The sequence below is a fragment of the Paenarthrobacter sp. 4246 genome, assembly GCF_040546855.1.
Lineage (GTDB): Bacteria > Actinomycetota > Actinomycetes > Actinomycetales > Micrococcaceae > Arthrobacter.
Map to the genome: position 1 here is coordinate 226,376 of NZ_JBEPOP010000004.1, position 224,928 is coordinate 451,303.

Annotated in this window: 219 protein-coding genes, 4 tRNA genes and 1 riboswitch (2 of these 224 only partly in view); of the genes, 109 read left to right on the plus strand and 114 right to left on the minus strand. The window is 63.2% G+C overall.

Annotated features, from left to right (window positions below; genetic code table 11):
• The 3 genes in view from ABIE35_RS08915 to ABIE35_RS08925 are tightly spaced (at most 60 nt apart) and all read left to right on the plus strand, a layout consistent with a single transcriptional unit that may run on beyond the window.
• Nucleotides 1-437: the 3' portion of an HdeD family acid-resistance protein gene (locus ABIE35_RS08915; protein ID WP_354514187.1), read on the plus strand. 130 nt of this gene lie to the left of the window's left edge; only the last 437 of its 567 coding nucleotides appear in the window; its start codon lies beyond the left edge, outside the window; its stop codon occupies nt 435-437.
• A gap of 60 nt (nt 438-497) precedes the next feature.
• Nucleotides 498-1,304, plus strand: a complete 807-nt coding sequence (locus ABIE35_RS08920; RefSeq protein WP_354514189.1) for an exodeoxyribonuclease III — start codon at nt 498-500, stop codon at nt 1,302-1,304.
• Nucleotides 1,305-1,335: 31 nt separating this feature from the next.
• On the plus strand, nt 1,336-2,292 hold the full coding sequence (locus ABIE35_RS08925; RefSeq protein WP_354514191.1) for a DUF8083 family protein: 957 nt from the start codon (nt 1,336-1,338) through the stop codon (nt 2,290-2,292).
• 9 nt (nt 2,293-2,301) lie between these two features.
• On the opposite strand, the gene ABIE35_RS08930 is transcribed toward ABIE35_RS08925, so the two are convergent.
• The 4 genes from ABIE35_RS08930 to ABIE35_RS08945 all read right to left on the minus strand — a co-directional run bounded on the left by ABIE35_RS08930 (nt 2,302) and on the right by ABIE35_RS08945 (nt 6,835).
• Complete coding sequence (locus ABIE35_RS08930; RefSeq protein WP_354514193.1) at nt 2,302-3,354, minus strand: LacI family DNA-binding transcriptional regulator; 1,053 nt, start codon at nt 3,352-3,354, stop codon at nt 2,302-2,304.
• A gap of 113 nt (nt 3,355-3,467) precedes the next feature.
• On the minus strand, nt 3,468-4,430 hold the full coding sequence (locus ABIE35_RS08935) for a carbohydrate ABC transporter permease (RefSeq protein WP_142936916.1): 963 nt from the start codon (nt 4,428-4,430) through the stop codon (nt 3,468-3,470).
• Complete coding sequence (locus ABIE35_RS08940; RefSeq protein ID WP_354514195.1) at nt 4,427-5,392, minus strand: carbohydrate ABC transporter permease; 966 nt, start codon at nt 5,390-5,392, stop codon at nt 4,427-4,429. The genes ABIE35_RS08935 and ABIE35_RS08940 overlap by 4 nt, the downstream gene beginning before the upstream one ends.
• 96 nt (nt 5,393-5,488) lie before the next feature.
• Nucleotides 5,489-6,835, minus strand: coding sequence for an ABC transporter substrate-binding protein (locus ABIE35_RS08945; protein WP_354514197.1), 1,347 nt, complete (start codon nt 6,833-6,835; stop codon nt 5,489-5,491).
• A 242-nt stretch (nt 6,836-7,077) separates the two neighbouring features.
• Here ABIE35_RS08945 and ABIE35_RS08950 point away from each other — a divergent pair, with 242 nt between their 5' ends.
• Complete coding sequence (locus ABIE35_RS08950; protein WP_311211520.1) at nt 7,078-7,488, plus strand: helix-turn-helix domain-containing protein; 411 nt, start codon at nt 7,078-7,080, stop codon at nt 7,486-7,488.
• A 28-nt stretch (nt 7,489-7,516) separates the two neighbouring features.
• On the opposite strand, the gene ABIE35_RS08955 is transcribed toward ABIE35_RS08950, so the two are convergent.
• The 7 genes from ABIE35_RS08955 to ABIE35_RS08985 all read right to left on the minus strand — a co-directional run bounded on the left by ABIE35_RS08955 (nt 7,517) and on the right by ABIE35_RS08985 (nt 11,092).
• Entirely contained in the window at nt 7,517-8,176 is a 660-nt protein-coding gene (locus tag ABIE35_RS08955) for a DNA alkylation repair protein (RefSeq protein ID WP_354514670.1), read from the minus strand.
• Nucleotides 8,177-8,374: 198 nt separating this feature from the next.
• Nucleotides 8,375-8,710 (minus strand): hypothetical protein, encoded by a 336-nt coding sequence (locus tag ABIE35_RS08960; RefSeq protein WP_354514199.1) that lies wholly within the window; start codon nt 8,708-8,710, stop codon nt 8,375-8,377.
• 100 nt (nt 8,711-8,810) lie between these two features.
• Nucleotides 8,811-9,422: a hypothetical protein gene (locus tag ABIE35_RS08965; RefSeq protein ID WP_354514201.1), complete on the minus strand. Its 612-nt coding sequence runs from the start codon at nt 9,420-9,422 to the stop codon at nt 8,811-8,813.
• Nucleotides 9,419-10,084: a DUF6286 domain-containing protein gene (locus tag ABIE35_RS08970; RefSeq protein ID WP_502921375.1), complete on the minus strand. Its 666-nt coding sequence runs from the start codon at nt 10,082-10,084 to the stop codon at nt 9,419-9,421. Before ABIE35_RS08970 ends, ABIE35_RS08965 begins: the two co-directional genes overlap by 4 nt.
• The gene (locus tag ABIE35_RS08975) at nt 10,081-10,461 is read right to left on the minus strand and encodes a hypothetical protein (protein ID WP_354514203.1); all 381 of its coding nucleotides are present in this window, start codon (nt 10,459-10,461) and stop codon (nt 10,081-10,083) included. Before ABIE35_RS08975 ends, ABIE35_RS08970 begins: the two co-directional genes overlap by 4 nt.
• Nucleotides 10,458-10,649: a DUF2273 domain-containing protein gene (locus ABIE35_RS08980; RefSeq protein ID WP_354514205.1), complete on the minus strand. Its 192-nt coding sequence runs from the start codon at nt 10,647-10,649 to the stop codon at nt 10,458-10,460. The genes ABIE35_RS08975 and ABIE35_RS08980 overlap by 4 nt, the downstream gene beginning before the upstream one ends.
• On the minus strand, nt 10,646-11,092 hold the full coding sequence (locus tag ABIE35_RS08985) for an Asp23/Gls24 family envelope stress response protein (RefSeq protein WP_354514207.1): 447 nt from the start codon (nt 11,090-11,092) through the stop codon (nt 10,646-10,648). Before ABIE35_RS08985 ends, ABIE35_RS08980 begins: the two co-directional genes overlap by 4 nt.
• Nucleotides 11,093-11,407: 315 nt before the next feature.
• Here ABIE35_RS08985 and ABIE35_RS08990 point away from each other — a divergent pair, with 315 nt between their 5' ends.
• Both ABIE35_RS08990 and ABIE35_RS08995 read left to right on the plus strand, forming a co-directional pair.
• Nucleotides 11,408-12,061: a DUF6318 family protein gene (locus tag ABIE35_RS08990; protein WP_354514209.1), complete on the plus strand. Its 654-nt coding sequence runs from the start codon at nt 11,408-11,410 to the stop codon at nt 12,059-12,061.
• 64 nt (nt 12,062-12,125) lie between these two features.
• The gene (locus ABIE35_RS08995; RefSeq protein WP_354514211.1) at nt 12,126-13,019 is read left to right on the plus strand and encodes a PKD domain-containing protein; all 894 of its coding nucleotides are present in this window, start codon (nt 12,126-12,128) and stop codon (nt 13,017-13,019) included.
• A gap of 218 nt (nt 13,020-13,237) precedes the next feature.
• Here ABIE35_RS08995 and ABIE35_RS09000 read toward each other — a convergent pair.
• The 3 genes from ABIE35_RS09000 to ABIE35_RS09010 form a co-directional block, all read right to left on the minus strand.
• Nucleotides 13,238-13,313 (minus strand) — tRNA-Phe (locus ABIE35_RS09000).
• A 46-nt stretch (nt 13,314-13,359) separates the two neighbouring features.
• A tRNA-Asp gene (locus tag ABIE35_RS09005) sits at nt 13,360-13,433 on the minus strand.
• Between the two features lie 84 nt (nt 13,434-13,517).
• A tRNA-Glu gene (locus ABIE35_RS09010) sits at nt 13,518-13,590 on the minus strand.
• Nucleotides 13,591-13,972: 382 nt separating this feature from the next.
• Between ABIE35_RS09010 and ABIE35_RS09015 the strand changes: the two genes are divergently transcribed.
• Nucleotides 13,973-14,926 (plus strand): DMT family transporter, encoded by a 954-nt coding sequence (locus ABIE35_RS09015; RefSeq protein ID WP_354514213.1) that lies wholly within the window; start codon nt 13,973-13,975, stop codon nt 14,924-14,926.
• Here the strand turns inward: ABIE35_RS09015 and ABIE35_RS09020 are convergent.
• On the minus strand, nt 14,923-15,846 hold the full coding sequence (locus ABIE35_RS09020; protein ID WP_354514215.1) for a carbohydrate kinase family protein: 924 nt from the start codon (nt 15,844-15,846) through the stop codon (nt 14,923-14,925). The genes ABIE35_RS09015 and ABIE35_RS09020 overlap by 4 nt on opposite strands.
• Before the next feature lie 92 nt (nt 15,847-15,938).
• Between ABIE35_RS09020 and ABIE35_RS09025 the strand changes: the two genes are divergently transcribed.
• Nucleotides 15,939-16,439 carry a metallopeptidase family protein gene (locus ABIE35_RS09025; RefSeq protein ID WP_354514217.1) on the plus strand — a complete coding sequence of 167 codons (501 nt, stop codon included), beginning with the start codon at nt 15,939-15,941 and terminating at the stop codon, nt 16,437-16,439.
• A gap of 10 nt (nt 16,440-16,449) precedes the next feature.
• Nucleotides 16,450-17,370 (plus strand): cation diffusion facilitator family transporter, encoded by a 921-nt coding sequence (locus ABIE35_RS09030; protein WP_354228647.1) that lies wholly within the window; start codon nt 16,450-16,452, stop codon nt 17,368-17,370.
• Here the strand turns inward: ABIE35_RS09030 and ABIE35_RS09035 are convergent.
• On the minus strand, nt 17,367-20,042 hold the full coding sequence (locus tag ABIE35_RS09035) for a PEP/pyruvate-binding domain-containing protein (RefSeq protein WP_354514674.1): 2,676 nt from the start codon (nt 20,040-20,042) through the stop codon (nt 17,367-17,369). The genes ABIE35_RS09030 and ABIE35_RS09035 overlap by 4 nt on opposite strands.
• Before the next feature lie 80 nt (nt 20,043-20,122).
• Nucleotides 20,123-21,160: a universal stress protein gene (locus ABIE35_RS09040; protein ID WP_354514219.1), complete on the minus strand. Its 1,038-nt coding sequence runs from the start codon at nt 21,158-21,160 to the stop codon at nt 20,123-20,125.
• Nucleotides 21,161-21,545: 385 nt separating this feature from the next.
• On the opposite strand from ABIE35_RS09040, the gene ABIE35_RS09045 reads away from it, so the two are divergent.
• Nucleotides 21,546-22,268: an FAD-binding protein gene (locus ABIE35_RS09045; RefSeq protein ID WP_502921376.1), complete on the plus strand. Its 723-nt coding sequence runs from the start codon at nt 21,546-21,548 to the stop codon at nt 22,266-22,268.
• 109 nt (nt 22,269-22,377) lie between these two features.
• On the opposite strand, the gene ABIE35_RS09050 is transcribed toward ABIE35_RS09045, so the two are convergent.
• Both ABIE35_RS09050 and ABIE35_RS09055 read right to left on the minus strand, forming a co-directional pair.
• Nucleotides 22,378-23,166: an NlpC/P60 family protein gene (locus tag ABIE35_RS09050; RefSeq protein WP_354514223.1), complete on the minus strand. Its 789-nt coding sequence runs from the start codon at nt 23,164-23,166 to the stop codon at nt 22,378-22,380.
• 3 nt (nt 23,167-23,169) lie between these two features.
• Nucleotides 23,170-23,338, minus strand: a riboswitch (cyclic di-AMP (ydaO/yuaA leader).
• Between the two features lie 174 nt (nt 23,339-23,512).
• The gene (locus tag ABIE35_RS09055) at nt 23,513-24,157 is read right to left on the minus strand and encodes a copper resistance CopC family protein (RefSeq protein WP_354514225.1); all 645 of its coding nucleotides are present in this window, start codon (nt 24,155-24,157) and stop codon (nt 23,513-23,515) included.
• A gap of 114 nt (nt 24,158-24,271) precedes the next feature.
• Here ABIE35_RS09055 and ABIE35_RS09060 point away from each other — a divergent pair, with 114 nt between their 5' ends.
• From ABIE35_RS09060 to ABIE35_RS09085, 6 genes are all read left to right on the plus strand, one after another.
• Nucleotides 24,272-25,714: an NCS2 family permease gene (locus ABIE35_RS09060; RefSeq protein WP_354514676.1), complete on the plus strand. Its 1,443-nt coding sequence runs from the start codon at nt 24,272-24,274 to the stop codon at nt 25,712-25,714.
• A 73-nt stretch (nt 25,715-25,787) separates the two neighbouring features.
• A complete protein-coding gene (gene hutG, locus ABIE35_RS09065; protein ID WP_354514227.1) occupies nt 25,788-26,735 on the plus strand; it encodes a formimidoylglutamase in 948 nt (315 codons plus the stop codon).
• A 56-nt stretch (nt 26,736-26,791) separates the two neighbouring features.
• A complete protein-coding gene (locus ABIE35_RS09070) occupies nt 26,792-27,250 on the plus strand; it encodes a hypothetical protein (RefSeq protein ID WP_354514229.1) in 459 nt (152 codons plus the stop codon).
• A gap of 114 nt (nt 27,251-27,364) precedes the next feature.
• A tRNA-Cys gene (locus tag ABIE35_RS09075) sits at nt 27,365-27,435 on the plus strand.
• A gap of 167 nt (nt 27,436-27,602) precedes the next feature.
• Nucleotides 27,603-32,546, plus strand: coding sequence for an NAD-glutamate dehydrogenase (locus ABIE35_RS09080; RefSeq protein ID WP_354514231.1), 4,944 nt, complete (start codon nt 27,603-27,605; stop codon nt 32,544-32,546).
• A 103-nt stretch (nt 32,547-32,649) separates the two neighbouring features.
• On the plus strand, nt 32,650-32,871 hold the full coding sequence (locus tag ABIE35_RS09085; RefSeq protein WP_089593406.1) for a hypothetical protein: 222 nt from the start codon (nt 32,650-32,652) through the stop codon (nt 32,869-32,871).
• Nucleotides 32,872-32,991: 120 nt separating this feature from the next.
• Here the strand turns inward: ABIE35_RS09085 and ABIE35_RS09090 are convergent, their stop codons facing one another.
• The 3 genes from ABIE35_RS09090 to hutU all read right to left on the minus strand — a co-directional run bounded on the left by ABIE35_RS09090 (nt 32,992) and on the right by hutU (nt 36,774).
• Entirely contained in the window at nt 32,992-33,240 is a 249-nt protein-coding gene (locus ABIE35_RS09090; protein ID WP_089593405.1) for a hypothetical protein, read from the minus strand.
• A gap of 197 nt (nt 33,241-33,437) precedes the next feature.
• Nucleotides 33,438-35,030 carry a histidine ammonia-lyase gene (gene hutH / locus ABIE35_RS09095; protein ID WP_354514234.1) on the minus strand — a complete coding sequence of 531 codons (1,593 nt, stop codon included), beginning with the start codon at nt 35,028-35,030 and terminating at the stop codon, nt 33,438-33,440.
• A 4-nt stretch (nt 35,031-35,034) separates the two neighbouring features.
• Nucleotides 35,035-36,774 carry a urocanate hydratase gene (gene hutU / locus ABIE35_RS09100; RefSeq protein WP_354514235.1) on the minus strand — a complete coding sequence of 580 codons (1,740 nt, stop codon included), beginning with the start codon at nt 36,772-36,774 and terminating at the stop codon, nt 35,035-35,037.
• Between the two features lie 162 nt (nt 36,775-36,936).
• On the opposite strand from hutU, the gene ABIE35_RS09105 reads away from it, so the two are divergent.
• Nucleotides 36,937-37,374, plus strand: a complete 438-nt coding sequence (locus ABIE35_RS09105) for an SRPBCC family protein (RefSeq protein ID WP_354514237.1) — start codon at nt 36,937-36,939, stop codon at nt 37,372-37,374.
• On the opposite strand, the gene ABIE35_RS09110 is transcribed toward ABIE35_RS09105, so the two are convergent.
• Nucleotides 37,375-38,181 carry an IclR family transcriptional regulator gene (locus ABIE35_RS09110; protein ID WP_354514239.1) on the minus strand — a complete coding sequence of 269 codons (807 nt, stop codon included), beginning with the start codon at nt 38,179-38,181 and terminating at the stop codon, nt 37,375-37,377.
• 176 nt (nt 38,182-38,357) lie between these two features.
• A complete protein-coding gene (locus ABIE35_RS09115; RefSeq protein WP_354514241.1) occupies nt 38,358-40,460 on the minus strand; it encodes an ALF repeat-containing protein in 2,103 nt (700 codons plus the stop codon).
• A gap of 266 nt (nt 40,461-40,726) precedes the next feature.
• Here ABIE35_RS09115 and ABIE35_RS09120 point away from each other — a divergent pair, with 266 nt between their 5' ends.
• On the plus strand, nt 40,727-42,187 hold the full coding sequence (locus ABIE35_RS09120; protein ID WP_354514243.1) for an amino acid permease: 1,461 nt from the start codon (nt 40,727-40,729) through the stop codon (nt 42,185-42,187).
• Here ABIE35_RS09120 and ABIE35_RS09125 read toward each other — a convergent pair.
• Complete coding sequence (locus tag ABIE35_RS09125) at nt 42,184-43,497, minus strand: HNH endonuclease (RefSeq protein ID WP_354514678.1); 1,314 nt, start codon at nt 43,495-43,497, stop codon at nt 42,184-42,186. The two genes, ABIE35_RS09120 and ABIE35_RS09125, sit on opposite strands and share 4 nt — an antisense overlap.
• Before the next feature lie 208 nt (nt 43,498-43,705).
• On the minus strand, nt 43,706-44,569 hold the full coding sequence (locus tag ABIE35_RS09130) for an SDR family oxidoreductase (protein ID WP_354514245.1): 864 nt from the start codon (nt 44,567-44,569) through the stop codon (nt 43,706-43,708).
• Between the two features lie 105 nt (nt 44,570-44,674).
• On the opposite strand from ABIE35_RS09130, the gene ABIE35_RS09135 reads away from it, so the two are divergent.
• Complete coding sequence (locus tag ABIE35_RS09135) at nt 44,675-45,052, plus strand: winged helix-turn-helix transcriptional regulator (RefSeq protein WP_354514247.1); 378 nt, start codon at nt 44,675-44,677, stop codon at nt 45,050-45,052.
• 12 nt (nt 45,053-45,064) lie between these two features.
• Here ABIE35_RS09135 and ABIE35_RS09140 read toward each other — a convergent pair whose 3' ends face one another.
• Both ABIE35_RS09140 and ABIE35_RS09145 read right to left on the minus strand, forming a co-directional pair.
• Nucleotides 45,065-45,814: a 3-hydroxybutyrate dehydrogenase gene (locus ABIE35_RS09140; protein WP_354514249.1), complete on the minus strand. Its 750-nt coding sequence runs from the start codon at nt 45,812-45,814 to the stop codon at nt 45,065-45,067.
• Between the two features lie 4 nt (nt 45,815-45,818).
• Nucleotides 45,819-47,207: an MFS transporter gene (locus tag ABIE35_RS09145; RefSeq protein ID WP_354514251.1), complete on the minus strand. Its 1,389-nt coding sequence runs from the start codon at nt 47,205-47,207 to the stop codon at nt 45,819-45,821.
• A 137-nt stretch (nt 47,208-47,344) separates the two neighbouring features.
• Between ABIE35_RS09145 and ABIE35_RS09150 the strand changes: the two genes are divergently transcribed.
• Both ABIE35_RS09150 and ABIE35_RS09155 read left to right on the plus strand, forming a co-directional pair.
• Nucleotides 47,345-48,241 carry a LysR family transcriptional regulator gene (locus tag ABIE35_RS09150; protein ID WP_354514253.1) on the plus strand — a complete coding sequence of 299 codons (897 nt, stop codon included), beginning with the start codon at nt 47,345-47,347 and terminating at the stop codon, nt 48,239-48,241.
• Between the two features lie 294 nt (nt 48,242-48,535).
• Entirely contained in the window at nt 48,536-49,465 is a 930-nt protein-coding gene (locus ABIE35_RS09155; protein ID WP_354514255.1) for an Ltp family lipoprotein, read from the plus strand.
• 91 nt (nt 49,466-49,556) lie between these two features.
• On the opposite strand, the gene ABIE35_RS09160 is transcribed toward ABIE35_RS09155, so the two are convergent.
• The 6 genes from ABIE35_RS09160 to ABIE35_RS09185 form a co-directional block, all read right to left on the minus strand.
• On the minus strand, nt 49,557-50,408 hold the full coding sequence (locus ABIE35_RS09160) for an ABC transporter ATP-binding protein (protein WP_354514257.1): 852 nt from the start codon (nt 50,406-50,408) through the stop codon (nt 49,557-49,559).
• On the minus strand, nt 50,405-51,493 hold the full coding sequence (locus ABIE35_RS09165; protein ID WP_354514259.1) for a FecCD family ABC transporter permease: 1,089 nt from the start codon (nt 51,491-51,493) through the stop codon (nt 50,405-50,407). The genes ABIE35_RS09160 and ABIE35_RS09165 overlap by 4 nt, the downstream gene beginning before the upstream one ends.
• Nucleotides 51,490-52,584: a Fe(3+)-siderophore ABC transporter permease gene (locus ABIE35_RS09170; RefSeq protein ID WP_354514261.1), complete on the minus strand. Its 1,095-nt coding sequence runs from the start codon at nt 52,582-52,584 to the stop codon at nt 51,490-51,492. Before ABIE35_RS09170 ends, ABIE35_RS09165 begins: the two co-directional genes overlap by 4 nt.
• Entirely contained in the window at nt 52,585-53,466 is an 882-nt protein-coding gene (locus ABIE35_RS09175) for a siderophore-interacting protein (RefSeq protein ID WP_354514263.1), read from the minus strand.
• Nucleotides 53,463-54,395: an ABC transporter substrate-binding protein gene (locus ABIE35_RS09180; protein WP_354514265.1), complete on the minus strand. Its 933-nt coding sequence runs from the start codon at nt 54,393-54,395 to the stop codon at nt 53,463-53,465. The genes ABIE35_RS09175 and ABIE35_RS09180 overlap by 4 nt, the downstream gene beginning before the upstream one ends.
• 157 nt (nt 54,396-54,552) lie before the next feature.
• Nucleotides 54,553-55,386, minus strand: a complete 834-nt coding sequence (locus ABIE35_RS09185) for a helix-turn-helix domain-containing protein (RefSeq protein WP_354514267.1) — start codon at nt 55,384-55,386, stop codon at nt 54,553-54,555.
• Between the two features lie 40 nt (nt 55,387-55,426).
• Between ABIE35_RS09185 and ABIE35_RS09190 the strand changes: the two genes are divergently transcribed.
• Both ABIE35_RS09190 and ABIE35_RS09195 read left to right on the plus strand, forming a co-directional pair.
• Nucleotides 55,427-57,214 carry an ABC transporter ATP-binding protein gene (locus ABIE35_RS09190; RefSeq protein WP_354514269.1) on the plus strand — a complete coding sequence of 596 codons (1,788 nt, stop codon included), beginning with the start codon at nt 55,427-55,429 and terminating at the stop codon, nt 57,212-57,214.
• Entirely contained in the window at nt 57,211-58,965 is a 1,755-nt protein-coding gene (locus ABIE35_RS09195; RefSeq protein WP_354514271.1) for an ABC transporter ATP-binding protein, read from the plus strand. The genes ABIE35_RS09190 and ABIE35_RS09195 overlap by 4 nt, the downstream gene beginning before the upstream one ends.
• Here the strand turns inward: ABIE35_RS09195 and ABIE35_RS09200 are convergent.
• Nucleotides 58,948-59,868 carry a spermidine synthase gene (locus ABIE35_RS09200; RefSeq protein WP_354514680.1) on the minus strand — a complete coding sequence of 307 codons (921 nt, stop codon included), beginning with the start codon at nt 59,866-59,868 and terminating at the stop codon, nt 58,948-58,950. The genes ABIE35_RS09195 and ABIE35_RS09200 overlap by 18 nt on opposite strands.
• Before the next feature lie 118 nt (nt 59,869-59,986).
• Between ABIE35_RS09200 and ABIE35_RS09205 the strand changes: the two genes are divergently transcribed.
• The gene (locus ABIE35_RS09205; protein ID WP_198318330.1) at nt 59,987-60,142 is read left to right on the plus strand and encodes a hypothetical protein; all 156 of its coding nucleotides are present in this window, start codon (nt 59,987-59,989) and stop codon (nt 60,140-60,142) included.
• 32 nt (nt 60,143-60,174) lie between these two features.
• Here the strand turns inward: ABIE35_RS09205 and ABIE35_RS09210 are convergent, their stop codons facing one another.
• The 6 genes from ABIE35_RS09210 to ABIE35_RS09235 all read right to left on the minus strand — a co-directional run bounded on the left by ABIE35_RS09210 (nt 60,175) and on the right by ABIE35_RS09235 (nt 64,274).
• Nucleotides 60,175-61,083, minus strand: coding sequence for a sucrase ferredoxin (locus tag ABIE35_RS09210; protein ID WP_354514273.1), 909 nt, complete (start codon nt 61,081-61,083; stop codon nt 60,175-60,177).
• Nucleotides 61,080-62,285, minus strand: a complete 1,206-nt coding sequence (locus ABIE35_RS09215; protein WP_354514275.1) for a cupin domain-containing protein — start codon at nt 62,283-62,285, stop codon at nt 61,080-61,082. Before ABIE35_RS09215 ends, ABIE35_RS09210 begins: the two co-directional genes overlap by 4 nt.
• Nucleotides 62,286-62,287: 2 nt before the next feature.
• Nucleotides 62,288-62,629 (minus strand): BatC protein, encoded by a 342-nt coding sequence (locus tag ABIE35_RS09220; protein ID WP_354514277.1) that lies wholly within the window; start codon nt 62,627-62,629, stop codon nt 62,288-62,290.
• Between the two features lie 103 nt (nt 62,630-62,732).
• Nucleotides 62,733-63,230, minus strand: coding sequence for a GNAT family N-acetyltransferase (locus ABIE35_RS09225; protein WP_354514279.1), 498 nt, complete (start codon nt 63,228-63,230; stop codon nt 62,733-62,735).
• Nucleotides 63,230-63,901, minus strand: coding sequence for an O-methyltransferase (locus ABIE35_RS09230; protein WP_354514281.1), 672 nt, complete (start codon nt 63,899-63,901; stop codon nt 63,230-63,232). The genes ABIE35_RS09225 and ABIE35_RS09230 overlap by 1 nt, the downstream gene beginning before the upstream one ends.
• Nucleotides 63,902-63,941: 40 nt before the next feature.
• Nucleotides 63,942-64,274, minus strand: a complete 333-nt coding sequence (locus ABIE35_RS09235; RefSeq protein ID WP_354514283.1) for a thiamine-binding protein — start codon at nt 64,272-64,274, stop codon at nt 63,942-63,944.
• 92 nt (nt 64,275-64,366) lie between these two features.
• Here ABIE35_RS09235 and ABIE35_RS09240 point away from each other — a divergent pair, with 92 nt between their 5' ends.
• Both ABIE35_RS09240 and ABIE35_RS09245 read left to right on the plus strand, forming a co-directional pair.
• Complete coding sequence (locus ABIE35_RS09240; RefSeq protein WP_354514285.1) at nt 64,367-64,996, plus strand: TetR/AcrR family transcriptional regulator; 630 nt, start codon at nt 64,367-64,369, stop codon at nt 64,994-64,996.
• 76 nt (nt 64,997-65,072) lie between these two features.
• Nucleotides 65,073-65,600 carry a DUF5684 domain-containing protein gene (locus tag ABIE35_RS09245; RefSeq protein WP_354514287.1) on the plus strand — a complete coding sequence of 176 codons (528 nt, stop codon included), beginning with the start codon at nt 65,073-65,075 and terminating at the stop codon, nt 65,598-65,600.
• On the opposite strand, the gene ABIE35_RS09250 is transcribed toward ABIE35_RS09245, so the two are convergent.
• The 4 genes from ABIE35_RS09250 to ABIE35_RS09265 are packed head-to-tail and all read right to left on the minus strand — an operon-like array spanning nt 65,597 to nt 68,027.
• Nucleotides 65,597-65,908 (minus strand): AzlD domain-containing protein, encoded by a 312-nt coding sequence (locus ABIE35_RS09250; RefSeq protein ID WP_089593385.1) that lies wholly within the window; start codon nt 65,906-65,908, stop codon nt 65,597-65,599. The two genes, ABIE35_RS09245 and ABIE35_RS09250, sit on opposite strands and share 4 nt — an antisense overlap.
• A complete protein-coding gene (locus tag ABIE35_RS09255; protein WP_354514290.1) occupies nt 65,905-66,672 on the minus strand; it encodes an AzlC family ABC transporter permease in 768 nt (255 codons plus the stop codon). Before ABIE35_RS09255 ends, ABIE35_RS09250 begins: the two co-directional genes overlap by 4 nt.
• Nucleotides 66,669-67,103, minus strand: a complete 435-nt coding sequence (locus tag ABIE35_RS09260; RefSeq protein ID WP_354514292.1) for a DoxX family protein — start codon at nt 67,101-67,103, stop codon at nt 66,669-66,671. The genes ABIE35_RS09255 and ABIE35_RS09260 overlap by 4 nt, the downstream gene beginning before the upstream one ends.
• Nucleotides 67,104-67,139: 36 nt before the next feature.
• Complete coding sequence (locus ABIE35_RS09265) at nt 67,140-68,027, minus strand: glycerophosphodiester phosphodiesterase (protein WP_354514294.1); 888 nt, start codon at nt 68,025-68,027, stop codon at nt 67,140-67,142.
• A 50-nt stretch (nt 68,028-68,077) separates the two neighbouring features.
• Between ABIE35_RS09265 and ABIE35_RS09270 the strand changes: the two genes are divergently transcribed.
• The 3 genes from ABIE35_RS09270 to ABIE35_RS09280 all read left to right on the plus strand — a co-directional run bounded on the left by ABIE35_RS09270 (nt 68,078) and on the right by ABIE35_RS09280 (nt 70,126).
• Nucleotides 68,078-69,469 carry a DUF445 domain-containing protein gene (locus ABIE35_RS09270; RefSeq protein ID WP_354514296.1) on the plus strand — a complete coding sequence of 464 codons (1,392 nt, stop codon included), beginning with the start codon at nt 68,078-68,080 and terminating at the stop codon, nt 69,467-69,469.
• 65 nt (nt 69,470-69,534) lie between these two features.
• Entirely contained in the window at nt 69,535-69,843 is a 309-nt protein-coding gene (locus ABIE35_RS09275; protein ID WP_354514298.1) for an MBL fold metallo-hydrolase, read from the plus strand.
• Nucleotides 69,737-70,126 carry an MBL fold metallo-hydrolase gene (locus tag ABIE35_RS09280; RefSeq protein ID WP_354514687.1) on the plus strand — a complete coding sequence of 130 codons (390 nt, stop codon included), beginning with the start codon at nt 69,737-69,739 and terminating at the stop codon, nt 70,124-70,126. Before ABIE35_RS09275 ends, ABIE35_RS09280 begins: the two co-directional genes overlap by 107 nt.
• Before the next feature lie 35 nt (nt 70,127-70,161).
• Here the strand turns inward: ABIE35_RS09280 and ABIE35_RS09285 are convergent, their stop codons facing one another.
• From ABIE35_RS09285 to ABIE35_RS09295, 3 genes are read right to left on the minus strand one after another with little or no spacing between them, the layout of a single operon-like run.
• On the minus strand, nt 70,162-70,974 hold the full coding sequence (locus ABIE35_RS09285) for a 5-oxoprolinase subunit C family protein (RefSeq protein ID WP_354514300.1): 813 nt from the start codon (nt 70,972-70,974) through the stop codon (nt 70,162-70,164).
• Between the two features lie 53 nt (nt 70,975-71,027).
• Entirely contained in the window at nt 71,028-71,777 is a 750-nt protein-coding gene (locus tag ABIE35_RS09290; protein ID WP_354514302.1) for a LamB/YcsF family protein, read from the minus strand.
• Entirely contained in the window at nt 71,761-72,594 is an 834-nt protein-coding gene (locus tag ABIE35_RS09295; RefSeq protein WP_207595973.1) for a hypothetical protein, read from the minus strand. The genes ABIE35_RS09290 and ABIE35_RS09295 overlap by 17 nt, the downstream gene beginning before the upstream one ends.
• A 198-nt stretch (nt 72,595-72,792) precedes the next feature.
• Here ABIE35_RS09295 and ABIE35_RS09300 point away from each other — a divergent pair, with 198 nt between their 5' ends.
• The 3 genes from ABIE35_RS09300 (at nt 72,793) to ABIE35_RS09310 (ending at nt 74,585) form a co-directional block, all read left to right on the plus strand.
• Nucleotides 72,793-72,957: a hypothetical protein gene (locus tag ABIE35_RS09300; RefSeq protein ID WP_207595972.1), complete on the plus strand. Its 165-nt coding sequence runs from the start codon at nt 72,793-72,795 to the stop codon at nt 72,955-72,957.
• A 74-nt stretch (nt 72,958-73,031) separates the two neighbouring features.
• Nucleotides 73,032-74,336 carry an MFS transporter gene (locus tag ABIE35_RS09305; protein ID WP_354514305.1) on the plus strand — a complete coding sequence of 435 codons (1,305 nt, stop codon included), beginning with the start codon at nt 73,032-73,034 and terminating at the stop codon, nt 74,334-74,336.
• Nucleotides 74,337-74,432: 96 nt separating this feature from the next.
• Nucleotides 74,433-74,585 carry a DUF6855 family protein gene (locus ABIE35_RS09310; protein ID WP_354514307.1) on the plus strand — a complete coding sequence of 51 codons (153 nt, stop codon included), beginning with the start codon at nt 74,433-74,435 and terminating at the stop codon, nt 74,583-74,585.
• A gap of 89 nt (nt 74,586-74,674) precedes the next feature.
• Here ABIE35_RS09310 and ABIE35_RS09315 read toward each other — a convergent pair whose 3' ends face one another.
• The gene (locus ABIE35_RS09315; protein WP_354514309.1) at nt 74,675-75,055 is read right to left on the minus strand and encodes an META domain-containing protein; all 381 of its coding nucleotides are present in this window, start codon (nt 75,053-75,055) and stop codon (nt 74,675-74,677) included.
• Nucleotides 75,056-75,459: 404 nt separating this feature from the next.
• On the opposite strand from ABIE35_RS09315, the gene ABIE35_RS09320 reads away from it, so the two are divergent.
• Together ABIE35_RS09320 and ABIE35_RS09325 are read left to right on the plus strand one after the other, a co-directional pair.
• On the plus strand, nt 75,460-76,176 hold the full coding sequence (locus ABIE35_RS09320) for a hypothetical protein (protein ID WP_354514311.1): 717 nt from the start codon (nt 75,460-75,462) through the stop codon (nt 76,174-76,176).
• 95 nt (nt 76,177-76,271) lie between these two features.
• Complete coding sequence (locus ABIE35_RS09325; protein WP_354514313.1) at nt 76,272-76,577, plus strand: hypothetical protein; 306 nt, start codon at nt 76,272-76,274, stop codon at nt 76,575-76,577.
• On the opposite strand, the gene ABIE35_RS09330 is transcribed toward ABIE35_RS09325, so the two are convergent.
• A complete protein-coding gene (locus ABIE35_RS09330) occupies nt 76,574-77,500 on the minus strand; it encodes an EamA family transporter (protein WP_354514315.1) in 927 nt (308 codons plus the stop codon). The genes ABIE35_RS09325 and ABIE35_RS09330 overlap by 4 nt on opposite strands.
• Before the next feature lie 85 nt (nt 77,501-77,585).
• On the opposite strand from ABIE35_RS09330, the gene ABIE35_RS09335 reads away from it, so the two are divergent.
• Nucleotides 77,586-78,437, plus strand: a complete 852-nt coding sequence (locus ABIE35_RS09335) for a LysR family transcriptional regulator (protein ID WP_354514317.1) — start codon at nt 77,586-77,588, stop codon at nt 78,435-78,437.
• 39 nt (nt 78,438-78,476) lie between these two features.
• Here the strand turns inward: ABIE35_RS09335 and ABIE35_RS09340 are convergent, their stop codons facing one another.
• Both ABIE35_RS09340 and ABIE35_RS09345 read right to left on the minus strand, forming a co-directional pair.
• A complete protein-coding gene (locus ABIE35_RS09340; protein ID WP_354514319.1) occupies nt 78,477-79,214 on the minus strand; it encodes a GAF and ANTAR domain-containing protein in 738 nt (245 codons plus the stop codon).
• A 49-nt stretch (nt 79,215-79,263) separates the two neighbouring features.
• On the minus strand, nt 79,264-80,064 hold the full coding sequence (locus ABIE35_RS09345; protein ID WP_354514321.1) for an IclR family transcriptional regulator: 801 nt from the start codon (nt 80,062-80,064) through the stop codon (nt 79,264-79,266).
• 122 nt (nt 80,065-80,186) lie between these two features.
• Between ABIE35_RS09345 and ABIE35_RS09350 the strand changes: the two genes are divergently transcribed.
• The 8 genes from ABIE35_RS09350 (at nt 80,187) to ABIE35_RS09385 (ending at nt 87,365) form a co-directional block, all read left to right on the plus strand.
• Nucleotides 80,187-80,687 (plus strand): tripartite tricarboxylate transporter TctB family protein, encoded by a 501-nt coding sequence (locus tag ABIE35_RS09350; RefSeq protein ID WP_354514323.1) that lies wholly within the window; start codon nt 80,187-80,189, stop codon nt 80,685-80,687.
• Nucleotides 80,688-80,689: 2 nt separating this feature from the next.
• Nucleotides 80,690-82,192 (plus strand): tripartite tricarboxylate transporter permease, encoded by a 1,503-nt coding sequence (locus ABIE35_RS09355; RefSeq protein WP_261611316.1) that lies wholly within the window; start codon nt 80,690-80,692, stop codon nt 82,190-82,192.
• 35 nt (nt 82,193-82,227) lie between these two features.
• Nucleotides 82,228-83,229 carry a tripartite tricarboxylate transporter substrate binding protein gene (locus tag ABIE35_RS09360; RefSeq protein ID WP_354514325.1) on the plus strand — a complete coding sequence of 334 codons (1,002 nt, stop codon included), beginning with the start codon at nt 82,228-82,230 and terminating at the stop codon, nt 83,227-83,229.
• Between the two features lie 49 nt (nt 83,230-83,278).
• Nucleotides 83,279-83,911, plus strand: a complete 633-nt coding sequence (locus ABIE35_RS09365) for an RraA family protein (protein WP_354514327.1) — start codon at nt 83,279-83,281, stop codon at nt 83,909-83,911.
• Between the two features lie 12 nt (nt 83,912-83,923).
• On the plus strand, nt 83,924-84,715 hold the full coding sequence (locus tag ABIE35_RS09370) for an NAD(P)-dependent oxidoreductase (protein ID WP_354514329.1): 792 nt from the start codon (nt 83,924-83,926) through the stop codon (nt 84,713-84,715).
• A gap of 76 nt (nt 84,716-84,791) precedes the next feature.
• Nucleotides 84,792-86,129 carry a TRAP transporter large permease subunit gene (locus tag ABIE35_RS09375; protein WP_354514331.1) on the plus strand — a complete coding sequence of 446 codons (1,338 nt, stop codon included), beginning with the start codon at nt 84,792-84,794 and terminating at the stop codon, nt 86,127-86,129.
• Between the two features lie 10 nt (nt 86,130-86,139).
• Nucleotides 86,140-86,382, plus strand: coding sequence for a hypothetical protein (locus ABIE35_RS09380; protein WP_354514333.1), 243 nt, complete (start codon nt 86,140-86,142; stop codon nt 86,380-86,382).
• Entirely contained in the window at nt 86,379-87,365 is a 987-nt protein-coding gene (locus ABIE35_RS09385; RefSeq protein ID WP_354514337.1) for a cyclase family protein, read from the plus strand. Before ABIE35_RS09380 ends, ABIE35_RS09385 begins: the two co-directional genes overlap by 4 nt.
• A gap of 34 nt (nt 87,366-87,399) precedes the next feature.
• Here the strand turns inward: ABIE35_RS09385 and ABIE35_RS09390 are convergent, their stop codons facing one another.
• Nucleotides 87,400-88,680 (minus strand): helix-turn-helix transcriptional regulator, encoded by a 1,281-nt coding sequence (locus tag ABIE35_RS09390; RefSeq protein WP_354514339.1) that lies wholly within the window; start codon nt 88,678-88,680, stop codon nt 87,400-87,402.
• 136 nt (nt 88,681-88,816) lie between these two features.
• Between ABIE35_RS09390 and hxlB the strand changes: the two genes are divergently transcribed.
• Nucleotides 88,817-89,413 carry a 6-phospho-3-hexuloisomerase gene (hxlB, locus tag ABIE35_RS09395; RefSeq protein ID WP_354514341.1) on the plus strand — a complete coding sequence of 199 codons (597 nt, stop codon included), beginning with the start codon at nt 88,817-88,819 and terminating at the stop codon, nt 89,411-89,413.
• A 59-nt stretch (nt 89,414-89,472) separates the two neighbouring features.
• The gene (hxlA, locus tag ABIE35_RS09400) at nt 89,473-90,096 is read left to right on the plus strand and encodes a 3-hexulose-6-phosphate synthase (protein ID WP_354514343.1); all 624 of its coding nucleotides are present in this window, start codon (nt 89,473-89,475) and stop codon (nt 90,094-90,096) included.
• 71 nt (nt 90,097-90,167) lie between these two features.
• On the opposite strand, the gene ilvD is transcribed toward hxlA, so the two are convergent.
• Nucleotides 90,168-92,030 carry a dihydroxy-acid dehydratase gene (gene ilvD, locus ABIE35_RS09405; protein ID WP_354514345.1) on the minus strand — a complete coding sequence of 621 codons (1,863 nt, stop codon included), beginning with the start codon at nt 92,028-92,030 and terminating at the stop codon, nt 90,168-90,170.
• An 86-nt stretch (nt 92,031-92,116) separates the two neighbouring features.
• On the opposite strand from ilvD, the gene ABIE35_RS09410 reads away from it, so the two are divergent.
• Entirely contained in the window at nt 92,117-92,956 is an 840-nt protein-coding gene (locus tag ABIE35_RS09410) for a helix-turn-helix transcriptional regulator (RefSeq protein WP_354514347.1), read from the plus strand.
• A 12-nt stretch (nt 92,957-92,968) separates the two neighbouring features.
• Here ABIE35_RS09410 and ABIE35_RS09415 read toward each other — a convergent pair whose 3' ends face one another.
• From ABIE35_RS09415 to ABIE35_RS09440, 6 genes are all read right to left on the minus strand, one after another.
• Nucleotides 92,969-93,748, minus strand: a complete 780-nt coding sequence (locus ABIE35_RS09415; RefSeq protein ID WP_354514349.1) for an anti-sigma factor domain-containing protein — start codon at nt 93,746-93,748, stop codon at nt 92,969-92,971.
• Nucleotides 93,735-94,349 carry an RNA polymerase sigma factor gene (locus tag ABIE35_RS09420; protein WP_354514681.1) on the minus strand — a complete coding sequence of 205 codons (615 nt, stop codon included), beginning with the start codon at nt 94,347-94,349 and terminating at the stop codon, nt 93,735-93,737. Before ABIE35_RS09420 ends, ABIE35_RS09415 begins: the two co-directional genes overlap by 14 nt.
• Nucleotides 94,350-94,365: 16 nt before the next feature.
• A complete protein-coding gene (locus ABIE35_RS09425; protein WP_354514351.1) occupies nt 94,366-95,076 on the minus strand; it encodes a class F sortase in 711 nt (236 codons plus the stop codon).
• Between the two features lie 136 nt (nt 95,077-95,212).
• Nucleotides 95,213-96,052: a DUF4397 domain-containing protein gene (locus ABIE35_RS09430; RefSeq protein WP_354514353.1), complete on the minus strand. Its 840-nt coding sequence runs from the start codon at nt 96,050-96,052 to the stop codon at nt 95,213-95,215.
• A gap of 187 nt (nt 96,053-96,239) precedes the next feature.
• Entirely contained in the window at nt 96,240-97,490 is a 1,251-nt protein-coding gene (locus ABIE35_RS09435) for an FAD-dependent oxidoreductase (RefSeq protein ID WP_354514355.1), read from the minus strand.
• Nucleotides 97,483-98,766 (minus strand): MFS transporter, encoded by a 1,284-nt coding sequence (locus ABIE35_RS09440; RefSeq protein WP_354514357.1) that lies wholly within the window; start codon nt 98,764-98,766, stop codon nt 97,483-97,485. The genes ABIE35_RS09435 and ABIE35_RS09440 overlap by 8 nt, the downstream gene beginning before the upstream one ends.
• Nucleotides 98,767-98,814: 48 nt before the next feature.
• Between ABIE35_RS09440 and ABIE35_RS09445 the strand changes: the two genes are divergently transcribed.
• From ABIE35_RS09445 to ABIE35_RS09465, 5 genes are all read left to right on the plus strand, one after another.
• On the plus strand, nt 98,815-99,630 hold the full coding sequence (locus ABIE35_RS09445) for an IclR family transcriptional regulator (protein WP_354514359.1): 816 nt from the start codon (nt 98,815-98,817) through the stop codon (nt 99,628-99,630).
• Nucleotides 99,631-99,828: 198 nt separating this feature from the next.
• Nucleotides 99,829-100,974, plus strand: a complete 1,146-nt coding sequence (locus ABIE35_RS09450) for a cupin domain-containing protein (protein ID WP_354514361.1) — start codon at nt 99,829-99,831, stop codon at nt 100,972-100,974.
• The gene (locus ABIE35_RS09455; RefSeq protein ID WP_354514363.1) at nt 100,975-101,799 is read left to right on the plus strand and encodes a fumarylacetoacetate hydrolase family protein; all 825 of its coding nucleotides are present in this window, start codon (nt 100,975-100,977) and stop codon (nt 101,797-101,799) included.
• Nucleotides 101,799-102,563: a maleylpyruvate isomerase family mycothiol-dependent enzyme gene (locus ABIE35_RS09460; RefSeq protein WP_354514365.1), complete on the plus strand. Its 765-nt coding sequence runs from the start codon at nt 101,799-101,801 to the stop codon at nt 102,561-102,563. Before ABIE35_RS09455 ends, ABIE35_RS09460 begins: the two co-directional genes overlap by 1 nt.
• Before the next feature lie 47 nt (nt 102,564-102,610).
• A complete protein-coding gene (locus ABIE35_RS09465) occupies nt 102,611-103,492 on the plus strand; it encodes a GDSL-type esterase/lipase family protein (protein WP_354514367.1) in 882 nt (293 codons plus the stop codon).
• 65 nt (nt 103,493-103,557) lie between these two features.
• On the opposite strand, the gene ABIE35_RS09470 is transcribed toward ABIE35_RS09465, so the two are convergent.
• Nucleotides 103,558-104,568, minus strand: a complete 1,011-nt coding sequence (locus ABIE35_RS09470; RefSeq protein ID WP_354514369.1) for an EAL domain-containing protein — start codon at nt 104,566-104,568, stop codon at nt 103,558-103,560.
• Between the two features lie 257 nt (nt 104,569-104,825).
• On the opposite strand from ABIE35_RS09470, the gene ABIE35_RS09475 reads away from it, so the two are divergent.
• Nucleotides 104,826-105,644 (plus strand): CPBP family intramembrane glutamic endopeptidase, encoded by an 819-nt coding sequence (locus tag ABIE35_RS09475; RefSeq protein WP_354514371.1) that lies wholly within the window; start codon nt 104,826-104,828, stop codon nt 105,642-105,644.
• On the opposite strand, the gene ABIE35_RS09480 is transcribed toward ABIE35_RS09475, so the two are convergent.
• Nucleotides 105,641-106,249 (minus strand): MarR family winged helix-turn-helix transcriptional regulator, encoded by a 609-nt coding sequence (locus ABIE35_RS09480; RefSeq protein ID WP_354514373.1) that lies wholly within the window; start codon nt 106,247-106,249, stop codon nt 105,641-105,643. The two genes, ABIE35_RS09475 and ABIE35_RS09480, sit on opposite strands and share 4 nt — an antisense overlap.
• Before the next feature lie 104 nt (nt 106,250-106,353).
• On the opposite strand from ABIE35_RS09480, the gene idi reads away from it, so the two are divergent.
• Genes idi through ABIE35_RS09510 form a run of 6 tightly spaced genes read left to right on the plus strand, consistent with a single transcriptional unit; the run spans nt 106,354 to nt 112,135 of the window.
• Nucleotides 106,354-106,908 carry an isopentenyl-diphosphate Delta-isomerase gene (idi, locus tag ABIE35_RS09485; protein ID WP_354514375.1) on the plus strand — a complete coding sequence of 185 codons (555 nt, stop codon included), beginning with the start codon at nt 106,354-106,356 and terminating at the stop codon, nt 106,906-106,908.
• Entirely contained in the window at nt 106,905-108,005 is a 1,101-nt protein-coding gene (locus tag ABIE35_RS09490; protein ID WP_354514377.1) for a polyprenyl synthetase family protein, read from the plus strand. Before idi ends, ABIE35_RS09490 begins: the two co-directional genes overlap by 4 nt.
• On the plus strand, nt 108,002-108,922 hold the full coding sequence (locus ABIE35_RS09495; RefSeq protein ID WP_354514379.1) for a phytoene/squalene synthase family protein: 921 nt from the start codon (nt 108,002-108,004) through the stop codon (nt 108,920-108,922). Before ABIE35_RS09490 ends, ABIE35_RS09495 begins: the two co-directional genes overlap by 4 nt.
• Nucleotides 108,919-110,571 carry a phytoene desaturase family protein gene (crtI, locus tag ABIE35_RS09500; protein ID WP_354514381.1) on the plus strand — a complete coding sequence of 551 codons (1,653 nt, stop codon included), beginning with the start codon at nt 108,919-108,921 and terminating at the stop codon, nt 110,569-110,571. Before ABIE35_RS09495 ends, crtI begins: the two co-directional genes overlap by 4 nt.
• Entirely contained in the window at nt 110,571-110,927 is a 357-nt protein-coding gene (locus ABIE35_RS09505) for a lycopene cyclase domain-containing protein (protein WP_354514383.1), read from the plus strand. Before crtI ends, ABIE35_RS09505 begins: the two co-directional genes overlap by 1 nt.
• A complete protein-coding gene (locus ABIE35_RS09510) occupies nt 110,924-112,135 on the plus strand; it encodes a prenyltransferase (RefSeq protein ID WP_354514385.1) in 1,212 nt (403 codons plus the stop codon). Before ABIE35_RS09505 ends, ABIE35_RS09510 begins: the two co-directional genes overlap by 4 nt.
• Here ABIE35_RS09510 and ABIE35_RS09515 read toward each other — a convergent pair.
• Nucleotides 112,130-112,651, minus strand: a complete 522-nt coding sequence (locus tag ABIE35_RS09515; protein WP_354514387.1) for a MarR family winged helix-turn-helix transcriptional regulator — start codon at nt 112,649-112,651, stop codon at nt 112,130-112,132. The genes ABIE35_RS09510 and ABIE35_RS09515 overlap by 6 nt on opposite strands.
• 133 nt (nt 112,652-112,784) lie before the next feature.
• Here ABIE35_RS09515 and ABIE35_RS09520 point away from each other — a divergent pair, with 133 nt between their 5' ends.
• Together ABIE35_RS09520 and ABIE35_RS09525 are read left to right on the plus strand one after the other, a co-directional pair.
• Nucleotides 112,785-113,594 carry a TspO-related membrane protein gene (locus tag ABIE35_RS09520; protein WP_354514389.1) on the plus strand — a complete coding sequence of 270 codons (810 nt, stop codon included), beginning with the start codon at nt 112,785-112,787 and terminating at the stop codon, nt 113,592-113,594.
• 119 nt (nt 113,595-113,713) lie between these two features.
• Nucleotides 113,714-115,231, plus strand: a complete 1,518-nt coding sequence (locus tag ABIE35_RS09525; protein WP_354514391.1) for an HNH endonuclease — start codon at nt 113,714-113,716, stop codon at nt 115,229-115,231.
• Nucleotides 115,232-115,303: 72 nt separating this feature from the next.
• On the opposite strand, the gene ABIE35_RS09530 is transcribed toward ABIE35_RS09525, so the two are convergent.
• The gene (locus tag ABIE35_RS09530; protein WP_354514393.1) at nt 115,304-115,639 is read right to left on the minus strand and encodes a hypothetical protein; all 336 of its coding nucleotides are present in this window, start codon (nt 115,637-115,639) and stop codon (nt 115,304-115,306) included.
• Between the two features lie 95 nt (nt 115,640-115,734).
• Nucleotides 115,735-116,853 (minus strand): PheS-related mystery ligase SrmL, encoded by a 1,119-nt coding sequence (gene srmL, locus ABIE35_RS09535; RefSeq protein ID WP_354514395.1) that lies wholly within the window; start codon nt 116,851-116,853, stop codon nt 115,735-115,737.
• A 352-nt stretch (nt 116,854-117,205) separates the two neighbouring features.
• Between srmL and ABIE35_RS09540 the strand changes: the two genes are divergently transcribed.
• The 4 genes from ABIE35_RS09540 (at nt 117,206) to ABIE35_RS09555 (ending at nt 120,272) form a co-directional block, all read left to right on the plus strand.
• The gene (locus ABIE35_RS09540) at nt 117,206-117,703 is read left to right on the plus strand and encodes a MarR family winged helix-turn-helix transcriptional regulator (protein WP_354514397.1); all 498 of its coding nucleotides are present in this window, start codon (nt 117,206-117,208) and stop codon (nt 117,701-117,703) included.
• Between the two features lie 87 nt (nt 117,704-117,790).
• Nucleotides 117,791-119,299 (plus strand): MFS transporter, encoded by a 1,509-nt coding sequence (locus ABIE35_RS09545; RefSeq protein WP_354514399.1) that lies wholly within the window; start codon nt 117,791-117,793, stop codon nt 119,297-119,299.
• Nucleotides 119,300-119,392: 93 nt separating this feature from the next.
• The gene (locus ABIE35_RS09550) at nt 119,393-119,713 is read left to right on the plus strand and encodes a hypothetical protein (RefSeq protein ID WP_354514401.1); all 321 of its coding nucleotides are present in this window, start codon (nt 119,393-119,395) and stop codon (nt 119,711-119,713) included.
• Between the two features lie 151 nt (nt 119,714-119,864).
• Nucleotides 119,865-120,272 carry a hypothetical protein gene (locus ABIE35_RS09555; RefSeq protein WP_354514403.1) on the plus strand — a complete coding sequence of 136 codons (408 nt, stop codon included), beginning with the start codon at nt 119,865-119,867 and terminating at the stop codon, nt 120,270-120,272.
• Here ABIE35_RS09555 and ABIE35_RS09560 read toward each other — a convergent pair.
• The 6 genes from ABIE35_RS09560 to ABIE35_RS09585 form a co-directional block, all read right to left on the minus strand.
• Nucleotides 120,243-120,995: an RNA polymerase sigma factor gene (locus ABIE35_RS09560; RefSeq protein ID WP_354514405.1), complete on the minus strand. Its 753-nt coding sequence runs from the start codon at nt 120,993-120,995 to the stop codon at nt 120,243-120,245. The two genes, ABIE35_RS09555 and ABIE35_RS09560, sit on opposite strands and share 30 nt — an antisense overlap.
• A 218-nt stretch (nt 120,996-121,213) precedes the next feature.
• Nucleotides 121,214-121,594 carry a RidA family protein gene (locus ABIE35_RS09565; protein WP_354514407.1) on the minus strand — a complete coding sequence of 127 codons (381 nt, stop codon included), beginning with the start codon at nt 121,592-121,594 and terminating at the stop codon, nt 121,214-121,216.
• Between the two features lie 40 nt (nt 121,595-121,634).
• Nucleotides 121,635-122,399: an amino acid ABC transporter ATP-binding protein gene (locus ABIE35_RS09570; RefSeq protein ID WP_354514683.1), complete on the minus strand. Its 765-nt coding sequence runs from the start codon at nt 122,397-122,399 to the stop codon at nt 121,635-121,637.
• Nucleotides 122,399-123,322, minus strand: coding sequence for an amino acid ABC transporter permease (locus tag ABIE35_RS09575; protein WP_354514409.1), 924 nt, complete (start codon nt 123,320-123,322; stop codon nt 122,399-122,401). The genes ABIE35_RS09570 and ABIE35_RS09575 overlap by 1 nt, the downstream gene beginning before the upstream one ends.
• Before the next feature lie 42 nt (nt 123,323-123,364).
• Nucleotides 123,365-124,306: an ABC transporter substrate-binding protein gene (locus ABIE35_RS09580; RefSeq protein ID WP_354514411.1), complete on the minus strand. Its 942-nt coding sequence runs from the start codon at nt 124,304-124,306 to the stop codon at nt 123,365-123,367.
• Complete coding sequence (locus ABIE35_RS09585) at nt 124,306-125,607, minus strand: alpha-hydroxy acid oxidase (RefSeq protein ID WP_354514413.1); 1,302 nt, start codon at nt 125,605-125,607, stop codon at nt 124,306-124,308. Before ABIE35_RS09585 ends, ABIE35_RS09580 begins: the two co-directional genes overlap by 1 nt.
• A 194-nt stretch (nt 125,608-125,801) precedes the next feature.
• On the opposite strand from ABIE35_RS09585, the gene ABIE35_RS09590 reads away from it, so the two are divergent.
• On the plus strand, nt 125,802-127,385 hold the full coding sequence (locus ABIE35_RS09590; protein ID WP_354514415.1) for a PucR family transcriptional regulator: 1,584 nt from the start codon (nt 125,802-125,804) through the stop codon (nt 127,383-127,385).
• A 24-nt stretch (nt 127,386-127,409) separates the two neighbouring features.
• On the opposite strand, the gene ABIE35_RS09595 is transcribed toward ABIE35_RS09590, so the two are convergent.
• From ABIE35_RS09595 to ABIE35_RS09610, 4 genes are all read right to left on the minus strand, one after another.
• A complete protein-coding gene (locus ABIE35_RS09595; protein ID WP_354514417.1) occupies nt 127,410-129,764 on the minus strand; it encodes a glycoside hydrolase family 65 protein in 2,355 nt (784 codons plus the stop codon).
• Between the two features lie 30 nt (nt 129,765-129,794).
• The gene (locus ABIE35_RS09600; protein ID WP_354514419.1) at nt 129,795-130,520 is read right to left on the minus strand and encodes an HAD family hydrolase; all 726 of its coding nucleotides are present in this window, start codon (nt 130,518-130,520) and stop codon (nt 129,795-129,797) included.
• Nucleotides 130,521-130,601: 81 nt separating this feature from the next.
• On the minus strand, nt 130,602-130,955 hold the full coding sequence (locus ABIE35_RS09605; protein ID WP_354514421.1) for a type 1 periplasmic-binding domain-containing protein: 354 nt from the start codon (nt 130,953-130,955) through the stop codon (nt 130,602-130,604).
• Between the two features lie 190 nt (nt 130,956-131,145).
• Complete coding sequence (locus ABIE35_RS09610) at nt 131,146-131,763, minus strand: alpha/beta hydrolase (RefSeq protein WP_354514423.1); 618 nt, start codon at nt 131,761-131,763, stop codon at nt 131,146-131,148.
• A 26-nt stretch (nt 131,764-131,789) separates the two neighbouring features.
• Here ABIE35_RS09610 and ABIE35_RS09615 point away from each other — a divergent pair, with 26 nt between their 5' ends.
• Nucleotides 131,790-132,257: a helix-turn-helix transcriptional regulator gene (locus tag ABIE35_RS09615; RefSeq protein ID WP_354514425.1), complete on the plus strand. Its 468-nt coding sequence runs from the start codon at nt 131,790-131,792 to the stop codon at nt 132,255-132,257.
• Nucleotides 132,258-132,267: 10 nt separating this feature from the next.
• Entirely contained in the window at nt 132,268-132,669 is a 402-nt protein-coding gene (locus ABIE35_RS09620) for a VOC family protein (protein WP_354514427.1), read from the plus strand.
• 63 nt (nt 132,670-132,732) lie between these two features.
• Here the strand turns inward: ABIE35_RS09620 and ABIE35_RS09625 are convergent, their stop codons facing one another.
• The 3 genes from ABIE35_RS09625 to ABIE35_RS09635 all read right to left on the minus strand — a co-directional run bounded on the left by ABIE35_RS09625 (nt 132,733) and on the right by ABIE35_RS09635 (nt 135,378).
• Nucleotides 132,733-133,896, minus strand: a complete 1,164-nt coding sequence (locus ABIE35_RS09625) for a glutamate--cysteine ligase 2 (protein WP_354514429.1) — start codon at nt 133,894-133,896, stop codon at nt 132,733-132,735.
• Nucleotides 133,897-133,933: 37 nt separating this feature from the next.
• On the minus strand, nt 133,934-134,389 hold the full coding sequence (locus ABIE35_RS09630) for a hypothetical protein (RefSeq protein ID WP_354514431.1): 456 nt from the start codon (nt 134,387-134,389) through the stop codon (nt 133,934-133,936).
• 215 nt (nt 134,390-134,604) lie between these two features.
• On the minus strand, nt 134,605-135,378 hold the full coding sequence (locus tag ABIE35_RS09635; RefSeq protein WP_354514433.1) for a GAF and ANTAR domain-containing protein: 774 nt from the start codon (nt 135,376-135,378) through the stop codon (nt 134,605-134,607).
• A gap of 276 nt (nt 135,379-135,654) precedes the next feature.
• Between ABIE35_RS09635 and ABIE35_RS09640 the strand changes: the two genes are divergently transcribed.
• The 5 genes from ABIE35_RS09640 to ABIE35_RS09660 all read left to right on the plus strand — a co-directional run bounded on the left by ABIE35_RS09640 (nt 135,655) and on the right by ABIE35_RS09660 (nt 140,897).
• Entirely contained in the window at nt 135,655-135,987 is a 333-nt protein-coding gene (locus ABIE35_RS09640; protein ID WP_354514435.1) for a hypothetical protein, read from the plus strand.
• A 744-nt stretch (nt 135,988-136,731) separates the two neighbouring features.
• Entirely contained in the window at nt 136,732-137,523 is a 792-nt protein-coding gene (locus ABIE35_RS09645) for a DeoR/GlpR family DNA-binding transcription regulator (protein WP_280626056.1), read from the plus strand.
• Nucleotides 137,520-138,512, plus strand: a complete 993-nt coding sequence (locus ABIE35_RS09650) for a 1-phosphofructokinase family hexose kinase (RefSeq protein WP_354514437.1) — start codon at nt 137,520-137,522, stop codon at nt 138,510-138,512. Before ABIE35_RS09645 ends, ABIE35_RS09650 begins: the two co-directional genes overlap by 4 nt.
• Complete coding sequence (locus tag ABIE35_RS09655) at nt 138,509-140,518, plus strand: PTS fructose transporter subunit IIABC (protein WP_354514439.1); 2,010 nt, start codon at nt 138,509-138,511, stop codon at nt 140,516-140,518. The genes ABIE35_RS09650 and ABIE35_RS09655 overlap by 4 nt, the downstream gene beginning before the upstream one ends.
• A 100-nt stretch (nt 140,519-140,618) precedes the next feature.
• Entirely contained in the window at nt 140,619-140,897 is a 279-nt protein-coding gene (locus tag ABIE35_RS09660) for an HPr family phosphocarrier protein (RefSeq protein ID WP_017197107.1), read from the plus strand.
• A gap of 122 nt (nt 140,898-141,019) precedes the next feature.
• Here the strand turns inward: ABIE35_RS09660 and ABIE35_RS09665 are convergent, their stop codons facing one another.
• From ABIE35_RS09665 to ABIE35_RS09680, 4 genes are all read right to left on the minus strand, one after another.
• Nucleotides 141,020-141,607: a TetR/AcrR family transcriptional regulator gene (locus tag ABIE35_RS09665; RefSeq protein ID WP_354514442.1), complete on the minus strand. Its 588-nt coding sequence runs from the start codon at nt 141,605-141,607 to the stop codon at nt 141,020-141,022.
• A gap of 6 nt (nt 141,608-141,613) precedes the next feature.
• Nucleotides 141,614-142,171: a hypothetical protein gene (locus tag ABIE35_RS09670; RefSeq protein ID WP_354514443.1), complete on the minus strand. Its 558-nt coding sequence runs from the start codon at nt 142,169-142,171 to the stop codon at nt 141,614-141,616.
• Between the two features lie 101 nt (nt 142,172-142,272).
• Nucleotides 142,273-143,235: a DNA topoisomerase IB gene (locus tag ABIE35_RS09675; protein ID WP_354514445.1), complete on the minus strand. Its 963-nt coding sequence runs from the start codon at nt 143,233-143,235 to the stop codon at nt 142,273-142,275.
• Between the two features lie 42 nt (nt 143,236-143,277).
• A complete protein-coding gene (locus tag ABIE35_RS09680; protein WP_024819119.1) occupies nt 143,278-143,757 on the minus strand; it encodes a Dps family protein in 480 nt (159 codons plus the stop codon).
• A 307-nt stretch (nt 143,758-144,064) separates the two neighbouring features.
• On the opposite strand from ABIE35_RS09680, the gene ABIE35_RS09685 reads away from it, so the two are divergent.
• Nucleotides 144,065-144,235, plus strand: a complete 171-nt coding sequence (locus ABIE35_RS09685; protein ID WP_172323795.1) for a hypothetical protein — start codon at nt 144,065-144,067, stop codon at nt 144,233-144,235.
• Nucleotides 144,236-144,284: 49 nt separating this feature from the next.
• Here the strand turns inward: ABIE35_RS09685 and ABIE35_RS09690 are convergent, their stop codons facing one another.
• Nucleotides 144,285-144,500 (minus strand): hypothetical protein, encoded by a 216-nt coding sequence (locus ABIE35_RS09690; RefSeq protein ID WP_354514448.1) that lies wholly within the window; start codon nt 144,498-144,500, stop codon nt 144,285-144,287.
• 115 nt (nt 144,501-144,615) lie between these two features.
• On the opposite strand from ABIE35_RS09690, the gene ABIE35_RS09695 reads away from it, so the two are divergent.
• Together ABIE35_RS09695 and ABIE35_RS09700 are read left to right on the plus strand one after the other, a co-directional pair.
• The gene (locus ABIE35_RS09695) at nt 144,616-145,140 is read left to right on the plus strand and encodes a DUF6328 family protein (protein ID WP_354514449.1); all 525 of its coding nucleotides are present in this window, start codon (nt 144,616-144,618) and stop codon (nt 145,138-145,140) included.
• A gap of 5 nt (nt 145,141-145,145) precedes the next feature.
• On the plus strand, nt 145,146-145,859 hold the full coding sequence (locus tag ABIE35_RS09700; RefSeq protein WP_354514451.1) for a DUF6766 family protein: 714 nt from the start codon (nt 145,146-145,148) through the stop codon (nt 145,857-145,859).
• Nucleotides 145,860-146,026: 167 nt separating this feature from the next.
• Here ABIE35_RS09700 and ku read toward each other — a convergent pair whose 3' ends face one another.
• The gene (gene ku, locus ABIE35_RS09710) at nt 146,027-146,893 is read right to left on the minus strand and encodes a non-homologous end joining protein Ku (protein WP_354514452.1); all 867 of its coding nucleotides are present in this window, start codon (nt 146,891-146,893) and stop codon (nt 146,027-146,029) included.
• Between the two features lie 38 nt (nt 146,894-146,931).
• Here ku and ABIE35_RS09715 point away from each other — a divergent pair, with 38 nt between their 5' ends.
• Nucleotides 146,932-149,472: an ATP-dependent DNA ligase gene (locus ABIE35_RS09715; RefSeq protein ID WP_354514454.1), complete on the plus strand. Its 2,541-nt coding sequence runs from the start codon at nt 146,932-146,934 to the stop codon at nt 149,470-149,472.
• A gap of 91 nt (nt 149,473-149,563) precedes the next feature.
• Here the strand turns inward: ABIE35_RS09715 and ABIE35_RS09720 are convergent, their stop codons facing one another.
• The gene (locus tag ABIE35_RS09720) at nt 149,564-149,824 is read right to left on the minus strand and encodes a hypothetical protein (protein WP_017197091.1); all 261 of its coding nucleotides are present in this window, start codon (nt 149,822-149,824) and stop codon (nt 149,564-149,566) included.
• A gap of 51 nt (nt 149,825-149,875) precedes the next feature.
• Nucleotides 149,876-150,109 carry a hypothetical protein gene (locus ABIE35_RS09725; protein WP_354514455.1) on the minus strand — a complete coding sequence of 78 codons (234 nt, stop codon included), beginning with the start codon at nt 150,107-150,109 and terminating at the stop codon, nt 149,876-149,878.
• Between the two features lie 285 nt (nt 150,110-150,394).
• On the opposite strand from ABIE35_RS09725, the gene ABIE35_RS09730 reads away from it, so the two are divergent.
• Nucleotides 150,395-151,219, plus strand: coding sequence for a putative protein N(5)-glutamine methyltransferase (locus ABIE35_RS09730; RefSeq protein ID WP_354514457.1), 825 nt, complete (start codon nt 150,395-150,397; stop codon nt 151,217-151,219).
• A 229-nt stretch (nt 151,220-151,448) separates the two neighbouring features.
• Nucleotides 151,449-153,074, plus strand: a complete 1,626-nt coding sequence (locus tag ABIE35_RS09735) for an MFS transporter (protein ID WP_354514459.1) — start codon at nt 151,449-151,451, stop codon at nt 153,072-153,074.
• Between the two features lie 153 nt (nt 153,075-153,227).
• Here the strand turns inward: ABIE35_RS09735 and ABIE35_RS09740 are convergent, their stop codons facing one another.
• A complete protein-coding gene (locus tag ABIE35_RS09740) occupies nt 153,228-154,643 on the minus strand; it encodes an aminotransferase-like domain-containing protein (protein WP_354514461.1) in 1,416 nt (471 codons plus the stop codon).
• Here ABIE35_RS09740 and ABIE35_RS09745 point away from each other — a divergent pair.
• From ABIE35_RS09745 to ABIE35_RS09755, 3 genes are read left to right on the plus strand one after another with little or no spacing between them, the layout of a single operon-like run.
• Nucleotides 154,642-155,562, plus strand: a complete 921-nt coding sequence (locus ABIE35_RS09745; protein WP_354514463.1) for a DMT family transporter — start codon at nt 154,642-154,644, stop codon at nt 155,560-155,562. The two genes, ABIE35_RS09740 and ABIE35_RS09745, sit on opposite strands and share 2 nt — an antisense overlap.
• A gap of 6 nt (nt 155,563-155,568) precedes the next feature.
• Entirely contained in the window at nt 155,569-156,192 is a 624-nt protein-coding gene (locus ABIE35_RS09750) for an FMN-binding negative transcriptional regulator (protein ID WP_354514465.1), read from the plus strand.
• Between the two features lie 9 nt (nt 156,193-156,201).
• The gene (locus tag ABIE35_RS09755; RefSeq protein WP_337340723.1) at nt 156,202-156,621 is read left to right on the plus strand and encodes a VOC family protein; all 420 of its coding nucleotides are present in this window, start codon (nt 156,202-156,204) and stop codon (nt 156,619-156,621) included.
• A gap of 11 nt (nt 156,622-156,632) precedes the next feature.
• Here the strand turns inward: ABIE35_RS09755 and ABIE35_RS09760 are convergent, their stop codons facing one another.
• Together ABIE35_RS09760 and ABIE35_RS09765 are read right to left on the minus strand one after the other, a co-directional pair.
• Nucleotides 156,633-157,148 (minus strand): GNAT family N-acetyltransferase, encoded by a 516-nt coding sequence (locus ABIE35_RS09760; protein ID WP_354514467.1) that lies wholly within the window; start codon nt 157,146-157,148, stop codon nt 156,633-156,635.
• Entirely contained in the window at nt 157,145-157,615 is a 471-nt protein-coding gene (locus ABIE35_RS09765) for an SRPBCC family protein (RefSeq protein ID WP_354514469.1), read from the minus strand. Before ABIE35_RS09765 ends, ABIE35_RS09760 begins: the two co-directional genes overlap by 4 nt.
• Nucleotides 157,616-157,748: 133 nt before the next feature.
• Between ABIE35_RS09765 and ABIE35_RS09770 the strand changes: the two genes are divergently transcribed.
• Nucleotides 157,749-158,822 (plus strand): FUSC family protein, encoded by a 1,074-nt coding sequence (locus ABIE35_RS09770; protein ID WP_354514471.1) that lies wholly within the window; start codon nt 157,749-157,751, stop codon nt 158,820-158,822.
• Here the strand turns inward: ABIE35_RS09770 and ABIE35_RS09775 are convergent.
• From ABIE35_RS09775 to ABIE35_RS09785, 3 genes are all read right to left on the minus strand, one after another.
• A complete protein-coding gene (locus tag ABIE35_RS09775; protein ID WP_354514473.1) occupies nt 158,812-159,243 on the minus strand; it encodes a hypothetical protein in 432 nt (143 codons plus the stop codon). The genes ABIE35_RS09770 and ABIE35_RS09775 overlap by 11 nt on opposite strands.
• Before the next feature lie 93 nt (nt 159,244-159,336).
• Nucleotides 159,337-161,061: a sigma-70 family RNA polymerase sigma factor gene (locus ABIE35_RS09780; protein WP_354514475.1), complete on the minus strand. Its 1,725-nt coding sequence runs from the start codon at nt 161,059-161,061 to the stop codon at nt 159,337-159,339.
• A gap of 166 nt (nt 161,062-161,227) precedes the next feature.
• On the minus strand, nt 161,228-162,007 hold the full coding sequence (locus ABIE35_RS09785; RefSeq protein WP_354514477.1) for an SDR family NAD(P)-dependent oxidoreductase: 780 nt from the start codon (nt 162,005-162,007) through the stop codon (nt 161,228-161,230).
• 116 nt (nt 162,008-162,123) lie between these two features.
• Here ABIE35_RS09785 and ABIE35_RS09790 point away from each other — a divergent pair, with 116 nt between their 5' ends.
• Both ABIE35_RS09790 and ABIE35_RS09795 read left to right on the plus strand, forming a co-directional pair.
• Nucleotides 162,124-162,879 carry a BNR-4 repeat-containing protein gene (locus ABIE35_RS09790; protein WP_354514478.1) on the plus strand — a complete coding sequence of 252 codons (756 nt, stop codon included), beginning with the start codon at nt 162,124-162,126 and terminating at the stop codon, nt 162,877-162,879.
• 156 nt (nt 162,880-163,035) lie between these two features.
• Nucleotides 163,036-163,449 carry a hypothetical protein gene (locus ABIE35_RS09795; protein WP_354514480.1) on the plus strand — a complete coding sequence of 138 codons (414 nt, stop codon included), beginning with the start codon at nt 163,036-163,038 and terminating at the stop codon, nt 163,447-163,449.
• Between the two features lie 56 nt (nt 163,450-163,505).
• On the opposite strand, the gene ABIE35_RS09800 is transcribed toward ABIE35_RS09795, so the two are convergent.
• The 4 genes from ABIE35_RS09800 to ABIE35_RS09815 are packed head-to-tail and all read right to left on the minus strand — an operon-like array spanning nt 163,506 to nt 168,842.
• Nucleotides 163,506-165,344: an IucA/IucC family protein gene (locus tag ABIE35_RS09800; protein ID WP_354514482.1), complete on the minus strand. Its 1,839-nt coding sequence runs from the start codon at nt 165,342-165,344 to the stop codon at nt 163,506-163,508.
• Nucleotides 165,341-165,931, minus strand: a complete 591-nt coding sequence (locus tag ABIE35_RS09805) for a GNAT family N-acetyltransferase (RefSeq protein ID WP_354514483.1) — start codon at nt 165,929-165,931, stop codon at nt 165,341-165,343. Before ABIE35_RS09805 ends, ABIE35_RS09800 begins: the two co-directional genes overlap by 4 nt.
• On the minus strand, nt 165,928-167,283 hold the full coding sequence (locus ABIE35_RS09810; RefSeq protein ID WP_354514485.1) for a lysine N(6)-hydroxylase/L-ornithine N(5)-oxygenase family protein: 1,356 nt from the start codon (nt 167,281-167,283) through the stop codon (nt 165,928-165,930). Before ABIE35_RS09810 ends, ABIE35_RS09805 begins: the two co-directional genes overlap by 4 nt.
• Complete coding sequence (locus ABIE35_RS09815) at nt 167,280-168,842, minus strand: pyridoxal phosphate-dependent decarboxylase family protein (RefSeq protein ID WP_354514487.1); 1,563 nt, start codon at nt 168,840-168,842, stop codon at nt 167,280-167,282. Before ABIE35_RS09815 ends, ABIE35_RS09810 begins: the two co-directional genes overlap by 4 nt.
• 296 nt (nt 168,843-169,138) lie before the next feature.
• On the opposite strand from ABIE35_RS09815, the gene ABIE35_RS09820 reads away from it, so the two are divergent.
• Nucleotides 169,139-169,516: a hypothetical protein gene (locus ABIE35_RS09820; protein ID WP_354514489.1), complete on the plus strand. Its 378-nt coding sequence runs from the start codon at nt 169,139-169,141 to the stop codon at nt 169,514-169,516.
• Nucleotides 169,517-169,551: 35 nt separating this feature from the next.
• On the opposite strand, the gene ABIE35_RS09825 is transcribed toward ABIE35_RS09820, so the two are convergent.
• From ABIE35_RS09825 to ABIE35_RS09835, 3 genes are all read right to left on the minus strand, one after another.
• Nucleotides 169,552-169,980, minus strand: a complete 429-nt coding sequence (locus ABIE35_RS09825) for a hypothetical protein (RefSeq protein ID WP_026541746.1) — start codon at nt 169,978-169,980, stop codon at nt 169,552-169,554.
• Nucleotides 169,981-170,071: 91 nt separating this feature from the next.
• Nucleotides 170,072-180,628 carry a CLIPPER-2 domain-containing protein gene (locus tag ABIE35_RS09830; protein ID WP_354514491.1) on the minus strand — a complete coding sequence of 3,519 codons (10,557 nt, stop codon included), beginning with the start codon at nt 180,626-180,628 and terminating at the stop codon, nt 170,072-170,074.
• Nucleotides 180,629-180,814: 186 nt separating this feature from the next.
• On the minus strand, nt 180,815-182,470 hold the full coding sequence (locus tag ABIE35_RS09835) for a sigma-70 family RNA polymerase sigma factor (protein WP_354514493.1): 1,656 nt from the start codon (nt 182,468-182,470) through the stop codon (nt 180,815-180,817).
• A 108-nt stretch (nt 182,471-182,578) separates the two neighbouring features.
• Here ABIE35_RS09835 and ABIE35_RS09840 point away from each other — a divergent pair, with 108 nt between their 5' ends.
• The gene (locus ABIE35_RS09840; RefSeq protein WP_354514494.1) at nt 182,579-183,196 is read left to right on the plus strand and encodes a hypothetical protein; all 618 of its coding nucleotides are present in this window, start codon (nt 182,579-182,581) and stop codon (nt 183,194-183,196) included.
• Nucleotides 183,197-183,198: 2 nt separating this feature from the next.
• Here ABIE35_RS09840 and ABIE35_RS09845 read toward each other — a convergent pair whose 3' ends face one another.
• Together ABIE35_RS09845 and ABIE35_RS09850 are read right to left on the minus strand one after the other, a co-directional pair.
• Nucleotides 183,199-183,555: a GNAT family N-acetyltransferase gene (locus ABIE35_RS09845; protein ID WP_337340710.1), complete on the minus strand. Its 357-nt coding sequence runs from the start codon at nt 183,553-183,555 to the stop codon at nt 183,199-183,201.
• On the minus strand, nt 183,552-184,916 hold the full coding sequence (locus tag ABIE35_RS09850; RefSeq protein ID WP_354514498.1) for an acyltransferase family protein: 1,365 nt from the start codon (nt 184,914-184,916) through the stop codon (nt 183,552-183,554). The genes ABIE35_RS09845 and ABIE35_RS09850 overlap by 4 nt, the downstream gene beginning before the upstream one ends.
• A 148-nt stretch (nt 184,917-185,064) precedes the next feature.
• On the opposite strand from ABIE35_RS09850, the gene ABIE35_RS09855 reads away from it, so the two are divergent.
• Nucleotides 185,065-185,484 carry a VOC family protein gene (locus ABIE35_RS09855; protein ID WP_089593291.1) on the plus strand — a complete coding sequence of 140 codons (420 nt, stop codon included), beginning with the start codon at nt 185,065-185,067 and terminating at the stop codon, nt 185,482-185,484.
• Between the two features lie 15 nt (nt 185,485-185,499).
• Here the strand turns inward: ABIE35_RS09855 and ABIE35_RS09860 are convergent, their stop codons facing one another.
• From ABIE35_RS09860 to ABIE35_RS09880, 5 genes are all read right to left on the minus strand, one after another.
• Entirely contained in the window at nt 185,500-185,892 is a 393-nt protein-coding gene (locus ABIE35_RS09860; RefSeq protein WP_354514500.1) for a DUF1304 domain-containing protein, read from the minus strand.
• Nucleotides 185,893-185,943: 51 nt separating this feature from the next.
• A complete protein-coding gene (locus ABIE35_RS09865; protein WP_354514502.1) occupies nt 185,944-186,819 on the minus strand; it encodes a class II fructose-bisphosphate aldolase in 876 nt (291 codons plus the stop codon).
• The gene (locus ABIE35_RS09870; protein ID WP_354514504.1) at nt 186,819-188,285 is read right to left on the minus strand and encodes a GntP family transporter; all 1,467 of its coding nucleotides are present in this window, start codon (nt 188,283-188,285) and stop codon (nt 186,819-186,821) included. Before ABIE35_RS09870 ends, ABIE35_RS09865 begins: the two co-directional genes overlap by 1 nt.
• 102 nt (nt 188,286-188,387) lie before the next feature.
• Nucleotides 188,388-189,290 (minus strand): NAD(P)-dependent oxidoreductase, encoded by a 903-nt coding sequence (locus ABIE35_RS09875; RefSeq protein WP_354514506.1) that lies wholly within the window; start codon nt 189,288-189,290, stop codon nt 188,388-188,390.
• 35 nt (nt 189,291-189,325) lie between these two features.
• Nucleotides 189,326-190,840 (minus strand): four-carbon acid sugar kinase family protein, encoded by a 1,515-nt coding sequence (locus ABIE35_RS09880; RefSeq protein ID WP_354514508.1) that lies wholly within the window; start codon nt 190,838-190,840, stop codon nt 189,326-189,328.
• 129 nt (nt 190,841-190,969) lie between these two features.
• On the opposite strand from ABIE35_RS09880, the gene ABIE35_RS09885 reads away from it, so the two are divergent.
• From ABIE35_RS09885 to ABIE35_RS09895, 3 genes are all read left to right on the plus strand, one after another.
• A complete protein-coding gene (locus ABIE35_RS09885) occupies nt 190,970-191,773 on the plus strand; it encodes an alpha/beta fold hydrolase (RefSeq protein WP_354514510.1) in 804 nt (267 codons plus the stop codon).
• Nucleotides 191,774-191,845: 72 nt separating this feature from the next.
• Entirely contained in the window at nt 191,846-192,547 is a 702-nt protein-coding gene (locus ABIE35_RS09890; protein WP_089593284.1) for a FadR/GntR family transcriptional regulator, read from the plus strand.
• A 136-nt stretch (nt 192,548-192,683) separates the two neighbouring features.
• Nucleotides 192,684-193,832 (plus strand): Fic family protein, encoded by a 1,149-nt coding sequence (locus ABIE35_RS09895; protein WP_354514511.1) that lies wholly within the window; start codon nt 192,684-192,686, stop codon nt 193,830-193,832.
• Nucleotides 193,833-193,846: 14 nt separating this feature from the next.
• Here ABIE35_RS09895 and ABIE35_RS09900 read toward each other — a convergent pair whose 3' ends face one another.
• The gene (locus tag ABIE35_RS09900) at nt 193,847-194,770 is read right to left on the minus strand and encodes an AraC family transcriptional regulator (protein WP_354514513.1); all 924 of its coding nucleotides are present in this window, start codon (nt 194,768-194,770) and stop codon (nt 193,847-193,849) included.
• Nucleotides 194,771-195,258: 488 nt separating this feature from the next.
• Between ABIE35_RS09900 and ABIE35_RS09905 the strand changes: the two genes are divergently transcribed.
• From ABIE35_RS09905 to ABIE35_RS09930, 6 genes are read left to right on the plus strand one after another with little or no spacing between them, the layout of a single operon-like run.
• Nucleotides 195,259-196,047 carry an SDR family oxidoreductase gene (locus ABIE35_RS09905; RefSeq protein ID WP_354514515.1) on the plus strand — a complete coding sequence of 263 codons (789 nt, stop codon included), beginning with the start codon at nt 195,259-195,261 and terminating at the stop codon, nt 196,045-196,047.
• A 51-nt stretch (nt 196,048-196,098) separates the two neighbouring features.
• Complete coding sequence (locus tag ABIE35_RS09910; RefSeq protein ID WP_354514516.1) at nt 196,099-197,337, plus strand: styrene monooxygenase/indole monooxygenase family protein; 1,239 nt, start codon at nt 196,099-196,101, stop codon at nt 197,335-197,337.
• Between the two features lie 30 nt (nt 197,338-197,367).
• Complete coding sequence (locus ABIE35_RS09915; RefSeq protein WP_354514518.1) at nt 197,368-199,125, plus strand: flavin reductase; 1,758 nt, start codon at nt 197,368-197,370, stop codon at nt 199,123-199,125.
• 32 nt (nt 199,126-199,157) lie between these two features.
• Nucleotides 199,158-200,807 (plus strand): phytoene desaturase family protein, encoded by a 1,650-nt coding sequence (locus tag ABIE35_RS09920; protein ID WP_354514520.1) that lies wholly within the window; start codon nt 199,158-199,160, stop codon nt 200,805-200,807.
• A 7-nt stretch (nt 200,808-200,814) separates the two neighbouring features.
• Complete coding sequence (locus tag ABIE35_RS09925; RefSeq protein WP_354514522.1) at nt 200,815-201,606, plus strand: cyclase family protein; 792 nt, start codon at nt 200,815-200,817, stop codon at nt 201,604-201,606.
• Nucleotides 201,603-203,279, plus strand: a complete 1,677-nt coding sequence (locus ABIE35_RS09930) for a thiamine pyrophosphate-binding protein (RefSeq protein WP_354514523.1) — start codon at nt 201,603-201,605, stop codon at nt 203,277-203,279. The genes ABIE35_RS09925 and ABIE35_RS09930 overlap by 4 nt, the downstream gene beginning before the upstream one ends.
• A 16-nt stretch (nt 203,280-203,295) precedes the next feature.
• On the opposite strand, the gene ABIE35_RS09935 is transcribed toward ABIE35_RS09930, so the two are convergent.
• The 3 genes from ABIE35_RS09935 to ABIE35_RS09945 are packed head-to-tail and all read right to left on the minus strand — an operon-like array spanning nt 203,296 to nt 206,779.
• Nucleotides 203,296-204,330, minus strand: a complete 1,035-nt coding sequence (locus ABIE35_RS09935) for a LacI family DNA-binding transcriptional regulator (protein ID WP_354514524.1) — start codon at nt 204,328-204,330, stop codon at nt 203,296-203,298.
• Nucleotides 204,327-205,907 (minus strand): glycoside hydrolase family 43 protein, encoded by a 1,581-nt coding sequence (locus ABIE35_RS09940; protein WP_354514526.1) that lies wholly within the window; start codon nt 205,905-205,907, stop codon nt 204,327-204,329. Before ABIE35_RS09940 ends, ABIE35_RS09935 begins: the two co-directional genes overlap by 4 nt.
• Before the next feature lie 5 nt (nt 205,908-205,912).
• Entirely contained in the window at nt 205,913-206,779 is an 867-nt protein-coding gene (locus tag ABIE35_RS09945) for a DUF6807 family protein (RefSeq protein ID WP_354514528.1), read from the minus strand.
• 300 nt (nt 206,780-207,079) lie between these two features.
• Here ABIE35_RS09945 and ABIE35_RS09950 point away from each other — a divergent pair, with 300 nt between their 5' ends.
• The 5 genes from ABIE35_RS09950 to ABIE35_RS09970 are packed head-to-tail and all read left to right on the plus strand — an operon-like array spanning nt 207,080 to nt 213,780.
• Nucleotides 207,080-208,390, plus strand: a complete 1,311-nt coding sequence (locus ABIE35_RS09950; RefSeq protein ID WP_354514529.1) for an ABC transporter substrate-binding protein — start codon at nt 207,080-207,082, stop codon at nt 208,388-208,390.
• Between the two features lie 33 nt (nt 208,391-208,423).
• Nucleotides 208,424-209,374 carry a carbohydrate ABC transporter permease gene (locus tag ABIE35_RS09955; RefSeq protein ID WP_354514531.1) on the plus strand — a complete coding sequence of 317 codons (951 nt, stop codon included), beginning with the start codon at nt 208,424-208,426 and terminating at the stop codon, nt 209,372-209,374.
• A 9-nt stretch (nt 209,375-209,383) separates the two neighbouring features.
• Entirely contained in the window at nt 209,384-210,280 is an 897-nt protein-coding gene (locus ABIE35_RS09960; RefSeq protein WP_354514533.1) for a carbohydrate ABC transporter permease, read from the plus strand.
• A 49-nt stretch (nt 210,281-210,329) separates the two neighbouring features.
• Complete coding sequence (locus ABIE35_RS09965) at nt 210,330-212,315, plus strand: pectinesterase family protein (protein ID WP_354514535.1); 1,986 nt, start codon at nt 210,330-210,332, stop codon at nt 212,313-212,315.
• Between the two features lies 1 nt (nt 212,316).
• Nucleotides 212,317-213,780, plus strand: coding sequence for a pectate lyase family protein (locus tag ABIE35_RS09970; protein ID WP_354514537.1), 1,464 nt, complete (start codon nt 212,317-212,319; stop codon nt 213,778-213,780).
• Between the two features lie 70 nt (nt 213,781-213,850).
• Here ABIE35_RS09970 and ABIE35_RS09975 read toward each other — a convergent pair whose 3' ends face one another.
• Nucleotides 213,851-214,282: a universal stress protein gene (locus ABIE35_RS09975; RefSeq protein WP_354514539.1), complete on the minus strand. Its 432-nt coding sequence runs from the start codon at nt 214,280-214,282 to the stop codon at nt 213,851-213,853.
• Nucleotides 214,283-214,444: 162 nt separating this feature from the next.
• On the opposite strand from ABIE35_RS09975, the gene ABIE35_RS09980 reads away from it, so the two are divergent.
• Together ABIE35_RS09980 and ABIE35_RS09985 are read left to right on the plus strand one after the other, a co-directional pair.
• Nucleotides 214,445-215,251, plus strand: coding sequence for an SDR family oxidoreductase (locus ABIE35_RS09980; protein WP_354514541.1), 807 nt, complete (start codon nt 214,445-214,447; stop codon nt 215,249-215,251).
• A gap of 108 nt (nt 215,252-215,359) precedes the next feature.
• Nucleotides 215,360-215,569, plus strand: coding sequence for a dodecin (locus ABIE35_RS09985; protein ID WP_011773002.1), 210 nt, complete (start codon nt 215,360-215,362; stop codon nt 215,567-215,569).
• 53 nt (nt 215,570-215,622) lie between these two features.
• On the opposite strand, the gene ABIE35_RS09990 is transcribed toward ABIE35_RS09985, so the two are convergent.
• A complete protein-coding gene (locus tag ABIE35_RS09990; RefSeq protein ID WP_354514543.1) occupies nt 215,623-216,501 on the minus strand; it encodes a helix-turn-helix transcriptional regulator in 879 nt (292 codons plus the stop codon).
• Between the two features lie 186 nt (nt 216,502-216,687).
• On the opposite strand from ABIE35_RS09990, the gene ABIE35_RS09995 reads away from it, so the two are divergent.
• From ABIE35_RS09995 to ABIE35_RS10015, 5 genes are read left to right on the plus strand one after another with little or no spacing between them, the layout of a single operon-like run.
• Entirely contained in the window at nt 216,688-217,509 is an 822-nt protein-coding gene (locus ABIE35_RS09995; protein WP_354514545.1) for an aldo/keto reductase, read from the plus strand.
• A 35-nt stretch (nt 217,510-217,544) separates the two neighbouring features.
• A complete protein-coding gene (locus ABIE35_RS10000; RefSeq protein ID WP_354514546.1) occupies nt 217,545-218,516 on the plus strand; it encodes an aldo/keto reductase in 972 nt (323 codons plus the stop codon).
• Nucleotides 218,513-219,544, plus strand: a complete 1,032-nt coding sequence (locus ABIE35_RS10005; RefSeq protein WP_354514547.1) for an NAD-dependent epimerase/dehydratase family protein — start codon at nt 218,513-218,515, stop codon at nt 219,542-219,544. Before ABIE35_RS10000 ends, ABIE35_RS10005 begins: the two co-directional genes overlap by 4 nt.
• Before the next feature lie 59 nt (nt 219,545-219,603).
• Entirely contained in the window at nt 219,604-220,434 is an 831-nt protein-coding gene (locus ABIE35_RS10010; RefSeq protein WP_354514548.1) for an aldo/keto reductase, read from the plus strand.
• A gap of 3 nt (nt 220,435-220,437) precedes the next feature.
• Nucleotides 220,438-221,487, plus strand: a complete 1,050-nt coding sequence (locus ABIE35_RS10015; protein ID WP_502921377.1) for a lactonase family protein — start codon at nt 220,438-220,440, stop codon at nt 221,485-221,487.
• A gap of 74 nt (nt 221,488-221,561) precedes the next feature.
• Here the strand turns inward: ABIE35_RS10015 and ABIE35_RS10020 are convergent, their stop codons facing one another.
• Together ABIE35_RS10020 and ABIE35_RS10025 are read right to left on the minus strand one after the other, a co-directional pair.
• Nucleotides 221,562-221,792, minus strand: a complete 231-nt coding sequence (locus tag ABIE35_RS10020; protein WP_354514550.1) for a hypothetical protein — start codon at nt 221,790-221,792, stop codon at nt 221,562-221,564.
• Nucleotides 221,789-221,986 (minus strand): hypothetical protein, encoded by a 198-nt coding sequence (locus ABIE35_RS10025; RefSeq protein WP_354514552.1) that lies wholly within the window; start codon nt 221,984-221,986, stop codon nt 221,789-221,791. Before ABIE35_RS10025 ends, ABIE35_RS10020 begins: the two co-directional genes overlap by 4 nt.
• Before the next feature lie 306 nt (nt 221,987-222,292).
• Between ABIE35_RS10025 and ABIE35_RS10030 the strand changes: the two genes are divergently transcribed.
• Nucleotides 222,293-224,928, plus strand: partial view of an alpha-amylase family glycosyl hydrolase gene (locus tag ABIE35_RS10030; RefSeq protein ID WP_354514554.1) — the 5' portion only. The gene runs 157 nt beyond the window's last position; the window shows 2,636 of its 2,793 coding nt (coding positions 1-2,636); its start codon is at nt 222,293-222,295; its stop codon lies off the right edge, out of view.

Consider the following 224,928-nt stretch of genomic DNA (forward strand, 5'->3'; position numbering starts at 1 on the left):
TCATGTTCGGGGTCTTCGCGATCATTGACGGCGTCACCAGCGTGGCGCATTACTTCTACGACCCCGCAGGCCGGTCCCGTTGGACCATAGTGGGCGGCCTGATCTCCATCGCTGCCGGCATCCTGGCCATTGCCTGGCCGGGAATTACGGCCGCGGCAGTGGGCGTCCTTATCGGGCTGTGGGCTCTGGTCCTGGGTCTCTCACAAATCGTCCTGTCCCTGGCAGCCAGGAATTTCGTCCGCAACTGGGGAATCTGGTTCCTGACCGGCCTCATCACCACCGCTTTCGGCATTTTTGTGCTGGTGAATCCGGGCTTGGGCTTCCTGAGCCTCGTGTGGATGTTGGCAGGGTTCGCGATGGTGATGGGCTTGCTGCTCATCGCTTCGGGCATCGGGCTGCGCAAACTGGCCCACACGGAGCCGTTGTATGGCCACTAGGATCGCGGTAAAAAGCCGTCAGGGGATGCGCTCAGCACCAAGTTCGGTAAGTTAGTGGCTGTGAAGATAGCTACCTGGAATGTGAACTCCCTCCGCGCCCGTGCAGACCGCGTTGAAGCTTGGCTTGAGCGCAGCGACTGCGATGTCCTGGCCATCCAGGAGACCAAGTGCAAGGACGAAAACTTCCCGTGGGAGCTCTTTGAGCGTATGGGCTACGAGGTTGCCCACTTCGGCGTGAACCAGTGGAACGGCGTTGCCATCGCCTCACGTGTTGGACTGGAAGACGTTCAACGAACGTTCCTGGACCAGCCGGCGTTCGGCAAGGCCGGCAAGGATCCCGCCCAGGAAGCCCGCGCCATCGCCGCTACCTGCGGCGGCATCCGCATCTGGAGCCTCTACGTTCCCAACGGTCGTTCTCTGGACGACGAACACATGCCATACAAAATCGAATGGCTGGACGTCCTGCAGGGCCACGCCGCCGAATGGGTCAAATCCGATCCCACTGCGCAGATCGCCCTCATGGGTGACTGGAACATCGCGCCGTTCGACGACGACGTGTGGGACATCGAGCTGTTCCGCACCAACAATTACACCCACGTCTCCGAACCCGAGCGCGCCGCTTTCCACGCTTTCGAAGCCGCCGGATTCACCGACGTCGTCCGCCCTTACACTCCGGGTCCCGGCGTCTACACCTACTGGGACTACACGCAGCTGCGCTTTCCCAAGAAGGAAGGCATGCGGATCGACTTCTGCCTCGCATCCCCGGCACTGGCTTCGCGGGTCACCGGCGCCTCCATTGACCGCGAGGAGCGTAAGGGCAAGGGCGCTTCGGACCACGCTCCCGTGATCGTGGAGCTCGCAAACTGAGTACACATAACTGACGAAAGGGGCGGCTGATATGACTGGAAACCTGTATCGGGGCCAGGCAGGGCTGCCATTCTCTTCCTCGCTGCGCATTTACGAGCCCCTCGAAGCATTCCCACCCGAACAGCAGCGCCAGCTCGTGGCGAAGGGCAGCAAGAGCGGTTCCCGGGCCGCCGTCGAAAATGCGGAGCTGCAAGCCTCGCTGGGCCGCATCACGCGTTCCGGCGGCGACCCGTTCCCCACCGGCAGCACCGACTTGGTACGCATGACGCGCGTTCCCACCGGACGTCACGCGGCGACGCCGGAACAAACTGGAACGGACCAAGCAGCCGCAGCGGACGGAGCTGCCGCGTCCCGCCACAGTGCCGCATCCGCCCCGGAAGGGCACGACGCCGGACGGCTGCTTTACTGCCCCAGCCAACTGGTCATTCGGGCCGGCTTGGCAGCCAACGCGCTCATGGACGGTGTGCACAGTCCCCTGGCCGACCTCCTCATTCCCGTCTCGCAACGGGACAAGCACCAGGTCAGAATCGATCGGATCAATGCCGGGGAAGATGCCAAGCGCGTCCATACCCGGGCCTCAACGTGGGGTATTCCGTTCAGCTGGTTCTCGCTCTTCGCCGAGTCGGACCGCAAGGACGTGGTGGAGTCTGAAGGGCGCATTCTCACAGTACGGGTGTGGACTCCCCTGACGGAGGCCCTGGACCGTGCACGCTTCGCCGTGGCCCACTTGGCCTTGGCTGCCCCGGACTTGGACATGCTGGATGACCTGACGCAGCTCACCGAATGGCTGGAACTCTTTCATATCCAGTCCATGGTGGAGCTGGACTACGGCGCGGTGGCAGACAAGGTGTACCCGGACGAGTCCCCCATGGACGTGCGGCTGGGCATCGAGTGCCTGGCCGAGGGCGACATGACTGGCGCGGCCGCTGCCTACCGCAGGCTCGCGTCGCGGTGGATCCCCATCCGGCAGCTGGCTCGGGCCTCCTAACCCGCACCTTTATGCGCTTGGTGGGGCTGTTGTCTCGCGCACGATCAGCTCATGGGGAGCTACTTCCGAATGCACGGCTTTCGGGATGCCGTCCAACTCGTCCAACAGCATTTTCGTGGCAAGTTCGGCCTGGTTGTCGGGGCGCTGGCCCACTGTGGTCAGGCCAATGGAGGCCGAGAAATCGTGATCGTCAATGCCGATGACGGATAGGTCCTGAGGCACCCTGACGCCATGGCGTCCGGCCTCGAAAATAACGCCCATCGCCATCTCATCCGACGAACAGAAAATGGCCGTCGGTTTGCGTCCAGGCTGGCTCCAGAGCCGGTTGAAGGCCTGTTGGCCGCTGGCAACGGTGAAATCGCCCCACTGGTCCCATTCCGGGCGGACTTCCAGTCCGGCGTCGGTCATGACTTCCTGAAAGGCTCGGATACGCACGCGCGGCACGTCGAAGTTCAGGTCTGTTTCGTCGTCGCCGTGGAGCAGCGCGATGTCCTTGTGGCCCAGGTCCAGGAGGTGCCGCACAGCGGTGGACGCGGCGTCGTAATCGTTGATGCCGATGTACGCACAATCTTCGACGTGGCCGCCCACCACCACCAGCGGGATGTCGATCTTGTGGAGGTGTTCCAACTCTTCCTCGGTCAAGGACATGCACAGCACCAAAAGGGCGTCGATCTGTTTGTAGACCATGGTGGAACTGAAGAGCCGCTCACGGTTGCTGCCGTGTCCGCCCAGGTTGAACAAGGAAAGGTTGTACTTGCGCGAATGCAGTTCCCGGTCCGCACCTTCGATCGCTTTGGAGAAGAACCACCGGCTGACGAAGGGGGCCAGGACGCCGATGGTGCGCGTTCGGCCGGTCGCCAGGCCCGACGCCGACGACGACGCCACATAGCCCAAGGAACTGGCTACTTCCAGGATCTTCTCGCGGGTGGCGGGAGACACCCGCGGTAAACCCCGGACGGCTCGTGAGACGGTCGCCGTCGAAACTCCGGCGGCTGCGGCGACGTCCTCAATACTGACGCCGGAATGACCGCCGCGTTGGGACCTACCCGTTGTTCGTGACACAGGCTCCCCTCTCCGGCCGCCGTTGCTCCGCCTTCACCTTAAAGGTGGACTTGTGCTTTGCATTCCTCGGTTACGCAGCGGCGTAATGCGCTGCGCAACCGAGGCTGCGGTTCCTAGCCCTTAAGACCGCCGGACAGCAGGCCGCGCACAAAGTAGCGCTGCAAGCCGAAGAAGACCAGGAGCGGAACGATGATGGAGACAAATGCTGCCGCCGGGTTCAGGTAATCCCTGGCCCCACGGGTACCGGAGATCTCAGCCAGACGCTGCGTAATGGGAGCAACGTCCGCCGTGCCGCCGGAGAAGACCAAGGCCACCAACAAGTCGTTCCAGACCCACAGGAACTGGAAGATTGCCAGCGAGGCAAGCGCCGGAACGGAGAGCGGCAGGATAATCCGCCAGAAGATGGTGCTGTGTCCGGCACCGTCCACCCTTGCTGCCTCAATGACTTCACCGGGAATTTCGGAGATGAAGTTGTGGAGCAGGAAGATGCCCAGCGGAAGGCCGAACATGGTGTGGGCGATCCACAGTTGCGCGTAGGATCCTGCCGGCAACTGCAGGGTCTGCGTGAAGAACTGCAGGAGCGGAATGAGCGCCATTTGCAGGGGGATGATCTGCAGGGCAAAGACGAAGATGAAGAGTGCGTCCCGCCCCTTGAACTTTCCCCACGCAAACACGTAAGCGGCCATGGATGCCAGCACCAGCACGAAGATGGTGACCGGGATGACGATCGCTATGGAGTTCACAAAGTACTGGGAAAGGTTGGCTGACTGCGAACCCGCCGGCGTGAGGACGTCAGCGTAGTTCTTGAACGTGAACTGCCAGTCGACGAAGGCGTTCCACCAGCCGTCGGACCGGGGACCGACCTGCTTGGCGGCAGGACGGAACGAGGTGACAAAGAGGCCGAACGTCGGCACAGACCATACGACGGCGATAATGATTGCTGCCGCTGTTGCCCACTTGGAGGTGAGCTTGGTCTTGACGCGCCGCATGATCGGCTGGGCGTCCTCCGTGGGGTCGGATCCAGGACGCTGCCGGGTGGCCTTCGAGGCCTCTTTCGGGGCTGGCGTGGCTGTCAATGGATCTCCCTTTGCTTGCGAAGGACTCGAGCGTTGTACACAACGATGGGCAGCACCATCAGGAACAGGATCAGGGCCAAAGCGGCACCACGTCCCGGCTCACCGGCGCGGAAGGCCTGTGTGTACATTTCGTTGGCGACCACGGACGTGTCATAGTTGCCGGCGGTCATGGTCCGGACAATGTCGAAGACCTTCAGCGTGGCAATGGTAATGGTGGTCAGGACCACCACCAGAGCTCCACGGATGCCTGGCACTGTGACGTTGCGGAACTGCTGCCATGCGTTGGCACCGTCCAAGCGGGCTGCCTCGATGAGTTCCACCGGAACACCCTTGATGGCCGCGGACAAGATCACCATGGCAAAACCGGTCTGGATCCAGACCATCACGATGATGAGGAAGATGGTGTTTTCCGGAGCATCCAGCAGGAACTGCTTGGGATCCATCCCCAAGGCCACCCTGAAGAAGTTAATGACACCGGTCTGCTCGATGTTGGGACCGCGGTAGTCGTACACGAGCTTCCAAATAATGCCGGCACCCACAAAGGAGATGGCCATAGGCATGAAGACCAGCGACTTCAGAACCTTTTCGCCCCGGGCCTTGTCGATGAACACCGCGTAGGCAAGGCCAAAGCTGGTTGAGAGCAAGGGCACCAGGACGGTCCATACAACCGTGTTCCGCAGTGTGGTCAGAGCCTCGGGCTGCGTGAACATCCAGACGAAGTTGTCGAAGCCGTTGGCATTTCCACCGGCATCCGTGAAAGCGAGCATTGACGTGCGGATTGCCGGATAGACCAGGCCCACGACCATCAGGATGGCGGCAGGGGCAAGGAAGCCCGCCACCGTGACCTTGTCTTTGACTGATTTAGGCGCCCTGTCCACCAGCAACATGATGAGGCCGATGACCGCAGCGAAGATCGCCAGGGCTATCACTACTTGTAGGAGTTTTTCTCCAATAAATTCCATACCCAACCTCCGGGGCGTGAGTGAATCACTAAGTTCCGGGAAAAGCGCTGCCTCCCCGGCTGGGCGCACCAGTCAGGGGAGGCAGCACTCTGGGAGTTAGCTCTTAGGCCAGCTGGATTCGATGCTGTTGGCAACTTCCTGGGAGGACGTGCCGTTGATCCACTGCACAATGCCCTTCCAGAACGAGTTGGCGCCAACGGCACTCGGCATCAGGTCCGAGCCGTCGAAACGGAACACCGTGTCCGGGTCCTGGAGGATCTGGACGGTCAGCTTGTCAAGGTCAGACTGCGCGTTGGCGGGATCCAGGCCCTTGTTTGCGCTGACTACGCCTCCGAGCTTGACGCGGTTGTTGGCGAAGTCGGCGCTGGCCAGGTATGCCAGGAACGACTGAACCTCAGGGGTGTCCTTGTAGGCGCCCACCATTTCGCCGCCACCGGTGACTGCCTTGCCCTTGCTTTCGTCAATCGGCGGAGTGATAAAGGCCCAGACGTCGCCGTCCTCTGAAACGTTTGTTCCTGCAGGCCAGTTGGCGGCCTGGAAGTTGGCCTGGTGGTGCATGGCGCAGGTGCCGTCAAGGACCGGCTGGCCTGCCTGGGCGAAGCCGGTGCTCAGGATCGAGCGGACGTCACCGAAACCGCCGTTAACCATGTCCTGGTTCAGCAGGATGTCGCCGGCTTTGTTGAAGGAATCGACGATCTTGGGGTCGTTGAACGGAATCTGGTGAGCTACCCACTGGTCGTAGACCTCGGGGCCGTGTTCGCGCAAAACCACGTCTTCGATCCAGTCCGTGCCCGGCCAGCCAGTTGCTTCACCGGACTCGAATCCTGCACACCACGGCTTCATGTTCTTGTCATCTGCCGCGATCTTCTTGGACAGCTCGATCATTTCGTCCCACGTCTTGGGGACTTCCCAGCCTTTGTCCTTGAAGGTCTTGGGTGCATACCAAACAAAGCCCTTGACGTTGGCGAGCATCGGAGCGGCGTAGAACTTGCCATCCACCGTGCCGTACTTCTTCCAGTCCGGGGACCAGTTCTTGTCCACCAAATCGGACACGGTCTGTGGAGCGGGCTTCAGGTAACCGGCCCGGACCTGGGTGGCAAGGAGGCCAGGCTGCGGGAAGATGGCAACGTCAGGGGCGGTACCGGACTGGGCACGAACGCCGATCTGCGTTTCGAATTCCTTGCTGCCCTCGTACTTGATGGTGATCCCGGTGCAGTCTTCAAACTGCTTCCAGGATTCCTCGAGATTAGTTGCTTCAATGTCCACGATCGTCGAGTAGACGGAGACCGTCTTGCCATCGTGCTTTCCGTAGCTTTCGTAAGCGGAGCAATCATCCGATCCTGCGGTTGATCCCCCGCCCCCTCCATCTCCGCTACAGGCGGAAAGGGTAAGTGCCAGAACACCGGCGGCTGCGACCGGTAGCAGGTACTTGGTTTTCTTCATGCTAAAGACTCCTCGCTGAGTACAAGTGATTCGGCGGCGCAATTGATGTGGTGACGCTCACACTAGCTAGAATGGGAGCCAAAATGCAAGCGCTTACACCGAACGTAACCGCATCGATACCAAGTAACCTGCCGATCTCTGCAAGAGGGCTGCCGCAGGCCGTTGTGACGGGGCGTTCGAAGGGTCATCCCTGCCAGCGGGAGCCCGTTTCGATTTGGTTACCCAATGTTGCCTATGGAAAAATGGGAAGTGTGGATGAACTTGAAGCACTGCAGACCATCGGCCGATTAATCAAGGAAGAACGCTTGGCTCAAGGATTGAGCCAAGTGCAATTGGCTAAGCAGGCAGGCACCGCCATCAAGACCGTCCGTACCTTGGAATCAGGAACGCGACGCACCCAGGAAATCAACCAGCGCAAGCTTGAGCATGCGTTGGGCTGGCGCGCAGGATCCGTTTCAGAGGTCCTCAAGGGAAAATCGACGTTTGCTCCGGAGATGATCACTCCGGACGACATGCGTTCGGGAGACGAACCACGGCAGGGACCTCCCCGCATCGCCGTCCCTGCGGCTCCCATTGCCCGGGCATCGCACCTTTCCGACGAAGAACTCCTCGCTGAGCTCACGTACCGGATGATGCACCGCAACAGAGGCTGAATTTGGCCGCCTCATGTACCTGTCTGGCTCATTTACCTGTCTGGCGCCGCACCATCTCGTTGATCCAGCTGGGCGCAAACGGTGAGGTGCAGTTGGGCGGCGTGGGGTAGTCCTTCAGAACCTCCAGTCGCTCACCGATGTCCAGAGCCCTGGCCCGGTGTTCCGGAAACTCAATCCCGATCATGGCAAGGCATTGGTTCATGGCCCACTGGAGACGGTCCGGTGAGTCCTTCATGGTGGCCTCGATAACGTCCAGCAGGGCTACAGTGTCCAGCCCGTCTGGCTTCTTGACCACGCGTTCGGATGTCAGTGCCCACCCTGCGCTGGCCACCACCGGATCAGCGTCGGCGAACCAGGCCACCCGCAGCGCTTCGGAGTGCGGACTCTTTTTGACCACGTAATTCACAAGCCAGTCCTGCACCTTGGGGGTCCGAGCTTCCCGGAGCATGCTGTCCAACTCGTCCCGCTCAAAGGCCTTGGGTCGGCAGATCAGCAGGGATAACAGCCTGGCCGCGGTGTCACCCGTGGCCCACAAATCAATTGATAGTTCCTGCTGCGTTTTCAGCCTCTTAGCGACGGCCCGCAACTTGCTGAGGTTCACGCCGTGGTCGTCACCGTGCTTTTCGTTGATTTCCCGCGCACGGGGTTCTTCCAGCGCCGCCAACTCAGCCATGAGCCCGGCCACCATGGTGTCGGGCACCGTTGTTCCGGCCACTGCGGTCTCCTGTCCATCGCGTATGGACCTCAGGTTACTAGGTCCGGGCCGGGTTGCCAGGTCCGGGCCGGGTTGCCGAACAGCCTGTTGGGCCCGAACAGCGTGATGGCAGTCCGCTTCCGCCCACGTGCCGCGGCGGCTGCGAACTGCCATCCCTTTTTTGTGGAAACGCTACTTGTCGCCCTTCAGCAAACCAGCAATCTTCGAACCCAGTCCCTTGACGTTTTCGGCTACATCCCCAGCGATTTCCTTGGATTTCTCTGCGACGTCTCCCGCCAATTCCTTGGCATTTTCTCCTACATCGCCGGAGAAGAATTCTTTGACATTTTCAGCGGCTTCACCCGCGAACTCTTTGACATTTTCGGCGGCATCACCGGCGAATTCCTTGACGTTCTCTACAGCTTCACCGGCGAATTCCTTCGCATTCCCAAGCACTTCACCTGCCGTATCCTTGGCGTCTCCTGCTGCGCCGTTAACCGCTTCGGCTCCCGTGGTCTCTTCACTCATGGTGTTCTCCTCTTTAACGGTCGGATGTGTGACGTAGCGTGCCAATGGAGGTTTTCCCCCTTGGATTCAACTTATGGGCTTGGGCTTGCGTTCTGCAATATCAGCGGACGCGCTCCGCCTTGGTAAACCTGGACCGGGCACCGGAAACCATGTGCACCAGCACCGGGGTTTTTTGGCCGATAACAAGGTCCAACGCTTCAACCAGCTGGGATACTTCGGCAGCCAGCAGGTGTGGTGCAACTCCCTGCCTGGGTTGAATCCGGATGCGCAGGCCTGGCCTTCCCCGTACCTCATAAGTCGCCACTGAGGCGGCCGCGAGGTCGGCCCTCCCAGCGAGTGCCGCCCTCAGCGCTTGCTCGGCGACGCCGCCACCGATCCGTACTTCTCCGTTGATGTGGCTGTCGTCATCGCTGGCGACCAGGAGGTTGGCCCTGCCCTTACCTTGCTGAGACAGCCAAGCGACCATGGCGATGATGATGGCCACCAGGACCGCCCCGGCCACAATCCACAACCAGCTTTCCTCGCGACCGGGGAAGCGCGTTTGGCGGAAGGCATTTTCCATCCCTGCCCAGGCAGCGGCGGACCAGCCATGCCACCAAGCCGCAACAGCGGGCACGGTGGCCAGCAGCAGGAGAAGAACGCCCACGGCCAGGAGTTTCACTCCGATGATGAACAACAGCACACGATTAAGGGCCCGCGGTGTTCCGTTCACGCGCCAATCACCCCCGACGACGCCAAGTTGACCCGCACAGAAGGCATCGGCACGGGAGACATTTCTTCAAGTTCCGCTTGCACAGCTGCCAGCACAGCTTCCTCGCTCACCCTGCTGCCAGACGTAGGCCGCACATTGACCACGACCAGCTGCCGGGAAACGATCACCATGACCTGTTCCTGGGTAACGTTCGCAGCGGTTCTTGCCCTACGTGCCAGCGCTGAGGCCAGAACTTCGTCATCAACCACGACCGCGGTACGCGCGTCCCTGAGCAGATGCCGGGCACGCCTGCCGGGCAGCACTGCGAGCAGGAAGAAGAACAGTCCCACCATGGCAACTACGGCGCCACTGGCACCAAGCAACAGTGGGGAAATACCTTCAGGGAGAGCGATGATGCGCCCGGCCGCAGTGGTGGGATCGATCAGCCACGGTGGTTGACCAACTGCCCGCACGCCTGCCTCGAGCAGGGCATAGAGGCAGAGAACAATGACCAGGACAGCGGCAATGGCGGCAGCAGCGGCCCGGGAAGAGTGGGTTTCACGGCGCAGGATTCGGCTCATTTCGGGGTCTTCGCCGGCCACCGGTCCAGCTCCTGCATATCCCTCCACCTGAGCTTGCTGATCCCGGGTGTTACGGTCCTGGGTTTCCTGGTCCTGTGTCACTGAACGCGGCCCCCCTCCGTGATGTGGGCTCCGCTGATCCTGATGTCCACCCTGCTTAATTGGAACCCGCTGAGTCGCGTCACTGTTTCAAGAACAGCGGCTTTGGCCGCGACTGCACGGTCCCAGATGGAGCCGCCGAAGCCTTGGACGCGCAACGGGTCCCGCAGGACCTCGGTTAAAGCCGGGATGCTGATAGGTGCCACGATCGACAAAGCCAGCAGGCCGTCGTCGTCCGCCCAATCAGCGCGTATGTCATTGGCCTCAACGCCGAGGGCCTCGGAGGCGGCGGCGCGCGCCAAGGAAGTCAAAGCCTGGGTACTGATCCGGTTGTGGCCGGCCAGGCTGCTGGTGGAGTCCACAGCCTCAGCCACGCTCATGACGAAGAGCGCCGGCCCGTAATGGCGTCCAGGACGCTGCGGAGATCCAGTTTTCCATCGGCGGCCCGGCCGAGCAGCGCTCCGATGCCCATGAAGAGCAGTGAGATCAGGAATCCCCACAGTCCAAAGGAAAGGGACATGAACGCTACGAAGGCGCCCATCGCGATTCCAACAACGGTCATGCTCACTGGAGTGCCTCCCTTTCCATTACGGCTGGCTTGCTTCCCGCAGGTTTGACCGGCGGAGCCACGTAGACGTCATTGATCTCGATGTTGACCTCAATGACCCGGAGGCCCACAAGTTCTTCAACAGCGCGGAAAACAGCACTGCGGACCTGGTTGGCAACACTGTGCAGGGGGTGCCCGTAGAGGGCAACGAGATTGATGTCCACGGCCACTTGGGTCTCGCCGACTTCCGCGCGCACGCCTGCCGCGTGGTCGGAACTGCCGACGGCGTCGCGAATCGCGCCGAGCGCACGGGACGGACCCGAACCCAACGAGTAGACGCCTGGCACCGTGCGTGCAGCGATGCCGGCAACCTTGGCAACCGCCGCCTCGGAGATGATGGTGCGTCCAGTACCCAGGATCTCGCTCCCGGGCACAGGATCAAGCTGCACGTTCTGGTCTTCCATGGAGCACTCCCCTTCTCTTGAGTACCACCCTAGCGTCTAGCTCCGACGCTTTGGGAGAAGCCTCGGGGAGCTTCCGGCACTTTGCTCCGCATCCGGGAGAGTTCCTGCTCGCTTCTGCGGTTGAACGTGCGATCGTAACCATGATTTCCCCAGTGGTTACGTGCGAGGGACGAGGCGGCGAGGTCAGAATACGCCCACTGCCCTGCCGTGAGCAGAGCAGGTTATCCACAACGCCCGATTCGTGACTGTGTTGGGTTCGATTGCCCCACCTAGACTGGCCGACACATCGCCAAAACAGCTGCTGGGGAGCCTGTCATGCCACGCCTTTCGTCTGCCGCCCTTCTTATAGTCCTGGCCCTGCTCCTCACGGGTTGCCAGGGCGGCACTACGCCCAGCGGCTCACCCTCCGAATCGAGTTCGACGACGGCGTCGCCCACCAGCAGCGCTTCGGTTCCGGCGGCTTCGGCTACTCCGGAGAGTCCGGGTAGTCCTCCGGCATCCGCCGTGTACAAGCCCGCGGATGCCAAGGGAAAAGCGCAGAACGTGCCGGTCCCCGTGATGCCCGAGTTGGCGAAGGAGAACTCGAAGGCGGGGCTGGAGGCATTCATTCGGTACTGGTACGCGCAGCTTTCTTACGTGGACGAGACCGGCGACGTGTCGTCATGGCTGCCGTTGATCTCAGAAGACTGCCGTCTGTGTCTCCGGCTGCGGGAATCCGCCGAAGACGGATATACGGACGGACGGTGGCTGATGGGTGGAAAAATCTCAGTTCCCGTCGTAGAGGTGCTTTGGAGGGACGACTCCATACAATCAGCGAAAGTCCAGGTGATTCAGCAACAGATTGACTATTACAACGCAGACGGCAGCATCGGGCGGTCGAGTTCAGAAGCGTCTAATGACGCGTTCGCCTTCTTCGCCAAGTACGTTAACGATTCATGGATCGTGGTGGATCTTGGCGTCATTGCGTAAGCCCGTCGTGAAGGTTAGCGCAGTGCTAGCTGGGCTTGCTATCTGGTTTGCTGCTTGCCTTGCCGTGACGACACCATCCTCGGCAGCTAACGATACGTGGGCCGCCAACAACGCAGGTGATCGAGGGATCGACATCGGCGCGCGTTTCAGAATCGATCCCCAGACAGGGCTGCTAGGCCCCCGTCTCGATGGATCAGCCACATCACAAGAAATCGATGATCCGAACCAGTACATGGCCGACACCCATTGCCGTGCCGATGGACCTGACACTAAGGACCCCGGTTGCGACGCCCTCGAATGCCCGGCAACCACAGCCGGCGGAGAAGACGGCACCCCCGTGATCTGGAAGGAGGCCCCAAGAGCGATCACCAATCCGGGCTGGACTGACTGGATCCCCGTCAGCGGACCCACCTGTCTCTACGACCCGCAGCCCGAGAACGTCCTGGCCAACATCGCAGCACGCATCCTGACCGACTTCCGCCAACTCCCCGTCAACCCAGGAACCATCGAAGCCCAACCCTTCCCGCACACCCTCAAAGGCGGACCCACCAACTTCTACGCCACCACCGCAGAACAAGGCTTCGACGTCACCATCCTCGGCCAAACAGTCCACCTCACCGCAACACCGGCCAACTACACCTACGCCTTCGGCGACGGCAGCACACTAGGACCCACCCCGGTGGCCGGCTACTCCATCCCCGAGACCGACTGGCTCAACAACGAAACACGCACCAGCCACATCTACACCGAAACCGGCAACTACCAAGCCAGCCTCACCACCAGCTTCACCGGCACCTACTCCGTCAACAACGGCCCGCCCCTACCCATCAACGGAACACTCGACATCACCACACCGGCCAAAACCATCCACGTCTGGAAAACAGAAAGAGCACTCGTCGCCGACACCTGCCAGGAAAACCCCAACTCCTGGGGCTGCCCAGGAGCGAAGACCGACTAACAAGGTGAGTGCGCGAGGCGCAGGAGCGGAGTTAGAGAGCAGTCTTCGTGCCGCCTGGACTTTCTTTGAGCGGCTATGACCTTAGACACTCGGAGAATTCCGGTGTGTCGGCTTCTGAGACGAATCATGGCGAACCAAAGTGGGTGGCGTCGGTACACGCACTCGCTCAACGGGTTAAAGAAGAAAAGCACCAGTTCCGAAGAACTGATGCTTCCCAGTGGTGGCTCCGACCGGCGTCGATCCGGTGACCTTTCGATTTTCAGTCGAACGCTCTACCAACTGAGCTACAGAGCCTAGGTGACATGTCACCTTGAGAACCGAATTTCTTCGGCGCTCAGAGCGACCCTGACGGGACTTGAACCCGCGACCTCCGCCGTGACAGGGCGGCGCGCTAACCAACTGCGCTACAGGGCCTTGCGTTTGCAGTATCTCTACCGCGTTTTTTTCAAGGCTTCTAGCTTACCAGACTTTTCTCATCCGGTTTACCACTTCCTTGCGTACCCCCAACGGGATTCGAACCCGTGCCGCCGCCGTGAAAGGGCGGTGTCCTAGGCCGCTAGACGATGGGGGCCTGAACTCAATTCGGATTTCGCAAAAGAAAAGCGACGCTTTACGCGTTCTTTCCGTGTCTCGCTCGTCCGAACTGGACTCTAAAACTTTAGAGCATAGATGGCGATATTCCCAAATCGAGGTCTGCTGACCGTCCATGGCTACCAGCTTGGGGTCCACCGAGGAGCGGGATCCCACCTCTAAGAAGCCCATCCGAAGAGTCGGAAGCCCACCCCTCGGCAGCGCACACCCAAAGAGTCGGAAGCCCACCCCTCGGCAGCGCACACCCAGATCCACCGCGCCGACGCACTTCGGAGGCGGTCCGCAAACATTGGCAGGATCTTGCCCTGACGCGTCCGAAAACCGCCAGCCGCCCCGGCTCAACGACGGCTAGATTGGGCTCTATGACAACCACCTCCCCGGCCGAACCCGGCCAGCCTTCCCCGGACCTGCCCCAGCGCACCACCCCCGCGCCGGGGGCGGCCATGAGCAAGCTCGGCATCGCCGCCGTGATCGTCACCGTGATCCTGTGGGCTTCGGCGTTCGTGGGCATCCGCGCCGTCGGCCCCAGCTTCTCCCCCGGATCCTTGACGCTGGGACGCTTGGCGGTTGCCGCCGTCGTGCTTGGAATCGTGGTGCTGCCGACGTTGAAGGTGTGGCCGAGCGGCCGGGAGTGGTTGCCGATCGTGGCCTACGGCGTGATGTGGTTCGGCGGTTACAACGTGGCACTTAATGCCGCCGAACACATGCTCGACGCCGGCACCAGTGCCATGCTGATCAACGTCTCCCCCATCCTTATCGCGATCCTTGCCGGAATCTTCCTCAGGGAGGGCTTCCCCCGTTGGCTGCTGATCGGCAGCGGTGTGGCGTTCTGCGGCGTCGCGATGATCGCGCTGGGTTCCGGACAGCGCTCGACGGCGGACGTCGCCGGTGTGCTGTTGTGCTTGCTTGCCGCTGTACTCGCCTCGGTGAGCGCGATCCTCCAAAAGCCCGTGCTCCGCAAGTTCACCGCAGGGCAGGCAACGTGGTTCGGCATCATGGTGGGTGCCATCTGCTGCCTGCCGTGGACCGGGCAGCTGATTTCCGAAGTCCAGGCGGCGCCGCTCCCGGCAACGCTCGGCCTGGTCTACTTGGGGATCTTTCCCACGGCCATCGCTTTCACCACCTGGGCTTACGCTTTGTCGCTCATCTCGGCCGGGAAGCTCGCCGCCACCACGTACCTGGTTCCGGGTACCACCATTTTGATTTCGTGGGCCGTGCTTCAGGAAGTTCCCACCATCTGGGGACTGATCGGTGGCGTGGTGTGCCTGATCGGCGTGGGCCTGACCCGGCGTCGGACGCGCCAGCCGCTCCGCTAGCGGGCCATTCCCACCAAGAGTTCGCGGTGTGTGGGCGGATTGGCACCAGGGCGGCCGACGGCGATGGAGGCCGCCATGGAGGCAATGGTGCCGATCCGTTCCATGACGGTGGGCGCCAGTCCGTCGCTGCCACGCAGGAGCAACCCCATGATCAGCGCTGCCATGTATGAATCGCCCGCGCCGATGGTGTCCGCCACTGTAGCCGGGACGGCCGGTACGTTGAGCTGTATGTGCCGCGTGGCCATGAGCGAGCCCCTGACTCCCTGGGTCACCACCACCAACCCGGTGCCCAATGCGAGGAGGTGGTTAGCGGTGTCCTCAAGCGCCTTGCCCGGGTACAGCCAGCGGGCATCGGTGCCGCTGAGCTTCACGACGTCGGTCAGCGGGACTATTTCCTCGAAGAGCGCCAAGGCCTCCTGGTGGCTTCCGAGGAGGTCGGCGCGGATGTTGGGGTCGTAAGTCACCATGCACCCACCCTGGGCCTGCTCCAGCAAGCTCCGCACGACGCTTGCGCCGGGCTCCAGGAACGTGGCGATGGAGCCCGTGTGCAGGATCCTCGGAGCGTAGGGGAGGGCCAGAGGTGCCAAAGCCCAGTCAATGTCGAAGGTGTAGTCAGCTGAGCCGTCCGCGGCTATCCGGGCTGTCGCCGTCGCGGTCTTGCCCGCGGACATAGAGCCGGGCAACAGCACCACGCCGGCACTGTGCAGATGCGATGCGATGGCGTCACCCCTGGCATCGCGGCCAATTGCTGTCAGCAGCCCGGTTTTGACGTCCAACCGGCCCAGTCCGAAGGCGACATTGGCCGGAGAGCCGCCGGGGTACTCCACCTGCCCATCTGCAGACTGCACGATGTCGATCAACGCCTCACCGACAACCACGACGTCGAGGGGTTCAGGCGCGAGGGAAGAGGTGCCGGTCATGCGGTTCCTGTGTCTGTCGAAAAGAGGATTGACTTTTAGTATCTCTCATCACACACCGCGCCGATGCTGCCTGAGCGGACTAGAGTCAGATCATGCCCGCGAATCTTCCACCCGGCTTGCCCATAGTTCCGGATGGCGAGCGCCCTTCATCGCCGCTCCGGGAACGGAATGCGGTGCACAGTCCTGTTGAGCACACCGCCGCGGACGAAGCCCAAAGTGCCGCCCCTTTCGAAATGTCTCCCCAAGAATTTGAAGAGGCCGTCAGCGACGCCCTCCAACTGATCCCGGCCAAAGCGGCCAGTGCCATGGACAACGTGGCTATCTTCATTGAGGACGATTACACGCCTCAGCCGGGCGAAGATCCGGACACTGTGCTGTTGGGACTCTACGAGGGCGTCCCCCTGACTGAACGCGATTCCTGGTGGGAAGCCGGTTCCTTGCCGGACCGGATCACCATCTTCAGGCAGCCGATCCTGGACATCTGCAGCACGCGCGAAGAAGTCATCGATGAAGTAGCCATCACAGTGGTCCACGAGATCGCGCACCACTTCGGGATCGACGACGACCGTCTGCACGAACTCGGCTGGGGCTAGCCTTATAGACATGGGGCACGATCACAACCACTCCCACGGAGTTACAGCAACCGGCAAGCATCGGAAGCGGCTCATCGCCGTCCTGGCCATCACTTTAGGAGTGGTGGGCATCCAGGTGGTTGGCGCCGTCGTGTCCGGATCCTTGGCTCTGCTGGCTGATGCCGGCCACATGCTCTCTGATGCCGCGGGCGTCTTCATCGCGCTGATGGCGGCTTGGATTGCCACCCGTCCGGCCAGTGACCAGCGGACGTACGGGTACCAGAGAGCCGAAGTACTGGCAGCTTTGGCGAACGCGTTGATCCTCATCGTGATCGCTGTGGTGATCATGATCGAAGCCATCCGCCGCTTCGGGGAATCCCCGGAGATCCATACGGACGTCATGCTGTGGGCCGCCATATTGGGTGCTGTGGCCAATCTTGTCTCGCTCCTGATCCTGCAGGGGGCGCAGAAGGAAAGCCTCAATGTACGTGGCGCCTACCTTGAGGTCCTCGGTGACCTTCTGGGCTCCATCGCGGTTATTGTGGCGGCCATCGTCATCATGACCACAGGCTTCAGCGCTGCAGACCCCATTGCTTCGGTGTTGATCGCAGTGATGATCATCCCCCGCGCCTGGCATCTGCTTCGCGACGTGGTGGACGTCCTTCTGGAGGCCACACCGAAGGGCGTGGACGTGAACATGATCCGCGAGCACATCATCGCCGTGGATGGTGTGGTGGAAGCCCACGACATCCACATCTGGACTATCACTTCCGGCGTTCCCGTGTTCTCAGCCCACGTTGTGGTGGAAGACGAAGTCCTCAACGCCAGCGGTGCGGACAGCATCCTTGACCAGTTGGGGTCCTGCCTCGGCCGTCATTTCGACACCGAGCATTGCACCTTCCAGCTTGAGCCGGTGAGCCACTCGGAACACGAGTCGCACCAGCACGCCTAGCTGGTCCCGCCACCCGCACCCTCAACAGCCACCGTCCCTGCGGCGCCGTCCACGGTAACGCGCTGACCGGTGCTGATTCGTGATGTGGCGTCCGGAACCCCCACGACGGCAGGGATGCCGTACTCACGGGCCACCACGGCGCCGTGGGAGTTTGGCCCACCCATCTCCATGACCAATCCTCCGGCCGTGAGGAACAACGGCGTCCAGCCCGGATCCGTTGACGGCGCTACGAGGATTTCTCCGGGCTCCAAGTGCGCGCCAACAGGGTCCATGATGACCCGCGCAGGAGCTGTGACCCGTCCTGTCGACGCCGGACTACCGGACAAGGTGCCAGGGCGCTGGGGCCCCCCGATCCCGGGTACGGCTTCCGGTTCGGTGCCATCTGAGATCAGCACCCGCGGTATGTGCCTCCGCCGTAGTTCCTGCTCATAGGCGGCGCGTCGCTCAGCAACCAACTCCTGCAGGTCATCTCCGGCCAGTGCGGTCTCGGCTTCGTCGAGGTCCAGGAAATAAATGTCCTCGGGGCGTTTAATCCGGTGCGCTGCCGCAAGCTCATTGCCCACGAGAAGCAACTGCTTCCGCGCAACGGATAGTCCCAGGACCAGGTTGTACTTGGGCAACTCGCGCAGTCCAGCGAACCTCCGTGTCCGGTCCAACGCCATGCGAACCACGGCCGCGTGCAGTGGGCTTTTTGTCTTGGCCCGCGCCACGAAACGCGCTACCTGTTCATCGGCCTCGTGGGCTGCCCGTGCGAACTGCTGGTCCGGCGCCTCTGAGCCCTCCGCGAGCCTCAAATAGTTGGTGACGACGCCAAGAACGTGGGTGGGATCGTCTGACCAGCGCGGCATGCCCAGGTCGATCTCGGCGACGGCCCGGTGCCCGAAGGTGCCCAGGAAAGAGCTCAATCCGGCTTGGGCAACGGCGGGGAGCTTTTCGTCCCGATACTGCTCCGTTAGTTCGGCCGCCGTTCGACCTGTCATGGAGGAAACGGCGTCGGGGTCTTTCCGGATCTCAGCGGCAAGCTGCCAAAGGGCCAGGTCCATCTCTGTAGTGACGTTGTTGGGAAGGCCGCGGATCACCGTTTGGAGTTCGCTGTACGGAGCTTGATCCCCCAGGAGCTTCTTGACCAGCGCCAGCATGGCAAAGCCCAGCGCGGGAAGGGGCAGCACCTGCGGGACGGTGGCGAAAACTTCCTCCCCGAGGATTCGCTGGACGTGGCCGATCCGCTGATGGGCTGATGCCTGCTGGGGGACGACCAAGGTGCTTCGCAGATCGGAGCCGAGTTTCTCCACGCGTTTCAGTGCCGAAGCCGGGCGGAACAGGCCACGGAGCAGCGACTCAGGAACCCGGTACTTGGCCGCAACCGGAGCAACGTGGCGAATCAGTTTCAAGGGAGTCCTGGTTGTCACTGTGAAACGTGGATCGTCAAAGAGTCCACGTATCAGAACGGCCGATCGGGCCTCCATGAGATCGAAAACCCGAGGCACGATCGCCCGGCCGACCCTGCTCCGCACCACCGCAGTGAGGTCGAAAAGGATGCGCTGCCCCGCCTCGTAATAAGGTGGCGGGCCGGACCGGGGATCCGGAACATCGAATGCCGCCGTCCTTGCGACGGAGGAAGCGATGAGCCGGATGGCGGCCAAGCCCATGGGAGTCAGTGGTCGGGTGAGGCCCTGGGCGAGGCTGAAATTCAGGAAGGCGTGCTCGCCCGGGACGGGAGGAGTGCGCACGGTTTGCGGGTACAAGGTAGTGATGGGCCGGGCTTGGGTGAGCCACAACTTTCCCTCATGGTCGATGGCCCATTCGGTGTCCTGCGGGGCTCCGAAGTGCAACTGGACCTCGCGGCCCAAGTTCACGAGGCCAAACACCTGGTGATCGCTGAGGCAGGGCTTGGGGTTTGCATCGCCGGGCTGGCCCCGCGAGGACCCGGTGCTGCGTTCAACGCGTTCCGTGCCACCGCCAGGGATGGCCCTGATCTCCACTTGCCTGTCCCCCACGGTCCTTTTCACCATGGCACCGCGACGAACATCCACCACGTATTGATCCGGATTCACGGCTCCGGAAACAACGGCCTCTCCCAAGCCCGGACTGGCGTCAATCACAGTCTCGTGCCGGTTTCCTGTCACCGGGTTGGCGGTGAACATGACTCCGGCGGTAGCTGAGTCCACCATCTCCTGCACGACCACAGCCAGGGTGACCGACGCGTGATCAATCCCGTTGGTGGTCCGGTAAGTCACGGCACGGTCTGTCCACAGCGACGCCCAGCAGCGGCTTACAGCCTCCAGGACAGAGTCAGCGCCAACCACGTTCAGGAAGGTGTCCTGCTGACCGGCGAAACTCGCGAAAGCCAGGTCCTCCGCGGTAGCTGACGACCTGACGGCAACGGGGACGTCCTCTCCCAACTGCTGGTAGGCGGACCGCACCGCTTCGGCGATACGGTGGGGAATGCCGGTGTCGAGCACCAAGGACCGTGCGCGGGCGGCAAGCCCGTTCAGCTGGTCCAGCTGGGAAGCATCGGCCTCCTTCAGCGCCGCAAGGACCTCGTCCAGGCCAATGGCCGAAAGGGCGTCCCGGTAGGCAGCGGTGGTCAGGCAGAATCCGGGTGGTACGGGCAGTCCGGCACTGGCCAACTCACCCAGGTTGGCCGCTTTTCCCCCCACATCCGGAAGCATGGCCCCGCTGATGCCAGCGATGTCCAGAGTGAGTACTCCGCTGGGCTGTTGGACTTCCACGGCGCCGTGGTTCCCGCGGCCTAAGCTGCGCCGAGCATTGGCCCAAACTTGTGTCGGTCTGCCAGCCGTGGATCCTCACGATCCGGAACAACCAGCACAGGACCCTTGGCGTGGTGGAGGACGCCGTCCGAGGTGGATCCGAGCAGCATGCCCGCGAACCCGCCGCGGCCGCGTGTTCCCAGAACCACCAGCTCGACGCTGCGGCTGATTTCCACCAGCACGTCCACCGGTGAGCCGTCCCGGAGATCCGTCTCAATGGGAAGCTGGGGGAAGTGGCTCCTGAGCCAGGCAACACCGGCGTCAAGCTGCACCCTGATGTCCGCAAAGAGGGCATCGCGGTCCAACGGAGCCGGCACCCAGGCCAGGGAACCGCTGTACTGCGGCACGGCGCAGATGACGCGGAGCTTGGCACCCATACGCTGCGCTTGCTCGGCCGCTTCGAGCACTGCCACGCGGGCTTGCTCGGAGCCGTCGACGCCCACTGCGACTACGTTTTCCACCGCGCGGGGACCAGCCTTGGCGTGCTCGGCCTTGATGTGCTTGTCTTCCGTGCTTTCGCCGAGACGGTCGGCGCAATACAGCGGGACCGTGACGGTGGGGCATTTGGCGTGGGCAGGCAATGCGCTGCTGACAGATCCCAAAAGGCGTCCAACGAAGCCGCCGCGGCCCCGGCTGCCGAAAACGAGGAGGGCGGCATCTGCCGATAGGTCCAGGAGGACACCGGCAGCGTCGCCGTTCTCCACGGAAGCGTCAACCTCGATGGCATATCCGGAGATCTTGTCCATAGCCTGTTTCACGATCGCGTCCGCGCCTTCGCGGATCACCGAATCATCCACAGTTGCGTAGCCGCCATCCAGCCCTGATGCGGCAAAGATGGGTACGGAGTAGGCCGTCACGATGTGCAAGGGCAGCTGTCGGCGTTCGGCCTCACGCGCTGCCCACACCAGCGCACACTGCCCGTGCTCTGAACCGTCAACTCCAACGACAATGCCACCTGGCGCCACTGCCTGGTCCTGGCCGTCCTGTGGCTCTTCATTGTGCCTGCTGTGCTGGTCCATGGGGCCCGCCTCTCCACCTGCTGCTTGATGTTCCGGCCATTCTGCCAGAGGTTCTCCGGCTCGGATTCCCTCCTGGCGTCATTGTCAATGGCCGGGGCAGAAGGAACCTGGAGATTCCTTCTCCCAATGCCCACTATTCTCGGTCGGCAACGCCGAATCAAGGTGACTTTGGGCTATGTGTATAACGGTCCGGGTTCGGTTGCAGGGTGCGCATTTTGCGCTGGAGATGAACAACGCGAACACGCGGACTCAGGAGGCTATCCATGGCAGAAAAAGTTCGGTAGTGTTCGAGTCACCGAATGGCCGGCAACCGTGTTCCACAGCACACTCCGGCCATTTATTGCGGCCGCTTGGGGAACTCGGACGCGACCCCATGCGATGCCTAATGGCACACACGTCAAGGAGGAACCAAGCAGTGTCACTCACGCCTGATTCCGCCACGGAACGCACCACCACCGTGGTTATCGGAGCCGGCCTGTCCGGCTTGGCAGTTGCCAGTGAGCTCAGCCGCTACGGCGTGGGCTCCATAGTGGTGGACGGGTTCGGCACGTTGTCCGCAAGCGGCCCGTCAGTCCACACTGGCATGCTCCAACGCTGCGATGCAGCCGATCCCGCAGCCATGCAGGAGCGTAACGAGATCCTCCGCCACCTGCGGAACTACGCCGCAAGCCATCACCTGGATGTCCGCAGCACCACACGGGCTGTCCGCCTCGATTTCCTTGGCTCCGACCCTTCCCAACAGATCGGCTATGGACTGGCCGCCAGCATGACCACTGCCGGGCTCAGGACGGGGCTCCACGCCTCCGGTCCCCTCGAGTCCACCCGCCGCCAGTGGGCCGTCCACACTGCCAACGGTGTTCTTCTGGCCGACCATATTGTGGTCACGCGCTGCGCGCAGAGCCAATTGCGCCGAATGCTGGCGGAACTCGGCATAGCGATCGGCCAGAACCTGGTGGCCGCAATGCGGGCCGTCGGGATGCACCTTGTAGGAGTCGGCGAGCTGATTACGCCCACACCAAAGGAAGTACTTCGGCAGGCAAAGGCTGTAGGCCAGGCCATATCGTCCAAGGTGGCCCTCCCGGCAGGACCGGGCATCGCCACCGCCTAGCAGATCAAACCTGGCTGTGAACTATTCCGCACATAACTTAACGCCAAAGGCCGGTGCCCTCGAAGACGAAATCTTCGAAGGCACCGGCCTTTGGACTGAAGCGTGAGGCTTATGCGCCAGCGCGAACGTAGGTCAGGGGACCCGTTGCGGTCAACCAGCTGATCGGGTGGATGCCCGTCTGGTTGCCGTTGATGCCACCGCTGATGGCCTGGCCGTTGCCGATGTAGATGGCGACGTGGCCGGACTGGACGATCATGTCACCGGGCTGGGGTGAGCTGACAACCTTGCCGTAGTTCATGAACTGCATGGGACCGAGGTCGCCAACGGGGATGCCTGCGGAGCCGAGTGCGCGCTCCACCATGGCGGTGCAGTCCTGCATGATGCCGATCTGGGCGTAAGCCGAGGCAACCATGGCGGCATTGACGCCACCAACGGCCGGGGCAGCAGCAGCCGCAGGAGCGGGAGCAGCAGCGGCCGGAGCGGCAGCAGCAGCCTGGGCAACAGGAGCCTTTGCGGCGGCAGTGGTGACTGCTGCCTTCTTGGCGACGGGAGCCGGAGCAACCGGTGCAGGCTTCTCGATAACCGGAGCTGCAACGGAAGCAACAGCGGGGCGCTCGAAGTTGACGGTAGCCGTAGCCAGGGCGGTAACAACCTGGGTGGGAGCGTCGGCTGAAACGGTCTCAGCGACCGTCGCCGGGCTGGAATCCCGCTGAACCGGAGCTTCAGCAGCGTGGGCTGCAATGGAGCCGGTCAACACAAGGCCCGAGGCTGCTGCGATAACAGCTGCCTGGCGGCCAGCGCCGGAAGCGTTGCTGGCAACTGCCTTGGAGATGGAGATGAACGGATTAGGACGTACGCTGTCCGCCTTACGACGGCCGCGAAGAATGCGTGAAGACATGAAAGAGCCTCTCCCGATGCCTGCGAGGTTAGCTGTCGGATTCGGATGGGAGTCACCCGGCCACTATCTCCCGCTGTTCAGCGGAAGCATCGTGACTTCACCCCAAGGCACGCTCGAAAGCGGCCTAAAATGGGTTCCCCGTCTCTGCCGTAAGGTTTGTCTGCGAACGGATTCCGGACTGCGGCAGAGCTAGGCAATCAGGCCGGAAGTGCCCGCTACGTGGAACAGGCACAGGTACCACCGTACGCGATGATCACGCGGAAGTCACATTTAAGTAACGAGAAGTACGCTCCTGGCGTGTCGCAGTAACCGTTTCGAGATCTTCGCAGCTACGTAGAAAACCGCGTTATTCCGCGGGAGAATCGCCATCAGGGTTGTTCGAAGCAGCGAGTTTCCTTCGGGCGGTAACGGCCAGAAAAATAACGAGACCAACAGCAACAACCGCCAGGCCCACGATGCTCCATGGGAAGGGCTGGGAGGCGTCGGCCGCGGGCTCGCTGTTACCGGTTCCCGGCGCTGCGGTGCCCGGGGCCGCGGTTCCCGCCGTCGGCACCGCCGCTGAAGGTGTCGAAGCGGACGGAGAGGCTGCCGCCGAGCCGCTGGTCGTCATGCTTCCTGCGGTGGCCGTGAAGGTAAAGGTGCCCTCGATGGGGTGCGAATCGCTGCTGACGACGCGCCAAACCACCGTGTATTCGCCGGCCGGAGCGCCTTCGCGCAGCTTCTGGACGGCCTGGTTGTCGATGATCTCCACCGGGCCGTCGGCCCAGTTTTCGCCACCCGCCGTGACCGTCACGCCCGAGCCGATGGCGAGCGGCCGGTTGTTGAACGTAATGGAGACCGACGCCGGGACGTCCGTGACGCTGCTGCCATTGGCCGGCGTCGTGGATTCAGCGACGTCGTGGGCGGACGCGGGTGCCGCAGAAAACAGCAAGGCGGACGCGAAGGCAAGAGCTGCGACGACGGCGGCCAGAAGCGGGCGGATGGTACGCATGGGGCGGTTTCTCCTAGTGTTGGCTTCCTTACAGACTAGGCGAATCGTCCGGAGCGCCCGTACCGGACCGCATAGGATTTGATGGCACACTCCCACCGATCCCCGGAGTCCTTCATGCTTAAGCAAGGTTCTGCAGTAGACCGCTACTTCAAAATTACTGAACGTGGATCCACGTACTCGCGGGAAATTCGTGGCGGCTTCGCGACGTTCTTCGCCATGAGCTACATCGTGGTGTTGAACCCGCTGATTCTCTCCGGGGCGGATTCCAGTGGGGCATCCCTCGGCTTCACGGCCGTCGCAGCCACCACGGCCTTCGTGGCGGGCATACTGACCATCCTCATGGGTGCGTGGGCCAAGCACCCATTCGCCGTTGCAACCGGACTGGGCGTCAACGCCTTCGTTGCCGTCACGGTCGCCTCGCACCCGGAGCTCACCTGGCCGGACATGATGGGCCTGGTGGTCCTGTCCGGCATCACCATGCTCATCCTGGTGCTGACCGGTTTCCGTACTGCCGTGTTCAAGGCCGTGCCGGAAGCCCTGAAAACGGCGATCGTGGTGGGCATCGGCCTCTTCATTGCGCTGATCGGCCTGGTCAATGCAGGCTTTGTGCGCCGAATCCCCGACGCCGCCGGCACCACGGTCCCCCTGGGCCTGGGCGTGGACGGCAAGCTCATGGGCTGGCCTACCTTGGTGTTCGCAGTGGGCCTCATCCTCACCATTGCGCTGGTGGTCCGCAAGGTCCGCGGCGCCATCCTCATCGGCATCGTGGTCTCCACGGCACTGGCAGCCATTTTGGAATTCACCCTCCACATCGGCCCCAGCTTCGACGGCAAGAACGTCAACCCACGCGGCTGGTCGCTCGTGGCGCCCACCCTCTCTGAGTGGGGCGCTCCGGACCTGTCCCTCATCGGCAAGGCCAATCCGTTCGGCGCCTTTGAGCACCTCGGGTTCATCGCAGCGGCCCTACTGGCATTCGTGATCCTCCTGAGCATCTTCTTCGATGCCATGGGCACTATGGTGGGCCTGGCCAACGAGGCAGGAACCGTGGACAAGGACGGCAACATCCCCAACGTGGACCGTGTCCTGCAGGTGGATGCCCTTGGCGCGATCGTGGGCGGCGGCGCTTCGGTTTCCTCCAACCAGATCTTTGTTGAGTCCGGCGCCGGCATCGGCGAAGGCGCCCGCACCGGCCTCGCCTCGATCGTCACCGGCCTGCTGTTCCTGGTGGCGATGTTCTTCACGCCCCTCATCAACCTTGTCCCCTTCGAAGCCGTAGCCCCGGCCTTGGTGGTTGTGGGCTTCATGATGGTTTCCCAAGTGGGCAAGATCGATTGGCAGGACTGGGGCGTCGGCATCCCGGCGTTCCTGACCATCTCCCTCATGCCGTTCACGTACTCGATCGCCAACGGCCTCGGCGCCGGCTTCATCTCCTACGTCCTGATCCGCACCTTCCAGGGCCGCGCCCGCGAAGTCCACCCGCTCATGTGGGCTGTGGCCGCTGCGTTCCTGCTGTTCTTCGGCATTGGAACCGTGGAGGAACTGCTGGGCGTCAAATAGGCATTCCGGTATTTCAGACACTCCGGACCCGGAACTGCTGGTATTGGCAGTCCGGGTCCGGTGTGCTTAAAGCATGCAAACCAGCACCATCACTGTAGATGTCAGCCCCTCGCCGTGGACCGGCCGTTTTGACGGCGACGACGTAGAGCACCGGCGATGGTGGCAAGCCGTAACACCCCACACGCCCGCCGCGTCAGCCGCAGCCGCGCGCCCCGCCGTCGTGCTTGGTTTTTGCAGCGACGCCGGAGTCCTCCGCAACCAAGGCCGGGTGGGTGCTGCTGCGGCTCCCGCCGCCATCCGCAAAGCGCTGGGTCCCATGGCTTACCACCTCCAGCGGGACGTATACGACGCCGGCGACGTAGTTGTGGAGGACGACTCACTGGAAGCGGGTCAAGAGCGTGCCGGACGCGCCATTACGGAACTGCTCGACACCGGAAACCTCACCGTGGTGCTGGGTGGCGGACACGAGACTGCCTTTGCCAGTTACCTTGGCGTGGCCGGTTCTGACGCGGTCCGCGGCAAGCGGCTTGGTGTCCTGAACCTGGATGCCCACTTTGACCTTCGTGACGAGCCCGCACCAAGTTCGGGTACGCCGTTCCTGCAGATGGCCCACGCAGAAGCCGCCGCCGGCCGTGAACTGCAGTACGCCGTCGTCGGAATTTCGGAGCCGAACAATACGCGCACCCTCTTCGACACCGCCGATCGCCTGGGGGTGAAGTACCTGCTCGATGAGCTGTGCACGCCGGAGGCAGTGGAGATTTTTGTTGCCGATTTCCTGGCCGGCGTGGACGTGCTGTACCTGACCATCGACCTGGACGTGATGCCTGCGTCCGTGGCGCCCGGGGTCAGCGCACCCGCAGCCTATGGCGTGCCTTTGCCGGTGATCAGCGCGGTCTGCCGGCAGGTTGCTGCGAGCGGGAAGCTCCTGCACCTGGACATAGCGGAGCTGAACCCGGAGTTTGATATCGATCACCGCACCGCGAAAGTGGCTGCCCGACTGGTGAACGCCCTGCTCGCCTAGCGTTCCCTTTTCCAGCCGCCTTCCTCCGCCTACTCTGTGGGGAGGGAAGGATGGCGATGCGCGGAACTCCTGTGCAGGACAAGTGGGCTTGGGTGGCAGGGCCCATAGCTGTGGCTCTGGGACTCGCAGCGCACATGCTCGCGGGCGGCAGCGCTCCCGCCATACCTGTCCTCCTGGCCTTCGCCGCGTTGTGTGCGCTCGCCGCCCAGCTCATTTCCCGCTGGGTCCACGGACCGCTGCTGCTGCTCCTCCTTTCCGGCTTGGCACAGCAGCTGCTGCACTTCGGCTTCGAAGCTTTCGGAGGGTACTTTCCCGGCAGCGGATTTCTGGACCACCTGCACGGCGGCCCGGTCTTGGGGGATGTGAAGGCCGGGGATATGCCAACCGGGACCGCATCCGGTGGCGGCGACATACACCTCCTCCTCTACACCCACATGGCGGCTGCGATCCTCACGCTGCTGGTGGCTACGGGAGTGTCGTTCACAGTGAGTCGTGCCAAGACGCCCACAGCTTAACGTGCAGCAACCTTGCGCAACGCCGCGTAGCCCGGCGACTGCCTCCGTAGCGCTGCGAAAGCCTGCGAAATGAACTTTGATCCGGCTGCCCCAAGGCACCTAGTGTCGTTGGCACGTGGTGTACCCGAGAGGCCAGGGAGCTGCCTGCAAAGCAGCGCACGCGGGTTCGAATCCCGCCACCACGTCTGAGAGGTCCCGAGGCTGGAACCGCCTCCCGACGTGGCATGAGATGGCAATGTTTCGCTCCATCATTGCCATCAAATGCCACCTCGCGGGAGCATGGGATGAGGCGCAGGGACTTTGCCGACCGCAACAGCACGGCCGCTCCTTTGCGCAGCGGAGGCGCAGCACCATGTCACCCAGCACTGAGCCGGCGGACGGATTCCTGACCGACTACTACCAGCACGTGGCAGAGGACGATGTCCGCAGCTACACCCCTGAAACGCTGCTGGAACGGGCCCGTTACCACCGGTCTTTGGCTGAGCGGCGCGAGCCCGGGCAGGCCGTGATCGGTGTCCTGCATGAGCCCGACGCCAGCGTGGTCTCGATAGTCAGCGATGACATGCCCTATCTGCTCCCATCAGTCACCGCCGAAATCGCCCGGGACACCGCATCCATCCGGCTCCTGGTCCACCCCACGTTCACCGTCACCCGCGACCCAGCCACCCACCGCCTGACCACCATCCACAGGGCGCCGCAGCGCATCGGGCTGCCCACCGGCGTTGAACCTTCAGCTGCAGCCATCAGTCCGCAGCTGCCCACCCCACATGATGGGCACGACGGCGGACCGCTCGCCGAAGCGTGGACGGCAATCGAAGTCCCCCGGCTCCCGGACGACGCGGCCGCGGACCGCTTGGTGGGGCGGCTCCGGAGGGTCCTGCTCGACGTGCGGGCGGCCGCCGAGGACCATGCTGCCATCCAGGAGGAATTGGCCTGCGAGGTGGAGGCCTTGGATGAGGTGAGAGGCTCGGGCCCTGTAGCCCGGGAGGCCCGGGAGGCCCGGGAACTGCTGCAATGGCTGGGTGAAGGGAACTTTGTGTTCCTCGGGTATCGCGGACGCCGGAGGCTGGGCGTGCTGCGGGACCACGAGGAGGTGGACCACGTGGACAAGGTGGACTATATGGACCGCGAAGAGCCACCCGGAGGTGGACCCCACGGGAAACCCCGGCTACTCACCCTCACCAAGTCCACCCAACGCTCCACAGTCCTGCGCCGCGCATACCTTGACGAAATCACGGTGCAAGCAGCCGGGACAACGGAACAAGGCGCCGGCGAACAGAGCAACGCCAGGCACAGCTTTGTGGGGCTCTTCTCCCCCAGTTCCACGTCACATTCAGCCCTGCAGATTCCCGTCATCCGTGACACGGTAAAGGAAGTGGTCAGGGCGTTCGGCTACCCGCCCGGATCGCATCACGGCAAAGAACTTCTGGCTGTGATCGAGGGGTATCCCCGCGATGAGTTGTTCCACATCGATTCCGGGCAACTGGCTGACCATGCCCGCGAGATCCTGCGCCTCCAGGAGCGTCACAGCACCAGGCTGTTTCTCCGTCCGGACTCCTATGGACGGTTCATGACAGCGCTCGTGTTCCTGCCGCGCCATCGGTACAGCACGGCCGTCCGGCTCAGCATTGAACGTGAACTTCGCGAAGCCTTCGGTTCGGACGCCATCGAATTTGAGCTTCGTTTGGGCGAGTCCGCCATGGCCCGGGTGTTCTTCCGGGTGCTGTTGCCGCAGGCGGTTTCGACTCCCGGCGGGACGCCCGGCGTCGTGGATGCCGCAATCCTGGAGCCTCGGATCATCGCCGCTACCAGGACCTGGGCACAGGGCCTGGCTGAGGCGCTGCAGGCGCGCTATCCCTCGGAAGAGGCGGCGCGGCTCTCCCGTGAGTGGGCCGCCGCGTTCCCGGCCAGCTACAAGGCCGACTTTGAGGTGGAGGACGCTGTTGAGGACATCTCGGCGTTCGAGAGTTTCCCGGCCGCCGACGACTTGGAACCCGATCCCCTGCTGACCGTTTATACACGGCCCGGCACCGCCGTGCTCACCGAGGACGCCCGGATCCGGCTGTATCTGACCCGCCCCAGAAGCCTCACCCAGATCCTCCCGTTCTTCCACAATCTCGGCTTGAAAGTCCTGGACCAGAGGCCTTTTGACATGCAGCGTGGAGACGGCAGGCAGTTCTTCCTGTACGACCTCGGGCTCAAGTACCCCCGCGGCGTGGATCCCCTGAAGACGGGCGGATTGCTGGCGGGCGCGTTCTGCGCCGCCATGCGGGGCGACGCGGAGTCCGACGCTTTCGATGCGTTGGTCATCAAGGAGGGCATCGGCTGGCGGAAGGTGTCCATTCTGCGCGCTTACGCCAAGTACTTACGGCAATTGGGAAGCACCAACTCGTACGGCTTCATCGCAGACACGCTCTGGTCCAACCCCCGGGCAACACATGCGCTGCTGGAACTCTTCGAGGCGAAGTTCAACCCGGACCGTTACGCACCGGACCTGTTTGATCCTGAGCTCAACAACCGTTCCGGTGTCACGTCCCACGGCGACGTTTTCGAGGAGGGCACCAGCGGGCTAAGTCATCGGACGCAGGCAATCCATACCGCCAGGGCCGTCCTTGCCGAAGCCATCGACGCCATCCCGGTCCTTGACGCCGACCGTCTCCTCCGGACGCTCGCCAGCTTGGTGGAAGCGACCTTGCGCACCAATTTCTACCTGGACAAGCCGTACATCAGCATCAAACTCGATCCCTCCGGCCTCCCGGCGGCCCCACCGCCGCGGCCTCGGTTCGAAATTTGGGTTTACTCACCACGGGTTGAAGGGGTCCATTTGCGTTTCGGTCCGATCGCCCGCGGTGGCCTCCGCTGGTCAGACAGACGCGAAGATTTCCGAACCGAAATCCTGGGGTTGGTAAAGGCGCAAACGGTCAAGAATGCCGTGATTGTTCCTACCGGGGCCAAAGGTGGCTTCTTCCCCAAGCGACTCCCCGACCCGGCGGAGGACCGCGCTGCCTGGCTCGCGGAGGGCCAGGAAAGTTACCGGACTTTCATCCGCGGACTGCTGGACGTCACGGACAACCTGGTACCGGAACCCGACGGCGGCAGCAACGGTCGCGTCATCACGCCACCGCGGGTGGTGCGGCATGACGGCGACGACTACTACCTGGTGGTCGCGGCAGACAAGGGAACAGCAGCCTTCTCGGACATCGCCAATGCCGTTGCGGAGGAGTACGGTTTCTGGCTCGGGGACGCCTTCGCATCGGGCGGATCGGTGGGTTACGACCACAAGCAGATGGGCATCACCGCCCGGGGCGCATGGGTGTCCGTTCGGCACCACTTCAGTGAGCTCATGATCGATTCCAGGGCCGAAGACTTCACTGTGGTGGGCATCGGCGACATGAGCGGTGACGTTTTCGGCAACGGCATGCTCCTGTCCAACCACATCAAATTGGTCGCCGCCTTCGATCACCGGCACATCTTCCTGGACCCCACACCGGACCCTGCTGGATCCTACGCGGAGCGGGAGCGGCTCTTCAGGCTCCCCCGCTCCAGCTGGGCCGACTACGATCCCGCCAAGCTGAGCCCGGGAGGCGGTGTTTTCGCGCGGACGGACAAATCCATCCTGATCACCGACGAGGTCAGGCTCGCGCTGGGTTTGGATGAAGGTGCAGAGCCCATGGATCGGTTGGCAATGAGTCCGCCGGAACTTCTCAGGGCGATCCTCATGGCGCCGGTGGACCTTATGTACAACGGCGGAATTGGCACCTACATCAAGGCGTCCACGGAGTCCCATGCCGACGTCGGGGATAAAGCAAACGACGCCATCCGCGTCGATGGCAACAAGCTCCGCACCCACATCATCGCCGAAGGCGGCAACCTGGGCGTCACGCAGCGCGGCAGGATCGAAGCTGCGCTGGCGGGCATCCTGGTGAACACCGATGCGATCGACAATTCGGCGGGCGTGGATTGCTCGGACCACGAGGTGAACATCAAGATCTTCCTGGACCGCATGATTTCGGCAGGCAGGATGACCGCAGTTGAGCGGACGGCATTCCTGCAATCCTTGCAGGCGGAAGTAGGCCGGCTGGTGCTCAAAACCAATGATGACCAGAACGTCCTGCTCCTCAACGACAAGCAACTGGCCGTGGAGTGGAGCCCCAGCTTCGAAAGGACCATGGACTGGCTGGAATCCGTAACGGACCTGGACCGGGAACTGGAGTCCCTCCCCAGTAACGGTGAACTGCAGGCGCGCGTTCTCACGGGCAAGGGTCTGACCACTCCCGAGCTCGCCGTGCTGGCCGCCTATGCCAAGATCGAGCTCGCACGGGAGCTCACGGAAGGCGGACTCGCTGATGATCCGTGGTTCTCGCAAACACTGCGCGAGTACTTCCCCAAGCAGGTCGCGGAGCGGTTCGGCGAACATCTTTCAACGCATCCGCTCCGCCGGCACATCGTTGCCACCGTGGTGGCCAACGACATGATCAACATGGGCGGCATCTCCTTCGCTTTCCGGGCAATGGAGGAGACCACGGTGTCAGCAGCCGCCGTGGCACGCGGCTTCGTGGTGATGCGGAAGGTCTGGGATCTGGACTCTGTCACCCAGGCAATCGCCCAACTGCCAGCCACTACGCCCAGCGAGCACGGTGCCGCAGTGGCCCTGGACATGCGACGCCTCCTGGACCGGTCGGTGCGCTGGTACGTCACCCATGACTTCCGCGATAAGCCCCTTTCGGATGCTTTGGCCCGGCTGGAGCAACCGATGTCCCTGATGCGGGCCAACTTCACGAGTTTCCTGCACGGCATCAATTTGGCGCACTCCCAGAAGCGGCTCGCCCACACCGATGCTGTCGGCCTGCCCCACAGTTTGGGAATCCGCGCATCTGAGCTGCTGGTCAGTTACGGGCTGCTGGACATCTCGGCCATCGCAGAGGAACTCCAGGAGCCGGCGGACGCCGTGGCGGAGGTCTACTTCGCCGTCTTCGAACGGATTTCCGCCATCCCGCTGCTGGAACACATCACCATGCTTCCGCGGGACACCCATTGGGAGTCCCTGGCCCGGGCTGCGCTTAGGGATGACATGTACCTGGTCCTCGCCGACATGACCAAAGCGGTGGTCCAGCATACTCCGCGGTCCCCGGTGGCCGCCGATCCTGTGGAACGGATCGTGGATTGGGAGCACGGAAACATCGAGCAGTTGACGCGGGTCCAAGAGACCATCCGGGAGGCCATCAAGCCAGGTCCGGTGGATATCGCTGCTCTTTCAGTAGCAGTAAAACTCCTCCGTGCCATGGTTCGGAGATGAGACGCAGGTCACCTGGCTGCCAGTCATCTTACATATTTTCGGCGCTCACCACCTATGATTGATGGGTCGCCCTCGCATGCGGCACGTAATAGGAGGCCCCCCAATGACCCCTGCAATGACTGCAGAACGCGAAATTCGCCTGTCCTTCTCGAAGGCAGACGAGATCCACGACGGACTCGACCGCGCCGTGGATGCCCTGATCGAAAACGCAGCAGCAGACGCTGCCTGCGGAATTCTGGTGACGCGCCACGAGCCCGGCACCTACACCGTGGCTCTGGACGAATCCGTTCCCTTCGGTCAGACCCGCGAAGTACTCGCCGCCTGATACCCCAACGTATTTCCGGCAGCGACGCAAAACCGGGGCCCGCTCCTTTCCGCATCTACTACCCGCGGAAGGGAACGAGCCCCGGTTTCTGTTAAACAAGTATCTCTGCGGTACCTCCGCCTATGCCCGGCGGAGAGTCACGCCGTCGGACTTCATGAACAGTTCCTTGCCCTCTTCGGTAACGCCCGGGCCGGAGTGCTCAAGCCACACCACGTTCCCGCTGCTGGAGATTTCCTCGACCCTGCCGGTGGCAATCACGTGGGCATATTTGACCACTTCCACCGCCTCGCCAACGTTCAGCGTCTTCCAGTCGGAAACCGTTGCCGAGTGAGCGCTTCGCCTGGACAGGACTGCTCCGCGTGCCTTCATTGAACTTCTACCCCTTTGTGGATGTTCTCTGTTGTGTATTGAGTTGTTAACGGTTGACCGTCAAGCCCACAACACCGTTGTTGTGGACGTGACGTACACCATAAGTTCTACTACATTTGCCACGCCCCGGCGCTTGCGTTGCGAACAAAGACCGGGGCGTGACAAAGATGCCCATCAAATGAGCGTTTTATTCGACGTCAGGCCAAAATCCCGACGGCGGATTCGGCGGCCGCGCGGACCGCCCCGGAGCCGACCAAACGGTCAGCCGCCTCCAGTTCCGGCGACAGGAACCGATCGGCGCCCGGGCCCTGGACTACTTCACGAAGCACCTCAAGCACTGCCGTACCGGCAGGACCCGGGGTGAGTTCGCCGTCGGACATTTGCGTCCGCATGTCAATGGCGCGGGCGCTGGTGACAAGCTCGACGGCGAGCACGCGGCGAAGATTCTCCACGGCCTTGCGCAGCTTCCGGGCAGCGTGCCAGCCCATGGACACGTGATCTTCCTGCATGGCGGAACTCGGGATGGAGTCCACCGATGCGGGCACGGCCAAGCGCTTGTTGTCCGAAACCAGACCAGCCTGCGTGTACTGCGCGATCATCAGTCCGGAGTCAACACCGGGGTCTCCGGCGAGGAAGGCCGGCAGTCCGTGCGAGCGGGCGGGGTCGAGCATGCGGTCCGTGCGACGCTCGGCGATGGAGCTGAGGTCCGCTACGGCGATGGCCAGGAAGTCCAGGACATAGGCCACGGGGGCGCCGTGGAAGTTGCCGTTGGACGTGACGCGGCCATCCGGTAGGACCACCGGGTTGTCGATCGCAGCTGCGAGCTCGCGGGAAGCCACCAGCGCGGCGTGGTCCACGGTGTCGCGGACGGCGCCGGCAACCTGAGGGGCGCAACGCAGCGAGTAGGCGTCCTGGACCTTGGTGTCGTTGATCCGGTGGGAAGCAACAATCGGCGAGTTGGACAGCACGCGGAGCATATTGTCCGCGCTGGCGGCCTGGCCAGGGTGCGGCCTCAGTGCGGCGTGGAGCTCGGGCAGGAACACTTGGTCGGTACCCAACAGGGCCTCGACGCTAAGCGCGGCGGTGACGTCCGCCGTCGCAAGCAGCAAACGGATGTCGGCGATGGCCATCAGGAGCATGCCGAGCATGCCTTCGGTGCCGTTGACGAGGGCCAGGCCCTCCTTCTCGGCGAGGGTGACCGGCTCGATGCCGTGCTGCGCGAGCAGCTCAGCAACAGGTGGCTGGCCAGCGGTTCCGTAGAGTTCGCCGTCGGGACCCGCTGCTTCGCCTTCGCCCATGAGGACCAGGGCACAGTGGGACAGCGGCGCGAGGTCGCCGGAGCAGCCCAGCGAACCAAACTCGCGGACCAGCGGAGTGATGCCGGCGTTGAGGACGTCCACCATGGTCTGCAGAACCACTGGACGGACGCCCGTGCGGCCGGAGGCCAAGGTCTTGGCGCGGAGGAACATGATCCCGCGGACCACTTCGCGTTCAACGGCCGGGCCCATGCCCGCTGCGTGGCTGCGGATCAGCGACTTCTGCAGCTGCGTGCGGAGGTCGTTGGGGATGTGGCGGTTGGCGAGGGCACCGAAGCCCGTGGAGATGCCGTACGCCGGGACATCGCTGGTAGCGAGATCGTCAATGTGGGCACGAACCTTGGCCACGTTGTCCAGGGCATCCTGGGAAATGGTCACCTTGGCATCGTGCCGTGCGACGACGACGACGTCTTCCGGGGTCACGCCACTGGAACCGAGCGTGACGGTGAGTTGCTCGTTGGAGGTAATAGTCATGTTCTTACTTCTCGTTCATGGGGATGCGGACGCCGCGTTCGTTGGCGACTTCGACGGCGCGGTCGTAACCGGCGTCGACGTGGCGGATGACGCCCATGCCGGGGTCGTTGGTCAGGAGTCGTTCGAGCTTCTCCGCGGCGAGGTCTGTGCCATCAGCGACGGAGACCTGCCCGGCGTGGAGGGACCGGCCAATGCCGACGCCCCCACCGTGGTGGATCGATACCCACGTGGCACCGGAGGAAGTGTTGAGCATGGCGTTGAGCAGCGGCCAGTCAGCAATCGCGTCGGAACCGTCAGCCATGGATTCGGTCTCGCGGTAAGGCGATGCCACCGAGCCCGAGTCCAGGTGGTCACGGCCGATCACGATCGGAGCCTTGACCTTGCCTTCTTTCACGAGCTGGTTGAACAACAGACCAGCCTTATGGCGTTCGCCGTACCCGAGCCAGCAAATACGTGCCGGCAGGCCTTCGAATTCCACACGGTCCGCTGCAGCGTCCAGCCACTTGTGCAGGTGGGTGTTCTCCGGGAAGAGCTCCTTGATGGCCTTGTCCGTCACGGCGATGTCCTCGGGGTCACCTGACAGGGCAACCCAGCGGAACGGGCCAAGGCCCTCGCAGAACAAAGGACGAATGTATGCCGGGACGAAGCCCGGGAACTCGAACGCCCGGTCATAGCCGCCCTTGCGGGCCTCGTCACGGATCGAGTTGCCGTAATCGAAGACTTCGGCGCCGGCGTCCTGGAATTCCACCATGGCCTGTACGTGGCGAGCCATGGATGCCTGCGCCTTCTTGGTGAAACCTTCCGGGTCGGCTTCGGCTTCGGTGTGCCACTCATCGACGTTGATGCCCTCGGGAAGGTAGGACAGCGGATCGTGCGCGGACGTCTGGTCCGTGACCACATCAATGGTCAGCTCTCCGGCCTTGTGGCGGCGCAGCAGTTCCGGGAAGACCTCGGCGGCGTTGCCCACGTAGCCGACGGACCAGCCGCGGCGCTCTTCCTTGGCCTTGTTGACCTTGGCTATCGCGGTGTCCAGGTCCGTTTCGACCTCGTCCAGGTAGCGCTTGCCGGCGCGGCGGCGCAGGCGGGTTTCGTCGACGTCGACAATAAGGCACGCGCCGTCGTTCAGGGTGACAGCCAGCGGCTGGGCGCCGCCCATGCCGCCACAACCGCCGGTCAAAGTCAGGGTGCCCGCCAACGGACCTTCGGTGGAACCGGCTGCCGCCGGTGCCGGGTGACGGCCCGTGTTCTGCCTGGCGGCAGCGAGCTTATTTCCGACGGCGGCGAACGTTTCGTACGTGCCCTGCAGGATGCCCTGGGTACCAATGTAGATCCAGGAACCGGCCGTCATCTGGCCGTACATCATCAGGCCCTCGGCCTCGAGGCGGCGGAACTCGGGCCACGTTGCCCAGTCGCCCACAAGGTTGGAGTTGGCCAGAAGTACGCGCGGCGCCCACTCGTTGGTCCGGAATACACCTACCGGCTTGCCGGACTGGACCAGGAGGGTCTCGTCCTTTTCCATGCTTTCCAGGGTCCGGGTGATCGCATCGAAAGCGGCCCAAGAGCGGACGGCGCGGCCCGTACCGCCGTAGACGACCAGGTCATCGGGGCGCTCGGCAACCTCGGGGTCCAGGTTGTTCATCAGCATGCGCAACGGCGCTTCGGTCTGCCAGGACTTGGCCGTCAGCTCCGTACCCCGGGCAGCCTTGACCGGGCGGGCTCCTGTAGTGAAATCGGCGGGTGCCATGGTGGCTCCTTCGTCAGTGGGAAGTGTGTGCTGGAAAGATCTTCTGCTTCTACTAAAGCCCCTTTATCGCGCGGCAGGAACGGCTTTTGGAGTGGTGCTGTCCGGGATTACAGACCCGCCAAGCCTCTCGCATTCCAGCGGCAAAGAGCGCATGCTGGACCCATGGCAACGTTCCGCGTTTCGACCCTTGTCGCAGCACCACCCGAGCACGTTTTTGCGACTTGGACGGATCTTGACCGGTACCCCGAGTGGATCGGCGGAGTCACCCGGGCGGGCGACTTGGTTGGTTCGATTGATGAGCCCGGCAGCCGCTACACCTTGTGGTTCGGGCGGATGGCAAGCCCCACCGAAATCCTTGAGGTTGAGCGGCCTTGGCACATCCGCACCCGCTTTGGCAATGCAATCTTGAAGGGCGAGTCAGATGTAATGTTCACTGCCGAGGGCCACGGCACGCGCATCAACCAGGTGTTCGTCACCCGGGGATTTATCGCTGGAATCTTCGGCCGGCTGTTCGCCATGGGCTCCTACCGCGGCAGCTTCCGGGGCGAGCTTGAGACCTTCCGAAAACTCGTCGAGCGCGATGCCTTGGGGCGGGGCTAGCTAGCCCCCAGGTCGCCCGTGGATCCGGACCGACAATTCGTCTGCCGCTTTCCGGATACGTGAAGCCAGCACCGGCCATTGCTCAGCCGGCACTTTGTCCTCCAAGAACGTGACGGCGACTGCCGCCGTCGGCCATCCAACGTGGTCCGTCACTGCGGCGGCGATGGAGCCGAATCCAGGCGTAATTTCGCCGTTTTCCGTGGCGTAGCCACGCTGCCGCACCTGATCGAGGTGAGACGACAACGCGGAGTATTTCATGATGGGGAACTCCACCTCGTGCCGCGAAGTGAAGGCAGCAGCGTTCGGATACAGCGCCCGGACCTGCGACTTTGGCAACGCGGCCAGGATCGCGCGGCCTGACGCGGTGAGGTGGCTGGGCAGGCGGACCCCGACGTCGGTCACCAGGCTGGGGCGGTTCTTGGCGCGTTCCTCCACGATGTAGAGAACGTCGCGCCCATGGAGCACTGCCAGGTGTGCGCTCTCGCCGATCACATCAACCAGTGACGCGAGCATGGGCCGGCCAAGCCGTGACAAAGGCTCCTGGCGCGAGTATGCGGAGCTGAGTTCGAAGGCGCTGATGCCGAGCCCGTATCGCTGCTCTTCGTGGAGGTGCAGGACGAAGCCGTTGGCCTCCATCACACCCAACAGGTGGTAGACGCTGGATCGCGGCAGGCCCAGTGCCGTGGCAATGTTTGACGCCGCCATCGGGCCTCGTCGCGAGGCCAGCAGCTTCAGGATCCGCAGGGTATTCTCGGCGGCAGGGACTTTGGAAGTGGCCTTGCCTGGTGCCACTGGCGACGTTGTCATGGTTCCTCACTGCTCAGGGTTCGGGACCAGCGGAACAAACGTCTGTCCGGTATCCCGTACTCAAGCGTGCACCCTGAGGTGCCACGCAGCCAACCCGTCGAGCTTGCCCGGTGTCTGGAGTGCCAGACAGTCCCGGCTTGCCCAGGCCACGGGCCGCGGTTGGGGCAGGACCCGGGCTACGGCTTGGGGGCAGCGCCCGCGCCGCCAGGCTTTACAGCTGCCGTCGCTGGCACTGGACCCTTCCGACGCAGCAGGAACGCGATGGCACCGGCAGCGGCCAGGACCAGTGCCGCAATCAGGCCGATGGTCCAACCGCCCAGCCCGGTAGAGGAAACTGCCAAGGGAGCCGCCGCCTCTGGCGACAAAGACTCCTCCGTAGCCGACTCGCTGGGCCACGTCGCAGCCGGCGGGACGTCGACATCTGTGATGTCAGGACGTTCAGCATCGACAGGCTCGCCGTCCGGCGCCTCGCCGGTGACGCCAAGCGCGACGGCGGAACCTGGGGCCTGCGGCCATGGCACCACGGTGGGGGCTGCCTCGAACAACCCGGAAGAGTCAACCCGCGGCACATTCAGGGGAAGTTTACCGCGTGCCTGCTCTGCCTCTGCGGCGGCTTTCGCTGCTTCGGCAACCCTCGCCGCCTCCGCCTGGCGCGCTGCTTCGGCGGCCTTCGCAGCGTCAGCCACCACACCGGCGTCGACTGCTGCCTTGTCAGCCAGCCCGGCGAGTTCGGCGATCATGGCGTCGATCGAGGCAACGTGGGCGGCGGTGGTTTCGTCGCGCTTGGCAGCAGCAAACTGCCCGGCGGCGGCGAACGCCCGAAGGTCAGCCCGGCTGCCCTCCAGCGCCACAGTGGCAGCCGCCCGCCGTTCCGCCCCCTTGTCCAGGGTGGCGTAGGCAAGGATGCGGTTGTCCAGATCTTGCGCAGCAGCGAAACCATACTCAAGGAAATAGCGGACATCTGCGTGGTTGGCAGAGCCCAAGGCAATATCCGCGGCTTTGTTGACGTGACTGCCGCCCTGGGCCAGTAGTTGATAGACCCGCTGACGGTCCGCGCCGAACGCAGACACACCGCTTGAGTCCCGTGCAATGGCTTCCGCGTGGCCCTTGGCCACGAAGTCCTTGATGGCCGAATCCCCACCCACGAGGGCGGTCGCGGCGGCCTTCTTCACTTCAGGTGTGCCGACCAGTGCGAGATCCAGGGCGACCTGCCGGGCTTCCTTGATGAGTGCGTCAAGATCGGCACCGGGAGCGGTGAGGGTCGACAGCAGTCCGGGCAATTCCTTGGCGGCTTTTGCGAAGGCTTCCTTGAACGGCTTCTCGGAAGCCACGCTTGCGCTGTCCAGGACATTTCGCGGAACAGCCTGGGCACTGAGGAGATCACGATCAGCAGTCAGACGTGTCGTGTCTGCTTTGCGGGCGGCCGCGGTGGTGTTTCGTGCTTGCTCCACGGCGGTCTTCGCCCGGTCGGCGACTGCTGCAGCACCGACAGGGTTGGCCTTGACATCGTCTTTGACCTGCTGGAGCAGCGAAGTCACGGCGGTCGCCTCGGTGTGATGGTCTGCGGCGACAAACTGGCCGTAGCGGAGGAAGTCCGCGATTGCCTCAGGGTTGTTGGTATCCAAGGCTGCCTGGGCTCCGAGCGTAACGGCAGCTACGGGGGAATCAGTCAGGTAGGTTACGGCCTCCCGGTCCTGCCCTTGAGCAATATTTCGCCAGCCTTCAAGAACGAACTTCTCCACTGCTTGGTCGCCGGACTCCAGGACCTTCGATGCAGCAGCCTTGATCCGGGGGTTCTCCACCTCAGTGAAGAACGTCGCCGCAGTGCGCAGATCGCCTTTCCACGTCTGGGCCCATCCCACCGAGAGGAAGCCGGCGATGATTGCGGGATCATTCGCCGCCAGGACGTTCTTAGCTGACGAGCGAACATGCGCGCTCCCCCGCTCCGTCAGCTCGGTGACCAACTGCTTGCGGTCCGCTGCCAGCGACACGTCCTGACCGCCGTCGACGAATGCCCGGATCGCATCGCTGCCACCTGCAAAAGCTGTCGCCGCAGCGGCGCGGGTCGCGGGTCCACCCGTCCTCCACAGCTCCAGGACGCCCGCCGCGTCCGACGCCCGCTCCACGTATGGCAAAGGAGCCTGCGACGCGCTGGGAACCTCAAAATCGGGAATGTCGTAAGCCTGGGCTGGGGATGCATAGAGCAAAGACGCGCCAGCCAGAACGGCAACAACGGCAGCGGCCCAGCGGCGGCGGGTGTCACGAAGTACAGAAATCAAAAGTCCCCCATAAGGATGCGGTGGCAGCGCTGAATTCAAGGGGGGCGACGCTGAAAGCGAGGGATGCCTGACCGTATTGATGAGCTGTCCGCGGTCATCATATCCGAACGGAGGCTATGACTTTGACCACCTTCCAAAACCGCCCTGTCCGCCAGGGCAGCAGTGTCTGCGATCAAAGACACCAAACCCCCGTGAGTCCGATCACAAGAGGCCCAAAAGTGATCTGCTGGATAGCGATCCCCTCCCAAAGACGAGAAGGTTTTACTATGCAACAAACCAAGCTGGCCGCGGAGAACTCTGTCCTCCAGGCCGCGGGTACGGCGCTCAACCGAGGCCTGAACGTCCGCCACATCCGCTTCATGGCCCTCGGATCCGCAATCGGCACGGGCCTCTTCTACGGCTCGGCTTCTGCGATTCAGAAGGCAGGCCCGGCCGTCCTGCTGGCCTACATCATTGGCGGCGCGGCCGTGTTCATGGTGATGCGTGCCCTCGGCGAAATGGCTGTCCGACACCCGGTGTCGGGCTCCTTCGGCCAGTACGCGTCCAAGTATCTGGGACCGTTCGCGGGTTTCGTGACCGGGTGGACGTACGTGTTCGAGATGGCCATTGTGGCCATCGCCGACGTCACGGCTTTCAGTATTTATATGGGCTTCTGGTTCCCACAGGTGGACAGATGGATCTGGGTCCTGGCCATCATTCTGTTCCTTGGCGCCATGAACCTGCTCAGCGTGAAGGTGTTCGGTGAACTGGAGTTCTGGTTCTCGCTCATCAAGGTGGTGGCGATCATCGCCATGATCGTCGGTGGTGCGGCGATCGTCGTGTTCGGTTTCCAAACGGGCGACGGCGGTGGCGTGGCACCGGGATTGGGAAACCTCGTGAACCACGGCGGTTTGCTCCCGAACGGTTTCGAGGGGCTCCTGGCCGCGTTCGCAGTGGTGATGTTCGCCTTTGGCGGGATCGAAACCATCGGCATCACCGCGGGCGAAGCCACCAATCCCAAGAAAGTCATCCCGCAGGCAGTCAACACCGTTCCGGTCCGCGTGCTGCTCTTCTACGTACTGACGTTGGGTGTGCTGATGAGCATCTTCCCGTGGAACGAGATCGGCAGCAGCGGCAGCCCGTTCGTGCAGATCTTCGACGGCCTGGGCATCCCGGCCGCACCGCACATCCTCAACGCTGTGGTCATTACTGCCGCGCTCTCCGCTATCAACAGCGACATCTTCGGAGCCGGCCGCATCCTGTTCGGCCTCGCCCAGCAGGGCCACGCACCCAAGAGCTTCAGCAAGATCTCCCGCCACGGCGTTCCGTGGATGACCGTCGTGATGATGGGCGGGATCCTGCTGGTGGGCGTCGTATTGAACGCCGTCATTCCGGAAGATGTCTTTGTGCTCATCGCCTCCATCGCGACGTTCGCCACAGTGTGGGTCTGGGTGATGATCCTGGCGTCGCACGTGGCCATGAAGCGGGAGATCAAGCGCAAGGGGCTGCCGGCGTCGGAATTCGGTTCTCCGCTGTGGCCTGCTGCGTCCATCCTGACCATGGCGTTCATGGCGATGGTCATCGTGATCCTGGGCGTCTTCGAGGACACACGGGTAGCCCTGTACGTGGGCGGAACCTGGCTGGTCCTCCTGTTCGTGGCCTACAAACTGTGGGTCCGCGGGGGCGGCTTGCGCCGGGCAGAACTGGTGGATGAGACGGCCGCCCTACCGGTGGTGAAGGCAAGTTAGTTTGTGAGGCGTGTGGGCTTGTGCCCCGGCAACGGTGGTGCTTTGGATTGGTAGTTATGCCCGGTGGGAGTGCGGACCTGAAGTGTGTGCACGTCACCGGGCATGCTAGCGACGGCCCAACCCGGATTTTCCTTGGTATGGTTGCAGGCTTCGCACAGCCCGGCTCCATTGTGGAGATGTGTGCTGCCTCCTGAATGCCAGGGAATGACATGGTCGATGTGCCGGATGGGCGCGTCGCAGTAGGGAGTACGGCATGTGTTGTCCCGGAGCTGGATGAAGCTCCGCAACCGTTGGGGGAAGAACCGTGCTTTTGAGTCCATAGTCAGGAGCTCGCCACTGCCGGGAGCGGTGTACAGGCGGCGGAGCAGCACTGCAAATTCGCTTCGTTCCGTGCGCTCGCGGCGTTCCGTGCCCTCGCGGCCCCGATGGACCTGATCCTCCAACCCGGAGGGCTCGTCGACAAAAAGCGCCCTTGCCCATTCCGCGGGGACGATTCCGTAGCCATCAAGACGGGCAGGCTCGGAGTCGCCCTGGAAGAGCATGCGATCCGTGATGACGAGGTTGAGGTTGATACCTGCAACACCACCCGGCGTGCCGGTAACGCGTTCGGTCAGGGTGTCTGCCATGATTTGGCCGCGGGTCCGCTCATCCCCACTGGAGCGGACGGAATCAGCCGTCCGGGACAGCGCGGCATAAACGGCCACCCCTTGAGCGACCGGGAGTAGTGCGGTGAGGTACGTCATGGTGTCCGGAGCAGGACGCAGACTGACCGTCCGTTCCGTGGCGGCATGGCTCGCTCGTTGCGCCACTGACCTCGGGTCACGGCGATACGCGGCGGCTCTGGCAGCGGAGATGATGGCCTTGTCTCCGGCCCCGTCGAATGTTCCGGTGTCAGGGGCCAGTTCCTCGTCCACCGCGGCCCGGTCTTCAACGGACAGGCAGGCTGTTTCCTTCACGAGCAACGTAGCCCGCCACTCGTTCAACTGGCCCGACTCCAGCGCTGCCAGGGTCCGCGGCATCTCCATGACCAGCGCCTTGGCGAGCCCCAAGAGCCTTGATCCCTTATGGGGCGACTCGCGTCGCGCCATCGCCACCTGCGCAGCGACGCCCATCCCTCGCTCAGCCGCAGGAACCCCGGCTTGGGCCTGCTCCGCCCGCTGCGCCAGGTCAAATGCCACTGCAGCACGGGCATGCCGGGCGGAAATTGCAGACTTCAACTCCTCAAGATCGCGTATTTCATCGATAAGCCCCGAGCTATCGGAAGCGATCGCAAGCGACTCGAGTGCAAGGACGAGACCCCGAATCCCCATGCCGGCTGCGGGCACTTCAGGAGCAACCGCTGAAGAAGCCAATACACGGTCAGGAAGCGGCGGCGAAGCCAGTGTTGCCCGCTGCGATCGCCGAATTCTGCCCATACAGGCACTCTTCCAGCGACCTTGTCCGAACATCAGACCCAAAGTTGTCTATGTGGAAAACCCATAAACATCTGTGTGACAAGCCCGCCAAGTGACAGTTGGCCTAGAGGGAGGCGGCGGCGGAACGCACGGCCTCGGACAGCGGGGTCGACGGGCGGCCGATCAGCTTCTGGAGATCACCGCTGGTGACCAGCAGATCGCCGCGCGCAATTCCAAGATCAGAGTCGGCAAGGATTTCGGCGAAGGCGTCCGGCACGCCTGCACCCACCAGGATCTGCTGGTATTCGTTGGCGGGCAGATCGTTATAGGCAATCTCGCGGCCGGCGGCGGAGGAAATCTCAGAGGCCAGCTGGTCCAAGGTGAAGGCGTGGTCTCCGCCCAGTTCGTACACCTTGCCAGCCTGGTGATCCGCCACCAGGACAGCGGCCGCAGCCTGCGCGTAATCAGCACGCGTGGCGCCGCTGACCTTGCCGTCTCCCGCACTACCCGCGATGGCACCCTGCGCCAGGGTTCCCTGCAGCTGCTCGGTGTAGTTCTCCAAGTACCAGCTGTTGCGCAGCAGGACGAACGGAACACCGGACTCCTTGAGGAGCTCCTCCGTTGCCTGGTGCTCGGCGGCCAGTTTCATTCCCGTGGTGTCCGCGTTGGCAATGCTGGTGTAGGCCAGCAGTTCCACGCCCTCCGTCTTGGCAGCCTCAATGACCGTGCGGTGCTGCTCAACCCGCTGGCCCACTGCGCTGCTGGAGATCAGCAGAACCTTGGTGGCACCCTTCAGAGCCTCGGCAACGGATGCCGGGTTTTCGTAGTCCATCTCCTGAACCGTGACGCCGCGTTCGGCGAAGTCAGACAGCTTCTCCACCGAACGGCCGGTGGCCACAATGTCCGCCGCGGGGACGTTGCGCTCTAGAAGGGCCTCTACTACGTGGCGGCCAAGCTGTCCGGTTGCTCCAGCGACAACGATGCTCATGGGTGGTTCCTTTCAACGGAAGTTTTGCTCTGTCATGGTGGATAACGAGCCCCACTTCCGGAAACTTCCCAAAAGTTAGTACGCACTTTAAGGTAAGGTACGCACATGAAAGTAAGTGACCTCCCGGCGCCGCTCCCCGCAACCATTGCCGACGGCGTGTTCCCGGCTGGTTGCCCCAGCCGGACGGTGCTGGATCACATCACCAGCAAATGGGGCGTGCTGATCCTGCTGTCACTCTCCGAAGGCGATCAGCGCTGGAGCGAATTGCGCCGCCGGGCCGAGGGCATCAGCGAGAAAATGCTCGCCCAAACCCTCAAGACACTCGAGCGGGACGGGCTGGTCCGCCGTGACGCACAGCCCGTCATCCCGCCCCGCGTGGATTACAGCCTCACCGAACGCGGCCGCGAGCTCAGCACGCTGCTCATTCCCTTGGTGACATGGGCCTTCGACAATGCCGAAGCCATCATCGGCGGCCAGAACTAACCCAGCGGCGCCTTACCTGGCCGACCAGCCGCCGTCCATGGTGTAGCTCGCGCCGGTAACCATGCCGGCGTCGTCGGAGGCCATCCACGCAGCCAACGACGCAACTTCCTCCACCTCCACCAGGCGCTTCACTGCGGACTCCGTCAGCATCACCTTTGCCAGGACCTCGGCCTCGGGAATGCCGTGGAGCCGGGCCTGATCGGCAATCTGCTTCTCCACCAAGGGCGTGCGTACATAGCCGGGGTTGATGCAGTTGGAGGTAACCCCCCGTTCGCCGCCCTCCAACGCGGTGACTTTGCTCAGCCCTTCCAGCCCGTGCTTGGCGGAGACGTAGGCACTCTTGTAGGCGGAGGCCCGGAGTCCGTGGACCGAAGAGATGTTGATGATCCGGCCGAACCCATTGGCGTACATGTGCGGGAGTGCGGCCCTGATGAGGAGGAACGGCGCCTCCAGCATCAGGGCCAGGATCCGCCGAAACTCCGCGGGTTCGAACTCCTCGATGGGCGCGACCCTCTGGATGCCGGCGTTGTTGACCAGGATGTCGCAGTCAAGGCTGAGAGCGGCCAGGGCGTCGACGTCCAAAAGGTCCACTGTCCAGGCCGTGCCGCCCAGCTCATCGGCGAGTGCCGCAGCTCCGGAGGCATCGACGTCGGCCACTACTACTTTCGCCCCGCGGGCGGCGAGCGCCCGGGCACAGGCCGCCCCAATACCGCTCGCCCCGCCGGTCACCAGTGCTTTGCGTCCGTTCAAGGAGTTGTCCACGGATTTAGCCTTTCGAAGTAGTTGACGTAGTCAGCCCGTGGCGGATGGCGTCGGCCTGGTCCACTTCCTGGAGCGCGATGCCCTTGGTCTCCTTCAGTGAAACAACGGCGACGACCGTAATGGCGCAGGCGACCACCAGGTAGATGGCTGTGGGAACCCAGGAACCAGTGTCCTTGAGCCACTGGGTTGCCAGCAACGGTGCGAGCGAGCCCGCAAAGATCGAGGTGACCTGAGAGCCCAGGGATACACCCGAGTAGCGCATGCGGGTGGGGAAGAGCTCGGACATGATGGCCGGCTGCCCGGCGTACATGAAGGCGTGCAGGCAGAGGCCGATGGTCACGGCGAGCACGATGATCACGGCGTTCTTGGTATCGAACATGGGGAAGGCGAAGAATGGCCAGGTTGCGCCCGCAATCGCGCCCACCAGGTAAACGGGCTTGCGTCCCCACGAGTCCACCAGTCGTCCCACCTGCGGGATGACCAGGAAGTGGATGACGTGGGCAATCAGCAGTGCCAGCAGGAGCGAGGAGGTGTCGTACTTATGGACGCTCTTGAGGTACACGATCGCGAAGCTCACCACCAGGTAGTACATGATGTTCTCTGCGAAACGGAGGCCCATGGCCTGAAGAATGCCCTTGGGGTACTTGCGGATGACTTCGCCAACGCCGTAGCTGATGGCCTTGGACTCCTCCACCTGTGCCTTGGCTTCGAGGAAGATGGGGGCTTCGGTGACGTGGGTGCGGATGTAGTAGCCAACGAAAACGATCACGGCGGAGAGCCAGAACGCTACGCGCCAGCCCCAACCAAGGAAGGCTTCGCTGCTGAGGACCGAGGACATGGTGAACAGGACTGCGGTGGCCAGGAGGTTACCCACCGGCACTGCTGCCTGCGGCCACGATGACCAGAATCCGCGCGACTTGTTGGGGCTGTGCTCAGCCACCAGCAGCACGGCGCCGCCCCATTCGCCGCCGAGCGCAAAGCCCTGGATGAAGCGGAGCGCCACCAGCATGGCCGGTGCCCAGTACCCGATTTCCATGAAGCCCGGGAGGCAGCCCATCAGGAAGGTGGAGACGCCCACAATCACGATGGTCAGCTGCAAAGTGGGCTTGCGGCCAAGCTTGTCGCCGATCTGGCCAAACACGATGCCACCGAGCGGACGGGCAACGAATCCGACAGCGTAGGTGATGAACGCCTGGATGATGCCGTCCAGTTCATTGCCGGTGCTCGGGAAGAAGTACTTGCCGAAAACCAGCGTGGCGGCCGTGGCGTACAGGAAGAACTCGTACCACTCCACCACGGTGCCCACCATCGAGGCCGCGACAATCTTCTTGAGTCCGGAGCCTTCGCCGGAGCCCTTCCCTGCTTTTGATGCGGAGCGCTGCTCTACGCTCATATCCATCTCCTCAGTGTCCTCTTTGACCCTTTTGAACGTGATGTGATCCACAACACGAAATGCTCCACTGAGTATTGCCGCAGATTTGTTGTGTCTCAATGACCAAAGCAGCACCCTGTGTGTGCAAAATTGCAGATATGAAGCCGAACCCGGATGACCTCCTCATCTTCCTGGCCGTCTCACGTTCAGGGAAATTTACGACGGCGGCCCAAGCCTTGGGGCTCAACCACACCACCGTTTCGCGCAGGATAGCGGCGTTGGAGAAAGCGCTGGGAGGCAGGATCCTCGCGCGGGCCGCGGGCGGTTGGGAAGTGACGGAGCTGGGCGCGGAAGCCGTGCTGGTCGCAGAACGGATTGAAGCTGCGGTGGGCGCGCTGGGACCCAGCGACCGCGCCCCCGACCCCATTACCGGCGTCGTACGCATGACCGCGACCGATGGCTTCAGCGCATATATCGCGGCCCCAGCGGTGGCACGTTTGCGGAGGGAGCACCCTGGGCTGAGCGTGGAGATCGTGACGGTGACTCGACGGGCGTTGCAGCAGCGCTCCGGCCTGGATATTGAAGTGGTGGTTGGGACGCCGCAGGTGCACCGGGCCGAAGCGATCAGGTTGGGCGAATACCGGCTGGGGATGTACGCGTCCCGTGCCTATTTGAAGGACAACGGCACCCCGTCAAGTATTGAGGAACTCACGCAGCACCAGCTGGTCTACTTTGTGGATTCCATGCTCCAAGTGGATGACCTTGACGCCCCGCGCAGGTTGGTTCCGACCATGCGGGACGGGCTGAGCTCCACCAACGTGTTCGTGCACGTCGAGGCCACCCGGGCTGGAGCAGGTGTTGGCTTCCTGCCGTGTTTCATGGCTGACCGGCACACGGATTTGGTGCGTCTCCTGCCAGCGGACTTCGCCGAGCTTCTCCCCTACTGGATGGTCCTCCGCCCGGACTCAATGCGCCGCCCCGCGGTAGCCGCCGTCGTGCAGGCTTTGCGCGAGGAAACCGAGCGGCGACGAGAGGAACTGCTGGGGGCTGAATAGCCCGCGCCAAAGGTGGCATCTAATGACAATTTTTTCCGAAAAGCATTGTCATTACATGCCACCTCGCGGGACTGTTGCATTGGGGTTCCATTCCGCCAGACAACGTGTAGCATCCGTCTACGGGCATTGACGCCCGTGACGCTTCTGGGGAGGTGATCATGTCTTTCGCAACTAGCGGCGCGCCGCCTAGGGCGTTTGGCTCGACGCTGTTCCCTCGTCGAGCGCTCACTCACCGCACCCATCCCGCACGGCCCGCCTCGTGCATCGGACAGGTGTCGTTTTGAAGGGACCGTCATGAGCCAAAATCCCTACCCCGCCCCGTATCCCCCTCCACCGGGCTACGGACAGGCGCCACAAAGCAACAAATCATTTCTTGTTACGTGGTTGTTGTCTCTTCTCCTTGGAGTCTTTGGCGTAGACCGGTTCTACCTGGGCAAAGTCGTAACCGGCATCCTCAAGCTGATTACTTTTGGCGGCCTGGGCATCTGGGCCCTCATCGACCTCATACTGGTCCTGGCGAACCAAACCCGCGACAAACGAGGGCTCCCGTTGGAGGGCTACCAGCGGCACAAGAAAGTGGCACTGATCGTCACGGGCATTTTCGTCCTATTCGGCATTATTGTGAATGTCGTCCGCATTGGATCCGGCCCAACTGCAGCCCCCACGTTATCCAGCACCAGAGGTGCAGCGCCGGATTCGGCTTCGGCTTCGGCCTCCGTGCAATCAACAGCGGAAAAGGAGGCGCAAGCCGCAGCGAAGGCGAAAGCAGAGGCGGAGTTAAAGGCAAAAGCTGAAGCGGATGCCGCGGCAAAAGCCCAGACAGAAGCCGCAGCCAAAGCCGAGGCAGAGGCTTCAGTAAAAGCAAAAGCCGATGCAGAAGCTGCAGACGCTGCGGCTAAGGCTGCAGCCGAAGCGGCAGCAAAAGCGGCCGCTGGAACAGTTAGCCAACAAAACGCCCTGCGAAAAGCAACCAGCTACCTCGAGTTCACAGCGTTCTCTTACCCGGGGCTCATCAAGCAACTTGAGTTTGAGAAGTACTCCACAGAGGATGCGACTTGGGCCGCAGACCGTGTCAAGGTCGACTGGAACCAACAGGCAGCCAAGAAGGCTAAGAACTACTTGGAGTTCAGCTCATTCTCACGTGCAGGTTTGATCGATCAACTGCTGTTCGAAGGCTTCACGCCGGAGCAGGCCGAGTACGGTGTGAGTCAGACAGGTCTCTAGCTGATTTTCCGATCTGGTGAATCGCCGCAGTGGCATTTAATGACAATGGCCGTCGAAAACATTGCCCTTAACTGCCACGTCGCGTGGGGCATCAGGACCCCAGCGGGATCACCAGCGGCGTGTGGCTCACGGGGTCATCGATCACGATGCACGGCAGGCCGAACACGTGCTCCACCAGCTCGGCCGTCACAACATCGGCGGGCCGTCCCTCGGCCACCACTGCGCCGTCCTTCATGGCCACGAGGTGCGTGGCGTAGCGGCAGGCGTGGTTGAGGTCATGCAGCACGGCCACCAGGGTGTTCCCTTCGCGGTTAAGCCGCCGGAACAACTCCAGGAGCTCGATCTGGTGCGCGATATCCAGGAACGTAGTGGGCTCGTCCAGCAGGAGAAGCGGGGTTTGCTGGGCCAGGACCATGGCCACCCAGACGCGTTGCCGCTGCCCGCCGGAGAGCTCGTCCACCAGACGCCCGGACAGCCCGTCCACATTCGTGGCTTCCAGGGCAGCAACCACGGCCGCTTCGTCTGCCTCGGACCACTGACGCAACAGCTTCTGGTGCGGGTAGCGCCCCCGGGCAACGAGGTCCGCCACGGTGATTCCGTCGGGCGCAATGGAGGTCTGCGGCAAGAGCCCCAACCGTCGGGCGACTTCCTTGGCGCCGAAGGAGGAGATGCTCTTCCCGTCCAAGAGAACAGCACCGGACGTCGGTTCCAGGAGCCGTGACAGCGCGCGCAAAAGCGTTGACTTTCCGCAGGCATTGGGCCCAACTATCACGGTGAACCCGCCATCGGGAATGCGCACGTCCAGCGCCTCGGACACGACCCTGCCCGCATACCCCAGACTCACATTCTTAGCGTGCAGCCGGGCGGTAGCCGTCAGCGAGCCAACAGAAGCCGGAACATCCACCACATCAGTCACAGCAAACTCCTTCACTTCTTGGCTCATTGCCGCTTCACTTCGCGGGCAAGGAGCCATACGAGGTAGCAGCCGCCGATACTGACGGTCACCACACCCACGGGCAATTGGATCGGCGCGAACAGGTTCTGCGCCACGATGTCGCTGGCCACCAGCAGGAAGGCCCCCATAGCAGCCGAAGGAAACATTCCCACCGAAGCGGAACGGGTCAACCGGCGTGCCAGTTGCGGGGCGGCAAGGGAGATAAACGCGATCGGTCCGGCCGCAGCGGTGACCATCGCCGTCAATGCCACGCCCACCACTGCCAAAACCAGCCGCGAACCTTCCAGCCGAACCCCCAGGGCCCTGGCGGCGTCGTCGCCCATCTCCAAGAGCCCCAACCGCCTGCCGTAAAACGCCAACGCGGCCAGCAGCAGCACAAAGACACCCACCACAGGAAGCACCTGGTCCCACGAGACCTTGTTGAGGGAACCGGCACCCCAAACGGCCGCGGACATCGCCTGCTCCAGGGAGGCCTTGAGGATCATCCAGGTGTTGACGGACGCCAGCATGGCACTCACAGCAATGCCGGCAATGATGAGCCGGAACCCCTGGATTCCCTTCTTATACGCAAACAGGTACACCAGGGCAGCAGTCACCAGGCCGCCCACCAACGCACCGGCCGACACTGCAAAGTAGCCGCCACCCATCAGCAGGATGACCACCAGGGCACCCGTGTAGGCGCCGGTGTTGAAGCCGATGACGTCCGGACTTCCCAGCGCATTTCGCGTCAGCGACTGGAAGATTGCCCCACTGACCCCCATGGCCGCCCCCAATAAAAGGGCCAGGAGGACGCGGGGCAATCTCCACTCCACCACCACCATGTGCACGGCTCCGCTGGATTGACCCAGCAAAGCCGATACGACGTCCGGCACCGCAACGCTGAACTCGCCCAGGCCAAGGGCGACGACGGCGAGCGCCAGGGCGGTGGCGACGAGGACGGCGGTGACAACAAGGGTACGGACGTCGACGCGCAGTGAAAGCCGCCCGCCGAAGGGGCGGACAGCAAGGGTCTTGCGTCCGAAGTCGAGGGGAGGGGACTGACGGGTGGAAGGCGCGGGATAGGTACGCGTCACAGCGTGCTCACTTTCCGGCGTCGGATGAGCCAAATCAGGACGGGTGCACCAATGAAGGCGGTGATGATGCCGACCTGCATTTCGCCAGGGCGGAGCACCAGCCTGCCCGCAATGTCAGAGACGAGCAGCAGTACGGGCGAAAGCACCAGCGTGTAGGCCAGAATCCAGCGCTGGTCCGGCCCGACGATCCACCGGGCTACGTGCGGAATCATGAGCCCCACAAAGCCGATGGGTCCTGCCGCTGCCGTTGCGGCGCCGCACAACAAGGTGACGGACACGATGGTCCAGACCCGCGTGCGCACGATGTTGGCACCGAGGGACTTGGCGGTGTCGTCGCCCATGGCCACGGCGTTCAGGGGCCGGGCCATTGCCAACGCGATGAGCGTTCCAACAAGGATGAACGGCGCCACGGTGGTGAAGATCTCCCACGTGCGGTTGCTGAGTGTTCCGGCGCTCCAACTGCGCATGCTGTCGAACACGGCGGGCCGCAACAGAGTGATCCCTGACGAAATTCCGCCCAGGACTGCACCCAATGCAACGCCGGCGAGGGTGAGGCGGAGCGGGGTGGCCCCGCCCCTCCCCCGTGACCCGATGAAGTACACGGCCACGGTGGCAACCACGGCACCGGCGAAAGAGAACCAGATGTACTCGTGGATGCTGGTCACGCCGAACAGCGCAACCCCGAGCACTACGAAAAAGCCCGCACCCGCGTTGACGCCCAGGATGCCTGGGTCCGCCAACGGGTTGCGCGTCAGGGCCTGGATCAGCGCCCCGGACAAGCCGAGGGCAATGCCCACCACAACTCCGGTGACTGTGCGGGGCAGGCGGAGGTCGTGGATGATCACGTGCTCCGGAGTGCCGTTGTACGCGGTGATGGCGGGCCAGAGATGGCCCATGTCCACATCCTTGGATCCCACCACCAGGCTTAGCCACAGAACCAGGGCCAGCGCGGCAATCGCTGCAAGAAGTCCCAGGAGTCGGTGCCGGTTCACGGCCGCCAACCCTGCGGGGCGTGCGCCTGCAGAAGAAGCCGGCGCCGCGTCCTGAGGTTCAGCTATGACCGGGCGCGGCGCAATGGTTCCGGACGCCATTTAGAGGCCCAGCAATTCGAACTTGGCGTCCTGCAGGTCCACGATTTCCTCGCGATCGCGCTTCTCGTTGGACCAAAGTTCGTCGAACCAGCGGCGGGTTTCGGCGTCGAGATTTTCCCAACGCTCTTCCCAGGCCTCGCTCTTGTCCGTCCAGTAGCCGATCAGCTTGTAGGACTCGGGCGTGAGCTTCTTGTCATGCCGGAGGTACTTGCGGATCCCGCGCAGCACCTTGGTTTCACCGGCCACCCAGATGTAGCCCACGCCGCCGGGCAACTCCATGCTCTTGAGGGCCTCGTCCAGGCGGGACTGGCTGTGACCATTGCCGCCGTAGATCCAGGCCACTTCCGTTCCGGCGCCGAGGGCCAACTCCTGCTGATGCGAAGGCTCTTCTACCTCGATCAGGACGCGGGTCCGGACACCCGGCGGCGTCTGCTCCACCAACCGCGCGACGGCCGGGAGGCCGGTAGCGTCGGCCAGCAGGATCTGCCACTGGAGGTCTGCCGGGGGTTCGTACAGTCCCGTAGGCGAGTTAAGCCCGACGACGTCACCCACCTGGGCGCGCTGCACCCAGGAAGCTGCCAATCCGCCGTCGTGGACGACGAAGTCAATGTCCACCGTTCCGGCAGCCGGGTCCACAGCGCGGACTGTGTAGGTCCGCATCGCGGACGGCTCAACATCACTCGCCCAGTCCCAGGAGTCCCCGGTGGAGATGGGCAGCCGGGCCTCATGCGTGCCAGGATCGGGCAGAAAAACCCGAAGATATTCGTCGCCGACACCCGTGGTGTCGAAGCCGGCCAAGCCGGGACCGCCGAAGGTAATCCGCACCATTCCAGGCGTCAGACGGCGGGTAGCGAGGACCTCGGCCCGGTAGATGCCCATCATGGCAGAAGGGCCTTTTCGAACTTCTCCAGCAGGGCGTACTGGCCGCTCGGGGAGCCGTAGATCATCTCGAGGTCGTACGTGTGGATCTGCTTGTTGGCCACGAAAGGCAGCGAGGTCCACAGCTTGTTGTTGGCCAGCGGGGCGAACGCGTCCGGGTTGGCGCCGTCCTTCTCGGGAACTTCGGTGGTGATGATGGCATCGATACCGTTGAGCTGTTCCAGTTGCTCGGCGCTTAGTTTGGAGCCTTCGCCGTCGGCGAGCGGGGATACCTTCAAGCCCAGGTCCTTGATGACCAGGCATGGCGTTCCATAGCAGCTGACCGAGACCTGGTCCTCGTAGTAATCCACGGGGCCTATCACCAGGTCGCTCTTGCCTGCGGCGGCCAGGCGCTTCTTCACGTCGTCCACCTTTGCCTGGTATTTGTCCATCCACGCCTGATACTGCTCCGTCTTATCGAAGGCCTCGGCTACGGTCTTGAACTTGGTGCGCCAGTCGCTGCCGTCGAAGCCGTTGAACGTGTAGGTGGGAGCGATGTCGGAAAGCTTGCCGTCAAGCTCCTTCTCGTAGCCCAGGCCATTCAGGATGACGTCCGGCTGGGCCTTGAGGATGGCTTCAAAGTTGAATTCCGGGTAGTTGGTGAAGGGCGTGATGCCCTTGAGTGCTTCCTGGTCAAAGAAGGACGGGAAGCCTGTGTAACCGCTGTCCCGGATGGGCTGCTGGCTGGCCAGCGGAATGCCCAGCGTGATCAGCATGTCCAGGTCCGTGGTGTACATGCCCAAAGCCTTCTTGGGCTCCGCGGGGATGCTGACCTCTTTGACCTCACTGGTGACGGTGCGGGTTTCCGATTTCGCGCTGGCGCTGGCATCGGTAGTGGCACATCCGCTGAGGAGAAGAGCTGCGGATGCCAGGGCCGCAACGGCGGCAGACATGGTTCTAGAGCGTGAAATCACTGCGGTCCTCTTGGTTCTCAGGGGAGACGGAGAGCTCCCGTTGGCGACCGCGGCCCCATTGATGGGCTCTCGCAGCGGCTGCCGAAGTTAGGTATACCTACCCTAACAACGCACGCGCCTGAGAAACCGCTGAAATCTATACGGAACCGGCCAAAGAGTGATGGTTTCCGGCCTTAAGCGACGCCACGTACCAGCCGGGAGTGTGCCCCATCACCTTTCGGAACACCTGAACGAAGGCGCTCGGGTTGTTGTAGCCCACCCGTCTACTGACCGAAGAAACGGGGTAGCCGGCAGCCAGCAGCCCCAAGGCGACCCGCACCCTGGCATGGATGCGCCACTGCGCAAACGTCATTCCGGTTTCCTTGTGGAACAGGCGGGAAAGGTTACGGACACTGATGGCAACCTTCACGCTCCACTCCTCCAGGGAACGGTCCAAGGCTGGATCATCCAGAAGCGCCCGGGCTATGAGTTCCAGCCGGGGGTCCGTGGGCATCGGCAGCAGCATCGGCCGGGCATCCACAACATCCAAAAGTCCCACCACCACCTGCTCCGAGCGTTCACGGATGGAGTCGTCCATATCGAAAGCGCTCATGTGGCGCAACAGCTCCTGCGCTGCGGCTGGCACCGTCACCGCCACGGTCCGGCTCGCCAGATGGGGCATTACCTGGCCGTCAATGTGCGAGCAATAAAACCCCGTCCCCTGCGTGGATTTCACAGCATGGACCACACCTGCGGGGATCCAGAGGCCCAGGGTTGCCGGTACGGCGAAGAAGCCGCCATCGGCTTCCACCGTCAGGACCCCGCGGGCACCCCACAGCAACTCATGGGTAGTGTGGACGTGTTCAGTCCAGGTTGCGGGCGTCGCGCACTCGAAATACTGCGTGCAGACGCCATTGACCTGCTGTACTCCCACCCCTGCCGTCGCCTGTGGCGCGGTCTGTCCGGATTGCGATATAGCTTGGCGGGTCATCTGGCCTTCTCGAAGTTAGGTGAGCCTTACTATGGTAAGCATGCCCTCCCGTTCCGCCATTCCGTCCTGCCCACCCGGGCGTAACAAGCCAACACCGTGGACGGCTTCCCGTCTGTTCAAGTTCACCCTGTTGGCCAATGGCCGCTGGAAGTTGCTGCTGGTGGGCTGCGCCGGCTTCATTCTGCATCAGGTCAGCGAGGCCCTGGTTCCGGCGACCATCGGCGCCGCCGTTGACAAAGCAATTGCACCGCACGACGCCGGCGCCCTCCTCTGGTGGCTTGGTGCCTTGGCTGTCGTCTTCGTGGTGCTCGCCCTCTCCTGGCGCATCGGCACCCTGGCCACCAACCGCTCCTTCCTCTACGGTTCGCACGACCTCCGGCAGTTGGCGGTGGAACGCACCCTTCACCCACGCGGCTTGGCAGCCCGGCGCGCACCCGGCGAAATCGTGGCGATCGCCTCCTCCGACGCAGACAGGGTTGCCGGCCTGTCATGGCTCATCGGTGGGGGCCTTGCTGCCGCCGCTGGCGTCGCAACCTCCGCCGTGACACTGCTGATGATTTCGGTCCCCTTGGGCATCGCAGTCCTGGTGGCCACGCCCGTCATGCTGGTGGTGATGCAGCGCCTCACCAAACCGTTGGAGGACCGCAGCGATGTGGAACAGTCCTCGGCGGCCCGCGCCGGCGCGTTGGCCACGGACTTTGTGACCGGGTCACGTCCCCTCAAGGGACTTGGCGCCGAAGAAGCAGCTGTCATCCGATACCAGGAGGCCAGCCGGACATCACTGCTGGCCGGACTGAGGGCTGTCCGGTCCAGGTCCGCCTATAACGGCGCCAGCACCGCGCTGTCCGCGGCGTTCCTGGCCGGGATCGCCTTCTTCGCAGCGTGGTTCGCCGTCCAAGGCAGCATCACTGTAGGCCAACTGGTGGCAATCGTCGGCGTGGCCCAATATGTCCAGGGACCCATGGCCGCGCTGGGCTTCCTCAGCGTGGAACTCGCCCGGAAACGGGCCTCAGCGGTACGCATCGCGGTACTGCTCGAGGAACCGGATGCGGTGCCCGCACCTGTTGACGGGGAACGCCTTGCCGCAGCAGAACGCACGACGGCGGCCGCCGGGTCAGCAGCACGGCCCACCTTCGTGGGGGAACCGGCACCGCTCCTTGAGCTCCGTGACTGCCCGGACAACAGCGACTTCCCGCCCTTCACGGCGTCCGCCGGCGAGATCGTGGGCGTGGTGCTACCGGACGGCTCGCAAGCCAGGCGATTGGTGGACACCCTCGGTTGCCGCACCCCCGCTCCCCGCGGCGCAGTCTCCATCGACGGCCACGACGCCGCCGACCTGGACCCCATGGATGTCCGGTCCAAAGTCTTCGCCGACAGTCATGAAGGCGTCCTTTTCCGCGGCACTGTCCGCGACAACGTGGCAGCGGCCGACGCCGCGTTGCAGGAACGGGCCCTGGCGGCTGCCGCCGTCGAGGATTTTATTTCCCAACTGCCGGAGGGACCCGAAACCGTTCTTACCGGGCACGGCCAGAGCCTGTCCGGTGGGCAGCGGCAGCGGCTGGTTCTTAGCCGCTCGCTGCACCAGCGGCAGCCGGTGCTGGTCCTGCACGACCCCACCACCGCCGTCGACACCGCTACCGAAGCTGTGATCGCGGACGGACTCGGAAACTTCCCGGACAAGGCGTTGGTGTTGGTCACCACCAGTCCCACGCTGTTGGCCGTCTGTCACCGGGTAGTGGTGGGAGGTGCCGATGGCGCGTCGGAAACCGGGACACACCGGGAACTCCTCGCGACGTCGGCCGGCTACCGCGAGGTGGTGGGTTCATGAGCACCGACATCCTGCCCATCGCTACACCCCGCGAGACCCGGCGGGCCATGTGGCGCCTGTTGGCACAGCGCCCCGGCCGGCTCGCCTTGACCGTGTTCGTCTTGCTGGCGGCGGCCTGCTGTGGACTGGCCGCTCCAGCGATCCTGGGCATCATGGTCAACATCGCGGCCAGCGGCGGAGACGTCATGAACTTGCTGTGGCTGGCCATCGGCTTGCTGGTTGCGGGCGGATGCGGCGCACTGCTGGGAATCCTCGGCCAGAACCTGCTGGCCCGGATCTGCGAGGAAGCCCTCGCCGGGCTCCGTGAGGAGGTCTTCGCGGCGGCAGTCCGGAAGCCCTTGGCACAGCTCGAAAAGGCGGGCATCGGCGATGTTGTGGCCCGCGTATCCGGCGATGTCGAGGCTGTCAGCGAGGCCATTTCCGGAGTGCTGCCCGCTTTCACCAGCGCAGCCTTCACCATCGCCGTTACGTTGCTGGGCCTGGGAGTTATCGACTGGCGCTTTGCAGTGGCCGTCCTCATCGCCGCACCCCTGCAGGTGTTCACGCTGCGGTGGTTCCTCAAACGGACCGCCCCCATTTACCGGACCGTCCGCATCACGGAGGCCAATCGAACCGAACAGATCATCGAGACCGTCCATGGCTCGCCATCGGTCCTGGCGTTGGGCCTCGGGCCGCGCCATGCGGAACTGGTGGCAGCTGCTTCCCAGGAGAACATCGGCCACGCGCTCAAGGGAGTCAGCTACCTGACACGGTTCTACAACCGCCTCAACCTTGCGGAACTCATAGGCCTGTCCGCGGTGCTGGTGGTGGGCTTCTGGCTTCACGCCGAGGGCATCGTGACTATTGGGGCGGCTACAGCAGCTGCGCTGTACTTCTACCGGCTGTTCGATCCGATCGGGCTGGTGCTGGGGCAGTTCGATGAACTCCAGAAAGCGGCTGCCGGCCTGGGGCGCATGTTCGGGTTGACCATGTCCACAGCCAAGACGTCCCCTACCGCCGATTCCCGCGGCACTGATTCCGGCATCGTCCTGGACAACGTCACCTTCGCCTACCCGGGCCAACGGCCCGCGCTCCACGGCGTCTCACTCACAGTGCTCCCGGGCGAGCGGGTTGCGGTCGTTGGCACCTCAGGAGCCGGAAAGACCACCCTGGCCAAGGTCATCATGGGCCTGGAACACCCGGACAGCGGGACCGCCTGGGTGGGTGGGCTGGACTCAGCCGCCGCGGCCCCCGCGGACCTGCACTCGAGGATCGCGATGGTCAGCCAGGAGGTTCACGTCTTCTCCGGAACGCTGGCCGAGGACCTCAAGCTTGCCAAACCGGACGCTTCCCCCGCGGAACTCTCCGGCGTCCTCGCCGCCGTGGGGGCTTCGTGGATGAACACGCTCGACGACGGACTGAAGACTTCCGTAGGCGCCGGTGGCCACCAGCTCACCCCGGAGCAAGCACAGCAACTCGCGCTGGCCCGGCTCATGCTCAAGGATCCGCCCATCGCGGTCCTCGACGAGGCTACTGCTGAGGCGGGAACCGGCTCAGCCACCATGCTGGACCAGGCTGCCGAAGCCGCGTTGGCCGGCCGGACGTCCGTGGTGATCGCACACCGGTTATCACAAGCAGCGTCGGCGGACACCGTTGTGGTGATGGAGCAGGGGCGGATTATCGAGTCGGGTCCGCATCAGGAACTACTGGCCTCCGGGGGCCGTTACGCCACATTGTGGGAGGCGTGGAACAGCTCACTCAGCCGCAACTGAGGGTGCGTCCGAAGGCACCGCTGCGGGGTCGTGCCGCACCGGGGTTCCCGCCGCGAAGGAGCGGACTTTCGCATCGTCCCAGATGTGCGCCGGGACGCCCCCGCCCAGGAGTTTGCGGGCCAGTGTGGGGTCATCTCCGAAGGGTGCGTGGCTGCCGGCCATGATCATGTTGCCGTACCGGCGGCCCTTGAGCATGGCAGGGTCCGCAATGATCATGGTGTGCTCGAAAGTGTCCGCGATGGTCGCGGCATCTGCCCGGGCATTCTTGAGGTCAGGAGCATCCCCGGAGTTGACCACGTACAGGCCGTCGGGAGCAAGCACCGCGTCGGCATGCGCCGTGAACTCGCGGGTGGTCAGCGCACGGGGCGTAAAGGCACCGGCGAAGACATCCCGGATGATGAGGTCCCGGGTGTCCGGGGTGAGGGATTCAGTGACCTGCCGGGCTTCGCCCACCCGGAGCCTCAACAACGGCGCCTTGGGAAGGTCGAACCAACCGCGCACATAGTCAGCCAGTTTACCGTCCAGTTCCACCACCACCTGCCGGGCTTCCGGGTAGGCGGCGTGGAAGTAACGAGCCATGGAGCAGGCTCCCCCGCCGAGGTGCAAGGCCCGCAACTTCGGCTTCTGCTCCGGCGGCCAGCGCGATTCCACCAAGGCAGCGATCCAGCGCATGTACTCAAAATCCAGGAACAACGGATCCGCGAGGTCAATGTGCGAGCTCATCACGCCGTTGATCTTCAGCAGCCAGCCGTTGGAGTTGTCCTGGTCCGGGATGAGCTCGCAGTCTCCGGTATCGATGTAGTAGATCCCCGCAACCGGACCATCAGGACGGGTGCCGGAAGGCACCTCGACGACTCCCGTCGTCGACCTTTGGGACCTGTTGGGTTTGCCGCGCTTCGCCACTACTTCAGCCCTGCTTGAGTCATGCTTCAAGCCTAGTAGAGTGCCGCATTACTCCGAACGGTCACATCAAAGATAAGGCTACTTACCTTTAGGGCCCCTGGAGCCATATGATCTCTACATGGAACTCGGAGCATCGGTGTGGGCGGAGGTGTTGACCGTTGCCGTCGCATGGTTGACGGTGGTCTGCCTGCTGCTGGCCCGTGTGCCCAAACCGCCGGGCCTGCTCGATTCGCCGCTGGACATGGATCCGCCCGACGATCCGGAATCGCGTTAGGTCTGGCAGTTGGTGCCTGCGGTCCGCACGTGTCAGTTTATGCGGATGGAAAGTGTTTCATAGACGATGACCGAGCCCTCCACCGGCGCCCGGCAGGTCAGTTGCCTCTGGGGTGCGCGGCTGGCCCGCAGTTCCACCTCGAGATGCGCCGGGTGGGGCGGCCGGCCAGTAATCCGGATGCGCCAGTGCTCGCCTTCCCGCAAGGTCTCAGTGACCACAAAATCCTGCCGGCCGGCAGGACCGAACTGCCCCAGCACTGCCACCACCGCGGCTTGCTGGGGCGGCAAGAGATCCGTATAGCCGCGCAGATGCTCTGCGTGGATACGGGCGGCCAGGTGCTCCTCAACGGTGGCCACGGCGGACCCGGCGTCGAGTCCTCCGTAATAAACGCCGTCCGGGGCGATGACCACGTTGGCCGCAAACCTGTCACCGCCAACATGGGAGCACTCCCACACCAACTCTGGCCAGCGCTCGCTGAGTGCACGTCCCACGGGGCGGCCCCATACTGCGCAGCAGGGGTCGTGCTGACCGTGGGCGCAAACCATGATGACCGGCGGGAAACCGTGCTCTCCGGGAGACGCCAGGGCTGAGGCTATCCCCGCGAGGTCCTCATCCCGCTCCCACGTTCCCCAGTGCTGTCGATAGGCGCCGGAGCTTTCATGGCGAAGAACGGCCCAGCTGCCCGGACCCGGGCGGCGGCGAGGGCCGAGCCGCCGAACCAGGAGAATCCGCGCATTCGCCGTCCGCGCCGCAGAGACGACGAGCGCCTTGGTCGCAGCCTCGAGATTAAGGGCGTCAAAGCCGTCGGGCGGCCACGCGCCCCGGTACTCCACGAGGATCCAGACGAGGCCGGGTGACGCCGTGCCTGCCATCGAGTCCCCGCGCGCCTGGGCAGTTTCCGCGCAGAAGAAGCGTCCCGTTGCGGCTGCCGGGGACGTCATTGTGCGACGGGGACAAGAACTCCTGCGCGCAACAACCTCTCGGCGAGTGCCAGGCCGATGTCCGCCGCGAGGTAATCCCCGCCCTCCAGCAGGCGCCGCACGGACGGCAGATCTTCCTCGGGGAAGTCGAGCCAACCGACGCGGGTGGTGAGGCGTGAGCCATCAAACCGAGCTTCCAAGGCCTCCCGTAGACGAACCAGCGACTCTGGCCTGAGGCCGTCAATGGCCGCGAGTTGGGCCAGCGGACCAAGCGGAGCCGGACGCCCTTGTCCCCTTCGGGCACGGTGGAAAAGGGACGTGGTATCGGCTTCAAGGACAGCGGCGGCAAGACGTTCGCGGACTGCAGAGATTTCCTCTTCAGGTCCGTCGACTCCCAACGGCAAGGACCGGCGCATCCCTGGATCGTCACAAAGCGCGGCAAGCGCGGCCTGTGCCAGATGTTCGGCCAAGGCATGGCGGGTCCAGGTGTGAATACCCAAGGTGAGATGGATGGAGACTTTCCCCTGCGCCTGGGCGGCGTGGAGCCAGCCTCGCGGCATGTAAAGGACATCGCCCGGCTCGAGGACCGTGTCGATGTACGCCGCGCCTTGAGCGGCTTCTTCGACGGCGGATCGGCGATCAGTCCAAGGCTGGCTTCGCAGCGGATCCACGTGGACCGGCTCATGGATGATCCAGCGCTTGGTTCCCTCGATCTGCAGCACGAAGACGTCGTGGACGTCGTAGTGATCGTCGAAGCCCCGGTTCTGCGGCGGGGTGATGTAGGCGTTGGCCTGTACGGGATGGCCAAGCTCAGTGCCCAGCCGCGAGCTGAAACTGGACACAGGCTCCCACGTGCGGTGCAGCGCCTGCAGGACGAGGGTGGCGCCGTCAGCGAATTTGCGCCACAGCGCGGTGTCATCAAGTTGGTCGGAGATGGTGGCGCCAACCCCTGCCGGAGAAGTGAAGGAGGACTCGGGAAGCGTGGAGCCGCCTTTGGCGACGCGCAGGAAAGGCGTCCGCAGCCCGCGCCGTGAAACCAGTTCGTCCACTGCGCTGGCTGAGAACACATCGGAGAAGTCGCTGACACCACGTGTCAGCAGTGCGGTTCGCCCCCAGATGTCACTGGCGAACTTCTCCTGGCCGATGTCGATCAAGCGTGTCTCCAGGACCCCGCCGCCTTTCACGGCGCCGGGGTCCTGGAAGTCAGTGCTGGTAGAGCTCAAACCTAGCTGCCCTGTTGTCCGGCGCCGCCGTCCGCGCCACCATCTGCGCCACCATCGGCACCACCATCAGCACCGCCGTCGTGCGTGCCGGGGACGCCGTCCGCACCACCGTCAGCCGGGCCTTCTGCACCACCGTCTGCGCCGCCGTCGGCGCCACCATCGGCACCGCCGTCGTGCATGCCGGGGACGCCGTCCGCACCACCGTCAGCGGGGCCTTCTGCACCACCGTCTGCGCCGCCGTCGGCACCACCGTCTGCGCCGCCGTCGTGCATGCCGGGGACGCCGTCCGCACCACCGTCAGCGGGGCCTTCCTGCTGGCTTGGATCCTGCTCTGGAATAGACATGCTTCCTCCCGGGAATCGGACCGGGCGGTCTTCATCGATACCGCCCGTGATCACCATATCCACAGGAGTCTGCTGTGGGAACAGCTCGCGCGGGAGGAACTTGCTAGAGCCCGGGACGGACCATGCGATGTTCCGGCAGGGAGTACCAGGAGGGATCGCATAGTTGCTGTTTGCCGTCCGGAACAAAGCCGTTTCGCCGATAGAAGGCCTGGGCGCGCGGGTTGTGGTCCAGGACCCAGAGGTACGCCGGGCCATCGCCGATCAAGGCATCCACCAATGCTTGGCCAACTCCCCGGCCATGGATGCGTTCCAAGGTGTAGAGCATAAAAAGCTCCCGTTCGCAGGGGCTGTCCTCATCCCTGCCCGGGCCTGCGGCTCCGATGCCTACCAGGAGACCATCGGGATCGTGGGCCAGCATCCTGGAGTGACCCGCCGCGATGTAGTCCCGGTAGCGCTGGATGCGGTCGGGCAGCGCCGCTTCCTGTTTCTCGAAGAATACCGGGGGCAACAGGTGCCCGTAGCTTTCGCGCCACGACTGGACATGCATGAGGGCCATCGCTTCGGCGTCGTCCACCGTAGCGGGGCGAAGCGTGAAATCCACTAGCGCACCCGCGCTATCGCGAAACCGTCCCAGCCCTTGCTGCCCACCGTTTGGATGGCAGTGGCGTCCAGCCGCGGATCCTGGCCCATCATGTCCAGCATCTTGACGATGCCAGGCGCATTGACCTGATCCCGTTCCGGCTCCAGGATGGCGCCGTCCCAAATGACGTTGTCCACCACGATGACCGTGCCAGGGCGCCCCAGCCGGATAGCCCAGTCGAGGTAATTGGAGTCGTTTTCCTTGTCCGCATCGATGAAAACAAAATCAAACGATTCCTGCCCCACCAGCGTGGGAAGGGTGTCCAGGGCAGCGCCCACCCGGATATCCACTTTGTGCCCCACCCCGGCAGCATCAAGGTTGGCGCGTGCCACGTCCGCGTGCTTTTGGAGGAATTCGCACGTCACTATCCGCCCGTCGTCAGGCAGTCCCTGCGCCATCCACATACTGCTGAATCCCGCCAGGGTTCCGATCTCCAGGACCCGCCTGGCCCCCGACACCTGAACCAACATCCGGAGCAGCTTGCCTGCGTTGGGGGCTACTTCAATCGCCGGCATGCCGGCCTCGACGGCGGACGCCAGGGCCCGCTTATGGGCAGGATCAGGACGCACGACGACGTCAGTCAGGTAATGCTCGACGTCGACCCAACCAGGCTCGGCCACGTGTTCAATCATGGGCTACAGTCTGGCACCGGTGGCTTCGCTGGGGAAGGATCTAGTCCGTGGCGGAGATCGCCTCTTCGAGTCGTTCCACCTTGCCGGTCAGCTCGCCGCTGTACCCGGGCCTGATGTCGGCCTTGATCACCAGGGAGACACGGCTGCCGTAGCGGCCCACAGCTTCAGTGGCGCGCTTGACGACGTCGAAGACCTCGTCCCATTCGCCTTCGATGGTGGTGAACATGGAGTCCGTCTGGTTGGGCAGTCCGGATTCGCGGACGATCTTGACGGCGGCAGCGACGGCGTCGTGCACGGAAGCGTCGGGGGTGGGTCCGCCGTTGGTGGCGGATGCGGGCTGGCCCGAAGGGGCGACTGAGAAAGCAAGCAACATAGAATCCAGTGTTTCACGTACTGGTTTGTCATATAACGGCCTACTCCCGCGTAACAACGGGCCAAGGGCGCTCCGTTGCTACCCTGACAAGCATGGAACAGCCCTCTGAACGCAAGCCCCTCAGGGCAGACGCCGCACGCAATGTGGACAAGATCATCACCGCTGCCCGGCAATGCTTCCGGGAACACGGGCCCGACGTGCCCCTGCAGACCATTGCCGCCACCGCCGGGGTTGGCCCGGCCACGCTGTTCCGCAACTTCTCGGACAAAGAGCAACTTGTCCTCGCCGCGTTGTCACGCCAACTGCGCCAGCACGTAGACCCTGTCGCCGCAGCAGCCTTGGACGGCATGGACGCCGCAGAAGGACTCATCAACGTCATCGATGCCGTGATGCAGGTAGCCAGCGAAGACGCGAACCTCCTTGACGCCGTCGCAGGCCGCCGCGGACTCTTGATAGGCATCACCCGCGGCATCATCGGCTCCATGGCCACCCTCCTTGAACGGGGACAAGGCCAGGGTTCCTTGCGGCGCGACATCACCATCGAGGACATGGTCCGGCTTGTGGCCATGCTGATTGGCGCCGTGGACACCATGGAACCGGGCTCTGCGGCGTGGAAGCGTCCCGTGGCGTTGATTGAAGACGCCATCCGGACCGAGCGCCCGTCACGACCGCTTCCGGAACAGTCCGGCATTCCGGGTGTGACGCTGACCGAGGCTCTCTAGCCGCAGCCGATCGGCGCGGTCGAGTGGTGAGTCCTGCCCATCGCGGGACAGCTTATGGGGCACTAGGCTCGGTTGTATGAATTTTCCCCTGAGCACATACTCATCCAGCGGTTCTGAATCCGCTGCGGCGGCCGGCCTGGTCCTGCTGCTTATGGTCATTTACTTCGCAGTGGTCTTTGCGATCGTCGGCGTGCTCTACATGGGAATGTTCACCAAGGCAGGCCGCCCTGCGTGGGCAGCTTTTGTTCCGATCTACAACAGCATCAAGCTCATGGAGATCGCAGGCCGCCCCTGGTACTGGTTCTTGCTGTGCCTTATCCCGTTCGCAGGAATCTACTTCAGCATCGTGGCCCTCCACGACCTCTCCAAGTCGTTCGGCAAGGACGCCGGCTACACCGTTGGACTGGTCCTGTTGCCTGTGGTCTTCGTGCCGATGCTCTCCTACGGTTCGGCTCCCTATTTGGGTCCGGCGGCCGGGCGGCAATTCGTGGCCTACCCGCAGGGCTATGCCCAGCCTTTCCAGCAGGGCTATGCGCAGCCGCCGGTCCAGCAGGGTTATCCGCAGCCGCCGGTCCAGCAGCCCAATGGCCGGCAGTACCGCTAGCCCCAGCCCAGAAGCCTGAGGAGTGCCGCGGCCGCGGCGCCCGAAATCACCACCACCAGGAACGGTGCGCGAAGCCACAGCGCGACGGCGGCGGCTGCCAGGGCGCCGATGCGGGCATCAAGGACCAGTCCCTGTCCGGAGGCAACAGCGTTGACCACCGTCAGGGAGGCCAGCAGGCCAATGGTCATGGTGCCGGCCACGTGCATGATGCGGGGGCTCTCCAGCAGCTTGGCCGGAACGAAGTAGCCCACCAGCTTGGTGAGGTATGCCAGCGCACAGGCAATCAGGATCCATAGCCACAGGTTCACTGTGTGTCTCCATTCGCAGGCTTCCCATGCCGGTGTTTCTCCGCGTAGGGATCCACGTCCGGCTCCAGCCCTTCGTCCAGGCGTGCGTGGCTGAACCAGCCGATGACACCTGCCACCACGGCCGCCACCAGGATGGGAACGCCCGAGGGAACGAAGGGCACGGCCAGGATGGTAGCCAGTGCGCAGGCAGCAGCGATTGCCCAGGGCTCGCGGCCTTTCAACCGCGGCCAGAGCAGGGCCAGGAAAGCAGCAACCGCGGCCCCGTCCAAACCCCATTGTTTGGGGTCGCCCATCGCGTCCCCGGCCAGGGCCCCGATGGCCGTAAAGATATTCCAGAGAATGAATATACCGATTCCAGCAGTCCAGAACCCCCGGCGCTGCTCGTCGGAATCGGACTGGCCCGACGCCGTCGCTGTCGATTCGTCGATGGTGATGTGCGCCGAAACATAACGCTTCCATCCGCCAGGGCGGAGCATCGCGTTGATCTGCATGCCATAGATGCCGTTGCGCAACCCCAGCAAGGCGCTGGCCGTCATGGCCGCTACTCCGGAGCCACCGCCTGCCACAACACCAATGAAGGCGAACTGCGATCCGCCACTGAACAGCAACAGGCTCAACACCATGGTCTGCCAGAAATCGAACCCCGACGCCACGGAGAGGGCTCCAAAGGACACTCCGTAGAGGCCCGTGGCGATACTCAGGGACACAGCGACCTTGAAAGCCGGCGACTCCCTCAGCTTCACGGGAGCAGCACTGCCGCTCATTTCCGCAAGCTCCACGACCACAGGATCAGCGGAATCTGCAGGGGCAGGCGGACAGTATGGATGCGGCGCTCGGCGGCCGTGCCGTTGGGACCATAGGCACGGCGAAGTGCATCTATATGCCCGGCAAGGAATGCAGTGAACATCGCCGTGGTGGCGTCCGCGGCAACTTTTCGCGTGGCAGGGATCAGGAGCCCGACGGCGGCAGCCGCCTCGATCAGCCCGGACGAGGCAACCCATTCCTCGCGGGACATGACTGCCAGCGGTCCATTCGGGCGGCCAGCCGGCTCGTCGTTGCGGCATAGGTAGTCCGGCACCACCGGGTAGTAGAACTTAGGGGTGCGGAAGTGCTTCGCGGCGCTGGCCAGAAGCAGTGCGCTCAAAGCTACTGCGGACGTGGTTCGGGTTGCTTGTGCTGACCAGCGAAATGACATGAGACCACTCAATCACAAGCGGGGTGGCCGCCAAAGTCAGCTTGACACCATCAATTGCTTGAGGACCTGCGCCGGCTTGTTGGTGGTGATCTCATGGATACCAAGTCCCTGGCACAGGGCTACGTCCTTTTCCGAGTCCACGGTCCACACGCGGAATATACGCCCGGCTTCCAACCACCGCTGCACGTTACGCGCATGCTCCCTGATGTAGTCGATACCCGGGCCGGCAATTGATGCTTCGCCTGCGTCCAGGACACGCTCCGCCTCAAGCTGGGTAGCACGCATGACGTTGGCTACCGCACCGCCCGTCAGGAAGCCCAGCCCGAGTTCTTGCCGAAGCTCCTTCACAGTGAAGTCGTCCACCAGTTGGCACACGTGTTCTTTTGGCACGCTCTGCAGCAATCGTTGGACGGAATCGGTGTCGAAGCTCATGAAGGATATCCGGATGTTCTCCAGCCGGGATTCCACCGGCGTCCAGCCTTCTTCTTCCAGCAACGCCAACACCCTGTCCTCCAGCTTGAGCCGGTACGGACTGGGATGCTTGAGCTCAATCGCCAAACCAATCTCGCGGCCGGCCCCGCGCAGGATGTCCAGCAATTCCGGCAAGGTCAGGAATTGATCGGCCACTCCCCCGTACGCCTCGGGAATGCGTGCGCCCTTCCACGACGAGAAGTCCAGGGAGCGGAGCTCCTCCAACGTGTGCTCTGCCACCGGACCTGTGCCGGTGGACGTACGGTCCAGGTTCGCGTCATGCAGCAATACCACGTGCTGGTCCCGCGTCAGGTGGACATCGCACTCCACACCGTCGGCGCCGTCGGCGATTGCCTGCAGATAAGCAGCCCTGGTGTGCTCGGCGTAGGCTGCACTCGCGCCGCGATGGGCGTAGACCTTGGGCCGGCCTGGGGCGAAGTCGTCGCTAGTCATGCAGACACGGTAGCCCACCTCCGTGCATCTGCGGGGGCTACGCTGGGCTCATGCAGGTGAACTCTGAACAAATCCCAACTGAAGACGTCACCAACCCCAACCCGCTGCCCCACCAGCCGCGTTCCGCAGGTTCCGCGCGCGCAGCTTCCACTCGCCCCGGTTCCGCTCGCGCACGGCGGGGCGCCGCCGTCGACCTTTCAGCGGGTGACATGGAAAAAGCGGCCGCGCTGCTCCGCATGAAACGGTTGGCGCTGGCGCTACTGATCGCCATGGCGGTGATCTTCACCGTGGCGTTCGCGTTCCAGAAGCAGTATCCGTGGCTGGAATACGTCCGGGCGGCAGCCGAAGGCGGCATGGTGGGCGCGTTGGCCGACTGGTTCGCCGTGACGGCGCTGTTCAAGTACCCCATGGGCCTGAAGATCCCCCACACGGCCATCATTCCGCGCCGCAAGGATCAGATCGGCGAGTCACTCAGTGACTTCGTGGAGAGCAATTTCCTCTCCCAGGAGGTTGTGCAGGACAAGTTGGCCAGCATCGATATTGCCCGCAAGGCCGGCACATGGTTGTCGGCGCCGGGCGGAGCCGAACGCGTGGCTAAGGAAGGCGGCGCAATCATCCGTGGCGCCTTCACAGTCCTGAACGACGACGACGTGCAGGCAGTCATCGAGGGAATGGTCCGTAAGCACCTGCTGACCCCGCCGTGGGGGCCGCCCGTGGGCCGAATGGCTGAACGGATCTTCGCGGACGGCCACCACCACACCCTGGTTGACCTCTTGGTTGACCGCGCCGCCGACTGGGTGGATGCAAACCACGCCACCGTCAACCGGCTGGTATCGGATCGCTCGCCCCTCTGGGTGCCCACGTTCGTGGACGGTCTGGTGGGCGACAGGGTGTATGTGGAGCTCTCCAAATTTGTCCGCGCTGTTCAGTCGGACCAGAACCACCAGGTGCGCCAGTCGATCGACGCCTACCTGAAGGATCTGGCCCAGGACCTTCAGCATGATCCCGCCATGATCGAGCGCGCAGAGTCCATCAAAGCCCAGATCCTCGGCGACCCCGAGGTCCGCGAACTGGCGTCCCGCACGTGGGGAACCGTGAAGACTGCGTTGCTCAACGCCGTCGATGATCCGCAGAGTGAACTGAGCCAGCGCTTCAAGGGCGCCGTTCGCGATTTCGGTACACGGCTGGTCAACGACGCCGAACTGGCCGACAAGGTCAACGCCTGGATCGGAGACGCGGCGGGTTACTTGGTGAACACGTACCGCTCGGACATCGCAGGCGTCATCTCTGACACCGTGGCGCGTTGGGATGCCGAGGAAACGTCCCAGAAGATCGAACTGCAGGTGGGCAAGGACCTCCAGTACATCCGCATTAACGGCACCGTGGTGGGCGCCTTGGCCGGACTCGCGATCTTTACGGTGGCGCACCTGCTGTTCGGCTAGTCCCCGGCGGCGCTCTGGAGCTATCCCGTGGCCCTGGCGCAGAAGCTCTGAAGGGAGGCACTTCCATGTTGAAGCACGTCGCTGACGGCGTTCTGGTTCATGAGAGCGAATTCATCCAGAGCAACTGCACGGTGGTGCAGGGCCGGGACGGTGTCCTGCTGGTCGACCCAGGCATTACGGTCAACGAAATGGCCGCCATCGCGGATGACCTCCGCGAGTTGGGCCAGGGCGTTGTGGCCGGCTTCTCCACGCACCCCGACTGGGACCATGTGCTCTGGCACCCTGACTTCGGCAGCCCTCCTGATCGAGGGAGCCGGTGTCTTGGTATCCGGCGACATGCTGTCCGACATCCTGATGCCATTCCTCGACCTTGAGGCAGCAGATCCGCTCAATGACTACCTTAAAGCGCTGCGGCTCTTCGATTCCGTGGCCGACGATGTTGTTGCCATCGTCCCGGGCCACGGCTCAGTGGGCTCTGCTGGGCAGTTGCGGGAACGCATTGCTCAGGATCGCGCCTATGTGCAGGCGCTGCTGGATGACCGTGAAACCGATGACCCGAGGGTTGGCCCGTCCGCTCCTCTGGAGTGGCTGGCCGACGTCCATGGGTGGCAGGTTCAGCGGCTCGCCGAAAAACGGCGGAGCTGGGATTTCTCATGAAATGCCGTTCTTGAGAAAATCAACATCGCGTTTTCTCAGCCGAGCAGGTGGACCATCTGCCCTGGCCTTGCTTGGCCGATCAGGTCCAGGTCTTCGTCCCGCACCACGGCAATCACCGGCGATTTTGCCTTTGCCGGACGGCCAGCCAACGCAATGACGGGAAGGCCCGACGGCGGCAGCACCACTGCGCCCAAGGCCAACGGTTGAGGATGGGCTGCTTGGGTTTCGGCGGCTGGGGCCGTTCGGCCAACTTCAAGCGGCCGACCCGTCAGCCGCGCACCCACACGATCCGATTCCTGCGAGAGAGTCCACGGTTCCGTGGTCAACCGGAGCCACGTGCCGGTGTCGATATTCTGAGCCTGCGGGTCGTTCGGCCCGTCTGGCACACGTGAAACCCTGGCAACTACCGCTCTCTCGGGGTCCAGTGCCCGCCGGGCGGTGTGGGTGACCTCGGGGAAACCCTGGCCGTGTGGCTTTCCGAACGTCACGGACGAACCGGCGGACAGCGCTTCGCCGGGCACCGACACACCACCTTGGACCCCTACGTAATAACGGATCCCAAATAACGCCGGGCCGAACTCCAACACTGCTCCGGGAGCTACCCTGATCGCTTTGTTCAGCGGAAACTCTGAGCCGTTGAGCGTCACCACACCCTCGGCGCCAGTGACTGCCACGGCCGATCCGGTCACGAACCTGAGCTTCAGGCCGCCCACCAGCACCTCGAGTCCGCCCGCATGTTCCGGATTTCCCAGCAAGGCGTTCGCCAGGTGCAGGGACTTCCGGTCCAGGGCTTGATCGGGCTTGAGGGCAAGCGTCAGAGTTCCAGGGACCACCACCACTGCACCCATCCGGCCAACCTTCCCTTACAAACCAGCAGAACGTGGATTACGCACCATCAGGTCTAGGCAAACGGCTCAATCTGAACACCGGCTTGCTCAAGGCCTTCCCGGACAGCAGCGGCCATGTTGACAGCCCCCGGTGTGTCTCCGTGAATGCACAGGGAATCAGCCACTACGGGGACGACAGTTCCGTCGATGGCCAGGATTTCCTTGCGCGTGGCCAACCTTACGGCCTGAGCCACCACCGCAGCGGGGTCATGCAGCACTGCGCCGTCCTGGTTACGGGGTACCAGCGTGCCGTCCGGAAGGTAGGCACGGTCCACGAACGCCTCGCGGAATACTGGATGACCGGATTCTTCGGCGAGCTTCAGCCATTCGGAGCCCGGCAGGCCAAGTACGGGGAGCCCGGGATCATAGGCGTGGACGGCCGCGACCACGGCTTCGGCCTGCTCGGTATCACGGACAATCCGGTTGTAGAGCGCGCCGTGCGGCTTCACGTAGTCCACCGATGCTCCCACAGCGTGGGCCACCCCATCGAGGGCGCCGAGTTGATACAAAACGTCGCCGAAGAGTTCGTCGAAGGTCATGTCCAGGGAACGCCGGCCAAAGCCCGCCAGGTCCCGGTAGCCCACATGCGCTCCTACTCGGACATCCAGTTCAAACGCCGCCCGGCAGCTGTCCAACATGGTGAGAGGATCACCAGCGTGGAAGCCACAGGCCACGTTGGCACTGCTCACGATGCGGAACATCGAGGCGTCGTCACCCATGATCCAGGAGCCGAAAGACTCCCCGAGATCAGCGTTCAGGTCCACTGTTACCGCCTTCCAGCGTGAGGGTTTCTGCCGCTTCGGGAGCGACGCCATTCTTTGGTGCATTGGGGAGCAGCTCACCCGGGATGGTGTCCGGCAGGGGACCGAAGGCTTCCTTGGCGGTGGAAACCACGGCGCGGCCCATCATGAGGTTGCCGGCACCACCCACCACTGCGCCCACGCCGAAAGGCAGGGCACGGCCCAGGAACGCGGTCCCCTGGCGCTTCACAAGGTTCTTGAGGAAGGCCCGCTGGATGGAGTCGCGGATGACGCCAAAGCCGCTTCCCGGAATCTTCTTGGTGAGGGTTCTGCCCCATGCGTTGGTTACGCCCTTGCCGCGGCCGAGCGATTGGCCACTCAGTGCCCCGAGCATGGACGTGCCTTCTTCGCCCAGCATGATGGCCATGACCATGGTTTGCGCACGTACGGGATCAGTCAGCCGGATGCCGTGGAGCTCCGCCAAGGACGACGCATAGAGCGCGGTGGTCTCCAGGAAGCCCACGGTGGCGAGCGCGGAAAGTCCCAGGGACGCCGCAGTTCCGATGCCAGGAACGACGGCCGTTGCACCCACCGCTGCACCTCCACCGGAAATGGCGAGCAAGTAGTGGCGCTCCAGTTTCGCTGCGAGCTGGGCAGGGGTGTCATGTGGGTGTCTGCGTTGCAGCCTGCGCAGGTTGGCCAGCACCAAGGGGCGCTGGACTTCGACAGCCTTCAGCAGGACATTATGGACGCCGGGCTTGGTGTTGCCTTCCTGATCGAAGACTGCGTTATGGGCTGTCTCTTGGGCGATTTTCACCGCCGGGTTGGGTCGCTTGGGCATCTTCACCTCTCCTTGACAGCTGGGTTGTCATACTGGGAACTGTTGGATTCAGCCTATGCCACACCCCTGACCTGCGAGACCTCCCCGGGGCGGTATGTGGATACTATTCCGCGCACAGCGGACGTTGCAGCAGTGCTCCCGCGGCGTAGACTGGGGGCACCCACGGAAGCGGTCCACCCAGGACGGGAAGTATCCGTTATGAACGCCTCGGAAAAGAACGAACACGTCATCCGACACCACACCGACGCCCCGGCCGAGGGTGAAACGGAGGGCTGGGTTTCGCACGATACCGGCATCCACAGCCAGGATCCGGCGGAAGGCCCGGACATCGACGACGACGTACCGCCGTCGGGCGCTTCATAACCCAGGTCCCTACCGCTCTCGCCATCGGCAGGCGCGCCTTCCACAGCGCCAACTCCCAGGTCTAGGCTGGTGAAATGGCTGCGTTAAGAGCGCTGCGTCCGTTTGCGCACCGGGAATTCCGTGTACTGATTTCCGCGCTGTCCATTTCCATTTTTGGATCGGGCATGTGGGCAGTGGCGATGGTCTATGAAGTGATCCACCTCGGCGGCGGTCCGTTGGAACTGTCGCTGGTGGCCACTGCTGCCAGCCTGGGCCTGGTGGGTTTCGTGCTGGCCGGAGGCATCGCGGCCGACAGACTCCCTCAACGGCTCCTGATTATTGCGGTAGAAGGCGCCAACCTGGCAGTCATCGCGACCATCACGGCGCTGGCCATGCTTGACGTGCTTGAGCTGTGGCATCTGGCCATCGGCGCTTTTGTCCTGGGTGTGGGGCAGGCGTTCTTCTTCCCTGCGTACTCGGCGATCCTTCCGCGTATCCTGCCTGCCGACGATCTCCTGGCCGCCAATGGCTTGGAGGGCACCGTGAGGCCGGTCCTGCAACAGGCAGCGGGCCCGGCACTTGCCGGAATCCTGGTGGCAGCGCTGTCTCCGGCGCACGCTGTGGCAGGAGTTGCCGTGTGTCATTTGCTGGCCTTCGGAATCGTGAACTTCCTGAGCCGGCAGACTCTGGGAGTGGACGCTGTTGGTACCGACGGGACACCGGCGAAGTCGTCCCTCTTCAAGGACCTCGCGGAGGGATTCAGCTACACCATCCGGACCCCTTGGCTGCTGTGGACCCTCATCTGGGCCTGCTTGTCCGTGCTGTTACTCATCGGACCCATCGAGGTCCTGCTGCCCTTCGTTGTCCAGGACCAGTTGGGCGGCGACTCGAGGATGTTCGGCTTCCTGCTGGCCATCATGGGCGTAGGAAGCGCCATCGCCGCGCTGGCTACCGCATCCCTTCGCCTCCCCCGCCGCTACCTGACAGTCATGGTGCTGACATGGGGCCTTGGCAGCCTGCCCGTGGCGGCCATTGGGTTCATGAACAGCTTTTGGATGCTCGGCGCTGCCATGCTCATTTTCGGAGTCACCGAAGGGATCGGCACTGTCATCTGGGGAACGTTGCTGCAGCGGCGCGTGCCACGGCATCTGCTGGGCCGGATTTCCAGCCTGGACTTCTTTGTTTCCCTGGCCCTGATGCCGGTTTCCATGGCCCTCGCCGGCCCCCTCGCGGAGGTGGTTCCGATCTGGCTGATCTTCTTCGTCGGCGGCCTGGCGTGCCCCATCATGGCTTTTGTTGCCCTCTTCGTGGCACGCATGCTGACGGATGAGATCCAGAATCCCTTGACCTCAGGTGCCTCCGATGCTGAGACTGCAGACACCCAGCCCGACGCTGTGTAGCTTGGGCACCACCCCCGGAAGGACACACCATGGCCGCAGGAACCAAAAGACGATCCGTGGCAGCTCACCACTCCCCCGGGACCCTCCAACTACACCATGTATACGGACAATCCCGTGGGTGGCTGGTACGGATTGCGCAAGGGCTACCGTGGCCGCTTCGGAATGTACATGCCTCCTCTGCTGGAGGCCCTCGGTTTGGCTGAACTGACGCATGAGAAGCGGAACAACAGCATGCGGGCCATCAGATGACATCCCTGGACTTTTCCCTGCGGCGTCGAGCCATGGCGAGATCCGGCCCTGCCGGGTGAGACCGTCAGCAGGCACTGCTCCCAGCCGGGCTACTTGCCGGCAGCCAGTGTGCCGATCTGATCCCCGCCTTGGCCGAAAACAGCCAGTTTTCCGTCTTCCTGGATCTTGGCGGTGGCAGCGTTCGAGAGCCACGTGTCAACGCCTTGGCAAGCCATCCGGGTAGACGAGAAACCTCCGAACGATACGGTTTTTCCGTCCTCTTTCCAGGAGCCGACGAGCCTGTTGCAACCATCCGTTCCGGTGGCACTGCCGTCAGACTTCATGTCAAGGGAGGGTTGCTTGGCGTTACTGGTATCACCCCAGACTCCGACGAACGGGCTGGTGCCGCTTCCCGCGCAGCCCGCCAGGAAAGCAGCAGCTACGAATGCCAAGGAAACAACGCGGACAATGCGGGTCTGGGTCTGCGCCATGCGGTCAGTCTAGGTTCACTGCAGGATCATGCACCATAGTCCGGACCCGCTGGCTGTGGGCTTCCGGCGGCACCCACAATGCTGCAGTTAACCGGATCGTGCGGCCGGTCGCGACTCAGACGACCGACCGCACTAGCCCGGTTTACGCAGCGACGGCGCCCCGGGCGGGCCCCAGAACCCGCCACACCCATCGCTGCTAACTCCGTCGGTGAACCGCAACGCAGCCGAAAAGGGCAACGGCCCAGTCCGCGGTTCAACGACATGGGCACTCAATATGTGCGTTGACCTGCGGAAACGTGACGCGGCGTTTGGAGAATTATTTGGCTTTGATGATTTCGGCCGTAATAAGCAGCATTTGCGGGACTGAGCCCCGTTGCTTCCACGTGCACGGTTTAATGGGCTCCATGAGCACCGTAGATCCGATCGCCGCCAGGAAACTCCGCGCCAACAAACGCCCTGGTCCGGTCCGCATTGCGCTGCCGCTGGGCTTCCAGTTCATCGGCGGACTCGCAGCAGGCTACGGCTGGCCTCATCTGGCAGTACTGGAAGACGTCGAGCCTCCGGCCCTCGCCATGACCGCCATCATCACGAGCATCCCCCTGCTCGTCCTGAGCTCCATCGCCTGGACTGCGGTGGCCATCAGGAGCAGCAATCTCGGGCTGGCACTGGGCGGAACCTTGGCGTGGCTGGGTGCCACGCTTGGGGTGGGAGCCGCCGCCGTCCAACTGAACTATCCATCGATACTCATGTGGGTTGCCACCGGGTGCCTCGCCATTTTCCTGTTCTTCGGCAGCCTGGGGATCATCGGCGCAAGGGCCCGCAGGAGCGCCGCCCGAAGGGAGGCGGAAGTAATGAGCACTGGCACCATGACGTCCGCCAGGGTCACCGACAAGGGCTACCTCTCGTTCAGCGACAGCTCGAAGATCCTTACCACTGTCACGTTCACGTTCCATGATCTGAATGGAATCCAACGCTGGGTCCAACGGGCACTGCTGATCACAGCCGCAGAGCCTGTAGTAGATGGTCAGGAGACCACCCTCTGGTACGACCCCATGGATCCGGGTAACGACAAGAAGATCGTCGTAAAACTGGCCAAGGACATGCCTTTGCGCCAACCCTGAACAACAACGCCTCCCGAATTCGCATCACATTTCCGCTGTTCCGCCCACATATCAGTAGACGGAAAAACACCAATGGATGCGCCCAGGAGCATGATGTGAAGTCACCAAACGGAATGGCCATGACGGCCTCCTTTGCGTTTACCGACGCACCGGATATCCACCTGTTGTTTATGGCGGGGCTGGTCTTCCTGGCCGGCGTGGCTGGGGTGGGCGCGGTGACGCTCCTGCTGTTGTTGGCACCTTTCGCCGCGCTGCTGGTGGCCCGGCCTCGGACGAGAAAGACCCTCGAAAGGACCACCGCGCCTGCTGCTCCCGGCACAATCCCCTTCCTGCGCAAGAGGCCCGACGGCGGTGCATGGCGCCTACCGCCGTCGGGTACCCGGAGCGATGAAGCAGCTTAGACCCAGCCGCCGGCGTCGTGGCGTTTCTCCTTGTGACTCTGACGCGGTTTCACATGTCTGCCCAGCAACAGCACGGCAGCGTTGGCCGCGACGATCAATGCAATGCCGGCCCACTGACCCACGGCAAGTTCCTCGTGCAGGGCAACTGCCCCGATCAGCGCAGCGAACACGGGGTTGATGCTCATGAGCACGCCGAACAGATTGGCAGGAACCCTCCGCAGAGCGATAAGGTCTGCCACGTATGGGAGCACGGACGCCAGAACCCCTGCGCAAACTGCGCACAGGACCGAAAATACGTCTGCAGGCTGAGTCATGAAAATCACGACGGCGACGGGCAGGAACAGCGTGGCGGACACCCCTGTTGCGGCCGCCGTCCCGTGAATGCCCTGAACGCGCCGGCCGACGGTCCGGTTGAGGAGAATGTAGGCCGCCCAGCTGCAGGCAGCAATGAGACCCAGCCCTATGCCCACGAAGTCCATGGATGCCTGGGGTTGCGTTATGGCGATGACGCCCGCCGCTGCCGCCACTGCGCACAGGGCGCTGCCCTTCTGTCGCGAGCTGATCAGCGCCACGGCAAGCGGCCCCAGGAACTCCAGCGTCACCGCCAAGCCGAGGCCAATCCTTTGAATGGACGCGTACAGGCCAAGATTCATGGTCCCGAAGGACACAGCGAGCAGGAGAATGGGCCACCACTGGGACCACCCCAGTTCGCGCAGCCGGGGCCGGACCAGCGGCAATAGCACTATGGCCGCTATCAGTTGTCGGACCGCCACTACGCCCACAGGGCCCAAGGCAGGGAAGGCGAGGGAGCCCGTTGCGGCACCCAGCTGATTGGACAGTGCACTGGCGACGAGGGTGGCCGCTCCACCGACTCTCCTGGTCGGCTGCGGGCTGGCTGCACCTACTCCCATGGTCTCGATCATGGGGAAATTCTGCGCTTCCGCCGTGCATCCGCTAAATGCATGGATGCCACTATTTATACGCTGAGCGCATGAATAGGATGGCCCTATGGATGTTGAGCTGAGGCAGCTTCGCTGCTTGGTGGCAGTAGTGGACGAAGGCACCTTCACCGATGCCGCCATAGAGTTGCGCATGTCCCAAGCAGCGGTGTCACGCAACATCGCAGGCTTGGAACGAACCCTGGGTGTCAGGCTCGTGGAACGAACCACCAGAAGCGCCCGCCTCACAACCGCCGGCGAGCGCGCTGTGGCCAAGGCACGGCGCATCCTCGCCCTCCTGGCAGATCTGGAACGCGACGCAGGAACAGGTACGGGAAAGTTCCGGATCGGCTACGCCTGGTCAGCTTTGGGCGAGCACACCACCGAATTCCAGCGGCGATGGGCTGTCGCCTTCCCCGCCACCGAGCTTCAACTGGTCCGTTCCAACACACCCACCGCCGGCCTTGCTGACGGAAGCACCGACCTTGCCATCCTCCGCCGCCTGACTGAAGCTGACGCCGTCGAGCATGTCCGGATCAGTGCCGAAAAACGCTACTGCGCCATGGCGTCGGATGATGTGTTGGCGTCGAAGAGGTCGGTGACACTGGCGCAGATCGCCCAAAAGCCCGTGGCGATGGATCTACGGACGGGCAGCACCACGCCGGAGCTTTGGCCTGAGGATGCCGGGCCGCCAAAGGTTGTCCCCACCCAGGACGTTGACGACTGGTTGACGCTCATCGGCGGCGGTAAAGCCCGCGGCATCACGGCGGAATCCACCGCACACCAATATCGACGACGGGGCGTAACCTACCGCCCGGTGCGGGACGCACCACCGGTTCCCGTATACGCGGCGTGGTCCAGGAAGGATCCGCCACGCGAGCGGGATCAGATTGTGGAGCTGCTGATGGGGTTGTACGGCTAGTTCAGTCCACCAAGCACGGTTCAGTCCACCAAGCACAGTTCAGTCCTCGAACCGCAGGTGGTTTTCGGTGCTGCCACTCAAGTGCGCGATGATGTCCGATGCGACGGCATGCAGTTTCTGGTTCCTGTGACTGGAAGCTTTGGTCAGGAACTCGAAGGCTTCGTCCTGGGTGCAACGGCTCTGGGCCATGATGACGCCACATGCCAGGTCAATAACAGTTCTGGAAGACATTGCTGTTTTCAGGTCCGCGTTGAGTTGCTCTACGGTTTCGATCCTGATGGCAAGACGCAAGGTACTGCCGGTGACCTCCGTGAAAGCGGCAGCTTCCTCGATCACAGCTTGCGTGAAAGTGCCGGCTTTGGGCGCGAAGAAGTTGATGACCGCCTGGGAGGTCTCGCCAAGGTCCATGGGCACGCCCAAGGCTGAGCGAATACCCTCAGCAGCCAAGGCCCGGCTGTACTCCGGCCAGCTGGTGTCGGTGGCAACGTCTGCCAGCAGCACCGGACGGCCTGCGTCCAGCGCTTCCAGGCAAGGGCCCTGCCCAAGGGACTGTTCGATCTTGTCCAGATGCACCGCCCTCTCACTGCTGCCCGCAACGGTGGCGGTGCGCTTGCGGCGGCGCAGCGTGAGTGCACAGTCGATCTTTTCGCCGGCAACTTTGCTCATCGCATCGGACGCGAAGCCGGTTACGCCGTTGAGGATCGCATGGATATCCGCGCTGCCGACCACCAGCTCGTGCAGGCTTCGGATGTGTTCAGCACTCCCATTGGGTTCCATAGGCCTAATCGTAGGAAGTGTTGGGCCTCCCGTCACGCGCTTCCGGTAACTAGTAGACGGAGCCCATCAGGAGCTCTGACAGGCGACCGGCAGCTCGCCGGAGTTCCGGAACGCTTGCTTTCAGCTCTGCTTCGGTGGCTGTCTCCACCGGGCTGGTCAGTGCAATGGATTCACTCGGACGGCCGGTCCTGTTGGGAACTGCCACCGCCACGGAAAGGACGCCGGTGGCGCGCTCGTCGGCGGAATAGGCAAAGTCCTCACCCGGAAGGGGCAGTCGTGCCCGCAAATCGTCGGCAGTAAATTCGGCTTCTTCGTGGCCCGACGCGGAGGCCGCAAGCGCCACCTGGTGCAGCTCCTCAGGGGAAGCGGACACCAGGAGAATTTTTCCGGCGGCACCCACCGTGAGTGGAAGCCGTTTACCCAAGGGGAGGTCGTACCGGAGGGGTGAATCGCCATCCACCCGGGCCACAAGGATGCGCTCGAAGCCAAGGCGGGTGTACAAGGACGCGGTACGGGCCGTCTGCGTGGCAACTTGCTGCAGGATGGGCCGTGCCGCAACCACCAGGGGATCATTCTCCAGGAAGCTCCGGGCCGCAGGGAGAACCGCCGGCCCAACCCGGTACGTCTTGTCCGTCTGGCTGACCATGCCGAAATCCTGGAGAACGCGGAGGATCCTGAGCGTGGTGGGCAGGCTCATGCCACAGGTCCTTGCAAGATCGCTCAACCGCTGCGGCCGCTCGGCCCGCTGCAGCTCGGCAAACACCTCCAGTGCCCGTGAAAGCGAGCGCATGTTGGCCGCTTTGGGGCCGTCTTCGGCTGAACTGGCGGAGTGCGTTGAGCTCACGGTCATTCTTTCATTCTATGTAAGTTCCTTGCGCTTGACATCACATGTGGCTCCTGTCACTATTTCTTCAGACGCAATACTCTTTCATTCTATGAAATGAAATACCACGGAACGTAAGAAGGAAGACCATGACAACGGAGTCAGTTATGACCGAGCCGCAGCGCACCCGCGTGGCACCCACCGTGTTGGCAGGGATCGGCGCGTTCGTCGTCGTCGGCGTCTACGTGCTGGTCAGCTCCCTCGATTTGGGCTTGTGGACCTCCCTGGGGCCCGGCCCCGGGATGTTCCCCTTCGCCATGGGCGGGCTGTTGGTTGCCATGTCCGCCATTTGGCTGGTCCAGGAATTGCGCCAACCAAGTGAAACCGCCAGCGGCGTCGACCGCGGCCTGGTGATCGCCGTCGTCGTCAGCCTTGCGCTCCTGGCCGGGGTCATGGATCTGATCGGCTTCCAGCTGAGCATGTTCATCTTCCTGATGTACCACCTGAAAATCCGTGGCCGCCGTGGCTGGATCTCATCGCTGATCATCGCCCTGGCCGGAAGCGCCGGCGCCTTCTACGCCTTCAACTACGGCCTCAATGTGGCCCTGCCCACCGCCGGAATTTCCGTCCTGAACTCGATCGGACTCTAACCGTGGATACCCTCAACGAACTGGCCAACGGCTTCGCTTCTGCGTTGACATGGCAGAACCTGATTTTCGCTTTCCTGGGCTGCCTCCTCGGCACCATCATCGGTGTGCTTCCCGGCATCGGCCCTGTGGCTGGTGTCGCCCTGCTCATCCCCCTCACCATGAACCTCGATGCCACCGGTGCCATCATCATGCTGTGCGCCATCTTCTACGGCACGGCGTACGGCGGAACCATCACCAGTGTCCTGCTGAACACCCCCGGCGAGGCGGCTTCAGCCATCACCACCATCGACGGCTACGCCATGACCAAGATCGGCAAGGCAGGCGCGGCCCTCACCATCGCCGCTGTCGGATCCTTTGTTGGCGGCACTATCGCGACACTTGGCCTGGTGGCTGCCGCCAAGCCCCTCGGCGAGCTGGGGCTGCTGGTGGGTCCCCCGGAATTCTTCGCCCTCATGGTGGTTGGCATCTCGCTGCTGGTCGCTTTGGCCGGCAAGTCGATGGTCAAGGCCCTCATCTCCGGCGCCCTTGGCTTGCTGATCTCCATGGTGGGCATCGACCCCGTGGCCGGCGCACCCCGTTTCACCTTCGGCTCCGACAACTTGCTGGACGGCGTGAGCTTCGTAGCCGTGATCGTAGGCGTGTTTGGCCTCTCCGAAATCCTGTCCTACCGGAAAGACTCCAAAGCTGCTGCCGTGCATGCACCAGGCCTGCGCTCCCTGCTCCCCACCGGAACGGAGTGGCGCCGAAGCGCACCGTCCATGGCACGCGGAACGGGCATCGGGTTTGGCCTTGGCCTCATCCCCGGCATGACCGGATCAGTGTCCTCGCTCTTGGCCTACGGTGCCGAAAAGAAGTTCTCCAAGCACCGCAACGAGCTGGGCAAGGGAGCGATCGAAGGCGTCGCAGGCCCGGAGACCGCCAATAACGCCCACGCCAACGCCGCACTGATCCCCTTGTTCACCCTGGGCATCCCAGCCTCGCCAACCATCGCCGTACTGATGGGCGCCTTCCTTCAGCAAGGCCTGACGCCGGGGCCGACCCTGTTCACGGAGCACTCGGAAATTGCCTGGGCAATCATCGCAAGCCTCTTCATTGGCAACCTGCTGCTGCTCCTGCTGAACGTCCCGCTGGTGGGTCTGTGGACCTCAATCCTTCGAGTCCCGGCCTCAATCCTCACCGCCTTGATCCTGCTCTTCATGGTCATAGGCGCCTACACCATCAACTTCAATGTCTTCGATGTGTTCGTGATGATCGGCTTCGGCCTCCTGGGCCTGGCCTTGCGACACCTCGATATTCCACTGGCTCCCATGGTCCTCACGCTTGTGCTGGGACCGCTGATGGAACGGTCACTTCGGGAGTCCTTGGAAATCTCGCAAGGAGACTTCGGCATCTTCGTCAACCGCCCCATCTCGATGGTCCTGATCGGCGTCGGCGTCCTCATCATCCTGAGCCCGCTCCTCAAGCTTCGTAAGCCCAAAGCCCTCAACGAAGATCCCGAAACGTAAATCCCCCCGCTACACCCCTTCAAAGGAGAAGAACCATGACCCGCACACGCATCGCCGCGGCCTTCGCTGCCGCCGCCCTCATCGGACTCACCGGCTGCGGCGCCAACGCAGGCGCCGCCAATAACGCCGGGAACGATTTCCCCAAGAAGGGAAAGTCGATCGAGCTGATCGTCTCCTTCTCCTCCGGCGGGGCCGTAGACACAGCCGCCCGCTTGGTTCAGCCAATCCTTGAGAAAGAACTCGGCACCAACGTTGAAGTCATCAACAAGCCCGGAGCGGGCGGGCAGATCGGCTACACACAGCTGACCAGCGCCAAGGCCGACGGCTACACTATCGGCGCCACAGGCTCCCCGTCCGTGGTCGTCTCGCCCTTGGACCCGGCACGCGGCGCGAAATATACGCGCGAAAGTTTCCAGCCCCTGGGACGCCAGGTCATCGATCCCACTGTGATTGCCGTGCAGCCGGACAGCCCCTATAAGAACCTGAAGGATCTTCTGGACGCCGCCAAGGCTGATCCGAAGTCCATGACCGCGAGCACCACCGGCCTGCAAACAGGAGAGCACTTCGCCATGGCGCAGTTGCAGGAAACCACCGGCGCAGAATTTGCCCCAGTGCATTTCTCCGAAGGTGCCTCACAAGCAACCACGGCATTCCTGGGCAAGCACGTGGACATACTGGTGGCCAATGTCAGCGATGTCACCGACCTTTCCAAGCAGGGTAAAGCACGAGTGCTGGGCGTTATGACGGGCGAACGCGCTCCCTCCCTCCCGGACGTCCCTACCTTCAAGGAATCCGGTTACGACATCGAAGCCGGCACGGTCCGCGGCTACTCCGCACCAGCCGGCCTGCCGGACGCCATTGCCACCAAGCTGGAGGCCGCCTTCCAAAAAGCGATCGAGGATCCCACCGTGGTCAAGAAGATGGAAGACCTCGGACTCCAGACCAGCTACCTGTCCGGCAAGGAATACCAGGAATTCTGGGCAAGCCAGGAAGAGGACTTCAAGAAGGTCCTCCCACTGGTTCAGAAAACCGACTGAACCAAGCCGCTCCCCGAACCCCTGCCACCACACACGGAAGAACCCCATCATGACAACTCCAGTCCTTGAAGACCTCGACGCCGGTTTCCCCCGCCCCGCGCGGGACGTCTTGGAACGCCTCGCCAAGCTCCCGGCAGCGAACATCGGCGACGCCATGGACCGTCTGGGTGTTGCCGACTCGGCTATCCAGGCCATTTGGCCCGGCGCCCGCATTGCAGGCCCTGCCTTCACGGTCTGGACCCGCCCGGGAGACAACCAAGGCATCCACCGGGCGTTGCAGCTTGCCCGCCCCGGCGACGTCATCGTCGTAGCCGGTGGCGGCGACGAGTCCCGGGCCCTGCTGGGAGAACTCATCGGGGAACGCGCCATCAATCTCGGCATTGCCGGCTTCGCACTGGACGGGGCTGCCCGGGACGCCGAAACTCTTGGTGAAATCGGAATGCCGGTCTTCGCACGGGCCACCACCCCCGCTGGTCCTTACAAGAACGGCCCATCCCGGTTGGGCACACCCATCTCCTTCGGCGGAGTCCCTGTCATGCCAGGCGATATCATCATCGGCGACTCCGACGGCGTCGTCATCATCCCCCGCGATCAGGCAGCCAACGTCGCCGAGGCGGCCGAGGCAGTATTTGCCGATGAGACCAGCCGCAGGGCCGCCATCATCGCAGACCGGACCAAGTAGGAGACGAATAATATGACAGCTTGCACCGTCATCGGCCTCGGCGAAGCCGGAGCCACTTATGCGGCAGCACTGGTTGCCGCGGGGCACCAGGTCACCGGATTCGACCCCGTCGCCCCAGACACCCCCACCGGCGTCACCCGGGCGTCCACGGCCGCGCGTGCCTGCGCTGACGCAGACATCGTCCTGGTTCTTACGGGAGCTGCGGCGGCCCAGGCCGTGGCACAGGAATGTCTGCCTGTGCTGCCCACAGGGAGCTGCTACGCAGACTTTACGTCGTCGTCGCCTCATGTCATGCGGGAACTCGGGCAGGTGCCCAGCGAAGCCCTCTTCGCCGACGTAGCAATCCTTGGTCCCGTCCCCACCCAGGGCGCCAAGACACCACTGATGGTCAGCGGTCCTGGCTCCGCCGCAGTGGCGGACCTGCTCCGTCCGTTGGGCGCCGACGTCGAAATCGCCGACGGCGAACCAGGCGCCGCCATGTCCCACAAGCTACTCCGCAGCGTCCTGATGAAAGGTCTGGCCTCCGTGGTGGTTGAAGCCGTGACAGCTGGACGGGCTGCCGGTCTTGAAGAATGGATCCGCGGCCAGATCGCGCGGCAGTTGGCTGGTGACGGGCAAGCGGTGATAGACCGGTTCCTCACTGGCACGGCGAAACACGCCCAGCGCCGCTCCAAGGAAATGCAGGACACTGCCGACTACCTGTCATCCGGCCTGCAGGTTCCTGCAGAGATGACCACCGCCTCGGCCGCTGCCCTCACCCGTATGGCATCCGAAACTGCGGAAGCCGCCGCACCTTTGCGCTGAAACGGGCATCGGGAAGAATCAGGACAGGACCACCGGTGAACCACTCCCCAGCACACCTTCTTCAAGGAGCAGCATCATGATCGGCATTTGGGCCCTCGGCGCCTACTTGGCCGTCATCCTGCTGTGGACAACCCTCATCAAGCGCAGCGTCGGCGAAGCCATGATCATCGGTTTCGCGGTGGTGCTCCCCTTCACCGGAGCCGCTGCCCTTGAAACAGGTTGGACAGCGCTCTACTCGGCGGTGACCGATGAGATCGTGTACGCCACCATGGCGTTCGTTTTCATGGGATACCTGCTTGACAAGTCCGGCGTGCTGGATCGGCTCATCGACCTGCTGAATTCCCTGATCGGCGGGGTCAAAGGTGGCCCCGCGTGGGTGTCCACCGTGGCCTCCGCCGGGCTGGGAGGAGTGGTCCATAACCAGGCTGCCATCGCAGCTACGGTCGGCTCCGTGACCATTCCCTGGATGGCAAAGTCCAAGCTCGACAAGCCCTCGGCCGCCACCTTGGTAGCCGGCAATGCCGGGATGGGCATCACGTTTCCCTTCAGCGCCTCCATGTTCGTCCTGGTGGGATCCGCCACCGTGGGACCCTTGCTGAACATGAACGATCTGGTACTACCGTTGTTGTTTGGTGGGCTGTGGTGCTTCCTGCACCGGCTGATCGTCACGTGGCTGCTGATCCGCAAAAGCGGGATGGCACCGCTGGATGCGGCACACAGACTGACGGTGAAAACGGCGTTCAGCCAGGGATGGGCCACCCTGCTGCTCTTCGTGGTGGTGGCGATTCCGTTGATCATCACCTCCGGTGCCATCGCCACGGCGTTGTCGGACTGGACTGGCGGTGATGTCACCAAGTCGGTCAGCGTCATTGTCTGGATACCCGTGGTCCTCATCATCACCGGGGCATTGCTCGGATGGAAGCGCCTGCCGCGTGGAGCACGGGAGTGGTGGGAACTCCTGGAGAGTTCTGCCCCCAGGTTCGGTGTTGTTGGGATCACCGTGGTCTTCGCCTTCGCCGGCGCCAACGCCCTCGCAGCTACAGGTTTGCCGCAGCAGATGACCACGTTGCTCAACAAGATGAACCTGCCGCTGTGGCTCCTCGCGATCCTGATTGGATTGATCGTGATCGCCGTGGCTGCTCCCCTTTCCGCGACGGCGACCATGGCCGCTGTCGGGACCGTTGGCGTTGCCACGCTGGTGGCCGCCGGTGTCCCGGCCACCACTGCCGCCGTCGCTGTCCTGGTCTTTTCATCGTGTGAAGCCGCTGTTCCGCCCGGAGGTGCGCCGCTGTATGTTGCCTGCGGGATTGCCGACGTCAACCCGATCACGACGTTCGCCCGGTTGCTGACCCACTACGCACTTCCGCTGCTGGGCATCGGAGTCCTGATCATCCTCGGCATCCTGCCCATCTAAGGAAGCTCCCGTGAAACTCATCCAAAGCATCTTCGTCCTCACTCTCGCAGCCCTGCTTCTGGGTGGGGTGGTGTTCGTGGCGGGACAAGCCATCGCCCTCATGGTGGGCAACAGCGAGTGGTTGACGTTCCTCAACGATTTCCTGAAGGATCCGATGTGCATCGCCGCCTCCATCTGCGCGATCGCCGGTTTCCTCCTCAGCTATAAGCGCCATCAAGAGCAAGGCCAACCGGAGGAGGCCCGGACCCGGTGACGAATACCGTGAACGGAAAGTACCCAACCTTCGCCGAGCTGCTCCAACGGGATGGGAACCTCGCCGGCACCTCTTGGGGACTGTTTCCCGATGAGAGCCGCGGGACGCCGTCGTTCATCAGCCCACACGCCGTTTTGCAGGCACGGGACTGCGTCCGGACCGGGACGGCCTTTGGTCTGGACTACGCCGCGGACGCTTTCGACCCCGGAATGTCGCTGAAGCGCAGCGCCCCACGCCACACGATCTACTCATCGCATCCGGCCCACCGGGACGACTACCTGGACGGCTATTACCTTCAGGGATCTTCGCAGATCGACGGGCTCAGGCACCGGAAGGCGGACGACGTCGGTTTCTACAACGGCACCCCGGATGATCTGGTGCGGGAAGGAACACCTGAACTGGGGGTACAGGGCTGGGCCGAGGCACCCATCGTGGGCCGCGGCGTGCTGGTGGACCTTGACGGCTATCGGTCAGCCCACGGAGCACCGATCCACCACGCCGCCGGGGAGCCGCTCTCCCTGGATTTGATCCACTCAGCACTGGAACAGCAGTCCGTCTCCCTCCAGCCAGGCGACATCCTCATGCTCCACACGGGGTGGTGCGAATGGTTCCTGGCCTTGTCTCGCCACGACAAGCAGGAAATGCGGGAAAGCCGTCGCGCCACCGGCATCGCCCAATCACAGGAATTCGTTGCGTGGGCGTGGGACAACCAGCTTGCGCTCGTGGCGGCCGACAACTTTGCCGTGGAGTGCCTTCCGGCCCTTCCCGACAGTCCCTTCAAGCACACCGCACCGAACGATCACGGCATGATGCACCAACAGTTGCTCGCTAAACTCGGGATGCCCCTGGGTGAACTCTGGAAACTGGGGCCCCTCAGCCGACACATGCGCACCACCGGGAACTGGGATGCCTTGATCAGCATCAAACCCCTCAATATCGTCGGAGCCACAGGATCGCCGGCCAACGCCACAGCGCTGGTCTGAGTTCCGGATGGACCTCGCTTGGGAACTAAATTCCCTACCGCAGCCCTGCCGAGTGCGCCAAGGCAATTGCCTCAGCCCTGGAACGCACGTCGAGTTTCCGGAAGAGATTCCGGATGTGGAACTTCACTGTGTTTTCACTGATGTGGAGGGCGCCGGCGATGCTCCGGTTCCGCTGCCCAGCGGTGAGCAGTTGCAGGACCTCCAGCTCGCGGGGTGCCAAATCCCAGACGGCCACATCGCCGCCTGGGGCAGGCGGTGGATCCAGCGGCAGCACCACGGAAATGTCCGCACCCCAGCCTTGCATCACTTCAAGGGACATCCTCCCGTCAACGGCCTGCACCCGCTGTTGCAGGCGGGCGATGCTGGGCGAATCCGGCGTGAGGGCGCCCAGACCGTCGTCACGGACGTTGATCAACAGGTTTTCGCCATCGCAATCCCACTGCGCACGGACCCGCCGGACGTCCGGTTGCTCCGCGATGGCCAGGACCAGCCCGCGGACAACGGCACGCGCGGCATGGGCCACTTCGCCCGGGAGTGCGCGACCGTTGGCCGGTGGCTCGATGAACTGGATGTCGATATTGCTGAAGTGCATCAGGGGCCGGAGGTCCTCGCGCAGCCGCTCGAAAGCCGTCACTACCGGTTCTTCCACCAGGTCGCTGGTGCGGTCGCTGAGTGTGCGCAGATCCACCAGGGCTTTGACGGCGAGGTCGGTCACGGAGGCGCGCGCCGCGGCGTCGTTCATTGACGACGACCGCAGGGCCGCGAGCAAGGTTTCGAGCGTGGTGGAGTGCTGGTCTACCAACTCGGCCGTCACACGGATCCGCTCAGCGGATGCGGCCCGCGATTCCAGAAGGTACGACGGCGGCGCGTCGGTCACTTTCTCCTGGATGCGTCGGGCGGTTAGTCGCCATAGATAGGTGAGAAGACGGAGAGCCTCCTCTTCCGCTTCCGATCCTTCCGCTCCCTCCAGCCCGGCAGTCAAGGACGGGTCGGTCAGGACCAACAGCGCTTGGCTGGGCGCGTAGCCCAAGGCAAGTACCTCCCGCTCCTCACCGGCGATGACCGCAGAAGTGCGCCACGGATCCTCCCCCGGCATAGCCGCCCTCAGCCGGTCCAGTTCCGTGATGGAGACACGGCTGACGACGGCTTCAGCGCCCGCCTTTTTCTGGGGCCGGCCAGTGCAGTCCTCGGTGAAGATGACCAGGGCGCTGCTTGCCAGGAACGGGAGCGTGGCTTGGCGAAGGTTTTCTGCGATGCGGTTCAGCGGTGCGGCAGCGAGGTCGCTGACGGAGTGGAGGAGGTCCCAGTTCTGCATCGGCCCAGCATACGTGCCGGTGAAGCGCTGGCACTACCCAAAGGGGTAGGAAAAGCCGTCACAAAACAGCGTTACCCCCACCCGCAAACTGCACCAAGCTGGAAGGGAAGACATCACGGCAACTGAAGGAGAAAGTGTGGACGCTGTCGCAGAAAAGCCCGCCCTAGGCCAAACACCAGCCCAGGCCGCCCTCAACCTGTCCCTGATCCAGGGCGAGATAGTGAGCACCACCAACGCGATCGACGTCGGTCAGTTGGCAGTCCTCGCCGGAAGAATCCACAGGGCGGAACGGGTCTTCCTCGCCGGGGCCGGCCGCAGCGGGCTGGTACTCCGAATGGCAGCCATGCGCCTCATGCATCTGGGCCTGACGGTCCACGTCGCCGGGGACACCACAACACCTGCCATCGCCGCCGGCGACCTCCTGGTGGTGGCCTCCGGCTCAGGGACCACCTCCGGCGTGGTCAAAGCCGCCGAAACAGCCCTCGCCGCCGGCGCGGACGTCGCTGCTGTGACCGCCAACCCTGGATCACCATTGGCCGGCCTGGCCGATGCGTTGGTGATCATTCCCGCCGCGCAGAAGACCGATCATGGCTCCAGCCTTTCCCGCCAGTACTCCGGCAGCCTGTTCGAGCAATCCCTCTTCCTCGCCACCGAGGCAGTGTTCCAAACCCTGTGGGAGAACACCGATGAGCCTGCCGAACAACTCTGGCTGCGCCACGCCAACCTCGAGTAAGCCCCCCCAAACCTGCATCACCCGTTCCAAAGCAAACCCTTCGAAAGAAAGAAAAACCCATGAAACTTCAGGTAGCACTGGATCTCCTCACCGTCGAGGATGCCCTTGAACTGGCCGGCAAAGTGGCCGAGCACGTGGACATCATCGAACTCGGCACCCCGCTGATCAAGGCTGCCGGCCTTTCCGCCGTCACTGCCATCAAGGAAGCGCACCCCACCAAGATCGTCTTCGCCGATATGAAGACCATGGATGCCGGCGAGCTGGAAGCCGACATCGCGTTCAACGCCGGAGCGGACCTGGTATCCGTCCTGGGCACGGCCGACGACTCCACCATTGCCGGCGCGGTCAAGGCCGCAAAGGCCCATAACAAGGGCATCGTGGTGGACCTGATTGGTGTGGCAGACAAGGTTTCCCGCGCCAAGGAAGCCCGCGCACTGGGTGCCAAGTTCGTCGAGTTCCACGCGGGCCTGGATGAGCAGGCACAGCCCGGTTACAACCTGCGCACCTTGCTGAACGCAGGCGAGGAAGCACGCGTCCCGTTCTCAGTGGCCGGCGGCGTGAACGCTGGAACCATCGCAGCAGTCCAACTGGCAGGTGCCGACGTCGCCGTTGCAGGCAGCGCCATCTACAGCGCTGCAGATCCCGAGCTGGCAGCCAAGGAACTGAAGGCAGCCATCAATTAGTTCAACCCCCTACCGCAAAACGTCGACCTGCCCATCCGGGCAGGTCGACGTTTGTGCTGGCACCGGGACCTTTAGAGGTTCTCCACCAGGGAGACGTCGCGAACGGCGCCCTTGTCCGCGGACAGCGCCATGGCGGCATAGGCGCGCAACGCGGGCGACACGTGGCGTTCGCGGTCCTTCGGCTTGTAGCCGCCGTTGACTTCGAGTTTTTCGCGGCGTTCGGCGAGGATCTCGTCGGAGACCTGCAACTGGAGGGAACGCTGCGTGATGTCGATGCTGATGATGTCGCCATCCTCCACCAGGGCGATGGCGCCTCCGGAGGCAGCCTCCGGGGAAATGTGACCGATCGACAGGCCTGAGGTTCCGCCGGAGAAGCGTCCGTCGGTGATGAGGGCGCACTTTTTGCCCAGGCCGCGGCCCTTGAGGAACGAGGTTGGATACAGCATTTCCTGCATACCGGGTCCGCCGCGGGGGCCTTCGTAGCGGATAACCACCACGTCGCCTTCCTTGATGGTCTTGTTCAGGATCTTCTCCACGGCTTCGTCCTGTGACTCGCACACAACGGCGGGGCCTTCGAAGGTCCAGATGGACTCGTCCACGCCTGCGGTCTTCACCACGGCGCCGTCCACTGCGACGTTGCCGCGCAGCACAGCCAGGCCACCGTCCTTGGAAAAAGCATGCTCCACAGAACGGATGCAGCCGCCCTCAGCGTCGGTATCCAGGGAGGTCCACTGGTTCGACTGCGAGAACGCGGTGGAGGAACGGACGCCACCGGGGGCTGCGTGCCACAGTGCCTGCGCTTCCTCGGTGGCCTTGCCGCCGCGGATGTCCCAGTCGTCCAGCCAGCCATCCAGATCATTGGAGTGCACCGAGTGGACATTCTTGTGCAGGAGGCCACCGCGGTTCAGCTCACCCAGCAGGGCGGGGATGCCGCCGGCGCGGTGGACATCCTCCATGTAATACGTCTTGTCCCCAGCGACGTTCGGCGCCACCTTGGCCAGGCACGGCACTTGGCGGGACTTGGCGTCCATTTCGGCCAGGCCATACTCCACGCCCGCTTCCTGGGCTGCAGCCAACAGGTGCAGGATGGTGTTGGTGGAACCGCCCATGGAGATGTCCAATGCCATGGCATTATCGAAGGCCTCTGCGGTGGCGATGGAACGCGGCAGCACGGAGTCGTCGTCGCCGTCGTAATAGCGCTTGACGAGCTCGACGACGGTTGCGCCGGCTTTCTCGTACAGCGCCTTGCGTGCGGTGTGCGTTGCGAGCACGGAGCCGTTGCCCGGCAGGGCCAGGCCGATCGCCTCGGCCAGGCAGTTCATGGAATTGGCGGTAAACATACCCGAGCAGGAACCGCAGGTGGGGCAGGCGTTCTCTTCGATGAGGTTGATGTCTTCATCGGAGATGGACTCGTCCACCGCATCGGCAATCGCGTTCACCAGGTCCAGGGAGCGCACGGAACCGTCGGTCAGGGTCACGCGGCCAGCTTCCATGGGGCCGCCGGAGACGAACACCACGGGGATATTCAGGCGCAGGGCGGCCATCAGCATGCCCGGGGTGATCTTGTCGCAGTTGGAGATGCAGACCAGGGCATCGGCGCAGTGCGCGTTGACCATGTACTCCACGGAGTCGGCGATCAGGTCGCGGGACGGCAGGGAGTACAGCATGCCTGAGTGGCCCATGGCGATGCCATCATCCACGGCGATGGTGTTGAATTCGCGCGGCACAGCGCCCGCGGCGAGGATCGCGTCGGAGACGATCCTGCCCACCGGGGCCAAGTGGGTGTGGCCGGGGACGAATTCGGTGAAGGAGTTGGCCACGGCGATGATCGGCTTGCCGATGTCGGTGTTGGCGACGCCGGAAGCGCGCAGCAGGGCGCGGGCGCCGGCCATGTTGCGGCCGTGGGTAACTGTTCTGGAGCGAAGTGCAGGCATAAGTATCATCCTGCTGTTGTTCTACAGCGGGTGGAAGACGGTGCTGCTACTAGTAGTGAAAGTACCAGAGTAATAGTGTTGGGTCCGTGAAAGATGAGAGGCGCAAGGAACTGGGACTCTTCCTCAGGACCCGCCGCAACCAGGCCCTTCGTTCCGACTATGGCCTGCCGCCTGTGGGACGTTCCCGCGAGCGCGGCCTGCGCCGGGAAGAGATCGCCTTTCTCTCCGGAGTCAGCGTCACTTGGTACACCTGGCTGGAGCAGGGGCGGGACATCAGCCCCTCGCGCCAGGTACTGGAGGCGGTGGCCCGCACACTGCATTTGTCCGACACCGGGCTGGGCTACGTGCTGTCCCTGGGCGGATACTCCTCCGCTCCACCGGCCGGTCCGGTCGCCGCTGACGCTCCCGCCCACGTGCAGCGCCTGTTGGACGCATTGGATCCCAACCCTTCTTACGCGCTGTCACCCGACTGGGGCATCGCTGGCTGGAACCGCGCTTACGAGGCGCTGTACCCCAACATCGGCACGTTCGATGCCTCCGACCGGAACCTCCTGTGGCTCGTCTTCACCGATCCCTACATCCGTGACCTGCTGCCCGACTGGGACGTCACGAGCAAGCGCTTTTTGGCTGAGTTCAGGGCCGAAACCGGGCAGCGACTAGGCGACCCCGATGTGGAGTACCAAGTAGGCCGACTCAAGGAAGCCAGCCCGGAGTTCCAGGAAAGCTGGGACCGGTACGACATCCTGGGTTTCGAATCCCGTGAGCGCCAGTTCCACCACCTTGCAGTTGGCGTCCTTCACATGGAGCATCACCAGGTTTCGCCCTCGGACCGGCCGGACCTCCACATCGTGGTCTACACCCCGGCGCCGGGGGGTGACGCTGGAGCGCAGATGCAGCGGTTGATGGGCGCAGGTAGGCAGGAGTGAGGAGATGGTCCCTCAGGAACTGAGGGACCCCCTGACGATGCTCACGCTGGAGTGGCCGGGATTTCCGTCCAAGGGTTCGTCCGAAACGTCGACGATGGGGAAGTCGTCCAGATTCAGTTCCGCCGGGAGCGGGAAGGTACCTGAGTCCGACTTCATGATCCCCAGACTGATCAGCCGCGTAAGGTCCGTGCCGATGAGCCAGACCTCCTGATAGCCCTGTGCTTCGTCTTTGCTCAGTTTCACTTCCAAGGTGCGGGATCCGTCCCTGGATTCAAGGACCGTCGCGGACCCTGTGGCAGAGTGTTGGGCCAGTGGGGACAAATCGGCTCGCGCCAACGGCGTTGGTGCTTGGTTGATGTTCCACAGGGTTGCACCGGCGATGACCAGCGCACCCGCCGCGGCAACTGCCAGCCAGGTGCCAGGCCGCTGCCAGCCCTGGGGACGTTTTTTGAAGGATCGCGGGGCCGCGGGTGGTTCCTGCAGGGGCCCGGTTTCGGACGGCCCGGCGGTACCGGGTTCGGCAGCTTCACTCCCCGGTGCCGAACCCAAAGGATCTTTCCGGGTTGCTTCCGATAACCCCAGCTCCTGGTGGATAGCGCTCCACACGTTCGGTCCGGGCACCTCAAAGCTGCCGGTGTCCGGTGTGGTTTTCATGGCTTCCACGGCGCGGCGCAAAGCGGCGTACTCCGCCGAGCAGGCATCACAGCTACCGAGGTGCTGCCGACCTTCCTCGTCAAGCCAGTCGCCGTACAGCGCCAAGAGGCTCAACTCTTCCGGATCAATATGCGGCATGGTCGACCTCCAGTCTGCTTCTTAGGTGGATCAAGCTGCGCCGAATATGGCTCTTGACGGTACCAAGCGGTAGTTCGAGTCTTCGGGAGATCTGCTCGTGCGTCAGGTCTTCGTAGAAGGCCAGTTTCATGATGGCCCCCTGAGGTTCACCGAGCCTCTCCAGCTCTCCGTCCAGGAGCAGTCTGTCGGCCAGTACCTCGACTGCTTCCTCAGTTGGTCCTGCAACGTCAACGTCCCGGACCTGGGCCGCGGCCAGGACCCTACGGATTTCCCGGGTTGAAGCAGAGTGGGCGTCCGCAATGGCGTGGCGTGTAATGCCCACTATCCATGCCGGCAGCCGCGCGACCGCGGGGTTGAAGGTGTTTCGGGAACGCCATACGCGGATGAAGACCTCCTGCGTGACATCGTCAGCCGCCGCACGGTCCCGCAGCGATCTCAAGGCGAGCGTATGCACCAGTGGGGCAAACTCCTTGTAAGCAGCCACAAGTGCACGCTCATCCCCCGCCATGAATGCCTCGGTCAAAGTATCGTCCCAAGGCGAAGAAACCTCGTTTGGGGATGCCAAATGAGACTCCTTCCCGGCGTCAGCGACGAGGACCACGGCCGGGTTTGGGTGCTTATTCAAGGACCGCGGTGACAATCACATTGTCGCTGTAGTCCATTCGTTCGTCCAGCCATCGGCCGCCGCAGGTGACCACCTTGAGCTCATGCGGGCCTGTCCGGCGGAAGAGCGATTCGCCGTCAAACGCGTCCTTGGCCATGAGCGTGACGGAAACAACCCGGTATCGAAGTGAGGGGGCTCCCTGTCGTCCCACCGTCACCAAGGTCCCTGCCGGCAAGGATTTCAGCTGCGAGAACGGCGCTTGGTCCGAGGTGGTGTCGATGTGTCCGGCCAGGACCGCTGCGCCTTGTGCTGCTCCCGGGGCGGGCCCGAAGCGGTACCACCCTGCCTCGTAAAAGGTCTCCGGTATTTCCATGGCCCCGCCGCTCGCGACCCCCACGGGGATCACGGGCATGTCAATTGACGTCCCGGCCACCTGGAGGGATGTGGGCGCGGGTGCGGCCGCGGGCTGGGTGGGAGTTGTGCCCTGGAGGGCGGCGCTGGCTGGTGGCCGGGAACTCCCGGCAGGCGGCAGGGAAGGTGCCGCTTGATCAAGGGTTGGGGTTGGGTTGCTTGCCTCGTTGGAAGCAAGGCCGGGCCCACCGGGGGCAGCCGTCCCGCAGGCCGTCATCAACAGCACTGCCATGGCGGCGAAGACGACAGTCCCCCGGTCTTTCCTGCGATAGCCGGGGGTAGCGCGTCTTCGTTTTGGGTTGGTGGATGTCATTGCGGTTGTGTCCTGGCTGGTATGGGCGGCTGCCGTGGTTGACGTGGGAGTGTCCCGACCGTCGGCACCAAGGGGCTGGTCAGTACCGAACGGCCAGGACGTATTCCGTTTTTCATGTACTACAAGTGCCGTCGCCTCAGGACTTCCGGGCAGAGGCGACAGTGCGGGCCTTACCAACCCCGATGATGATCATCAGCAACGTCGCAGCAGCTAGTCCGCTGCCCACAACAAGCTGTTCTGTGGGGACAACGCCCGATGAGCCGTCCATGGCGCCGGGTACGGATCCGGGGGCCGAATGCAGGCCTTCAATGTTCTGCACCGCCAGTTGGAGGTTCTTGTCGGCCAGGCTTCCCCACGCATAGACAATGGTGTGCGTACCCTCGGCCACCGTCACATCGGCCGGACCAATCACGGGCGCCGTGGTGCCGGCTGCGGCCACTGCGGTCGAAATCGTGCCGGGGTCAAGGGTCAGTGTTTGCTCATTGGGATTGGCAAGATTGGTCACCACTGCCGTGCCCCCGGCAAGCACATCCACTGCAGGCGCTGCGGCCGTATGCCGTACGGTCAACTTGCCCTTGCCGGCTTCGATGCGTGAAACGTCGTTGGTGAAGAAGTTCGCGGTTGGTTTCCCGGCTGCATCGAGATTTGCGACGGCGGTGTAGTTGCCGTTCGCAGCCAGGGTCACCGTCACCGGACCAATAACCGGAGCCGAGGCGTCGGCGGCGTCGGAGGCCGTGATCGCCAGATCGTAGGCACCGGGCGGAAGTGCCAACGGGCCGGCAAGAGTGCCGGGCGTAAAATCGTCCAGGGTGCGCGCGCCGTTGACCCAGACGTCAACGGTCAATCCGGGCACACCATGCAGGACAGAGAGGTGAGCGTCACCCTCCGCCGCCTGCGCGGGGACAGCCAGGACGATAGCTGCTGCCAGTGCCGCAGAGCTGACTCCTGCTCCTGCCATGAATATTTTGCTGCGCATATCCTTCTCCTCAATCGGCCCGACGTGCGGGAATTTTTGCTGACACCCCTACTACCGTTGCAATGCCGGTACCGGATGCGGATGCGCAGTCTTTTCTTGAAAAGGCGTCCACTTCACGGAAAAGCCGCCCGCCGCCGTCGTACCTTTACCAGGGCACGACGGCGGAAGGCGGCTTTACCGCTCGGTGTCAGGCAGGCAGCTTGCTGGCAACCCGGGGCGCATCCTGCGCGGGCAGGCCCTCGCCGGTCTGGCCATAGAGCCAATCGTTGTACTGGAAATCGTTGTCCTTGCGGCTCTTGAAGAGCAGGTTTCGCAGCGTCCGGGCCAGTCCGGAGACGTGCCAGGACTCACCCCATACGCGCGCGGTGCGCTGCACCCGGGCAGTTCGCGCGGCACGGGCGGTGTTGTACGCCCCAAAGGCCTCGTCCCAAGCTGCCGGGTTGACGCCGCCGGAGGTGAAGACCGTACCCGCCGTGACGTCCTGCAGCACGGCCGCGTCCTCGAGCGCCTGGCAGGCTCCTTGGGCGAGGTACTGGAGCATGGGGTGGGCGGCATCGCCCATGAGGACCATGCGTCCGGCAACCCAGTTTTCGATCGGATCGCGGTCGTACATGGGCCAGCGAATGCCGGTGGCCAAATTGGCGAGCGCTGCCTGAACGGCGGGCACGCAGTCCTTATAGGCGGCCTGGAGCTCATCCACTCCCCCGTATTGCTCTTCACCGCGTTCAAAGGATGGCGACTTGAAAACGGCCACGGTGTTCAGCAGTTCGCCTTTTCGCAGCGGGTACTGAACCAGGTGGCAGTCGGGGCCGAGGTACACCACTACGTCTTCGAGGTCGGCGGCGGGGGTCTCCGACGTAATGGGAACAGTGCCGCGGTAGGCAACGTAGGCCGACGACACCGGCTCATCGGAGGCTACCAGCGGACGAAGCGTGGACTTCAACCCGTCGGCGCCAATCACTGCATCCGCTTCATAGACCGTACCCGAGGCAGTGTGAACCACTCCACGGCCGTTCACGGTTTCCACGCTGTCCACCATGACGTCGTTGACCAGCTTCACGCCCGCTGCTTCACATCCATCGAGGAGGATGCGGTGGAGATCGCTGCGGTGAATGACCACATAAGGGGCGCCGTAGCGTTCTTCGAATTCGCCGCGCAGCGATTGCCGGGTGAGCTCTTCGCCGGTAATCGCATCACGGAACACCAGATGCTTGGGCTGGACGCCGATCTCCAGCGCCTTTTCCAGGAGCCCCCACCTCTCCAGCACCCGTGAGGCGTTGGGGGCCATCTGAAGGCCGGCACCCACCTCGCCGAATTCGGGTGCCCGCTCCACCAGCGTGACGTTGGCACCATTTTCGCGGAGGGCCAGGGCTCCGGCCAGGCCAGCCATGCCCCCGCCCACAACCAGGACATCGGTGGAATTGTTGTACTCAGACATTGCTTGCTCCCTGGGAGATTGTGCGTTTGATTTTGAGCCCGATTGCGGCCAGCAGGAGCGAGGCGATCGCTGCGGCGCCGGCGAATGCGAGGAAGTTGGAGTTGACGCCCATCCCGGCCGCCAGAAGGAGCCCGCCTACCTGGGGTGCGATGACGGCACCAATGCGGCCAGTGCCAAGCGCCCATCCGAGCGCGGTCCCGCGAACATGGTCGGGATAGTGGCTGGCCACTGCGGCGATGATGAGGCACTGCGTGCCATGGGTTCCGACGCCCGCAAGAACCAGGGCCAGATAGACAACGGTTACGGGCGGGCTGACCAACAGGAGCGAAAGTCCGACGGCGGCGACACCGGCCGCTGCTATCGCCGTCGGAATCGGACCGAAACGCGTGCCCGCCCAGGCGGTAATGACCGAGCCGGCGACAGCGCCGAGGTTCAGCGCCAAGGCGAAGGTGAGCGCCGATCCCAGATTGTAGCCAGCCAATTGCATCAGGTTGGGCAGCCACGTGCCCAGGCCGTACCAGGCGAACAGTGTGGCTATGGTGGCCAGGGCGAAGAGCATGCTGACGCCCAAGTAGGGTGCACGAAGCAAGGAACCGAAGCCAGCGGCCGGCGTGTCCTTTTCAGAACCCGGCGTCAGTGTCTCCGGGATGTACTTCAGCCCGAGCGGCACCACGATCACCAACGCCAGCACTGCCACCAGGAACATGGACTGCCATCCGAAGGCTGGAATCATGGGGATCCCCACCAGTGCGGCGATTGACCCCCCTATTGGGACACCGGACATCATGAGAGTGGCTATGGTTGAACGCCATTTCGTGGGAACCAACTCAGCCACCAAGGCGTTTGCCGAGGGCACCAGCCCGCCGAGACCAATGCCGGCCAGAAGCCGCAAGCCACCAAATACGGCTGCGTTGGGCGCAAAAGCGCAGAGGACCGTGAAGACGGAAAAGGCAATCGCACAGCCGAGGATGGTCTTGCGCCTGCCCCACGAGTCGGCCATCCGACCAGCGAAGATGGCACCAATCATCATCCCGAGAAAGGCCATGGACCCGATGGTCCCCGCCGTTGCCTTGGTCAGCCCCCACCCGGTTTCCGAAATCAGGGAGGACTGGACGGTGCCGTAAACAATAAGGTCATAGCCGTCGAAGACCACCAACAGCCAGCACACCAGGACGGCGAGTGCCGAGCGCTTGGAGAAGCGTGGCGACCTCACCGGAGCACCGGCGGCATTCTCGATGGACCCTTGCGACGCTGCAGCGGGAAGTGTGTGATTCATCCCACCACTGTCAGACGAACGTGAGGCGAAGGGCCATACAATTCTGTTGTGCAGAATAAGCCCACGTCGCAGTCCACCCGGAAACCAGTGCAGAAGCGTCCCACCTATTCCATTGAGGCCGTGGACAACGCCTTGCAGCTCCTCCAACTGCTGCGTGATGGCGGCGCCCTCCGGCTGAAGGATGCGGCTTCGGAGTTGGGCGTAGCTCCGTCCACTGCCCACCGGCTGCTGGCCATGCTGGTGTACCGGGGATTCGCCGTCCAGGACGAGAACCGCCGGTACGTTCCCGGCCCCGCGATGGGCGTTGGACCAGCAGGTTTGAGCTGGACCAGGCTCCTGCGGGAGCTCGCCCAGCCCCACATGGAACTCCTTTCCTCGCGGCTCGATGAGACGGTCAACCTAATGGTCCGAGTGGGCACCAAGGTCCGTTTCCTCGCCACTGTGGAAGGCACCAATGTCCTCCGCATCGGCGACCGCCAAGGCACCGTCATGCCGGCCGATAAAACCTCCGGCGGCAAGGCCATGCTGGCCGAACTCGAACCCGCCATGATCGAGCAGCTGTTCCGCAGCCAGAATGCCGAAATCGGGGGCGACACTATCCCGGATTCTGAATATCCGGCATTTCACCGCGAACTCGACAGCATCCGCACCAACGGATTCGCGGCCAACTTCGAGGGCACCGAGGAAGGCGTCAGCGCGCTGGGCATGGCGCTCCACAACCGGCATGGACACGTCGTTGGCGCGCTCAGCGTCGCCACGCCTGCCACGCGGTTCCGGAAAGTGTTCGACGCCGGATTGGTCGCCGCCCTGCGCGAAACCTGCCGGCAGTTGGAAATCGACATCGCCGCCAACCCAACCGACTGAGCAGCGCATCAGGTCAACCAGCCTCCACCCACGTCTTGCGAGGCCCGCTCTGCACGAAAAGAATCCCGCGACGGGTGCAGAGTAGGCCTCACAAGGCAGGAATTAATTCTGTACAACAGAATTTCCTCGGACTGCTACCCAAGCATCCGTAGGGTCGAACTACGCCAAAACTGTTCGGACCCTATCGAGGAGGCTTACGTGTCCATCAGCGCCGAGAACACGACCCATGAATCTGTGGCCGCCAGCCACGCCTTGCCGGAGCCCACTGCGGAGGAAGCTGCCCAGTTGGAGCAGCTCTACAAGGACTTCGCTGCGGGGGACATGGTGCCGTTGTGGACGGAGATCGGTGACCTGATGCCGATGGTCCCTACCCCGAAGGCCGTCCCTCATGTGTGGCGGTGGAATGACCTGTATCCGTTGGCTGCCCGTGCCGGGGACCTGGTTCCCGTGGGCCGGGGTGGGGAACGCCGCGCGATTGCCCTGGCGAACCCGGGCCTGGCCGGCACCCCGTATGCGACCCCGACGTTGTGGGCCGCGATCCAGTACCTTGGTCCGCGTGAGGTCGCCCCGGAGCACCGCCATTCGCAGAACGCGTTCCGGTTCGTGGTGGAGGGCGAAGGTGTGTGGACCGTCGTGAACGGGGATCCCGTGGCGATGCGCCGCGGTGATTTCCTGCTCACCCCGGGCTGGAACTTCCACGGCCACCACAACGACACCGACCAGCCCATGGCGTGGATCGATGGGCTGGACATCCCGTTCGTGCACTACGCGGACGCCGGGTTCTTCGAGTTCGGCACCGAACGTGTCACCGACGAAGCCACCCCGGACATTTCCCGTTCCGAACGGCTCTGGGCCCACCCGGGCCTAAGGCCCCTGTCCGGTCTCGATGACACCACCAACTCCCCCATCGCCGCGTACCGCTGGGAACACACCGACGCAGCCCTGCGCGAACAGTTGCTGCTGGAGGATGAGGGCCACCCGGCCACGGTGTCCCAGGGCCATGCCGCTGTCCGGTACTCGAACCCGACCACCGGCAGGGACGTCATGCCCACCATCCGGGCCGAGTTCCACCGCCTCCGCGCCGGCGCCACCACCGACCCGCTCCGCGAGGTCGGTTCCAGTGTCTGGCAGGTCTTCGAGGGCGCCGGCACTGTCGTGTTGAACGGCGAGACCAAGCAGCTGGCCAAGGGTGACCTGTTCGTGGTCCCGTCCTGGCAGGAATGGTCCCTCCACGCGGACGCGGACGCTGTTACACAAACCGACTTTGATCTGTTCCGTTTCAGCGACGCCCCCATCTTCGAACGACTGAACTTCAACCGCAGCTACACCGAAGGACGCAAGTAAATGAGACTCCTGACCCTCCGCACTCCCGCTGGAACGAAAGCCGTCCGGCAGGACGGCGCCACCCTCACTGAGATTCCCGGCTTCGCCGACGTCGGCGCGCTGCTGGCCGACCCCGCCTGGGAACAAAAGGCTAAGGCTGCCAACGGCGCAACGCACGCGCTCGACGGCGCCGACCTCGCCGCCGTCGTGCCCGTACCGGGGAAGATCATCTGCGTTGGCCACAACTACCGCAACCACATCAAGGAAATGGGCCGGATGATTCCCGAATACCCCACCTTGTTCGCGAAGTACGCCGAGTCGCTGATCGGCCCGAACGATGACTTGGCGTTGCCGCAGGAATCGGACACCGTGGACTGGGAAGCCGAACTCGCCGTGATCATCGGTAGGAAGGGCCGCCGCATCGCCGAGGCCGACGCCGCGGAGCACATCGCCGGGTACGCGGTCCTGAACGACATCAGCATGCGCGACTACCAGTTCCGCACCATCCAGTGGCTCCAAGGCAAAACGTGGGAGAACTCCACCCCGTTCGGCCCGGCCCTGGTCACCCGCGACGAATTCACCGCCGACCCGCTCATGACCTCCGCTGTGGACGGGGAAATCCAGCAGTCCACCCCCACCGGCGACCTCGTCTTCACCCCCGAGTTCCTGGTCTCCTACATCTCCACCATCATTACCCTGAACCCGGGCGACGTGATCGCGACCGGCACCCCGGGCGGTGTGGGCCACGCCCAGGACCCCAAGCGGTACCTGCAGGAAGGCCAGCTCCTGGTCACCACCATCGAGGGCCTGGGCCAGCTGAACAACCGCGTGGTCAAGGAAGCCTGATGGTCGCCCGCTACGATCTCGCCACCGATCCGGGCCTGCAGGCAGACCTCCTGCAGGCCCGGCGGGGCACCGCGTTCTTCGCCCGCAAACTCAACGAACTCACCGACGCAGAGCTCGACGGCGGCAGCCTCCTTCCGGACTGGACGCGCCGCCATGTGGTGGCGCACGTGGGATACAACGCCCGTGCGATCGCACGCCTGCTCGAATGGGCTGCCACCGGGGTGGAGACGCCCATGTATTCCTCTCCCGAGGCACGGAACCACGAGATCAGCTTCGGCGCGACCCTGTCCCCGATCGCGTTGCGGAACCTGTTCGACCATTCCGCCGTGCACCTGTCCGTCGAATGGCGAGACCTCCCGGATGAGAACTGGGCCAACGAAGTCCGCACCGCCCAGGGCCGCACCGTCCCGGCGTCCGAAACAGTGTGGATGCGCACCCGCGAAGTCTGGATCCACGCCGTGGACCTGGACAACGGAGCCGCCTTCAACGACATCCCTGCCCCGGTCCTCGAACGACTCCTCAAAGACATCACCGGCGCGTGGAAAACCCGCGGCACCGACACAGGGCTCCTCATCAACGTCACCGACACTGCTGGGAACGGCACCGACCTGACGTTCGGCGACACCAGCGCCGCGGACCCGACGACCATCACCGGCCCCCTCCCCGCCGTCGTCGAATGGGCCACAGGCCGCGGCGACTCCGGTGTCACGGTCGCCGGGCCCAGTGCCGAAAGTGCCGTCCTGGCCGCCCCGAAGTGGATTTAGCCAGCCCACCCATGGCGATGCGCGCCCAGTAAGCGCACTATGGGGAGATGAACGCCTCCAGCGCCGATGATTGGGTGCAGGGAGGTTCCGGTAGCTTCGGGCCTGGCCTGCACCCCTGGAGCCGCTATGTGGCGTTGGGCGACTCTTTCACCGAAGGGTTGGGCGATCCCGAGCCGCGAAGTCCCGGTGGCCTCCGCGGCTGGGCGGACAGGGTTGCGGAAGAATTGAGCACCGGTCATGAGGATTTCGCGTACGCCAACCTGGCCATCAGCGGACGCTTGCTGCACGAGATCATGGCGGAGCAGGTTGGCCCGGCACTGGACCTCAAACCAGATCTGATCACCCTCAACGCCGGCGGCAACGACCTGCTCTTCCATAGGAGCGATCCTGACAAACTCGCCATGGAGCTGGATGCAGGAGTGGCAGCGTTGGCCTCCGCCGGCGCCACCATCCTGCTGTTTACTGGTCCGGACTGGGGCGCCACCCCAGTGTTGGGCCTGGCCCGCGGCAAGGTGGCCATCTACAACGAGAACATTCGGGTAGTGGCTGCCCGCCACGATGCCGTGGTGGCCGATCTATGGGCGTTGCGCGAGCTGACCGACCCCAGAATGTGGGATCCGGACCGACTCCACTTCTCGCCGCTCGGCCAACACACCATCGCCATGATGGTGCTCAACACCCTTGGCGTTCCGCATTCCCTGGAGCCGTTGACTCCGAAGGCCCTGCCCGAGCGCAACTGGCGCGAGGCCCGGGCAGGAGACATCGTCTGGGCCCGCGAGCATCTCTTCCCGTGGGTCGTGCGTCGCCTGACGCAGCGGAACGCCGACGACGGCCGGCACCCCAAGCGACCGGAACCCGGCCCGGTGTTCGGCGCCGGGATGCCGCCCGGAACGTTCGTCGGCAACGACCCCCGGAACATCACCGACTAACTCACGGAGTCATTGGACTGGTCTCCCTCGCCCACAGCCCTCCGTCGTCGAGCATGAGCCAGTCGTCAGCTGGCAGGCTGGGCTTCTGTCTGTGTCCGGATGCTCCACGCCGACCAGTCCAGCGGATGAACCGAGGGGCGTCCCAAGAGGTATCCCTGGGCTGCGGTGATGTTGAGCGCCGTGACTTCCTTGAGTTCTTCGGCCGTCTCAATGCCAACAGCAATGACTTCCGCACCGATTTCCCTGGCGAGCTCAACAATCGCCCTGGCCCTGATCCTTTGGCCTTCGCTGCTTTCGATGCCTTCGATCAGGTGGCGGTCCAGTTTGATGATGTCCGGGCGCAGTTGTTCCACCCGCTCCAATGCGACCAACGCTGCCCCGGAGGCGCTGACGGCCAGGCGCAAACCCAAGGCGCGCAGTGGCCCAAGGCCGTCGCGGCCGGTTTGCCCTCCGACGTCGGCCAGGCTGCCCGTGAGTTCGACAATGATTCGGTCAGGCGCGAGTGCCGCAGCAGCCAGCAGGTTCCGGACCCTGGGGTCGCTGGATGTTGCGGGGGTGAGGTTGAGGGCAACGGACATGGTGTCCGGGACGTCGTGCGCCGCGGTGAGAGCGCAGTGGAGGGCAGCGATCTCCAACTCGGTTCCCAGCCCCGCGGCGGCAGCCTCACTGAACCAGACATCGGCGCCGGCGCCGTCTTCACCGACGAACCGGGTGAGTGCTTCAACGCCCACTACGTCGCCAGTGGGGAGTGCATGGACGGGCTGGAAGGCGGTCAGCAGAAGCTTGTCCGCCAGGACTGCCTGGATTCCTTCCCGGACTTCGTGGCTGACGGGAACCGACACGGTCCGCGCCGCGTCAACGGACTCGAGGTGGACGCTGGCGGATTCGAGGTGAACCGGCACCGTGGATGCCGGCGCGGCCTCTTTGCGGGTTTCCAGCAGATGCTCCAACAAGGCACGCTGAGGGTCTTCGGGATGCGCCTCCAACAACGCACCAAGCCTGATTCTGGCGGCTTCGCTGCGCGGTTCGGTATCGGCAAGGATGGATTCGATGATGTCGTTCACCTGCTCGCGCATGGTCGCCTTAGCAGGCGGTGACGTTTCACCAGGCGGTGACGCGTTGGCGCCATCCTGTGAAAGAGAGCCCTCTTCTTGAGCCATCAGCTATTCCTTTATGTGTATCCCCCGCTGGCAGAGCCAGACAAACTACCTGACCGGCCCATCTGTGGGCCCTGTCACGAATAATACAGAAGAACACTTCGCCGTTGTGCCGGTGCGCTTTTCCAAGCGCGCAAAACCGTGTCGCTCGGCTGCCGGCCTGAGATGCTTAGGGGGTGACGTCCCTTTCAACGGAAGCACCCCGCACCGCGCTCAGCTGGAAACTACTACCGGCGGCGCTGCTTTCGCTGTCCGGCATTCCCCTCTTTGCGATGGGAAACGAACTGCTGGGCTACGGCTTGCTGCTGGCCAGTGTTGTTACCGCCGCTTTCATTGACAGCCGGCTGATGCGCCACCTCGCGTTGATCGCGGCAGGCATGACCATCTTCAGCATGGTGCCTCTCAATGCCGACCTCAGCACGGAGCACATGGCCCTGATGGGCGGGGCGCTCGCGCTGGCAGTGCTGGTGCCGTGGCTGGTGTCCCGCTTTGTGTATCGGGAAGACATCATTAAATTCCCCATCAACACCGGCAGGAAATGGCCCCTGGCAGCAAAGCTGTACTTGATAGGCGTCGTTGCGCTGGGCTACTTCATCCTGCCCGTCTACCTGATCAGCACCGGCGTGTACCAAAACTGGCCCGACGCCTCCGATCCCGACATCTTCTGGCGGCTCTTCCTGGGCGTCAACGCCGTAGGAATCTGGGACGAACTGTTCTTCATCTGCACCACGTTCACCCTGCTGCGACAACACTTCCCGGACTGGCTGGCCAACCTCCTGCAAGCTGTGGTTTTCTCCTCATTCCTGTGGGAAATCGGATATCAGTCCTGGGGTCCCTTGCTGACGTTCCCGTTCGCGTTACTGCAGGGGTACACCTTCAAGCTGACCAAGTCGTTCACCTACGTGGTGTCGGTACACCTGCTCTTCGACTTCGTGTTGTTCCTTGCGCTGGTCCACGCCCACAACCGGGATTGGCTGCCGATCTTCCTCTACTAGCCCTGATCCGCTGCCGGGAAGCCAGCAGAACCTGCCCACACCTCTTCGGAAACCTCGATTTCCTGCGCCATGTCATCCAGGAACCGCATGACGATCATCCGTTCATCCGGGGCGAGACGGGCAGCCGCCAGGAACCGCTTGGCTTGCTGCCGTCCCACCGTCCGCATCGCGGCCTCGTGCGTTTCGGGGGTGATGGCTATGGCGAGGGCCCTCCGATCGGAGGGGTGGGCGCGTCGCGTCACATGTCCCGCGCGTTCCAACCGGTCGAGCAGCTTGGTGGTTGACGCCGTCGAGATGCTGAGGCGGGAGGCTATTGCGCCGGGGGTGGCAATCACGCCATGGTTGGCGCAGACAATCAAGTAGTGCAGTGCACGCATGTCTGATTGGTTGAGCTTCATGTACCTCAGGGAGGCGTCGGATAGCCGCTGTTCTGCCTCTCGAAGCCGTCCCAAGGCAGCCATGAGGTCACTGATCTGCTGGACGTCCTCTTCGGAGAGACCGGATCGGTCCACTAAGTCCCCATGAGGATCGTTGGCGTCCAGATGATAAATGCCGGAGGAAACCGGGGTCCCGGCTTCTTCAGGAATCTCTTCAGGACTGGACATGTTGAGTATGTTACACCCAACTTCCTACATGGTAGCCTTTCTTCTAGCTTGTCTAGCAATATTCAAGTTTCCCTAAGGCACCGGGTGTAGGAGGTAGGCGCAGGATGAACGCGACAGAGATGGTGGTCCTCCTGGACGACGCCGGAACACCCATCGGGGAGGCCGCAAAAGCGGGAGTGCACACACTGGACACGCCCCTTCATTTAGCCTTCTCCTGCTACTTGCTCAACGACTCCGGCGAGGTCCTCCTGACCCGCCGTTCACCTGAAAAGAAGACCTGGCCGGGAGTTTGGACCAACAGTTTCTGCGGCCACCCGGCACCAGGCGAGGAGTTTGAGGACGCTGTGATGCGGCGTGCGCAGTTTGAACTCGGGGTGGACGCCAAGAGGATCGAACTGGTCCTCCCGGATTTCCGCTACAGAGCCGTGGACCCCACTGGCATCGTCGAAAATGAGGTCTGCCCCGTATTCATGGCCCGGATCAGCGGCCCCCTGCAACCGAATCCAGCCGAGGTTGCTGACTGGGCCTGGATTTCCCCGGCCCTGCTCGACGATGCCTTGGCACACACGCCGTCCGCTTTCAGTCCGTGGCTCGGCCTGCAGTTCCCCCGACTCCTGGAAGCGCGGGCGTTGCCTTTACACGAGGGAGTCAAAGCATGACCGTCACCTCCGGATCCCTCCGAAGCCGCACAGACCTCTGCGGCGCCATCGAAAACGAGCTGACCGGACTGATCGGCAAGAGGGCCAGCGCGGCAACCGCCTACGGTCCAAACTTCGCCAGGCTGTGGGGCTTGGCCGGCCAGAACGTGCTGGGGGGCAAGTTTGTCCGCCCCTTGCTGCTCATGGAAACGTACGACGCCCTCCTGCAGCGCGGCTCATCACGGCCGGAACAACAAAGCCCCGGCCAACGCGAAACTGCCATCAGCATCGCCGCCGCCATCGAACTCCTCCACTACGCCTTCCTCCTGCATGATGACGTGATCGACGGAGACCTCGTCCGGCGGGGGCACCCCAACCTCATCGGTTCCCTCCTTGCAGAAACCGGCGAGCTCCCCCGTCCGGATGGTGGCCTTCACTGGGCCCAGACCGGCGGAATCCTGATGGGCGACATGCTGCTCGCCGCAACCCATCAAGCCTTCGCCCGCGCTGATCTCCCCCACGAATTACGGCTCCGCCTTCTGGACCTCCTGGAACACACCATCAACGAGACCGTAGCCGGCGAGCAACTGGACGTGGGCCTGGGCGACGGCGTCATTGCGCCGGACCTGGAAACCATCCTGGTGATGTGTGGCTACAAAACCGCCACATACACCTTCGAGCTGCCGTTGCGTGCGGCCGCCGCGCTGGCCGGTGCGGACTTCGCCGTCGAGACTGCGCTTGCAACTGCCGGCCGGCATCTTGGCCTGGCTTTCCAGCTCCAGGACGACCTCCTGTCCACCTTTGGGGATCCGCGCCGCCATGGCAAGGATCCTTTTTCGGACCTGCGGGAAGGCAAGGAAACTGCCATCATCGCCCATGCGCGGACCACCAGCACGTGGCCGCACATCGCGCCCCTCTTCGGCAGGCCCGGACTCAACGGTGAGGAAGGCGAGCACGTCCGCCGCCACCTCACCGATTGCGGTGCAGAAGCATTTGTCCAGAACCTCATCGAGGAACAGATGGCAGCGTTTGATCATCAGCTCACAAGCACCATTCCGCAGGACGCACGGAACGTGCTGCTTGACCTTGCGCGGCAGCTGGAAGGACGGCAATCATGAGCGTCGCCACCGATACCTCTTTTACCCATTTCACCCGGACGGCCGAGAGGGCCGCCAACCAAGTCATCGCCGCCTATTCCACGTCCTTCGGCCTGGCATGCAGGTTGCTGGGGCCCCGGCACCGCCAGCACGTCCGGAACATCTACGCCCTGGTGCGTGTGGCGGACGAGCTCGTGGACGGCGTCACCGCGGAAGCCGGCCTCAGCTACCAGGAACAGTGCGACGCCTTGGCCCACTTCATCGATGAGACCCACCGCGCGGTCAAGCTCGGCTACAGCAGCGATCTCATCATCCACGCTTTTGCCCAGACTGCCAGGACGGCGGGCATTGATGAGACCCTCATCGACCCCTTCTTCGCTTCCATGCGAACGGACCTCGGCGAGCGCACGTCAGCGGGCACTTCTGCGCAGCAGCCGGCACCACTCCGTTTCGACGCCGATGCCCATGATGGCTACGTGCACGGTTCCGCTGAGGTGGTGGGGCTGATGTGCCTGCGCGTCTTCATGCGGGATGAAAACATCGACGACGGCGACGCCGCAGCTTTGCAGTATGGCGCCAGCAGGTTGGGCGCTGCTTTCCAGAACATCAACTTCCTCCGCGACCTGGCGGACGATACCTCCCGGTTGGGCCGCAACTACCTCGGCACCTCGGACCACCTTGAGGAGCATGACCGGGTGGAGTGGGTCAGGACAGTCCGGGCGCAGCTGGCCGACGCCAGCGCCGTCATTCCGATGCTGCCACGCGATGCCAGGGCCGCTGTCCGGAGTGCGTTGGCGCTGTTCCAGGCCCTCACGGACAGGATTGAACAGACCACGGTAGACGAGCTGTATCGCTCCCGGGTCCGTGTGCCTGACGCCGTGAAAGCCGGGCTCGCAGCCCGCGCCGTCGCCTCAACCTGGATGGAGCTGTACCGATGACGCGGACTGTAGTGATCGGCGGCGGCATCGCTGGGCTTGCCACCGCCGCACTCCTCGCCCATGAAGGCCACGAGGTCCAGCTCCTGGAGCAGCGCGACCAAGTGGGCGGCCGCGCCGGCAGCCTGGAACGGGACGGCTTCCGCTTCGACACCGGCCCCTCCTGGTACCTGATGCCCGGTGTCTTCGACCACTTCTTCAAGCTGCTTGGCACCAGCGCGGCAGAACAGCTGGACTTGCGGACGCTCAGTCCCGCGTACCGTATCTTCAGCGAGCCAAACCACGACGGCGTGCGGCCGGACCCGCTGACAGTCCCGCTGGGCAGCGACCAGGTTCTGGAAACCTTCGAAAGCGTAGAGCCCGGCAGCGCCAGGGAACTCACCTCCTACCTCGCGTCCGCGCGTCACACCACTGAAATGGCTGAACGGTTCTTCCTCTACAATCCGTTCACCAGGCCGCAAGGGCTGCTTCATCCGGAAGTACTACGGAGCCTGCCCAAGCTCGCGCAACTGCTCCTGACACCGCTGGATAAGTACGTGTCCCAACGGTTCCAGCACCCCGTGCTCCGGCAGGTCCTGGGATACCCGGCGGTGTTCCTTGGCACCAATCCTTCCGATGCTCCCGCCATGTATCACTTGATGAGTGCGCTGGACCTGGGCGACGGCGTCCAATATCCGATCGGCGGATTCTGGGAGCTCGTGAGTCGACTGGAGTCGTTGGCGGTGGATGCCGGCGTAAGGATCCATACCGGTGCCGAAGCCTTGAAGATCACCACCCGCGAGGCACCCCGGACAAGGAAGGTGGGCCGCTTCGATGGCGTGAAGCTTCCGCCTGCCCTGTCCGGGAAGGTTGGCCGTGAAGTCACCGGGGTCAAGTGGCGCGACAACTCGGGCACGGAGCACTACAGCGTTGCGGACCTGGTGGTCTCCGGCGCCGACCTGCACCACACCGAAACCCAACTGCTGGGCGTCAGGGACCGGAGCTACAACAGCAAGTATTGGCAGAGCCGCACCAGCGGACCCGGCGCCGTCTTGGTGATGTTGGGCGTCAAGGGTTCTTTGCCGGAACTTCCCCACCATTCCTTGTTCTTCACCAGGGATTGGGAGGCGAACTTTGCAGCCATTTTTGGTGAGGAGACCAGCATCCCGGAACCTGCTTCCATCTACGTCTGCAAACCCAGTGCCACCGACACCGGCGTTGCGCCACAAGGGCACGAGAACCTCTTTGTCCTGGTTCCTGTCCCGGCCGATCCTTCGCTGGGAGGGGGCGGACCCGATGGCAGCGGCGATGTCCTCATCGAGCGGACCGCCGATGCCGCCATCGACCAGATCGCCCAGTGGGCCAACATCCCGGACCTCCGCGACCGGGTGGTGGTCAGGCACACCATTGGACCCGCCGACTTCGCTGATGAGTACAACTCCTGGCGCGGCGGCATGCTGGGACCGGCGCATACCCTGGGCCAAAGTGCCATGTTCAGGGCACAGAATGCCTCGAAGCGTGTCCGGGGCCTCTACTACGCCGGCGCCACCACGGCCCCGGGAGTGGGAGTGCCCATGTGCCTCATCAGTGCCGAGCTGGTCTTGAAACGAATCCGCGGCGATCACAGTGCCGGCCCTACCACTGTGAGGCCCGTAGCTAGCAGGATTGGCTGATGGGTGTTCTCTACTTGGTGTCGTTGCTGCTGGGCATCACCTGCATGCTCCTGCTCGACCACCGCTTCCGGTTGTTCTTCTGGCGCGACGCTAAAGCAGCGGCGATAGTCACCGCCGTCGGGGTCCTGTTCCTTCTTGCCTGGGACCTGGCCGGGATCGGTTTGGGAATCTTCCTGCGAGGTGAAGGCGCCATCGCCACGGGGCTATTAATCGCCCCGGAGCTGCCCATCGAGGAGCCTGTGTTCCTGCTGTTCCTGGTGCTGTGCACCATGGTCCTGTACACGGGCGCCCGGCGGCTGCTTGGCTCGAGCACGGCCACGCGCACTGCGAAGCAGCGGGAGCGGGAGAACGCATGACGTACCTGTGGCTCGCCCTCGCGTTCATTGCCGCGGCAGTGATCGCCGGCGTGATCTTCGCCCGGCAAGGCGCCCAACCCGGAGAAACGGGCAAACACTGGAAAGCTGTGGGCCTCGCTTTTGCCGCGTTGGCCGCCCTGACCGCAGTGTTCGACTCCGTCATGATCGGGATGGAACTCTTCCACTACGACGCTTCGCACATCCTCGGCGTCAAAGTAGGGCTCGCTCCGATCGAAGACTTTGCGTACCCGCTGGCTGGTGTCGTGGCACTTCCCGGGCTGTGGCTGTGGCTGACGCGGGAACGCACGCAACCCAGCCAGAGCCGCACGGAACCGGGGCGCAAGGGCCTCGTCCCGCAGGCCTTGCTCGCCTCCCGCCCCGTCAGTTGGATCAACACCGCCTACCCGTTCGCGGCGGCAATGCTGCTCACTACCCGTGAGATCGACTGGGTGCTGGTGGTGGGCACCTTCTACTTCCTCATCCCCTACAACCTGGCCATGTACGGGATCAACGACGTCTTCGACTACGAATCCGACCTGAAGAACCCCCGCAAGGGCGGCATGGAGGGTGCACTGCTCCAGCCGCGCCTGCACCGCCCCATGCTGTGGCTCGCGGCCATCACCAATGTGCCGTTCCTGCTGGTGCTGGCGTTTGCGGGCGGACCTGCCGCATGGATCAGCCTGACCGTCAGCGCCTTCGCGGTGGTGGCTTACTCCGTCGCTGGGCTTCGCTTCAAGGAACGGCCAGTCTTGGACTCGCTGACGTCCAGTACGCACTTCGTCAGTCCCGCCGTCGTCGGATTGGCGCTGGCCGGCGCGGAGGTGACCCCCGGCCTGGTGATCCTGCTCGCGGCCTTCTTCCTCTGGGGCATGGCCGCGCACGCCTTCGGCGCTGTCCAGGACATCGAACCCGACCGGCAGGCCGGCATCGGCTCCATAGCAACAGTGTTCGGTGCCCGCCGGACGGTGAGGCTCGCCGTCGTGCTCTGGCTTGTTGCGGGACTCGCGATGCTCGCCACGCCGTGGCCCGGGCCGCTTGCGGCAATCATCGCCCTCCCGTATATCGCCAACTGCGCGCCTTGGTGGCACGTGACGGATACGACGGCGGCACGCACCAATGTGGCTTGGCGCCGGTTCATTTGGCTCAACTACGGTTCAGGATTCCTGGTGACTCTCATTCTGATCCTGCAGTGGAGCCTCACGTCATGACGGGGTGGGATCCCCGGGTTCTTCATCAATCGTGTCCAGCGCTTCACGCATGTGCTGCAGGAAGTTCACCACAATGTGCGACTCGTCCGGGTTCAATGCGCACGCCGCATCCAGCATCCGGCGGTGCATTCCACCGAGGGTGTGCCGTACTTCCTGGTCCGATCCCGGAGTGGCCTTCAGGATCAAGGCCCGGCGATCTGTGGGGTGGGGTTCGCGCCGAATATGGCCTGACTCCACCAACCGGTCGATCAGGGTTGTCATGGACGCCGACGTTATGCCCAGCTTGTCGCCCAGATCCTTCGGCTTCATCACTTTGCCGGCGGCCTCGGCTTCAAACAGGTAGCGCAGTGCCAGCAGGTCCTTCTCGCCCATGCCCATGGACGAACGGGTCCGGCGTCGCATCGCTTGTTCGGAGGCGCGGTAATCCCGCAGGGCGTTCAGCACATCAATGGCAATGGCCTTCTGACCTGGGTCTTTGCCGTACCAATAGCCCTTTGCGTGGCCTTCCGAGTCCATCCGATGGTCCTTTGATAAACGTAAAGCTTGTCTTGCTAGCAATTTGATAGTAAGTCACGGACCCCGTGAATGCATGACGCAGCACGATTGGCGCACGTCCTACCCACGTCCTACAAGGAAAGAGGCTCTGCACATGGCAACAGTACGCTCGGACCTCGCCCGGCAGATCACGGTCACTGTGAGCTTGGTGATCTGCATCGTTGGCTCGATGATCGGCGTCGGAGTTTTCGGCGGAACCCCGATCGCCCAGGCAGCAGGCGGTGCGCTGGCCGCCGACTCCACGCTCCTCGCCCCCGCAACCCCCGCCTTCTCCATCTGGTCCGTGGTGTACGCCGGCCTGGTTGCCTACACGGTATGGCAGTGGTTGCCGTCTCAGCGGGCCAATCCGCGGCAGCGCTCCCTTGGTTGGATCGTGGCCGCGTCCATGGTCCTGAACGCCGCGTGGATCCTGTCCGTACAGGCTGGCTGGCTCTTTGTCAGCGTGCTGGTAATCCTGGCCCTGCTGGTGACCCTTGTCCTGGCGTTTCTTCGGTACAGCCAGAGCCGCGCTACCTCGTGGTTTGAAGCTGTTGCGGTGGACGGGACTTTGGGGTTGTACCTCGGCTGGACCAGCGTGGCCGTGTGCGCCAACATTGCCGCTGCCTTGAACGCCTCCGGCTTCTCAGGCTTCGGGTTGCGGCCCGAGGTCTGGTCCGTCGGCGTGCTGGTAGTGGTGGCCGTTGTGGGCATCGCCTTGGCCATCAAGGGACACGGCCGCCTCGCCCTCGCAGCCGCCATCGCGTGGGGCCTGGCTTGGATCACTGTTGGCCGCAGCACCGATTCACCCGAGTCATTCCCGACGGCGGTCGCGGCGGCTGTCGCTGCTGCGTTGGTTCTCGGATCAGCGATCACGGTGAGGACCCGGGTGGTGCTGGCTGGGCGCGGGGTTTCCGGTAGCCGGTAAACCCTGCCTTGCTTCGCGCCAGCAGGCGGCAGGGCAGGCGATGCCGGATACTTGCGCGGTTTTCCACATAGGCGAAGTCAGGCCTGATATTCGATTCTCCCGACTGGAAGAGTTGGGACATGGAGCAGATTCGGACCAGGCAAGCGGGCGGCCACGTCGTGCCCTTACCGGCCGATGCCTCGACGCCCTGGGAGACGGCTCAGCCCGGTGCTACGTTGGCGGGCCTCGCGGCCGTTATTGCGTCCTTGCCCGCGAGCACAGGCAGTGGCGAGCTTGTCAATGAGCTTCGCGCCCTGGAGGACCTCAAATCCGCGATTACAGCGCGTCAGGCCAGGGCCGCTGTCGCTTTGGATCTGGCTCAGCGCCGGGAGCAGGCCGAAGCAGGCGTTCCCACGGCAGAGCAAGGCCGCGGTGTTGCCGCGCAGGTAGCCCTCGCCCGGCGCGAATCACCGAACCGCGGGTCCCGACTCCTCGGTCTGGCGAAGGCGCTGGTCACGGAGATGCCACGCACCATGGCCGCCCTCGAAACAGGCCAGCTTAGCGAATGGCGCGCCACCCTGTTGGTCAAGGAAACTGCGTGCCTCAGCGTTGAAGACCGCGCCGCCGTGGATGAAGAACTGGCACCGGACACGGGCACGTTCAACGGGTCCGGTGACAGGGTCATCATCGCGGCTGCGAAGGCCGCAGCCTACCGGCGAGATCCCCGCTCGGTCACCCAGCGGGCCAGTCACGCCGCCGCAGAACGTAGGGTCAGCCTTCGCCCGGCTCCGGACACCATGACAATCCTCACCGCCCTGCTTCCAGTGGCTCAAGGTGTCGCCGCCTACGCTGCCCTTAGCCGTCACGCAGATTCAGCCCGCTCGACCGGCGACAGCCGAAACCGTGGACAGATCATGGCCGACACCTTGGTGGAACGCGTCACGGGAACACCTGGCGGGGTCGCAGGGATCGACCTCCAACTCGTCATGACCGACCGCACGCTCTTCCAAGGCGACAGCGAACCGGCCCGCCTCCAGGGTTACGGAATCGTCCCCGCTGAATGGGCAAGAGTTCTCCTGGCAGACGGCCCCACTGAGCCAGAGGGACAGGCTGGGAAAACCGGGTCGGACGCGCAAACAGGGCCTGAGGCACCGGCTGCCAAGTCCACGAGCCAGAGCCACCAAGATGCGGAAACCAAGGAGCGCCAAGAATTCCGAGTGATGATCCGGCGACTTTACACCGCTCCGGGAAGCGGCGAACTGCTGACCATGGACTCCAAAGCGAGGATCTTCCCCCAACGATTACGGCGCTTCATCGAGGTCCGGGACGACACCTGCCGAACCCCGTACTGCGATGCGCCCATTAGGCATATGGACCATGTGGTCCCTTGGCACGACGGCGGGACCACCACCCTGAACAATGGCGCGGGGCTATGCGAGGCATGCAACCACACCAAGGAAAACCCCGGCTGGAGCGCCAGTGTGCCGCACGGCCAAACGCACACCTTGGAAGTCCGCACCCCTACCGGGCACATCTATCAATCGAAGGCGCCACCTCTGCCGGGGCGCGAGGATGCGTCGCCACCTGCTGCGCCGGGCAGGCCGTCCGCAGCGGTACATCCCCAGCAGCCACAACTGCAGCATGCCAGGGAGACCTAATCCACGACAAAGGCATACGCAGCTGCGTCATCCACAGCGGCGTGGTCATACACAGCGGCGTTGCAACAGCTGCTAGGCCGGGCAGGCATCCTTCAATGCTTGAACGGACTCAGCCGGTACTTGGTCGCCGGCTTCGGCGATCTGACGGAGGGGCGTGGTGATATCGGAGGGAACGCCTGCGGCATCGGCGGCTGTCACCAGGCCGGCGAGTACCTGCTTGTCCTCGGCGCCTACCAGGCCGTCTTGGACTACGGCGCAGATCTGCTTGGTCACTTCGTCGGCGGCGGCGGTGGCAACCTTTGATGCGGCCTCACTGGCAGCGTTTCCGGCTGCCTCCTCAACGGCTCCGCAGCCCACGAGCAGCAGCAGAACGGGAACGGCGGACAGGGCTGCAAGTCGACGGGTCATGGGTCCAGCCTAGCAATCCTGCAGCAGAGCCTGCCGCGGCGTGGCTCCGCTGTGCCGGCAGTGCCTGAGGCGACCACCGACACAGCGCAGCAGACCTAGCCTGCAATGAGTTCCTTGACCGGACCTTGGTGCAGAGCAAGGTAAACATCGTCCCGGATCTGGTTCGCCTCAGGATCGGTCATTGTCCGCTCAAGGGGACGCATCACCACCCGTATCAGGGCGTTGGCCTGCCCGCGTCTGATGCGGAGTCGGTCCCGTGCTGCCGCCGGAAGCTTCCGGCCGGGCGTCAACGCCAACAGCTCCACGCTTTCCAGATCCTCAGCCTGCTCCCCCAGAGCCGAACGAACCGCATCGCCAAGCAACTCATCGTCCATGTCCTCTGCAACCACAATCGAAATGTCCCTGGTGATTGAAGGCATCCGGGAGACAGCTTTCCACGACGACAGGTCCAGCATTTGCCGTTGAATCCTCGGATCCGCAGACCGGAGCAGCCTGATGTCGGGAATGCCCTTGCGAAGCATCAGGGCGCGGTCCAAACCCATCCCCAGCGCAAGGCCCCACCATTTTCCGGGATCAAGGCCCGCGTCCAGGAAAAGCTGCGGTGCCATGAGCCCACACTCAGCGAGTTCCAGCCACTCGCCACCCATAAGAACGTCAAGCTGCAAACCCTCCGTCGTGTAAGGGTGGGTTGCCGGAACGGCACGCCACTCGGCGCCCGGGAGTACAGCAGCCACCAAGGCACTGATCATCTCCTGAAGGTGCCCGTCGTGCAGCTCTCCGGTGGAACTCACACGCCACAAGTCCATCTGGTGGGGCGTGCCCACGTGGGTGCGATCAATGGAGTCCCGCCGGTAGACGATGCCGGGAATCGCCCAGAGCTCATCCACGCCCTCGGCTGGATCAATCGCCCGCAAGAGCGTAGGGATGGACGCCGAGGTATGGCTGCGCAGCATAACGGTAGGGCTGACATAGCGAGAGTATCGCTGGTCGCGCGTAATGTCCGCCCCGCTGAACCCCAAGCGGTCATAGTTGTCCACGACGCTGACCAAGGGGCTGTGACGTACGGTTCTGCCGGGCACGCTCCACTGCGTCTGAAGCGCGTCCACCACGTCATGCAAGAGTTTCTGCATGGCATGCGGACCGTGGTCGGGGTTGGAGAGGTCCCTGATGGTCAAAGCATCGTGAAGCTCGGAAGGGCTTAAATAAACAGGCATTTCTGGTCCTTAAGTCTTGGAGTGAGTGGGTTCCTCCCCCGACTCACTCCGGCGCCAGGACCTAGGCGCGCGCCTTAGTGCCCTCGCGACCGGACACCGGTCGGGGGCAAGTAAATCGACGCATGGAGAGCATGGGCCGACTCTACCTCTGTCCGCCGCGAAGGCACAGACCCCCGATCAGCAGTCCCGTTACTTATTGGTCGGTTTGTTTCAACGCCTGGCTGACGGTGTGTACCGGCGCCATAATGCTGGCGGCATCGTCGTCCCAGAGCTGTTGCTGGTTGATCATCCTGCACTATTGCTTCCGGCCGCCGGCGAGTCGAAGAGACGCAGCCCCACCTATGCTTGGGGGATGGGTGAAGAGACTGTGGACCACAAGGCCTTGGCTGTCTGCATGATTGATATCTCGTCCGACATTCGCCGCAAGTCACTCAACGAGACAGGACTCCGCCCTATCTCGAATGGTGTGCTGGAAATCCTCCGCGTTGTTGAAGGCCATCCGGGCGTCACCGTTGCTGAAGTGGCGGCCAGGCTCGGGCGACAGCTGAGCAATGTCAGTTCCCAGTTGCGCGAGCTCGTAGCTGCTGGCTTGGTCACGCGTGTCAAGGATTCCTCGGACAAACGCTACGTTTCCCTCCACCCAACGGACGAATCCAGACGGATCAAGTCGCTCTTGGAGGGCGAATGGGCGGAAGCTCTCATTGCTGCGAGCGCCCGCTTGCTTCCCGAAGAGCGCCAGCAGATCGCGGCCAGCCTTCCGGCGCTGCAGCGGCTGGCTTCATTCCTTTCGGAACCTGAGATGGCCCTGCCACACCCCAAGATGCCCCTTCCTCAGCCCAAGAACACGTAAGAAACATCACCCTGATAAGGAACTACACCGGCCACATCATATACTTATACTTTTATAAGTATTATTACTTTGAAGAATGGGTGACGCGTGGAATCGCAACTACTGGAGACATCGGGCGGACAAGCCCAAGCAAACACACCAGTCCCAAAGGGCGGTAAGGGCAACATCGGCTGGCGGGCTTTGCCCTTCCTGGCCCTGGCCCAGTTCATGGTGGTCCTGGACGGCACCATCGTGAACCTGGCGCTCCCCCGCCTCCAGCTGGAAATGGGCATCAGTGACTCCACCCGCTCCTGGGTGGTCACTGCTTACGCCTTGGTCTTCGGCGCCTTCCTCTTACTGGGCGGACGGATCTCCGATTTCTGGGGACGGAAGCGGACCTTCATCACGGCCTCGGCAGGCTTCGCGGCGGCATCACTCATCGGCGGCTTGGCCCAGCAGCCCTGGGAACTCATCGGAGCCCGCGCGCTCCAGGGCATCTTCGCTGCCCTCCTCGCGCCGGCGGCCCTGGCACTCCTGACGGTGGCCTTCCCCGGCGGCAAGGACCGTGGCACCGCCTTCGCCATCTTCGGCTCCATCAGCGGCGTCGGCGCAGCGGCAGGAGTTCTCTTGGGAGGATTCCTCACCGAATTCGTCTCGTGGCGGTGGTGCTTCTTCGTCAATGTACCCATCGCAATCATCGCACTGATCGGTGTGTGGATTTTGGTAGACGAAAGCAAAGCGGGAGGCTCCACCAAATATGACTGGCCCGGAGTCGTACTTGCCGCCTTGGGCCTGGGCTCCCTGGTCTATGGTTTCGCCAATGCCGAGCACGGCTGGGGTGCGGTGGAATCCTGGGGCTTCATTGCGACAGGTGCGTTATTGCTGGTACTTTTCGTCGCCGTCGAACGCAAGGTCAAGAACCCGCTGCTTCCGCTGCGCGTCGCCACCGAACGCAACCGCGCCGCCGCGTTCCTGGCGTCCTTCCTCGCCGGAGCAGTGCTGATCGGCGGCATCCTGTTCATCAACTTCTACCTCCAAATCGTTCTGGGCTTCGCCCCGTTCGCGGCCGGAATCGCATCCCTCCCCATGACGGTGGTGCTGATCATCACAGCGGGCATCGCAGCGAAGAACCTACCCCGACTGGGCGCCAAAGTCCCCAGCGCACTTGGTCCGGTCTTCATGGCCGCAGCCATGCTGTGGCTCACTCAGGTCACGCCGGATGGGACCTATGCGGTGAACATGCTGCCTGCGTTGATCCTCATGGGCATCGGGCTGGGACTGGTCTTCGTCCCCCTGCAGAACCTGGCCCTCTTCGGTGTGGACAAGGACGACGCCGGAGTGGCCAGCGCCCTGGTCAACGCTTCGCAGCAGATCGGCGGATCGCTGGGCATCGCACTCTTCAGTGCCATCGCGGCCGCTACCACCGCGGCAGCAACTACTACTACTACAGCCGACGATAGCGGACCCCTTGCGGCCCTAACCTCGGGCTATTCAATGGTGTTCCTGTGGGCGGCCGGAGTGTCGGTTTTGATAACCCCACTCGCACTTCTCTTGATCAGGATCGACCGCAAGAGCTTCAGCGGAACAAGCGATGCCCCGCACGTCCACTTGGGTTGAACCCTGGGGCGGAGGAGGTCTTTGGGACGAGCGCACGCCTATGGTGTTGGGGGAATGAACGGATCCGACAGCGTTCCGAAGGAGAATGGGATCATGCACAATCGAGAGCTGGACGACCTGGACGAGTTGCTGGCGAACGACGAACTCCTGACCGCGGCGAGGATATCGGAGTACCTCGCCGCACATCGCACGGCGACGGCGAACTGGTTCGGTCCGACCGGCCGCCCACAAAATTCAACCTGGATCGATCGCGACGGCACGGGCTGGCGAGTGTGGGACACCGACGAGCGCGCCGGGATCATGGACTTCACCATCCTTCGTACCGAGTCGGAAACAGAGGCGCTGCGCAGCTTTCTCCGCCGGGCGCGGCATCACCGCGATCTAGACAGTACGGCGGTCCGGCGCATCCAGTGATGAGGTCCGCCGGCCGCAGCCGAGGAATGGAACTTCAGGGCACGACGGCGGATATCTCGCGTCATTATTGACATGACATAAGTCACATTCTGTAAGCTAATTTCAAAGTCACGCAGCCGGCTTCCTTCGCCCTACCCCGGGGAGGTGCCCCATGGCCCCGAATTCGCTCAAGGCCGAGAATCTCATGGCCCACGGCGTGGTGCTCTCCGCAGCCAGCATTGCCAGACGCAGGGCAGCTGCCACCCACGGCAACCATGGCGTGGCCAACAAACCCGACGCCCTCCTCGGAGCAATAGCCGTTCGGCAGTTGTTCCACCGCTGGCCATTGGTGCCGTCACGGGAGCTGGAACGAATCCGCCACGTGCTGGTCCATTGCGACCAACTCGGGTCACCGGACACGCATCACTTGTCCGAACCAGCGCAGGCGCTGCTGGAGCTCATCAACTGCGAGTTGGAGCGTCGACGTCTAGCGGGGAACCAGGCGTCCGGAACGACACCGGGCGGAGACAGAGGAGTGGCAGGACAGACATCAGCCGCCCCGGACAAGGACGCCGCCTGAGGCTGGCTGGCCTTTGGTGTTGGCGCCCATGGAAGCCTGAAGCTCCCGGAGTTCCGCCAGGACGGCTGAACAATGGTGGCATTGATCCGTGTGCTGCTTTATTCTGGCCTGCGCATTTCCGCTCAAACCGTTGCGGACGTACCTGCCGAAATCCCGCAGATAGTGAGCGCAGGACTGGATGGTGGGCTCGCCCACATGCTTCTGCAGGTACATTTGCCGGAGCCCCTCGCGTGCACGCATGGCCAACGCGGACAGGGCGTTCGGGGTCAGCCCCAGCAACGGGCCGGCTTGTGCCGGCTTGAGGCCCTCAACGTCGACATACCAGAGCACGTCCTGCCACCGCGGGGGAAGTTCACGGAAGGCGTGCCCCAAAATGATGGTCTCGTGGGTCGCCAGGACGTGATCGTCATCGGCTAAGGCCAAGGCATCCACCGTGCTGGAGTCAGTGAGGACCAGCCGGGCGGACTTCCGGTTCTTTCGGTGGGCCATCCTACGGATGGTGGTCAGGAGGTAGGGCCGGAATGACTCCACAGGACCCTTGCCCTCGATGACCGCTTGGAAGACGGCGGCGAACGCTTCACCCACTATGTCCGCGGCGTCACTTGGGTTGTCTGATTCCGCGCGGGCCACGAAGCCGCCCACCCGCCGGTACCGCATGAACAGTTCACCAAAGGCGGCAACATCACCTCCCCTCACCATAGCCAGCAGCTGTTGGTCGCTCACTGGTTCCGTGCTAGCGGGGTCACCGCGGTTTGGGCAGGGCATTGTTTGGACTGACATAGCGGGCCTTTCAAGGGATGGACAAGCCCGGACGGAGCTGCCGGGATTGACGTGATGCGGCCGTGTTGTGGGCGCAGTCAAGGAAGGCCCCGCCCGATGCGCTGACAGGTATCGGACGGGGCCGCGAGGAAGGTCTTGGGACGCTCCTGCGGGGGCGGTTGTTACGGGATGGCCGCCACGACGTCGATCTCCACCAGGAAGTCGCCCAGGAATGAACCAACGGTGGTCCGCGCCGGGTAGGGGGCTGTGACGTACTTTTCGTAGATGGCATTGAAGCCGTCAAAGTCGCGACGCGGGTGGTGCAGGTGGACGGTGGCCTTGACCACGTGGGAGAAGTCCAGGCCGTGCGCGCCCAAAACGTGGCCCAGGTTCTCCATGGCCTGGATGGTCTGTTCCTCGATGGTGATCCCCACGCGCTCGTCCGTCATGGGATCATGTGGCGTCTGACCGGCGGTGTACAGGAACCCGTTGGCCACAATTGCCTGGGAGTAAGGGCCGGCCGGGCTTGGTGCCAGGTCTGTTGCGACTTGGAGACGGGTCATGATGGTGATGCCTTTCGTGATGCTGAAGTAACGCTGCTGCTTACAAGACTTTGGAGAGGAATGCCTTGGTGCGTTCATGCCGGGGGCTGCCCAACACTTGCTCGGGCGGTCCGCTTTCCACCACCACGCCCCCGTCCATGAACACCACTTGATCGGCTACCTGTCGGGCGAAACCAAGCTCGTGCGTGACCACCACCATGGTCATCCCGGCCTCGGCCAGGGATTTCATGACGTCGAGGACTTCGCCCACCAGTTCGGGGTCAAGCGCGGATGTGGGCTCGTCGAAGAGCATCAGTTTGGGCTTCATTGCCAGCGCCCTGGCAATCGCGATGCGCTGCTGCTGTCCGCCGGAGAGCTCCTGCGGATAGGAGTGTCCGCGGTTGCCCAGGCCAACACGGTCCAACAGGGCTTGCGCTTCCACCACCACCTCTCGGCGGGGCCGCCCAAGAACGTGCACAGGCGCTTCGATGATGTTCTCCAGCACGGTCATATGCGGGAAGAGGTTGAAGCGCTGGAACACCATGCCCGCGTTGAGCCGTGAGCGGGCGGTTTGGCGTTCCTTCATCTCGTAGAGCTTCCCGTTGCGCTCGGTGTACCCCACCAGCTGCTCGTCGACATACAGCCTGCCGGCATCAACTTTTTCAAGGTGGTTGATGCACCGCAGGAACGTGGTCTTGCCGGAACCGGACGGGCCAATCAGGCAGGTCACGGATCCTTTTTCAACCCTGAGGTCAATGCCTTTCAGGATTTCGATAACGCCGAAGTTCTTCCGGACGCCCCGGGCTTCCACCATGGCGGTAGTCATCATGCTGTCCTTGTCTTGGGCGTGCGGGTCCGTCGCGGTGATGAGTCGAAACCGCGGCCGTACCTGCGTTCGAGTTTGTTTTGGAAGAAGCTCAGGACGGTGGTCATGAGCAGGTACCAGACACTGGCAACAATCAGCAGCGGAATGGTTTGGTAGTTGTTCGCATAGATGATCTGCGCCGAGTAGAGCAGGTCCGAGATCGCCAGGACGCTCACCAGGGACGTGCCCTTCAGCATGGAGATGACCTGGTTGCCGGTGGGCGGCAGCACCACGCGCATGGCCTGGGGCAGGATCACCCGGTTCATGAGCTTCCCGCCGCTCATACCCAAAGCGCGGGCGGCGTCGTACTGGCCCTTGTCCACGGAACCGATGCCGCCGCGGATGATCTCCGCCATGTAAGCGGCCTCGTTCAGGGACAACCCCAGCAGGGCTGCACCCAGTGGGGAAATCAGGACGTTCGCGGAGCCCAGCACCATGGACGGTCCACCGAACGGAAGCCCGAAGGCAATGACCGGGTACAGGGCAGCAATGTTGTACCAAAAGATCAACTGGACCAGCAGGGGTGTGCCCCGGAAGAACCAGATGTAGCCACGGCTGATGGTGCTCAGGATGGGGTTGTCGGAGAGCCTCATGATGGCGAGCAGCGTACCCAGGGCTATACCCACGGTCATGGACACCACCGTCAGCAGGATGGTCAGCCCGGCGCCGGCCAGAATCTGCGGAGCGAACAGGTAGGACACCACCACGTCCCACCGGTACCGTTCGTTCACGGCCACATCCCACGCGGCACTGAGTGCCACCAGGATGAGGACCACTGCCAGGACCAAACGGACCGGATGCTTCAGCGGCACCACGGGAATCGAATCACTGGAAGCCGCGGTAACCGGCTCCTTGGTGTCGGGAACTGAAGGTTGCTTTTGCATGGTTGTCACCTTTTGCTGGGCGAATTCTTACTGAGCGAATTCTTACTGGGCGAAGTTGACGCGGGCTTCGGTGATGGCACTGGTCTCCAGCCCGTACTTCCCGAGGACCTTGGTGTAGGACTCACTCTTGATCACGGCGTCCAGGGCGGCGGAGACGGATTTCACCAGGCCGGATTCCTTGGGCACGCCCACCCCCACGGGAGCGAACTCGTACGTCCGCGCAATCTCGATCTGCGGGTTTTGGGTGGCAGCGAAGTTCAAGATGGGAGAATCGGCCAGCACCGTGTCCAGGCGTCCGCTGGTCAGCGCGGAGATCGCCTGCCGGGTGTCCTGGAATTCGCTCTTCTGGATGGCGTCCTTGCCGGCGGCAGCACAGGCGGCATCGTAATCAGGAACGTTCACGGTCAGCTGGTAAGAGCCAGTGAGCAGCCCTACCTTCTTGCCGCAGAGCGCGGTTTCATCCTTGATGCCTGCCGGGTTGCCCTTGGGTACCGCGATCGCGTTGCCAATCTGCATGTAGTCAACAAAGTCCAGGACTTCCATACGCTTCTTTGTGGGGGTCATGGAGGACACGGTCATGTCGTAACGGTTGGCCGCCAGGCCGGGAATGATGGAGTCGAAGTTGGCCACCTGGATGTCCACTTTGACACCCAGTGCCTCGCCGATGAGGCGGGCCACGTCCGGGTTGGTTCCGGTCATTTCCTGCGTGCCTTCACGGTAGAACTGCGTCGGCTGCTCGTTGGTGGGGATGGCCACGCGCAGCACCTTGGACGCCTTGATGGACTCCGGCAGAAGCTCGACGGCGGCCTGGTTTACTTCCAGCGCGGGCACGCCCGTGCCTCCTGCTGCGGAACCGCCGGACGGGCCCGACGTCGATGCGTTGCCGGTGGGGTTGCAAGCCGTTACCGCCAGCATGAGCGCTGCCGTCAGGACGACGGCAGGTAAGGCACGTTTGGTTCGGTGAGTGGCTGAGAAATTGTTCATTAGGGAGTCCTCATCTGCGCAAGGCCCGTTGGGGCGGTCTTGGGGATACGGGTGGGTTGGGTGCGGGCGAAGGCTTCGTTGCGGTGCCGGATCAAGGCCCGGCCTTCCGTCCGCAGTTCTTCGATGGTTGACACTCCGAGGAGCATCATGGTGCGGGTCATTTCGGATCGGAACATTTTCAGGACGTGCGCCACACCGGCTTCGCCGGCTGCGGCCAGTCCGTAGAGGTAGGGGCGGCCAATGGAGCAGGCATCCGCACCCAGCGCCAGCGCCTTGACCACATCGGAACCGCGGCGGATGCCGCCGTCGACAATGATTTCCAACTGGCCGGCGGCCCTGTCCACAATGTCCGGAAGGACATCCAGGGGAGCGGCCATATGGTCCAGCTGACGTCCTCCGTGGTTGCTGACCTGGATGGCGTCGATTCCCAGCGCAACGGCCAGCGCCACATCGTTCGGGTTGACGACGCCCTTGAGGATGATCGGCCCGTTCCAGCGCTCCCGCAGATCCTGGATGTCATCCCAGTCTGTGGGTTCGTAGGAACCGGCCAGCAGCGTGCGCCACATGTCAGGGGAACTGGCCAGCGGCCCTTCCGGAACGTCGGCATCCAGGTTGGGGAAAGCAATGGCGTCGTTAGCCAGGAATCCCAGGGCCCAGGCGGGGTGCAACATGCCCTCCACCACCGTCTTCGGCTTGATGGACGGGGGTGCGGTGAACCCGTTGCGGTAGTCGCGCTCGCGGTGGCCGATGGCCCGGCAATCAACGTTGACCAGCAGAGCTTCGTAACCGGCATTGGACACGCGGTCCAGGACGGCTTGCAGCAGTCCCTTGTCCGGGGTGGGTTCCAGATTGAACCACCGGCGGAGTCCCGGCGCCGCAGCGCTGACATCTTCCATGGTGGTGGTGCTGAGGTGGGCCAGTCCGTAGGGAATTCCTTCAGCAAGCGCCGCCCGGGCCACCGCGGACTCTCCGTCCGGGTGGAACAGCCGGGTACCGCCTGTGGGAGAGAGGGTCACCGGCATGGAAGCGGGTCCGCCCAAGAGGGCTGAACTGAGGTCGAAGTTCTCCACCGATCCCCACTTTGGGAGGAAGGACCAGTCGTCGAACGATGACAGGTTGCGGCGCAGTGAGACCTCGTCCTCGCCTCCACCTTCGATGTACTCGAAGATGCTCTTGGGCAGGCGCCTGGCTGCCAGCTTGCGGATGTCTTCCACGCTGTAGCACTTCCGGGACAGTCGTTCCGCGACGGATCGGGCTGGTCCCTGCACCGAGGCGAGCGCCTTGATGTCCTTGAGTTTCATGGGTTGGTCCTCTGCGTTCCTGCTGGGTTACCCGCCCAGCTCCTTTCCCAATAGTGACGCAGATCTCTCCCGCACTATATGTGAATTCCTCTATAAGATGCTGATCGACCTTGTGATATCGTCCACACATGGAGACGGGCCAGCAACCAGGAATCCAGCAATCTGCAGTTCGGTTATCCGATTGCATCCACCTGATGCAAGCGGACTTGGTGCATGCCAACCCCACGCCGGAAAACCTGGGACACCCTGTCTCGGACGTGTTGATGTACGACCCCCTGGACCACTGGTCCAGCGTGGATGACCGCATCATCCTTGCCGTCGGATGCACCTACGGCTCACCGGATTTCGATCAACTCCTCCACAGGGCAGCCAACAGCAACGCCGCCGCGGTGATCGTGAAAGCGCATGGCGCAAAGATGGAGCAGTTGCGTTCGGCAGCGGTGGGATACAACATGTCCGTACTGGTGGCGCCGGACGACGCCGACTGGACAAGGCTGGTGGCACTGGCCAGGGCCTCAGTCATGGGAGCAGCGGCAGACTCGGTGGCCGGGGTTCGCCTGGGAGACCTTTACGCTTTTGCCAACGCAGCGGCCTCCATCACCAACGGCGCCGCGAGCATCGTGGATCCGCTTGGCCGGATCCTTGGCTATTCCACCTTGCCTGGCCAGCCCATCGATGAGCTCCGGCGCATCACCACGCTCACCCTGGAGGAAACCACACCGCCGGCTTTCGACCAGGATTTCAAGATCGTCTACGCCGCCCCGGGAGCGGTGCTGGTGCCAGCACCCGACGACGGCATGGCCCGCCTGGCGCTGGCCGTCCGGGCCGGCGGCGAGCTGCTCGGTTCCATCTGGATCATCGATCCCGGCGAGGAAAACCGGACTGCGGCTCTGAATGCACTGGACCGGATGGCGCCGCTGGCCGGTTTGCACATGCTGCATGCCCGCTCCGCCTCGGACTTCGGGGAGCGCCGCAATGCGGACCTCATCCGGACGCTCATGGACGACGCGCCGCATGCCTCGTTCGCCGCCGCCCAACTGGGCCTTGATACCGCCAACGGCTTGGCAGTGGCCGCCTTCTCGATCGTCCGTCCGGAGACTGGAAGCCTGGAATCAGTGCGCGACGTCCACCGGCTGCTGCACTTGGTGACCACGGTCTGCAACGTACAGTTCGGCACCGGGCACAGCGCCCTGCTCGGCTCGGTGGTCTACGCACTCCTGCCCTGCAAGGGGAACTCGCCCCGGACCCTGCATGGGCGGATCATCCAGGAGATTGAGGCGTACTCACACACCATCAGCCCGTTCCCGGTCATCGCTACCGTAGGGGGCATAGCCCAGGGAATCGAGGACCTTCCCCGGTCCCGGTCCGAGGCCGTCCAGACCTTGAACCACCTGCTGAACCTGCAGGCGCGCGGCGGAAAGGCGGCCGGCGCCGGGAAGGTACCTGGAGTGGCCCTCTATGAGGACTTCCAGATCCCGTTGAACCTGCTGAAAATCGGAGCATTCATTGAGGAGAACGGACTGGGTGGAACAGACGAAATCGCCGGGATCCAAGCCCGGGACGCCGAGCAGCAAACGGATTACCTGGACACCCTCCGCGCCTACCTTACGAGCAACGGAAATATCTCGGCCATGGCCGCCCAACTCCATGTCCACAACAACACAGTCCGCTACCGCGTGACCCGCCTGGCCGAGGACTTCAACCTGGACCTGGCAGATCCGCAGAAACGGCTGTGGTTGTGGCTGCGCCTGACCACCATGGACCTTGCTTCCAAGTAGCCGCGGCACCGATGCAGATGGTGGCTACCGGATGATCGGAAGTCCCGCCGTCGGGAAGACGCTGGGGAAGATCGACGGCGGTGGCACCGGCACCGTTTCCAGCGGAACCACGACGGTATCCGCACCGACGGAGACCACCTGCTCCCGCACGTTCACGTGCAGCGGTTCGTCGCTGTAGTCCGGCCCCGGGATGAGTGTGAGCTCGATGGAACCCTGCGCCAGTTCCACTGCCAGCAGGCGTCCCTGGACCTTGAGACGGAAGGACAGCCCTTCCCACTCCACAGGCAGGCGTGGATCGAAGCGCAGCACCTCACCCTGGTCCCGCATGCCGGCGAAGCCGCAGACCAAGGAGCTCCAGATCCCTCCGGTGGAGGCGATGTGGACGCCGTCGATCGTGTTGCCATGCGAGTTGTCGAGGTCGATGAACAGCGCCTCGGTGAAGTGCTGGAGCGCGACGTCACCGTACCCCACCTCGGCGGCCATGATGCCCTGCACGCAGGCGGACAAGGTGGAATCGCCTGTGGTGATGGGATCGTAGAAGTCGAAAGCGCGTTGCTTTTCCTCGGCCGAGAAGTCCTGCCATTGGAGGAACATCGCCAGCACGGTATCGGCCTGCTTGAGGACCTGGTGCCTGTAGATTACCAACGGGTGGAAGTTCAGCAGCAGCGGGTACTTGGACTTGGGTGTGTTCCAGTCCCACGGCTCCAAGGTCATGAAGTCGTTGTCCTGGCTGTGGAGCTGCAGGTGTGGATCGTACGGAAGGAACATCCGCTCGGCTGCCTGACGCCACACCAAACGCTCCGTGCCGGCAATGCCCTCGTGCTCCAACGCCGCGGCTGCACGAAGGTTAAAGCGCGCCATGACGTTGGTGTACAGGTTGTCATTGACCACGGCTGTGTACTCATCCGGGCCGGTGACGCCGTGGATGTGGAACATGCCGTCCTTGCCGAAGAAGCCCAGCGACGCCCACATGCGTGCTGTCTCGATCAGCAGGTCGGCACCCAGTTCCGCACGGAAGGTGGGATCTGCGGTGGCCCATTCATACCGGTTGGAGGCGAACGCGATGGCCGCGGCAATATGGAACTGGGCCGTACCGGCGGCGTAGTAGGCGCTGGCTTCAAGCCCGTTGATGGTCCGCCACGGGAACAGTGCACCGTCCACGCTGAGTTCCTTGGCCCGCACCCGAGCGTCGGGCAGCATCGCGTGCCGCGATTCCAGGACCTTTCGGGCACCGCAAGGATTGGTGTACGTCAGGTACGGCAGGAGGTAGATTTCCTGGTCCCAGAAGTAGTGGCCCTCATAGCCCGAACCGCTCACCCCCTTCGCGGGGATGCCGGCAACACCAGCCCGCGCGGTGGCCTGCGCCAGCTGGAACAGTCCCCACCGGACCGCCTGCTGCATCTCCGGCTGGCCACCAATCAGGATGTCGGCCGTGGTCCAGTATTCGTCGTAGTGCGCTTTGCTCTGGGCCAGGACGTCGGCGAACGGCACCAGCTTCGCTTCGGCTTCCGCTGCCAGGCTTTCTCCGCGGTCTTCGGCGTCCGTGGAGCCTGCCACCAGGTAACTGACCGTTTTCTCCAAACGGAATGTGTCGCCGTCGTGAATTGCCAGAACGTAGCGGACGGATGAGTCGTCCTCGCCTACCAACGTCTCGAATGGCTGGCCTTCTGCGGAGATCCAGTGATCCACGGCCATGGCCACGCGCTGGCGCGATTCGGCCGTCTCCCAGGCAAGGCGCAGGGAACCGTCAGTACCCTGCAGGTGCAACGGCAGCAGGACACGGCCGGCGTGCCGGCCCGAACGGCGCGGATCGTGGGCCGACTGGTCCTCCACAGGCTGGTCCTGACGGTTCACGACGCCGGAAGTGATGTCCGCGGACACGTCCCGGTCAGCTGTCAGGGACAGTTCCAGGCCAAGGCATCCGCGCGAATCGAACCCCACCGCCCGCCGCTCCACCGTGGTGACGATCGCACCCGAACGGCAGGCCCACGTGATGCTCTCTTCATAGACGCCGGTGGAAAAGTCCACGCTGCGGCTGTAGTCAGTCACCGTGGACTCAGCCAGGCTCAGGGCCTCGCCATCGATGGACACCGTGAAGTTGTTGGCATCCGGGACATACACAATCCGTTGGCCAGTCCTGGCGAAACCGTAGGCATTCTCGGCGTGCTTGATGTCCCAGATCTCGTGGAACCCGTTGATGAACGTGCCGGGAAGTTCGCCGTCGCCCGGTGTTGAATGCGAGCCGCGGATACCAAGGTGGCCGTTGCCAAGTGCGAACAGCGTTTCCAGCGTTCCCTCGTCACCGGGGACGTGGATATTCTCCACGAGCTTCCAGGGCTCACAGGGGAAGCGCAGCCGATCGGAGCTGATGAGTGCCATGGGCGGTTGAAATCCTTCGAAAAAGTAGGGTCAGAGAAGATCGTTGAGGTCGTCCACCACCAACGTGGCACCGGCGTCGAGCAGGGTTTGGCGGCCCGCCCCGCGGTCCACGCCGATCACGGCGTAAAAGTTGGCACCTGCGCCGGCCTGCACCCCGGACACCGCATCCTCCACCACGATGCATTCCTCCACAGGGACGCCCAGCAGGCCTGCGCCATAGACGTAGGTGGCAGGGTCAGGCTTGCCGGGAAGCCCGACGCCGGCAGCTACCTGCCCGTCCACCACCACCTCGAAGTGGTGGTCCAGGCCGGCGGCCTTCAGGACTGCAGGGGCGTTGCGTGAGGAGGACACGACAGCCACCTTGAGACCCAGTTCCACCGCGGCGTTGATGAATTTGACTGAGCCTTCAAACGGCTCAACGCCGCGGGAGTTCACGATCTCGTTGAAGATGGCATTCTTGCGGTTACCCAGGCCCTGCACGGTGACGTTGTCCGGGTGGTCATGGACCGGGCCTTCGGGCAAAGTGATGCCGCGGGATGCCAGGAAATCCCGGACACCGTCGAAGCGCGGCTTGCCGTCAATGTGGTCGAAGTAATCGCTCTCCTGGTACCCCTGCGGGTGTCCCGTTTGGGCCAGGTAACCGTCGAACAATTCCTGCCACGCCTGCTCGTGCACTACGGCAGTAGGCGTCAGCACGCCGTCGAGGTCGAACAACAGGGCCGAAGCGCCCGTCCAGGCATTACGAAGATCAGTCATGTGCAGTATTCCGTTCAGCGCTTGCGGCGCGTGGTTTTGCGTTCGATGAGCTTGGTATCGAGCAGGTGGTTGGAGGGGTTTTCAGTTTTCACTGGCACGTTCCTGGGCGGATAAACCGCGTTCCCGGAACGCCGTCAACGCATCGGACGCGGATTCATCACCATGGGTAAACGCCGCTGTGGGCTCCGCGCCGCGGGCGATGAATCCCGTCCTTGTCCGCTCAGTCACAACGGGGTGTTCACAGCTCAAGTGAACGGCCAAGGCCCCATGGCCCAGCCCCAGCAGGTGTTGGGGTGCCTGCCAGGCTGCGTGTTCGTCATCGATACCTACATTGTCCCACGGAACATTTACCATGCCCGCGCTGGCTGTAGCCAACCCGGAGGCCTCCTGGGCGAACAACCAGGCTGAGGCAGTCGGGGCCTTGCCATGCACCACAGCCTCAACCCCTTCCCTGCTCGCCTGACGCCTTCACGGGACCCGAACCGGGTCATCAGCCAAAAGTGTAAGCGCTTACAATTTGGTCATTCAATAGAGTGCAGTCGAATCCGAAATTGTGACGCGAATCGCACCATGGTATTGATTCCGGAGCCCTGATGCCTTCTAATCCGGGCTCCAACCCAGAGCTCTACCCCAGCACGTAGAACTTCAAGAAGGCGCTGACATCTACCAGCTCTGGCGGCTCGATCCTGTGGCCCATGCCCGGATAGGTCCGTGCCGTCAGGGCCACGTTGGCTTCCAGCCACTCGGCAGTGTGGGCAATGGCGTCCTCATTGATCACGGGATCGGCCTTGTCCCTGCCCCAGAAGAACGGCGGCGGGGTATCGAAGGACTCGCTCAAGGCAAGGAGGTCATTGTCCAGCACAAAACCGGACAGGCCCACCGTGGCTTTGAAGGCGTGGGGCCGCAAGCGCAGGAGCGTGCTGGCCATGGCCATGCCCTGCGAATAACCCAGCAGGCTGACGCTGCTGTGGTTGTCCTTGACGGAGTTGATCCAGTTGAACACCGAGTTGGTGGACGCGATGACATCAGCAAAGTCGTTGGTCAGGAAGTAGTCCAGCAGGAACCAACCGTAATGGTCGCCGATCACCTTGGGACCGCGAAGCGCAGCGCATGTGAACTCGCCCGGGAGATGCGGAAAAAGGTCCACCATGCGCTGTTCGCTGGTCCCATACCCGTGCATCATCACCAGCAACGGGGTGCCCTCGCGCTGGTTTTCGGGCTTTGACCACACCACTGAATCCATGGGCATGAGCCTAGTAGACTGGCGCCATGACTCCGCAGGAACTGGCCAACCTGGCCCATCTGCGGCGCGCCCGCGACTTCATTGACCGCGAGTATGCGCGTCCGTTGGATGTGCCCACCATGGCCGCCGGCGCCCTGATGTCCCCCGCTCATTTCTCCCGTCAGTTCAAGGCCGCCTACGGAGAATCGCCCTACAACTACCTCATGACCCGGCGGATCGAGCGGGCCATGGCCTTGCTCCGTGCGGGGACCAGCGTCACGGACGCCTGCATGGAAGTGGGCTGTACGTCGCTGGGATCCTTCAGCACGCGTTTCACGGAAATCGTAGGCATCAACCCCAGCGAATACCGCTCCCGCGAACACCACGCGGTCAAGGCCATGCCCAACTGCATCGCGAAGCAACACACCCGCCCTGAAAGAACCGGCAAAAGCAGGACTCCCGCTCCTGCAACACTGAGCAGGATTGAAGAAGCGCCCACGACACAGCTGCAATAGCGTGTGGTTCATGAACATTTCATTGAAGTACGCACACGTAACCGTCAACGATGTCGATGAATCGCTCGCCTTCTACCGGAATGCCCTGGGCTTTGAGGTTCGGAACGACGTCGGCTCGGACGGCCAGCGCTGGGTCACCATCGGCAGCGATGCCCAGCCCGACCTTGAACTGGTCCTTTCCCCGCCCCACGCCGGGCGCTCACAGGCCGACGGCGATGCCATCCAGGAACTGCTGACCAAGGGCGTCATGCCCATGCTGGTGTTCACCACGGATGATCTGGACGGCACGTTCGAGAAACTGCGCGCGTCCGGAGCGGAGGTACTCCAGGAACCGATCGACCAGCCGTGGGGTCCGCGCGACTGCGCATTCCGGGATCCCTCCGGCAACATGATCCGTATCAATCAGGGCTGACGGAGGCTTCCCGGCTGGCGGCGGCCTTCCAGCCCGGTGGCCACAGACCCAGCGGGCCGATTGTCACAGACTCAGCAGTCCGGCGTCGGACCTTTCGCCATCCTGGTGCGTTGACGCGATGGCGGCGGAAACGACGTCGGCCAACCGGCGCCGCTGGCTGTACGCCTGGCGTTGAAGCCGCTCGCCGGTGCCCCGGCGGAGGATGTTGGCCACGCCTGTTCGTGCGAGCGCGAGGTCGCCAGCCCTTGTCAGGGCCCCACGAACGTGCCGGAGCAGGGCACCCGCAACGTCCGCGGCGGGATAGGGCCGCTGCTCCAGCGGGTGCAACAACTGCTGGTTGGTGCCAAAACGGCTGGCCTTCCAGTTCGCCATGCGGATGACTGGCGTCAACGTGCTCGACGCCGGTTTTCCCTGCCGCCACTCAGCCGCCGATGTCTCCACCAGGGCACGGGCAATGACGGCAATGACGAGGGCGTCGTCGGCGTACAGGCAGACATCGGCGATCCGCAGTTCAACGGTGGGGTGCCCCCTGGAGAGGCGGGCATCGAAGTAGATCATGCCCTCATCCAACGGAACGCCCGTCCCCAACAGCTCGGAGAGTATCGCTTGGTAGCCCTCCGCTGAACCGAAAACGTCCATGGGGCCGGCTGTGGGCCACCTGTTCCAGATCTGGGTGCGGTAGCTGGCAAAGCCGGTGTCGGCTCCCATCCAGAACGGAGAATTGGCACTCAAGGCCAGGAGGACCGGCAACCAGTGGCGCATCCGGTCAAGGACGGCGACCCCTTCTTCCGGTGATTCGATGGACACGTGGACATGGAAACCGCAGGTGAGCTGCTCACGCGAAATCAAGCCAAATTCCGTCCCCATCGCCGCGTACCGCTGGTTGCCCAGAGTAGGTGTGGCGTGGAAGACCGGCGGGGTGGCCAACGCCGCGACGCGCGCACCCACGGCCTGCGCGGCTTTGTCAGACAACGCCCGCCCGGCACGGATCTCGGCCCTGAGTTCGGCCGCAGTCCGGCAAGGACGCGAGTTGACCTCCACTTGCTCCTGCTTGAACTCCGACTTCAACGTCGCGCTCCCGGCGCCGGTCTCCCCGCCGGTTGTTTCTCCGGTTCGTTCACCGTAGAGGGGAGCCGCAACGTCCAGGATGTCTTCGGCCAACGCCAAAGGCGTGCCGTCCGCGGGATCCGCGATCAACAGTTCCTCTTCAACACCAAACGTGCGCATAGCCACCCTCCCGCTGTTGGTTGTTCAGAGACGGCGGTCATCCAACGTGGCGTGGAACCTCCATTTGGAAACCGCAACGGCAATGCAGCACCTGCGTCTGCAAGTAGACCTCCAGGAGGCTGGGGCCGTCCGGATCATCAGTGGTCCGAGGCGACTCAATCACCCGCTCGGTGGGACGTCCCAGGGTCATGGGATCGCCGCAATGGGTGCAGCTGAACCAGAGTCCCGCTGCGGAAGTGGAGAGAAATTCGCGTTGGATCTCAGGCACCAAGGCCTCCAGCCGGACAGCGTGGGCGTAGAACGTATCGCACTCGCTGCAGGTGTAGCTGACTTCTACTACTTCGGACTGATTCGGCTGGGCTTCAACCACGGTTTCAACAAAAATGTACGAATCAGTGCCGCATACTGTGCACCAGGGCCGCGGTCCGGTCTCACCGGTTGCGGGATCCGTCCCTCTGGCAGGCTTCGGGACGGGCAGGGATCCAAGCGTCATTGCCATTCTCCTTTACTTCTCCAAGGAGCCCGCATGCGTGCACGGAGAGCCGGCCGAAAGCGGCCACGGCTAAGAGTGCAGTTCTTGGACCATCCGTGATGGCACCAGGTGACATGGGGTTCCAAGGGCTATCTGCTTAACCCACCTAAAATGTAGTTCACCAGTGGTGCGCGTCACAAGTCACGCGCTTCCGGCCGGGAGTCCGCCTGCCTGGCTCAGGGCTCGAAATGGGCTACGGGAGCCTGCTTGGCCACACTCTTGACCAGTGACTCTGCGACCTCCCGCAGCTTCAGGTTCCGGGTACTGGAGGCCTTCTTCAGAATCTGGAACGCCTCTTCCTGGGTGCAGCGGTTCTGCCCCATGATGATCCCGCTGGCAAGGTCAATGACTGTCCTGGATTGCATGGCATCCTGGAGATCGTCAGCGTGCTGCTGCTTTACCCCTATGCGCACGGCCAACCGCAGCGAGCGTTCGGCCTGGCTTGCATACAGTTCACAGTTTCGGATGGTGGCTTCGTCGTAGACGCCGGCATGGGGAGCGAAGAAGTTCAGTGCAGCAGTGGCTCCTTCGTCCAACTCCAAGGGAACGCAGAGAGCCGCCAAGTGCCCGCGCTCCGCAATGACCGAGCAGTACTCTTTCCAGCGTTCTTCGGTTGAAGTGTCGGGAACATGCACAGTGGCACGGCTTCGCATCGCTTCCAGACACGGCCCATCTCCGTAAGCCTGCTGAATTTCGTCGATCAACCTTGCTTCGGGAGTACTCCCGGCCACCGTTGCCGTACGGCGTCGCCGGCTAAGGGTGATGCCGCAGTGCACAGGCATGCCAACGGCCTGGGACACAGCCGATGCCGAAAAGACCGCTAGCTCTCCCAGGAATCCGGCCACATCCTCGCTGTCGATAACAAGGTCTTGGAGACGGTCAGTTACCGAATCGTCTTGAGGCGCTGAGGCGGCATCAGGCAGCACCAAGTCAACGTTCATTTCGCTCATGCCTTAGTTTACGATCGTGCGGGCCGGGCTTGTCACCCCTGTCAGGAATGGTGGCAGAATCCTTGCATCTACGGTGCAGCTATGTGCACAATCTAGCTACAGTCCCCTCGAGAGGACCAGGCTTTCCCAGCTCATGCAGACGGGCGTCCCGCATTTTTCCATGCAGAGGTGCAGACCATGCCGGCCCAGCCAGCGTCCAGAATCCCGGACGAAGCCCATCAACCGCCTGACGAGCCCCTTTGGTGCAAGCGCTGCAACACAGACAAGCATCTACTGGTGAACTCCATCCAATCGCACTATCCACCCGCGCCCAACATGGTTGACGTCGCCTACGAGTGCCACGCCTGCAGGTACGCGTATCAACAGGTTGCGTCCGTCCAGAGGGTTGCACTGGTACTGAACCGCCCAGGCGTCTCCCAGGGGGTGCTGCAGTTCGGCGGCCAGTATCTGCATTGCGGCGAGCCCATGAAGACCAAGAGCTGCGAGCTTCGCCGGATCCAAACCCCCTTGGTCTTGAGACCCGGCGGCCAGTTGAAGATGTACGAGGTCCTTATCAACACACGCATCCTCGGATGCCACTGCGGCTTCCGCATGGAGATCCCGGAGTGAGGATCAGCAGCCGCAACGCCAGTTCTGGAGCTACCGGGAGGGATAGCATGCACACAGAATCACAGAGGAAAGAACCTTCGACAACCGGCTCGCAGCTCAGGCCGGCCAGCAGGCGGAAGCTTCCCGACCCACCGGATCCAGATAATTTGCCCATCGACTACCGGAGTTCCGGATGGGACACCGCCTGGTACCCCTCGTCCGTCCCGGAAAGCCTCAGACCGCGCCATTCGTCGCGTCAAAGGAGTTCCTGACCATGAGCGGATTCCCACCAGACCCTTCACATCCGGACCCCACCCGCGATCCCAGCCCGGATCCAACCCGTGAACCAGGGCCTACACCCGAGCCCGTTCCCTTACCGGAGCCGGGACCGCCGCCGGTTCCTGACCCCACGCCGGGACCCACGGTGCCTTCCCCGCCCGGGCGCGGGGAACCACCCATTCCCCTGACTTAACGGGGAACTGGTCACCCCTGAACACCGGGCAGGCAACAACCGGCCACTTCCACAGACCGGATCCTGGCAAAATCCCCCAGTCAGGATCCGAACGAGGGCATGTCGCGCTACAGGGAGCGCGGCATGCCCTTTGGCGTGTCCGCGAACGCCAATCCCCTCCGATCTTTGTTTATGTTGATTTCTCTTGACTTACCAACATAAACAAAGATAGAGTCAAGCAATTCCACATCGTTGTGACAGCAGTCACGGAAGTGGCCGTCCTGAAGACCTGGCTTGACCGCAATGGAGGGTAAGTGTTCGCCGAAGAACGCCAACAACTGATCTCCGCACTCGTCGCAGAGCGCGGACGGGTGAGCGTCACAGACCTTGCCGACCGCTTCAGCATCACCACTGAGACGATCCGTCGCGACCTCGCGGCCCTCGAAGTCTCCGGAAACCTGCGCCGCGTCCACGGCGGCGCAGTACCTTCCGACCGCCTGAGCACCCGCGAGGAAAGCATCCTCGAGCGGGCGGTACAGCGCCAAGTGGAGAAACTCCGCATCGCCAATGCAGCCCTCGCGCTGATCCCGGAGCTCACAACAGGCAGCATCCTGCTGGACGCAGGCTCCACCACGGAAACCCTGGCGGACCTGCTGGCCCAGCGAACACCCGCGGCCAACGGAAACGATGAACTCGTGGTGATTACCCACGCCATTCCCATCGCAGGCAAACTCTCCTCCACGCCGGGCATAGCACTGCAGATCCTTGGCGGCCGGGTCCGCGGACTGACGCAAGCCGCCGTCGGGCAGTCCACGGTGGAAGCCGCGTACAAACTTCGCCCGGACATCGCTTTCGTGGGTGCCAACGGCATCCACGCAACCTTCGGCCTTAGCACCCCCGATCCTGAGGAAGCAGCGGTAAAAGCCGCCTTCGTCACCTCAGCCCGCCGCGTGGTGGCCCTGGCCGACTCTTCCAAGCTGGACTCCGAAACGCTGGTCCAGTTCGCCACCTTGAAGGATGTTGACACCTTGATTACAGACAGCCAACCGTCCGCAGAACTCGCCGCGGCCTTGGCCGACGCCGGCGTAGACGTGGTGATCGCATGATCGTCACCTTGACCGCCAACCCCAGCCTGGACCGCACGGTGGAACTCCCCGGCGCCCTGGCCCGCGGCGAGGTGCAGCGCGCCGTGGCCGTCCATCAGGAATCGGGCGGAAAGGGCGTCAACGTTTCACGGGCGCTCGTGGCCTCCGGCCTCGACACCGTGGCAATCCTTCCGGGCGCGGATTCGGACCCGGTCCTTTCCGGACTGCACGACGGCGGCGTGCCGTTCGCGGCGCTGCCCATCGGCCAGGCGCTGCGCAGCAACGTCACGCTCACCGAACCGGACGGCGTCACCACCAAGATCAACGAACCCGGCCCGGAACTGAGTGAGGAACAGCAGGAAGCCCTGATCGGGCTGCTGCTGGAACGCTCCCGTGGCGCCAGCTGGGTGGTACTCGCAGGTTCGCTCCCACCAGGAGTTCCCGCGGATTTCTACGCCACCATCGCCCGCCGGCTCCGGTCGACCCCGGATGGAACGGCCTCCCCAAGCATCGCCATTGACTCCTCCGGGGCACCGCTTGCGGCGTCTTTGGTGGGCGATGCCTCCGGGAAGCCAGATCTCCTGAAGCCGAACGCGGAAGAGCTCGCAGAGCTTGCCGCCGCCGCCGGTTTCACCAGCGTCTCCACTGCCGACGAACTGGAAGCGGATCCGGCCAAAGCCGCTGAAGCTGCAGCCGCCGTCGTCGCCAGCGGTGTAGGCGCCGTTCTCGCAACACTCGGGTCCAAAGGAGCAATCCTGGTGACGGCGGACGGTGCGTGGCTGGCCACGCACCCGCCCATCAAAGCCGTCAGCACGGTAGGCGCCGGGGACTCTGCACTGGCCGGCTACTTGCTGGCTGCAACCCAAGGCGGCTCCGCGCAGGACTGCCTTCGTCAAGCCGTGGCACATGGTGCCGCTGCCGCCTCCCTGCCGGGCTCCACTGTCCCGGCAGTCCACCAGACAACCCCCAATGCCGTAACCATCACGGCCCTCCAGAAGGACTCACAGTGACCCAGCTGATCACAACCCAATTGGTCACCCTCGACCAGAACCTGGGCGACTCCCCTGCCGACGTCATCCGCGTCCTGGCCGGCAAAGTTGCCGCCACCGGCCGTGCTTCCGAGGTCGAAGGGCTCTTTACCGACGCCTTCGCCCGCGAGCAGAAGACCGCGACCGGCGTACCCGGCGGCATCGCCATCCCGCACTGCCGCTCTGCTGCAGTCCAGGAGCCCGCCTTGGCCATGGCCCGACTGTCCCACAAGGTGGACTTCGGCGCCAAGGACGGCCCGGCAGACCTGATCTTCTTCATCGCAGCCCCGGACGGCGCAGACCAGGAACACTTGAAGCTGCTGTCCAAGCTGGCCCGGTCCCTCATCAAAAAGGACTTCACGGCAGCACTGCGCGCCGCTGCCACCGAGCAGGACATTGTGGACCTCGTGGACGGCGCCCTGGCGGACAAGCCTGCAGCTGCGCCCGCCGAGGCTGCACCTGCTGCTGCCGGCACGACGGCGGCTGCCGCGCCAAAGCGCATTGTGGCGGTGACCGCTTGCCCCACAGGTATTGCACACACGTACATGGCGGCTGACTCGCTGGTTGCCGCTGCCAAGGAAATGGGCGTTGACCTCCAGGTTGAGACCCAGGGTTCCTCAGGTGCCAAGCCGCTGGACCCGGCCGTGATTGCAGCAGCCGACGCAGTAATTTTCGCCGTCGACGTTGATGTTCGCGGCAAGGAGCGCTTCGCCGGCAAGCCGGTCATCAACGCTCCCGTCAAGCGGGGCATCGACGAACCCACCAAGATGGTCCAGGAAGCACTTGCAGCTGCCGACGATCCCCGCGCACGCCGCGTTCCCCATGCCGGCGCCGAAGAGCAGGCTGAGCGTGCCGAGGAGGAGAAGGGTGAACACATTGGCCAGAAGCTGAAGCGTGCACTCCTCACCGGCGTCAGCTACATGATTCCGTTCGTGGCCGGCGGTGGCCTGCTGATTGCCCTCGGCTTCCTGCTGGGCGGCTACGACATCACTGAAGTAGCGGACAAGGTGGTGCTGGAGAACAACTTCGGCAACCTGCCTGAAGGCGGACTCGCCATCTACCTTGGTGCGGTCCTGTTCAAGATCGGCGCCCTGTCGATGGGCTTCCTGGTCCCCGCATTGGCTGGATACATCGCCTACGCCATCGCCGACCGGCCCGGCATCGCACCCGGCTTCGTCGCCGGTGCTGTATCAGGCTTCATGGGTGCAGGGTTCCTCGGCGGTATCGTCGGCGGTCTCCTGGCCGGCTACGTCGCGCATCTTATCGGAACGTGGCAGGTACCCCGCTGGCTCCGTGGCTTGATGCCCGTGGTCATCATCCCGCTGATTGCTTCCATCGTCGCGTCCGGATTGATGTTCCTGGTCCTCGGCGGTCCCATTGCCGGCCTTACAGTGGCCCTCAATAACTGGCTCACCGGCATGAGTGGCGCATCCGCTGTAGTTCTCGGCATCATCCTTGGCCTCATGATGTGCTTCGACCTCGGCGGTCCGGTCAACAAGGTTGCCTACGCCTTCGCAGTTGCCGGCCTGAGCGCGGGTAGCGCAGACAACCAGGCTCCGTGGCTGATCATGGGCACAGTGATGGCGGCCGGCATGGTTCCGCCGCTGGCGATGGCCCTTGCCACGGTCCTGAACAAGAAGCTCTTCACCCTCAACGAGCGTGAAAACGGCAAGGCGGCCTGGCTGCTGGGCGCATCCTTCATCTCCGAAGGTGCCATTCCCTTCGCTGCAGCAGACCCCCTGCGGGTCATTCCCGCCAGCATGGTGGGCGGCGCCCTGACCGGTGCACTCTGCATGGCCACGGGAGTAACTTCCCAGGCTCCACACGGCGGTTTCTTCGTCTTCTTCGCCATTGGCAACCTGCCGATGTTCATCATCGCCATCGTGGCTGGAATGGTGGTCAGCGCGTTGGCCGTCATCGCCCTCAAGCGCTTTGCCGTCAAAAAGCCGGTGGAAGTGGAAGCCACCCCGGCAACCGCCAGCGTCTAAAACTCCGGCGTCCAAAACCCAAGCGTCTCAACCCATCAGCGGTCTAGACTTCCCACAACGCCACCTCCCACAACCGCCAGCCTTCACAAAAGGAGCACCAATGCCAGAACGTACAGCCACCATCGCAAGCCGCGTCGGCCTCCACGCCCGCCCTGCAGCTATCTTTGCCGAGGCAGCAGGGGACCTGGACCTCGATGTCACCATCGCCCGCCAGGGTGAACCCGCAGATGACGCCATGGACGCGGCCAGCATCCTGTCCCTGATGAGCCTGGGCGCCTCCCACGGTGACGTGGTGGTGCTGCGCGCCGAAGGTGAAGGTGCGGACGCCGCCCTGGACAGCCTGGTGAAGATTCTGGAAACGGACCACGACGCCGAGTAGGGACACTCATCCCTCAGCGCTGCGCAATGAGCCTGGCGACTCCCGGAATCGGGGGTCGCCAGGCTCTTTTTGTGGCTGTCGGCGTCCGCGGTGTCACCTTCACGTGCGGCAGCGACAACGAGTTATGGACCGGCGAGCTCGTCCAGATGGCGAGCGAGCATGCCGGGCATCTGACTCGACTCCGGCAACTCCCCGCTCCACAGCCCATGCATCGCGATTCCGTCAAGAAGCGCTCGTAGCCGCTGCGCTTCATACTCTTGATCGCGTCCCCTGTTGAACTGACCCGTTTCGGCCAGGATTTGTACAGCTGCGTGGCATGCGCGCCCTACTGCGTCGCTCAGCCTGGTCGCGGCAGGACGAAGCTCGCTGTCGGTAAGGGAAAGAACGCCCAGTTGGACTTGCGCAACCAGTTCCAAGCGCCGCTCTTTATCGAGAGGGAGCAACTGCAGCAGCAACTCATCAACCAGCGCGCGGCCGGTCAGCTCAAGCGCGGAGACCCTGGCGGTGACCCGGTCCTCAATGAGTTGCAGGCAGTACTCCCTGAGCGCGTGCTGCGTGGCAAAGGCCCGCCGCAACGAAGCGGCGGCAATGCCCGCTTCCGCGGCAACCCCGCGCACAGACAGGCCCTGGAGCCCATCACGTTCAAGGACACGTAACGAAGCCTCCGCAATCGCTGCGGTGCGGGCCTCTGCGTCGATCCTCCGGGGCATGGCGTTTCACCGCGAAGAAGAAGCAGCGGGCACGGGGCGGGCGGCCTTCTTCGGCCAGATCGTGTAACTCACGGCCCAAAGGAAATCGATGGCGAAAATGATTCCCAGGATGCGAAAGAATCCCGAGAGCTCTGAGGTTCGTTCCGCGTCGTTGACAAGAAGAATGATCGCTCCCAGGGTCGCAGCGGCGATGACCACCGCCAGCGCAGTAAGGGTGACGTCCCGCCAGCATTTTGCCGTGTAGCGGGTTCCTGAGAGTCGTTCGGGCGCAGGGCCGCCCGAGAACCGGTGTTGGAAGTGCACATCGGCCCATGCCACCATGCGTTTGCCATACGCGATGGAGACGCCAATGTAGATCGCCGCCAGGCCGTGCTGCCATGAGGCTGTTCCCCCGCCCAGCAAATCGACTGCGACCAGGGCAAGCAGGACAGCATCGATCACCGGAGCAAGGATCAGCAGAGTTCCACCCAAGCGGGGTTTCCGCAGCAGATACCGCGCTGCGAGCCCGGCGATGATCGCCACCCAGAACGCAACTTCGCACACCACGATCGCGATCAGGATCATTTACCGCACCTCAACGTTCTTCCAGCCGGGCTTTATTAGTACGAGTGTACTCACAAAGTGCGCTCGAACGGCCGACGTCAGGACTTGGCGGCCACCCCTGCTTACATCTTCGGCGTTTCGCCATTCAGGTAGGCGGCGATCGATGCTTCCGTGGGCTTCACGTCCTTCAGTTCCCCGGAGAGGTAGGCCTCGATAATCCGCGGATCCACATAGGATGATCGAGCCACAGACGGGGTGTTGCCCAGGAGTTCCGAGGCTTCCTTAATGGCCCTCACAATCGCTTGCCGGGGAGTTCCTTGGTGACCGGACTTGATCAGGCAAAGAGCCGCGGCCGCAGTACCCTTCCAGGTTCGGAAATCCTTGGAGGAGTAGGCATCGCCGGCGACACCGCGCAGGTATTCGTTGATCATGGACGCGTCCACCGAGACCCACGTTCCCTCCGAGAGGTAGGCAAGCAGGCGTTCCTTGCCGGGGCGCTCGGCCAGTGGTTCCAAAAAGGCGGCCAAGGCGGGGTCGTGGATGGACTTGTCCCACAGTTGCCCGCTTTTGCCCGGGAACTTCAAGAAGACATCATGCCCTTCCACCCGTGCATGACGGCATCGAAGCGTGGTGAGCCCATAGGAACCGTTTTGCTTCATGTAGACCTCGGAGCCAACCCGAAGGGCACCGAGGTCCATCAGCCGTACTGCCGCGGCGAGGGTCTGTTGCCGGGGATCTTCCATGTTCTGCAGGTGGACGGTGACGTTGCGCCGGATCGCAGGCAGGACCAATCCCAGTTTTGCGGCCCGAATGAACTTCTCGGTGTCCTTCCGCTCCCGCCACGTGGGGTGGTAGATGTACTGGCTGCGCCCTGCATCATCGACACCCGTGGCAAGGATGTGTCCATTCTCGAAAGGGCTGATCCACACATCGGTCCATGCAGGCGGGATCGCCAGCGCATTGATGCGCTGGCGATCCTCCTTGCTGACCAGGCTCCCGTCGGGGTGCCGGTAGCTGAACCCTTTTCCCACCTTACGGCGGACGATGCCGGGCTTGGACAGGTCAGTGCGCTTTAGCCTTGGCACGGTTCTTCCGCCCTACTCGTGATCGGCCCGGATCGTGAAGTTCTAGGCTTCGTCCGGATCCGTCACTGCAGCGCCGGCATTCATGATTTCCGCGTTAATCATCCATACGAGCTGCTCAAGGCGGGAGATGAATGCGTGCAGCAGGTCCGCCGTCGTGGGGTCTTCCTCATCCACTTCGTCATGGACATCGCGCATTGTCTGGACAGCACGCTCCACGCGGTCAGTGACCAGCTTGACCGCGTTCTTGGTGTTGACCAGGCCTGCCGGGAACTCCTCCAGACGCGTGCCCTTGGCGATGGTCGCGCTCCGGCCATCGGGCAGGGCGTGGAGTGCCCTCATGCGCTCGGCGGTGTCGTCAGCGAATTCGCGCGTGGCCACTACCAGCTCGTCCAGCTGGAGGTGAAGGTCGCGGAAGTTCGGCCCCACGATGTTCCAGTGCGCCTGCTTTCCTTGAAGCTGAAGCTCAATAAGGTCTGTCAGGACGATCTGAAGGTTGTCTGCAAGCTGCTGTGACGCTTTCATGTGTTCCTCTCATAGACGTTCATGTGAGCCTAAAACGTGCCGCATAGTTTCTGCGGCAACTGCCCAATCATCAGGTGACGACTTCAATAACCCTTTCATAAGGAAGCTTAGTAGTACAATGGGAACTGTTAGTGTTCACGACTGGCGAACCCGCTCCAAGGACCGCCGGCAGGCAATAACGGCAAAGGCACTTTGAGGCGGCGGAACGCCTCCGAGTACCGGCATAACTCAATCGAAGTAATCGGAATGCATAGTTGGGAACCGGCGACATTAGTCAAAGATTCCCCCAGAAAGGAATGTGCTGACCATGAATACACTTCTGATCATTGCTGGTGTAGTAGCAATTGTTCTTCTCTTGGTAGGCGGCTTCACCGAAGCGCTGAGCTGGCTGCTGTGGGTAGGCGTCATCCTCCTCGTCGTCGCAGCCATTGGCTGGCTGCTGAGCTTCATGTCGGGTCGCAGGGGACACACGGTATAGACCGGGACAAGGTCGAACGCCGGGGGCACAGCCTCCGGCGTTCCTGCTCTCAGCCCTGACCATCACCGGTGGCCGCGGGCGGCGGGGCGGCGTCAGGGTCCTTTGGCGTCGGGAACTCGTCGCCGGGAACTTCAGGCACCCCCTGAGCGGGCCGTTCCGGAGTCTCGCGTTCGTTTCCCTGACCAGGCAATTCCTGTTCGGGGGTGGGAGTTCCGTAACCCCCGGGTTCGTTGTCCGGGTCTACCCGGTGATCGTCCTGGCTCATTTTTCCTCCTTGAAGACCGACGAGGCCCCGATAGCGAGATCGAGGAATGCTGACAGTTCCGACCGTAGTCCGGTGCTTGGTCGGCGTCCACAGAAACCACCACGGAGGTGCATAGATGGTTGAGCCGGAGCAGGCTCCCAGGATCGGCAGGAACGAGTCCACCGAGGAACGGATGGACCGCAACTGGATGGAGTTGATCCAGGAGTTACGGGTTCTCCAAACGGGGGTACAAATCCTTGGCGGCTTCCTGCTCACGCTCCCCTTTCAGGAACGATTCGAACTCCTGGATGACTGGCAGCGGAGTCTCTACCTCTTCAACGTCATGGTGGCAGCGCTGACCACCGTCCTGATTGTGCTGCCCGTCAGTGTTCATCGCCGCCTGTTCCGCAGGGGGCTCAAGGCCACCTTGGTCTCCAGCGCCGACGTCGTGACCAAATGGGCGCTGGCCGGCGTGGCCTTGTTGATTGTGGGCTCCGCCACCCTGGTTTTCGACTTCACCGCCGGACGGACGGCCGGGCTTGCAGCAGCTGGATTCATCATCCTGGTGCTGCTGCTCCTGGTGGTGGGAACGCCGCTGTGGCTGCACCGTCGGGCCGTCCGAAACGGCAGCGGTAACAACGGAACCGCAAAGGAAGAGTGAGTGGGATGCTGCGACCCGCCAAACACAACCAGGGTTCCGGCAAGGACACCAAGCCCCCGCGTCACTGGGTCAAGGACCACGGCTTGCTGCTGGTCAATGCAGGCCTGTTCGTCGTCTTCCTCGGAGGAATGATCCTCTCAGGAGCAGCCAATTACAGCGAGGAACAGCAAGCACACGGTGGGACTGCAACCGTGATATCGGATTTTCTGACGTCAGGCAGCTTCTGGGAAGCACTCTTTGAGAACTGGGAATCGGAGTTCCTTCAGATGGCCATGTACGTGGTCCTGACGGTTTTCCTGTTCCAGCGCGGCTCCTCGGAATCCAAACCTGTGGATAAGGACGCACCCCAGGACGAAGATCCCCGCGATGCCAAAATGTCCGCCAAGACCCCGTGGCCGGTCAGGCGCGGCGGCTGGGTTCTGAAGGTCTACGAGCACTCGTTGTCTGGCCTGCTGGGCCTGCTTTTCCTGCTCTCCTTCACCCTGCACGCCGTAGGCGGTGCGGCCGCTTACAACGACGAACAGCTCAGCCATGGCCTTCCGGAGATCTCCACTTGGGAGTACATCGGATCCAGTCAATTCTGGTTTGAGTCCTTCCAAAACTGGCAAAGCGAGTTCCTGGCCGTGGCCGTTTTGGTGGGGGCTTCTGTGTACCTTCGCGAGAGGGGCTCGCCGGAATCAAAGCCCGTGGCAGAGCCGCACTACGAGACGGGCGCTTAGCCGATGAGGAGAAAGGAACCAACCATGCCAGGAAAGAAGAATTCCAGCGATTGAAAGCACGCGCCAAAGAACTTGGCCTCAAAGGGTATTCGGACAAGAAGAAATCCGAGCTCATTTCCATGCTGCGGAATCACTAAAGGCAAGAGAAAGCAGATATCGACGCCGGCTCAGGCCTTTTTCTTGGCCCGCGCCTTGGGCTTGCTGGCAGTTTTGCTGGCGGCAGCGCCGGCGTCGTCCGCTTTCTCCTTGCCGCGTTTCTTGTCCAGGCTGCGCTTGAGCGCCTCCATGAGGTCGATGACGTCGCCGCCTTCTCCTTCGCCCTCAACAACACCGAACGTGGCCTCAGTGTCCAGGGCCTCGCCCTTCTCCAGCTTGGCCTCGATCAACGTCTTCAACTGGACCTGGTAGTCATCGGTGTACTCATCGGGATCAAAGTCATGAGCCATGGATTCCACCAGGGCGGAGGACATCTCCAGCTCCTTGTCCGAAATCTTGATGTCGCTCTCAAGGGAGGGGAATTTGGCTTCACGGACTTCGTCACCCCACAGCAAAGCCTGCAGCAGCAGTACATCACCACGCACCCGCAGCGCACCCAAACGGGTCTTCTGGCGCAGCGCGTACTGGACAATGGCAATCCTGTCCGTGTCCTCCAACGTCTGCCTCAACAACATGTAAGCCTTGGGCGATTTGGAATCCGGCTCCAGGAAATAGCTGCGTTCATACATGATGGGGTCCAGTTGCTCGGCGGGGATGAACTCCACCACCTCAATTTCGCGACTGTTCTCCTCCGGCAAGGACTTCAATTCTGCGGACGTCAGGACAACGGTGCGACCCTCTTCTTCGTAGGCCTTATCAATGTCCTCGTACGCCACAACGTCGCCGCAAATTTCGCATTTCCGCTGGTACCGAATACGCCCGCCGTCCTTGTTGTGGACTTGGTGCAGGCTAATATCGTGATCCTCCGTGGCACTGTAGAGCTTCACTGGTACGTTGACCAGACCGAACGCGATAGATCCCTTCCATATGGCCCTCATGCACCCAGTCAACAGCACAACACAGCGGAGGAGAAGAGGTGGCAGGCAAGCAACAGGAGCGCGTGAACGTGGAAGGCCACGAGCTCACCCTCACCAATCTGGGCAAAATCATCTACCCGGAAACCGGTACTACCAAGGCCGAGGTGTTGGAATACTACGCTGCAGTGGCTCCTTTCCTCATCCCCGCAGCTGCCAATCGGCCCGTCACCCGTAAGCGTTGGGTCAACGGTGTGGGCACCGCCGAACATCCCGGGCAGGTGTTTTTCCAGAAGAACCTTGAGGACTCCGCCCCTCGGTGGATTCCCCGTGCCGCCATTCAGCATTCGGACCACATCAACGTTTATCCTATGGTCAACAACCTGGCCACCCTGACGTGGATGGCCCAGATCGCCTCGCTGGAAATCCACGTTCCGCAGTGGCAAGTGGATCCTTCAGGGAAACCGCTCCGCCCCGACCGCTTTGTACTGGACCTTGACCCCGGCCCCGGGGCGGGACTGCCCGAGTGCGTTGAGGTGGCCAAGCTGGCCCGCTCCATCCTGCAGGACATAGGCATGGATCCGGTCCCTGTGACCAGCGGCAGCAAAGGCATCCACCTCTACACCGGCCTCGACGGGACGCTGAAGTCCGAGCAGGTTTCCGCCTTCGCCAAAGAGCTTGCCCGCGCACTGGAGTCCGACCACCCGGAGCTAGTGGTCAGCGACATGAAGAAATCCCTCCGCAACGGCAAGGTGCTGGTGGACTGGAGCCAGAACAGCGGGAACAAGACCACCATCGTCCCCTACTCACTCCGCGGCAAGGCGCGCCCTACCGTGGCGGCACCGCGTACGTGGCGTGAACTCAACTCCGCCTCATTGGAGCACTTGGACTTTCTGGCCGTGATGAAGCGTGTCAAGACGGGCAAAGACCACTTCGCACCGATTTCCGAGCGGCACCTTCCGCCCCACGGCGAGGATGAGAAGGACGACGACGGTGCTGCCGCAGGCAGTTCGGGCACCTCCCGTGAGCGGGTGGTGACGGTGGAGAACCGTCTCGCCAAGTATGTCGGGATGCGCGATCCGGACAAGACCCCGGAGCCGTTTCCGTCGTCGTCGGCCGTTACGGCCTCCACGCAAACAGGGGGCTCGTCCTCAGACCAGCCTCAGCCGGGCGAGCCGCCGCCAACCGGCGGCATTTTTGTCATCCAGGAGCACCACGCCCGCCGCTACCACCTGGACTTCCGGCTGGAGCATGACGGCGTCCTGGTTTCGTGGGCACTTCCCCGTGGCGTTCCTGAAACTCCGGACCGCAACAACCTGGCCGTGCACACCGAAGACCATCCCATGGACTATGCCAACTTCGCGGGCGTCATCCCCAAGGGCGAGTACGGCGCGGGGACGGTCAGCATCTGGGACCGCGGCGAGTACACGTGCGAGAAATGGCGCGAGGGCAAGGAAGTGATTGCCACCCTCACAGGCGAGCCGGGCGGCGGGCTTGGTGGGACCAAACGGTTCGCGCTCATCAACACGGGTCAAAACTGGCTGATCCACCTGATGAAGGAGCAACCCGGAGGGCGGCGGGTTTCGCCCGCGGGTAGCACGCACCCGAAGCCGGCAGTCACACCCGCTGCCCCCCAGCCCATACCGGGTTACACCCCCATGCTCGCCACCTCGGGCACCACCGCTGACCTTCACGGCGACGATTGGTTATATGAGCTCAAGTGGGACGGGATCCGGGCGATCATCACGGGAACCGAGGGCAGGATCCGTCTCATGAGCCGCAACGGGAATGACCTCACCGCCGCGTATCCGGAACTGACGGACCGCGCATGTTGGCCCGACGGCGACTTCGTTGCTGATGGCGAGATCGTGGCGCTCGGCAAAGGGAACAGGCCGGATTTCGGGCGACTGCAGCTCCGGATGAACCTGGTCAAAGCTGCGGACATCCAGCGGGCCCGGGCAGCAGTCCCGGTGCAGCTCATGGTCTTCGATCTTCTGTACGACGACGGCACGGACCTGAGCGGGCTGCCCTTCAGAGAGCGTCGCGAAAAACTCTCGGGGTTTGCGGAACGCTTGTCCAAGGGCTGCCCGCTTCACCTTTCAGCAGTGTTGGACCACGACGTAGAAGACCTCATGACCAGCGCCGCCGAGTTGGGCTTGGAGGGTGTGATGGCGAAGAAGGCCGACAGCCGTTATGTGATCGGCCGGCGCAGCAGGTCCTGGCTCAAGCTCAAGCTGGAGCAGAGCCAGGAGGTGGTGGTGGGTGGCTGGCGTCCCGGTGCCGGGGCTCGAAGCGGGACGTTCGGTTCCTTGTTGTTGGGCATTCCGGACGGCGACAAACTGCACTATGTGGGCAGGGTAGGCAGCGGATTCAAGGACTGGCAATTGCGGGACATCATGGAGGTTCTGGAGCCCCGCACCGTAACCGAATCCCCTTTCGCTGACATCCCCCGTGAGGATGCCGCTGGAGCTACGTGGGTCAGCCCTGAGCTGGTGGCCGAGGTGACTTTCGGAGAATGGACGGGGCCAGGCCGGCTGCGGCATCCCGTGTGGCGTGGCTGGCGCCCGGACAAGTCCCCTGACGACGTAAGCCAGCCCAACTGAGCCCGTAGATAACGCTCTATTGAAGGTTCAGTAGAACGTGTGCTGTTAATCAGTTGGGCTGGCTACGCGGGGTGGTGCGGTTCGGGTAACGCTAGGAGGAGTGCGGCATCTGCGGGCGGCTGGTCCTGTGGATCGCCGTCACAGCTGCACCCTGGCCCATACGGCCGTGGGCTTGGTCGCGCTCCTTCGGGTGGCGACGTTTACCGTTACCGTCAGGCCACTGCCTGCTCTGGTCACCGCCAAGTGCAACGGCGATGGTGGTCGGCTCGGGCATCGGTGCCATGTCCATGGACTCGACCAAGTGGCTTGCAACCTCAGGATTGATGCGTTCGGAATCGTGATTCGCAGTCATGGTTCTTCCTTTCCAGTGTGCCGGTATTTCCAGTGTGCCTGTCCGCAGGTTTTACCAGCGGACCTTCTTCTCGGTCTTGGCCTGCTTGCCGCTGGCGGAGGTGGGCTTGTGCCCCTTGCCGGTGCTCTGCCAGCCGGCCGGTGCACCGCCCCCGGATTTGCTGGCCAACATGGCCTTTTGGGCGTCGGTCAGCTTGGACTTGATGCCGCCGGACACTGGAGTCTTGGCTGAGCTCTCCGGTGACGGGGTTTCGGGGGTCTTGTTATCTGAAGGGTTGGCAGTCATTCGTGGACTCCTTAAGTCTGAGGCCTGAAGAGACACGTATCCCATGTCGTTGCGGTTCGGGAAAAAGGCGTCGGGAACGGGAACGGCATGGAGGCAGGGCCTCAACAGGCGTGGATTTTTGTCAGGTGAAACTCGGCTGTGCCGTAACGGGCAGAGGCCGGTCTACTCAAAAATCAGTGTTCCCATGCTTCATACCCTAACCAAGTCCCGGCAGATTTGTGAACCCCTCACCTGCAGCTGCTTCCACCGATTCACCTTCCGACCCACCAGTCTTCCTCGGCTAGCATGGCAATCGTGACCCGGAGAGCATCCATCGCCAGCACGCTTCGTGCCGCGGGCTGCGTTTTCGCGGAGGACGAGGCCCGCCTCATCATCGACGCCGCCAATCATCCGGACGAGCTCAACCGCATGGTGGAACAGAGAGTCGGTGGACAGCCCCTTGAGCACATTGTGGGCTGGACTGAGTTTTGCGGGACGCGCATGGCCGTGGGACCCGGCGTGTTCGTACCGCGGCGTCGAACGGAGTTCCTGGTGCACCAGGCGACCCTGATCGGCAAGCCAGGTGCCGTCGTCGTCGACCTCTGCTGTGGTTCCGGGGCAGTAGGTGCGGCTGTGAGCGACCTTCTGGGGAACTGCGAGTTGCACGCGGCGGACATCGACCCCGCTGCGGTCCACTGTGCACGCCGCAACGTTGAGCCCCGCGGCGGAAGGGTCCACCAGGGCGATCTCTTTGGAGCACTCCCCCGTGAACTCCTGGGGCGCGTGGACGTGCTGCTCGCGAACGCGCCGTATGTTCCCACGGAGTCCATCGGCATGATGCCGCCGGAAGCACGGCTTCATGAACCGCTGGTGGCGCTCGACGGCGGCGCTGACGGTTTGGCCGTCCAGCGTCGGGTTGCGCAGGGGGCGGCTGCGTGGTTGGCACCGGGTGGATCGCTGCTGGTGGAAACGTCGGAAACACAGGCGTCCGGGACGGCCGGGATTATGGCGGGGGCCGGCTTGATCCCCAGAGTGGTTTTGAACGAGGATCTGGACGCGACGGTAGTCCTCGGTTCAGCCGATCCGTCAGCTTTTAGGCCCGAATCAGCCCCGTTACGTGGGTGTAGCTAAACAATTTGGTAACAAGGTGCTCCGGAGGGCAAAAATGGCTCCGGATCCGCATGATTGCGGGGCAAGAACGGGCAATGAGATGCAACACACCTAGGCAAATTGCACCCTCAAACGGCCCAAAAATCCGATCTCAACTCGGGTTTTCGAGCCAAAACCCGTAAAATTGAAACCCTGCCCAGAGCGGGGCAGCAGAAGTCGCAAGCAAATGACCTCCCTAGGAGAAGCCCAAATGCCCACAGACCAAAGCAACACCGTCTCTCCGGATGGCGCAAGGAACGCCACCGGGACCCAGGTATTGGCAGGCCCAACCCCGGCCGCCACAGATGCAGTAAAGAACGCAACGAAGAAAACGAAGCTTCGCCCGAAGCGCCGGCTCAAAGAGTCCGACGTCAACGTGGTGAACAAGCCGATGCTGCGCAAAGCACTCGGCGGCACGATCGTCGGCAACACCATGGAATGGTACGACGTCGGCGTGTTCGGCTACCTCATCACCACCATGGGCCCTGTCTTCCTGCCGGAAGCAGACAAGTCCGTCCAAACTCTCTTCCTTCTGGGCACCTTCGCCGCAACCTTCATCGCCCGCCCCCTCGGTGGCGTGGTGTTCGGTTGGCTGGGCGACAAGGTTGGCCGCCAGAAGGTGCTCGCAGCAACACTGATGCTGATGGCGGCAAGTACGTTCGCCGTCGGCCTCCTTCCCGGCTATGCGCAGATCGGTATCTGGGCGGCCGCGTTGCTGGTCATCCTGAAGCTCATCCAGGGCTTCTCCACCGGTGGCGAGTACGCCGGTGCCACCACCTTTGTCAGCGAGTACGCCCCGGACAAGCGCCGCGGCTACTTTGCCAGCTTCCTTGATATGGGCAGCTACATTGGCTTCGCCCTCGGCGCCGCCTTGGTTTCGGTCCTGCAGCTCACGCTGGGACAGGCCGCCATGGAGGAGTGGGGCTGGAGGATTCCGTTCCTGATCGCCGGTCCGCTGGGCCTCATCGCGGTGTACTTCCGTAGCAAGATCGAGGAATCCCCCCAGTTCCAGGCCACCCTGGACGCCCAGGAAGCCTCTGCCAAGGATGCAGCATCACAGGACGCTGCAGTCGCCAAGGGCCCGATTGGTATCGTCAAGGCCTACTGGCGCCAGATCGTGCTGGCCATGATCCTGGCAGCAGCTGCCAACACTGTTGGCTACGCACTGACCTCCTACATGCCCACGTATCTCACGGATTCCAAGGGCTACGACCCCGTCCACGGCACCTTGCTGACCATCCCGGTCCTGGTGATCATGGCCGTGTGCATTCCGCTTACCGGTAAGCTCTCTGACCGCATCGGACGTCGTCCGGTGTTGTGGGTAGGCGCAGGCAGCACCATCGTCTTCTCGGTACCTGCGTTCATGCTGATCGGCATTGGCGAGATCTGGTCCACGCTGGCCGGCCTTGCCTTGATCGCTTTCCCTGTGACGTTCTACATCGCCAACCTGGCCTCGGCCCTGCCGGCGCTGTTCCCGACGTCCAGCCGCTATGGCGGAATGGGCATCGCTTATAACTTCTCGGTGGCGATCTTCGGTGGAACCACCCCGTTCATCGTCCAGGGCCTGATCGAGGGCACCGGCGATGACATGATGCCGGCGTACTACCTGATGGCCACGTCCATTGTGGGCGCCATCGCCATCTACTTCCTGCGTGAATCCGCCCAGCGTCCGCTGCCGGGCTCCATGCCCAGCGTGGACACCCAGGCTGAAGCACGCGAGCTTGTAGCAACTCAGGACACCAACCCGCTCATCAACCTGGACGAGATGCCGTTCGACGGCCAGCCCATTGATGACGCGGTGTTCGGCAAAGGCAATAAGGACCTGACCCCCGCTTAGGAACTCTTTGCCTGCAACTTCTGCGCAGCGATCCAGCTAGTTCGCGGCAGCTTGCCGCCCACCGTAGCCACCACCCCCAAGGCGCTCTCCTTGAGGTTGGTGGCTACGACTGTTAACAGGGTTACCAAGAAGCGTTCGACGCCGCCGCCCGCCTCAGGCCCTCAGCAAGCCTTTGACCGCCTCACCCATGATCCGGGCACCTTCCGGGAATGCGCCCGGGTTGGGCCCGGCGTAGTTGAGCCGGACGTACGGTCCCTCGGGTTCTGCCGGGAACCACTCCGTGCCTGCTGCGATGAGCACCCCGGCCGCCTCGCAGTCCTTGGTGAGTTGCTCGACGTCGAACCCGTCCGGCATGCGCAACCACAGATTCAGGCCGCCTTTGGGCAGATGGCTGAGGTGCGCCTGCGGAACGTGCTCCCTGAGGCTGGTGACCAGGAGGTCCCGGCGGGACTGCAGCTGATGGCCGAGGCCGCGAAGGTGCGTCTGCCACCCGGGCTGCGTGACGACGTCGAGCGCTGCAGCCTGAAGCAGGCCGCTGACGTACATGGACTCGGCAGCCTGCGCGCCCATGATGCGTTCGCGCGCGGGGCCCCGGGCGATGATCGCCGCAACGCGAACGGACGGCGAAACACTCTTGGTCAGTGACCGGATGTAAACAATGTGGCCGGAATCGTCCTTGGCTGCGAGCGGAACGGACGGGGCCGTGATGCCGAAGTCGTGCGCCCAGTCGTCCTCCACGAGAAAAGCTCCGTGGCGCTGGACGATCCGCAGGACCTTTTCCCCGCGCCCGGCCGACCATTGCGCTCCTGTGGGATTTGCGAAGTTGGGCTGCGCGTAGAACAACCGCGCACCCGATTCTTCGAACGCCCGGTCCAGCTCTTCCGGATCGGGGCCTTCCGGGCCGCTGGGAACGGGAATGACGTTCACGCCGGCCTGACCGGCGGCCAGCAACGCACCCCAGTAGCTGGGCGATTCCACCAGCAGCGGCTGGCCGTGGCCCACCAGCCCGCGGAATATCGAGCTCAGTCCGCTCTGGCTGCCGGGAAGAATCACGACGTCGCTCGGCTGGGGCGGAGTGACACCCACCGGCGTTGAGGTGCTGAGCTCCTGCGCGAACCAGGATTGCAGTTCCGGAAGGCCCTGTGCAGGAGGCCGGGACAGGGCGGCGTCTCCCCTTGCGGCACGCGTCAGTGCCGCGCGGACCAGCCGTTCCGGGAGAAGTTCGCGGTCGGGGTAGCCGGAGTGGAACGCAATGACGTCGTTGGAAGCGCTCCGCATGGCGGCAGAGTTCAGGGGTCGCGCCGTTTGGGCTGACCGCAGGGCCGCTGTTTGCCAGCCATAGTCCGCGGGCCTGGCCGTGCGGTAGGCCCGTACAAAGGTCCCGACGCCCGGACGGCTTTCAATCAGCCCTTGTGCCGTGAGTGTCCTCAGGGCCTTCTGCACTGTCACCGGGCTGGCCTGATACTCGGCCACGAGTTGGCGCGTTGATGGCAGCTTGGCCCCCGGGGCTGCCCCTGCGATCCACTCTTTTACTCGCGAGACAATCCGGGAACTGCTATCGTGGTTCATGAGTCCTAATAGTAGCGCTACTACACTTTTGCGGCCAGTGGTATCCACCCGGACGTCGACCGGAATCTGGTGGGGCCTCCTCGGCGTCGTCGCTTTCTCCTTCACCGTTCCCCTCACCCGGGTAGCTGTGGAGGGCATGTCTCCCCTGTTCATCGGAGCGGGCCGAGCCGTCGTTGCCGCGCTCCTTGCCGCACTCGCACTGGCCCTCACCCGGCAACGGTTTCCGCGAGGCACACAGTGGATCCGCTTGGCGGTGGTGGCCGGCGGAATTGTGGCGGGGTTCCCCCTGCTGACGACCTTTGCGCTCACCAGTACTTCCGCAAGCCACGGAGCCATCGTCATTGCGCTGCTGCCTGCGGCCACGGCGACTGCTGCGGTGATCAGGGGACGTGAACGCCCCCGGCTGCTCTTCTGGATCCTCACGGCCGTGGGCGTTGTTGCCGCCCTGGTCTTTGCCTTGGTTCAATCCGGCGGCTTTGGCTCGCTGCACTGGGCCGACCTGCTGCTGCTCGGGGCCGTGATTGCGGCAGCCATTGGCTACGCGGAGGGCGGCTTGCTCGCCCGCGAACTCGGTTCATGGCAAACCATCTCGTGGGCGTTGGTGGTGGCTGCCCCCGTCATGATCCTGCTGACCCTCGTTTCCCTGGGCTCCGGCATGCCACAAGCCACACCGCTCCAGTGGTTGTCCTTCGCCTACCTCGGTGTGGTGAGCATGTTCCTCGGCTTCTTCGCCTGGTACCGCGGCCTGGCCATCGGGCCCATGGCCCAGGTCAGCCAGATCCAACTCGTCCAACCCGTAATGAGCATCGCGTGGGCCGGCCTCCTCCTGGGCGAACCGATGACGTGGACCACCGTAGTGGGTGGCCTCGCGGTCATCGTCTGCGCCGGTGCCGCCGTCCGCGTCCGGCTCAGGAAGTAGGAACCCATGTACACGCCGGCACACTTTGCCCCCTCCCCCGAAGCCGTTGAATCGCTGCTCCAGCACACCGGGGCTGCCAACCTTGTCACCATGACCGGGGACGGCTTGCTCGCCACGCTGCTCCCCTTCGTCTACGAACCCTCGATCGGTGGGCACGGTGCCCTGCACGCGCATATGGCCCGCAACAACGCCCAGTGGTCTTCAGCTGCAACCGGCGAGGCCCTCATGATCGTGCAGGGCAACGATGCCTACATCTCGCCGTCCTGGTACGCCTCCAAAGCCGAACACGGCCGGGTGGTGCCCACCTGGAACTACTCCACCGCCCATGTGTACGGCGAGCTGGTGATCCATGACGACGCCGACTGGTTGGGCCGGCACGTGCGGCGCCTGTCCAACCAGCATGAGGCCGGCATGCCCAAACCCTGGACAGTTGACGAAGCACCCAAGCGGTTCATTGCCGGGCAGCTGAAGGCGATTGTCGGCGTCGAACTCGTCATCACCCGGGTGGAAGCGAAGACGAAACTCAGCCAGAACCGTACTCCGGCTGATGTTGACGGAGTCATCGCGGGACTCCGGGCCCGTGGCGACTCGGCGAGCGCAGCCGATGTGGAACGCGCGCGGACCTCGTAGACTCGGCGAATGCGTGAGGTTGCTTCGGAATCCCCAAAACCCAAGGGGTCCATCCACCACCTGGAGATCTGGGTGCCGTTCCTTGAGAGGGCAAGGGAAGAGTGGGGCTGGTTGCTGGGCGAGCTCGGCTACGAGCCCTTCCAGGAGTGGCCCACGGGGTGCAGTTGGAAGCTTGGCGGCACCTACGTTGTGGTGGAGCAGACGGATGCCGCCACTGCAACAACCCACCGCCGCACTGATCCGGGGGTCAATCATGTGGCCTTCCACGCAGGCACACGCGAAAATGTGGACCGGATCAGGGCGCTCGGCGCGGACGCAGGCTGGTATGAGATGTTCGAGTCCAAATACCCGCACGCCGGCGGCCCGGACCACTACGCTGCGTACCTGCTCAACACGGACAGCTACGAGGTGGAGCTGGTGGCAGACTGACTGTGCTTGGGCTACCTGGGAGGGACAGCCGGACGCCACATCGCTACCCGCGGCCAGCGCGTCAGGCCCAGCTCAGCCTCATGCTCCATCAGGCGGGTCAATTGCGGACCCCAGCTTCCGGCGTCGAGCATCTCAAAGCCAAGGCGACGGTAGTACGGAGCGTTCCACGGCACATCCCGGAAGGTGCTCAGGGTTTGCCGCTGCATTCCATGGCCCCGTGTCCAGACGCGCGCGGCATGCAGGAGCTCACGGCCCAGGCCTTGGTGCGCGTAGTCCGGATGGACGCTGACTTGTTCCACATGCCCGGCCTCGTCGACGACGTCCGCCAAAAGGTACGCCACCGGGTAGTCGAGCCCGTCAACGTAAACCCACGCACGGCCGGCCGCGGCGTAACCCTGGAGTTCATCGATGGAGAGCGGTTCGTCGTCCGCTACGGAGTCCATTCCCAGCGCCCGGAAAGCCTGGCCCGCGGCACGCTCGATGTCCTGCAGAATCAGGAGATCGTCCGCATGCGCGAGCCTGATCATTGCCGGGTGTCCAGCGCCGGGGGTGCCTGGGCAACCAGGAATTCGTTGCGCTTCTCGATCAGGTTTTGCATGTAGCGGCCCAGGACCAGCTTCTCCACCAAGCGGCCCAACGGTCCGAAGGGAGCAGCGAATTCGATGGTGTCCACCATGAGTGTGCCGCTGCCGTCGGGCCGGAACTCGTGCGTATGGCGCAGGTACTTGAAGGGGCCTTTCACCTGTTCGTCAGAGAACGACGCCGGCGCCTCCATCCGTGTGATGCGGCTGGTCATGCGGAACCGGACTCCCAGGTGCCAGGCCTGCCAGGTGACAGTCTCACCTTCGGAGATCAATCCAGTGGTGACACCGTCCACTGCCTTCTCACGGCTCTTGGTCATGGACCCCACGTGGGCTTCGATGTTGCGTGAAAGATCGAAGAGCTCTTGCGGCGGCATGGAGGAGCGGGTGCGGCAGACGAAAGCGACGGGCATACCTTGATCTTCCCAGACCTTCCCGGCTCCGTGTGCCCCATCCCGCTACGGCTTGTGACCGGGCTAATGGCGGGCCGGCTGGACCTCCTGATAATTTTCAATGGAGTCCCTCTGATGATTGGTGGTGTTTCCCGTGCCCGCCATCATGTCCCATGCCCGCGAACTCCACCGTCTTGGCCCTGCCAATAACGATCGCCTCTCGGCCGTACGCGTCGCCCTGAGTGTCGCGGTGCCGGGGCTGGTCCTCGTCCTCATCGGCCGTCCGGACCTCATGATGTACGCCGTGTTCGGTGCGCTGACGGGAATGTACGGGCGAAACGAAACGCATCAGCTCAGGCTCAAGCACCAAGCCCAGGCCGCCCTGTTCCTGGTGGGTGGGCTGACCATCGGTGTGTTCCTTTCCGTCCACCACATCCACTCCTGGTGGCTGGTGCTGGTGGCCACCCTGTTCGCCGGAGCTGGATCCCTGTATGCGGATGCCGTCCGCCTCAAGCCCATCGGCCCGTTCTTTGGCATCCTCGCGCTGGGCGCCTGCGCTTCGGTGCCAACCAACGTCCCACTCACGACGGCGGTGCTCATCGGGGCTGCGTCCGCCGCCTTGTCGCTGCTGGTTGGCTTCGCCGGGTGGTTCCGGCACCGTGGGTGGGAGTCCGGCGCCGTCCGCGACGTTCCCGTTCTCCGCGGCCCCCTCCGGCAGGGACCATTGGTCCAGGCGGCCATGGTTCATGCTGTGCGCTATGCCCTCGCTGTCAGCGTGGCCGGGGCCATCGGAATCCTCAGCGGCAGCGGCCATCCGCACTGGGCCATGGCCGCCGCTGCCGTGCCCCTCGCTGGCGCCGATCTCCCCAGCCGCGTCCACCGGGGCATCCACCGCATCGTGGGGACGTTCCTCGGGTTGGCGGTGGTCGCCGTCGTACTTTTCCCCAGCCCGCTGTCGCCGCTCCAGTACTTCCCGGGCCACACCGCCGTGGTGTTGGCAGTGCTGGTGGTCCTGTGCCAGTTCCCTACCGAGCTCTTCATGGCGCGGCACTACGGGTGGGCCATGGTGTTCTTCACTCCCGTGATCCTGCTGATCGCCCAACTCGCGGCCCCCATGGATCCGGGCGTACTGGTGATGGAGCGTGCCATCGAGACATTCGTGGGAGCGGTGGTGGGCATCGCGGTGGCGGTGCTGGTCCGGGCTCCACGCAGCAGGGTCAGTTCGTGACTACCAGGATGTTCGGGTGGATTTTCGTCAACCCGCTCGCCTCAAGCTGTTTGGTGTCATAGCCGTCGGACACCAACACAGCCGATTTCTGGTCGGGACCGCTGATTCTCAGCATCTCGCCTTGGGTCGAATCAGTGCAGCCGGCATGCCAAGAGTGCGGGTCCGTGGTTACGGCGACCAAGCACGTGTTTCGGCGTTGGTTGTCCTGCCCCAGGAAGTACTTCTTTCCATTCGACTCAGCCGCTAGGAGCACCTTGTCCAGGTCTGTTTCGTGGAGGTCGACGTCCGCCGGGAGGCTGTCCGTCCCAGCCTCTGCCCGCTCCAAGGCCTGGAGGCCCGTGCTGCTGGGACCGGAACAGCCGCTCAGCAGCAGTCCAGTAGCGAATATGGCTGCCACCATTCCCAAAAATCCGTTCTTCATAGCTCTGCCCCCTCAGGCTTGAATGAAGTGACATAGTAACCCGGCCCCTTGCATCCGCCCTGGTCAAGTCACCCGCAGAGCCCGGACAGCGCGCTAGAAGGTGTTGAAGAATGTGACCGTCTCAATACCGGTGCCGCTGAATTGGTAGTCAAGGGTGGCTGTTTCCCCTTCGTCCTGTTTGGAGACGCCCAGCAGGAATTCCAACGCAGCAGGGTCAACAGCAGTGCTGCTGCACCGGAATTGCCTGGTGGCAGCGTCATCCGACGAACAGTTCCAGCCTGCCGGTTCGATCAGTTTGCCCGGGATCATGTCCGCGCCGGCAGAAATTGCGAACACGACTTCCGCGCTGGAGGGCACCGTCCCGGACTGGAGGGTGAAGGCGATGGTGATGTTGGTATCCGAGGCAGTGGTCCCTGGTTCAGCACGGAACGCGGCAGTCACTGCGGGCGCCGGCGATGGCGTGGCCGTGGAAGTTGGGCTGGGCGTGGCCGTGGGCGTTTGGGTGGCAGTTGGGCTTGGGGTCGGGCTTGGGGTTGGGGTCGGGGTTGCGCTCGGGAGCGGAACCAGTGCCGGGAGAGTTGGCGGCCCCGTCGGTGCGAACGTCGGAAACAGTGGATTCTTCCGGGACGGCGAGGGGGCTGGAAGCCCGCTGGGCGCTGGTTTGGTTGGTACGGGAAAGGGAAACACGGCAGGCTTCTCTACCGCTCCGCTGGATGGCTCATTGGGGGCCGGAAATTGAGGCTGATCCTGCTCCCCGGCGGCTGGATCAGGACCGTAAGAAACTTGCCCTTGAGCGGTAGGAGATACCTCCGCCACTGGTACCTCAGCCTTGTTTGACACTGCCCCACTCAACGCTACGGCTGCGCCCACCGACACTGCTGCCACGGCCATCACTCCAGCGCCTACCTTCAAGAAGAAGGCCATCTCCTTGTGCGGCATGCCGTGCACCAAGCCGGCGCCCGCCCCTGTTCCTGCGCCCGCGGCCGCAAGCGCAGGGAAGACGGAGGTAAACGCTGCTCCTGCTACCAACGGGAAGACCACAGCCCGCATGGCTGACTGCACATCGTTGAGGTCAAGCAGCAAGGCAGTGCACTTGGGACAGCCCTCAAGATGTGCCCGCACCCTGTCCTGGCTGCGCCGCCTCAGACCTTCGCGGGCGTAGGCACCCAACTGCGCCGAGTATTCTTCGCAGTCATCTCCAGCGGATGACGTGATGTGGTTCTGCAAGTACACCTGGCGCAGGCGCTCCCGCGCGCGAAGCGCCAGGGCGGAAACGCCGTTGGGGTTCAAACCGAGCAACGTCGAAGCAGCAGCCGGCTTCAACCCTTCGATGTCAACGTACCAAAGGACTTCCTGCCACCGTTCAGGCAGGGAACGGAATGCCTGGGCAACGGCCTTGGATTCGAAGTGGGCCACGGCAGGATCATCATGGAACACCGCCGAATCCAACACGAACGACTCAGCGGTAGGGCGGGTACGCGACGCCCCGCGATTAGCGTGATAGGCAAAACGCCGCACGGCAGTCAGCAGGTAGGCGCGGAAGAAGGTGTCTGGCCCCTTCCCCGCAGTGATGCTTTGGTAAACGGAAGCGAAAGCGTCTGCCACGACGTCGTCAACGTCTGCAAAGTTATCCACCTGCGCCGCTGCTACCTTCCGCGCCGTCCCTTGGTGCCTCTCGAAGAGCGCCTCGAACGCAGTACTATTGCCTGCGCGAACCTCACGGACCAAATCCATGTCGCTGTCAGCCACGGCCACGTTGCCATCACCGCCAAAGCCCGTTCCGTGGCGCCCGTTGCTGTCCGCCGGTGCTGTTCCCATGCCGCTATCCGTTTCGGACACGGCCCCGTTCACGGGCAAACGAGGCTCCCACGGGCCTCTTTTGCGGAGCCACGCTGCTGTAGCCCCAGTACAGCCGCCGCGCCCCGGTGCCGCACTCCAGCCCCAGCGTAAATCCGGAAGCCCACCAAGTGAACACTTGGCAGGCTTACGGCTCCAGCGGCCGCCTGGGCGGTCCGGACGTAAGTTGCGCTGGAAGGATGCGGGCGAAGAAGCTGACCACCTTGTACCTGCGCGTCGGAATGGAAACGCCTTTGCCCTTGGCGTTGTCCTCCAGCCCTTCACGCACCACGCGCTCGGCAGTGAGCCACAGGAAACGGGGAGCCACGGACTTGTCCATTCCCATACGGTCGTGAAATTCGGTGTGCGTGAAACCCGGGCAGACGGCAGTGACCTGAACGCCGGACTTGGCGTACGTGACGTTCGCCCACCGGCTAAATGTCACCTGCCACGCCTTGGCCGCCGAATAGGTGCCGCGGTTGGCAAAAGCGGCGACGCTCGCTACGTTGATGATCCGGCCCGTCCCCCGGGCCAGCATGACTTCCAAGGCCGCGTGGCACAGCTCCATGGGGGTCTGGACATGCAGCCGAAGATGCCGTCGTTCCTCATCCACGTCGTTTCTTTCGAACGACTTCAGGAGTCCGATGCCGGCGTTGTTGACCAACACGTCCACTGGACGGGCAGCGTCCCGCAAGCGATCCGCCACTGCAGAAATCCCGACGTCGGTAGTCAGGTCCGCGGACAGGACCTCCGCCGAGACACTGAAGTCGCGTTCGAGCTCCTCTGCTTTGGCCTTCAAACGTTGTTCATCCCGGGCCACAAGGACCAAGTGATGTCCGGCTTCGGCCAACTGGCGCGCGAATTCGGCACCGAGCCCGGCCGTTGCCCCGGTGACCAGCGCGGTGAGTTCATTGGCTCGTGTCGTCATGCGCCAAGACTAGCCGGGTCTCCGGCCCGCGCCGAGATGCCACTGAATGACGATGCCCGCGGGAAATCTGCCACCTCGGTGAGTAAGATGGCTTTGAAACGATGCAAAGGATTCCCATGGTCAACGCCGTCCCACCCCAGCGGGTGCCGCTACTCCTCAACAACAACGGCGCTTGGTGCTGGTTCCAGGATGAGCGCGCACTGATCGACCCCGCCAACAACACCTTGCTGCTCGGTTCCGTGGCCTCGCCGGAAGGGCCTGGGGGCGCAGAACGCGGCGGAAACATAGAAATCGCGGCCCTGGATCTTGATACCGGCCGCAGCCACGTCCATGTGCTTCACCACCGGCTGGAGTCCGACGACCACAATGCCCCGGCACTCCTGATCCGTCCGGATGGTCGCTACGTAGCGATGTATGCCAAGCACAAGACGGACAACTACTCACGGTGGCGGATTTCGACACGCCCTCACGACGCCTCCGAATGGGAGCCGGAGCAGCAATTCGATTGGTCCGAACTGGCCGACGGCCGTGGCGCCACCTACTCCAACCTGCATCATCTGAGCCAGGAGGACCGGGTCTACAACTTTGTCCGGGCCATCAACGACGATCCCACGCTGATGATCTCGGACGACCACGGCAGCAACTGGACCTACGGCGGCAAGGTCTTCACGCGTCCCAAGATCGGCTATGTCAATGGCTACACCCGCTATGTGGACAACGGGACAGACCGCATCGACCTCATCACCACGGACCACCATCCGCGCGATTTCAACAACAGCATCTACCACGGCTATCTCCAGAACGACGCTCTCCACGACGCTGCCGGGAACGTGGTCAGCAGGCCGCTGATCGGCTCGGCGGGCATCGACTAGTCTGCCCTCACCACAGTTTTTGAAGCCGGAACAACGCTCGACGGCGATGTCCTCACCCACGGCTGGACTACTGACCTGCGCCGGCAGGGCACGGAACTGGCTGCCATCGTCACCTGCCGGGCCAACGACGTCAACGGGCCGCTGCAGCGGGAGCAAATGCTCGACGTCGACGATCACCGCCTGCTTTACGCGCGCTTCGATGGCGCGCGCTGGGAGCTTCATCCGCTCGCCGTCGCCGGTCCCGGCCTGCTGCCGCACGAGCAGGACTACACCGGACTGGGTGCCGTGGACCCTTATGACCTGAATCGCGTGTACATCTCCACGCCTGTGGATCCGCGGACGGGTGCCACCACTGCGCACTATGAAATCTACCGGGGCATCACGACCGATTCAGGCGCCGGCTGGACATGGGAAGCCATCACGGAGGGATCCACGGTGGACAATCTCAGGCCCATGGTGGTCCCGGGCGATCCCTCGGTTCACGCAGTGTGCTGGTTCCGGGGATCCATGACGTCCTCGCAGGCCTACCAAACGGAGGTCGTGGCGCTGATTTCCTCGCCGAGGGGTTAGCTCTCGACTCTCTCAACTGCTGAAAGTGCCGAGAGCTAACCTCTCGCGGAACCTGGCTAGGCGAACTTGGCCAAGGGGTTGGCCAGGCGGCCTGCCATCTGGAGCCCACCGGAGGGATCCGAGATGTCCAGCATCTGCTGGTTATTCCGGAGCTGCAGCCTGTTGAGGCAGGAGAGCTCGAAGTCCGGGGCAAACAGATCATGCATGGCGAACTGGTCTGCAAGTTCCGGGTGACGTTGCTGGTACTCCCGCAGGACGGCGGCAGCGGTCCCCCAGAACTCGTCCTCGCGCAGTGTCCCGTCCTCCACAAGGATTGCTCCAAGGAACCGGAAGATGCAGTCGAACACATCGGTGAAGATGGCCAGGACCATTTCCTCGGCCGGGATCTCCGCTTTGACGCGGGAGACTTCCTCTGGAAGTTCCAGCCGGTCCCCCATCACCACGATTTCCTCGGCGATGTCCTTCATAATCGCGCGCACGGGCACACCGTCCTCAAGGATCAAGATCACGTTTTCGCCATGCGGCATGAACGCGAGCTCGTACTCGTAGAGGCAGTGGACCAACGGCACCAGGTAGGCCTCGAAGTAACGGCGAAGCCACTCCGTGGGAACCAGTCCGGAGCGCTGAATCAGCGATGAAACCACCGATTCCCCGGCGGAATCCACATGCAGCAGGGAAGCCATGGTGGCGAGCTGCTGCCCGTCCTTGAGCAACGGCAGCGGACTTTCCCTCCACAGGGCCGAGAGCATCTTCCGGTAGGGAGAACCCTTGGCCGAAGCAGCCTCGTAGTAGTGATTGTGGTAGCCGATGGCCGCGGTTTCACGGATCATGGCCAGGCCCCGGTTCTGGAGCTCCTGGTCATTGCCGATCAGTTCCTGCAGCCAGTCATTGATGGCCGGCGTCGCCTTCATGTACTGCGGGGACAGTCCCCGCATAAAGCCCATGTTCAACACGGACATGGCCGTCTTCACATAGGCCTTCTCCGGGTAGTCGGTGTTGAAGAAGGTACGGATGGATTGCTGGGCCTGGTACGAGTCTTCACCGGTGCCCAGGTTCACTATGTCGCGCTGGGCGATTTCTGCCGCGAACGTCACAGTGAGCTTGTTGTCCCACTGCCACGGATGGACCGGCATGAGGAGGTAGGCCTCGGGATCCAGGCCGGAAGCGGACAGTTCCGCGTTAAACCACGCAAGCGTCGCGGGACCGAGTTCCGCCTCGAAATGCGTCCGGTAATCCAACCCTGCGCTGGACGTAAACACTGCCTTGCTGCGATGCACTGCGATCCACTGCAGCTTCACCGTGGCACCCGTTTCCGGCGCGAACGCGTGGTAGTCGGTAATCCCGAAGCCCAAACGGCCGTTATTGGCCACAAAGCACGGGTGACCCTCAGTCATGCTGTGTTCAATGGCCTGGAAATCTGCGGCCCGGTCAGTGCCGCCGGTGATGCCCGCTGCCAACTGCGCCGAGCTGAACGGCTTGCCCTGCTTGTAGGCGTGGCTGGCCAACGTGCTGCTGATCTCTTCCAAGTACACGGGCAGCATTTCCTGACGGATGGCCAAGGCCTCGTGAAATTCGGCAATGAAGTCCAAGGCGTCCACCGGTAGCTCCAGGCCATCCCGCAAACGGGTGATCGATTCCGCAGAGACGGACCAGTGCTCCAGCTGGAGCAGCCGGGCACGGAAGCGATATTCCGTAGCATCGTCATCGCTTACCACCTTGTAAAGCCCGACGCCGGCGCCCTCCCCTCGGATCAACTCGGGGACCAGAATGCGCTCGTGCGAGAACTCGGCGATCGCCTTCCGGACGAGGTGCCGGTTGGCAATCGCCCACCGCCCGGGGTTCAGGTGGGATACGGAATCAACCGCAGTGGTCACGGCATCGGCAGTGGTGGTCATCGGGATTCTCCTCTGGTCGCCGCGGCAGGCGCGGCCAGAATCGGGGTGAGGGTGGCGAGGAAATCCTCGCGCGTGCAGAAGCTCAGCAGGCCCTGCTTATGGTCTTCGGCAGGATCGACGGCGGGAAGGGTCACCACGCCGTGCGGTCGGAAGCCCACCTTCTCGTTCAGGACGTGGATCTTGTGGTTGCGGGCGTCAGGTTCGACGACGACCCGCCGGGTTGCGGGGTCAGCGAACAGTTCGGCCATGACGGACTGCATGACGCCGGTGGTGAAACCAGGCTGGGGCTCGCCGATGGGCGGTGACACCAGGAGGTGCATGCCGACATCGCCTTGTTGGACCTCGTAGACGTCTGCCAACGGCGATGACTCCGGGCGGTACCGCTCCATCAGGAAGGCGGGGGCGCCGTCGTCGAGCCCCAGGAACGCTTGGTGATGGCCCGACTCGGCGATCTTCGAGTACTCCTCCACAACGTCCTGCTCGGTGGCCGAAACCATGCCCCAGAACCGGGCATATTCTTGGCTGACCCAGCTGTGGAGGACAGGTGCATCCGCTACCGGATCGATGGGCCGGAACGTGAAGCTCATACGGTGGCTCCCACTGCTTCGGGGACGGCAGCAGGTTCTGAAGCAACTACCGGAGCCGGCGCACCGAACTGCTGGAACGCGATGCTGCGCTCGATTGGATAGACCTCCCGGCCGGTGATTTCCCGCAGGATGCAGGAGTTGCGGTAGGCGGCCATGCCGAGGTCCGGCGTGACGAAGCCGTGCGTGTGCAGTTCAGCGTTCTGGACGAAGATTTCGCCGGGTTCCACCCCGGTTCCATAGTTGCGCTCGACGTCGAAACGGCCCTTTGCGTCGCGGCGGATCCGGTCCTGGATGCCCGCCAGGAAGGCAGGCTCCTTGTAGGTGTAGCCGGTGGCCAGGACCACGGCCTCGGATTCCAACGAGTAGTCCTGGCCGTGTTCCTCGTGGTGCAACTGGAGTGTGTGCATGCTGGAGGTGGCATCCCACTCTGCGGCAGTGAGCGAAGAATGCGTGTGCAGCTGGGTGTCCACCATGCCGGAGAGGCTCTTGGTATAGAGGAGATCGTAGATGTCGTCGATCAGGTCCGAGTTGATGCCCTTGTACAGGTTTTTCTGGCTCTTGATCAGCGAATCGCGCTGCTCTCCGGGAAGCGAATGGAAATAGTCAACGTACTCCGGCGACGTCATCTCAAGCGTGAGCTTGGTGTACTCCAACGGGAAGAAACGGCCCGAGCGCGTCACCCAGTTGAGCTGGTAGCCGTAGACGTCGATTTCCTGAAGCAATTCGTAGTACAGCTCCGCAGCGCTCTGGCCACTGCCCACGATGGTGATGCTGCGCTTGGACTGCAGCTCACTCTTCCTCGACAGGTAGTCCGCGTTGTGGAGGACAAGTCCGCCGGCGTTCACAATTCCTGCACAGGAGTCCGGAACGTAAGGCGAGGTGCCCGTGCCCAGGACCAGCTTGCGGGCGCGAAGCACTTCAGCGCCATCCGGTCCCTGTACCGAAAGCCGGTACACCCCGTCGTCGTACGTCACATCCAGCACATCCGTGCTAAAACGAACCGACTCAAGCTGGCCGGCCACCCACTGGCAGTACTGGTTGTACTCGGCCCGCAACGGGTAGAAGTTTTCGCGGATGTAGAAGCGGTACAGGCGGCCCGTCTGCTTCAGGAAATTCAGGAAAGAGAAGGGCGACGTGGGATCTGCCAACGTGACCAGGTCCGCCATGAAGGGGACCTGCAGGTGCGCCGGCTCCAGCATCATGCCCGGGTGCCAGTCGAAGGACTCGCGCCGATCCAGGAACACGCAGTCGAGGTTCGCCACGGGCTCGCTCAAGGCGGCCAGCCCCAGGTTGAAAGGCCCGACGCCGATGCCTGCGACGTCGTAGATCTTGCCGTTGTCTTGGGTGCTCACGCTGCAGCCTCCGTGGTGTTCGCCAGCAGGGTATGGCCCGTCCGGCGGATAAGTTCGATGATTTCCCGGATGTCCCTCAGGCTCGCCTCGGCGTTGAGGAGGGTGAATTTGAGGTAGTGGCGGCCAGCAACCTTGGTGCCGGCAACCACGGCCTCGCCCGAAGCAAAGATGGCTGCGCGGACGGCGGGGTTGAGAATGTCCGCAGCGTCATCGTCGAGGGGTACGCCATCAACCATTGGGCGGTAGCGGAACACCAAGGTGCTCAGCTGCGGTGCGGCAGCGAGCTCAAACTCGGCATCGTCAGCCAGCAGGGTGCCCACCCGGGCGGCGAGGTCGATCGCTTCGTCGAAGAGCGCACCAATGGCGTCGGCACCCATGATGCGGAGAGTCAACCACAGCTTCAGGGCATCGAAGCGACGCGTGGTCTGGATGCTCTTGTCCACCTGATTGGGGATCTCGGCCTTTGCAGCGCTTTCCGGGTTCAGATAGTCCGCGTAGTAGGTCACGTGGCCCATCATGGAGCCGTTGCGGACCAGGACCGCGCTGGAGCTGACGGGCTGGAAGAACGTCTTATGAAAGTCCACCGTGACAGAATCCGCCAAGTGGATGCCGTCCAGGAGGTGACGGTGGCGGCCGGACACGATGAGCCCGCCACCGTAGGCGCCGTCCACGTGCAGCCAGGAATCGTAGGCGCGAACCAACGCGGCCATTTCGGACAAGGGGTCAACCGAACCGAAGTCGGTGGTCCCGGCAGTGGCCACGACAGCCATCGGCACCAGGCCGGCGTCGTGCGCTTCCGCCAAAGCAGCCGCCAGAGCGGTGGGGTCCATGCGGTGGTCTTCGGTGGTGGGGACCGCGATGACGGCGTCGAAGCCCAGGCCCAGCATGGAAGCGGACTTTTGGATGCTGAAGTGACTGTCCGCGGACGTAAAGATCCGGAGGCGGTCAAGAAGGTGGGGCAGGCGCGCGTCCCCATTCGTCACACGCAGTTTGGCGACAGCGTGGTTGCGGGCAATCAGCAGCGCCTGGAAGTTGGACTGGCTGCCGCCGGACGTGAACACGCCATCAGCTTCGGCGCTGAACCCGATGCGCTCGGCGGTCCAGTCAATGAGGCGGCGCTCGATCATGGTGGCTCCCGCGCTCTGGTCCCAGGTGTCCATGGAGGAATTCACGGCCGAAAGCACGGCTTCTCCAACCAGCGCAGGGATAACCACCGGGCAGTTGAGGTGCGCAGCGTAGCGGGAATCATGGAAGTAGATGGCGTCCTTAAGGTAGAGCTCATCGAGCTCTTCCAGGGCCGCAGCCGTGTCCGGCAGCGGACGTTCAAGGTCCACAGCGCCAACCTTGGCTTTCAGTTCAGCGTGCCCGACGCCGGTAAACGGCTGGGTGGTCCGCTGGACCTTGGTGGAGACAGCGTTGACTCCCTGGAGAACCTGCGCGACGTAGCTGGGCGAATTTCGTGCGTTGAACAGCTGGTTGGTGGCAGCGAGGGCCAGTTCCACTTTGGAGCCAAAATCCTGCTCCTGAGCGATCCGCTCTTCGACACTGGGTGACGTCACGTCAGCTTCCTTCCATTGCGTTGGGGCGCTTGTTAGCAAGGTAAGCCTTACTTAGGTAAGCCTTTCCGTCAAACTTTTGTGACCTATTTCGCTCAGAAGGCGCTTTCTCGCCTGTGTACCGCCCAGTTGCGCGTCATTGACTTTCTTTCAGACTGCATTGGGTGCAAAATGTGGCACTCTTTTCGGCCATGGAGTGTCGGCAATGGGCCATGCCTGGGCGTCGCTCTTCCTTGTCGGGCTTCGCGACTACAGGAGTAGAGTGCAAGGACTATCCGCAGTCAACGGTTGGGGGACCTATGAAGGACCACGTCCACGAGCGCATCGGCTTCCGCGAAATCGACGAGCATGGCAACGCTGTGCAGGCCGTCAGCCCCCATGTGCCGGAGCCCGCGGACCGGGAACGCAAGCGGACTCCATTCAACCCGTTCATCATTGCGTTGTGGGTCATGGACGCCGGCTTGGCCTGGCTTGGAGTCTGGGCGCTGGCTACGTCAGTCGGTGCGTTAGTGAGCTCTCCGCAATTCGTCCAGCCCGCCGAATCCGCCGAAGCAGCCCAAATGAAGTTCATCCTGCTTTCCAACGCGCCCTACGTACTGCTGGCCGCCTTGCTGATCACTGCGGGCCTGCTGTTCTGGCATGCGGTTCAGTGGCAAAAAAAGCGGCCGACCAGGTAGTGGATACCTGATCGACCGCTGTGGCGTGGTGCCTGCTACAAGACCGTGGCCCCCAGGACGCACTTGATCTCCGTGGCAGGCTTGGTCACCTCTGCGTTGGCTACCCAATCAAGGGCTTTGCCCGCTGCAGCGTCCTTGAAGGTTTGCTCCCCACGGGCGAGGACGGCCGAGGTCTTCGGATCCACCCAACTGACAGTAATTTTGACCGTGCCCTTGGTTCCCTCGGGAGGAGTCACGGTCCCCTTCGCAGTTACCTTTCCCTGCGCAGTATCGCAGGACGTCATCTTGGTGGCCTCGATGATACCGGTTCCGGGGTTGGCAGGTTTTGCCTCACCGGTGGTGGCGGCCTGGGTTGTAGTTGACGACGGCGATGTCCCCGCCTCGTTGCTCGGGGACGACGAACAACCGGCCAGCGCGGCTGCCGAAACCAGCACCCCCGCAATGCACGCAACAGTCTTCTTCATGGTGTGGCTACCTGGTTCTTTCTGGGTTGTACGTTCGTTGAAAATGCGCGGCAACCAGGGTTGGGGCCCTGATTGCCGCGCACTTTTTGTCCTATGCCTCGGAACGCTTTCGGCGTCCAACGAGGAACAGGAACAGCCCCGCGCCGACTACCAGCAGGCTGATGGGCAACACGGTGAGGACAGCTCCCGTGTTGGCCAACGGACCTGAAGGCTGGCTCGGAACTACCGGCGGGAAGGTCACAACAGCACTTGCAGGTGGTGTGGTACCCGGGGGTCCCGTCGGAGGTGTACCCGTTGCTGTCGCAGTATTAGCGACCTCACCGGCATTGATATCCGCCTGGGTGATCGCATACGTTGCCGTCGCGGTCACGGTCTCGCCGGGCAGCAGGGTTCCTGCAACGCCGGGCCAGGTGTAAGCCAGAGCCGAGAGGCCCGGCATCGGATCGTTGATGGAGACGTCCGTCAACGGCACGTTCCCGGTGTTCTTCGCGGTGAACGTGTACGTGATCACGTCACCCACCTGGGTGGGGTCTCCCACGGCCGAGGCATCGGCCGTCTTGGTGAACTCCAAACCTGCCGTCGGGGTCAACGGTGTGTCCGTTTCACCCGGAGGAGGCGTCACCGGAGTACCGGTGGGAGGAGTGCCGGTGGTGGTCGCCGAGTTGGCAACGTGACCGGCGTTGATGTCGGCCTGGGTGATGGCGTACGTTGCCGTAGCCGTCACCGTCTGACCGGGCAGCAGCTCGCCGGGAGTTCCCGGCCAAGTGTAGGTCAGCGCCGAAAGGCCGGCCAGCGGATCCGTGATGGACACGTTGGTGAGCTTCACGTTGCCGGTGTTCTTCGCCGTGAAGTTGTAGGTGATCACGTCACCCACTTTCGACGGACCATCCGTTGCCGGAGCCACAGCGGTCTTGCTGAACTCCATGGCCGGAGCCGGAATCAACGGAGTATCCGTCTCTCCCGGAGGAGGCGTCACCGGAGGACCAACGGGCGGGGTGCCCGTCGTGGTTGCCGAGTTGGCGACATGACCGGCGTCGATATCAGCCTGGGTGATGGCGTACGTTGCCGTAGCCGTCACTGTCTCACCGGGCAGCAGTGTTCCTGCAGCTCCGGGCCAGGTGTATGTCAGTGCCGAAAGGCCGGCCAGCGGATCCGTGATGGAAACGTTGGTCAGGGTCACGTTGCCTGTGTTCTTGGCCGTGAAGTTGTAGGTGATCTTGTCACCTGCAACTGTGGGGTCCTGAACAGCCGAGGCATCCGCGGACTTGGTGAACTCCATCGCCGGAGCCGGGGTCAACGGGGTATCCGTTGTTCCCGGAGGAGGCGTCACCGGCGGACCAACGGGCGGGGTGCCCGTCGTGGTTGCCGTGTTTGCCACATGACCGGCGTCGATATCAGCCTGGGTGATGCCATACGATGCCGTAGCCGTCACCGTCTGACCCGGCAGCAGCTCGCCGGGGGTACCCGGCCAGGTGTAAGCCAGGGCAGACAGGCCTGCCAGCGGATCGCTGATGGAAACGTTCTTCAGCGTCACGTTGCCGGTGTTCTTGGCCGTAAACGTGTAGGTGATCAGGTCACCTGTGACGGACGGATCCTGAACAGCCGAGGCATCCGCCGACTTGGTGAACTCCATCGCCGGCTTCGGGACCAGCGGAGTATCCGTGGTTCCCGGAGGAGGCGTCACCGGAGGACCGGTGGGCGGAGTACCAGTGGTCGTGGCGCTGTTGGCGACGTGACCGGCGTCGATATCAGCCTGGGTGATGGCGTACGTTGCCGTAGCCGTCACCGTCTGACCCGGAAGCAACTCACCGGGAGTACCCGGCCAGACGTACTCAAGGGCAGACAAACCGGCCAGCGGGTCATTGATGACCACACCCGTGAGCTTCACATTGCCCGTGTTCTTCGCAGCGAAGGTGTACGTAATAACGTCACCAACCTGTGAAGGATCCTGGATTGCCGAAGCATCCGCCGACTTGCTGAACTCCATCGCCGGCTTAGGGACCAGCGGGGTATCCGTTGTTCCCGGAGGAGGCGTCACCGGCGGACCGGTGGGCGGAGTACCAGTGGTCGTGGCGCTGTTCGCGACATGACCGGCGTCGATATCAGCCTGCGTGATGGCGTACGTTGCCGTAGCCGTCACCGTCTGACCCGGAAGCAACTCGCCCGGGGTGCCCGGCCAGGTGTAAGCCAGGGCAGACAGGCCAGCCAGCGGATCGCTGATGGAAACGTTCTTCAGCGTCACGTTGCCCGTGTTCTTCGAGGTAAAGGTATACGTAATAACGTCACCAACCTGCGAAGGATCCTGGACTGCCGAAGCATCAGCCGACTTGCTGAACTCCATCGCCGGAGCCGGGGTCAACGGAGTATCCGTGGTTCCCGGAGGAGGCGTCACCGGCGGACCGGTGGGAGGAGTACCAGTGGTCGTGGCGCTGTTCGCGACATGACCGGCATCGATATCAGCCTGCGTGATGGCGTACGTCGCCGTAGCCGTCATCGTCTGTCCGGGAAGCAGCTCGCCGGGAGTACCCGGCCAGACGTACTCAAGGGCAGACAGGCCGGCCAGCGGATCCGTGATGGATACGTTGGTGAGGTTGACGTTGCCGGTGTTCTTCGCCGTGAACGTGTAGGTGATCTTGTCACCTGCGACGGACGGGTTCTGGATAGCGGAGGCGTCAGCCGACTTGGTGAACTGCATCGCCGGAGCCGGGGTCAACGGAGTATCCGTTGTTCCCGGAGGAGGCGTTACCGGCGGACCAACAGGCGGGGTGCCCGTAGTGGTTGCCGCGTTCACTACATGGCCTGCATTGATGTCAGCTTGGGTAATCGCATACGTTGCCGTAGCCGTCACCGTCTGACCCGGCTGCAACTCGCCGGGAGTACCCGGCCAGGTGTATTCCAGTGCCGAGAGGCCAGCCAAAGGATCGTCAATGGTGACGTTCTTCAGCGTGACGTTGCCGGAGTTCTTCGCCGTGAAGGTGTAAGTGATCTGGTCACCGACAACTGCAGGTTTCTGAATGGCGGAGGCATCCGAGCTCTTGCTGAACTCCATGGCCGGAGCCGGGGTCAACGGGGTATCCGTTGTTCCCGGAGGAGGCGTCACCGGCGGACCGGTGGGCGGGGTGCCCGTCGTGGTTGCCGAGTTGGCGACATGGCCGGCGTCGATATCAGCCTGCGTGATGCCATACGATGCCGAAGCCGTCACCGACTGACCCGGAAGCAACTCGCCCGGAGTACCCGGCCAGGTGTAAGCCAGTGCCGAGAGACCTGCCAGCGGATCCGTGATGGACACGTTGGTCAGCGTGACGTTGCCCGTGTTCTTGGCCGTAAAGCTGTAGACGATGCGATCGCCCACAACCGACGGATCCTGAACACCGGAAGCGTCAGCCGACTTGGTGAACTCCATCGCCGGAGCCGGGGCCAACGGAGTATCCGTGGTTCCCGGAGGAGGCGTGACCGGAGGACCAACAGGCGGGGTGCCCGTAGTGGTTGCCGAGTTCGCCACATGACCGGCGTCGATATCAGCCTGCGTGATGGCGTACGTTGCCGTAGCCGTCACCGACTCACCGGGAAGCAGCTCGCCGGGAGTACCCGGCCACGTGTAGGTCAATGCAGACAAGCCTGCCAGCGGATCCGTGATGGACACGTTGGTGAGCTTCACGTTACCCGTGTTCTTCGAGGTAAAGGTGTACGTAATAACGTCACCAACCTGCGAAGGATCTTGGACTGCCGAGGCATCCGCGGACTTGGTGAACTCCATGGCCGGAGCCGGGGTCAACGGAGTATCCGTGGTTCCCGGAGGAGGCGTCACCGGAGGACCAACCGGCGGAGTACCAGTGGTCGTGGCGCTGTTCGCGACATGACCGGCGTCGATATCAGCCTGCGTGATGGCATACGTCGCCGTGGCCGTCACGGTCTGACCCGGAAGCAACTCACCCGGAGTTCCCGGCCAGACGTACTCAAGGGCAGACAAACCGGCCAGCGGGTCATTGATGACCACACCCGTGAGCTTCACATTGCCCGTGTTCTTCGAGGTAAAGGTGTACGTAATAACGTCACCAACCTGCGAAGGATCCTGGACTGCCGAAGCGTCAGCCGACTTGCTGAACTCCATCGCCGGAGCCGGGGTCAACGGAGTGTCCGTGGTTCCCGGAGGAGGCGTCACCGGCGGACCGGTGGGCGGAGTACCAGTGGTCGTGGCGCTGTTGGCGACGTGACCGGCGTCGATATCAGCCTGCGTGATGGCGTACGTTGCCGTAGCCGTCACGGTCTGGCCCGGGAGCAGCTCGCCGGGAGTACCCGGCCAGACGTACTCAAGGGCAGACAGGCCGGCGAGCGGATCCGTGATGGATACGTTCTTCAGCGTCACGTTGCCGGTGTTCTTGGACGTGAACGTGTAGGTGATCTGATCGCCCACAACAGACGGGTCCTGGATTGCCGAAGCGTCAGCCGACTTGGTGAACTCCATGGCCGGAGCCGGGGTCAACGGAGTGTCCGTGGTTCCCGGAGGAGGCGTCACCGGAGGACCGGTGGGCGGAGTACCTTCAGTAGTCGCCGAGTTCGCGACGTGACCGGCGTCGATATCAGCCTGGGTAATCGCATACGTTGCCGTAGCCGTCACCGTCTGACCCGGCAGCAACTCGCCGGGAGTACCCGGCCAGGTGTATTCCAGTGCCGAGAGGCCAGCCAAAGGATCGTCAATGGTGACGTTCTTCAGCGTGACGTTGCCGGAGTTCTTCGCCGTGAAGGTGTAAGTGATCTGGTCACCGACAACTGCAGGTTTCTGAATGGCGGAGGCATCCGAGCTCTTGCTGAACTCCATGGCCGGAGCCGGGGTCAACGGGGTATCCGTGGTTCCCGGAGGAGGCGTCACCGGCGGACCGGTGGGCGGAGTACCAGTGGTCGTGGCGCTGTTCGCGACATGACCGGCATCAATGTCAGCCTGGGTGATGGCGTACGTCGCCGTGGCCGTCACGGTCTGGCCCGGGAGCAGCTCGCCGGGAGTACCCGGCCAGATGTACTCAAGGGCAGACAGACCAGCCAAGGGGTCATTGATGACCACACCGGTGAGCTTGACGTTGCCGCTGTTCTTCGCCGTGAACGTGTAGGTGATCAGGTCACCTGCAACGGACGGGTTCTGGATAGCGGAGGCGTCAGCCGACTTGGTGAACTGCATCGCCGGAGCCGGGGTCAACGGAGTATCCGTTGTTCCCGGAGGAGGCGTCACAGGAGGACCAACAGGCGGAGTGCCGGTAGTGGTTGCCGAGTTGGCCACATGACCGGCATCGATATCAGCCTGCGTGACGGCGTACGTTGCCGTAGCGGTCACCGTCTGGCCGGGCAGGAGGGTTCCTGCCGCGCCGGGCCACGAGTACGTCAGAGCCGAAAGGCCGGCCAACGGATCCGTGATGGAAACGTTGGTCAGGGTCACGTTGCCGCTGTTCTTCGCCGTGAACGTGTAGGTGATCAGGTCACCCACAACTGCCGGGTTCTGGATAGCGGAGGCATCCGAGGACTTGCTGAACTCCATCGCCGGAGCCGGGGTCAATGGAGTATCCGTTGTTCCCGGAGGAGGCGTCACCGGCGGGCCGGTGGGCGGAGTACCAGTGGTCGTGGCGCTGTTCGCAACATGACCGGCATCGATATCAGCCTGCGTGATGGCGTAGCTTGCCGTAGCGGTCACCGTCTGGCCGGGCAGGAGGGTTCCTGCCGCGCCGGGCCACGAGTACGTCAGAGCCGAGAGGCCGGCCAACGGATCTGTGATGGAAACGTTGGTCAGGGTCACATTACCGCTGTTCTTCGCCGTGAACGTGTAGACGATGCGATCGCCCACAACAGACGGGTCCTTAACACCGGAGGCATCAGCGGATTTGCTGAATTCCATAGCCGGAGCCGGGGTCAGCGGGGTATCAGTACCGGCCGGAGGAGGCGTTACCGGCGGACCAACAGGCGGAGTGCCGGTAGTGGTTGCCGTGTTCGCGACGTGGCCTGCATTGATGTCAGCCTGGGTGATGGCGTACGTTGCCGTAGCCGTCACTGTCTGGCCCGGAAGCAGCTCACCGGGAGTACCCGGCCAGGTGTAATCCAGAGCCGAGAGACCCGGCAGCGGGTCATTGATGACCACACCGGTCAGCTTGACGTTGCCCGTGTTCTTCGAGGTGAACGTGTAGGTGATAACGTCACCGACCTGCGAAGGATCCTGGATTGCCGAGGCATCAGCCGACTTGGTGAACTCCATCGCCGGAGCCGGGGCCAACGGAGTATCCGTGGTTCCCGGAGGAGGCGTGACCGGAGGACCAACAGGCGGGGTGCCCGTAGTGGTTGCCGAGTTCGCCACATGACCGGCATCAATGTCAGCCTGGGTGATGGCATACGTTGCCGTAGCCGTCACCGACTCACCCGGAAGCAACTCGCCCGGGGTGCCCGGCCACGTGTAGGTCAGAGCAGACAAGCCTGCCAGCGGATCCGTGATGGATACGTTCTTCAGCGTCACGTTGCCGGTGTTCTTCGAGGTAAAGGTGTACGTAATAACGTCACCAACCTGCGAAGGATCCTGGATTGCCGAGGCATCCGCGGACTTGGTGAACTCCATGGCCGGAGCCGGGGTCAACGGAGTGTCCGTTGTTCCCGGAGGAGGCGTGACCGGAGGACCAACCGGCGGCGTACCAGTGGTCGTGGCGCTGTTCGCGACATGACCGGCGTCGATATCAGCCTGCGTGATGGCATACGTTGCCGTAGCCGTCACCGTCTGACCCGGAAGCAACTCACCCGGATGGCCCGGCCACGTGTAGGTCAATGCAGACAAGCCTGCCAGCGGATCCGTAATGGACACGTTGGTGAGCTTCACATTGCCAGTGTTGGTGGACGTAAACGTGTAGGTGATCTGGTCACCCACAACCGACGGATCCTGAACACCGGAGGTATCAGCAGACTTGCTGAACTCCAAGGCGGGGCCTGGAGTCAGCGGAGTGTCAGTACCAGCCGGAGGAGGCGTGACAGCAGGACCGGTGGGCGGAGTACCCGTAGTGGTCGCAACGTTCGCAACATGCCCGGCGTCGATATCAGCCTGCGTGATGGCGTACGTCGCCGTAGCCGTCACCGACTGGCCCGGAAGCAGCTCTCCCGGAGTACCAGGCCAGGTGTAGGTCAGGGCTGACAGACCCGCCAAAGGATCGTTGATAACAACACCAGTCAGCTTCACGTTGCCCGTGTTGGTGGACGTGAACGTGTAGGTGATCTGGTCACCCACAACCGACGGATCCTGAATGCCGGAAGCATCAGCCGTCTTGGTCAACTCCAGAGCCGGACCAGCCGTCAACGGAGTGTCAGTACCAGCCGGAGGAGGCGTGACAGCAGGACCGGTGGGCGGAGTACCCGTAGTGGTCGCAACGTTCGCAACATGCCCGGCGTCGATATCAGCCTGCGTGATGGCGTACGTCGCCGTAGCCGTCACCGACTGGCCCGGAAGCAGTTCACCTGCAGTGCCGGGCCACGTGTAAACCAACGGCGAAAGTCCGGCCAGCGGGTCATCAATGACCACACCGGTGAGCTTCACGTTGCCCGTGTTCTTGGATGTGAACGTGTAGGTGATCTCGTCACCCACAACAGACGGGTTCTGGATGTCCGAAGCATCAGCGGACTTGGTGAACTCCATGGCCGGAGCCGTCGTCAGCGGAGTATCGGTGGTTCCCGGTGGAGGCGTGACCGGCGGACCAACGGGCGGGGTGCCCGTGGTGGTCGCTGAATTGGCGACATGTCCGGCGTCGATATCAGCCTGGGTGATGGCGTACGTTGCCGTAGCCGTCACTGTCTGGCCCGGAAGCAGTTCACCAGGAATGCCTGGCCAGGTGTAAACCAGAGCCGAGAGGCCAACCAGGGGATCGTTGATGGACACGTTGGTCAGCGGCACGTTGCCGGTGTTCTTGGATGTGAACGTGTAGGTGATCTGGTCACCCACAACAGACGGATCCTGAATGGCGGACGCGTCAGCGGACTTGGTGAACTCCATTGCCGGAGCTGAGGTCAGCGGGGTGTCCGTGGTTCCCGGAGGAGGCGTGACCGGAGGACCAACAGGCGGGGTGCCCGTAGTGGTTGCCGAGTTCGCCACATGACCGGCCGTGATATCAGCCTGCGTGATGGCGTACGTTGCCGTAGCCGTCACTGTCTGGCCCGGAAGCAACTCGCCCGGAGTGCCTGGCCAGGTGTAAACCAGAGCCGAGAGGCCGACCAAAGGATCATTGATGGACACATTGGTCAGCGGAACGTTGCCGGTGTTCTTGGACGTGAACGTGTAGGTGATCTGGTCACCCACAACAGACGGATCCTGAATGCCCGAAGCGTCCGCGGACTTGCTGAACTCCATGGCCGGAGCCGGAGTCAGCGGGGTATCCGTACCAGCCGGAGGAGGCGTCACCGCAGGACCGGTGGGAGGAGTACCAGTGGTGGTAGCCGTGTTGGCGACGTGACCGGCGTTGATGTCGGCCTGCGTTATGGCGTACGTGGCCGTAGCCGTGACCGTCTGGCCGGGCAGGAGCGTTCCTGCAACACCGGGCCAGTTGTAAGTCAGAGCAGACAGGCCAGCCAACGGATCGTTGATGGATACGTTGGTCAGGGATACATTGCCAGTGTTCGTGGAAGTGAACGTGTAGGTGATCTGGTCGCCAACAACTGACGGGTCCTGGATATCCGAGGCATCAGCAGACTTGCTGAACTCCATGGCCGGAGCCGGAGTCAGCGGGGTATCGGTACCTGCTGGCGGCGGGGTGACAGGAGGACCTGTCGGAGGATTACCCGTGGTGGTGGCAAGGTTGGCCACGTGTCCTGCATCGATGTCAGCCTGGGTGATGGCGTAGGTGGCCATAGCCGTCACGGTTTCACCGGGCAGCAAGGTGCCCGGAGTTCCCGGCCAGGTGTAGGTCAGGGCAGACAATCCATCCAGGGGGTCGTTGATGGTGACGCCCGTCAGCGGTACGTTGCCCGTGTTGGTGGACGTGAACGTGTAGGTGATCTGGTCACCCACAACAGACGGATCCTGGATGTCTGAAGAGTCAGCGGACTTGGTGAATTCCAATTCCGGTGCCGGAACGGCCGTGTTGGTGAGAACACAGCTGATATCGGCGCCAGCAACAGGCACCAAGGAGTAAGCAGCATCTACTACCGCTCCGTTGGGCAGCCCGGCCTGGAGACCGTTGGCATCAACACAGGTGATCACCTTGCTGTAACCGGACAGGTTGGTACCCGACTCCGTCAGGTAGTACGTTGTGCCGGCGTCAGCGACGTATTCGCCAGTGACACCTGTACCGGCAGTAACGGTGGAACCCGTACCTGTGGTGGTGGCGTTGGCAGTGTTGCTGACAACAGGTCCCGTAGCCGAGCCGGTGCGGATCTCAGTGGTGAACTGATCCGAATCCATCAGGCGGGTGGCATCCAGGGCCTTGCTCAGTTCAAGGCGCGGGGCCCTGACTACCAAGGTGGCGTCTGCCGGCGGGTTCAGGTTGGTGACGATGTTGGCCGGACCGTTGACATAGGTGCCCTCGGCCGCTGCCGTGACATCAACTTCGATGGTGCAGGAGGTCATGCCCAGGGCGAGGTCCCCACCGGTCACCGAGATGGTGTTGCTGCCGGCAACGGCCGTGCGCACCAGGGGGTTGGTTCCTGTGGCTTGTACGCAGGTGCCACCAATATTGGGGGTTCCTGCAATGACCACACCAGCTGGAAGAGTGTCGGTGATGAACCAGTCATTCTTGGCCATCAAGTCGTCTGTGTTGGTCACCGTCAAGGTAACTTTGGACGTTCCGCCGGGGCCAATGAGGGAGGGCGTAAAGGCCTTGTCCACCTGGGGAGTGACGTCCACGATCTGCGGAAGGTCAAAAGCGACATCGTTGCCGGAACCGCTGGTGGCTTCGTTCCTCAGCTCGAGACCGAGTGAAGGGGACGTGCCCATGGGAATCTGGTAGGCAGCCGACTGGAGCTTGGTGACATGGACCCGCGCAAGGTTGCTGGTGCCGCAGGGGTCGAGCCCGGTGCTGAGCACCTGGCGTGTTCCGTTAATGAGCAGACTGAAAGTCTCTTTGGCGTGGGTCGCCTGGCAGTTCACCTGCGCGAAGTACCCGGACACTGCGTAGTAGTGGCCCGCAATCGCAGGAATGGTGTTTGACTCGGTCCGGAACTGAACGCCGGGGGCAATCAGACCGCTGGGGCTGTTGGTGTACTCGGACAGGGCCTGGTTGCTGGCGGCCTCGGTGGCCGTTTGACCCTGCGCTTGGCCGAGTGCCGCGGCCATTTGCCGGATCTGACCCCATCCCGCAGGCTGGTTATTGACGCACCCGGCGTCGGAGGTGGGCAGCGGGCTGGAGGAGTTCAGGATCCATCCGTTGCATTGGCCACCGGCCGGTGTGTACGGAGTGTCTGCGTAGTATGTTTCGTTGGCAGCTTCAGCGCCGCCGGTGTAGTTGAGGATGCTGATGGCACCGCCGGTGGCATCCTCGTTGGAGAAGTCCTCGGTGTAGACCGGCGTTCCTGGTTGGGCAACACCGGGGGACCCCGGGACTGTCGCCAAGGCCGGTGGCGCTAAGGCGCCACCCACCCCCAGCGACATGATCGCTGTGGCGACGACGGCCGCCAACAGCTTTTGTGGACGTGTGTGTTTCACGGTTCTCTCGCTTTTCGTTGTCACGCACGAGGCCGACCCACAGAAGCGGATCGGCGTCGAGCTAGGCTACTCGCCAGTACTCCAGTGGATGGAGACGTCTCTTCGTGACGCGAAAAAAGGTAGAGAATACAGAAATTTTAAGAACCGCCGGAAAGACAGGTCAAAGAGGGCAGCCCGTGCGTGTGCTTAGTTGAACGTATTGGTGAAGTTCTTGGTGATGACACCCTGCCCGGCAAACCGGTAATCCAGCGTTCCAGACGCCGTGGAAGCAGGCATGGCTACTCCCACGGTGAATGCGAGGTCGTTACCATCCACGGCGTCCGTACTGCAACGGATCTGGCGGTCTCCCTCAGAGACACCATCGCAGGTCCACCCTGCGGGAGCGACAGTTTTTCCAGCCAGGAACGTTGCCCGGTCCGGCAGGGTGAAGATCACTTGGCCGGTAGACGGGCTACCCTGCCCCTGAAGCGAGAACTGCACTTTGAGGGTCCGTTCCGTCGGGCTCTCCCCTTGCGTAGCCACGAACTTGGCGTCAACCGTTTGGGTAGCGGGTGCCGCAGGAGGCACACCACTGGGTGCCGGCGTCGACGTCACCGTACCGGAGTCCACCACAACAGCCTTCCGCTGCGGGGCCATGGCTGGTGGAATCACGACGGCGGGAGGTTCCGGCAGCACTGACACCGGACTGTCGGAAGAGGGAGTTGCCCGTGGAGACTCGACGGCGGGAGGTTCCGCTACTGCGGGCAAAGACGCTGCGGGGAGCGGGGTCGCCGTGGGCGACGACGTCTCCTGAGCTGGCGGGAGGTTGGAGGCAGCCTCGGAGGTCGCCGTGGACTGCGACGCCGGGCTGGGCTGAAGGAACCACATGAGGGTCCCTGCCACTGCCATGACGCCCACTATCAGTGCGGCCGTCAACTTCCACGTGCTGCTGAGGCCACGGATGCCCTGGGTAGCGATATTTCCGGGTACAGCAGTGCTCCCGGTGCCACCGTGGGCCGCACCCGAAGCAGTGCCACCGGAGCCTATCGCCACTGCTGCCGCCGGAGTGAAGGTGATCCCTGTCAGCAGAGGGAAGAGGATGGAGCGCATGCCGCCCTGGATGTCATTGAGTTCAATCAGCAGAGCTGTGCATTTCGCGCAGCCTTCCAGGTGTGCGCCGACCTTCTCCGCGGAAGTGCGCTTCAACGCATTACGAGCGTACTTCCCCAACTGGCTGGCGTATTCGTCACAGGCCTGATCCACTGTCCGGCTGATGTGCTGCTGGAGGTAAGCCTGGCGCAGACCTTCCCTGGCCCTGAGCGCCAACGCCGAGACACCGTTGGGGGTCAGACCCACGAAGGGAGCGGCCGCTGCAGGCTTCAGGCCCTCGATATCCAAGTGCCACAGAACAGCCTGCCAGCGCTCCGGCAGGGATTTGAATGCCTTGGCCATCATGCTCGACTCAAGTTCGCTGACCACTTGATCGTTGTCCAGGACCGGAGCATCGAGGATGGCGTCATCCTCCGCTGTGGGCATCCGGCGGGCTTTGCGGTTTCGATCGTGGGCGGTACGCCTCACCACGGTCAGGAGGTAGGACCGGAAAAACTCTTTGGGTCCTTTGCCTTCCGTCAGCAGCTGAAAAATCGTGGCGAAAGACTCGGCCACCACGTCATCCGCGTCGCTCGGGTTATCCGTTTGGGAACGGGCAACAAACTGCGCCACTTTCATGTGCCGCTGATAGAGCACGTCGAAGGCCTCCGTTACGCCTTCACGCACCAAAGCAATGATCTGCGGATCGCTGGCAGTGGCCGTCGCCGAAAGTGGTGCCGCCCCATCGGCGCTGACCGCAAATACTTGATCCATAAACAATAGTGTGACATCAGAAACCGCGTGACTTGAATCGACCGTCCCGAGCCTGTAGAGAACTCTTAATTTCGCGTCACGTTTCCCACCAAGACTGCACTAACAAACATGACCCTCCAGAACCCTGGCGCGAATCGAGGAACCATGGACATCCGCCGCCCCCGCCCCTTCCTGAAACTGATGCGTGCTGTCCATAAAAACGGAGCGCAGCAACCCAGCGCTATTGTCCGTGGACTGCCGCTGCACAGATCAGGTCCACTGACCCGCAAGAAGAATGCAGGGCGCGCCACCTTGGTCTACGGAGCGGACCGGCCCGTGGCAATTCCAGGAGACACCGTCATCTTCACCGCTTGGATCATCAACCGCTCCGCGAGCCATCTGCGGGACGTGACATTGGTACCCCGGTCCTTCACCAACGAGGGCATGGAGGTGCTGCGTTATACCTCGGAACCTGTTGAGCGCGACCTTCGGATCCGGCTGCTGGCCCCCGGGCAGTCCGTAATGCGGAGCTTTACCTACTTGGTGACCGACGCCGACCATATCCACGGGGGCAGCCTGGTCAGCGCCATGCAGGTCCATGCCACCTGCCGCGGCCAGATTGTTTTCGATGAAAATGACGCAATAGTCTCCCTCAGCGGCGCAAGGAAGGACTGGCCCTTCCCGGCGGACAGGGCGGGCCTGCCGCTGAAGAGAAGGAAGAGCGCAGAGCAGCCGGTGCCCGCGTAGGCTTATTCGTTGCCCGGCTCGCCCACCGGCTTCTCGGCGGGCCAGTCAACATCCTGCTCATAGCCTTCGTGCTTTTTCAGGTACGCGGCGATGTACGGGCAATGCGGGATGATGCGCTTGCCGGACGCCACAACATCGTCCAGGGCAAAGTGCGCCAGGACTTTGGCCAAGCCCTGGCCGTTGAACCCGGGCTTGGTTTCCGTGTGGATGAAGTCGATGTGACCGGGCCGATCAAGGAACTGGGAAATCACGGCCAAATCGCCGTCAACGTGCAGCTCATAGCGGTGGAATTTGTCGTTGCGCACCGTAGTGACGCCCGGACGGAACGACTCTGCCAGTGAATCCGTGTACTCGGTCATGGTTCGAGATTGGCACTTAAACCTGGCTCTGGCAATGTGGGGAGCTGACTGGCGCGCCGCTCATGGATCCTAAGTTCACGCGATGGCGGCAGCACCGGCGTCGGAACCCTGCCCAGCAACAGGACTGAAAGGGCAAAGCACGCCGCTCCCCCACCCAACAAGGCAAGCGTCAGTCCGTGTAAGGCGGCGTCCGCAAGCGGGATCAAGACGACGACGGCGGCCGTCACCACAGCGATACGCGAGGGACCTCGCGCGTGGCTTGCCGCCGTCGGACGGTTCTCCAACCAGCCACATAGCCACACCACCGGCACCAGCAAGGCGACCACCGCAAGGAAAACAGGGATCCGGGCCCACCACCATTCGGGCGTGCCACCTGCTGGTTTGGGCACATCGGTGAGCAACAACAACCCTGACATGGCCACCAGCAGCGGAAGATGCCACAGATAGATAGTCATGGACCTGCGGCCGGCCACGGCAATGACTGCCTGGATCCAGCGGACCCCCGCGAGCCATGCAATGCCGTTGCGGAGCAGGTGAAGTGTTGCGGCCTGCGAGATGCCCAACAGCAGCAAGCACAGGTTGGGTGGGTTGATATTGACCACCATATTGCCCGGATAAACAGCCACCCCCGTCACCAGTCCCAACAACAGGTTGCTGGAGACAATGACACCCACCAACCAGGTGCGGCTGCGCTGTTCCAAGAAGCCATCCGCTATGAGGAAACCCAACTGCTGGACCGCGCACCACACGAAGATCAGGTTGGTGAACGCGAGCACGGGAAATGCGGCTCGAAGGGAGTCAACCGTGATAATCAACGCGACCAACGCGGCGAGGGTCAGCAGCGGGGCGCGTTCGTGCAACCTGGCCAGAAGTGGAACGCTGAGCTGCGCCGTGAGGTAGGCGGCCAGGAACCACAGCGGCATGGCGGCGCCGGCTGTCATGAGCTGGATGACCTGGGGGTGGACACCCAGCAGCAGCGCGATCCACAGCCCTCCCCACATAACGGCGAGCAATGCCATCGCGGGCCGGACCAGTCGGAGGAGCCGGAGTTGGGCGAAGTCGAATCCGTTACCGCCGCGGGCTCTCAGGCGCCGCCACGACTGCAAACCCGTCACACCACCCAGCACGAAGAACAGTGGGACGATCATGAGGGCCCAGGCCACAGGGGTAAACCAGCTTTGCTCCATGAGCACGTTCTCCGTGGTGACCGTCCCGTCCTTCTGCAGAACGGGGTTGGCCATCATGCAATGTGCAGCCACCACCAGGAGCAGGCAGGTGAACCGGACAAGGTCGATCGCCGGATCCCTCTGCGCCACCGTGTCCCGGCGTGCGCGGGGGTGCGCTTGCGATTCCCGCTCCATGGCTCTCCCTTGGAACCCACGCACCTGCGTGTTAACTCCATTGTCCGCCCGTCGGAGGGACGGAGCCAGCAGGCGGGATATGGCTGGTAGTCCACAACTGGTGTTTGGGGTCTGGACGGAGCACCGAAACACCGGCAGGATCGAAGCCATGACTACGTCTATTTTCGTGAACCTCCCCGTCAGCGACCTCGAGGCGTCCAAGGCCTTCTACACGGCCCTTGGCTACTCCATCAATCCGAACTTCACCGATGAAACCGCCGCCTGTGTGGTCTTCAGCGACACCATTTTCGCCATGCTCCTGACCCACGCCAAGTTTGCCGAGTTCACCAAGCAGCCCATCGCGGACACCCACAACTCGACGGCGGCAATAGTCGCCATTTCGGCCGACAGCCGTGAAGAGGTGGATGCCTTGGCCGCCAAGGCCCTTGACGCCGGAGGTTCCGAAACCTACGACCCCATGGACATGGGATTCATGTACAGCCGGGCGTTCCGTGACTTGGATGGACACCACTGGGAAGTGGTCTGGATGGACGAAGCCGCAGCCCAGGACGGACCGCCGGAGTCCTAGCAGAGAGTCTGGGGCCTAGTTAAGAGTCAGTGCCAGGACACCAAGCACGACGGCGAGCAGCGGCGTGGTTCCCTGGAGGGTCGCTGCGCGGAGGTACTTCTTGCCGCTCGCGGCGAGGACCAGGGCTGCCAGAAGCATGGAACCGCAACTGCTGAAGACCAGGGTCCAGCCCACCTGCGGGGCGCCCATGGCCACTGCGACGATGCCGATCAGGGCTCCGATGGCCAGGAAGAGGTTGTAGAAGCCCTGGTTGTAGGCGAGCGGTTTGGTTGTTTCCGCGTCAGCCTGGGAGGTGATGCTGAACGTTTTCCAGGTCTTGGGCTTGGTCCAGGTAATGGACTCCAAAGTGAAGATGTAAACGTGGAGCAGGGCAGCTATCGACGCGAAAATCAGGGAGGCCAGGATCATGGTTTGATCCTAGCCTCCCTGTAATGCCGGTTTTGGGTGCCGCGCTGCCCGTCAGGCGCTGAGCAACTCCAGTGTGGCGCCGGCGAAGGTCGCCGCAGAGACGTTCCATTTGGACAGCAGGCCTTGCAGATTCTCGCCGTCGGCCCTGTGCGCCGCGGTTTCAGATTCCAACGTGGACAAGATCCCCGTGCGCAGTTCCGTGTTGAAGTTCACTTTGCCAACCCGCAGCGAAGGGGCCTTCGCTAGCTCATCGGACGGGATGCCGGAGGCGCCGTGGAGCACCAGCGGGGCCGCTGTCTTCGCAGCCACCTCTTGGAGCACGTCCCAGCGGATGTTGGGCTCACCCTTGTACTTGCCGTGCACATTCCCCACCGCAACGGCCAGGAGTTCCGCCCCGGTTCGTTCAACGAAGCCAGCCACCTGAGCCGGGTCAGTGAGCCCCGCAACTGACGTTGCGGCGTCGTGAGCTGAATCGCCAGTACCGAACGCCCTGTCCTCGTCCCCGGCAAGGCCGCCGAGTTCTGCTTCGATCACGACGTCGGCAGCACCTTGCGCATCCAGCGCGGCACGGACTTCGCGGACCAGGGCGATGTTGTCCTCGTAGGGCAAGGACGAACCATCGGCGAGCACCGCGTCAGCGCCGGCAGCCACGGAGTCACGAATGACCTGCAGATCCGACGCGTGGTCAAGCTGGACAGAGACGGGAACACTCGCGGAGTCAGCCAGACCACGCAGGGCCGTGATGAGCCTCAGGCCGTTAGCAGTGGACGCAGTCTTCGGAGCGACCAGCAGGACCACGCCCAGACGGGCATCCTCCGCCGCGCCAACAACGGCAAGGGCTGTGGTGAAGTCGTAGCAGGTGAAGGCTGGAACTGCGGAACCATTGGCCAGCGCAGAGGCGACCAGGTAATCGAGTTTGGTGCGCATCAGTGGGCCAGGCCTCCCACCAGGATCCAGGCGACGTATGTCAGTGCGAAGCCGGCCAGGCCCAGGATTGTGGTGAGGACGGTCCAGGTCTTGAGGCCGTCGGACACGGTAAGGCCGTAGTAACGGATCACGGTCCAGAAGCCGGCGTCAGTCACGTGGGACAGGCCCAGCGAGCCAAAGCCGATGGCAATCACGAGCACTGCGATCTGGGCCGGTGTGTAGCCGCCTTCCATGACCGCGGAGGTCAGCAGGCCGGTGGTGGTCACGATGGCGACGGTTGCGGAACCCTGGGCGGCGCGCAGTGCCAGGGAGATGATGAAGCCGAGAACGATCACGGGCAGGCCGAGGCTGTCCAAGGTGTGGGAAAGGGCAGCGCCGATGCCCGAGGTGCGGAGGACTTCGCCGAACACGCCACCGGCAGCAACCACCATGAGGATGGAGGCGATGGGAGGCAACGCGCCTTCGAAGATCTCGCTGGTTTCCTTATGCGACCAATTGCGGCGGACAGCAAGCAGGAAGAAGGAGAGGGCCACGGCTACGAGGAGCGCAAAGAAAGGGTTGCCGATGAACGCGGCCACACCGTACCAGTAGTTGTCCTTGGGAATGGTCAGCGTGCCGACGGTGCCGAGGAGGATCTGGGCGATGGGCGCGGCGATCAGGAACATGATCAGGCCGGGACGCGGTGGGGCGATGGCGCGGGCGCCGGGACCGTCATGGCCGACGTGGACCAAGGAGTCTGAGCCGAACTCGTCAACCTGCTGCTTGACGCCGGGCAGCAACTCGTATTCCTTGCGGTTCATGATGCTGGCAACCCAGTAGGACAGGAATCCGAGGGGAATGCAGATAATGAGCGAGATCATGGTGATCAGCCCGATGTCCGCGCCGAAGACGCCTGCACCTGCAACGATGCCCGGGTGCGGCGGGACAGCGACGTGGATGGACAGCATGATGCCGGCCATGGGCAGGCCGAACTTGATGGGGTGAACGTTGGCGATCTTGGCGAAGGCGTAGACGATCGGGACCAGGACGATCACGCCCACTTCGAAGAAGACGGGGATCGCCACCAGGAAGCCGACGGCGGTCAGTGCGACAGCGACGCGTTTGGCGCCAAGCTTCTCAGTGAAGTGGGTGGCCAGGGACTGCACGCCCCCGGAAACCTCGATCATGCGGCCGAGGATGGCCCCGAGTGCGATCAGCAAGGCGACCTTGCCCATGGTGCTGCCAACGCCCGTGGTCACCACGGTGAAGATGTCCTTGAGCGGAATCTGGGCGGCAACACCCACCACAATGCTGACTGCCAGCAGCGCAACGAAGGCCTGGATCTTGAAGCGGATGATCAGCACCAGCAGCAAAGCGATTCCGGCTGCGGCAATGGTCAGCAGAAGGGGTGTTCCCAGCTCCACTGCGGGTTTGATGGCGGGGGCGTCGGCCGCCTGAACCATCAACGAGTTAACGAGGGGATTCATGGGGGGTGTCTCCTTTGACATACCAGTCTAAAGAAGACCGGCGGGAGGTGGCGGCGACGGCGAAGGGGGGATCGCCGTCGTCGCGCGTTCTTATGGGGGTGGTTAGGCGGTGCGCTTTGCGGGCGCGACAACCTTGATGACAGCGGAGTCGTCGGCAGCGGCGAGGCCCTGGGCCTGGCCGAGAAGATAGAGCTGTTCAGCAGCGGCAGCTACAGGTGCAGCGAGGCCGGCGGCGCGGGTCGCTTTGCCCACGATGCCCATGTCCTTGACGAAGATATCGAGGCGGCTGAGGACTTCGGCGCCGTCTTCGGAGTAGGCCTCGAGGATGCGCGGACCACGGTTGGACAGCATGAAGGAACCGGCGGCTCCGGCTTCGAGGGCGGCGAGGGTCTTCGCCTGGTCCAGGCCGAGGGCGTCGGCAAGGGCCATGGCCTCGGCAGCGGCGGCGATGTGCACGCCGCAAAGGAGCTGGTTGACGGTCTTGAGTGCCTGGCCGTCGCCGGGCTTGTCACCCACGATGCTCAGGGTGGAGGCCAGCAGTTCGAAAGCAGGGCGCGCCTTTTCGAGTGCCTCGGGCTCTGCACCCACGACGATCAACAGGTCGCCCTCGCCGGCACGCTTGGGCCCACCGGACAGCGGTGCATCCACCAAGGCCACGCCGTATTCCGCAAGCTTTTCCACCGTGGCCGGGATGACTTCGGTGCCAACGGTGCTACCGAGGATCACCACGGCTCCCGGCTTCAGTGACGAGGCCACGCCGTTCTCGCCAAAGAGGACATCGTTGAGCTGCTCGCCGTTGCGGACTGCCAGCAACAGCGCGTCGGCACCATCGGAGGCCTCACGGGCTGACGCGAACGTCTTGATTCCGGCGGCTGCGGCGAGTTCAAGGCGCGGCTCGGCGATGTCGAAGCCGTGGACGGTGAGCTCGGACGCGAGGCGGGTTGCCATGGGCAGGCCCATGGCGCCGAGGCCCAGGACGGTGACGGTGTAATTGCTGCTGGTCATGGTGTTCTCCATTGAATTTTTTGGGGCCGGGCGTTCTAGAAAGTAGAGCTGAGCTTGCGGGTGACTTCAGTCAGGGATTGGTCGTCGCCGACGTTGCCCGCGAAAACGATGTACGGGATGCCCTTGGCGGGGCCGTCCACCGGCTCCCAGAGCGAGACGATGCCGGTCAGCATGGGGCCTCGCACAATTGCGTGGCGGATTTGCAGGCCGTGTGCGGCGACGTCCGAGGACGTGATGCCGCCCTTGGCGATGACGAACCGCGGCGGAAAGGTTTTCAGGGTCCGGTTCACCACGGCGACGACGGCGGCGGAGACCGTGCGGGCGATCTTCAGGCTCGCGGCGGCGTCGTCGGTCTTGAAGAGCAGGCGGCTGGTGTGGACGATGACGTCACCATGGTGGAGCGCACCGACGACGTCGGACACGACAGTTCCGATGTAGGCGTCCGCTTCTGCTTCGCCCGCGGTTTCGGTACCGGCAATAAGTTTCTCGACATCGATCTCGATGGTGCGCGCCGAGCTGTGCGCGGCTGTGAGGTCATTGAGCTGGCGGGTGGTGACGCCAACGTGCGAGCCCACCACGATCAAGCCGCCGGCGGTGGAGGGAGTGTTGCCCGCGAAGGCTTCTTCGGAGGTCAGTGCCGTGCGGATTTCCTGGCCGATCCTTCCGCGGACGAACGGCGGGCCCACGCGGTAGAGGAGTTTCTTGCCGCGGCGTTCGGCTTCTTCGAGGCCCAGGGCGAGGGCGCGGAGGTCGTTCTCGGTGACGATGTCGGCCACGATCGGGGTGGAGCTGGTGGCGGACTCCAGGGCGTCGGCTATGGCCTTGGCGGAGATGGTGGGGTCCTGGGCGGAGGCGCCGGCGCGGATGATGTTCAGGTCAAGCACGATCACATCGCCCGCCGGGAATCGGCCCTGTGACTTCTCCTCCACATACTTGGCCATCTCGGAGTTCTTGAAGCCGAAGCTCGCATCCTTCGCGAATTCCGTCGCGGCCACAGGGGTGAGTGTGCCAGCGTCTCCCCTCATGTAGTGGACACCGCCGATGGTGACGCGGCCGGCGTCGGGGAATGCCGGAACGATCACTACGCCGTCGGTGGGTTCGCCGGTTTCGGCGGCGACGGTAGCGGCGATGACGTCCGGCTCCAGCGGGTAGTGACCACGGAGGGTGGAGTCGCTGCGGCTGACGAATCCCAGGCGCAGCCGTGGACCAACAACGGTGCCCGACGCCGCAGCGAGGGCGTTGCGGACAATTTCCTCGTTGCGGGCCGCGGCCTCGGCCGGGTCAAGGCTGCGGGTGTTGGTCAGAACGTAAACAGCGGCCTGGGTCTGGTTCTCACGGATGTGGGTGAAGGCCCAGGTGAAATCCTCAACCTCCCAGCGGGTGAGCACGGCAAGATCCGCAACGGACTGCGTGCCCGTGGGGTCGTCGTCGAGGACAACCAGCACGCGCGGGGTGGTGGCGGCGGACGCGGCAACGGCGTCGGCTACCAGCTGAGCGGGAATCTGGACTTCCGCCGGGAAAGCGGCCAGAACGTCTGCTTCAAGGGTCACTGTGCACTCCATCGTGGGAAATCTGTGTAGCGGTTTAGTGAATGTAAGATGTCAGACATCTAACATTTGAATTAGTGTGACACACGGCTCCTCACCGCGCAAGATGCTCCACGTCACTAGGCTGGGGGCATGGCTGACAACGTGGTTCCGCTCCCGTTCGTGGACGTCCTCACGCCTGCCATTCCCGCAGGTCAGCCGGTGCCCGCCGTACTGGTCCACGGCTGGGTGTCAGGCTCGGTGTACTGGGAACCACTGGCGAAGAATCTGCTCGACGCTGGCCGCGAAGTCTGGATTCTCGACCTCCCCGGCTACCACCCGGGAGATTTCCTGCCGTCGGATTTCGAATGGACCTTGGACTCGGCGGCTGCTTCGGTGGCGGCAGTCCTTGACGCCAAGACCCAGGGTCCCGTGCACGTGGTGGGGCACTCGATGGGTGGCAGTGTTTCGCTGACGCTGGCGGCGGCCCGCCCCGAGTTGGTGGCCTCACTGACCCTGGTGGGCATGGCACCCGTGCCGCAAAATCAAGGATTCAAAGAGGTGCTCAGGTCACAGCTGGACCAGGGGTTTTTCGATTCCGGAACCATCGCGAAGCTCATGAACGCCTGGTACGGGGAGTTGCCGGCAGCAGACATGGTGCGGCTCAGTACCGGATTCAATGTCCCCTTCCCCGTTCTGTCCGCCAGCGCCTTGGCGGCCATGACCGGCGTCGAACCTTCAGTACCCGGGCGCGTCCACGCGCCGTTGCTGGTGCTCGCCGGAACTGATGACCGGGTGCGGCCCATAGAGCAAATGCGCGCGTTCGTGGCCGAAAGCCCCCAGCGTCAGCTGAAGGCCATTCCCGGCGCGGGCCACAGTGTCCACTGGCAGAAACCGCAGGAATGTGCCGAGGCGCTGCATGAATTTTGGGAAACGAGCTGGCCACCGCCAGCGTAAGATGTCAGACAACCATCCCGCCCCGGGAAGACGCGGGACGAAGGATGGCCGGAGTACAGGAAATGGGGATACATGGCACGCAAGTCACTGGTCGGCGTCGTCGCTGATGAGTTGCTGGACCGCATCATCGCGGGTGAATTTCCGCCCGGAACAGTGGTCCCCGGTGAGCTTGAGCTCAGCGCCAAGCACGAGGTGAGCCGAATGACCGTGCGTGAAGCCATGAAGACCCTCGAAGCGCAGCGGATTCTGAGCGTCGAGCGCGGCCGCGGCACGTTCGTCAATCCCCTGAATCAGTGGGCATCGCTGGAAGCCGTACTGCGCGCGGCATCTGAGGGAACCAAGGACGCGGCCGCCGCGATCCAGCTCATCGAGCTCCGCCGTATGCTGGAAACCGGCGCCTGCGAACTCGCCGCCGAACGTATCTCCGACGACGAACTCACGGCACTCAGCGAACACGTCGACAAGATGCAGGCCGCCCACGAAGTCAACGATCTCGCGGCCTTCGTGGAAGCCGATCTCGCCTTTCACGACGTCATTCTTCACGCCTCCGGCAATGTGTTTGTGGCTGTGCTCTTTGAACCGCTGCACCGGGTCCTCGAAGCGCGCCGCACCGAAACATCAGCTTTCCCGGAGATCCAGGAACACGCCATCGGACACCACCGGAAGATCGCCAAGGCCTTGGAGTCACGGAATCCCAACGAGTCACGCCTGGCCATGGATGCCCACATGCAGCAGACACTGGACGACCTGAAGACGTACGTGCTGGAGGCGTAGCTGGCACAGGCGCCTTAATTGTTGGACTCGGATAATTTAATTCCTGCACGGGCCGGGTCTAGCGAAATCACTGATTTCTAGGGAATAGTCGGGCTATGCTCTTAATTGTTGGAAACCTCTCTGGAACATTCTCCCCGTGAACCCACTCGATTTTCCCGAGTTCCCCTTTAGCTCTCCACTGGCGAAAGCCATCATCGACCTTGAACGGGTTCGCGCAGATTTAGGTGAAGGAACCACCGCTCCCGAGGTCTTCACACAGTTGCGAACACTCTTTCAACTGCTGTCGAGCATCATGAGCGCACGCATCGAGGGCAATCGCACGTCAATTGTGGATGCTGTTGCAGGCGTTCAGCTCGCGGACCGAGCCGACATCGAGCGGGACGACGGTGTTAAAGAGATCGTCCAGCTCCAAGAAGCAACGGCTTTCGTCGACTCCGCCGTCGGCCGGGGGACGATACTGACGCACGGGTTTGTCCGGGAGCTGCACCGCATCTCCGTGGCCGGTTTGGAACTTGAAGGGGACCGCACACCTGGTGCCTACAGGCTCGCCGATGTCACCATCAGCGGCTCATCGCACCGACCACCCTCGCCAGGGAGCGTGCACGGAGACATGACGGCACTCCTCGACTTCATCAATGCGGACGTAGATCAAAACTACGAGCTCCTCAAGATTGCGCTCGCCCACCATCGGTTCGTCTGGATTCATCCTTTCGGCAATGGCAATGGTCTCGTCGGGAGACTCATGACTTACGCCGCCATGCGGCGGCAAGGGTTCTCCGACACCGCCGGATACCGGGCGCTGAACCCAACGGCCGTATTTGGGGAGAACCGCGCCCTTTACTACGAACGACTCGAAGACGCCGATTCCCTCGAACCCGAGTCCCTGATTCGCTGGTCGACGTATGTCCTCGAAGGACTACTGACAGACCTCAGAAGGTTGGCGAAACTCGGTGACAAGGACTTCGTTACGGAAGGCCTGTTGGTTCCCGCAATCGCAAGAGGCCTCGCCTCGTCGCGCTTCACGGCGGACGAAGCCCTGGCTTTGACCATCATCGCGCGCAAAGTTGACGTGAAGGCCGCAGACCTTAGTTCAGCATTCACAGGTTCAGCTGCGACACGAAGTCAAGACATTCGAAAGCTCCTGGACCGCGGCGTCATTGAACCGATCGCCAAGGGGAAGAGATCCTACCGGCTTCGGCTGGCCCCGAGTGAACTAACGCCACTTCTGGTTCGGGAATTGGATCAATTGGGATTCCTGCCCCGCATTCTGCGCGATTCAGAATAGTCTCCGCCTCCTGCCTAGCGGCGCAAGCTCTCGCTTGGTAATTCGCCGAAGGCCTTCACGTAGAGCGCAGAGAAGCGCCCTTGGTGCGTGAAACCACACAACTCAGCGACGGCCGTGACACTCTGCTCCCGCGGGCTGGCTTCCAGCAGCATCTCCCGGGCCCGATCCAGCCTGATACTGCGCAATAACTCAGACGGCGTCGCACCGGTTTCCGCACGCAAGGCAATTTGCAGCGTGCGGACCGAAACACCCAGGCACTCGGCGATGTCAGGGACAGTGAGTTCTTCGAAAGCGTGCTTTTCCAACAGTTCGCGGCATTCGCGGACCAGCCGGCCCTCCGAAGCCGCGTCCCGGGCCGCCACACCGGGCGACTCCATCGCCATCAGCAAGCGCGAGATCATGCTGTCCGCCAACAACCCCTGTACAAAGGCGGGAGCCGCGGACTGCGGCCGGCTGATCATGTCGTCATGAAGTTCGACGACGGCCCTCAGGAACGCGCGCCCGGCGCCACCTGAAAGGTCCATACCGTAGCCCAGCTCACGAGGTGCCGCGCCGTTGAGCTGCCATGCCACCCGCTCCAATGCTGCCCGCCGCACGTACACAATGAGGTGCGGGCTGCCGCTGTCCCAGCTCATGGAGAAGGGCCTGTCCAGCGGAGGAACAGTGGCCATTGCCGGACTCGACTCCACAGTGCTCGCACCCACCTTCATGGACGCGTGCCCCGCCAACGGGATCTGCACCAAGTGGAAATCCTGGAGGCCCTCCGGCTCAATCCGAACGTCCGCGCCGTAGTCCAGGAACTCGATTCCCACATCACCGCGGTGGAGGGAGCGGAGCTTCATATCCACAGAGGACTGGCGCGTCCGCGGCGCCAGCTCGTGACTGCAAAACAGCTCAGCAATTTTGGCGTGTGCTTGGTCCACGTCGGTGGTGGCCACAGTCGGCCGCCCCCGCAGAACGTCCCGAGGAAGAATCCTCACCATCCGCCACCTACTTCACCGGTTTTCCCACTACACAGGGTCTTTTCGCTTTTCGGATGATCCCCGCGCCAAGTGGATATTCCGGAGTGCAGCGGCTGTCTAGAGTCGCTTTTAAGACAAGTATGACGCAGCTCACAGAACCATAACAGTGACGGAAGCGAGGTGAGGACCAGTGAAGAACATCAAGCTCGTACATGACCGTCGAGATGAATGGGATCAGGGTCACTTCGAACTCTGGGCGGCGGAGCTTCAGGCCAGGGGAACCCGCCTCACTTCCGCGGCCTGGGTTGGCTGGCACGAAGAAGAGGAGGACCCTGCGTAATTCGGATAATCCTCGCGCCCCGTGGATATTCCGAACGACAGCGACTGCCTAGAGTCGCTTGCAGGGCAAATATGACGCACGTCATATATCCGTAACATCATCATCGCGGGAAAGGGTTCGGCACATGTCAGCACTCAAAGGCAGGACAGCGATCGTCACCGGTGGAGTGACCAAAGTGGGCCAGGGCGTGGTCACCGCTTTGCGGGACGCAGGAGCCACGGTGGTGGTGGCGGACATAGACCCCGACGGCGCGTCGCTCACCGCTGGGTTGGGCGAGGGGATCACCTACTCCCACGCTGACATCACTGATGATGACGCCGTGAACCAGCTTGTCAGCGGGACCGCAGCCCGGCACGGCAGCCTCGACATCCTGGTGAACCTCGCCTGTACCTACAAGGACGACGGAGCCGCATCCGGCCGCGCCGACTGGCTCGACGCACTGAACGTCAACCTCGTCAGCGCCGTAGTGGCGAGCAACGCAGCCCGCCCCTACCTCAAGGCTTCGGGGCACGGCGCCATCATTAACTTCACCTCCATTTCCAGCTCCGTGGCCCAGACAGGCCGTTGGTTGTACCCCGCCAGCAAGGCTGCTTTGGTGCAGGTAACCCGCAGCATGGCAGTGGACTTCGCATTGGACGGGATCCGGGTCAACTCGGTCAGCCCGGGCTGGGTGTGGAGCAACATCATGGATTCCCTCAGCAACGGGAACCTGGAGAAGACAGATTCCGTGGCGGCACCGTTCCACGCCCTCAAGCGCGTCGGCCGCCCGCACGAGGTGGGTGACGTCGTCGCGTTCCTCGCCAGCGACCAAGCGAGCTTCGTGACCGGCGCCGATTGGGCCGTCGACGGCGGTTACTCCGCTTTGGGACCTGAACGCGCCGAAGAAACCATCCCCTTGCTCGCCGCCAACTGACAACCGCAAATAGACCAAACCGACTACAGACCAAGAGAAAAGGGCAACACCATGACGCAACGCCACATCACCATTGTTGGTGCCGGCCAGTCCGGACTGCAGCTGGGCATCGGCCTGCTGGACGCCGGCTTCGACGTCACCACCATCTCCAACCGCACCCCGGAGGAAATCCGCGAGGGCAAAGTTGCCTCCAGCCAGTGCGTCTTCCACAACGCGCTGGAACACGAGCGGGCCTTGGGGCTGGACTTCTGGCCCGATGCCCCCACTGTGGACGGCATCTCGTTCACCATTCCCCACCCCGAACTGCCAGGTGAGAAGGCCATCAGCTGGGCCTCCCGCTTGGACAACCACGCCAAGTCAATCGATCAGCGCGTGAAGTTCCCCAAGTTCGTGGAGGAGTTCACCGCGCGGGGTGGCGAGCTGGTCTTCGAAGACGCCGGAGTAGCCGAGCTGGAAAAGTACGCGCAGAACTCGGACCTGGTGATCGTGGCAGCCGGCAAGGGCGAGATCGCGCAGCTCTTCACCCGCGACGCCGAACGCAGCACCTACGACGCTCCGCAGCGGGCCCTTGCCTTGACCTATGTGAAGGGCCTGAAGCCGCGTGAAGAGTATTCAGCGGTGTCGTTCAACCTCATCCCCGGTGTGGGCGAGTACTTCGTCTTCCCAGCACTCACCACCACCGGACCCTGCGAAATCATGGTCTTCGAAGGCGTTCCCGGCGGCCCCATGGACACATGGAGGGGACTCTCTCCCGAAGAGCACCTGGAGAACTCCAAAAACGTCTTGAAGACCTTCCTGCCGTGGGAAGCCGAACGCGCCACGGACGTGGAACTCACCGATCCCAACGGCGTCCTCCAGGGAAGGTTTGCACCGACCGTCCGCCACCCCATTGCTACCCTGCCGAGCGGCCGGCAGGTACTGGGCCTGGCCGACGTCGTGGTGTTGAACGATCCCATCACCGGACAGGGCTCCAACAACGCGAGCAAGTGCGCGGCGTCATACATGGACAGCATCATCCAGCACGGCAACGCAGCCTACGACGCAGAGTTCATGCAGGCCACGTTCGAGCGCTATTGGGATTACGCCCAGCACGTTGCACACTGGACAAATGCCCTCCTGGCCCCACCGCCGCCCCACGTCCTTGAGCTCCTGGGCGCCGCGAACAGCGAGCCGGCCATTGCCCAACGGTTTGCCAACGGCTTCAACCACCCCCCGGAATTCCAGGACTGGTTCATGTATCCGGACAAAGCTGCCGGCTACCTGGCCGGCCTCTCCGCCGCCAAGGTTTAATAGCACACCCCTGCCAGCAAGGACTTAACCATGCGAAAAATAGCAATCGTCGGGGCCGGGGAATCCGGCGCCCAACTGGCTTTGGGCCTGCAGCGGGACGGCTACGCCGTGACGCTCCTGTCCGACCGTTCCGCGGCCCAGATCCGCGCCGGAAGAGTCATGTCCAGCCAGTGCATGTTCTCCACCGCCCTCGACGCCGAAGCCCAGATGGGGACAGCGCTCACGGAATTCTACGAGTCCGGCTCCGCCCCGGGCATCACCTCCATCCGGCTGCGCGTGGATGCTGATGACCCCATCGAATGGGAGGCCCCCTTGGACGGGCCGGCCCGCTCCATCGATCAACGGATCAAGAGTGCACTCTGGATCGAGACGTTCGTGGCCGCCGGGGGTGACTTCCGCATTGAGAAGGTCACTCCCCGCATGCTCGAAGAGCTCGCCCGCGACTACGATCTGGTCATTGTCAGCACCGGCAAGGGCGAGATCGGCCAGATCTTCCCGCGGGACAAGGCAAAATCGCCCTTCGACCGGCCCCAGCGGGTCCTGGCTCTCAATTACGTCACTGCCGACGGCGGTGCTGCCGCCGGCGGCCCGTCACCGGACAGCACCTCCAGCAGCGGTGCCGCGATCCGCATGTCCATGGCCCCCGGCGTCGGCGAGTTCTTTACGTTCCCGGGGCTTACCGTCTCCGGGCCGTGCCGCATGATGGTGTTCGAAGGCGTGGTGGGCGGCCCCATGGACCGGTGGACCGACGTCGGGACCCCGCAAGAGCAGCTGGACCGTTCGCTGGAAATCCTGCGCGAGCATTTCCCCCACGAGGCCGAAAACTTCGCCGACGCGGAACTGACCGATAGCGGCGCCACGCTTCTGGGGCGCATCACGCCAACGGTGAGGTCCGCAGTCGGGGAGCTTGGGAACGGGAAGCTGGTGTTCGGGCTCGGTGACGCTGTGGTCCTCAACGATCCCCTCACCGGCCAGGGCTCCAACAATGCGACGCTGGCCGCCAAGTTCTATCTCGATGCGATCGTTCGCAGGGGCCAGCAGCCCTTCGACCGCCACTGGATGGAGCGGACGTTCGATGAGTTCTGGCGTGGATGGGGCCAGTGGGCTGTTGAATGGACCAACGACCTCCTTAAGCCTCGCCGGGACCACCAGAAAACCCTCCTCAGCGAAGCCGCTGAACACCCGTCGCTGGCAGCAGGCATCGTGGCCGGGTTCGATGATCCCCGGACGTCCTACCCGTGGTGGTTCGATCCCACTGCCGCAGCCGACTTTATGCAGGCCCGCAAAGAGGAAGACACCTCGGTTTTCGACGTCCGTGATTTCAGGGGCGCCTTGGGGCAATTCGCCACAGGAGTTACCGTGGTGACCACTGTTGCTGCCGACGGCCGGAAGGTGGGCATGACCGCGAATTCGTTCACGTCAGTTTCCATGGAACCCCCGTTGGTGCTGTGGTGCCCCAGCAAACGGTCGCCCAGCTTGGGTGACTTCGAGAACGCCACGCATTTCGCCATCAACATCCTGGCCAGCGACCAGCACGTCCTGTCCCGCCAGTTCGCAACTCCCGCCATCGACAAGTTCACCGGCACGGACACCACCGAGGGCATCGACGGCGTTCCGCTGCTGGACGGCGCGGTGGCCACCTTCCAATGCCGTACGGTCTCACGACACGACGCCGGCGACCACGTCATCTATGTGGGGGAAGTGGAGAAATACGACTACGACGGCGGCGCTCCCTTGGTATTCCACGGCGGCAAATACCACGCAACCGCCAGCCACCCGGACTTCTAGCCACAATCTGAGCACTTCTGAAAGGAGCGGAGATGGACGATTCCGTTGACGTCGCGATCATTGGCTCGGGCATCAATTCCCTTGTCGCGGCAGCTGAGCTCGCATTGGACGGGAAGCGTGTCTGCATCATCGAGCGTTCAGACCGGCTGGGAGGTTTCATTCATTCCTCCGAGCGGACCCTGCCGGGATTCATCCACGACTCCTTCTCTTCCTGGCACCCGTTATTCGTGTCAGGTGGTGCCTACGCGGCCTTGGGCAAGGAACTGCACGCCAGGGGGCTGGAGTACTGCAACGCCACCGGCCCGGTGACCGCGAGCGTCGCAGCGGATCCGGCCACGGGAGCTCACCGCGTCGTTATTGCACAGCGGGATCCGGGCGAAACGGCTGCCGCGTTCAAGAACCCCGGCGACCAGTCCGCCTACCTTGCCATGCTGAATGACCTTGAGCGGAATGCCGGCACGGTTTTTGGGGCGTTCGGGGCGGAGCTTCGATCATTCAAGGATGTTGCGAAAATCGCGTTGGGCGCGGTTCGACGGGGGCGCTTGAAAGCGACCGAACTTTTTGTCCGGGACGCGGTGATGAGCGGCCGGAACTACACCCGCAGCCGCTTCGACGGGTGGGAAACGGACCAGCTGTGGTCTCCGTGGCTCCTGCACGCAGGGCTCGGCCCGGACCAAGCAACAGGTGGGGTAATGCTGCCAGTGATGGCCATGACCATGCACGGCTTCGGGCTCCCCGTGGTGAAGGGTGGTTCCTCAAAGTTTGTTGAGGCGTTTGAGTCGTTGCTTCGCGATAACGGGGTCCGGATCATGCTGGGCGCCGAGGCCGAGGAGATCCTGGTGGGCTCCGACGTCGCCGGCAGGGACAGCTCCATCAGTGGCGTCCGGACTTCGCGGGGCGTAGTCACCGCTGGCACAGTGTTGGCGAACGTTTCTCCACAGGCCCTCTACACCCAACTTCTTCGCCAACCACCGGCCGGGACCGCTGTCGCCGCCGAACGCTACCAGAACGGCCGCGGCGCCCTTCAGATCCATCTCGCCCTGGACAAGCCCGTGGAGTGGCTCGATCCCCGGCTCAACGAAGTTCCGCTGGTGCACATCAGCAACGGCTCGGACAGCACGGGAATCGCGTGCGCCCAGGCCGAATCCGGCCTGTTGCCCAGCGAACCCACGGTGGTGGTGGGGCAGCAATGCGTCCTGGATCCGTCCCGTGCTCCAGAGGGCAAAGCCACGCTGTGGCTGCAACTGCAGGAGGTTCCGTTCTCTCCCGTAGGTGATGCGGCCGGCGAACTGTCAGTGGAGGAAGGTTGGACCGAGGAGCTGAAACAGGGCTATTTGGAACGGGTCCTTACCCGGCTGGAGCAGTTCGCGCCGGGAACCCAAGCTACGGTTCTCGCTTCAGACATCATCACTCCCACGGACCTGGCCGCCGCTAATCCCAATGCCGTCAACGGCGACCCCTATGGAGGGTCCGCTGAGCTCTTCCAAAACTTGCTTTGGCGGCCTTTCCCCGCGGCGGCCGGCCACCAAACCGCCGTCGAAGGTCTGTGGCATATCGGCGCGTCAACCCACCCTGGTCCCGGCCTTTCCGGTGGCTCGGGACATTTGGTGGCCCAAAAACTGAGCAACAAAACTTCACGATTTTCGCGTCTTCAAGCAGCACTTAAACCAAGCAAGCGATAGGAGAACAATGTCTGTTCTGGCCCGGCTCACTGCAGCCCTTTCGAGTGGTTCAGTGGAAATCATCGACCTCACCACGCCACTCAGCTCCGAAACCCCCATCCTGAACCTTCCCCAGCCCTTTGCGAACACGGTGGGATTGTCTGTCTCGCCGGTGAGCAATTTCGACGACGCCGGCCCGGCCTGGGCGTGGAACGACGTCACGGTGGGCGAACACGCGGGGACGCACCTGGATGCCCCCGTCCACTGGATCACCGGCAAGGACGGCAAGTCCGTGGACCAGATCGAACCCCACCGCCTGGTGGGGCCCATTGCGGTGATCGACAAGACCGTAGAGGTCTCCGCGGACCCTGACTTCCTGCTGGAACCGGAGCACTTTGAGCAGTGGCAGTCTGAGCATGGGTTGTTCCCGCAGAACTGCTGGATCATCTTCCGGACCGGTTGGGCAGCCCGCGGCGCTGACGCAGCGGCTTTCGTCAACGCGGACGACGCCGGCCCGCACACTCCAGGGGTCTCTGCAGCAGGTGCCAAGTGGCTTGCCGGGAACCCCTCGATCAGCGGTTTCGGTGTTGAAACCGTAGGGATCGATGCCGGGCAGGCCGGTGCGCTGGATCCGATGTTCCCCGTGCATTCGTTCCTCCTCGGTGCGGATAAGTATGGCGTCACTTCGCTGCGGAACGTGGACCGGCTTCCCACCACGGGCGCCACCCTGGTGGTTGCTCCTTTGCCGATCGTGGGCGGCACCGGCAGCCCGAGCCGCGTGTACGCGCTGATTGAAAAAGAAGCCGGGGTAACAGCATGAGTGAGCAGGTCCGGGTTTCCGCCTTGGTGGGCAGGACGCTGGCGAAGCTGGGCGTCGGGCATGTTTTCGGGGTGGTGGGCAGCGGCAACTTCGATGTCACCGGCACCCTCATGGCCCAAGGAATCCCTTTCACCGCCACACGGCACGAAGGCGGTGCTGCGACCATGGCCGACGCCTACTCGCGGATGTCCGGCAAGGTGGGAGTGGTCACCACGCACCAAGGCTGCGGGCTGAGCAATGCCATCACGGGAATCGGAGAAGCCGCGAAGAGCCGCACTCCCATGATCGTGCTGACCGCCGACACCCAGGCTGCAGCGATCCGGTCCAACTTCAAGATCGACCAGGACGCGTTGGCTCGAAGCGTCGGCGCCGTGGCCGAACGCATCCACTCCCCCGCCACAGCTGTGGCAGACACTGTCCGGGCCTTCCGGACCGCGGTGAACGAGCGCCGAACGGTGGTCCTGAGCTTGCCGTTGGACCTCCAAAGTGCCAGCGCCGCGGACCAGGTGAGTGCCGTCGTCGTGCCTGAGCCGTTAAAGATCCGCCCGGACGCTGCCGGAGTGGAGCAGTTGGTGGCGCTGATTTCCGCCGCTGAACGGCCCGTGTTCGTCGCGGGACGCGGCGGACGGGGCGCCCGGGACGAGATCCTGGAATTGGCGCGGCATGCCGGTGCGCTGGTGGCGACGTCGGCAGTGGCTAGCGGATTGTTCAACGGCGACTCGCACAACCTGGGTATCTCGGGTGGTTTTTCTTCGCCCACCACGGCGGAACTCATCAGCGGCGCGGACCTGATTGTGGGGTGGGGTTGCGCGCTGAACATGTGGACCATGCGGCACGGACGACTCATCTCCACCGGCACCAACGTGGTGCAGATCGACGTCGAAGATTCCGCGCTCGGCGCCAACCGGCCCATCGCCCTGGGGCTGCTGGGGGATTCGGCGCTGACTGCGGTGGATGCCCTGACGGCGCTGCGGACCGTGCAGCCTGAGCCCGCCGAAAAGTACCGCACCGAAACCAACGCCTTGTCCATCAAGCAGGGCTCGCGGTGGCGGGACGTTTCCACAGCGGACCTGTCCACGGCGACCTCCATCGATCCCCGCGTCCTCACCCGGGAACTCGATTCCATGCTCCCATCCGAGCGGATCGTGGCCGTGGATTCCGGCAACTTCATGGGCTACCCCAGCCAGTACCTCGCTGTTCCGGACGAGTTCGGGTTCTGCTTCACGCAGGCATTTCAGGCGATTGGACTGGGGCTATACACAGCCATTGGCGCCGCGCTTGCCCAGCCGCACCGGCTGCCGGTGCTGGGCGCGGGTGACGGCGGATTCCTCATGGGCATCAGCGAGTTGGAGACCGCCGCGAGGCTGAAACTACCCCTGGTGTGCATCGTCTACAACGACGCCGCGTACGGTGCCGAGGTCCACCACTTCGCATCGGAGCACTCTGAGGCCGAGCTCTCCAGCGTCGTGTTCCCGGAAACGGACATCGCCGCCATAGCCCGTGGATTCGGCGCCGAAGGTGTGACCGTACGGACCATCGCGGACCTGGAAGCCGTGCACCCGTGGATCGCGGCCTATGAAGCCGGGACACAAGACCGGCCCTTGGTGATCGACGCGAAAATCGCGTCCGACGGCGGCTCGTGGTGGCTGGCGGAGGCGTTCCAGGGCCACTAGGCGCGGGGGCGCCTACCTAGTCGCGGGGTGGGGCGGTGCTGGCGCGCACCACCAGCTCCGTGGCGACTTCGAGGGCACTGGACGAACCAAGGCCAGGCTGCTCGATGTGCTCCGCGAGCATGCCCACGGCCATGGATGCCATCTGGGCCAGGGGCTGTCTGACCGTGGTGAGCGGCGGCGAGGTGAGGGCGGCCTGGGCGATGTCATCGAAACCCACCACGCTGAGATCGCCGGGAATTTTCAGGGACCGCTGCGCTGCGGCGTTCATGACTCCGAGAGCCTGCAGGTCGCTGCCCGTGAATATCGCGGTAGGCCGCTCCGGAAGATCCAGAAGTTCCCCGCCGAGGCGAAGGCCGGACTCGATGCTGAAGTCGCCGTCGCGAACGAACTCGGCAAGTACCGGGAGACCGGCTTCGTGCAGGGCGGCGGCGTAGGCAGCGTAACGGGCCCGGCCATGGCCGGGGCTGTGCACGCGGCCCGTGATGATGCCAATACGTTCATGCCCCAAGCCCAGGAGATGGGACACCGCGCCCAACGCTCCGGAGAACGACGCCGGGCTGACGCTGGGAATCTGCAGCCCCTCCGAACCTTCGGGGTCAATCGCGACGGCCGGAATGTTCAATGCCCGCGCCTGGTCCACCAAAGCTGATCCTTGGCGCGGAGCCAGCAGCATCACACCATCAAGGCGGTTGCCGGAGGGCTCCCGCAGCTTCTGCCAGTTCTCCACGGTGGCGTTAACAGCCCGTGTGTAGGCCACGGTGTAGCCGAGCCGCGCAGCAGCAGCTTCCACTCCCTCCATGGTTTCCAGAACCCATGGGGAATCGAAGTTGTTCACCACCAGTTGCAGCAGTCCGGGCTCAGTGGCAGTGCTCCGCTTGGTGTAGTCGAGCTCCTCCAAGGCCTGCTGGACACGGGCACGTGTGGCTTCGGAAACGTGCGAACGGCCGTTCAGCACCTTGGAAACTGTGGGCACGGAGACGCCCGCGGCCGCAGCCACGTCTGCAATCCTGGGGCGCGGAGTGGCGGTCAACGGTGCGGTCCTTGAACTCATGGGGAAACTGAAGCGGCAATGCGCGGAGCCGTAGTCCGGCGGACCGGCGCAGTTTCGACCCGCACGGGTCCAACGATAACACTGCCGCTTTCGCGCGAACCCAAGGGTGAGGCCGTGAAAATCCCCAGCTCAGCCCCGATCCAGCGCCCCTCCACCACGTCGAAATCCCACAGCGGGATCTGCCATGGATCCGTGGGGCCTACACGCCAGGCAAACGTTGCCCGCGGCGTCTCATCCGTCCTGATCTGAAGTTCGATCCGCGGACCCGGAAGTTCCACCGCACGCCCCACGGGGAGCTCGTGCGGGCCTTCGCTGCCCGTGCCACTGCCCAGGACATACCCGTCGCCCGTCCGTACAATTCCCAGCCAGGCGTACCGCTGGCCGAGAACCACGACGCCGGCCCGGGTGCCTGCCGGGACATCGTCCAGTTCCAGCGTGGTGGTGAAGGTGGACGGCACGCCCGGGAGGATCTGGCCCAGGACGTTGGGGAGTTCACGCAGGTTGATGGGATCGTTGGCTTGCGGACGCAGGACCAGGTGCCCTCCTCCGCAGGTTGACAGCCACTCTTTGCGGGGGTTCGCCTGCCAGTGCCACTGCGGCCCCAGGCCGGGGGACGTGAAATTGTCGCTGGTGGGAGGAGCCACGTCTTCCGGCGAAGAACCCTCCGGGTAGGGGTGGACCAAAACCGGGGTTCCCGGTCCGTCGTCGTCCGCTGTTGCGCCCATCCACGGCCAGCCGTCCGCATCCCAACCCATGGGTTGGAGGTGGACCACGCGGCCGTAGGCTCCGCGGTCCTGGAAGTGCAGGAACCAGTCCTGCCCCTCGGGAGTGGTGACCCACGCGCCTTGGTGCGGACCGTTCACCGGCGAACCACCCTGCTCCAGCACCCGGCGTTCCTCGTAAGGCCCAAAAGGAGAGCGTGAACGGAAGACCGATTGCCACCCGGTGGAAACCCCGCCGGCAGGTGCGAAGATCCAGTACCAACCCTCGCGCTTATAAAACTTGGGGCCCTCCAATGTGGTGAATCCGGGGAGGTCTTCGCCGTTGATGACGTGGGTTCCGTGGTCCAGCAAACGGGTGGCGTCGGGGCTCATCCGGTGAACGGTCAGCCGGTTCTTCACCCCGATGCGGCTCTTCGCCCAGCCATGCACCAGGTACGCCTGCCCGTCCTCGTCCCACAACGGGCAGGGGTCGATGAGGCCGCGGCCGGCGTATAGAAGGTGAGGCGTACTCCAAGGACCTTCGGCCTTCTCCGCGCTCAGGACAAAGATGCCGTGATCCGGGTCCGGGTAGAAGATCCAGAACTTGCCGCCGTGATGGCGGAGCGCGGGTGCCCACACACCGCTTCCGTGGCGCACAAGGGAGTAGTGGTTCGTTTGCGGCAGTTCTGGGAGCGCATGCCCTGCATGCTCCCAGTCCACCAGGTTTGTGGAGCGAAGCACCGGCAGCGCGGGGACCCGGTTGAAGCTGGAGGCGATGAGGTAATAGGTGCCCTCAACCTGGATGGCGTCCGGGTCCGGCCAGTCACCGTTCAGGATGGGGTTGGTGTATTCGGGAAGGCGGGGTCGATGTCCCATGGCTGTCATGTCGTCCTGTCGGAAGAGTTGCTGAAGTGAAAGTGCTGGTGAAGGAGTTCTTCGGAGTGCTGGCTGGTGGCCACGTTGCCGTCGTGAATCACTGCGTGGAGGCTGAGTGTGAGGGGATTGTCCCGGTCTGCAGCGGCTGGCTTGTCCCACGCGACGGCAGGTCCGGCACCCACATAGCCTTCAGTGCGGATGAACCAGGGACGCACTTGCTTGGGATCCTGAGCGAGGATGACGCTGACGTCCCTGCCTTGCTGCCGGGTCCGCACCATGAGCCATGGGGACAGCGAACCGTGCGCTGGCTCCACGCCTGCCCCGTCCGAGCACAGCACGTGTGCGGGGCTGTCGCCTGCGGTAAAACGCCAGAAGATTCCGCCGTAACCGGCCCCTGCGCGGCCCTTGACGGCCGACGACGACACAGACAGTTGCTGCACGTCACCGGCGGGGCGGATCACTGAGTTAAAGGAGAAGCTCCACGTGGCCGGGGCGGAGTGTTGTTGATATCTGTAGCTCCGGCGTTCGCTCGCCAGTTGCTGACCGCCGTAAGTGAACCATTCGACGTCGGCTTCCGCGATTCCGTCGTGATGGTCCCACTCCGAAGCAACCTGCCGCCCGTGATTCGGGATGACCACCGGGCCTTGGCTGGTGTACGTGGATCCGCCCCAGAAATTTGTGCCGTTCACGTCCGAGAAGGCCAGTGACAGCCCCAAATGGTGCGGATGGTCCAAGGGCGCGGCCTCGGTGAGGATCACTCCGCCCAGTGTCCGGACGGGATGCAGGTAGGGCCTTGGAGCCACATGGGTGGCCAGGTCATCGCCGGGATTTTCCTGGACCACATTGACTCCCTTGAGGTGGAAGCTGCCCATTCGGCCTCCTTGGGACGGGTTGGCTGGGTGTGGGATCAGCATAAACATGACGGAAAGACTTCGGCAACACTATAAGAAAGTTTCTATCCAAAATTTCCAACCACAACGCCACAATGTGTTGACAGTCACAGCAATTCCTTGCTAGAAATCGTTTACTCACACTTTTCATTCGCCGAAACTGCTCAACCAGTCTGCATAGAGCACCCATGCTGGTTTCGTTTCTAAAGAAACTTTCCGTCGGAATCAGTCTTCATACCGCATCGAACCAACCTCACAGGGCACCCAGAAAGGCGTCATTCAATGAAGAAGACAGCAAACACTCCTATCCCGCGCAGGACGGTGCTGGGCGCCGCCATGGTCGCGGCCGGCCTGGCCCTGAGCGGCTGCGGAGGGGGTGGCGCCGCACCATCGGGCAACGGCGGCAACGTTGAGTTGAACTTCGTGTTCTGGGGCGATGCCAACCGCGCCAAGATGACCGAGGCGGCCCTGCGGATCTTTGAGAAGAAGAATCCAGGCATCACCGTCAAGACCGAATACCAGGACAGCGGTCCATACGCAGACAAACTCGCCACGCGCTTCGCCGGCGGCAACCCGCCGGACGTCCTGGCCATGGCCAACCGCAGCCTCCTGGAGTACGCCCAGCGCGGCACGTTGGCCGACCTCAAGTCATTCCCCGAGCTGAACCTGGACAAGATCCCTGAAACCACGCTCAGCCGAGGCGAGGTTGATGGCAAGCTCTACGGCCTCGCCACCGGTGTCACCACCATTGGCATGGTGGTCAACAAAACCATCACGGACCAGGCGGGCGTCACCATCCCGGATGACAAGACCTGGAGCTGGGAGGACTACGCCAAGTTCGCCACCGAAGTCACACAGAAGACGGGCGGAAAGGTCTACGGAGCCGGTTACGACGTCGCCACCGAAACCGGCCCTATCATCCTGGCCCGTCAACGCGGCGAGGACTTCTACACCAAGGACAACAAGCTTGGCGTCAGCGAGAAGACCATTGAGGACTGGTTCCAGTACAGCGTGGACCTGCGCGAAGCCGGCGGCTACCCACCGGCTGGGTTCTTCGAGCAAATCGGCGGCTCCCCGGCACAGTCGTACTTGGCCAAGGGCACTGTGGCTTCCCAGATCATCCCCATCAACAATTTCCGCGGCTATAACGAGGCTGTGGAAGGCGAAGTTGTCCTGCTGCGCATTCCGGGCGAAACCACCGGCGAGCGCCGCGGCTACTCCGCGGACCCCACCATGTTGTGGTCCATCGCTGCCAAGTCCAAGCACCCCAAGGAAGCTGCGAAGTTGGTGGACTTCCTGACGAATGATGCCGAGGGCGCTGCCGAAGTCCTTACCCAGCGTGGTGTTCCCATCAACCCGGAGGTGGCGGATGCCATCACCCCGAAGTTGAGTGCGGATGACAAGACGTTCGTAGACCTGATGGCCGCCATCCAGAAGGACGATCTTCCTGCCGCGTACGTCTACCCGAAGGGCGCCAGCGTTGTGGCCGACACCCTCAAGCAGTTGACCACCGAGGTGGAGTTCGGCCGTGTCAGTCCCGCCGATGCCGCGAAGACCTTCATGGAGAAGAGCAATGCAGCCATCAACAAGTAGCTCCGGATCTGTGCCTGGGAGGACGGTGGGACCATGTCGGTTCTGACCAAACAGCCGCCCGGTGCCTCCACTCCGGCTCCGGCAACAGACGGCAAGCCTCGCATCCGTCCTTCCCGGCGGAAGAAGCAACGATCCGGTTATCTGTTCCTGCTCCCCTGGTTCCTGGGGATGCTGTTCACGGTCATTCCGTTCTTCGCCTCGTTGTACCTGGCCTTCACGGACTACAACCTCTTCACGGAGCCCAACTTTGTGGGGCTGGCGAACTTCCAGGCGATGTTCGAGGATCCGCGGCTCCTTCAGTCGCTGAAGGTGACCTTCATTTACACGTTTGTATCAGTGCCGATCTCCTTGGCTGTTGCCTTGCTGGTGGCCCTGGTGCTGAACCGGGGGCTTCAGGGGCTTTCGATTTACCGTTCCGTGTATTACCTGCCCTCCCTGCTGGGCGGGAGCGTGGCAATCGTGATGCTGTGGCGCTACATCTTCGGCAATGACGGCATCGTCAACGGGTTCCTCGGCTTGTTCGGGATCCAAGGGCCGGCCTGGGTGACTGATCCGCAGTTTTCGCTGAGCACCCTCATTGTGCTGAACGTGTGGACCTTCGGCTCGCCCATGGTCATCTTCCTCGCCGGCCTGCGGCAGGTCCCGGGGATGTACTACGAGGCAGCGTCCATTGACGGCGCCTCCAAGTGGCGACAGTTCCGGAGCATCACCTTGCCCCTGATCAGCCCCATCATCTTCTTCAACCTCATCATGCAGCTCATTGGCTCCTTCCAGACCTTCACCCAGGGCTACGTGATGAGCGGCGGTACAGGCGGCCCGGCAGATTCCACACTGTTCTACAACCTGTACCTCTACCAGAAGGGCTTCACCGAGTTCGAGATGGGATACGCCTCGGCCATGGCCTGGCTGCTGTTGATGATCATCGCGATTTTCACCGCCATCAATTTCATCGCATCCAAGTTCTGGGTCTTCTACGACAATTAAGGCAACTTCATGGCACTCCTTGATCTACCCCTCAAGCGAAAGCTGGCAAAGCAGGAACAGCCCGAAGACGCCCTGACAGGCACGCCGGCCAGCCGTTTCTCGCGGCACCTGATCCTCTGCCTGGTGGGGCTGGTAATGCTCTACCCCCTGCTGTGGCTGATCTCCAGTTCGGTGAAGCCCAGCAACGATATCTTCCGGCATTTGGGACTGTGGCCGGAGAACTGGGACTTCTCCAACTACGCACAGGGTTGGACCGCACTGGACCAGCCGTTCCACGTGTACCTGATCAACTCCATGGTGATCGTGATCTTCTCCATCATCGGCAACATCTTCTCCTGCGCCCTGGCAGCGTATGCCTTCGCCCGGATGGAGTTCACGGGCCGGAAGCTGTTCTTTGCCCTCATGCTGGGAACCCTGATGTTGCCGGGCCACGTGCTGTTGGTTCCGCAGTACATCATCTTCTCGCAGCTCGGTTGGTTGGATACGTACTTGCCGTTGATCGTTCCCAACTTCATGGCCACCAATGCGTTCTTCATCTTCCTGATGGTCCAGTTCATGAAGTCCCTGCCCAAGGAACTGGACGACGCTGCCCAAATCGACGGTTGCGGTCCCTTCCGGACGTTTATCCGCGTGATCCTGCCGCTCTGTGTTCCGGCCATGGCCACCACCGCGATCTTCACGTTCATCTCCACGTGGAACGAGTTCTTCGGGCCGCTGCTCTACATCCAGAACCAGGACCTCTACACCGTCCCCCTGGCCCTGCGCGCCTTCATGGACTCCGAAGGCCAGAGCATGTGGGGCCCCATGTTCGCGATGTCGGTGGTGTCCATCGCCCCGATCATCGGTTTCTTCATCGCGGGGCAGAAATACCTGATCAATGGCATCGCCACCACGGGCCTCAAATAACCCGGCCCTGACCCGGGCAACCACAACAGACAAGACAAAGGAGTTTTGCATGCGCTTGCGACGCTTACTAGGCGCGGCCACCGCCGTCGTCATTCTTGGAAGCCTTACCGCTGTGCCCGCACGGGCAGAGCCTGACCACCACCACGGCACTGAGTCCCCGGCCGCAGCAGCGGCCCTGTGGAAGCAGCGGCCCGACGGGTTCGCGTCCCTGCCCGGCAACGGCCTGGACGGGACCACCGGCGGCCAGGCGGGGAGGCACGTGAGCGCTTCTTCGCTGGAAGAGCTGAAGTCTTATGCCGCGGCGGAGGAGCCCTTGGTCATCTTCCTCAAGGGCAGCATCACCGCGCAGGACTACGTCAAGATTCCCGTCACATCGAACAAGAGCTTCATTGGCACCGGCGCCGGGGTGGAACTGGTCAACGCCGGTTTCAAGCTCATCAACGTGTCCAACGTGATTTTCCGGAACTTCACGGTCCGTGACTCCTACATTCCTGGCGACTGGGACGGTAAGCGGCCGGACAATGACCGCGACGGGATCCAGCTGGATACCTCGCACCATGTCTGGGTGGATCACATGAAGTTCGAGCGCATGGGCGATGGCATGATCGATACCCGCAAGGATTCGGACTACCTGACGTACTCGTGGAACGTCTTTGCGGACAACAACAAGGCGCTGGGCGTCGGGTGGACCAGCAATGCGGTCACCAAAATGACGATCCACCACAATTGGATCCGCAACACTGTCCAGCGCAACTTCAGCCTGGACAACACTGCGGCCGCACACGTGTACAACAACTACCTGCAGGACATCGGCCAGTACGGAATGATGGGCCGGAACGCCGCCAAGGTGGTCCTGGAGGGCAACTATTTCACCGCTGTGGCCGATCCTGTGGTGGCCAAGGATCCCGCCACGGAGATCGTCAACCGTGACAACATCTTCGATGCCACCCGTGGCCGCAAGGACAACATCGGCAGCGCCTTTGATCCCACCCAGTCCTACGCCTACGTCAAGGACGATGCCACCAAGGTTCCAGGACTGGTCACCTCAGCTGCCGGACCGCGCGAAAACCAAGCACCAAGCACGACGGCGGACATCACCGTCGCACTGGACGGCACCGGCGACTTCGGCAGCCTGCAGGCGGCCATCGGCTCGATTCCCGTGGGCAACACCCAGCCCCGGACCATCACCATCAAGCCCGGCTTCTACAGGGAAATGGTCAATGTCTGGGCCGACCGGCCCAACGTGACGCTCCAGGGAGCAACGGGCGACCCATCCGACGTCGTGATTTCCTACGACCTCCCAGCCAACGGCGCCAAGTTCTTCGGCGGGACCTGGGGCGCGGCTGGCAGTGCCACACTCAACGTCCTGGCCGAGCACACCACCGTCCGCAACCTCACCGTGGAGAACGCCTATGACGAGGCCGCCAACGGCGGGAGCCAGGCCCTCGCTGTCCGTACCGTGGCTGACAAAGTAACTTTCGACAACACGAGGTTCCTCGGAAACCAAGACACGTACCTCGCTGACACCACCGGCCGGGACGCCACAGCCCGCACCTACCTGAAAAACTGCTACATCGAAGGCGACGTGGATTTCCTCTACGGCCGGGGCACCGCCGTCTTTGACGGCTGCACAATTCACTCCCTGGACCGCGGCAGCAGCACCAACAATGGCTACATCGTGGCACCCAGCACCAAGAACTCCAACCCGTACGGTTTCCTGATCATGAACAGCACCCTCACTTCGGACGCGGCTCCGGGAACCGTCAGCTTGGGACGCCCTTGGTTTGCCAGCAGCGACCCCAACGCGCACCCCATGGCCGTCATCCGCGACTCGAACCTGGGCAGTCACATCGCCCTGCAGGGTTGGTCCGACATGAGTGGACATTCTTGGACAGAGGGCCGCTTCGCCGAGTTCAACAACACGGGGCCCGGTGCGTACGTTAACGAGTTCCACCCCCAGCTCACGCCCCAGGAAGCCCCGAAGTTCACCAAGGAGACCTTCCTTGGTGACTGGACCCCGGCAGCAGGTGCCTGAGATGGCAAACACAGAACACAAGGGCATCCGACGCCGGACCCTTCTTTCCGCAGGACTCGCTGCAGGCACATTGGCGTCGGCCGGCCTGTTCACTCCGGCTGCCTCCGCCGTGGCAGCGGAAGGTGCGCCATCCGGCGTCGACCCCACGGGGTTCGATGAAGCAGGGCTGCCGATAAACCGCGGGCACGGGGGTGCCTGGGCGTCGGCGCCCGATGGTTTCGCCGGCGTTGCATCCTACGGCCGTGCCGGCACCACCGGTGGGGCCGGCGGCAGGCTGGTCCATGCGCGCGCACCGGAGGAGCTCCGCGGATTCGCGAAAAGCCCTGAACCGCTGGTGGTTATCCTGCACGGCAACCTGGTGTTCACTCAGTACGAGAAACTGACGGTGACCTCCAACAAGTCATTCCTTGGCGCTGGCGAAGGAGCTGCGGTGGTCAATGCCGGCTTCAAGCTGGTCAACGTGGCCAACGTCGTGTTCCGCAACTTCACCCTCCGGGACTCCTACATTCCCGGCGACTTTGTGGGGAAACGGCCTGACAATGACAGGGATGGAATCCAGATGGACACCAGCACGCACGTGTGGGTGGACCATATGCATTTCACCCGCTTGGGCGACGGACTGGTGGATATCCGCAAGGACTGCGACAACGTCACACTGTCCTGGAATGTCTTTTCGGACCATAACAAGGCCCTCGGTGAAGGGTGGACCCAGAATGTGGTCACCCGGGTGACGCTGCATCACAACTGGATCCGGAACACCCACCAGCGCAACGCCAGCTTGGACAACACCGCGGCATCGCATGTCTACAACAACTACTTGGAGAACATCTCCAGCTACGGGATGCTGGGGCGGAACGCGGCCTTGCTGCTGGTGGAGGGAAACTACTTCCGGGATGTCCGGAATCCGCTTCACCACCAAGGGCCTGGGGGTGCGTTGGTAGCCCGGAACAACGTTTTCGAGGATTGCACGGGGAACACCGGCCAGAAACAGGGTTTGGCGTTCGACGTTCCCTACTCCTATGACCCCACCCCCGCAAAGGCAGTTCCGGCGCTGGTGCGTGCTTTCGGCGGGCCCTTGGGCGGGACCGAACCGGCGCTTCGGGAAATCATCACCGTGGCATTGGATGGAACGGGCGAGTTTGCCAGCATCCGGGCAGCTGTCGGCGCCATCCCTGCGAATAACCCACGCGCTGTCACGGTGCTGCTGCAGCCGGGGATTTACCACGAGCCCTCGATTATTTGGGGTGACCGCCGGAACATCACACTGGCCGGGGCAACGGGAAATTCCGGGGATGTGATCCTGAGCAATAGCGAAGGCGTTACCTTGCTGGTGGCGGCGGACGGGTCGACGGTGCGGGACCTGACAGTCACGTCCGACACCCCACAGTCCGGCAACGTCCTGCAGGTCGCCGGAAAGGATGTGACCTGCTCCAACGTGGTGGTGCTGAACGGTACGTCGGGATAACCCGCCTGGGTAGCAGAAGAGGCCGTTTTGAGCGTTCAAAACGGCCTCTTCTGCTACCTACTTGGGTGGGTTACGCGTCGACGTCCGTGTTGACGATGTACACGTCGCACGGAGCGCCGTGTGCCACGCTGTTGGCGATGCTGCCCAGCACGCGGCCCAGGCCCTTCATGCGCTTGTTGCCGACTACGATCAGCGAGGCGTTGTTGGCCTCTGCGTAGTTGATGAGGGCGTTGGCCGGAGTGCCACGGGCCGCGTAGTACTTGACGCTGTTGCTCGGAATATCCAGCTCTTCGGATACCTTGCGGGCAACGTATTCTGCCGAATCGGCGGACGAGACGGTGATGCGGTCGCTGCCGCTGCCGAATTCCTCGATCCGGTCATCCGAGAAGCCGCTGATCACGTGCAGTTCGGCACCGAGCGCCGTCGCGAGCTTCGCTGCTGCCACTGCTGCCCGCTTGGCTGTTTCGCTGTTGTCAACGCCGACGACAATAACATCTGACATGAGTACTCCTGGTTGTGGGGATTCACTGGGTGCTGCTGCAAGAAATCTACACTCGATCCCCATCGTCCGGGATGAAGCGTCAGCACCGGGAGTGTTTGCGGCCGTGCCGGGCAGGGTAGGAATAGAGGCATCGGAACGATCACACGACCGAAAGGCAAGACCATGAGCGACTCACCATTCTCCCCGCAGACCGCCATCGTCACGGGATCGGATTCAGGCATTGGCCGGGCCACGGCGGTGGCTCTGGCCAAAGCCGGCATGGATGTAGGCATCACTTGGCACACGGACCAGCAGGGTGCCGAGGAAACCGCGGAGGAAGTCCGTGGCCTCGGCCGCAAAGCCGTAGTCCATCAACTCGACACCACAGACGTCCAAGGTACGGTAGGCGCAATCGACAAGCTCGCTGAGGAACTCGGTGGCGTGGACGTCTTCGTCAACAACTCGGGAACCGGTGACGGCACCAAGTTCCTTGACCTCGACTACCAAACCTGGATGTCCACCCTGGACACCAACCTCAACGGTGCTTTCGTGGCCATGCAAACAGCGGCCAAGCGCATGGTGAAGGCAGGTCGTGGTGGTCGCATCATCGCGGTAACGAGCGTGCACGAATTCCAGCCAAGGGTTGGCGCCTCCGCCTACGATGCCTCAAAGCACGGGCTCGGCGGCCTCATCAAAACCATGGCCTTGGAACTCGCCGAGTACGGAATCACCGCCAACAACGTGGCACCGGGCGAAATTGCGACGCCCATGACCGGCCAGGAAGACGAGGATCCCAGGCAGAAGGAAAGGCCTGGAGTTCCGCTGGGACGCCCGGGAGATGCCCGCGAAATCGCAGCCGTCATCGCTTTCCTGGCGTCCCCGGCCTCCAGCTACGTCAATGGAGCGTCCTGGCCCGTGGACGGCGGAATGCTGCAGATGGGACCCCAGGCCGGCTCGCACATCACCAGCAACGACTGGCGCGAAAGCTGAGCCGGCACCACCTCTGGCCGCACGGAGATCCGTGGGCTAGTCTGCATGGACGGCCTGCCTGGCGGGCCTGATTTTCCAGAGATTCGTAAGACGTTGATGAGGAGCACCATGGCTGGCCACACATATAGCGTTTCCGAAATTGTAGGAACTTCCACCGAGGGCGTTGACGACGCGATCAAGAACGGCATCGCAACCGCCTCCCAGACCCTGCGGAACCTTGACTGGTTTGAGGTCAAGGAAATCCGCGGCCACCTCGAGGACGGCGCAGTAGCCGACTGGCAGGTCACCATCAAGCTGGGGTTCCGCCTCGAGCGCTGAAACGCTCCCCGCGAGATGACAGTTAATGCCGATGTTTCAGAGGAACATTGGCATTAACTGTCATCTCGGCGCGCAGGCTCGGGCACCTGGGAGGCGGTGCCTACGTCACCAAAGCTGAGCAGCGTCAAAGCGTCCGACGACGGCGAGCCGGCTTTTGCCGAATAGACCCGCAGGAGCTGGTCGGGATCGTCCGGGAGACCCAAAGTTTCAAAGTTCAGTTCGAGGTCACCCACCACCGGGTGGTGCAGCCGGACCGTGCCCGCGGAGCGCGTGGCAACCCTGTGCCCGGCCCACCACTGACGGAAGTGCTCGCTGTGGACGGCGAGTTCTCCCACCAATTGATTGGTCTGGGGGTCGTTGGGATGCCGGCCCACATCCATGCGCAGGGCACCCACAGCCTCGGCAGCAACGGTCTTCCAATCCCTGAACAGCGCCCCGGCGGCGGGATCCAGGATGATCCAGCGGGTCAGGTTCCGCTCGGGCGCCGGCAACGCCGCGAAGTCGGTGAACAGCAAGTGGGCCAGCCGGTTTCCGGCGAGGACATCAGCGCGGCGGCCCAACACCATCGCCGGAACATCTCCGACGGCGTCCAGCAACTGCCGCACGGCAGGCCTGACCTTTTGCACGGGGCCGGGATTGCCTGCCGAGCTGGCGCAGTGCTCCAAGAGGTCCATCATGTGCGCCTGCTCCCCCGTATCGAGACGCAGGGCACGTGCCACGGAATCCAGGACTGCTTTGGAGGGGTGGATGTTGCGGCCCTGTTCCAGGCGGGTGTAGTAGTCGGTGCTCACACCGGAAAGGCGTGCCACCTCTTCGCGACGGAGCCCGGGCACCCTGCGGGAACCGCTGGACTCCTGCGCTCCGGCATCTTCGGGTGAAAGGCGGGCGCGCATGACTTTGAGGAACTTGCCGAACTCTGCGCTTTGACCCATCCGTCTATTCTGCCGGTGCAGATGTGTGAAACACCATCATTCTGGGTAGGACTGCCAGACCTAGGAAAAACAGGATCAGGCTGGGTTGCTGACTCTGCCGCAAAAACTGCATAGGCTCAGTACAGAGCCTCCGAAAACGCTTTCTGGAGAATCGCCACCATCACCATCCCGTCGAAGGAGACCGTCATGCCAGAGCTGACATTGAACAACGGCGTCACCATCCCGCAGCTCGGATTCGGTGTCTTCCAAGTGCCCGCCGAAGAAACACAGAGGGTCGTGGAAGATGCGCTGGAAGCCGGCTACCGCCACATCGACACCGCTGCCGCCTACCGCAACGAGGCAGGGGTAGGCGCTGCCATCGCCGCCTCGGGGATTCCCCGCGATGAACTCTTCATCACCACCAAGCTCCGCAACGGTGAGCAAGGCGAGGCCCCAGATGCATTCCAGCGCAGCCGGGACGCCCTGGGCCTGGATGTCATCGACCTCTATCTGATCCACTGGCCCGTCCCATCCCAGGGGCTCTTCGTTCAGGCGTGGAAAGACATGGAGAAGCTCTACCAGGACAAGCAAATCCGGGCCATCGGCATCTCCAACTTCCTCTCCGATCATGTGGACACGCTGCTCAAGGAAGCGGACGTCGTCCCGGCCGTCAACCAGATCGAGGTCCACCCCACCTTCCAGCAGGGTGAACTGGCAGCGAAGTGCCGCGATCTGGGTATCGCCGTGGAAGCCTACAGCCCCTTGGGCCAGGGCAAGGACCTGAACGCTGAGCAGGTGGCGCTGGTAGCCGCTGCACACGGCACCACTCCCGCGCAGGTGATCCTGGCCTGGCATCTGGCGCAGGGAACCATCGTCATCCCCAAATCAGCAGACTCCACCAGGATGCGCGAAAACTTCGGCGCAGCTGACCTCTCCCTGACCGAATCCGAACTGGCAGCCATCACGGCACTGGAGGCGGGCGCCCGCATCGGTTCCGATCCCGCCGTCGCATCTTTTACCCAGCTCTAAGCCCTGACTGTACAAAGCAAAGGACCTCACCAACCATGCAGTACACACACCTTGGCCGCTCCGGCCTGAAAGTCTCCCGCCTCTGCTTGGGGACCATGAACTTCGGTCCACAGACGGACGAAGCAACGGCCCACTCGATCATGGACTCCGCACTGGACTCCGGCATCAACTTCTTCGACACGGCCAATGTCTACGGCGGAGCGGAACACCGCGGATGGACCGAGGAAATCATCGGCCGCTGGTTCGCAAAGGGCGGCGAGCGCCGCGAACGGACCGTCCTGGCCACCAAGCTGTACGGCACCATGACGGACCGTCCCAACGAATCCAAGCTGTCGGCGCTGAACATCCGCCGCGCACTGGATGCGAGCCTTAAGCGCTTGCAGACGGATTACATCGACATCTACCAGTTCCACCACATTGACCGCGATACCCCGTGGGATGAGATCTGGCAGGCCATTGAAGTAGCCGTGCAGCAGGGCAAGATCCTCTACTCGGGCAGCAGCAACTTTGCGGGCTGGCATATTGCGCAGGCACAGGAAGCTGCCCGGCGGCGGAACTACACCGGGCTGGTCAGCGAGCAGTCGATCTATAACCTCTTCAGGCGCGAACTTGAGCTCGAGGTCATTCCATCCGCCCAGCAGTACGGTCTGGGCCTGATTCCGTGGTCGCCGTTGCAGGGCGGGCTGCTGGGTGGCGTGCTGAAGAAGGAGGAGCAGGGAGTTCGCCGTGCGGAGGGCCGGGCTTTGGAAACGCTCAAGAAGCACGAGGACCAGATCCGCCAGTATGAGGATTTCGCAGACGAACTCGGCCACGCGCCGGGCGACGTCGCCCTTGCCTGGCTGCTCCACCAGCCCGCTGTGACGGCGCCGATCGTGGGACCCAGGACCCAGGAACAGCTCGATGCCGCCATCAGGGCCCTCGATGTCGCCCTGAACGATGACGCCCTCAAACGGCTCGACGACATCTTCCCGGGCCACCGCCCCGCGCCCGAAGACTACGCCTGGTGAGCAGCCTGCTGCCCCACAGCCTCGGAGCTGACACCGTCGCACCCCGGGACATCCTGTTCATTGGCGGGACGGGGGTCATCAGTGCAGCGGCGGCCGAACGCGCCGTTGCACTGGGCCACCGGCTGACCATTCTCAACCGCGGACGGTCAGCCGGGCGGCCGGTCCCCGACGGCGCGGAAGTGCTGCACGCCGACATCCGCGATTCCCAGGCGGTGCGCGAGGTTCTCCAAGGAAGGGAGTTCGACGCCGTTGCGGACTTCATCTCCTTCACCCCGGACCAGTCGCTGGCCGGGATGGAATTGTTCCGTGGGCGGACGGGTCAGTACGTGTTCATCAGTTCTGCATCGGCGTACCAAAAACCGCCAACGACACTGCCTATCCGGGAATCGACCCCGCTCAAGAACCCGTTTTGGCAGTACTCCCGGGACAAGATCGCCTGTGAGGAACTGCTGTTCGAGGCCTATCGGGAGCAGGATTTCCCGGTCACCGTGGTGCGGCCTTCCCATACCTATGACCGCACCAAGATCGCGATGGTGGGCGGCTGGACTGACATCCACCGCATGCGCGCTGGAATGCCGGTCCTGGTTCATGGGGACGGAACCTCGCTCTGGACTTTGACCCACAGCAAGGATTTCGCCAAGGCATTCGTCGGGCTGCTGGGCAGGCCGCAGGCCATTGGCGAGAGCTACACCATTACCTCCGACGAGTTCCTGCCGTGGGACCAGATCTACCGCCTGTTCGCGAGGGCGGCCGGCGTTGCGGAACCCGAACTGTTTCACGTATCGTCCGAGACCATTGCCGCCCACAGCCCTGAACTTGGCCCGAATCTGCTGGGCGACCGCTCGCACTCCGTGGTGTTCGATAACTCCAAGATCAAGGCCCTGGTTCCTGATTACCGGGCCACCATCCCGTTCGCGGACGGCGCCCGCGAGATCGTGGAGTGGCACGATGCCCACCCGGAGCTGCAGGTAGTGAAGGAAGATTTCATGGAGTTGAGTGATCGGCTCCATGACTGGTCACGAAGATAACTGTTGCCAAGCAGCCAGCGGCCAGCGTAGAAACAGAGAAACCAGAGGAGACCCAGCCCATGGCACTTGCCCCACTGATCGAACTGAACGACGGTTTCAAGATCCCGCAACTGGGACTCGGCACGTGGCCATTGAATGATGCCCAGGTGGCCGACGCCGTGGTGGAGGCGGTGTCGCATGGCTACCGGCACGTGGACACAGCAAAAAAGTACGGGAATGAGACGGGCGTGGGCAACGGCATCCGCGCTTGTGGAGTTAGTCGTGAAGAACTGTTCATCACCACCAAGCTGGATGGCGAATTCCAAGGCTCCGGAAAGGCCATTGACGGGCTGGAGGGGTCGCTGGAGCGCCTCGGCCTGGAATACGTCGACCTGCTTTTGATTCATTGGCCGCTCCCCCGCCGCGGCGACTTCGTGTCCACCTGGAAGACGTTCGAGCAACTGCAGGCTTCGGGCAAAGCGCGCTCCATTGGCGTCTCCAACTTCAAACCCGCGCACCTTGACCAGCTGTTCCGGGAGACGGAGGTTGTGCCCGCCGTCAACCAAATCCAGGTTAGCCCTTCCATTCCCCGCCCGGCTGCCCGGGCCTACAACGAGCGGCATGGCATCGTTACCGAGTCCTACAGCCCGTTGGGCGCCAGCAGCGACCTGCTCAACGCCCCGGTGTTGGCCAGCATTGGCGGAAAGTACGGAAAGTCACCGGGACAGGTGGTGCTGCGCTGGCACGTGCAGCAAGGACTTGTGGCCATCCCCAAGACAGCCAATCCGCAACGGATGAAGGAGAACCTGGACGTGTTCGATTTCGAACTGGACCCGGACGACCTCAACAAACTGCAAACCCTCGACGCCGGCCCGGACGCGGGCGTCGATTCGGACGTTCAGGGGCACTGACGCGTGACAACAACAGATACCGACACCCTCATCTGGGTGGGTTCCTACACTGCTGACAGGAATGGCAACGGCGAGGGCATCAGCGCACTCTCGGCGGACTCCGACGGGAAACTCACGGCACTCGGTTTGGCCGTCGCCGCGAACTCGCCCTCGTTCCTCGCACTGCACCCCACACTCCCGGTGGTGTACGCCGTGGCGGAGGAAGGCAAGACTGTCCGGGCCTATCACCGGACGGGGGATACGGGTTTGGAGGCCTTCGGTGAGCCTTGGCCGGCGGGCGACGCCACCTGCCATGTCGCCGCGGACCCGCACGGCCGCTTCGTGGTGGCCACATGTTGGGGCGACGGCCAGGTCATCCTGTACGAAGTGGACGACAACGGCGCCATCACCTCGCGCACCAGCGCGGCAGCCGCCGTCGATCCCCACTTCACCGGACCTACGGATGACGAGCGGCCTAGTCGCGCGCATTCGAGCCTGATGCTCCCCGACGGACGGGTCTTGACCACCGACCTTGGGCATGACCTGGTCCGCGTGTGGAGGTACGTTCCTGGAGAAGGCCTGCAGGCTGACCATCAAGTGGTGCTGTCCAAGGGCTCGGGCCCGCGGCACATGGCACGGCATCACAGCGGCACGGTGTTCGTGGATACTGAGTACTCGGTGGAAGTGGCTGCGGTCCGAATGGAACCGGACGGCACGTACGAGCTCACCGCAGTTGTTCCGGCCAGCATCAACAAGCCGTTCGACGGCGACTCCGGGGCAGAGATCGCGTTGTCGCCGGATGGCCGGTTCGCCTACGTGGGAGTCCGGGGTTCAAACCGCATCTGTGTGCTGAAAGTGACCCACGACGGCACTGAACTCGAGCCCCTCGCGGACGTTCCCTGTGGCGGCGACTGGCCCCGCCATCACCTGGTCCGCGAAGGCTGGCTGTACGTCGCCAACGAGGGGTCGGACGACGTCGTGAGTTTCAGGCTGGACCCGGCCACCGGTTTGCCGGACGGGCCCGTAAGCCGCGTGGAGACGGGCTCACCCAGCATGCTGATAGCCGCCGTTTAAATGACGCCGAGATGGCATTTAATACGTATGATCCGCTCAGACATTGGTATTAAATGCCACCTCGGCGAGCCTTTTTAGATGGACCAGACCTGGACGTCGTCCGTGCCACAAAGCAGCTTGCGGCCAGTCGGTTCGAGGACCACCCAGAGCAGTTCCTGGTGCTTGGAGACGTCGTCAACGCGACCTGTCCCGGCACCCCAGGCGACGTCGTAAATCCACACAGGATCACCGGAGCTGAGCTCGGACCACTCTGCGGCAGGAACGTGCCGGTAGTCGGCGGGCCGGTTCAGGATGGAGCTGGTCACGCTGACACTTCGGCAGCAGTGCGGCGCCGCCAGACAGTTGCCACGCCGTTGTGGGCGGGAAGCACGTGGCCCTCAGGGAACACCTGGACGGCGTCCGGATCGGAATCCGGGCTCCACAGGCCCGACTCCGGGCAGTGGGAACCGGTAGGCATGGTGCGGGTGGCTCGTTCGCGCAGGAGGGCGATGCTCTTCATCGTTGAAACTCATCCTTGGGAGTAGATCGGGGCACTGCGTGGTGTGAAGCAGATCTCTTCAACCCTATGCAAGTCATAAGGGCTGCGTTATGGACAAATGCATAGCATTCCGACGGACGCTGATGCAGGAGCACAGTGGCGATTTGCGCCTTTCCAGCTATAACGACTGCAAACGCTTCCAGAAATCAACGCACTAAGGACTTCTTCATATCGCGTAACTCAAAGAATATCTAGATTAAGAATACGCAAGCGCTTACAGTTGTGACTTGTCCCACAGCACCGTCGCTTAGCGGAAGGTTCCAACACTTGTTAACTCGCAGCTATAGACCTGCCCTCCCCCACCAACGCCGCCCCCTGGGTCGCCTCGCCGCCGTCGTCCTGACCACGGCGGCACTGACCGCCACAGCTGTCCTCCCCGCGGGCGCCGCTCCAACCGACAAGAAGCCTGATCCCGCAGCACAGCACTCCATCCGGGGAGGAGTCAGCGACCAGAACTTCTACTTCGTCATGGCGGACCGCTTCAACAACGGCACCACGGCCAACGACGACGGCGGCCTGGGTTCCGATCCGATGGTGTCCGGCTATGACCCCACGCGCAAAGGGTTCTTCAACGGCGGTGACCTGAAGGGCTTGCAAGACCGTCTGGACTACATCCAAGGGCTAGGAACGAACGCCCTCTGGCTCACGCCGAGCTTCAAGAACAAGGCAGTCCAGGGTGACGGGACCCTGGCCAACAGTTCCGCCGGCTACCACGGGTACTGGGTCACGGACTTCACGCAAATCGACCCCCATTTGGGCACCAATGCCGAGTTGAAGACCCTCATCGATGCCGCCCACGCGCGGGGCATGAAGGTGTACTTCGACATCATCACCAACCACACGGCGGATGTCATCCAGTACCAGGAGACGCAGTCCGCGCCCTACATCTCCAAGGAAACCGAGCCCTACCGGACGGCCGCGGGCGAGGTTTTCGACGACCGCGATTACGCCGGGACGCAGAATTTCCCGGACTTGGACCCGGCGACGTCGTTCCCATACACACCAGTGGTCCCGGCCGCCGAGAAAGACGTCAAGGTTCCGTCCTGGCTGAACGACCCCACGCTCTATCACAACCGCGGCAACACCAACTTTGCCGGCGAGGACTCCCTGTACGGCGACTTCTTCGGCCTGGATGACCTCTTCACCGAAAACCCCACAGTGGTCAACGGGATGATGGACGTTTACAAAACCTGGATCCGCGACTTTGGCATCGATGGTTTCCGCATCGACACCATGAAACACGTCAACGATGAATTCTGGCAGCAGTTCGGACCCCAGGTTCTCAGCTATGCCAAGGAACAGGGCAAGGACGAGTTCTTCATGTTCGGGGAGGTCTTCGACACCTCCAAGAGCATCACCTCCAAGTTCACCACCAGGAACAAGATGCAGGCTGTGCTGGACTTCGGCTTCCAGGGCGCGGCCCGCAGCTTCGCGTCCCAAGGCAGCAAGGCCACCGGGCTGGCCGACTTCTTCAACGGGGACGATTGGTACACGGACGCCGACTCCAACGTCTACCAACTGCCCACGTTCCTGGGAAACCATGACATGGGCCGCATCGGCACGTTCATCGCCCAGGACAACGCGGGAGCGTCCGACGCCGAACTGGTGGAACGCGACGAGCTGGCCCATGAGCTGATGTACTTCTCGCGCGGCAACCCAGTGGTCTACTACGGAGACGAACAAGGCTTCACGGGCTCCGGCGGCGACCAGGATTCGCGCCAGACCCTGTTCGCGAGCAAGGTCCAGGAGTATCTGGATGACGACCTCCTGGGCACCAACTCTACCCACGCCACGGACAACTTCGATACCGGCCACCCGATGTACCGGAAGATCAGCGAACTCGCCGCGCTCACCGCTGAGCACCCCACCCTCCGCACCGGGGCCCAGCAAAACCGTTATGCCGCCGACGATGCCGGGATCTACGCCTTCTCCCGTATCGACGCCAAGGACCAGCGCGAATACATCGTGGCGGTAAACAACAGCGAGACAGCCCAAACAGCCGCAATTCCCACGTATGAGGCCAAGCAACCGTTCAAGCTGGTCTACGGTGACGCCGAGGCACATGCGAAGACCGATGCACAGGCAAAGCTCAGCGTCACCGTCCCGCCGCTTTCCGCCGTGGTGTACGAAGCAGCGGGGCGACTCGCGAAGTCCAAGGCGGCACCCGCCGTCGTGCTGAAGAAGCCAGTCACCGCGGCCGGTGACGCGTCCCGCGTGAAGGTGACGGCCGACGTCGACGGCAGCTCGTTCTATGAGGTCACCTTCCAGTCGCGTACGGCTGGCGGCGAGTGGCAAGCGATCGGCACGGACGACAACGCGCCGTACCAGGTGTTCCATGACGTGTCCTCGTTGGAAGGGGGAACGTCCGTGGAGTACCGCGCCGTGGTGCTGGACAACCGGGGACAAACGTCAGCCAGTGAGCCGCGCAGCGGTGTGGTGGGCGAACCGACCCAGCCCGAGTCCGTTTCCGTGGCCGGCAGCCTCAACACCGAACTGGGCTGCGCCGAGGACTGGCAGCCGTCCTGTGAGCAGGCATTGATGACCTATGAGCCGACGCATCGGCTGTGGCAACTCAACGTCCCCAACCTCCCGGCCGGAAGCTACGAATTCAAGGCCGCACTCAATGGCACCTGGGATGAAAACTACGGTGCCGGCGGAGAGTTGGACGGGGCCAACGTGGTGTTCCAGCATTCAGGCGGAGCCGTCACTTTTCTGTACGACCACGCAACCAACGTGATCAGCTCAGCGGTTGCCGGCCCGCAGCCCGCCGCCGTTTCGGTGCCGGGAAGCCTGAACTCCGAGCTCGGTTGCGCCGGCGATTGGATGCCGGACTGTGCCCAGGCCCAGCTGTCCCTGGACACCGTTGATGGACTCTGGAAGCTCTCCGTGCCCAACCTCGCCGC

Bases quoted from the DNA above. Each gene is read 5' to 3' on its own strand.
- ABIE35_RS09285 (WP_354514300.1), bottom strand. From the start codon at position 70,974: ATGGGTGCAGTGGTGGTGGTCCCTGGAACTCTGACGCTTGCCCTCAAG.
- ABIE35_RS09370 (WP_354514329.1), top strand. From the start codon at position 83,924: ATGACAGCTTGCACCGTCATCGGCCTCGGCGAAGCCGGAGCCACTTAT.
- ABIE35_RS09905 (WP_354514515.1), top strand. From the start codon at position 195,259: ATGTCAGCACTCAAAGGCAGGACAGCGATCGTCACCGGTGGAGTGACC.
- ABIE35_RS09495 (WP_354514379.1), top strand. From the start codon at position 108,002: ATGAGCGTCGCCACCGATACCTCTTTTACCCATTTCACCCGGACGGCC.
- ilvD (WP_354514345.1), bottom strand. From the start codon at position 92,030: ATGCCTGCACTTCGCTCCAGAACAGTTACCCACGGCCGCAACATGGCC.
- ABIE35_RS09805 (WP_354514483.1), bottom strand. From the start codon at position 165,931: ATGAGCTTCACGTTCCGGCCCATCGATCCGGTAGCGGATGCACCTGTC.
- ABIE35_RS09055 (WP_354514225.1), bottom strand. From the start codon at position 24,157: ATGCGTACCATCCGCCCGCTTCTGGCCGCCGTCGTCGCAGCTCTTGCC.
- hutH (WP_354514234.1), bottom strand. From the start codon at position 35,030: ATGACTATTACCTCCAACGAGCAACTCACCGTCACGCTCGGTTCCAGT.
- ABIE35_RS09415 (WP_354514349.1), bottom strand. From the start codon at position 93,748: ATGCCGCATATTGATCCGGAAGAGTTGAGCCTCTTGGCGCTGTACGGC.
- ABIE35_RS09030 (WP_354228647.1), top strand. From the start codon at position 16,450: ATGGGGCACGATCACAACCACTCCCACGGAGTTACAGCAACCGGCAAG.
- ABIE35_RS09970 (WP_354514537.1), top strand. From the start codon at position 212,317: ATGGCAAACACAGAACACAAGGGCATCCGACGCCGGACCCTTCTTTCC.
- ABIE35_RS09310 (WP_354514307.1), top strand. From the start codon at position 74,433: ATGTATACGGACAATCCCGTGGGTGGCTGGTACGGATTGCGCAAGGGC.
- ABIE35_RS09375 (WP_354514331.1), top strand. From the start codon at position 84,792: ATGATCGGCATTTGGGCCCTCGGCGCCTACTTGGCCGTCATCCTGCTG.
- ABIE35_RS09160 (WP_354514257.1), bottom strand. From the start codon at position 50,408: ATGAGCCAAGAAGTGAAGGAGTTTGCTGTGACTGATGTGGTGGATGTT.
- ABIE35_RS09520 (WP_354514389.1), top strand. From the start codon at position 112,785: ATGGCAACAGTACGCTCGGACCTCGCCCGGCAGATCACGGTCACTGTG.
- ABIE35_RS09130 (WP_354514245.1), bottom strand. From the start codon at position 44,569: ATGAGCATCGTTGTCGCTGGAGCAACCGGACAGCTTGGCCGCCACGTA.
- ABIE35_RS09975 (WP_354514539.1), bottom strand. From the start codon at position 214,282: ATGTCAGATGTTATTGTCGTCGGCGTTGACAACAGCGAAACAGCCAAG.
- ABIE35_RS09865 (WP_354514502.1), bottom strand. From the start codon at position 186,819: ATGCGCACCAAACTCGATTACCTGGTCGCCTCTGCGCTGGCCAATGGT.
- ABIE35_RS09650 (WP_354514437.1), top strand. From the start codon at position 137,520: ATGATCGTCACCTTGACCGCCAACCCCAGCCTGGACCGCACGGTGGAA.
- ABIE35_RS09915 (WP_354514518.1), top strand. From the start codon at position 197,368: ATGCGAAAAATAGCAATCGTCGGGGCCGGGGAATCCGGCGCCCAACTG.
- ABIE35_RS09330 (WP_354514315.1), bottom strand. From the start codon at position 77,500: ATGATCGAGACCATGGGAGTAGGTGCAGCCAGCCCGCAGCCGACCAGG.
- ABIE35_RS09765 (WP_354514469.1), bottom strand. From the start codon at position 157,615: ATGCCCGTCGCTTTCGTCTGCCGCACCCGCTCCTCCATGCCGCCGCAA.
- ABIE35_RS09745 (WP_354514463.1), top strand. From the start codon at position 154,642: ATGAGTCCTAATAGTAGCGCTACTACACTTTTGCGGCCAGTGGTATCC.
- ABIE35_RS09665 (WP_354514442.1), bottom strand. From the start codon at position 141,607: ATGCCCCGGAGGATCGACGCAGAGGCCCGCACCGCAGCGATTGCGGAG.
- ABIE35_RS09145 (WP_354514251.1), bottom strand. From the start codon at position 47,207: ATGAGCGTAGAGCAGCGCTCCGCATCAAAAGCAGGGAAGGGCTCCGGC.
- ABIE35_RS09345 (WP_354514321.1), bottom strand. From the start codon at position 80,064: ATGACCGTGAGCTCAACGCACTCCGCCAGTTCAGCCGAAGACGGCCCC.
- ABIE35_RS09205 (WP_198318330.1), top strand. From the start codon at position 59,987: ATGGAACTCGGAGCATCGGTGTGGGCGGAGGTGTTGACCGTTGCCGTC.
- ABIE35_RS09965 (WP_354514535.1), top strand. From the start codon at position 210,330: ATGCGCTTGCGACGCTTACTAGGCGCGGCCACCGCCGTCGTCATTCTT.
- ku (WP_354514452.1), bottom strand. From the start codon at position 146,893: ATGAGGGCCATATGGAAGGGATCTATCGCGTTCGGTCTGGTCAACGTA.
- ABIE35_RS09635 (WP_354514433.1), bottom strand. From the start codon at position 135,378: ATGAGCGAAATGAACGTTGACTTGGTGCTGCCTGATGCCGCCTCAGCG.
- ABIE35_RS09855 (WP_089593291.1), top strand. From the start codon at position 185,065: ATGACTACGTCTATTTTCGTGAACCTCCCCGTCAGCGACCTCGAGGCG.
- ABIE35_RS09260 (WP_354514292.1), bottom strand. From the start codon at position 67,103: ATGTCATTTCGCTGGTCAGCACAAGCAACCCGAACCACGTCCGCAGTA.
- ABIE35_RS09775 (WP_354514473.1), bottom strand. From the start codon at position 159,243: ATGAAGAACGGATTTTTGGGAATGGTGGCAGCCATATTCGCTACTGGA.
- ABIE35_RS09460 (WP_354514365.1), top strand. From the start codon at position 101,799: ATGGTCGCCCGCTACGATCTCGCCACCGATCCGGGCCTGCAGGCAGAC.
- ABIE35_RS09440 (WP_354514357.1), bottom strand. From the start codon at position 98,766: ATGAATCACACACTTCCCGCTGCAGCGTCGCAAGGGTCCATCGAGAAT.
- hutG (WP_354514227.1), top strand. From the start codon at position 25,788: ATGCAAACCAGCACCATCACTGTAGATGTCAGCCCCTCGCCGTGGACC.
- ABIE35_RS10000 (WP_354514546.1), top strand. From the start codon at position 217,545: ATGCAGTACACACACCTTGGCCGCTCCGGCCTGAAAGTCTCCCGCCTC.
- srmL (WP_354514395.1), bottom strand. From the start codon at position 116,853: ATGCCTGTTTATTTAAGCCCTTCCGAGCTTCACGATGCTTTGACCATC.
- ABIE35_RS09110 (WP_354514239.1), bottom strand. From the start codon at position 38,181: ATGACAACGTCGCCAGTGGCACCAGGCAAGGCCACTTCCAAAGTCCCT.
- ABIE35_RS09170 (WP_354514261.1), bottom strand. From the start codon at position 52,584: ATGGCGTCCGGAACCATTGCGCCGCGCCCGGTCATAGCTGAACCTCAG.
- ABIE35_RS09575 (WP_354514409.1), bottom strand. From the start codon at position 123,322: ATGCAAAAGCAACCTTCAGTTCCCGACACCAAGGAGCCGGTTACCGCG.
- ABIE35_RS09185 (WP_354514267.1), bottom strand. From the start codon at position 55,386: ATGACCCGCCAAGCTATATCGCAATCCGGACAGACCGCGCCACAGGCG.
- ABIE35_RS09270 (WP_354514296.1), top strand. From the start codon at position 68,078: ATGCAGGTGAACTCTGAACAAATCCCAACTGAAGACGTCACCAACCCC.
- ABIE35_RS09390 (WP_354514339.1), bottom strand. From the start codon at position 88,680: ATGCAGAACTGGGACCTCCTCCACTCCGTCAGCGACCTCGCTGCCGCA.
- ABIE35_RS09680 (WP_024819119.1), bottom strand. From the start codon at position 143,757: ATGAAAGCGTCACAGCAGCTTGCAGACAACCTTCAGATCGTCCTGACA.
- ABIE35_RS09105 (WP_354514237.1), top strand. From the start codon at position 36,937: ATGGCAACGTTCCGCGTTTCGACCCTTGTCGCAGCACCACCCGAGCAC.
- ABIE35_RS09255 (WP_354514290.1), bottom strand. From the start codon at position 66,672: ATGAGCGGCAGTGCTGCTCCCGTGAAGCTGAGGGAGTCGCCGGCTTTC.
- ABIE35_RS09175 (WP_354514263.1), bottom strand. From the start codon at position 53,466: ATGATGGGCATCTACCGGGCCGAGGTCCTCGCTACCCGCCGTCTGACG.
- ABIE35_RS09335 (WP_354514317.1), top strand. From the start codon at position 77,586: ATGGATGTTGAGCTGAGGCAGCTTCGCTGCTTGGTGGCAGTAGTGGAC.
- ABIE35_RS09685 (WP_172323795.1), top strand. From the start codon at position 144,065: ATGAATACACTTCTGATCATTGCTGGTGTAGTAGCAATTGTTCTTCTC.
- ABIE35_RS09050 (WP_354514223.1), bottom strand. From the start codon at position 23,166: ATGTCTTCACGCATTCTTCGCGGCCGTCGTAAGGCGGACAGCGTACGT.
- ABIE35_RS08945 (WP_354514197.1), bottom strand. From the start codon at position 6,835: ATGAAGAAAACCAAGTACCTGCTACCGGTCGCAGCCGCCGGTGTTCTG.
- ABIE35_RS09870 (WP_354514504.1), bottom strand. From the start codon at position 188,285: ATGAATCCCCTCGTTAACTCGTTGATGGTTCAGGCGGCCGACGCCCCC.
- ABIE35_RS09020 (WP_354514215.1), bottom strand. From the start codon at position 15,846: ATGACCGGCACCTCTTCCCTCGCGCCTGAACCCCTCGACGTCGTGGTT.
- ABIE35_RS09610 (WP_354514423.1), bottom strand. From the start codon at position 131,763: ATGGATTCAGTGGTGTGGTCAAAGCCCGAAAACCAGCGCGAGGGCACC.
- idi (WP_354514375.1), top strand. From the start codon at position 106,354: ATGAACGCGACAGAGATGGTGGTCCTCCTGGACGACGCCGGAACACCC.
- ABIE35_RS09890 (WP_089593284.1), top strand. From the start codon at position 191,846: ATGGCACGCAAGTCACTGGTCGGCGTCGTCGCTGATGAGTTGCTGGAC.
- ABIE35_RS09060 (WP_354514676.1), top strand. From the start codon at position 24,272: ATGCTTAAGCAAGGTTCTGCAGTAGACCGCTACTTCAAAATTACTGAA.
- ABIE35_RS08985 (WP_354514207.1), bottom strand. From the start codon at position 11,092: ATGGAAGACCAGAACGTGCAGCTTGATCCTGTGCCCGGGAGCGAGATC.
- ABIE35_RS09615 (WP_354514425.1), top strand. From the start codon at position 131,790: ATGACTCCGCAGGAACTGGCCAACCTGGCCCATCTGCGGCGCGCCCGC.
- ABIE35_RS09760 (WP_354514467.1), bottom strand. From the start codon at position 157,148: ATGATCAGGCTCGCGCATGCGGACGATCTCCTGATTCTGCAGGACATC.
- ABIE35_RS09240 (WP_354514285.1), top strand. From the start codon at position 64,367: ATGGAACAGCCCTCTGAACGCAAGCCCCTCAGGGCAGACGCCGCACGC.
- ABIE35_RS10025 (WP_354514552.1), bottom strand. From the start codon at position 221,986: ATGAAGAGCATCGCCCTCCTGCGCGAACGAGCCACCCGCACCATGCCT.
- ABIE35_RS09755 (WP_337340723.1), top strand. From the start codon at position 156,202: ATGCGTGAGGTTGCTTCGGAATCCCCAAAACCCAAGGGGTCCATCCAC.
- ABIE35_RS09780 (WP_354514475.1), bottom strand. From the start codon at position 161,061: ATGGGAACAGCACCGGCGGACAGCAACGGGCGCCACGGAACGGGCTTT.
- ABIE35_RS09595 (WP_354514417.1), bottom strand. From the start codon at position 129,764: ATGGCACTCATCAGCTCCGATCGGCTGCGCTTCCCCTGTGAGCCCTGG.
- ABIE35_RS09350 (WP_354514323.1), top strand. From the start codon at position 80,187: ATGACAACGGAGTCAGTTATGACCGAGCCGCAGCGCACCCGCGTGGCA.
- ABIE35_RS09070 (WP_354514229.1), top strand. From the start codon at position 26,792: ATGCGCGGAACTCCTGTGCAGGACAAGTGGGCTTGGGTGGCAGGGCCC.
- ABIE35_RS09300 (WP_207595972.1), top strand. From the start codon at position 72,793: ATGAACGCCTCGGAAAAGAACGAACACGTCATCCGACACCACACCGAC.
- ABIE35_RS08950 (WP_311211520.1), top strand. From the start codon at position 7,078: ATGGGAAGTGTGGATGAACTTGAAGCACTGCAGACCATCGGCCGATTA.
- ABIE35_RS09800 (WP_354514482.1), bottom strand. From the start codon at position 165,344: ATGACCACCACTGCCGATGCCGTGACCACTGCGGTTGATTCCGTATCC.
- ABIE35_RS09135 (WP_354514247.1), top strand. From the start codon at position 44,675: ATGAAAGTAAGTGACCTCCCGGCGCCGCTCCCCGCAACCATTGCCGAC.
- ABIE35_RS09365 (WP_354514327.1), top strand. From the start codon at position 83,279: ATGACAACTCCAGTCCTTGAAGACCTCGACGCCGGTTTCCCCCGCCCC.
- ABIE35_RS09035 (WP_354514674.1), bottom strand. From the start codon at position 20,042: ATGCTTCCGGATGTGGGGGGAAAAGCGGCCAACCTGGGTGAGTTGGCC.
- ABIE35_RS09305 (WP_354514305.1), top strand. From the start codon at position 73,032: ATGGCTGCGTTAAGAGCGCTGCGTCCGTTTGCGCACCGGGAATTCCGT.
- ABIE35_RS09155 (WP_354514255.1), top strand. From the start codon at position 48,536: ATGAGCCAAAATCCCTACCCCGCCCCGTATCCCCCTCCACCGGGCTAC.
- ABIE35_RS08990 (WP_354514209.1), top strand. From the start codon at position 11,408: ATGCCACGCCTTTCGTCTGCCGCCCTTCTTATAGTCCTGGCCCTGCTC.
- ABIE35_RS09120 (WP_354514243.1), top strand. From the start codon at position 40,727: ATGCAACAAACCAAGCTGGCCGCGGAGAACTCTGTCCTCCAGGCCGCG.
- ABIE35_RS09550 (WP_354514401.1), top strand. From the start codon at position 119,393: ATGCACAATCGAGAGCTGGACGACCTGGACGAGTTGCTGGCGAACGAC.
- ABIE35_RS09080 (WP_354514231.1), top strand. From the start codon at position 27,603: ATGTCACCCAGCACTGAGCCGGCGGACGGATTCCTGACCGACTACTAC.
- ABIE35_RS09505 (WP_354514383.1), top strand. From the start codon at position 110,571: ATGGGTGTTCTCTACTTGGTGTCGTTGCTGCTGGGCATCACCTGCATG.
- ABIE35_RS08975 (WP_354514203.1), bottom strand. From the start codon at position 10,461: ATGAGCGTGGCTGAGGCTGTGGACTCCACCAGCAGCCTGGCCGGCCAC.
- ABIE35_RS09235 (WP_354514283.1), bottom strand. From the start codon at position 64,274: ATGTTGCTTGCTTTCTCAGTCGCCCCTTCGGGCCAGCCCGCATCCGCC.
- ABIE35_RS09625 (WP_354514429.1), bottom strand. From the start codon at position 133,896: ATGCGCACGTTTGGTGTTGAAGAGGAACTGTTGATCGCGGATCCCGCG.
- ABIE35_RS09725 (WP_354514455.1), bottom strand. From the start codon at position 150,109: ATGACTGCCAACCCTTCAGATAACAAGACCCCCGAAACCCCGTCACCG.
- ABIE35_RS09435 (WP_354514355.1), bottom strand. From the start codon at position 97,490: ATGTCTGAGTACAACAATTCCACCGATGTCCTGGTTGTGGGCGGGGGC.
- ABIE35_RS09825 (WP_026541746.1), bottom strand. From the start codon at position 169,980: ATGAAGAAGACTGTTGCGTGCATTGCGGGGGTGCTGGTTTCGGCAGCC.
- ABIE35_RS09930 (WP_354514523.1), top strand. From the start codon at position 201,603: ATGAGTGAGCAGGTCCGGGTTTCCGCCTTGGTGGGCAGGACGCTGGCG.
- ABIE35_RS09720 (WP_017197091.1), bottom strand. From the start codon at position 149,824: ATGACTGCGAATCACGATTCCGAACGCATCAATCCTGAGGTTGCAAGC.
- ABIE35_RS09015 (WP_354514213.1), top strand. From the start codon at position 13,973: ATGACAACCACCTCCCCGGCCGAACCCGGCCAGCCTTCCCCGGACCTG.
- ABIE35_RS09590 (WP_354514415.1), top strand. From the start codon at position 125,802: ATGCAAGCGGACTTGGTGCATGCCAACCCCACGCCGGAAAACCTGGGA.
- ABIE35_RS09980 (WP_354514541.1), top strand. From the start codon at position 214,445: ATGAGCGACTCACCATTCTCCCCGCAGACCGCCATCGTCACGGGATCG.
- ABIE35_RS09695 (WP_354514449.1), top strand. From the start codon at position 144,616: ATGGTTGAGCCGGAGCAGGCTCCCAGGATCGGCAGGAACGAGTCCACC.
- hxlA (WP_354514343.1), top strand. From the start codon at position 89,473: ATGAAACTTCAGGTAGCACTGGATCTCCTCACCGTCGAGGATGCCCTT.
- ABIE35_RS09540 (WP_354514397.1), top strand. From the start codon at position 117,206: ATGGGTGAAGAGACTGTGGACCACAAGGCCTTGGCTGTCTGCATGATT.
- ABIE35_RS09785 (WP_354514477.1), bottom strand. From the start codon at position 162,007: ATGACGACACGAGCCAATGAACTCACCGCGCTGGTCACCGGGGCAACG.
- ABIE35_RS09820 (WP_354514489.1), top strand. From the start codon at position 169,139: ATGAAGGACCACGTCCACGAGCGCATCGGCTTCCGCGAAATCGACGAG.
- ABIE35_RS09925 (WP_354514522.1), top strand. From the start codon at position 200,815: ATGTCTGTTCTGGCCCGGCTCACTGCAGCCCTTTCGAGTGGTTCAGTG.
- ABIE35_RS09525 (WP_354514391.1), top strand. From the start codon at position 113,714: ATGGAGCAGATTCGGACCAGGCAAGCGGGCGGCCACGTCGTGCCCTTA.
- ABIE35_RS09210 (WP_354514273.1), bottom strand. From the start codon at position 61,083: ATGACGTCCCCGGCAGCCGCAACGGGACGCTTCTTCTGCGCGGAAACT.
- ABIE35_RS08925 (WP_354514191.1), top strand. From the start codon at position 1,336: ATGACTGGAAACCTGTATCGGGGCCAGGCAGGGCTGCCATTCTCTTCC.
- ABIE35_RS09945 (WP_354514528.1), bottom strand. From the start codon at position 206,779: ATGGGCAGCTTCCACCTCAAGGGAGTCAATGTGGTCCAGGAAAATCCC.
- ABIE35_RS09795 (WP_354514480.1), top strand. From the start codon at position 163,036: ATGCTCGACGTCGACGATCACCGCCTGCTTTACGCGCGCTTCGATGGC.
- ABIE35_RS09790 (WP_354514478.1), top strand. From the start codon at position 162,124: ATGGTCAACGCCGTCCCACCCCAGCGGGTGCCGCTACTCCTCAACAAC.
- ABIE35_RS09735 (WP_354514459.1), top strand. From the start codon at position 151,449: ATGCCCACAGACCAAAGCAACACCGTCTCTCCGGATGGCGCAAGGAAC.
- ABIE35_RS08955 (WP_354514670.1), bottom strand. From the start codon at position 8,176: ATGGTGGCCGGGCTCATGGCTGAGTTGGCGGCGCTGGAAGAACCCCGT.
- ABIE35_RS09850 (WP_354514498.1), bottom strand. From the start codon at position 184,916: ATGGAGCGGGAATCGCAAGCGCACCCCCGCGCACGCCGGGACACGGTG.
- ABIE35_RS09620 (WP_354514427.1), top strand. From the start codon at position 132,268: ATGAACATTTCATTGAAGTACGCACACGTAACCGTCAACGATGTCGAT.
- ABIE35_RS09935 (WP_354514524.1), bottom strand. From the start codon at position 204,330: ATGAGTTCAAGGACCGCACCGTTGACCGCCACTCCGCGCCCCAGGATT.
- ABIE35_RS09570 (WP_354514683.1), bottom strand. From the start codon at position 122,399: ATGACTACCGCCATGGTGGAAGCCCGGGGCGTCCGGAAGAACTTCGGC.
- ABIE35_RS09490 (WP_354514377.1), top strand. From the start codon at position 106,905: ATGACCGTCACCTCCGGATCCCTCCGAAGCCGCACAGACCTCTGCGGC.
- ABIE35_RS09220 (WP_354514277.1), bottom strand. From the start codon at position 62,629: ATGTCTATTCCAGAGCAGGATCCAAGCCAGCAGGAAGGCCCCGCTGAC.
- ABIE35_RS09940 (WP_354514526.1), bottom strand. From the start codon at position 205,907: ATGGGACATCGACCCCGCCTTCCCGAATACACCAACCCCATCCTGAAC.
- ABIE35_RS09510 (WP_354514385.1), top strand. From the start codon at position 110,924: ATGACGTACCTGTGGCTCGCCCTCGCGTTCATTGCCGCGGCAGTGATC.
- ABIE35_RS09700 (WP_354514451.1), top strand. From the start codon at position 145,146: ATGCTGCGACCCGCCAAACACAACCAGGGTTCCGGCAAGGACACCAAG.
- ABIE35_RS09320 (WP_354514311.1), top strand. From the start codon at position 75,460: ATGAGCACCGTAGATCCGATCGCCGCCAGGAAACTCCGCGCCAACAAA.
- ABIE35_RS09955 (WP_354514531.1), top strand. From the start codon at position 208,424: ATGTCGGTTCTGACCAAACAGCCGCCCGGTGCCTCCACTCCGGCTCCG.
- ABIE35_RS10010 (WP_354514548.1), top strand. From the start codon at position 219,604: ATGGCACTTGCCCCACTGATCGAACTGAACGACGGTTTCAAGATCCCG.
- ABIE35_RS09530 (WP_354514393.1), bottom strand. From the start codon at position 115,639: ATGACCCGTCGACTTGCAGCCCTGTCCGCCGTTCCCGTTCTGCTGCTG.
- ABIE35_RS09280 (WP_354514687.1), top strand. From the start codon at position 69,737: ATGTGCTCTGGCACCCTGACTTCGGCAGCCCTCCTGATCGAGGGAGCC.
- ABIE35_RS09275 (WP_354514298.1), top strand. From the start codon at position 69,535: ATGTTGAAGCACGTCGCTGACGGCGTTCTGGTTCATGAGAGCGAATTC.
- ABIE35_RS09360 (WP_354514325.1), top strand. From the start codon at position 82,228: ATGACCCGCACACGCATCGCCGCGGCCTTCGCTGCCGCCGCCCTCATC.
- ABIE35_RS08960 (WP_354514199.1), bottom strand. From the start codon at position 8,710: ATGAGTGAAGAGACCACGGGAGCCGAAGCGGTTAACGGCGCAGCAGGA.
- ABIE35_RS09565 (WP_354514407.1), bottom strand. From the start codon at position 121,594: ATGACCCGTCTCCAAGTCGCAACAGACCTGGCACCAAGCCCGGCCGGC.
- ABIE35_RS09990 (WP_354514543.1), bottom strand. From the start codon at position 216,501: ATGGGTCAAAGCGCAGAGTTCGGCAAGTTCCTCAAAGTCATGCGCGCC.
- ABIE35_RS09950 (WP_354514529.1), top strand. From the start codon at position 207,080: ATGAAGAAGACAGCAAACACTCCTATCCCGCGCAGGACGGTGCTGGGC.
- ABIE35_RS09090 (WP_089593405.1), bottom strand. From the start codon at position 33,240: ATGAAGGCACGCGGAGCAGTCCTGTCCAGGCGAAGCGCTCACTCGGCA.
- ABIE35_RS09740 (WP_354514461.1), bottom strand. From the start codon at position 154,643: ATGAACCACGATAGCAGTTCCCGGATTGTCTCGCGAGTAAAAGAGTGG.
- ABIE35_RS09340 (WP_354514319.1), bottom strand. From the start codon at position 79,214: ATGGAACCCAATGGGAGTGCTGAACACATCCGAAGCCTGCACGAGCTG.
- ABIE35_RS09085 (WP_089593406.1), top strand. From the start codon at position 32,650: ATGACCCCTGCAATGACTGCAGAACGCGAAATTCGCCTGTCCTTCTCG.
- ABIE35_RS09190 (WP_354514269.1), top strand. From the start codon at position 55,427: ATGCCCTCCCGTTCCGCCATTCCGTCCTGCCCACCCGGGCGTAACAAG.
- ABIE35_RS09860 (WP_354514500.1), bottom strand. From the start codon at position 185,892: ATGATCCTGGCCTCCCTGATTTTCGCGTCGATAGCTGCCCTGCTCCAC.
- ABIE35_RS09875 (WP_354514506.1), bottom strand. From the start codon at position 189,290: ATGACCAGCAGCAATTACACCGTCACCGTCCTGGGCCTCGGCGCCATG.
- ABIE35_RS09455 (WP_354514363.1), top strand. From the start codon at position 100,975: ATGAGACTCCTGACCCTCCGCACTCCCGCTGGAACGAAAGCCGTCCGG.
- ABIE35_RS09230 (WP_354514281.1), bottom strand. From the start codon at position 63,901: ATGATTGAACACGTGGCCGAGCCTGGTTGGGTCGACGTCGAGCATTAC.
- ABIE35_RS09295 (WP_207595973.1), bottom strand. From the start codon at position 72,594: ATGCCCAAGCGACCCAACCCGGCGGTGAAAATCGCCCAAGAGACAGCC.
- ABIE35_RS09835 (WP_354514493.1), bottom strand. From the start codon at position 182,470: ATGGATCAAGTATTTGCGGTCAGCGCCGATGGGGCGGCACCACTTTCG.
- ABIE35_RS09585 (WP_354514413.1), bottom strand. From the start codon at position 125,607: ATGAAACTCAAGGACATCAAGGCGCTCGCCTCGGTGCAGGGACCAGCC.
- ABIE35_RS09555 (WP_354514403.1), top strand. From the start codon at position 119,865: ATGGCCCCGAATTCGCTCAAGGCCGAGAATCTCATGGCCCACGGCGTG.
- crtI (WP_354514381.1), top strand. From the start codon at position 108,919: ATGACGCGGACTGTAGTGATCGGCGGCGGCATCGCTGGGCTTGCCACC.
- ABIE35_RS09045 (WP_502921376.1), top strand. From the start codon at position 21,546: ATGGCACACACGTCAAGGAGGAACCAAGCAGTGTCACTCACGCCTGAT.
- ABIE35_RS09180 (WP_354514265.1), bottom strand. From the start codon at position 54,395: ATGTCTGCCGCCGTTGCGGCCCTGGCATCCGCAGCTCTTCTCCTCAGC.
- ABIE35_RS09430 (WP_354514353.1), bottom strand. From the start codon at position 96,052: ATGCGCAGCAAAATATTCATGGCAGGAGCAGGAGTCAGCTCTGCGGCA.
- ABIE35_RS09750 (WP_354514465.1), top strand. From the start codon at position 155,569: ATGTACACGCCGGCACACTTTGCCCCCTCCCCCGAAGCCGTTGAATCG.
- ABIE35_RS09730 (WP_354514457.1), top strand. From the start codon at position 150,395: ATGGCAATCGTGACCCGGAGAGCATCCATCGCCAGCACGCTTCGTGCC.
- ABIE35_RS09470 (WP_354514369.1), bottom strand. From the start codon at position 104,568: ATGCGCGAGCAGGTGAACGACATCATCGAATCCATCCTTGCCGATACC.
- ABIE35_RS09195 (WP_354514271.1), top strand. From the start codon at position 57,211: ATGAGCACCGACATCCTGCCCATCGCTACACCCCGCGAGACCCGGCGG.
- ABIE35_RS09630 (WP_354514431.1), bottom strand. From the start codon at position 134,389: ATGACGCTTGGATCCCTGCCCGTCCCGAAGCCTGCCAGAGGGACGGAT.
- ABIE35_RS09515 (WP_354514387.1), bottom strand. From the start codon at position 112,651: ATGGACTCGGAAGGCCACGCAAAGGGCTATTGGTACGGCAAAGACCCA.
- ABIE35_RS09265 (WP_354514294.1), bottom strand. From the start codon at position 68,027: ATGACTAGCGACGACTTCGCCCCAGGCCGGCCCAAGGTCTACGCCCAT.
- ABIE35_RS09690 (WP_354514448.1), bottom strand. From the start codon at position 144,500: ATGAGCCAGGACGATCACCGGGTAGACCCGGACAACGAACCCGGGGGT.
- ABIE35_RS09025 (WP_354514217.1), top strand. From the start codon at position 15,939: ATGCCCGCGAATCTTCCACCCGGCTTGCCCATAGTTCCGGATGGCGAG.
- ABIE35_RS09985 (WP_011773002.1), top strand. From the start codon at position 215,360: ATGGCTGGCCACACATATAGCGTTTCCGAAATTGTAGGAACTTCCACC.
- ABIE35_RS09995 (WP_354514545.1), top strand. From the start codon at position 216,688: ATGCCAGAGCTGACATTGAACAACGGCGTCACCATCCCGCAGCTCGGA.
- ABIE35_RS09040 (WP_354514219.1), bottom strand. From the start codon at position 21,160: ATGGACCAGCACAGCAGGCACAATGAAGAGCCACAGGACGGCCAGGAC.
- ABIE35_RS09425 (WP_354514351.1), bottom strand. From the start codon at position 95,076: ATGACATCCACCAACCCAAAACGAAGACGCGCTACCCCCGGCTATCGC.
- ABIE35_RS09150 (WP_354514253.1), top strand. From the start codon at position 47,345: ATGAAGCCGAACCCGGATGACCTCCTCATCTTCCTGGCCGTCTCACGT.
- ABIE35_RS09840 (WP_354514494.1), top strand. From the start codon at position 182,579: ATGACCCTCCAGAACCCTGGCGCGAATCGAGGAACCATGGACATCCGC.
- ABIE35_RS09920 (WP_354514520.1), top strand. From the start codon at position 199,158: ATGGACGATTCCGTTGACGTCGCGATCATTGGCTCGGGCATCAATTCC.
- ABIE35_RS09465 (WP_354514367.1), top strand. From the start codon at position 102,611: ATGAACGCCTCCAGCGCCGATGATTGGGTGCAGGGAGGTTCCGGTAGC.
- ABIE35_RS09480 (WP_354514373.1), bottom strand. From the start codon at position 106,249: ATGTCCAGTCCTGAAGAGATTCCTGAAGAAGCCGGGACCCCGGTTTCC.
- ABIE35_RS09125 (WP_354514678.1), bottom strand. From the start codon at position 43,497: ATGGGGATTCGGGGTCTCGTCCTTGCACTCGAGTCGCTTGCGATCGCT.
- ABIE35_RS09670 (WP_354514443.1), bottom strand. From the start codon at position 142,171: ATGATCCTGATCGCGATCGTGGTGTGCGAAGTTGCGTTCTGGGTGGCG.
- ABIE35_RS09845 (WP_337340710.1), bottom strand. From the start codon at position 183,555: ATGACCGAGTACACGGATTCACTGGCAGAGTCGTTCCGTCCGGGCGTC.
- ABIE35_RS09960 (WP_354514533.1), top strand. From the start codon at position 209,384: ATGGCACTCCTTGATCTACCCCTCAAGCGAAAGCTGGCAAAGCAGGAA.
- ABIE35_RS09600 (WP_354514419.1), bottom strand. From the start codon at position 130,520: ATGACTGATCTTCGTAATGCCTGGACGGGCGCTTCGGCCCTGTTGTTC.
- ABIE35_RS09910 (WP_354514516.1), top strand. From the start codon at position 196,099: ATGACGCAACGCCACATCACCATTGTTGGTGCCGGCCAGTCCGGACTG.
- ABIE35_RS08940 (WP_354514195.1), bottom strand. From the start codon at position 5,392: ATGGAATTTATTGGAGAAAAACTCCTACAAGTAGTGATAGCCCTGGCG.
- ABIE35_RS09885 (WP_354514510.1), top strand. From the start codon at position 190,970: ATGGCTGACAACGTGGTTCCGCTCCCGTTCGTGGACGTCCTCACGCCT.
- ABIE35_RS09580 (WP_354514411.1), bottom strand. From the start codon at position 124,306: ATGAACAATTTCTCAGCCACTCACCGAACCAAACGTGCCTTACCTGCC.
- ABIE35_RS09245 (WP_354514287.1), top strand. From the start codon at position 65,073: ATGAATTTTCCCCTGAGCACATACTCATCCAGCGGTTCTGAATCCGCT.
- ABIE35_RS09660 (WP_017197107.1), top strand. From the start codon at position 140,619: ATGCCAGAACGTACAGCCACCATCGCAAGCCGCGTCGGCCTCCACGCC.
- ABIE35_RS09315 (WP_354514309.1), bottom strand. From the start codon at position 75,055: ATGGCGCAGACCCAGACCCGCATTGTCCGCGTTGTTTCCTTGGCATTC.
- hutU (WP_354514235.1), bottom strand. From the start codon at position 36,774: ATGGCACCCGCCGATTTCACTACAGGAGCCCGCCCGGTCAAGGCTGCC.